We start from the raw sequence: 163944 nt of genomic DNA on the forward strand, positions 1-163944 counted from the left end.
TCTTTGGGGAATGCTCATTTGCGCCAGCGCGAAGCTGGCGCCAGTGATCCAGACGCTGTTTTGAAAGCGGTTGGCGGCTGCCGGCTGTATCAGCGGCAACGCGGATAGATCGCGGCGAGATCGCGCCCCTTCAACAGCAGCAGCCGCGAGGTCAGACCGCCACGTCGGCTGATCCAGTCGCGCACCGGACCGGGATAGGCGGCAAGCACCGCGACCGATGCTTCCGGCTCGGCATAGAAGCGGCCGCGCCGGTCAACCGAGCGTGCGGCATGGAAGCCGAGCACGGCGCGCTTGGTGACGCAGATGCGCTCGCCCGGCACGATGCTCAGCACCAGCGTGCAGGCGGACAGGCAGGGGCCGTCGATCACCACGCGCTCGCCACTGTCGCGGACCTTTTCGAACAGATCGAGGAACGGCCCGACCTGTCCGCCCGGGGACTGGATGATGCGGATCTCGGCCGCCGCAGGCGCGGCGGCGAGCAGCGCGGATGCAAGCATCAGAGCTTTGAGGAAGGTGATGCGTTGCATGAACTCTCCACCAACTCGCTTTCGAGGGTGGGCAAAGCGTGCCCACCATCCGCACCGCAAATTTGGGATCGATGGTGGGCACGGCGCGTTGCGCCTTTGCCCACCCTACGAAATCTTGTTCCTACCCGTTGCGCCTTTGCCCGCGCAGCGTCGGCAGGCCGATGCCCGCCGCATCGAAGCCGCCGTCCACGGCCAAAATTTGGCCGGTGATGTAGCTCGCGCGGCCCGAGCACAGGAAATAGATCGCTTCCGCGAGTTCCTCTTCCAGGCCGTAGCGGTTGAGCGGAATGGCGTCGTGATAGTCGGCGCGGATCTCCTTGGTGTGCACCTGCTTCGCCATCGCGGTGTCGACCGGCCCCGGTGCGACCGCGTTGACGCGGATGTTGAGGGAGGCGAGCTCGACCGCGAGCTGCTTGGTAAGGTGTGCAAGGCCTGCTTTGCTGGTGCCGTAGGCCGAGCGCAGTGTCGAAGCGCGCACGGCTGAGATCGAGGTGATGTTGACGATGGTTCCGCCACCACCGTCGCGCATCAGGGGCACCGCGGCCTTGGTGCAGAGGAACGGTCCGGTGAGGTTGACCTCGAGCACGCGGCGCCAGTCGGCATCCGACGTCTCCATCAGCGGCGCGAACACCGCGATGCCGGCATTGTTGACCAGCGCGTCCAGCCGGCCGAACCGCCGCTCGATCGTCGTCATTGCGGTGCTGACTGCGGCCGCGTCGGCGACATCGCAGGTCAGCGCCAGCGTCGCCTCGCTCTGGCCGATGTCCGCGACCGCGCGGCCGAGCAGTTCGTGCTCGATGTCGAGCAGGGCCACGCGCCAGCCCTCGGCCAAGAATTTCTTCGCGGTCGCAAGCCCGATGCCGCGGGCGGCACCGGTGACGAGGGCGACTTTTTGCGGGGCTTGCGGCATTGGCTGATCTGTCCTGTGTCCGGGAGCAGCGCGCGAAGCGCCGGTTCCTTTTACTGCGCTTTCGTTCCAGCATGAAAGGCCTCGCCGAGCCGATCGAGCCCGATCCGGTCGCAGAATGCGCCAGCCCGGCTGCACTCCGGCCTCTAAATAATTTCTGTCCCGCTGTCGGCCCGGCAGAAGGCCGTTCGTCTTGGAGGGGAGCGCGGGCCAGCCGTTTCCGCCCGCAGGACATATCGGAGTGACTGAGAGCAGCGAGGAAATCCCATGCGATTCATGATGCTGATGATCCCGCTCGGCTACGAGAACGCGCCGCCGGAGCTGCAGCTCGATCCCGAGCGCGTCGCCGCGATGATGCGCTACAACGAGGCGCTGAAGGACGCAGGCGTGCTGATCACGCTCGATGGGCTGCACCCGCCGTCGACCGGGGCACGCGTCTCGTTTGCGACCGGCCAGCCCATCGTCACCGACGGGCCCTTCGCGGAAGCCAAGGAAGTCCTGGGTGGCTATTGGATGATCGAGGTCGCCTCGCGCGCCGAGGCGATCGCATGGGCCAAGAAATGTCCCGCTTCAGCCAACGAGATCATCGAGGTCCGCCAGGTGCAGGAGATGGCCGACTACTCGCCCGAAGTGCAGGAGATCGTCGCCGGGTTTGGCGACCTGAAGACGTAGACGAGACGGCGGCTGCGCGATTCCCAATCAACCCTGAGGAGAAAACCCATGAGCACCGAACACAAATTTCTCGCCGTCTATCTCGGCAGCACGAGCGGATCGAAAATGGCGGCGTGGCGCGCGATGCCCGAGGCCGAGCGGAAGGCGAAGGAGCAGGAGGGCATGGCCGCCTGGCACGGCTGGGTCGAGAAGCACAAGTCCGTGATCGTCGAGATGGGCGGCCCGCTCGGCAAGACCCGCAGGATCGACGGGAGCGGAATCACCGAGGTCAGCAACGCGCTGACCGGTTTCACGGTGGTGCGTGCCGCCTCGCAGGAGGACGCTGCAAAGCTGTTCGAGAACCATCCGCATTTTGCGGTCTTCCCGGGCGAGGCGATCGAAGTCATGCCCGTGCTGCCGATTCCGGAGATGTAGCCCCGGTCACCCGTCATTCCGGGTTCGATGCTCCCGTATCGCCCCGGAATGACGTGAAAATACGGGTTAACCAGTCCGGCCGCCGCTAGTGACCTTCACGCCCGGCTCATGTAAAGCTCGTTCACATGAGCTGGCGCAAGGAGCAGCGCCGCGCCGAGCGCGGCTATCACCACGGCAATCTGAAGGAAGCCCTGTTGCAGGCGGCCCTCGGGCTGATCGCCGAGAAGGGGGCGGCCGGCTTCACCTTCGCCGATGCCGCGCGCATGGCCGGAGTCAGTGCGGCGGCGCCCTACCGGCATTTCCGCGACCGTGACGAGCTGCTGTCCTCTATCGCCCAGCGCGGTTTCGAGCAGTTCGAGGCCAGCCTGTCGGCGGCCTGGGACGACGGGCGGCCCGACACCGTCACCGCCTTCGAGCGCGTCGGCAAGGCCTATCTCGCCTTTGCCCGCGCGGAGCCGGCCTTCTACAACGCGATGTTCGAATCGGGCGTGCCGGTCGATGCCAATCCCGCACTTCAGGCGGCCAGCGAACGCGCCTTCAACATCATTCGAGCCGCAGCCGAGCGGCTCGCCGCACTGACGCCGCCCGGCACACCCCGCCCGCCGGCGATGATGATGGCGCTGCACATCTGGTCGATGTCGCATGGCGTGGCCTCGCTGTTTTCCCGCGGCGATGCTGCGCGACGCAAGCTGCCGATGTCGCCGGACGAGCTGCTGGAGGCCGAGGTGCTGATCTATCTGCGCGGCCTCGGTTTCCCGATCGACCGCCGTCCTCCGGCCAGGGGCGCCGAGCCGCCGCCGGTGCCGCCGGAGGCTCCCTCCGGTTCGAGCCTGCCGCCCGGCAGCCCCTGGGGCAAGCCGAAATAAGATTGCGATAATAATCACGCGGCCGTGTCTTGCTGCCAGCTTGACAAAATCGCGGGATGGTCTAGCTATGTAAATGTTATTTACATTCACAACGGCGCTGGTGCCGTGATGGAGAAGGGAAATGGCCTACACCGCTGATGTCAATCGCTGGCGCGGCCCGTCGAACCAACAGCAATATTACGAGCGCCCCCGCATGCTGGACACGCCCTGGCATCCCGGCTGGATCGCCGTGACCATTCTCGGCTTCATCATCTGGTGGCCGATCGGACTTGCCCTTCTCTTTTTCACACTCGGGAGCAGAAGAATGTCGTGCTGGAGCAATCAGGATCGCTGGCAGAACAAGATGGAAAAGATGCAGTACAAGATGGATCGCATGCGCGACCGCATGGAGCGCCGCGGCTTCGGTTTTGGCTTCGGCCCGCCGTCCTCCGGCAACCGCGCCTTCGACGAGTATCGCAGTGAGACGCTGCGCCGGCTCGAGGAAGAGCAGGTCGAGTTCAAGAACTTCCTCGACCGCCTGCGTCACGCCAAGGACAAGGAAGAGTTCGACCAGTTCATGGCGCAGCACAAGACGCGTCCGACCCCGCCGCCGACCGATCAGCAGCAGGGCTGATCCGAAGAATTGCACCTCTCAAAGCCTTCAGGCGCATGCCCCCAAAGTCCTGATGGCCCCGAGCCGCCCGTCTGCGCAACCCGCAGGCGGGCGGTTTGGCTTATGTCACACTTCGATGGTCGTCCTGGCGATGCGAAGCGCCTGCGAGGGCTTTGCGAGGCCCATCACGCAGATGTGCAGGATCGATAGAACCCGGACCGCGCGAGCACCGACCAAGCCTTGACTGCGCCTCCGCGGCGCCGACGGGCACGATCATGACCAATATTGAACGCAAACAAATCAGCCAGCGCCTCGCATTGTTCGAGCGCGCGGCCGTGTTGTTCGAGCGCTTCGGCCCGGTCGTCCCGGTGGCGATCGCGTTCCTCAATGGATGGCCCACGGAAGTTCAGCTCTACCCGGAGTGGCAGCTCGGTGAGTCCTGGCGGTTGTTTCTTAGCGCCTATCTATATTGGGGCGCATCGTACGCACTCAGCCGCGCGGTGTCGTTCGCGAAGGGAAGTATCGTCCCATGATCCTGCTCCGCGATTTCGCGCTTTTCGTCCTGCCCGTGCTGATCGCCGCAGGCGGCTGGTTCTATGCGCTCAGCCTCCGCAAGCAGGCTGACCCCGGCCGCGCCCGCGATGGACGCGCCCCGGCAACATGACCGCTGCCGGCCGGTGTCGCATGGCGTGGAGTTTCAGCGCGCCGTGGCGAGTTGCGCGTGCACCGAGGCCAGGAAGTATTCGTAGGCGTGGTCGACGATCTCGTTGAGCGATCGCGTTCGCGCGAACATCGCCTTGGCCTCCGCGAGAAACTCCTCGCGTGTCGGGATCTTCGGCAGATGCAGATGCGTCAGCGCGTCGACACCTTCGTGCGCGCGATTGAGAATGTCGTGCAGCGACGGCAGCTGCAACTGGGCGAGATCGGCCCGGCGGCGTGCCGACGAAATCGCATGCGCCAGGGTCTGCGCATCGAACCGTCCGGCGAGCTGGCGGGCCGCCCGCTGGATGACCCGCGCGCCGAGCGGCTGCTCGTTGCGCAGCACCTGTTCGGGCGGCGCCTTCATGTTCCAGACGACGCCGATCCACGACAGCAGCGTCAGGATGTAGTAGGTCACGTCGACTTCCCACCAGCGAAAGCCCTGTCGCACGCTGCTCTGATAGGCGTGGTGATTGTTGTGCCACCCTTCACCGAGCGTGAACAATGCCAGCAGCCAGTTGTTACGGGAATCATCGCCGGTCACGTAGCGCTTGCGCCCGTGCACATGGGCAAGCGAATTGATGCAGAAGGTCGCGTGATAGACCAGCACCGTGCTCCAGAGGAAGCCGACCACCAGACCCGACCATCCTGCAACCAGGAAGCAGAGCCCTGCCAGCACGAAGGCCGGCAGCAGCTCCAGCCGATGCAGCCACATCAGCTCGGGATAGGCGGCGAGATCGCCGACCTTCACGAGGTCGGTTGCGTCGTGCTGCCGGTAAAAGATCCAGCCGAGATGGCTATAGAGGAAGCCGCGGTGACGCGGTGAATGCACGTCGTTTTCAGTGTCGGAATGCAGGTGATGGTGGCGATGCTTGGCCGCCCACCACAACACGCTCTTCTGGGCGCTGCTTTGCGCAAGGCAGGCCAGGATGAACTGAAACACCCGGCTGGTCGCAAACGCCCGATGCGAGAAATAGCGATGGTAGCCGGCTCCGATCGCGAACATCCGCAAGCAATAGAGTGAGACGCAGATCGCGACCGCCTGCCAGGTGACGCCCGACCAGATTGCCGCAAGGCAGCCGAGATGGACCAGCAGGAACGGCAGGGCGGATGGATACATGATGTCGTTGTGCTGGTCGTCGGCGGGGGCGTTGAGCGGCATATTTGAGCGTGACCTCGGATGACGTGGATTCGGAACTGGCCGGCAGCTTGACGTCCGGCGGGTACCAAAACCCGCGGATGCCACCGCGGGCTTCGGCCGAAGGCTGGCCGCAGCTCTCTGGCAAGCAAGCCCGTAGTCTTACGGGGAGCATGGCGCACAGGTGGCCGCGCGTGTTGCCGACGCCAATTGGCGCGCAGGCGGCCTGCGTCCTATATTCGACAGCGAGAAGCAAGCGTCAAAACACCGCAGGCGGCAATGCGGACGGAGACTGCGATCGTGGCGAGCGACATCCTCTGGCAGGAGATACGCGGCGAGGCGCGGCGCACCGCAGCGGCGGATCCCGTCTTCGGCAAGGCTGTCGCCGATGCCATCCTTGCCCATGACGATTTTACCGCTGCCTTGGCCGATCTGATCGGGCGTCGGCTGGGCGGCAGCGCCGCCGATCGCGAGCGCTTCACGACGTTTTCCCGCGATGCCTTTCGCGGCCAACCGGATCTGGTCGAAGCGGCCGGCCGCGACCTGCGCGCCATCGTGCTCCGTGATCCCGCCATCGCCGGATTGTTGCCGCCGCTGCTGCACTTCAAGGGCTATGTCGCGCTGCAGTCCTGGCGCGTCTCGCACTGGCTATGGCGTCATGACCATCGTGATGCGGCGCTGCTGTTGCAGAACGAGGCTTCGAACGTCCTGCAGGTCAGCATTCATCCGGCCGCGAGCCTCGGCTCGTCGGTTTATCTCGACCATGCCACCGGCATCGTGATCGGTGCCAATGTCGTCATCGGCGACGAGGTCACCATCCTTCAGAATGTCAGCATCGGACGCCATGGCGACCTGCCGATGCGCTCGCCTCGCATCGGTCGCGGCGTGTTCATCGGCTCCGGCGCGACCATCCTCGGCGACATCGAGATCGGCGACTTCGCCAAGATCGGCGCCGGGACTGTCGTGACCGGTGACGTGCCTGGCGGCTGTACCGCAATCGGCAATCCCGCGCGGCTCACCAATTGCCTTGCGGCCGCTTCGTCCGCTTGACTGTCGCTCAGGCGGCGCGGCGGTGGCTTTCGCCGCCATGATGCGGGTTGACCGGCTCCGAGCTGGTCTGGCCCGGCGCATCCAGCACCGCGACGTGGCGGCGATAGACCATTTCCCAGCCCTTCCATCCCGTGAACAGGAGGATGCCGACCACGACCAGGGACAGCACGACGCCCCAGGGCTTGATCGCCGCCTCCGCGCCTTGGGCGTAGCGGAGATAGAAATTGACCAGGGCCAGCACCACCGCCGCGAGATTGCCGACCATGTGGTACCAGGCATCGTTCAGGCGGCGGATGCGTGGCTCGCTGAAGAAGTCGGTGAAGCCGGCTGCGGCGGCAACCAGCGCCATGACGATGCCGGCGCCGATCAGCCACATCGCGGCGCGTGCCCAAAAACCGTCGCCGGTTCCGATGAAGGCCAGATCGGCGATGGGAGCGCCGACCAGGAACGCGACGGGGAACGGGATCAGCATGGGGTGGAGCGGGTGATCGCCGATCGCGGCGGTCGTCTTGGGGTTGATGGACATGGCAGGACCTCGCTGAGAGTGATTTTCCGGACAATTTTCGGCACGAGAGCAGGTTCCTCCGGCCGGTGCGTCTGGAACACGGGATCCGGGGTCCATCCCCCTGCAGGGACTGTCTTTCCTGCAGCCAAATGCGCCGCCGGTAACCCCGCATTAACCATCGGCGGGCTCTGGTATGTGCGGACAGGCGTGCCCGGAGCCCGACGTCAAGGCCTGGGGTCGAGGCCCCTTAGTTTTGACATCTTGGCGGGGAATGCAGGCGGCCGGCTTTTGACGAGCCTTTGGACGAGCCCTGCACCCCAGAAAGACAAGGCTTTGAGCGGGCTTGCCCGCCGCGCGGGTCCGGCGCGGCTGTTGGGGAACACCGGCCGCGATTTGCTGGCCGAAGACATTAGGTAACGATCGCCTTGAGAGGATACTGCTTATGAATCCGGCCGAATTGGCTCAGACAGCCCTTCCGGTTGCTGCCTCCGCCGACGTGTCGCTGATCGCGCTGTTCTGGCAGGCTCACTGGATCGTGAAAGCGGTGATGCTGGGGCTTCTGGCCTGCTCGGTCTGGGTCTGGGCGATCGCTATCGACAAGATCTTTCTCTACGCGCGCACCCGCCGCTCGATGGACCGGTTCGAGCAGGCGTTCTGGTCCGGCGAGTCGATCGAGGAGCTCTATCGCACGCTGTCGGCAAAGCCGACGCATTCCATGGCGGCCTGCTTCGTGGCGGCGATGCGCGAGTGGAAGCGCTCGTTCGAGAGCCATGCCCGCTCGGTCGCAGGGCTTCAGATGCGCATCGACAAGGTGATGAACGTCTCGATTGCGCGCGAGGTCGAGCGGCTGGAACGGCGCCTTCTGGTGCTGGCGACCGTCGGCTCCGCCGGCCCCTTCGTCGGCCTGTTCGGCACGGTCTGGGGCATCATGTCGAGCTTCCAGTCGATCGCGGCCTCGAAAAATACCTCTCTGGCGGTGGTCGCCCCCGGTATCGCCGAGGCACTGTTTGCGACCGCCGTCGGCCTTATCGCCGCCATTCCTGCCACTATTTTCTACAATAAGTTCACCTCCGAGGTGAACCGGCAGGCCCAGCGGCTCGAGGGCTTTGCTGATGAATTTTCAGCCATTCTGTCTCGTCAGATCGACGAGCGGGGCTGACGGACGGCATGTATAGTGTGAAGGGCAATCTGGGCACGCGATCATGGCCATGAACGTTGCGAGTTCGTCCGGCGGCGGCGGGCGCCGCGGCCGGCGCAAGCCGGTCGTGGCCGAGATCAACGTCACGCCGATGGTCGACGTCATGCTGGTGCTGCTCATCATCTTCATGGTGTCGGCACCGATGTTGACGGTCGGCGTCCCGCTCGACCTGCCCCAGACCAGTGCCAAGAGCCTCGAAAACAACGACCAGAAGCCGATCCAGATGTCGGTCGACATCAAGGGCAAGGTGTTCATCAACGACACCGAGATTGCGCTGAACGAGCTGATCCCGAAGCTGAAGGCGATCACCGATGCGCGCGGCGGCCTCGAGGAACGCATCTATCTGCGCGCCGACAAGAAGGCGGATTACGGCACCGTGGCCAAGGTGATGGGCCAGCTCTCGGGCGCCGGATTCAAGAAGCTGGCGCTCGTCACGGAAGCGGATCAGGGGTCTTGAGGCCGTGAAGGTGAACGTCGACAAGACACTCGTTGCGTCGATTGCCCTGCATGTCCTCGTGCTGGGATGGGGGCTCGTCACCTTCAGCAGCAAGGCCTACATCGCTACGCAGGAATCGCTTCCGATCGACATCATCTCCTCCGATCAGCTCGCCAAGATGATGGCGGGGCAGAAGACCGGCAAGAAGGAAGAGCCGAAGCCGAAGGTCGAGAAGATCGCGGAGCCCAAGCCCGAGGAAGACGCCGTCGGCAAGGTCACCGAGAAGAAAGAGCTGATCAAGACCAACTCCCAGCCGGAGCCGCCGCCGAAGCCGGTCGAGAAGCCGGTGGAGAAGAAGCCGGAGCCGCCGAAGCCCGTGGCGGAGGCCAAGCCGAAGGAAGAGCCGAAGCCGCAGGAAAAAAAGCCTGATCCGGCCAAGGAAGATCCGATCGCCGAGCTGCAGAAGAAAATGGAGACCAAGAAGCCGCCGCCCAAGCCCGTGGAGCAGAAGGTCGCGGCGGTGCAGCCGCAGCAGCAGCCTAAGCCCAAGGAGCGTACCTTCGACCCCGCGCAGATCCAGCGCGACCTCGACAAGCGCGCCGCGACGCGGCACGAGCAGACCGGCTCGGCGCTGAATGCATCGGCGTCGCTGGGAGCAGCGACCGGGACGGCCGCCAACAATGTTGCGACCTGGCAGGGAGCTTTCGTCGCTGCCGTCAAGCACTGCTTCAATTTCCCTTACGATGCTCAGGACAGGGATCAGTTTACGGCCGACATAGATATTCAGATGCGCCCCGACGGAACGCTCGCGTCAGCGCCTGTGATTGTCGCGGTTCGAGGACCGTCTCGGGCAATTGCAAATGCGATGGCGGAGAGTGCCAAGCGTGCGATCCAACAGTGTCAGGCCTACACGTTCTTGCCCAAAGCTCAGTATGACACTTGGAAAACGATTGCGCTGACTTTCGATATGAAAGATCAGCAGTAGATGAGACATGAATTAACTCAGGTGAACAAGATGCCATTTCTGACGCGACGTGGATTCATCGCGGCCGCGGGATCGTCAGTCACCCTGCTGGCCGGAGGCGCCGCGACAGCGCAGGGGCGACTTCAAGTCAGTCCCGGCGGATTTCAGCCCATCTCGATCGCGATCAGCAACTTCGTGCCCGGCTCGCCCTCCGACAGCGACGTCGCTAACGGTGTCACGCAGGTCATCACCAACAACCTGAAGCGCTCGGGCCTGTTCGCGCCGATCGACCAGGCCGCCTTCATTGAGCGCATCAGCAACATCGACGTCGCGCCGCAATTCGAGAACTGGAAGACCATCAACGCGCAGGCTCTGGTCACCGGCCGCATGACGCGGCAGCCGGACGGCCGCCTGAAGGCCGAATTCCGCCTGTGGGACGTCCTCTCCGGCCAGCAGCTCACCGGCCAGCAATATTTCACCTCGCCGGAATATTGGCGCCGCATCGCGCACATCATCTCCGATCAGATCTATGAGAAATTGACCGGCGAGAAGGGCTATTTCGACAGCCGCGTCGTGTTCGTGGACGAGACCGGGCCGAAGGAGCGCCGCGTCAAGCGGCTCGCGATCATGGATCAGGACGGCGCCAATGTGCGCTATCTGACCCGCGGCTCCGATCTCGTGCTGACCCCGCGCTTCTCGCCGAACTCGCAAGAGATCACCTACATGGAGTTCGGCCAGGGCGATCCGAAGGTCTATCTCTACAACATCGAGACCGGCCAGCGCGAGATCGTCGGCAACTTCCCCGGCATGACCTTCGCGCCGCGCTTCTCGCCGGACGGCCAGCGCGTCATCATGAGCCTGCAGCAGGGCGGCAATTCCAACCTGTTCGTGATGGATCTGCGTTCGCGTTCGACTACGCGTCTCACCGACACGCCGGCGATCGACACCTCGCCGTCCTATTCGCCCGACGGCAGCCGCATCTGCTTCGAGTCCGATCGTGGCGGCAGGTCGCAGATCTACGTGATGAGTGCGGGCGGCGGACAGGCGCAGCGCATCTCCTTCTCCAAGGACGACACCAACGCCAGCTATTCGACGCCGGTGTGGTCGCCGAAGGGCGACTACATCGCCTTCACCCGGCAGGGCGGCGGGCAGTTCGCGATCGGCGTCATGAAGCCCGACGGCTCGGGCGAGCGGCTGCTCACCTCCGGCTTTCACAACGAAGGCCCGACCTTCTCGCCGAACGGCCGCGTGCTGATGTTCTTCCGCGATCCCGGCGGCAATGGCGGGCCGTCGCTGTACTCGGTCGACATCTCCGGCCGCAACGAATTGAAGGTGCCGACTCCGGGCTTTGCCTCGGACCCGGCATGGTCGCCACTGTTGTCCTCGACCTCGGGCTGACAACGGCGCAGTTGAAACATCGCGCGTTCAGACGCGCGATGTTTTCGAAAAACCGCGCCGATTTTTTCCGAGTTTGCCGTGACCGGCAACACTTCCTTCACCTTGCGCCCGGCAAGGCTTGCCTACCTGCTTGATATTCCAGCGAAAATCATTTCGCTATTGCCGAAAAACAACCCGACTTTAACGATGTTCCCTCAGAAAAGCTTCATCTCGGCTGGGTAAGACTACGCGCTGAACAGGACGCGCGTACAAACCAAAATGCAGTTCGCAAGCCAGAGCGGAGAGCAGGGGCAGCCGCCGCCGGTCAATCCGGCGGCGCAGATCGATTCGCTCTTTGAAGCGCCCGGACCGCTGCTGGCCGGTCTCATCTTCGTGTCAATCGGTGCTGCGCTGACTGCGCTGAAGACAGGTGAGCCCCTGATTTGGGCGTGCGTGGCACTGCTCGTCTTGGCCGGAACGGTGCGGGCGATCGATTTGCGTCGCTATCAGGGACGCAAGTCGAGCGTGACCGCCGAGGCGGCCAAACGCTGGCAGGCGCGGTATCAGATCGGCGCGAAGATCCAGGCCGCGGCGATCGGCATCTGGTGCGGCACGACTCTGCTCGCCACCGACGACGCGGTCGCGCATATGATTGCCCTGTCGGTCACGACAGGCATCGCCGCAGGGGGAGCGGGAAGGGCGTACGGACGACCGTCGATCTTCCATCTGCAGGCGCTGCTCATTTTCGCCCCGGCGGTGTTGGCATTGGCGTGGCGCGGCACGCCCTACTACATCGCGATGGCCGTTGTGAGCGCGGCCTTCCTGCTGGCGATCATGCAGCTCTCGGTCAACTTGCACCGGATCTTCATGGGCGCCGTGGTGGCGCGCGAACGCGAAGCCGCACTTGCGGGCCAGTTCGATACCGCCCTCAACAACATGCCGCACGGTCTTTGCATGTTCCATCGCGATGGCCAGCTCGCGGTGATGAATCACCGCTTCGCGGCGATGATGAACCTGCCCGACCATCTGCCTCGGAGCGGCGCCAGCGCGCGCGACATCATCGCGGCGTGCGTGCAGGCAAGATCCATCTCGAGCGCGGACGGCGAGCATATCGTCGCCGGCATCGAAAGTTCGCGGGAGAAGGAGATCATCACCGCCGAGGCGAACCTGGAGCGAAATCGGTCGCTGTGCTGGACCGTTCAGCCGATGGCGGACGGAGGGGCGGTGCTGCTGCTCGAGGACATCACCGAGCGGCGCAACGCCGAGGCCAAGATCACCCATCTTGCGCGATACGACGACCTGACGGCGTTGCCGAACAGGGTCAACTTCCGCGACCAGATCGAGCACCTGCTGGCTGTCTCCCACGATGCGGCGCAGCTCTCCGCACTGCTGTTCATCGACCTCGACCAGTTCAAGCAGGTCAACGACACGCTGGGCCATCCCTGCGGCGACCAGCTCCTGTGCGCCGTCGCCAACCGCCTGCGCGAGATGCTGCGCCCCGAGGATTTCGTCGCCCGGTTCGGCGGCGACGAGTTCGTCGTGTTCCAGCAGAACCTCACGTCGCCCGAGGATGCCGCGGCACTCGCCCGCCGCATCGTCGAGCGATTGAGCGAGCGGTACCGCATCGACAATCATCTGGTCGAGATCGGCGCCAGCGTCGGCATCGCGCTGACCTCGCCGGAGGGCACCAGCGCCGACACGCTGCTCAAGAACGCCGACATGGCGCTGTACCGCGCCAAAGCCGACGGCCGCGGCACCTATTGTTTCTTCCGCGACGAGATGGCCGCGACCGTCGAGGCGCGCCGCATCCTCGAGCTCGACCTGCGCAAGGCGCTCGCCAACGAGGAATTCGAGCTGTTCTTCCAGCCGCTGGTCAATCTGAGGTCCGGCAAGATCACCACCTGCGAAGCGCTGCTGCGCTGGAATCATCCGGTGCGCGGCACGGTCTCGCCGGTCGACATCATCCCGGTCGCCGAGGACATGGGCCTGATCGTCGATCTCGGCCGCTGGATCCTGCGCCGCGCCTGCATGGAATGCATGAAGTGGCCGGAAGGCGTCAGCGTCGCCGTCAATTTCTCGCCGCAACAATTCCACCAGCGCGACGTCCTGAGCGAAATCCGCTACGCGCTCGAAGTGTCGGGCCTGCCGGCGCATCGTCTTGAGATCGAGATCACCGAGTCCTCGCTGCTGCGCAACACCCAGCTCACCCACGACATCCTGTCGCAATTGCATGCGCTCGGCGTGCGCATCTCGCTCGACGATTTCGGCACCGGCTATTCCAGCCTCAGCTACCTGCACAATTTCCCGATGCAGAAGGTGAAGATCGACCGCTCTTTCCTCGAAGGCATCGATACCGACCGGCCGCTGACGCTGCTGCGCGGTGTCGCGCGGCTGTCCGCCGACCTCGGCATGGCCGTCGTGGTCGAAGGCATCGAGACCAACGAGCAGCTCGAGCTGATCAGCGCCGACGGCACCGTGACCGAAGGGCAGGGCTACCTGTTCAGCCGGCCCGTACCGGCGGTGCGGATCCGGCAATTGCTCAACGCCTCGCATGGTCGTCGCGTGCCCGACGACCAGCTCGCCCTCGTGTCGTCGCGATAGGCCCGATCCCTTCCCGGCAGCTCCACTCTCGCAATCGGCTCCCGTGTGCACCGTAGTCTTGCGGGCCCGCAAAGGTTAACCCTAACGATTCTATAGCTTTGCAATTCCGTTAAGGAACCATTAAGGTCTGGCTACTCGTGGAAGTTGCTTGGAGTCAGAGGTTGCAGATGAAGTCCGGAGCCGAACCGAACACGGCGCTCCTTCCACGAGGCGCCGCGTTGTTTGACCGCATCGATTATCGGCTCATCGAAACGCCCGAGGACAAGGACAACCTGTATCTGATGCGCTACCGCGCCTATCTGCAGGCCGGTCTGATCGAGCCATCACCTTCGCTGCGCGTCAGCGATCGTTTCGACGAAACGCCCAACACCTGGAATTTCGGGGTCTACGTTGACGGAGAGCTTTGCAGCTCCGTCCGCATCCATCTGCTGACGTCGGAATGGCGGATGTCCTATACCACCGAGGTGTTCGGCGACATCCTGCATCCCCGCCTCGATCGCGGCGAGGTTTTTGTCGATCCGTGCCGGCTCGTTGCAGATCCCGACAAGCACCACCGCTTTCCCGAGCTGCCCTATTTGACCGTCCGCCTCGCCTTTGTCGCGTGCGATCATTTCAACGCCGACACCGGCCTTGCCATGATCCGGACCGATCATCAGGCGTTCTACCGCCGCATCTTCCTGCACGAGACCATTTCGCCGGAGCCGCGGGGCTTTCCGGGCTGGCCCACCAAGAAGGCGGTCCTGATGGCGACCGACGTCCGGCGGCAGCGGGACAAGGTGCTCGCGCGCTTTCCGATCATGCGCTCCAGCGCGTTCGAGCGGCGCATGCTGTTTGAACGCAGCATCCCCCGGCAGGCCGCCACGCGGCCGATTCTGCTCACCACGCCGCGCACCCTGGACGTGGCCTCTCAAGCGCTCGGTTCGGTCTAGGCGGGCGCTCCCCGGTCATTTCGGCCCAAAATTCCAGCAAGTGCCGGCTCTTTTGCCGGCCGACGCGGCTTGCCTTCACCCTCGCGCCACATTTACAACCCATTAACCATGACGTTTGCTTTTCGCTGGTTGGGGGCATTTGACCGGCTGAGGCAAGGTTCCGTCAAGGTTGACGGAACGTTCGCTTAACCAACCCCCTGTAGACCGGACAGCAGTGGACTAACGTGAGCGTGGAGGCTCCGGAATGAGACATCCTATGCGTATCCTCCAGGGATTGAAGCTGGCCGCGGTGCTCGCCGTCGCGCTGTCGATGGGCGCCTGCGCCAACAAGAATGCCGCGACGGATGCGATGGCCAATGCGGCGACGCCCGGCAGCCAGCAGGACTTCGTCGTCAACGTCGGCGACCGCGTGTTCTTCGAAAGCGACCAGACCGATCTGACCCCGCAGGCGATCGTGACCCTGGAGAAGCAGGCGCAGTGGCTGCAGACCTATCCGCGCTACTCCTTCACCATCGAAGGTCATGCCGACGAGCGCGGCACCCGCGAATACAACATCGCGCTCGGCGCCCGCCGTGCCCAGTCGGTCCGTTCGTTCCTCGCCTCGCGCGGCATCGACCCGAACCGCATGCGCACGATCTCCTACGGCAAGGAACGGCCGGTCGCCGTCTGTAACGACATCTCCTGCTGGTCGCAGAACCGCCGCGCCGTCACTGTCCTGAACGCCAGCTCCTGACGCTCGGTCAGGTCCCCGGTGGTCAGTCAGGCCCCGTTCAGCTTTGCAATTGGATGATGCCGGCGCCCTCTCGGGCGCCGGTTTCGTTTCAGCATTCTGTGACTGAAAACCCCTTGGTATCAGTCACATTTTTGGCGTACTCCACTTCGATGTGTGGCGCGTCGAAGGTTCCGTCGCAGGCCATTTCGCTTTCGTCGTCAGGGCAAGATGTCATCCAGATTTAAGGCTTTTACCGGTACCGCGGCGACCGCCGCGCTGCTCTCTTTGTGCTCGCCCGCGCTTGCGCAATCGGTCTACGGGCAGTCGGATGATGTCGACCCTGAGATGCGGATCGAGCGGCTGGAGAACCGGCTGCGCCAGCTCACCGGCCAGAACGAGGAGCTGCAATATCGCAACCGCCAGCTCGAAGAGCGCCTGCGGGCGCTCGAGGGCGGCGTGCAAGGGGCGCCCGGGCACGCACCCAACGTCGCGGCGATGCCGCCCGCGCAGATCGCACCCAGCCAGATTGCACCAGGTCAGGTCGCGCCCGGCTATCGCCAGCCGCCGCCGCAACAGCAAGCCGCGCAGCCGAGCTACGAGCAGCCGCAGATCGCCGCGCCCGCGCCGATCGTTCAGGAGCAGCCGGCGCCCGGCGCTCCCGGCACACGCCGCCGCGGCGATGCCTTCGACCCCAACCAGAACCCGAATGCACCCGGCGCGCCGCGCGCACTCGGCGGCGGGCAGCAGCCGATGCCGGCGGTCACGCCTGGCGGCGGCCGCAATGCGGGCGAGCCGCTCGATCTCGCCAACACCAGCCCGCGCTACCAACAAGGTGTGCCGCCGGCCGCGCAGCCCGGCTATCCGCCGGCACAATCGGGTTATCCCGCACCGGCCGGTGGCGCTGCTTTGGCCACTCTGCCGCCGTCGGCGACGCCGCGCGACGAGTTCGATCTCGGCATCGGCTACATGCAGCGCAAGGACTACGCGCTCGCCGAGCAGACCATGAAGAACTTCACGCAGAAATTTCCGAGCGACCCGCTGGTCGGCGACGCGCAATACTGGCTCGGCGAGAGCTATTTCCAGCGCCAGCAATATCGCGATTCCGCCGAAGCGTTCCTCGCCGTCACCACCAAATACGAGAAATCGGCCAAGGCGCCGGATGCGCTGCTGCGGCTCGGCCAGTCGCTCGCCGCGCTGAAGGAGAAGGAGGCCGCCTGCGCCGCCTTCGGCGAGATCGGCCGCAAATATCCTCGCGCCTCCGCCGGCGTCAAAGCCGCCGTCGATCGCGAGCAGAAGCGGGTGAAGTGCTGATCCGCTGACAAAGCGGATGGCGTTGCGCTAAACATTCGGTCAATCCGCGGATGATTGCAGCGTCATGTCAGACGACGACGATTCACCGATCTCGGCGCGCGAGGCGAGGCGGCTCTTCGCGGGCCTGAGAGATGCCCCGGCGCTGGTGCTCGCGGTCTCCGGCGGGCCCGACTCGGTTGCGCTGATGTGGCTTGCAGCGCGCTGGCAGCGCAGCCTCGCGCGAGGCCCGCAAATCACGGTCGTCACGATTGATCACGGCCTGCGCCCGGAGGCCGCCCGTGAGGCGCGCGAGGTCAAGCGGCTCGCCGCGGCGCTCGGATTGCCGCACCGGACCTTGCGCTGGCGCGGTGAAAAGCCGAAGACGGGGCTGCCTGCCGCCGCGCGCGAGGCCCGTTACCGCCTGCTCGCACAGGCCGCCCGTGCCGCCGGCGCGAGCCATGTGCTGACGGCACACACCCGCGACGACCAGGCCGAGACCCTGTTGATGCGCCTGTTCCGCGGCAGCGGACTTGCCGGACTCTCGGCCATGGCTCCATTCACCGAGCGCGACGGAATCGTGCTGGCGCGTCCGTTGCTCGACGTTCCGAAATCGCAGCTGATCGCGACCTTGCGGCGGGCGAGGATCGGCTTTGCCGAGGATCCCACCAACCGGGACACCGCCTACACACGGCCGCGGCTGCGCGCGCTGCTGCCGCTCCTCGCGGCCGAGGGCGGCGACGCCAGAAATCTGGCGCGGCTCGCGGCAAGGCTGGCGCGGGCCAATGCGGCGGTCGAGGTGCTTGCCGACGGCGCCGAGCGCTTCCTCCGCCTGCGGGATCGCGGCGATGCGCCGCAGGCGAGTGTCAGGAGCTTCGAGGCCGCAACCTTTGCCGCCCTGCCGGAGGAGGTGCGGCTGCGGCTCCTGCTGCGGGCCATCAACGCGCTCGGCCATGAAGGGCCGGCGGAACTCGGCAAGGTCGAAACCCTGATGTCGGTGCTTGATCGGGCGATCGCCGGCCCCGGTGCAGCCGCAAATGGCCGGCCGGTTCTGAAGCAGACCCTCGCGGGAGCCTTGATCAGCCTTGCCGGCGGGCGTATCCAGATCGCGCCGGCGCCGGCCCGGCGGCGCAAGGGCAGATGAGCGCGACGAGAGCGGATCATGACACCGGTCAATTCGCGTCCGTGCCGTCAGGCCACCTTAACCAGGCAGGAAAAACCCGGGTTCGGACGCCATGATTTCAGCGGGAATCGCGCTAAGATGGGATAAATAGTCCCATCTCGTTCCCTTGGCAGCGACCGGGGCGGCACCTAAATTGTATCCGTCTAACGATGAGGATTCCTTGGGATTTCCTCGCATTGACCAAATCAACTGCCCAAGGATCACGGCCGCGATCCGCGCGACCACGAAGGAAGATCGATGAACGCCAATCTGCGCAATTTCGCCCTCTGGGTCATCATTGTCTTGCTGCTGTTGGCGTTGTTCACGCTCTTCCAGAATCCGGGTCAGCGGGCCTCCTCGCAGGACATCGCCTTCTCGCAGCTGCTGAGCGAAGTTGACCGCGGCAATGTGCGCGACGTCGTGATCCAGGGGCCGGACATCCACGGCACCTTCACCAACGGCTCCAGCTTCCAGACTTACGCGCCGAACGACCCGACGCTGGTGAAGCGCCTCTATGACAGCAAGGTGCAGATCACCGCGAAGCCGCCCGGCGACAACGTGCCGTGGTTCGTCTCGCTCTTGGTCTCCTGGCTGCCCTTCATCGCGCTGATCGGCGTCTGGATTTTCCTGTCGCGGCAGATGCAGGGCGGCGCCGGCAAGGCGATGGGCTTCGGCAAGTCGCGTGCAAAGATGCTGACGGAGGCCCATGGCCGCGTCACCTTCGAGGACGTCGCCGGCGTCGACGAAGCCAAGCAGGACCTGCAGGAGATCGTCGAGTTCCTGCGCGACCCCGGCAAATTCCAGCGCCTCGGCGGCCGCATCCCGCGCGGCGTGCTGCTGGTCGGCCCTCCCGGCACCGGTAAGACCCTGATCGCGCGTGCGGTCGCGGGCGAAGCCAACGTGCCGTTCTTCACCATCTCCGGTTCCGACTTCGTCGAGATGTTCGTCGGCGTCGGCGCGAGCCGCGTCCGCGACATGTTCGAGCAGGCCAAGAAGAATGCGCCCTGCATCATCTTCATCGACGAAATCGATGCCGTCGGTCGTCACCGTGGCGCCGGTCTCGGCGGCGGCAATGACGAGCGCGAGCAGACGCTGAACCAGCTGCTGGTCGAGATGGACGGCTTCGAGGCCAACGAAGGCGTGATCCTGATCGCCGCCACCAACCGTCCCGACGTGCTCGATCCCGCGCTGCTGCGTCCGGGCCGCTTCGACCGTCAGGTCGTGGTGCCGAACCCCGACGTCGTCGGCCGCGAGCAGATCCTGAAGGTGCATGTTCGCAAGGTTCCGCTGGCGCCCGATATCAATCTCAAGACCATCGCGCGCGGCACCCCGGGCTTCTCCGGCGCCGACCTGATGAACCTCGTCAACGAGGCCGCTTTGACCGCCGCCCGCCGCAACAAGCGGATGGTGACGCAGGCCGAGTTCGAGGAGGCCAAGGACAAGGTGATGATGGGCGCCGAGCGCAAGTCGCTCGTCATGACCGAGGAAGAGAAGTTGCTCACGGCCTACCACGAGGGCGGCCACGCCATCGTCGGCCTCAACGTGCCCGCGACCGATCCGATCCACAAGGCGACCATCATCCCGCGCGGCCGTGCGCTCGGCATGGTCATGCAGCTGCCCGAGCGCGACAAGCTGTCGATGTCGCTGGAGCAGATGACCTCGCGCCTCGCCATCATGATGGGCGGCCGCGTCGCCGAAGAGCTGATCTTCGGCCGCGAGAAGGTGACCTCGGGCGCGGCGTCCGACATCGAGCAGGCCACGCGCCTGGCCCGCATGATGGTGACGCGCTGGGGCCTGTCGGAAGAGCTCGGCACCGTCTCCTATGGCGAGAACCAGGACGAGGTCTTCCTCGGCATGTCGGTGTCGCGCACGCAGAACGCCTCCGAAGCCACCGTCCAGAAGATCGATTCCGAGATCAAGCGTCTGGTCGAGGAAGGCTACAAGGAGGCGACGCGCATCCTCACCGAGAAGCGCGCCGATCTCGAGACGCTGGCCAAGGGCCTGCTCGAGTTCGAGACGCTGACCGGCGACGAGATCGTCGACCTGCTCAAGGGCAAGAAGCCGAACCGCGAGTCCGTGCTCGAGCCGACCACACCGCGCGCCTCCGCCGTGCCCCCGGCCGGCAAGCCGCGCCCGCGTCCCGATCCGGATCCCGGCCTCGAGCCGCAGCCGCAGGCGTAATTCCAAGCTGCAGCTGAGAATCGAAAAACGCGGCGGTAACGCCGCGTTTTTTATTGTCCGAGCGCGCCTTCGCGAGCTGGCATTGCGCTGGCCCCTCCCGCAAGGCAGGCGCCGCCGAACCAGAGCGTTCTGTTCCGGCGCCATCGTTCGAGCCTGGGCCGTTTTGCCACAGCCATCCGGCTAAATCGGTTGCGGTGGGTCAAGAAGGAGCATCTCGACAGCGTTAGGTTCCGACTCGTCAAAGGAGGCACACATGGCTTTCAAGGATGTTCTGTTGACCCTGGCGAGCTACCCGGAGCCGACGCCGGTTTCAGTGATCGACGATGCCGTCTCGGTGGCCGCCACCCTGGGGGCGCACCTCGCAGCCATTTCCTGCGAGGTCCATGCGGAGGTGCGCGCAAGCCTGCTCGGGGATGTCATCCTGGACATACCCGCGCTTATTGCGCGCGAGGCCGCCAAGAGCCGCGAGAATGCGAAAGCCCTGCTTGCCGCATTCGAAGCCTCCGCCGACAAATCCGGCGTCCGGCATGAGACCATCTTCGAGCACTGTGCAACCGCCAGCGAGGCCGCGCTGCTGGTTGACTATGCAAGGCTTCGGGATCTCACGATCATGGCGGTGCCGGACTCCCATGATCTGGGGTACGCCGAGGAGGTGATCTTCGAATCCGGCAGGCCGACGCTGATCCTGCCCACCGGCCCGCGGTCGCGTCCGTTGCGGCTCGACGCCATCTGCGTGGCTTGGGACTTCAGCCGCACCGCTGCGCGAGCGGTTTCCGACGCACTTCCTTTGCTTGAAAGCGCAAGAAGTGTGCGCGTCGTGACTGTCACCAATGAAAAGCCCCTGGATTCCAGACATTCCGGCCGAGAACTGGCGAAGAACCTGGCTCGTCGCGGCATAGAGGTCGTGCTGGATGAGATTGATGCCGAGAGCAAGCCGATCGACGAGGTCCTCACATCTTACGTGCTGTCCCATGGCATCGACGTCCTCGTGATGGGCGCGTACGGAACGCCGAGATGGCGGGAATTCGTGCTCGGCGGCGCGACCAGGGGCCTGCTGTCCAAGCCGCCGGTGCCGATCCTGTTTTCGCATTGACGCTTGGTGATGCAGGAGGTGGCGCCGCTCGGGTCTACGAAACTCGTCAGATCGCTGACGCTCACGCACGCGGTCCTCTATGGGCTCGGCGTGACGATCGGCGCCGGCATCTACGTCCTGGTGGGCGCGGCCGCCGCCCGGAGCGGAATGCATGCACCGCTGGCGTTCCTCGTTGCCGCGGTCGTGATGGGCGTGACGGCCGGGAGCTTTGCCGAACTGGGCACGCGACTGCCGGTCGCGGCGAGCGAGGCCGCCTATGTCCAGGCCGCGTTTCATCGAAAATGGCTCAGCGGTGCCACAGGGTTGCTCGTGGTGGCTGCAGCGACGATTTCGGGCGCGACCATCACCGTGGGGAGCGCCGGCTACATCAGCGTGTTCCTGCCGCTGCCTGCCAGCTGGATCATCGCCGGCGTTGTGCTCGCGATGGGAGCGATCGCCTGCCTCTCCGCGGTTCAGTCCATCAGCTTCGCCGGCTTGATGACGGTCGTGGAGATCGGAGGATTGGTCCTCATTGTCGGAGCCGGGCTGTTTGAGGGCGACGCCCTGGTCTCCCGGCTGCCCGAACTGTTGGCTCCCCTGAGCGATAAAGCAGCGTGGACCGGGATCGCACAGACATCGCTGCTCGCCGTGTTTGCATTCATCGGGTTCGAGCACCTCGTGAACATCTCCGAGGAAATGAAGAATCCGTCCCAAACGCTGCCTTGGGCGCTCTTCATCACCCTCGGCGTGACGGCGCTCCTCTACATGATCGTCGTCTGGGTCGCGGTGGTCGCGGTGCCCCCGGCCGAGCTCGCGCACGCCTCGGCTCCGCTTGCACTTGTCTTTCAGCGGTTGACCGGTCTTCCCCTCTCGGCATTGAGCGTCATCGCGATCGTTGCGACGGTCAACGGGATCATCGTTCACATGCTGATGATCGGACGTGTGCTGTACGGGCTTGCGGACCAAGGCAGCCTTCCGGCCTTTCTGGCCAGGGTGAACGCCAGAAGCCGCGCGCCGGTGGTTGCAACCCTCTTCGGCGTGGGCGCCATCCTGATCCTCGCCCTCGGCGTTCCCTTGACCGGATTGGCCGAATGGACCTCACGCCTGACGCTCGGGATCTTCGTCCTGGTCAACCTGGCGCTTCTTCGCATCAAGACGAGAGAATCCAAGCCTCCCGCCGGCGTGTTCTTCGTGCCCATTTGGGTGCCGATCGCAGGACTGTTCACAAGCGCCGCGTTGCTCCTGATCGATCTCGTGCGATAGCGCCCGCGTGGCGTTTCGGCGGAGGACCCGGACGTTGCGATGGCGGTTCTCTCGCTTCCGCACGCGCGATCGGTGAAACATTAAAGAACACCTTAACAATTAAGGCCTAGCTTGGCCCGCCATGACTGATCAGGTCGTCTCCAGCGCGGTTCAACCGTTTTCGGCGCGTGCAGTGCTCCCTTGGGCTGTGGGGCTCGCCGTCTACGCTGTGTTGCTGGCTGTCGGCCCGAAGCTGCTCGGAGATCCCGACAGCTATTCTCACGTCGAGCTCGGGCGCTGGATCATGGCGCATGGGACCCTGCCGACGAGCGATCCATTTTCGTTTTCGAAGCATGGCGCGCCCTGGATCACGTTCGAATGGCTGTCGGAAGTCATCTATGCCGGAGCCTACGTCCTGTCAGGCTGGTCCGGCGTCGTCGTCGTCGCGGCCGCGGCGATCGCACTCGCCTTTGGTCTGCTCACATACTTCCTGCTGCGCGAGCTGTCGCCGACCCAGACGCTGATCATGGTGATCGCGGCCGTCATCCTGACGGCGCCGCACATGCTGGCGCGGCCACACGTGCTCGTGATGCCCATCATGGTGATCTGGGCGGCTGCCCTGGTGCGTTGCATGGATCATGGCAGGCCGCCACCATACTGGGCCCTGCCGCTGCTGGTCGTGTGGGGCAATCTGCACGGCAGCGGAGTGCTGGCGCTTGGCTTGATTGGACCCGTGGTGCTCGAGGCGCTGCTGCGCGAGGAGCGAAGCCAATGGCCACGCGTGCTGCTGCGCTGGGTGCCATTCACACTGCTTGCCGTCGCCGCATCCTGCCTGACGCCGCATGGGCCGGAACCGCTGTTGATGCCCATCACGACGCTCGGCCTCGGTCCCGCGCTCGCCTGGATCGCGGAATGGCGGCCGCAGGATTTCAGCCGCATCGGCGGCTTCGAGCTGCTGTTGCTGGGGGGCATCTTCGCGCTCTCGCGCGGCGTCACGCTGCCGGTCGTGCGGACCCTGGTGGTGATCGGCTTGCTCCATTTCGCGCTGGCGCAGATGCGCAATGCGGATCTGCTGGCCATGCTGGCGCCGCTCTACCTCGCGGCCCCGCTGGCCCGGAGGTTCGGCGGGCCGAGCGGGAACGAGACCGACCGCTCCTCGCGTGGCTTGAACCTGGCGGCATTCGGCATCTTGGCCGGGATGAGTGGATTGGCGCTGGCGCGCGACATCCGGCCGGCTCCCCTCATCACCCCCGAGGCGGCGGTCGCCCGTGCCGACCTCGCCAAGGCGGGGCCGCTGCTCAACGATTATTCCTTCGGCGGCTATTTGGTCTTTGCCGGCATTCCAACCTTCATCGACGGCCGCGCGGAACTGTTCGGCGGACCGTTCATCGACCGCTACAATCGCGCCCTGGCGCTGATTGACCTCGGAGATTTTCTCAAGCTGCTCGACGACTACAAGATCCGCGCGACGCTGCTCGCACCGAATACGCCCGCCACAGCGATGCTTGATCGGTTGCCGCACTGGCAGCGCGTGTACAGCGACGATGTGGCGGTCGTCCACAAGCGTCGGGAGATGCAGTAAAGCCCGCTCGGCAGCAGCATCGAAGACCAGGTGTTGGCCTCACGTCCGAGATGATTGCGGCGGATCACTCGTTGATTGCGTGCTTGGCGGGTACGGTCGCCGCCTCGTTGCGATCGAAGCCGGCTCGCTTCTGGACCACGTACAGTGGACGGCGCTTTACTTCGGCATGGATGCGGCCGACGTAAAGACCCACGATCCCCGTCATCAGCATGTTCATTCCACACAAGAGCGAGAGGAGGACAATGGTCGAGGACCAGCCGGTCACGAGATGAGTGTCGTTGCTCAGCCACATCACGACGACCCAGCCGCCGTAGAGCAGTGCGAATGCCGAGACGGTCAATCCGCACCAGATCGCCAGGCGCAAGGGCAGATCGGAAAAGCCGAGCGCGGCGTTCACCGCTAGGCGGATCATCTTGAACAGGGGGTACTTGGTCTCGCCCGCGGCGCGCTCGAGACGATGGAAGGTGACCTCGGCCTGGCGGAAGCCGAGCCAGGCGATCATGCCGCGTACGAAGCGATCCTGCTCCGGCATCTGCCTGAGCGCGTCCAGCACCTTGCGATCGATCAGGCGGAAGTCACCGACGTCGGCGGGGATGCCGACGGAGGACATCTTGCCGAGCAGCCGGTAGAACAGGTGTGCGGTCGCGCGCTTGAATCGGCTTTCGCCCTCGCGCGACAAGCGGCGGGCGTGGACGACGTCGTTGCCTTCCTGCCATTTTGCGATCAATTGCTCGATCACTTCGGGCGGATCCTGCAAATCGGCGTCCATGACGATGATCGCGTCACCCTGCGCGGCGTCCATGCCGGCGGTGATGGCGACTTGATGGCCGAAATTCCGCGACAGGCCGATATAGCGAAAGCGGGCGTCGCGCACGGCGAGTGCCTGCAGCACGATCGAGCTGGAATCGCTGCTACCGTCGTCGACGAAAATCGCCTCTGCCGGCCCGTCGAGCCGGGACAGCAGCAAGTCGAGCCGGCGTAACAATATCGGCAGTACGGCTTCCTCGTTGAAGACGGGAATGACGAGGCTGTAGCGGATCGGTCCGGAATTGGCCGCCATGCGAAGGAGTCCAGCTGGGTTGCAGGGGCGGAAGTCTATGGGCAGGTGGTTAAGGTCGCCTTTCTCAGGACTTGCGGCGAATCCTGTAGAGCACGAACCGATCCGAGGTCTCCAATAGTTCCAGCAGATCCGGCAGCGGGTTTGCGGCCCGCGGTCCCAGCACATAGAGGTAGTCGAAATCCCGGTGCCAGGTGCGGACAAAGCGCGGCGAGTCCGCCGGCGGGTGGCCCGCTGCTATCGCGGTGAGCAGGCCTGAGGACACCAGTCCGCCATCCGGAGTGGCAAGATGGCGCACGGCCTCGACGGCCCGAACAGGCTGCTTGCCCGCCTCCGTGAAGAGATTGGGCACGAACGCATTGGCATAGTGCACCGCCAGCGTTGGCGCATAATACATCGGATACGCCGTGAGATCGGCGAAGGGCGGGTCGCCAGCTTCGTCCGCATTGCTGACGAGGACGCGCGAGCCACGTTCGACCTTGCGGAACGACTCGACAATGGCCGCGTAGTCAGTGCGGTAGGGCAGCCATACCGTGAAGACAACGGCGAGATTGATCAGCGTGATGCCGCTGATCGCAGCGAGTGCAGCCATCCGCCAAGCCCGGCTTGGCAGCGACAGCGAGCAGAACGCCGGCAGGATCAGCGCCGCAGCAGGAAACACGCGGAGGTCGGCGAAAGAGGTCCCGAACAGCCTCGAGGGAATGGCCACGTACAGGAGCGCAAGACCGAGCGCGATCCAAATCCCGGCGGGCTCGAGCCTGAGCAAGCCGCGCCTTGCGGCGAACAGCAACGCGGTCATGAGGGTCAGCCCGGTCACCGCCGCGGCCGTCAGATTGTAGCCGTTCATGATGCGGAGCGGCCAGACCGGCTTGAATGCGAGGAACCAATCGTTGCCTTGGCTTCCGATCGCGCCTGCCGTGACATGCATGATCGCAAGCAGCGCAAGCGCCGGTAGGGCCAGCGCGCCAAGCCGCGCGGCCGCGACGGGATAAGCGACCCGCCCTTGGCGGATGCGCGACAGCTCGAAAAGGCCGAGCGTTGCGCCATAGATGCCGAGCGAAAAGAAATGCGCCACATAGAGCGCGGCGACGAAGATCAGATTGGCCATGAAGCGCAGCGGCCAGGGGCCTTCGGCCAGCATCAGATAGACGGCGATGCCCCAGAGCGCGAGGCCGAGCCCGAACTCGAAGTTCACGAAACCCCAGCTGAACGGCAGGCAATAGAGGAAAGCGAGCGCGGCGAAACCGGCGAGATGGATGCGTCCCTTCCGGACCCATTCGAGCAGAAGCGCACCGGTGACGATCAGGCATTGGCTCAGCAACAGAAACAGCCGCGTCGCGTTCTCGACGCTCGTCAGCCGCGCCAGCTGCGGGACCAGCAGGTCCATTCCGAGGTTGGGATAGAAGGCCCACCTCACCTCGTAATACGGATTTGCACCCGCGGTGCCGTTCTGGCTCAGAACAGACATGCGGGCGAGGTGATTGGGATAATCGACCATCGCCGGAATGGGCGTCAGCAGCACCGGAACAAACGAGACCACAGCCAGCATCGCAAGCACGATCATCGCCACGGCTCGGTCCGGGGCGGAACGCGCCGGATCTGTCAGGATCGGGTTGCTGGAAGGAACCATCTGATGAAGTCGCTGAGGCCGAAGACGCGCGCTGGAGCGGGTCGTCACTTCGAAGGCGCCGCGGTCGCGCCGTCTGCGGCGTCGCGCACGTGGATCACGGCGATGTCGTCCGCATAGATCCGCTTCCAGCCCTTGAGCTGGTCGAGGATCTGCGGGCCCGGCGCATCCGCGCCCAGCAGTGTCGCGTCGATCTTGTGCTCGTCGAGCAGGCGCGGCAGCAGCTCGGGCTTCTTGCCCTCGGTCGCCTTGAAGAAGTCCATGATGAATTTCTCGCCGTAGAGCTCGGCGCGGCCATCGACGAAAACAGGGATATCGCGCGATATCAGATAGCCGCCGAACTGGTAGGCGTTGAAGACGCGCTGCACCTTGCGTTGCTCGAGCAGGTCGACCGCGGCAACCGGCGTCTGCGTCATCGTGAAGGTGAAGCGGTGGTGCCCCAGATAGAGCGAGGTCGAGGTCCAGCTTGCCGCCACGATCATCAGCGCGCCGAGCGCCGTGACATAGCGGCCCGGCCAGCTGTCGGCACCGGCGGGCTCAAGCGCCGGCTGCGGGAACATCTCGCCGAGCGGCTTTGCCAGCACCAGCGGCACCAGGAATGCAAATGCGTCGATGCTCCTGACGTGGCTCAGCGCGCTCCAGGTCAGGAACAGGATCAGGAAGATCCGGGGTGCCGACAGCACCAGGCCGCGATAATAACCGAATGCGATCAGGGCGAGCAGGGCGCCTTCGAACGGGGTGAACGTGGCGAAGTTCGCCGGCATCCATTCGACGATCAGCGTCAGCAGCTCGCCGAGGCTGAGGATGTTGGTCGCGCCCTGCAGCGTTCGCCAGCCGTACGGCGTGCAGCAGCTCGCGATCAGCGCCCCGATTCCGAACAGCACCCAGCGCATGAACAGGGCAAGCCGCCGTCCCTTCCCGGCATGCTCGACCGCTTCGAGCGAGATCGGGCCGATCAGCGCGAGCCCGAGCACGAAGCCGCCGTGCAGGTTCGCCCACAGCGCCATCAGCGGCAGCCAGGTCCAGGACGGCGCGCTCCGGCGGCTCGCAGCCGCCATCAGCAAGCCGACCCACGCCACCATCACCGGCAGCGCCAGGATATGCGGCCGCGCCAGCACGTGATGGATCGACAGCAGCAGCGCCAACATCGCGAACAGCACCGCGCGCGGGGCTCCGATATACGCCTCCAGCAGATGGACGAAGATCGCGACGGTGAGCGCGACGGCGGCCGCGGTGAGGATGACGGGGCCTGCCCAGCCCCAGTGCGCATGCGAGAAGGCGAACGCGACCTGCGACAGCCAGGACGTCGAGATCCACGGCGCGCCCGTCCGCGTGAAGGAATAGAAGTCGATCATTGGCATGGCGCGGTGATCGAGGATCCATTGCCCGATCTTGATCTGCCAGAACGAGTCGGAATCCTGAAGCAGCGTGTCGCCCAGGAACAGGAAGAACAGATAGGCGCCGGCGCCGACGCACAACGGCGCCAGAGCGCGCGCGCGGCCCTGCACCGCGATGCTGTTGGCGAAGGAAAGGGACATGCCGCCTCGTCGTCCTGGTTGTTCTTGCCGGCCCGAGCGGGCGGCATTGGACCACGCGGGTCATAACTTCGGGTAAACCGGCCGCGCCAGGCCGGCGTCAGATGCTTACAATTTAACGGATTGTTTCGAACTTGGATTTACCATGGGCCGATACACGCAATCCGCTCGGTGTTTACGCAGCCGAATTAACTGCGGTGCAATTCTTTGCCTCTACGTTCCGTTGCCATGGTCGGGCGGCGCTGGGAAGCCGAAGAGACCAGATCAGTTGTAGCCTCGTGTACTCATTTGGAGCACTCTATGAAGAACCTCGTTGCGCGTTTCATGAAGGATGAATCCGGCGCCACCGCCATTGAATACGGCCTGATCGCTGCCGGCATCGCGCTGGCGATCATCACCGTCGTCAACAACCTCGGCACCACGCTGAACGCCAAGTTCAGCTCGATCTCGACCAGCCTCAAGTAAGGCTGGACGACCAGCGGAATAGCGAGGAGCCCCGTCATCGACGGGGCTCTTTTGCTTTGCCCGGGAATTCGGCGCGGGGCGTTCGACGATCGGGCTTAAGCCTCCTTCAAGTCACTCGGGTGTATGGCTTGGACGCATCCGTCTCACATGATCGCGTAAGGAAGCCGCATGGCCGAAGCCTCCTCCGTTCCGCCTGCAATCGGCCGTCACGGTGCGGTCCCAGCGATCCTCGTCAACATCTCCTTCGTGCTGGCGATCGTCACGCTGGCGTATTTTCCGACGGCCTATCTCGCCCATCTCTGGATCTTTGACGCCGACGGGCGCGGCATCCCCACTGATTTCGTCAACGTCTGGGCGGCCGGAAGACTGGCGCTCGAGGGGCATCCCGCGCAGGCCTGGGATTGGGACATTCAGAAGCAGGTCGAGCTTGCGCTTCTCAAGCAGGATTTTGTCGGCCATTTCGCCTGGCATTATCCGCCGCCCTTCCTGTTCGTCGCGTCCTTCCTCGCGCAATTTCCCTATGCGGTGGCGTTCATCGGCTGGGCCGCGTTCAGCATGGTGCCCTATCTCGCCGTGATGCGCGCCATCATCGGGCGCAACGCGGGCTTGGTAATTGCGGTTGGATTTCCGGCCGCCTTCCTCAACATCCTGGTCGGGCAGAACGGTTTCCTCACGGCCTCGCTGATCGGCGGCATGCTCTATCTGTTGCCGACGCGGCCGGTGCTGGCTGGAATCTGCCTCGGCCTTCTCAGCTACAAGCCGCAATACGGATTGTTGTTTCCGCTTGTCCTGCTCGCCGCCGCCGAATGGACCGTGCTGTTCAGCGCCGCGATCGTCACCGTTGCGATCGCTGCACTATCCTGGTTCGCCTTCGGCACCGAAAGCTGGCAGGCGTTCTTCCACTGGATTCCGATGTTCTCCCAGGCCTTCCTGACCGAGGGCAGGGCGCCCTGGTTCAAGATGCAGAGCATCTTCGCGCTGGTGCGCTATCTCGGCGGCACCGAGCAGCTCGCATGGATCTTCCAGTGGGTGTTGACCACAGCTGTTGCCGTGGCGCTGGTCGTGGTGTGGCGGAGCCGGCTGCCCTATGCCCTCAAGGCGGCGATGCTCGCGACCGCGGCGCTGCTGACGACGCCCTATCTCTTCATGTACGATCTGGTCGTGCTGGGCATCGCCGTGGCCTTCCTCATCCGAGCCGGTCTCGACGAAGGTTTCGCACGCCACGAGGTGATGGCGCTGGCGCTCGTCTTCGCGCTGCTTGCGAGCTTCCTGTTTCTCGGGCAGCCGGTCGGCTTCCCGGCGATCCTGATCGTGTTCGGGCTGATCCTCGGACGCTGCGCAGCCTGGCGGAGTGCCGAGACCGCATCAACGCAGGTCGCTCTCACACGAACGAGCTGAGAAGCTCGGTCGGGCACAGGCACTGGTCAGACGTCAGATGGGAAATGTCGCCACTCAAGCTAAAGCTGGCGATGCCACTGACGAGGCCTGCTTTGTTTTGCCATTGGACAACCGCCATAGGAGACGCGCGGCGAACAAGGGGAGGATCAGTAAAGCAATCGGTATTTGCGCGAAGCCGAATGGGAACATCAGAATAGGCAACGCCCATAACGCAAGCGAAAGAATTTGATCCACGAACGTTTCGTTTCCGCGCTGACGCAGGAGCGCGACAATCCATCCGAATACGACCATGTCGTAGTTCATGATCCAGGGCGAAAACAAGAAGGTGGCGGTAACGAAGAGCGCTAGTGAGAGGACCGGATCGCGCTTGCGCCAGAATGTCCAAACCACTGCACCGACGGCGCATACCGACGCCGCTCCTTGCACTACCCAGGCCAAATCAGCCGGAAGACCCGCAAGGCGGGCGTTGATCAAGGCTGAGGCAACGATCGGCCAGCCCATGATACCTGCCACGTCGAGCAGTTCGTGCTGTTGCGGCAAAACTTTATGCCAATATGCGATCCAGATTTCTGGCCCAAACCATGCTGCAGTCGCGGCGACAAGCGACACCGTCATGACGACGGCTGAACCAATGACTCGCCAGTGCCCTCCCAGCACCAGCACGATCGGAAGCAGGAGACCGAGTTGCGGCTTGATAGTCAGCATACCAAACAAAATTCCAGCGAGTATCGGCCGCCGCTCGAGGTTTGCCAGACCGCCGATCAAGAGCGCAGCGGTCAAGAAGCCATTTTGGCCGAGGAATACGTTAACCGTGACGGCAGGTGCGACGGCCAGAAACACCCAGTATTTTCGTTCGACACCACATGATGTTGCCGCCCAAACATACAGGGCGAGCCCGGTGACGCACCACACAATGTACGACGGCAGAAAACCGAGCAAACCAAAGGGCCAAATGACGAACAGAAGATGCGGCGGATACGACCAATACAGAGGTGCCAAATCGGGAATGCCGGTCACCTTCGCTATCGCAGCCATGTAGGCGCTGGAATCAAACCAGTCCGCAGGGCCGCCGGAAAAAGCCGATCGGCCGCCTATCCAAGTGTTCAGAAAATCTCGACCAACCGGAAAGCCGCCTGGGTCAAGTACGAACGATGGGAACGACTGGGATGCTGCCAGTTGGAAGTCAAATATGACAACCGCCAGCAGAATGGCCGCAGCGACCACGGTGAGGGACGCGTAGATCCTTACTGATGCTGGATTGCCTGTGCCAAGCTTGCCATGACTCATTGTACGCTCAAAGGGTAAGGCCTCTGTTCGAGAGGCGCGATGGTTCTCAAGTTTGAGTTCCGCGCGGACGGCGACTAATGCGCAGTCCGCGCGATCAGCGGGCAACTTTCGATCACCGTGCCGGGGCGGGCGCCCTCGATGGTGGCGCAGGGCCGGGAGCGATCGATGGTGAGTTCGTAGCGATCCAGCAGCGCGCTGCGGTCCGGTTCGCCGCGCATGTGCAATTCGCGGATGCCGCCGGGCAGCGGCGCCTTCAGCCCGGCGCGAATGCGCTGGTCGAAGATGCCGCCGGGGACGATCGGCACGGCGATATCGGCGAGCAGGTAGAAGCGCGACTCGGAGGGCAGCTGCGGCGCGATATAGGCGAGCGGCTTGCCGAGAATGAAGTAGGTCGCGGGCTGATCGAGCTCGTGGGCGATCTTCGGCCGGTAGACGTCGGACCAGGGGCGGTGCCACCAATCCGCCGGCTGCGACCACGCGGCGATCGCGACTGCGACCGTCAACGTCAGCGCGGCGAGCGGACGAGGGGACGCCGTCAGCCATGTCGGCCCCACGCTCCCGGCGAGGCGCGCGAGCAACAGAACGATCAGCGGGCCGCACAAGAGCTCCAGAACCACCGCATAGCGCTGGATCGAGAACAAGCCGAGCCATGCGAGGTAAGAGGCCGCAAACAGCACCACCAGCTGCACGTCACCCCGGGTGAGGATCGCGCGCTTGCGCCTCGCGCGGACCCACAGGCCGAGCACGAGCAGGACCGTCACCACCGCGAAGCGCGCGTCGCGGAACGGATGCTCCGCGCCTCGGTGGTCGCCGATCAGCCAGTAGAAGGGGTAGGCCAGTGCGTCGAGCACGCCATGAGGCATGAACTGCGCGTCCATCAGGTTGACGCCGGCCACCTCGCTCGACTGGAACAGTGCATTGAACAGCGGGAAGATGGGATTGCCGGTGTCGCGCCACGTGATCAGGCACCATACCCCGCCGGTGAGCGCCGCGCCGGCCATTCCGCCGATGCCAAGAAGCGTGATCGCCCGCAGCGGACGCGCGGAGACGATCAGCGCCGCGGCAGCGCCGATCGCGTAGACGACATTGGTCAGCTTCAGCCCGACGGCGGCACCGATCAGCAATCCCGCGAGCAGGACGCAGATCGCCGGTCGGCGATCCGCCACCAGGATCAGAAGGCAGCCGCCGATCACGGGCAAGGCCAGCAGCACGTCGGAAAAGCTCGTGCCGACTTCCGAGAGCGTCATCGGACCCGAGGCAGCGATGACGACCACTGCTGCGACCGACGCGATGGTTGCGGCCTGGCGCAGCACCAGACGTGCGAACAGGCAGATCAGCGCGAGGTTGAGGCCGTGAATGGCGCCGATGATCATCAGCCCATAGGGCGCCGGCAGCACATGGCGGAGATAGTAGACCGGAAAATAGACGAGCGGATTGAAGTAGGTCTGAAAGCCCGGCGGGACCACATCGACGCCATAGCGGCCGTTGAGAACGGCCCAGACATTGTATTCGTGGTAGTTCTGCCAATCCCAGTTGACGTCTTCGCCCATCGCCAGGGTGTAGAGCGCGCCCGCCAGCATCACGCAGACGACAACGGCGATGGCTGCAAGCGCATTGCCGCGCTGCTTCGCCCCCCACGATCGCCGCAGCCTGTCGGCCGCGGGCAGGGACATGACCTCTCGCAGATCGGAGGAAATGGCCGCGCGTTCCAGCATCAAGGCGCCATCGGCGCCGGGAACATCACGAGCAGAGCCGGGTCGCTGAACCGCAGAAAGCCCGCTCGTGAAATGCATTGCCGAATTCCAATTTACAACCGTATGACTATGGATAGCCAGTTAAAGTTGTATGAATCAATGCGGGAACTTTGCGTGATTGCACGTCAAAGTCGCGAGTAGTCGAGGGCTCGAATCGGTCCTCCGGGTCGACCTGCAGCGTTTAGGGCCTGATGCCCATGCGCTCGCGCTCATCGTTCCAGAATTTCTCTTCTCAACTCTGATACTCTGCCTCGCTCATCGGAAATCCGGCCAAATGCCAATGACCGCCATCGTCCGCGTACACGACGACAAAATAATCCCTCTCCAGCTCGGACTTGGTACGCGGCACCGGAATTAGGGAATGGGTTTGATCAGTTACTCCGAACGTCGCGTCGAAGACCGAGTCGACCGATGCATTTCCGCTCTGGACTTCGAGAACCCTGAGGCTGACCGCGAGACGCTCCCTGAGAGAATCGTTCCCACGGCCTCCCGGTGGAATCCGCCCACCCAGGCCGGCCGCAGTCCCCAGTAGCCGCACTCTCGCCAGCAGTACTTCCTTGGCCGTCGTGGGTAATGTTGACGTGCGAATATCGCTCGGAGGCTTATCGAGAAAGTACATAACGGGCAGCTCGGATCCGGCTGTGAGCAGCATCTTTCGTTCTCCTCTCCAAGATGAGCTTGCCGGGACCAAATGTGCCGCGAATCGGACTTGGAGGGTTTGGTTCTTGGTCGGCTGCTCGGCCGAAAAGATGGCTGTGGGCAACGCCAGAACGAGAATGGCGCAGCTTGCTCCGCGTGCAGCGAGTTTGCGTCTCATGACGACGCACCATCAACGTTCATGTCGTCGGCACGGTCGCCCAGTCTTTCGTTTTCTTTGATTGTTGCTGCCGTGGAGAGGCGTCTCTTACCGCTGCGACTCTCTATGGAATTCCATCATTGTTCGAGGCGGGACTTCTTGACATTGCACGACAGTGCGAGGTCGCGCTGCATCGCCATCGATGCCTTCAATCGTGATGGTCTGGCGGCTTCTGCTCCATACGACCCGGCGGGGGACCTCGAAATTCATCGAGAGCGTGACGTCATCCTGGCCGGCATCGGTGACTTCACCGCGAAACCCTCTTCCCTCCTTGCCACGCTCGAAGAGTGCTTGTTTCGAAGCTGCATCCATCGTGAAGTACACAGCGCCCGTGTGTTCACAGCGTACAGAGATCGGATTCAGAATGGGATCGCGAACCCCTAAGCTCAAAATGCTTCTCGGGGGCGTGACAGTGCACGGATGGGTTAATGTCGGCCGAAAGGTGGGGTCGTCGAGTCCCGGCCAAGTCATCGTCTTCTTGTTGCTATCAAAGATCAGGCCGATCCGACCTGGACGAACGCGCAGCATGAATTCGATCTTTCCATCGTTTTTGGAAATGATTTCTCCAGAACGTGTAGTGATGCCGAAATTTGTTTCGAGGTCTATCGGCGGCGTCTCAAACACGACAGCTTTGGCATCGACGTCGAACGTCGCGAAGTAGAGGCGGGCGGGAATGCCGCCTTCACACCGCACCGAAAATAATTCACCGGCTGCCGCGCGGTCTGGCGTCGGCATCAGAAAGAGAATGAGCGCGAGGCCCAAGAGCCGCTTCATGACGCACGCTCCGTTCGTCCATGAGACTGTCCACCGCAGCTTGAGAGAGCGCCGAGTCTTTCGAGGCTTCGAAAACTGCCTGGCAGTGAAGATCGATGCCATCAGCACACTGCACCAGGCGCGCGTCAACGTCTGGCTGCGAACAGGATAAATGAACCTATAAGTATATGATCGTAGCGCAATCCAGCCGGAACACTCACAGGCGAAACACCGACCACTGAATTCACATTGTGCGATCCAAGCCCTCCAAGAATACTCGTTCAGTCTCTCGACCGGTTCGTTTGACGCCCCCGTCCGCCCACCATGACGCCCCACGCATTTGCATCTTGTCATTCACCCTGAATAGTTGTTCAGTCCTTGCGGGGCGATTTGCATCTAGTGCGTGAGAAGCGTTCGGCCGCAGGGCGTGCGGCCGGCGTGTGGGACAGGAAGCGCGCCATGGTTTATCGGCGGACGCATCAAGTGGTGAAGCGCCTTGCGGCGCGGCGCAGCGCCATACTGGCGGCGGCGCGGGAGGCGGCGGCGGAAGGCGGGATGGCGGCGGTGCAGATCGCGCCGGTCGCGGTACGGGCCAATGTCGCGGCCGGCACCGTCTATCGCTATTTCCCCTCCAAGGCCGAGCTGATCTCCGAGCTCATTGCCGAGGTCTCCCGCGACGAGCTCGCGGCGATCCGAAGAGCGGCAGATGCCGCGCCGGGGCCGTCCTCGGCGCTGGCGGCCGCGGTCACCACCGTGGCGGTGCATACGCTGTCGCAGCGCAGGCTGGCTTGGGGCATCCTGGCCGAGCCGGTCGATGTCGATGTCAGCGCCTCGCGCCTTGCCAGCCGGCGCGAGATCGCCGGCGAGATCGCCTCCCGGATCGACGCCGCCGTGCGTGCCGGCCATCTGCCGGCGCAGGACACCGCGCTTGCGGCCACCGCCTTGCTCGGCGCGCTGCATGAGGCGCTCGTCGGCCCGCTCGCGCCCGACAATCTCGATGATCCCGTCAAGATGCGCGATGCGGTGCAGACCGTGACCCTGCTGGCGCTGCGCGCCGTCGGCGTCATGGACGCTCGTGCCCGCGGCCTCGTGGTGCAGCAGACGCTGCTGCCGACGACCAAGGCGCTGGTCGGCGCCTGAGCCGACCGCCACCGGGATCGCCCGGGCCCGCTGTTATCCTGCTACATCAGCATTTTCCCGGCCGGACTGATCAACCCCGGTGGGACGCTTCAGAAGAATGAGCCCGGCGGTCACAATGAGGACGGCTCCGGCGATCGTGGAGCCTTGCGGGATATCCTTGAAGACAAGATAGCCGATGGCTGTGGAACCGAGCAGTTCGAGATAGACCAGCGGCGATAGGGTGGACGCTTCGGCGAAGCGAAATGCCGCGATGGACAGGACATGACTGACAGCAGAGAGCGCACCCAAAGCCAGAAAGAACATGACAGCGTCCCAAGCCGGTGTGGTCCAGGTCAAGATGGCTTGTGGCGTCAGGAGCACCATGCCGACGACACACTGGAAGGCGAGCGTCTTGACGGGATCGCTGACCAGAGAAGCCTGCCGCGTTGCGATCAGATAGAGCGCGAACGTTAGCCCGGCGCCGAGCGCCAGCAGGATGCCGGGCTCGATGTCGCCGTCCGGGCGCAGAATGACGATGGCGCCGGTGAAGCCCAGCGCCAGGCTCGCGATCTTTCGTTGCGTCAAACGCTCCTTCAGGACCATGGCGGCGAGCGCGACCGCGATGACCGGCCCCACGAAATAGGCGCTGACGGCTGTAGCCAGCGGAACGGTCGCGATGGACAGGAAGTAAAGCGTCATCCCGGTGACGAGGAACACCGTCCGCAGCATATGGGAGGCGCGCCGTTCGGCGGGAAAGATCTCTCCTTTGTACCTGATCGCGGCCACCGGAAGGACGACGGCGCTTGCCACGGCGTAGCGCGCCCAGGCGATGAAGAGCGGCGAATAGTCGGCGCTCAGATATTTGGCGATCCCATCGACCAGCGGGATCGAAAGCATCGCGGCCGCCATGAGCACGATGCCCAGCGTCGGGCGGGCGCGGGCTTCGGATTCTACGGTGGTGGCCATATAACCGGTTCCTAGCGATAGCGGCCTGGTGCAGCAGACGCTGCTGCCTGCGAACACGGCGCTGGTCGGGACCTGAAGAAATCGCGCCGCGAGCCAAAAGGCGACCTGATCGCGCTCAGGCCATTGCCCGAGCGTGTCTTTTCGCAAAACCCCGGCAAGACCGGCCAGAGTGGCCGGCTACTGTGCATGGGGTTGTTTTTCGACTTTTTGTTTGGCCGCCCTCGGCGGGCCTCACATGTTGGCGTCGCCCTCGGGGCCGACCGAGGCGATGCGCACCATGTTGGTGGTGCCGGGGATGCCGAGCGGCACGCCGGCGACGATGATGACGCGCTGGCCGGCGCGGACGAAACCGTCGCGGAAGGCGATCTGGCCGGCGCGGCTCACCATGTCGTCCTGGTCGCGCGCGTCCTCCGCCACCACGCAATGCACGCCCCAGGCGACCGCGAGCCGGCGGCCGGCGGTGATGTTCGGCGTGATCGCCACGATCGGCGGCTTCGGCCGCTCGCGCGCCACGCGCACGGCGGTCGAGCCCGATGAGGTCCAGCAGATCAAGGCCGGCAGGTCGAGCGTCTCGGCGATCTGCCGCGCGGCGTCGGCGATGGCATCGCCCGCGGTGGATTCCGGCGCCGGACGTTGGGCCATGATCACCGAACGGTAGGTCGGATCGCGCTCGACCTCCTCGCCGATGCGGTTCATGGTCGAGACCGCCTCGACCGGGAATTTGCCGGCCGCCGATTCCGCCGACAGCATGATGGCGTCGGCGCCCTCATAGACCGCGGTGGCGACGTCGGAGACTTCGGCGCGGGTCGGCACCGGCGACTGGATCATCGATTCCAGCATCTGGGTCGCGATCACCACCGGCTTGCCGGCGCGGCGCGCCATCCGCGTCATCTGCTTCTGCAGGCTCGGCACCCGCTCCAGCGGCAGCTCGACGCCGAGGTCGCCGCGCGCCACCATCAGCGCATCGGAAGCCTCGATGATGTCGGCGAGGCGGTCGATTGCCTGCGGCTTCTCGATCTTGGCCATCACGGCGGCCCGGCCGCGGATCATCTTCTTGGCCTCGATGACGTCGTCGGCGCGCTGCACGAAGGACAGCGCGATCCAGTCGACGCCGGTGACGAGGGCGGCCTCGAGGTCGGCGCGGTCCTTGGGCGTCATCGCCGAGACCGGCAGGTCGGTGTCGGGCAGGCTGACGCCCTTGCGGTCGCTCATCTTGCCGCCGACCACGACACGCGTCACCGCATGCTCCTTCGAGGTCTCCTCCGCGATCAGCCGCACCTTGCCGTCGTCGAGCAGCAGCGCATGGCCGGGCCTGAGCGCCGCCAGGATCTCCGGATGCGGGAGCTGGACGCGCGTGGCATCGCCGGGCGTCTTGTCGGAATCCAGCGTGAAGGTCTGTCCGTTCTGGAGCTGGATCGCCCCTTCGGCAAAGGAGCCCAGTCTCAGCTTCGGGCCCTGCAGGTCGACCAGGATGCCGATCGGCCGGCCGTAGCTGCTCTCGACGTTGCGGATCGTCGCCACCAGCTCCCGCATCTTGTCATGCGGGGTGTGGCTCATGTTGATGCGGAACAGGTCGGCGCCGGCCTCGAACAGGCGACGGATCATCGCGAGGTCTGAAGAGGCTGGTCCCAGGGTCGCGAGAATCTTGATACGGCGAAGGCGCCTCATGGCTTATTTCCAGACGGGGGTGGCAGGCCGGGCGAGCCCGGGGGCGTAGCACCGGGCGGGCTATTGGGCAAACCCGGAACGCCGCCCGGGCCCACCGGGCCGGGCAGGCCAGGCACGCGCTGCTGCGCCGGCTGTTCGTTGGCGTCGGTCAGCTGCACCGTCCAGGCGCGCTGCTCGCCGGTGTCGACCTCGAAATAGCCGGTGCGGTCATAACCGCGGGCCAGGCAATCCTCGGTGCCGCGGATGGTGAACTCCTTGTCGCGGGAGCACATGAAGGCTTGGCCCGACCATTCGCCGCCGCGGTCGTAGTCGATGGCGTAGATGTAGTAGTACCGGGCGACCAGCGTGCCGCGCAGCAGCGTCTCGCAGGAACGGGACGAGATGTTCCACCAGCCCTCGGTGGTCCAGCCCTCGGCGTCCTTGTAGCCGAGCGCGATCCCGACCCGGCTCGACGTGTTGTTGCAGAGGCGGAAATCGGCGGAGGCCGGGCCGGCGTAGAGGCACGCCAGGGCGACCACCAGCACCGGGACCAACCGGGCGAGCAGGTAAAGCGGGGAGCGGGGAGATTCGGCAGTCATTGTCGCGGAAGCTATACCAGATCATTGACGATTTGGCGTTGGGCCGGGGGCAGCCGGGCAGTGGCCCCTTTGCGCCGCGATATGGCAAAATCTGTGACAAGACCCACCTGATCCCGTAACCCTGCCCCGGAACGGACCTTGAGGAAGACAGCCATGGCAATCGACGACAAAACCAGAACGGAGCTCGAGGCGGCCGCTTTTCGGCGCTTGGTCGAGCATCTGCGGAGCCGCACCGACGTCCAGAACATCGACCTGATGAATCTGGCCGGCTTCTGCCGCAATTGCCTGTCCAACTGGCTCAAGGACGCCGCGGACGCCCAGGGCGTCGCCTTGAGCAAGGACGAGAGCCGGGAGGCCGTCTACGGCATGCCCTATGAGACCTGGAAGGCGAAGCACCAGGGCACGGCCACGCCCGAGCAGCTCGAGGCGATGAAGAAGGTCCATCCCCACGGGCATTGAACGGCCCATCGCCGAGCCCTGAGTCGCACCACACAACAGCTTTCTGTGCGTCGGCGCAGGAAGGTGTGGGCGCGCTGTGGACGAGCGTGATGCTTGCTTGAACGCTGGGAGCGCCGACCCTAAGGGTCTACCCAGCACGCGCGGTGAGGGATGCCGGCGTCACCTCGTTTTGCCAGTTCCATTGGGAGTACCAAGATGGCCACCTCCGCCGCCGTCCGCGACGACGAGCCCGCGACGAAATTCGCCAAGGACCAGCTCAAATCCATCATCGAGCGCATCGAGCGGCTGGAGGAAGAGAAGAAGGCGATCTCCGACGACATCCGCGACGTCTATGCCGAAAGCAAGGGCAACGGCTACGACGTCAAGGCGCTGCGCACCATCGTGCGCCTGCGCAAGCAGGACCCCAACGAGCGCGCCGAGGCAGAGACCATCCTCGAGACCTACATGCAGGCGCTGGGGATGCTCTGAGGCCCCCCGCCCGGTCGGCGTTGCAGCGCACCAAGCTTGGGCAAAATCTCGGCATCTGCTAGGTTGCTCGGTGAAGGGACCGAGCGATGGATGTGCCGGGACCAGAGCGCAGGCTTGCCGCGGTTCTCGCTGCCGACATGGTCGGCTTCAGCCGGCTGATGGAGGTCGACGAGGCCGGCACTCTTGCGCGCCTCAAGACCCATCGTGTCGAGCTCATCGATCCTGCCATTGCCAAGAATCGCGGCCGTATCATCAAGACGACCGGCGACGGCATGCTCGCGGAATTCCACAGCGTCGTCGATGCCGTGCTATGTGCGGCCGAGGTTCAGCGCCGCATGGCGCGGCGCAATGCCGACGTCCCGCCGCCGCGGTGGATCCAATTCCGCATCGGCATCAATCTCGGCGACGTCATCGTCGATCAGAACGACATATTCGGCGATGGCGTCAACGTCGCGGCGCGGCTGGAGACGCTGGCCGAGCCCGGAGGAATCTGCGTCTCCGGCGCGGTGCGCGATCAGGTCGGCGACCGGCTCGACGGCGTTCAGTTCGACGATCTCGGTGAACAGAGCGTCAAGAACATCGCTCGTCCAATCCGCATCTTCCGCATTCGGCTGGCGGAGGGGCCCGCAAGCCTGCCTGACGGGTCCAATCGTGCTCTGACGCCGCCGGGTGTTTCGAAGAAGCCGTCCATCGCCGTGCTGCCGTTCGCCAATATGAGCGGCGATCCGGAGCAGGAGTTCTTCGCTGACGGTCTCACCGAGGACATCATCACCGAGCTTTCGCGCTTCCACGACCTGCTCGTCATCTCCCGCAACTCGACGTTCGTCTACAAGGGAAAGGCCGTAAAGGTCCAGGACATCGGCCGTGAGTTCGGAGTCGACTATGTCATCGAGGGCAGCGTTCGCAAGGCCGGCGAGCGCGTCCGCGTCACCGTGCAGCTGATCGATGCAGAGACCGACCGCCATATCTGGGCGGAACGCTACGACCGCGAGCTCCGGGATATCTTCGCCATCCAGGACGAGATGACCCGCGCGATCGTGGCGACGTTGCCGGGTCGGGTAGAAGCCGCAACGCACGACCGCACCAAGCGCAAGCCGACCGACAACATGCCCGCTTACGAATGCGTGTTGGCTGCGAAGCTCCTGCATCATCGGTCAACCCGCGACGACAACGCTCAGGCGCAGACGCTGCTCAACCGCGCGTTGGCGATGGATCCGAACTATGCCCACGCTCATGCCTGGAAGGCATGCGTGCTCGGTCAGTGCTGGATCTATGGCTGGTGCGCCGACCGCGAGGCGACCTTCGAGCAGGTTGCTTCGGAGCTGGAAATTGCGTTGGCGCTCGACGACAACGACGCGGACGTGCACCGAATTCTCGCCGCGCTCAATCTGACGCGACACGACTACGAAAAGGCCACCTATCACCAGGAGCGTGCACTCGCCCTCAATCCGAACTACGACCTCGTCGTCGTGCAACAGGGAGAGCTTCTGACCTGGCTGGGCCTGCCGGAGGAAGGCATCGACTGGATCAGGAAAGCGATGCGTCTCAACCCCTATCATCCCGAGCGCTTCTGGAGCCATCTGGGCCGCGCCTATTATTGCGCGGAGAAATACGCCGAGGCCGCCGAGGCGTTTTCAAGGATCACGCGCCCCGACTATACCCATCATGCGTTCCTGGCGGCGACATTCGCGCAGATGAAGAACGCGATCGCGGCCGGCGCTCACGCCGCCGAGGTCTTGAAGCGCGAACCGGGATTCTCGGTGGCAGCTTATCTTGCGACGCTGCACTACAAGCGCGAGCCCGACCGGCAGCGTCACGAGGCCGGCCTCATCGCGGCCGGCTTGCCGGCTTGATCGACCCCGGGCAAGGACGAACAGAGAGAGCTTTGCTGGCACAGAGGACTCAGTGCAGCGCGGCGGTGCGCACGACGAACGACGTCGTCTCGAGCTTTGCGGTCGCGCTGCCCGAGAAATTGTCGCAGGACAGGCCCTGCATCGGGTCGTCGGAGAAGCCCATCGCGATCACCGAGCGCGGCTTGACGAAATAGCCGCGCAGCGCCGCGGTATCGAGCTCGCCCATCAGCGTCACCGACATCGCATGGCTGGCGCTCGGCGACAGCATCACGATCTTGAGCCAGATGCTCTCGCCCTTGGCCGCAGACAGGCGGGTCGCGGTTGCGACCCTGCCGTCGACGCTCTTGCCGACCACGCTGTTGATCTCCGGCGCCTGAGCCACGCTACGGGGGCGGGTGGTGCGCGGGATCGGCGCCGAGGCCGCGACGACATTGCCGCGGTCGACCGGGGACGCCGCCGGCGCGTAAGCCAGGGCTTGCAGGGCCGCGTTGGACACGCTCGCGGTCGGTTGCGGATCGGTGGCCGCGGCCAGCGCCTGGCGCGCCTTCAGCGCGGCGACCTGCGCCGGCGTCGCCTGCTGCGGCGTGGCCGGAACGTCATCCCAGAAGCCGCGCGCATTGATGATGTCGGCCGGGGTCTCCGGCTTTCCGTCAACAGGCTTGCCGGAAGCGGGCTTGTCAGCCACGGGCGCGGGCTTCGGCTTGGGCGGCGCGACGATCTGCGCATCGGCCGACGCGAGCTGGATCGCGGCGGCGATCTGCGGCTTGGCGCGCGGCGTCGGCACCGGCTCGGCGGGCTTGGCGGCGGCTGCGACGACGGTCGGTGCCGCCGGCTTCGCGGCCGGGCTGGGCGCGCCCTCGTCATCCTCGTCGCTGGCGGCCGGAGCTGCCGGCTTGCTCCTGAACAAGGCTGCGAAGAAATTCGGCTTGCTGCCGGCATCATCGCCGCTGCCGCGCCGCTCGATCTCGGCCTTGGCGAGCTCATAGTTCTTCAGCGGCACCCCATCGGTCGGCAGATGCACCGTCTTGCCGTCCGGGAACACGCGGGCGAGCTGGTCATGCGTCATGCGCGGCCAGTGCCGAACGCTGCCGGTGTCGAGGTGCACGAAAGGCGAGCCGGAGGTGGGATAGAAGCCGACGCCGCCGCGCTGCAGACGCAGGCCGGCGAAGCGGATCTGCTCCAGCGGCACGCCGGGGATGTAGAAGTCTATCGCATGTCCCAGCATGTGCTGGCTGGCGCGCGCCACGCCGGAGGAGCGGCGGCGGAGCATGGCGTTGGTGGCGGGGGAGCGATAGGAGGAGATGATCTGAATCGGCTGCTTGCCGTCGACGTCCCGATAGACTTCCCAGAGGATGTCGAACAGGCGACGGTCCATGACCGTCTGTTCCTGGGTACGCCAGTCGCGCAGGAAGTGGTTGAGCTGCTTCAGCGCCGCCTCGTCGTAGCGCCCGTCGCGCTTGAAGGTGACGGTGAGGTCTTCGCCGGAATGGGTGTGGTGGAACGAGAGCGTCTTGGTCTCGTTCAGAGCGGCGGCGTCATGAACCGAACCGGCGGCCGCAAGCAGCAATGCAGCCGCAAGGCCGATCCGGGATCCGGCCTTCACGCCCGCATGGGACAACGACAGCACAACGAATTGGCGTGCGAGACCAGTCAGCACGTATGAGCCCACCCAGTCGACGAGCGTTCAAATGGACTCTCCCGCCAACCCCGTTAGCAGCGCGAAAGAGGATGAACGCTTTCTTAAAGCGAGAAGGTTAATTTGAGGTTGACCTTCTCGCCCCCAAACCAAGTCAGATTACGATCCTAAGCGGTTGACTGTGGCAAAAAAACGCCCGCCGCCCCATCGCAGGTCGCAGCATGGTTAACGTCAACGACCCCATCCTGGGGACGGGGTCGCTGATTTCCTTGCAGAATTTCAGGAAAACGAGTGCGGGACGGGCGTCAGCGGGTAAACACCCGCTGCTGTTGCGGACGGCGGCCGACCGGTGCCGGCGGCACGGCCTGGGTGGGCGCCCCGAACAGCCGCTCGAAGAAGTTCGGCCCGGACGAGCCGAAGCCGCTGCCGTTGTTGGCCACGGCCACTCCGGAGGGCAGCGTCGTTGCCGGACGCGAATAGCTCGGCTGGGAATGCGCCACGACGGCCTCGAGGTCCTTGCCGCGGTTGTTCTTCAGGACGTTGATCATGGCCGCGTCGCGGCCATAGACGTCCTTGCGGAACTGCAGCTTGCCGGCCTCATCCACGAACGCGGTCTGATAGGTGATGTTGACCGGGATTGGGGTCGGGAATTTCAGGTCGATCTCGCTTTTGCCGTACATGCTGCGGATGCGCTCCGGCGTGTACTTCTCGTTCGGCATGACGATGTTGAGCAGAACGGAGGCGTATTGATCCGGATTCTGCACGCGCATGCAGCCATGGCTGAAGGCGCGCTCTTCCTTGGCGAACAAATGCTTGTCCGGCGTGTCGTGTTGATAGACGAGGAACTTGTTCGGGAAGTTGAAGCGGATGCGGCCGAGCGCGTTGGCTTCGCCCGGCGGCTGCGAAATGTGCACCGAGCCGTCGCGGTTTTGCTCAAGCCTCAGGCCCATGCGTTGAAGCACGGTCGGGTCCTGCTGCAATGCCGGCAGGTACTCGTTGTAAACGATGGATGGCGGCACATTCCAGGTCGGGTTCACCGTGATGTACTTCATCGTCTCGGTGAGGAGCGGGGTGGCTTGCTTGCCCGGCTTGCCGGTGACGACGCGTGTGGTCCAGACCTGCTGGCCGCGTTGCATCACTTTCAAAGTGAAATCGGGAATGTTGAGGATGACATAGGCATCACCCAGCGACGGCGCGCCGAGCTCGCGCGGCAGCCAGCGCCAGCGTTCCATGTTCACCAGCACCACGTCGATCTGCCTGTCGCGCTTGGGGGTGTTGAGCGCCTTGACCGTCTTGTCGTCGAGGATGCCGGTCGCCTTCAACTCGGCGCCGGTCTGGAACTTGCGCACGGCTTCGGCGACCGCAGCGTCGTAGCGGGTGTCGCTGACATTCTCGGCGAGGCCGAGCTTGGCGCGCAGTTGCGGCACGCGCGGATCTTCCACGACGATCTCAGCCTGCTTCTTGCCGGCAGGGGTGTATTTCAGCGCAGGGCCGTCGGCGATCTCGATCACCGGACCGCTGCCCTGGCCGCGCAGCTCGGCGAGCTTGGCCTTCAGCTCCTTGTAGAGCTTGTGCGGCGGGTTGTAACTCTCGAGCGCCGCGGAGGCGTCCGCCGCCGTCGTGACCTTGGCGAGCACTTCGCCGGGATCGACCGGATGCTCGGGATAGAGAATGTCGCCGCCGGCCTGCGACCAATGCATGCGGCCGCTCTGGGCGTGGCGGGCATAGTCGAACATGCTGGCGGTGAGCTTGAGCTCGGCATCAGCCAGCGCATCGGGGGTCGTGGCGGCGAAATCCGGCACCGGATAGTCGGCGGGATTGAGACCGTCGGACGCCGCGTCCTTGAGCCGTGCGATCACGCCCTTGGCCGCAGCAGTCAGGTTGCCGCCTTGCGTCCAGACCGGCGCGAAGTCGCGCGCGTCGTAGAACTTCTCAATCGCTGCACGCTCGTTCTTGCGGTCGAAATGGCGCGAGGTCTTAGCGCCGATGATGTCCTTGAGCTTGTCCGCGACCGGTTGGTCGGCGGTGGGCACGTTGCTTGCGGCCTTCACCGGTTCGGCGGCCGGTGCTGCGGGAGCCGCCGGCGTGGCCGTTGCGGTGTCGGCCTTGGCCGGCTCGGTTTTCGCAGTCTCGCTCTTCGGCGCTTCCGGCGCGGGTGTGGTGGCAACGTCGGAGGGCTTGGTCTCCACCTTGTCCGCCGTGGGCGCGACGTTCACCTTGGCGGAATCCCTTGCGACGTCCTTCGTGGAATCCTGCACCGTGGCGGTGGTGTCGAGCTTGATGTCGGCTGCAGTCGGGGGCGGGACGTTTGCCGGTTCGGGGCGCGGGATCGCGGCTTCGATCGCGAGTTCCGCGGCGCTGCTGCGCGGCAGATCCTGCGCCAGGGCCGAGCTGGCCGACACCGTGAGGAAGGTCGCCGCGACCGTCATCAAGACACGGTCAAAGCCCACACGGTGGTTCAAACAGTCACGCATTGTGTCGCACCCCTCGGGTGAACTGTTCCTTCATGGAACAGCTCGTTATCGCTTATTGATGTTTCGGCTAAACCGCGCCGGCCTCTCGAAAGTTGCACGCCTGCACGCAACGATTCTGACGCAGACGATATACAGGCCCCGATTTTGCGGCCAGCGCTGCCCGGGGCAACTCACGACAAACTGACTTCAAGGCAGCCTCTTGGCAACGGATTGTACGCTTCTGCCACGCGCTTTTCCCTCTGTCTGTCACTTCCAAGTCACGGTTCAAATCGCAGACGAATTCCGTCGTCACGCGAACGGCTTAGAGCGATCTCGCACCGCCGCGCGAAGCTTCGTTCGCACTGGGCTCAATGCGTCTCCTCGCCGCTTTTGCCGCCATGCCCGGGAACCCCGGCCTCGTCGAGTTTGCGGTAGAGCGTCGAGCGGCCGATTTTGAGTCGGCGAGCCACTTCGGACATCTGGCCGCGATAATGCGAGATCGCGAAACGGATGATCTCGTTCTCCATGTCCTCCAGCGGGCGGACATCCCCGGTCGCAGTGAGCATAGACAGCGTTCCCACCGCGGGGAGCGGGGCGATTGGTATTTCATTACCCGACACTACGGAGGGCGTCGCCGCCGGCTCGAGCAGCAACGGAGCGGTCGGAATATCCGTGACGGGATGCGCCTGCGAGGCGAGCAGAGGGAAGTCGCCGAGACCAAGCTGGTCCCCGTCGCTCATCACCACGGCGCGATAGACCGCGTTCTCGAGCTGGCGGATGTTGCCGGGCCAGTCGAGCTGGGCAAGATGGGCCACCGCCTCGCCGCTGATCCCGGTGATCGGGCGGCTCTCCTCGGCGGCAAAGCGCGCGATGAAATGCCTGAGCAGGTGCGGGATATCCTCACGCCGCGCGCGGAGCGAGGGGATCGTCAGCGGCAGCACGTGCAGCCGGTAGAACAGGTCTTCCCGGAATTGTCCCTGCTTCACCCGCTCCAGCAGCTTGCGATTGGTGGCCGAGATGATGCGGACGTCGACCTTGAGCGGCTTGCGGCCGCCGACCGATTCCACGGCGCCATCCTGGAGCGCACGCAGCAGCTTTACCTGCGCCGTCAGCGGCAGCTCGCTGACCTCGTCCAGAAACAGCGTGCCGCCATGAGCCTCGACGAACTTGCCCGTGTGCCGCTCGGTGGCCCCGGTGAAGGCGCCCTTCTCATGGCCGAACAGGATGGACTCGACGAGGTTGTCGGGAATTGCGCCGCAATTGACCGCAACGAACGGCTTGGCCTTGCGCTCGCCGCTGCCATGGATGGCGCGCGCGAACATCTCCTTGCCGACGCCGGACTCGCCCTCGATCAGCACGGGGATCGCGGAGTTTGCCGCCTTCTGGGCGGCGCGCATCACGCCCGTCATCGCTTCGGAGCGGGTGATGATGTCGGAGAAGGTGAGCCGTCCTTCGCGGCTGTGACGGATGCGCTGCAATTCCCCCTTGAGCGCGGACGTGTTGAGCGCGTTGCGAAGCGAGACCTGGAGCCGCTCGACGCCGACCGGCTTGACGACGAAATCGGCCGCGCCCGCGCGCATCGCGGAGATCACGTTGTCGATACCGCCATGAGCGGTCTGCACGATGACGGGGACGCTCAGGCCGGCTTCGCGGATCTTCGCCAATACGCCCATGCCGTCGAGGCCGGGCATGACGAGGTCGAGGATGACGGCGTCGATGGCCGGTCCGTCGGGGGCAGTGAGGGCGGCAATTGCGGCGTCACCGGAGTCCACGACGACCGTCTCATAGCCGCATTTCTGCACCATGTTCTCGACCAGCCGGCGGGCTACAGCGTCGTCGTCGGCGATCAAAATACTGGCAGCCATGGTGTTCCCCGCACGCTACTACTATCTGTCTCGAATCGGGGCACTCTGGCCGAAGCCGATTAACGCACGCTTAAACCTTGATGCCCCCGCCTGCCGCCGCGATTGTTGAACACAGGTTTCCCACACAATGAATTCGCGCTCCAAGTCCGCCTTGAACAAATCTGCCTTGAACAAGTCCGCTCTCAAGAAGTCCGCTCCCGGCAAGCCCGCTCTCCGCAAGCCAAGCACCAAAAAATCCGCCCCCAAGGCAAGGCCCTCCAAAGCTGCACCCTCCAAAGCTGCGAGCAAGACCGGCAAGCTTCCGGAGTGGAACCTGGCCGACCTCTATTCCGGGATCGAGGCGCCGGAGGTGGCGCGCGACCTCGAGAGAATGGATGCCGACTGCGTCGCCTTCGAGACGGACTACAGGGGCAAGCTGGCGACAGGGACAGCAAACGAAGATGGCGGAAAGTGGCTCGCCGAGGCGGTGCGACGCTATGAGGCGATCGACGATCTCGCCGGCCGTCTCGGCTCCTATGCCGGGCTCGTCCATGCCGGCGACAGTGTGGACCCTGCGATTTCAAAGTTTTACGGCGACGTGTCCGAGCGGCTGACGGCGGCGTCCACGCATCTGTTGTTCTTCGCGCTCGAGCTCAATCGGATCGATGACGATATTTTGAATCGCGCGATGCAGGCCGCCGAGCTCGCGCACTACGGTCCCTGGATCGAGGATCTGCGCAAGGAGAAGCCGTACCAGCTCGACGACAAGCTCGAGCAGCTTTTCCTGGAGAAGGCGCAGACCGGCTATTCAGCCTTCAACCGGCTGTTCGATCAGACCATCTCCAGCCTCCGCTTCAAGGTCGGCGCCAAGGAGCTCGCGATCGAGCCGACGCTGAATCTGCTGCAGGATCGCGACGGCGCCAAGCGCAAGAGCGCGGCGGAGGCACTGGCGAAGACCTTCAAGGCCAATGAGCGCACCTTTGCGCTGATCACCAACACGTTGGCCAAGGACAAGGACATCTCCGACCGCTGGCGCGGCTTCAAGGACGTGGCCGATTCCCGCCATCTGAACAATCGTGTCGAGCGCGAGGTCGTCGATGCGCTGGTCGCCTCGGTGCGCGCAGCCTATCCGAAACTGTCGCATCGCTATTATGCGCTGAAAGCGAAATGGTTCGGCAAGAAGCGGCTGGCCTATTGGGACCGCAACGCGCCGCTGCCTTTCGCGGCGACCGATGTCATCGCCTGGCCGGAGGCGCGCAGCATGGTGCTGACGGCCTATCGCGGCTTCTCGCCCAAAATGGCCGATATCGCCGAGCGCTTCTTCACCGACCGCTGGATCGACGCGCCGGTCCGGCCGGGCAAGGTGCCCGGGGCGTTCTCGCATCCGACCACGCCGTCAGCGCACCCTTACGTTCTCATGAACTACCAGGGCAAGCCGCGCGACGTGATGACGCTCGCGCATGAGCTCGGCCATGGCGTCCATCAGGTGCTCGCGGCAAAGAACGGCGCGCTGATGGCGCCGACGCCGCTGACCCTGGCGGAGACCGCGAGCGTGTTCGGTGAAATGCTCACCTTCAAGCGGCTGCTGGCCCAGACCAAGAGCGCGAAGCAGCGCCAGGCGCTGCTCGCCGGCAAGGTCGAGGACATGATCAACACCGTGGTGCGGCAGATCGCGTTCTATTCCTTCGAGCGTGCGGTCCACACCGAGCGCAAGAACGGCGAGCTCACCGCGACGCGGCTCGGCGAGATCTGGCTGTCGGTGCAGGGCGAGAGCCTCGGGCCGGCGATCGAGATCAAGGCGGGTTACGAGAACTACTGGATGTACATCCCGCACTTCATCCATTCGCCGTTCTACGTCTACGCCTACGCGTTCGGCGACTGTCTCGTGAACTCGCTCTATGCCGTCTACGAGAACGCAGCCGAGGGTTTCGCCGAGCGCTATCTCGACATGCTCGCCGCCGGCGGTACCAAGCACTATTCCGAGCTGCTGCGGCCATTCGGGTTAGATGCGAAGGACCCAAAGTTCTGGGACGGCGGGCTCAGCGTCATCGCCGGAATGATCGACGAGCTGGAGGCGATGGGCTGACGCATTCGCCATCCGTAAAACATCCGTTGAACCGACCCGTTGGTTGTGTTATACAAGTGTATAACGCGCCGGAGGTCAGCCATGAAAATTGAGATCAAGAAGATCGGCAATTCGGATGGTTTGCTGTTGCCACGCGAGCTGATGCAGCGCCTCGATCTCAAGCGCGGCCAGCAATTGCATGTGGTGGAATTGCCTGGTGGTGGTTTTCAGCTGCTGCCCTACGACCCCGATTTCGAGCGGACGATGGAGATCGCCGACGAGATTATGGATAAGTATCGCGACACGCTCGCTGCGCTCGCAAAATAGCTGGCGATGCGCATGAGCGATCCTCAGGAGCCGCTCTGGGTCACCTACGAGCAGGCTGTCGCACTTCATGGTCGACAGCTCCGGCGCTTCGGCGGTGCGCCGGGATTGCGCGACGAAGGCATGCTGCGCTCGGCGCTGGAGCGCCCGATCAACAAATGGCGCTCGGAACAGGCGCCGTTGGACGAACTCGCTGCAGCCTATGCATTCGGCCTCGCGAAAAATCATGCATTCGTCGATGGAAACAAGCGCATCGCCTTCATGGCCATGATGGCTTTTCTTCGCAAGAACGGCGTAGCTTTCAGCCCCGATCCCGCGGAAGCGACAACGATCATCCTCTCCCTCGCCGCCGGCGAAGTCAGTGAGGAGAGTCTGACGCGATGGATCCGGGACAATTGGAATTCCAAATGACCCGATTTGCGGGAAAACCCCGCCTCGGTGCCGTTGCCCTGTCTAAATCTTTCAGGTATCCCAGCCCGAGAATTCGACGTTCGACTGGGGACATTCCATGGCTGACCATAGCGAAGTGGCGTACACCACCGCCGACGGCAACGACTACGTTGCCCACGAGCAGACCTATGAGGGCTTCATCAAGCTGGTGAAGTACGGCACGGTCTCGGTCGCGCTCATCGTGATCCTGATGGCGGTCTTTCTGACCTGATCCATCGTCGGCTGCATCCGCCAACGCCGGCGGCTGCTCATTAAATTTGCATACAAGCCGGTTTCAAAACCGGTATCCAAACGTTGCGGGAGTAACGCTAAGTTCGCGTGCGCGTTTTTGTCCGCGTCGCCGGAGGGCCTATGAAGATCGCCGTTGCCAAAGAAATAGATCCGTCGGAGCCGCGGGTCGCCGCTTCGCCTGATACGGTGAAGAAGTTCAAGGCGTTGGGCGCCGAGATCGCCGTCGAGCCGGGTGCCGGCATCAAATCGGGCCTACCGGATTCCGAATTCACCGCGGTCGGCGCCACCGTCAGCGCTGACGCGCTCAAGGACGCCGACATCATCATCAAGGTGAAGCGCCCTGAGGCATCCGAGCTGGCGCAGTACAAGCGCGGCGCCCTCGTCATCGCCATCATGGACCCCTACGGCAACGATGCCGCGCTGAAGACGATGGCCGATGCCGGCATCGCCGCCTTCGCGATGGAATTGATGCCGCGCATCACCCGAGCGCAGGTGATGGACGTGCTGTCCTCGCAGGCCAACCTCGCCGGCTACCGCGCCGTGATCGAGGGCGCCGAAGCCTTCGGCCGCGCCTTTCCGATGATGATGACCGCAGCCGGCACCGTGCCTGCCGCAAAGGTGTTCGTGATGGGCGTCGGCGTCGCCGGCCTCCAGGCGATCGCGACCGCGCGCCGTCTCGGCGCCGTCGTGACCGCGACCGACGTGCGGCCCGCCACCAAGGAGCAGGTGGAATCCCTCGGCGCGAAATTCCTCGCCGTCGAGGACGAGGAGTTCAAGAACGCGCAGACCGCCGGCGGCTACGCCAAGGAAATGTCGAAAGAATACCAGGCCAAGCAGGCCGCGCTCACCGCCGAGCACATCAAGAAGCAGGACATCGTCATCACCACCGCGCTGATTCCGGGCCGCCCGGCGCCGAAGCTCGTCAGTGCCGACATGGTCAAGTCGATGAAGCCCGGCTCGGTGCTGGTCGATCTCGCCGTCGAACGCGGCGGCAATGTCGAGGGCGCCAAGGCCGGCGAAGTCGTCGACCTCGATGGCATCAAGATCGTCGGCTACACCAACGTTGCGGGTCGCGTTGCGGCCTCGGCCTCCAGCCTCTACGCGCGCAACCTGTTCTCCTTCATCGAGACCATGATCGACAAGAAAGAGAAGAAGCTCGCCGTCAACTGGGACGACGAACTCGTCAAGGCTACCGCGCTGACGAAGGACGGCGCCGTGATCCACCCTAACTTCCAGCCGAAAGCTTAAGGAGAGATTGCCATGGAGCACGCTGCACAGGTCGTCGACCCCTTCATCTTCCGGCTGTCGATCTTCGTCCTCGCCGTCTTCGTCGGCTATTTCGTGGTGTGGTCGGTGACGCCCGCGCTGCACACGCCGCTGATGAGCGTGACCAACGCGATCTCCTCGGTGATCGTGGTCGGCGCGCTGCTCGCGGTCGGCGTCGGCATGGTTTCGAGCGGCTCGGGCTGGGCGCGCGGCTTCGGCTTCGTCGCGCTCGTCTTCGCCTGCGTGAACATTTTCGGCGGCTTCCTTGTCACCCAGCGCATGCTGGCGATGTACAAGAAGAAGTCGAAGTAAGCGGCCACCTCGGGCTGAAGGGATCAATGGGGACCTGAGATGAGCGCCAATCTCTCTGCATTCTTGTATCTCGTGGCGGGGGTGCTGTTCATCCTGTCGCTGCGCGGGCTGTCGAGCCCGGCAACCTCGCGCCAGGGCAATCTGTTCGGCATGATCGGCATGGCGATCGCGGTCGCCACCACGCTGGCGAGCCATCCGCCGGCGGATGGCGTGGCCTGGATCCTCGTGATCCTCGCGGTCGCGATCGGCGGCGGCATCGGCGCGGTGATCGCCCGCCGCGTGCCGATGACCTCGATGCCGGAACTGGTCGCCGCCTTCCACTCGCTGGTCGGCATGGCCGCGGTGCTGGTCGCTGCCGGCGCGTTCTACGCGCCTGAGGCCTTCGACATCGGCAAGCCCGGCGCCATTCATGCATCAAGTCTGGTCGAAATGTCGCTCGGTGTCGCCATCGGCGCGCTGACCTTCACCGGCTCGGTGATCGCGTTCCTGAAGCTGTCCGCGCGCATGAGCGGCGCGCCGATCATCCTGCCGGCCCGTCACATCATCAACATCGCGCTGGCCGTGGCGCTGGTGTTCTTTATCGTCCGTCTCGTCCTCACCGGCGGCGCGTTCGACTTCTGGATGATCACCATCATCGCGCTGGCGCTCGGCGTGCTCATGATCATCCCGATCGGCGGCGCCGACATGCCGGTCGTGATCTCGATGCTGAACTCCTATTCCGGCTGGGCCGCCGCGGGCATCGGCTTCACGCTCGGCAACTCCGCGCTGATCATCACCGGCGCGCTGGTCGGTTCCTCGGGCGCGATCCTGTCCTACATCATGTGCCACGCGATGAACCGGTCCTTCATCTCGGTCATCCTCGGCGGCTTCGGCGGTGAGACCGCGGCGGCCGGCGGCGCCACGGGCGAGCAGAAGCCCGCCAAGCTCGGCTCGGCGGACGATGCGGCCTTCATCATGAAGAACGCCTCCAAGGTCATCATCGTGCCCGGCTACGGCATGGCGGTGGCGCAGGCCCAGCACGCGCTGCGCGAGATGGCGGACATGCTCAAGAAGGAAGGCGTCGAGGTGAAATACGCCATTCACCCGGTCGCCGGCCGCATGCCCGGCCACATGAACGTGCTGCTGGCCGAAGCCAACGTGCCCTATGACGAGGTGTTCGAGCTCGAGGACATCAACTCCGAATTCGCGCAGGCCGACATTGCCTTCGTGATCGGCGCCAACGACGTCACCAACCCGGCGGCCGAAGAGGACAAGACTTCGCCGATCTACGGCATGCCGGTGCTCCAGGTCTGGAAGGCCGGCACGGTGATGTTCATCAAGCGCTCGCTGGCGTCGGGCTATGCCGGTATCGACAATCCGCTGTTCTACCGCGACAACACCATGATGCTGCTCGGCGACGCCAAGAAGGTCACCGAGAACATCGTCAAGGCGATGTGACGGGGGGAGGGACCGTGGCCATCAATTAGGAATGGCACCAGTCCGATCGCATGCCGCCCAAGGCGTGCGCGAGCAGCGCGTCGCCTGGCACGCTGCCCACAAGGCGGCGTGCAGCTGCCGCGACGTTCCGGCGAGCCTGCGACCGACGTCATGAAATTGCTGCGGAGCCGTCGCAAGCCCTAGTCTCAAGCGAGGGAGCGGCCGCGCAATGATGAGCATTGTCAAGTGGATCGCCATCGTGCTCCTGACCGTCTATTGCGCCGGTCTCCTCGTGCTGTACGTCCGCCAGCGCGAGATGCTGTTTCCGATCCCGCCCGCCGGTCGCACCGCACCCGATGCTGCGGGCCTTCCTGAGGCGCAAGAGCATGTCTTGACCACGTCTGATGGCGAGCAGGTCATCGTCTGGCACGTGCCGGCCAAGCCCGGTCGTTCCGTGATCCTCTACTTCCACGGCAATGGCGATTTTCTCGCCGGCCGCGTCGGCCGTTTCAAGGCGATGACCGCCGACGGCACCGGCCTCGTTGCGCTGTCCTATCGCGGCTATGGCGGCTCGAGCGGGATGCCGAGCGAGCAGGGCCTGCTGCGCGACGCTGCAGCCGCCTACGCGTTCACCACCGCGCGCTATGCGGCGGAACGAATCGTCGCCTGGGGCTTTTCGCTCGGGACGGGCGTCGCGGTCGCGCTCGCCTCGGAGCATCGCGTTGGAAAACTCATCCTGGAGGCGCCCTATACGTCGGCGGCCGACATTGCGGGGTCATCGTTCTGGTTCGTTCCGGTCCGCCTCCTGATGCGCGACCCGTTCCATTCGGACCAGCGCATGTCGCGCGTCACGGTGCCGCTGCTGGTCATGCATGGCACCAATGACCTTGTCATTTCGATCCTCTTCGGAGAGCGTCTGTTCGCGCTCGCCCGCGAGCCCAAGCGGTTCGTTCGCATGGAGGGCGGCGGACACGACGATCTCGATCAATATGGCGCGATCGAAACCGCGAGAGGCTTCATTGGCGGCTGACGGCTTGGCTCAACGTTACCTCCCCGCGCTCGTCGTCTCCTGCTTGACGTTTCTGCCGCAGAACGCGCTTGCCGCGACCGGCCTCGATGGTGCGGCGATGCGCTGGCCCTATGCGCTGCCCTTTGCCAGCTTGTTGCTGTCGATTGCAATGGGGCCGCTGCTGTTGCCGAAGATCTGGCATCACCATTACGGCAAGATCACCGCTGCCTGGTCGCTACTGGCGCTCGCCGCGCTCGTCGTCTTCGCCGGCGGCATGGCGACACTGGCGGCGCTGGTCCATGCCATGCTCGCCGAATATCTCGGGTTCATCGTGCTGCTGTTCGCGCTCTATGTCGTGGCCGGCGGCATCCTCATCACGGGCGACATCAAGGGCACGCCGGCGGCGAATGTCGGCATCCTCGCGCTCGGCACGCTGGGGGCGAGCATCGTCGGTACCACGGGTGCCGCGATGATCCTGATCCGCCCCTTGATCCGCGCCAACCGGCAGCGGCGCCACAACACCCATGTCGTCATCTTCTTCATCATCCTGGTGGCCAATGTCGGCGGCGCGCTGAGCCCGCTCGGCGATCCCCCGCTGTTCGTCGGCTTCCTGCATGGCGTTGACTTCTTCTGGACCACGCGGACCATCTGGTTGCAGACCGCACTCGTCGCCGTCCTGCTGCTCGCGATCTTCGCCGTCGTCGACGTCTGGCGCTTTCGCAGTGAGCCGCCGCCCGCCGACACAGGCCGGGGAGAGCCGTTGCGCATCCGCGGCCTCGTCAATCTGGTGCTGATCGCAGCCATCGTCGCCAGCCTTCTCGCTTCGGCGATGTGGAGGCCCGACATTGCCTTCGACATTTTCGGTACCAAGCTGGAGCTGGAGGACGTCGCGCGCAACCTGGCGCTGCTGGCCATCGCGGCGCTGTCGGTGTGGCTGACGCCCGACGAGCACAGGCAGGCCAACGGCTTCACCTGGGAGCCGATCCGCGAGGTCGCAAAACTGTTCGCGGGCATCTTCGTCGCCATCATCCCGGTCATTGCCATGCTCAATGCCGGCCATCACGGCGCGTTCGCCTGGCTGCTGTCGGCGGTGACGGCGCCGGATGGCGCGCCGCGCGAGGTCGTTTATTTCTGGTTCACCGGCCTGATGTCCGCGTTCCTCGACAATGCGCCGACCTATCTGCTGTTCTTCGAGCTCGCCGGCGGCAATCCGCAGGTGCTGATGCATCAGCTCTCGGGCACGCTCGCCTCGATCTCCATGGGAGCGGTCTACATGGGAGCACTCACCTATATCGGCAACGCGCCGAACTTCATGGTGAGCAGCATCGCCCGCGAGAACGGCGTCGCGATGCCGAGCTTCTTCGGTTATCTCCTGCGCGCCGGCGCCGTGCTGATCCCGCTGTTCCTGTTGCTGACGTTCCTGCCGGTCGCACCGATCCTGCACTGGCATTGAATCCGCCGGCCGATTTGCTATTGCTCGCTTTCGTAGTTGGAGCCGATGATGAGCGCGCATGATCCGATGCCCCGGTCGGCCTGGGTCTTTCCGGCGCTGGCCCTGCTGTTGTTCGCAGCCGTCAGCGCCACGGATTACGTCTTCACGCTGTCGTTTGGCGGTCTTCTCTTCACCGTCGTCCTTCTGGTCATCCTGTTCGGCACGGTGTTCGCGGCGGTTCATCATGCCGAGGTGATCGCGGAGCGGGTCGGCGAACCCTACGGCACGCTGGTGCTGACGCTCTCGGTGACCATCATCGAGGTCGCGCTGATCACCACGATCATGCTGGGCGACAAGCCTGCCCCGGCACTGGCGCGCGACACCGTGTTCGCCGTGGTCATGATCGTCTGCAACGGCCTCGTCGGGCTCTGCATCTTCATCGGCGGCCTGCGCTATCGCGAGCAGGGTTTTCAGCTCTCCGGCGCCAACGTCTATCTCAGCGTCCTGTTCGCGCTCGCGACCATCACGCTGATCCTGCCGAACTACACCACCACCACGCCGGGGCCTGTCTATTCGGCGGTCCAGCTCGGCTTCGTCGACGTGGTCACGCTGGCGCTCTATGCGGTGTTTCTCTACACCCAGACGGTCCTGCACAAGGATTACTTCGTCCACGAGCGGGCGTACGCCGGCAGCGGCGAGGTGCATCTGTCGGGCAGGATGCTGGTGCTCAGCGTCGTGCTGCTGCTGATCGCGCTGCTGGCGGTCGTGCTGCTCTCCAAGAAATTCTCGCTGGTGGTCGACGCCGTCGCGGCCAAGATCGGCGCGCCGCCGGCCTTTGCCGGGCTTCTGGTCGCGCTTCTGATCCTGATGCCGGAAGGCGTCGCGGCCGTCTCGGCGGCCCGCCAGAACGACCTCCAGAAGAGCATCAACCTCGCTCTGGGATCGTCGCTGGCGACCATCGGCCTGACCATTCCTGCCGTCGGCGTCGCCACTTACGCGCTCGACAAGGAGCTCGAGCTCGGCCTCGGCGCCCAGGGCAGCGTGCTCCTGCTGCTGACCTTCTTCCTGAGCATGCTGACCTTCGGCACGGGCAGGACCAATGTCCTGTTCGGCCTGGTGCATATGGTGGTATTTGCCGTCTACGTGTTCATGGTTTTCGTACCCTAGAAGGAGCTCCCGGTGCTTGCCGCCCAGTCCGAGGTTCAGGTCGACAACGAAGAGGTCCGGGTGACGGAATGGCGGCTTGCCCCCGGCAGCGCCACCGGCCATCACACCCATGGCATGGACTATGTGATCGTTCCGCTCGCCGCCGGCGAGATGACCATCGTCGCGCCCAATGGCGAAAGGTCCAAGGCGCAGCTTGCCGCCGGGAAATCCTATTTCCGCAAGGCCGGCGTCCAGCATGACGTACTTAACGAAACCTCAACTGAGATCGTGTTCCTTGAAATTGAGCTGAAACGCTAGGGTCGCGCCACCGTTTGCCATCGATCCGTCGCAGTTGATCCCTCACAATGCCCTAAAGTTCCCGCATCAGGTCGCGCGGGGAGTGTGGTCGGAATGCTGAAATACCTCGCAAAAATTTCGATGGATATTTTCCCCTCGGTGCTCGCGACGATCATCGGGGCCTACATCGTCAATCATTACATCAACGCCAAGCCGGCCGCCGACACCCCAGCCGCCGTGACCGCGCCTGCCCAGACCGGCAGCGACGGCAAACCCACCGATACCGCCAACCTTCCCGCCTCCGGCGTCAAGGCCAAGGGCATCCCCGAGAAGAGCGTGACGGACAAGGCGGCGGTCGAGAAGCCGGTCGATCATCCGCCGGCCGCCGAGACCAAGGCCGCAGACGTGGCTCCCGCTGAGACCGGTCCGCGCGGCCGTCCCTCTGCCCGCGACAAGGCCGCGGCGAAATCCGCACCGGCTGCTTCTGCTCCCGTGGTTGAGGCCAATTCGGCCCCGACGGCGGCTTCCGCGGCTCCCGACGCCAACGATCTGGCGCGTGCTGCGATCGAGCGCCTGCGCAAGTCGCCCGAGGGCAAGGCTGCCGAGGCCAGGTCGTCGGAAACCAAGCCTGCCGAGGCTCGCGCGTCGGAGACCAAGCCGGCTGAGCCTGCGGTGCGGGACGCCGCCCGCACGCCGGAGGCTCCGCGTGTCGTGAATGTGGAGCCGTCTTTAGTCCGTCCGCTGCCGCCGCCGATCAATGTCTCGACGCCCTCACCCGAGGCCTATGGCAATGGGGGCTCCAATCCGCCCTACACGGCCTCGATCGGCAACGATGATCCGAATCGGGTGACGCCGCCGGCCGACATTCCCGTGCCGGTCATCGCACCGCCGCTCGACCTGCGTGCCGATGCGGGCGCCGCCCTGCCGCGGCCGAAGAAGACCAATGTCGCCGACGAGATGCTGTCGGGCATGAAGTCGATGTTCAACGCCGTTCTGCCCAAGAGCGCCACGCCCGACTAGAACTCCGCTCAGCCTCCGCCAAACCGTCAGCCGCCGACGCGGGCGAGACCGCTGCGAGCGGGTTCGTCGCGTGGACGAAGCGCAACCGCCTTGGTGTAGGACGCCGCCGCCTTGGCTTTGTCGCCCAAGCGCTCATAGACCTGACCGCGCGCGGTCCAGACCTGGGCATTGTTCGGATCGGCCTCGGAGGCTTCGTCGAGATCGGCTGCGGCCTCCTTGACCTTGCCGAGCGCGAGATAGCTGTTGGCGCGGCCCAGCAGCGGCTCGGCCTTTTGCGGGTTGAGTCCGCTGGCGGCGCTGAAATCGGCGATCGCGAAGTCGTGCTGGTTGTTGCCCTGGTAGATCAGGGCGCGGCCATAGAGCGCCTGCGCATTGTAGGGATCGAGGCCGATCGCGCGATTGAACTCGTCGAGCGCTGCCGCGGCCTCGCCTGACTTCGCCAGAGACTGAGCCTTCGCGGTATGGGCCTGGGCTTCGGTGACGTTGCCGGCGCTCACCGCGCTCTCGGCCGGCGCGGCGGCCTTGGGGGCCTCCTGCGGCTTGTCCTTCTCCGGCATCAGTGATCCCAGATCGAACGAGCAGCCGCCCAGCACGATCCCCGTCAGGGCCGCCGCGAGCGGCGGCTGCCAGATCCGGCGCCGTCGCGGAAGGCCGCGCTGGGAGAAAGGGGAGGCCATCTACGGTTGGCTCGCGCTAGAGCTTGATCCGACAAGTCCTCAAAACAATAACGCGGGCCCGGGGCCCGCGTCATCGAAAACTAGAGTCTTGCTGAATCGGCTCAGCGCGGTCCGCGCGGACCTGCGCCGGGGCCGCCACGACCGCCGCGATCACCGCCCGGGCCGGCGCCGAACACCGGCTTCGGCTTCATCGGCAGCAGGCCTTCGCGCTGCAGCTTCTTGCGGGCCAGCTTGCGCGCGCGGCGCACGGCTTCGGCCTTTTCGCGGGCCTTCTTCTCGGAGGGCTTCTCGTAATGACCGCGGAGCTTCATCTCGCGGAAAATTCCCTCGCGCTGCATCTTCTTCTTCAGCGCCTTGAGGGCTTGATCAACATTGTTATCGCGAACGAGAACCTGCACGCGGCATCCTCTTCAGGTGGATCGGATTTGAATTCTGGTAAGTCAAAGGGGATGGCGAAACGCGCAAGCCCTTAACCTTGAGCGCGCGGATGTATCAGACAAAACCGCAGATGTCCACCGGCCAAGCGGATTTTCGGGCCAAGTTCGGCCATTAAATGCGGCGAAAATACCTCCATGCGGCCCCGATTTGGGCGATTTGGCGCCGAGGACGGGGCCGCACCGGAGCTTTGTTCCGGAATCTTTGCAATGAGGGACTACAATGGACATCAAAAAATATGCTGCCGAAGCCATCGGCACCTTCTGGCTGACATTCGCGGGCTGCGGAAGCGCGGTGATCGCCGCCGGCTTCCCGCAGGTCGGGATCGGGCTGGTCGGCGTGTCCCTGGCTTTCGGATTGAGCGTCGTCACCATGGCCTACGCGATCGGCCACATCTCCGGGTGCCATCTGAATCCGGCCGTCACGGTCGGTCTCGCCGCCGGCGGCCGCTTTCCGGCCGGCCAGATCCTGCCTTATGTGATCGCCCAGGTGGCGGGCGCGATTGTCGCCGCATCGCTGCTCTATGTCATTGCGAGTGGGGCGCCCGGCTTCGACGTCAGCAAGGGCTTCGCCTCCAACGGCTATGGCGCGCATTCGCCCGGTCAGTACAGCATGATGGCCGGCTTCCTCACCGAGGTGGTGATGACCATGATGTTCCTGTTCATCATCATGGGGGCGACCCATGGGCGCGCGCCGGCGGGATTCGCACCGCTGGCGATCGGGCTCGCGCTGGTGATGATCCACCTCGTCAGCATTCCCGTCACCAACACCTCGGTGAACCCGGCGCGCAGCACCGGCCCGGCGTTGTTCGTCGGCGGCTGGGCGCTGTCGCAGCTGTGGCTGTTCTGGGTCGCGCCGCTGATCGGCGGCGCGCTCCTCGGGGTGATCTATCGCTGGCTCAGCGAGGAGCCCAGCGGCGTCGTTGCGGGCGTGAAGACGGCGTAGTCACAATCGCCCGGCGGGATTGCAGCTCTTGCTGCGATCCCGTCACTTGTCGCGGGGCGGCCTGACTTCCGTCACGTGGCCCATCTTGCGGCCGGGGCGCGGCGCACCCTTGCCGTAGATGTGCACGGTCGCGCCCGGCACGCTCATCCACTTTTCGTAATCGTTGATCTCGTCGCCGATCAGGTTGGTCATGGTGACGACGTCGCCGTGGCGCACCGGCTTGCCGAGCGGCCAGCCGGCGATGGCGCGGATGTGTTGCTCGAACTGCGAGACGGAGGCGCCGTCGAGCGTCCAGTGCCCGGAATTGTGCACGCGCGGCGCGATCTCGTTGACCAGCACCTTCGGTCCGGTGCCGCCTGCCAGCACGAACATTTCGACCGCGAGCACGCCGACATAGTCGAGCGCGCTTGCGATTTTGCTCGCGATGCTGCGCGCCTCCTCGGCGAGCGCGTCAGGAATCGGCGCGGGCGCACGCGATATCTTCAGGATGTGGTCGCGGTGCTCGTTCTCGGTGACGTCGAAGCACTCGACCTCGCCCGTGGCCGCGCGCGCGGCGATCACGGAGATCTCGCGCTCGTAGGGCACGAAGGCCTCCAGGATCGCCGATTTGGTGGCGAGGCTGGTCCACACCTTCGCGATGTCGTCGCCCTCGCGGATGATGGCCTGGCCCTTGCCGTCATAGCCGAAGCGGCGGGTTTTCAGCACCGCTGGAAGGCCGATCCTGGCGATCGCCTCGCGCAGCGAGGAGACGGAGGTGACGTCGGCGTAGGCGGCAGTGCCGATCCCGAGCTTCGTCACGAAATCCTTCTCGGCGAGCCGGTCTTGGGTCGTCTCGAGGATCTTGCGGTTGGGCAGCACCGGGCGGCGCGCGTCCAATACCAGCGCGGCTGCCGCCGGCACGTTCTCGAATTCGTAGGTGATGACGTCGACATCATGCGCGAACAATTCGAGCGCCTCGACGTCGGCATATTCGGCGCAGGTCGCGTTCAGCACGACGTCGAAGGCCGGCGAATCCGGATCGGGCGAGAACACCTGGCAGCGCAGGCCGAGTCGCGCCGCGGCCATGGCCAGCATCCGGCCCAATTGTCCGCCGCCGAGGATTCCGATGGTGTCACCGGGCTTCAGCTTCACGTGCCTGGTGTCCGTCACGCCTTGTCCTCCGGCCGCTCGGCGACCGCCTCGGTCTGGGCCTTGCGCCAGGCGGCGAGGCGATCCGACAGGGCCGGGTCGGACAATGCCAACACGGCCGCTGCCAGCAGCGCGGCATTGATCGCGCCGGCCTTGCCGATGGCGAGGGTGCCGACCGGAATGCCCGCGGGCATCTGGACGATCGAATAGAGCGAATCGACGCCCTTGAGCGTCTTGGATTCGACGGGAACGCCGAAGACGGGAAGTTCCGTCAGCGCCGCCGCCATGCCGGGCAGATGGGCCGCGCCACCGGCGCCGGCGATGATAATCTTGTAACCTGCGGCCTTGGCACCCTTGGCGAATGCGAACAGCCGGTCGGGCGTGCGGTGGGCCGAGACGATGCGGCTGTCGGCAGCAATGCCGAGCGCGTCAAGCGTGTCGGCGGCGTGCCGCATCGTGTCCCAGTCCGACTGGCTTCCCATGATGATGGCGATCGGCGCGGTCATGACGTCAATTGTGCCCAGAAAAACAGAGAGATAGGCCAGATTAATGATTCCGGCCGGCGGCTCGCAAGGCGGTGGCAAGGAGAAGGGAATCCACTATCCTGTCTTGGTGAATCCCCGCAAGCCTTCATTGAGCAGGATGCCCATGAAGAAACCGAAAAGGGCGAGCCCTGCGAAGGCCAGAAAGGGCCGGAACATGAGCGCCGCCCGATCCAAAGCCGTTTCGAGCCGCGCGGCCAAACCGGCCTTGCGCAGAGCGCCGGCTGCCGATGACGGCAAGGCGATCATCCGCGGCCTCAGGAGCAAGCTCAAGGCGGCCCTGCTGCGGATCTCGGAGCTCGAGGCGGCCGCCGATACCGATTTCCTGCTCGGGATTCCCAACCGGCGCGGTTTCGAGCGCGAGCTCGCGCGCGCCATCGCCTATATGAAGCGCTACCGCGCCAGCGGGGCGCTGATCGTGCTCGACGTCGATCGGCTGAAGCCGATCAACGATTCCTTCGGTCATGCCGCCGGCGATGAGGTGCTCAAGGCGATTGTCGCCACGCTGACGCGACAGGTCCGCGCCTCCGACGTGGTCGGCCGGCTCGGGGGCGACGAGTTCGCGCTGCTGCTCTGGAATCTCAGCGAGACCGATGCGAAGGTCAAGGCTGCGGCCTTGGAGCAGGCGATCGACGAATTGTCATTCGTTTTTCGCGGCCAGCACGTGGCCGCGGGCGCCTCGGCCGGCGTCGCGCTGCTCGGTCCGCAATCCGCTGCAGGCCGCGCCCTGGAGGAGGCGGATGCCGCCATGTATGTGCGCAAGGCGAGCCGCCGGCACGAGCCGCGGATCAGGCTGGTCGGCGGCGAGCGCTAGTCTAGAGGGTGGCAAGATCTTCCGGCACGTTGCCGAACTTGCGCAGCAGCGTCGCGTCGCCGAATTCGCCGGTCATGGGATCGCCGCTGCGGCTGAACGCGATCGCGCCGATATGGCCGGCGCCGCGCGCCAGCATCTCTGCGCGTCGCAGCGCCGCCGTCGAGGACTGACACTCCTCTGCAGCGCCTGCGACGGGTGATCCGTCGTCATCGATCAAGAAGGGCATTGCAACGTAATAGGTCACATCCGACATGGCGTTGCTCCAAGGTTGAAGATTATGCGGCGCTGCTCTTGCTCCGCATCTTGCTGCGCGAGATCTCCGGAATGCAGCCGGCTGAAATCGCCGCCTGCAATTCCTCCAGCTCGGCTTCCAGATATTCGTTGGCCATGATCAGCGCCTTGATGGTGCTGCGCAGATTGCCGTCGCACATCGCGATCGCCTGATCGCAGGCCTGTTCGTAATGGCTGTTGTCGAAAAGGGCGGTTGCCGACATCTGCGTTGTCCTCGTGTGTTGTCCTTGAGCGTTCTCTGAGGTGGGGCGCCCGCGAATGTTCCTATTTTGTTCTTATTGAGTCAAGCGGATTCGGAAGCGGCGGGGCGCCGCGCAAGACCGGCTCACGGTCAGGCGATGATGTCGGGGGTGATCTGGTCTTCGATGAACGCGATGCGGTCGCGCAACAACAGCTTGCGCTTCTTCAGGCGCTGTAACCGCAACAGGTCGGGGGCGGGCGATTGATGCAATGCATCGATCGCCGCATCGAGATCTCGGTGTTCCTGCTGCAACCGGGTGAGCTCGGCTTCGAGCTCACGCTCATCTTCATTGGTCATGTCTGCGGTGGCCGAAAACCGATAGGCGTGAGATCCGGGCTGTGGATGCCCTGTGGAAATTATCGTCCTTGCGCCGCGTGATCGCAAGCGATCTGCGATCCCTCGTCCCCGATCTCCAGCAACATATTTCTGCAGGGAGCTGCGGCGGTGCGTCGGCGTATTGATATCATGGATTTTTCCGGCGTGGTTCCCTTAGTCACGCTTCGTTACATATGAACTTTCAAAAATGACGCTGCAACGACGGATACCCATCGACAGGACGAATCGGTGATGTAGACTTGGTTGTCCGGATCGAATCCTAAAGGTTCAACCCTACCGAGGAGGTTTCGAATGACAATTCAGGCACATCTCGTTGAATTGGAACGGAAGCACAAACTTCTCGAAAACGAATTGCACGAAGCTCTCGTGCACCTTTCAACAGACGACCTGCAAATTGTTGAGTTGAAGCGCCGGAAGTTGATGGTCAAGGACCAGATCGAGCGTCTGAAGCAATCTGGCGACACGCTCCACTAGTAACCCCCGTGACAGTGTAGAGTTGATCACGTCCTTCACGCAGGGATGAGAGCATCCGTGCTCATCCCTGCTGCAAGGTGTGTACCGTGCAACACGGTTGTGCGGCGCTCACTCTTGCTTGGACCCGTGGCTCTCGACGCGCACACTTATCCGCTTCTCGAAACACTGTCGATATCTGCGAGCTCGGCGACGTGATCGGCGATCGCGAGCGAGGACGTCAGTCCCGGCGATTCGATGCCGAACAGATTGATCAGGCCTGCAACGCCGTGATCGCGCGGGCCCTGCATCAAGAAATCCTGCGTGGCCACGGCCGGCGGCACGATCTTCGGGCGGATGCCCGAATAGCTCGGCATCAGCGCGCCGTCAGGCAGCGTCGGCCAGTATTTGCGGATCGCGGGATAGAAGCGCTCGGCGCGTGACGGATCGACCTCGTAGTCGATCGTCTCGATCCATTCGACGTCAGGCCCGAAGCGCGCCTGTCCTGCCATGTCCAGCGTCAAGTGCACCCCGAGGCCGCCGGGCTCCGGCACCGGATAGATCAGACGCGAGAACGGCGCCTTGGCGTTGCAGCTGAAGTAGTTTCCCTTGGCGAGATAGGCCGGCGGAATCCGGTCCAGCGGCATGCCGTCGATGTTGCGCGCCACATGCGTTGCCGACAGCCCCGCGGCGTTGACGAGGAGGTTGCATTGCAGCGTCATCGGTGCCTCGCCGCCGGCATCGATCTCGATGAGGCCGGCCGCCGCCTTGGCACGGATCAGCGGGGTGTGAAACGCGAAAGCTGCGCCGGCGTCCTCGGCTTCGCCGCGCAGTGAGAGCATGTAGGAATGGCTGTCGATGATGCCCGTCGACGGTGACAGCAGCGCGGCGTCGCAGGCGAGCGCCGGCTCCAGCGCGCGTGCGGCCTCGCCCGAGAGCAGCTGCATGTCGAGCACGCCGTTGGCCTCGGCATGCGCCTTGATCGATTGCAGCTTCTCGGTCTCCTTCGGGCTGGTCGCGACGATCAGCTTGCCGCAATTTTTGTGCGGGATGCCGCGCTCGGCGCAGTAGCGGTACAGCGCGTGCTTGCCTGCCACGCACATGCGCGCCATCCAGCTCCCGGCCCGGTAGTAGATGCCGGCATGGATCACCTCGCTGTTGCGCGAGGAGGTGACGGTGCCGATCGCCTCGGCTTCCTCCAGCACGATCACCTCGCGCCCGGCCTGGGCGAGCTTCCGGGCCACCGCGAGCCCGACCACGCCGGCTCCGATGACGACGCAATCGACCCTATCCATGGTTGTGCAGGATACCAGTTGGAAGCACCGGTGGCGCACGGTCCGGATGCGGCGGCGCAGGCGGGGCTTCCGTTAAGAAGTCGTTTATCATGTCAGGGCAATTGCCGCATTTTATGTCACATTATTCTGTTGTGCCCACAGGCGTTTACCCGATCCAAACCCGCGAAGCCAGACAATCCGACGTTGAAATCGCGGGTGGCTGATGGCTGAGAAGAACTGGCACGTGGGCAGCACGCTTTGGATTGCTGTGCACGCCCTCCTATGCCTGGCCGTTACGGGCGCGCCTGCGCGCGCCTTTGCGGCATCGGACAGCCTTGCCGTTCCGGGCGATCTCACCAGGCTTGATCCCGGCGTGATCTGGGAAGCCCTCATCGCGGGCATCGTGGTCTGCTCGTTCCTCGCCGCGATCGGGCTGTGGATCCATTCCTCGCTGCGCCGGTCCAGCCGTTTGCAGCTGCGTCGCAACGCCTTCATCTCCTCCGCCATGAACAACCTCAACCAGGGCGTGGTGATGACGGATGCGCAGCGCCGCGTCATCTTCTGCAATGACCGCTATCTCGAGATCTATGGCCTGACGCGATCCGACCTCCGGCCCAACATGACCGGTTGCGACATCCTGAGGCTGCGCCGCGAGCGCGGAGTGCTCGGCGTCACCGATGACGAATTTTACCGGAAGGCATCGAGCGCCAATGGCCTGACCACGGAACTGCCGGACGGACGGGCTATCCTGGTGAAGTATTTCGTGTTGCCGAACGGCGGCTCGGTGGCGACCCATCTCGACGTCACCGAGCAGCGCAACCTGTCGCGGCAGCTCGCCTCCACCAAGCAGTTCCTGGAATCGGTGCTCGATCATGTGCCGGCCTGCGTGGCGGCCAAGAACATCGAGGACGGCTGCTACATCTTCGCCAACAGCGCCTATGAGAAGTTCTGGGGATTGTCGCGGGACTTCGCCGTCGGCAGGAATGCACGGGAGCTGTTTGCGTCGGCCTCGGCGGCCAGCATCGAGGCCGCTGACCAGGCCGCGCTCAATTCGCCGGATGGCCAGCACCGCAATGAGTTCGAGGTGGATCGTGCCGGCGCGCGGCGCATGGTCGCCTCGATCCGGATCGTGGTCCGCAACGAGAGCAACAAGCCCGAATTTCTGCTCATCCTGTTCGAGGACATCACCGACCGCCGCTCGCTGTCGCAGGAGCTGGAGAGCACCAAGAAGTTCCTCGAGCTCGTGGTCGACAACATCCCGGTTGCGCTGATCGTGGAGCAGGTCAAGGACGGCCGCTATCTGCTCGCCAACCGCAGCGCGGAGACGATCCTCAACCGCAGGCGCGAGGAAGCCACCGGCCTGACCGCGTCCGACATCTTCAACGCCAAGGAAGCCAGGCTGATCGTCGCGCGCGACGAGGCCGCGATCAAGAAGCGCGGGATGATCACCGAGGAGCATCCGATCTCTACCAAGAACGGCCTGCGGCTGTTCCTCACCCGCCGCGCCACCGTGGTCAATGATGCCGGCGAGCCGCAATATCTGATCAAGACCCACGAGGATGTCACCGACCGCCGGCAGACCGAGTCGCGCATGGCGCACATGGCCTATCACGACGGCCTCACCGATCTGCCGAATCGCGCGGCCTTCCTGCAGGCGCTGACTCAGATGATCGAGGCTTGCGAGGGCACGGACGAGGAGTTCGCCGTGCTCTGCGTCGACCTCGACGGCCTCAAGGAGGTCAACGACGTCTTCGGCCATGCGCTCGGCGACAAGCTCCTGATCGAGGTCGCCCATCGGCTCCAGGATTCCGCACGCGGCGGCGTGGTGGCGCGCCTGTCCGGGGACGAGTTCGGCCTGATCATCGACGGCAAGCAGCCCGAGGCCGGCCTCGCGCTGGCGCAGCAGATCGGCGAAGCCGTCGCGAAGGATTTTCAGATCGACGGCCGGCCGGTCCGCGCCGGCATCACCACGGGCATGTCGGTCTTTCCCCACAATGGCACCGATGGCGCCTCGCTGCTCGCCAATGCCGGCGCGGCGCTGTTCCGCGCCAAGCAGAAGTCGCGCGGCACGATCAGCCTCTACCAGCCCGAGATGGACCAGCAGATCCGCGACCGCCGCGTGCTGCACCAGGACCTCTCCATGGCGGTCAAGAATGGCGAGCTCTCGCTCGCCTTCCAGCCGCAGGGGGCCGCGGGCCACAGCGTCGCCGAGAGCGAGATCATCGGCTTCGAGGCGCTGGCGCGCTGGCAGCATCCGGTGCGCGGCCAGGTTTCGCCGGCCGAGTTCATTCCCATCGCCGAGGAGAGCGGCCTCATCGTCGAGATGGGCGAGTGGATCCTGCGCGAGGCCTGCCGCGAGGCGGCGTCCTGGCCGAAGCCGCTGCAGGTCGCGGTCAATCTGTCGCCGGCGCAGTTCATGCACGGCGACGTGGTCGGCCTCGTCCATTCGATCCTGATCGAGACGGGCCTCGCACCCGGCCGGCTCGAGCTCGAGATCACCGAAGGTGTTCTGATCGAGGATTTCGATCGCGGCCTTGCGCTGCTGCGCCGCCTGAAGGCGCTCGGCGTGCGCATCTCCATGGACGATTTCGGCAGCGGCTATTCTTCGCTGAGCTATCTCCAGGCGTTCCCGTTCGACAAGATCAAGATCGACCGCGCCTTCATCATCAATCTCGGCCGCAACCCGCAATCGGCGGCGATCGTGCGCGCCGTCATCGACCTCGGCCACGGCCTCGAAATGTCGATCATCGCCGAGGGCGTCGAGACGCTCGACCAGCTCGCCTTCCTCGCCAAGGAAGGCTGTGACGGGGTGCAGGGCTATCTGCTCGGCAAGCCGTTGCCGATCGGCAAATATGCCGGGCTCGTCGGCCGCGCCGAAGCCATGGAGCTTGCGCTGAAGACCGGTTAGAGCGTTTTCGAGCGAAGTGGACAGCGGCTCGCGTCAAGAAAACGCGTCAGAATATGAATCTAGAGCCACCGTTCCGATTTCATCGGAACGGAAATCGCTCTAGTGGATGGGAGTGCTTCGCTCCCATTCGACGGCTTCATGGCGGATTACGACCTCGCGATCATCGGCGGCGGCCTGAACGGCGTCAGCCTCGCCCGCGATGCGGCGGGCCGCGGCCTGCGGGTGATCCTGTTCGAGCAGGGCGATCTCGGCGGCGCGGCGTCGTCGGCCACACCGCGGCTGATCCACGGCGATCTCTCGGTGCTGGAGCGCCGCGGCTTTTGGCGGGTGCGCCGGGCACTGGCCGAGCGCCGGACCTGGCTCGCCATCGCGCCGCATCTGGTGCGGCCGATGCGTTTCGTGATTCCTGCACATGTGGACGAGCGTCCGCCGTGGCTGCTGCGGGCCGGCCTGTTTCTTTATGATGTCCTCGCCGGCCGGAGCGGCCTGCCCGGATCGACGACCCTCGACATCACCCATCACCCGGTCGGCAACGCGCTGAAGCGCCCGTTCGGCACGGCGTTCGAATATTCGGACTGTATCGTCGACGATTCCCGGCTTGTCGTGCTCACGGCGCTGGACGCCGCCGAGCGTGGTGCGACGATCCGGACCGGGGCGCGCTGCGTGCGTGCCGACCGAACCGACATCTGGCGGCTCGCCGTGGTCGATCGCGGCCACCGCCGCTCCGTTACAGCAAGGGCGCTGGCCAATACCAGTGGCGGCTGGACCTCGATCGTCGCGGAGACCGTCCTGCGCCAGCCGCAGCCCGCCGCGACGGCCATGCAGATGAGCCAGATCATCGTGCCCAGGCTGTTCGATTCAGACAATGTCTACGTGTTCCAGAACAGCGACGGCCGACTGATCTTCGCAAGCCCGTTTGAGCGCGCGTTCACGCTGATCGGCACAGTCACGCACGATTTCACCGGCGACCCCGCCATCGTGGCGGTGCGAGGGGCCGATGTCGGTTATCTCTGCGAAGCGGCGAGCCGCTACTTCCGCGAGCGCGTCGCCCCGACCGACGTGGTCCGGACGGTCTGCGGCGTCAATCTGAGGCCCGCGTCCGCGCGGCAACGCGAGGGCACAACCCTGTTCCACGCGCGCCGGCGCAAGGCACCGCTGATCACGATGTTCGGCGGCGACCTCACCACCGCGCGCCGGCGCGCCGAGCGGGCGGTGACGAGGCTGACGCCGTTCTATCCGATGTCGCCGCCCTGGACCGCCGGCGCAGCGCTGCCAGGTGGAGATTTCGCCTGGGATCGTTTCGACACCGAGGTCGACCTCGCACGCGAGCGCTGGCGCTTTCTGTCCGAGCCGGAAGCCCAGCGCCTGGTCGCGGCCTACGGCTCGCGATTGGCGGCCGTGCTCGGTGAAGCAAGGACGCGCAAAGAGCTTGGCCCAGCCTTCGGTCCCGAACTGACCGGCGCGGAGGTGCGATATCTCATGACCTGCGAGTGGGCGCGTTTTCCGGATGACGTTCTGTGGCGCCGTTCCAAGCTGGGCCTGACAATGCCTGCGGCGGACCACGACGCGCTGGCGGCGTTCATGGCAGATCTGAGCCGGGCACTGGTGTAGCCCGGATGGAGCGAAGCGAAATCCGGGAGAGTCTCTGCGCCGGCGAACAGCCCCGGATTCCGCTTCGCTCCATCCGGGCTACGGCGGCGCGATGTAAGTTTTCCCCGAACCGGTTGAGCTAAACACGATCGGCCGCTAGCGTGCGGCGGAATCGGGGTTGGCAGGGACCATGGCGGAAGAATTGCCCGGGATGAACGTTGCGGCTGAACCGGCTGGCGGAGACGCATGTCCGGCGGCCGGCCAGCCGCTGCTGCGCATCGAGGGCGTCGCCAAGACCTTTGGCACGTTCCGCGCCGTCGACGGCGTGTCGCTCGATATCAAGGCCGGCGAGTTCTTCGCGCTGCTCGGCCCGAGCGGCTGCGGCAAGACCACGCTCTTGCGCATGCTCGCGGGCTTCGAGGCGCCGGACGAGGGGCGTATCCTGCTCGGCGGCAAGGATATCGCGCAGGCGCTGCCGCACGAGCGCCCGATCAACATGATGTTCCAGAACTATGCGCTGTTCCCGCATCTGTCGGTACGCGACAACATTGCCTTCGGCCTGAAGCGCGCCGGCATGCCGCGTGCCGACATCGCCACGCGCGTGGCGGAGATGGTGGCGCTGGTCAAGCTCGAGGGATTGGAGAAGCGCAAGCCGGACCAGCTGTCCGGCGGTCAGCGCCAGCGCGTGGCGCTCGCCCGCGCATTGGCGCGCCGCCCGCAGCTCCTGCTGCTCGACGAGCCGCTCGCAGCCCTCGACAAGAAGCTTCGCGAAAACACGCAAGCCGAGCTGATGGAGCTGCAGCGGCGGCTCGGCATGACCTTCATCATCGTCACCCACGACCAGGAGGAGGCGATGACGATGGCGAGCCGGATCGGCGTGATGAAATCAGGCAAGCTCGCCCAGGTCGCGAACCCCCGCGAGCTCTATGAGGCGCCGCGCTCGCGCTGGATCGCCGAGTTCGTCGGCGACATCAACCTGTTCGACGGCGAGTCAAAATTGCGCGACGGTCATCGTCTGGTCATCGGCACGCGCGATGCGGGGGCGCTGGTGGTGGCCGAGCCGCGCGAGGCCGTCGGCACCGGAAAACTGGCGGTCGCGATCCGCCCCGAGAAGGTCAAGCTGTCGCGGCGCGGCCCGGTCAATGAGGCCGGTCGTGAGACGGCGATCAACACCCTCGAGGGCGTGATCGCGGACATCTGCTATCTCGGCGGCACCACCACCTATAAGGTGAAGCTCGACACCGGCGGGATGCTGCAGGCGTCGGTCGCTAACAGCGCGCGGCTGGACGTCGACGCCTACAGCCTGAACCAGCATGTCGTCGCCTGGTTCACGCCCGACGATTGCGTGGTGCTGCAATCATGAGCTCGCGCCGCATCTTCGCAAAGCCGGCGCGCTTCGCGGCCATCGCGCCCTATGTCTGGATGGTGCTGTTCTTCCTGGTGCCGTTCGGCTTCGTGCTCAAGATCAGCCTGTCGCAGACCGCGATCGCGCAGCCGCCTTACGAGCCGGTGTTCGACCTCACGGCGGGATGGGACGCGCTGAAGGCAGCGTTCGCTGCGCTCTCGGTCGACAATTTCAAGCTGCTCGCCTCCGACGACATTTACGTCTTCGCCTATGTCCGCAGCCTCACCGTCGCCCTCACGGCCACCGCGCTGCTGCTCCTGATCGGCTATCCCATCGCCTACGGGATGGCGCGGCTGCCGCAGCGCTGGCAGGCGGTGGCGATGGTGCTGGTGATCGTGCCGTTTTGGACCTCGTTCCTGATCCGCATCTACGCCTGGATCAACATCCTCCAGCACGACGGCCTGCTGAACCAGGTCCTGCTGGCGCTGCATCTGGTCAGCCAGCCCGTAGTGTGGCTCTCCACCGACACCGCGATGTATATCGGCATCGTCTATTCCTATCTGCCGTTCATGATCCTGCCGCTCTACGCGACGCTCGCCAAGATGGAGCCGGTGCTGGAGGAAGCGGCTGCCGATCTCGGCGCGCCGCCCTGGCAGGTGTTCTGGCTCGTCACCTTCCCGCTGTCGCTGCCCGGCGTCGGCGCCGGCGTGCTCTTGTGCTTCATCCCGATCGTCGGCGAGTTCGTCATTCCCGACCTTCTGGCCGGCTCCAATTCGCTGATGATCGGCCAGACCCTGTGGCTCGAATTCTTCACCAACAAGGACTGGCCGGTTGCCTCGGCTGCCGCGATCGTGCTGCTAGTCGTGCTGCTGGTGCCGCTCTTGCTGTACGAGCGGCTGCAGAAGCGGCAGCTGGAACAGGGAAGGTAGCGCGATGCGCAAGGTCTCCCGCCTGTCCCGCTTCAACATCGCCTCGCTCGCGCTGGGGCTGGCGTTCCTCTATTTGCCGATCCTGATCCTCGTTCTCTATTCCTTCAACGCTTCGCGCCTGGTGACGGTGTGGGGCGGCTGGTCGCTGCGCTGGTATCATGAGTTGTTCAACGATCGCGCCATGATCGAGGCGGCCTGGATGAGCCTGCGGGTCGCTGTCGCCTCCGCGACGATCGCGACGCTGCTCGGCACGCTCGCAGCGGTGGCGCTGTCGCGCGGTGAACGCTTTCGTGGTCGCACCCTGTTCTCAGGCATGCTCTACGCACCGCTGGTGATGCCGGAGGTGATCACCGGATTGTCGCTGCTCTTGCTGTTCGTTGCGCTGAACGCCGAGCGCGGTTTCTGGACGGTGACGATCGCCCACACCACGCTCACCATGTGCTTCGTCACGGTGGTCGTGCAGTCGCGCCTCGGCTCGCTCGATCGCTCGCTGGAGGAGGCGGCGATGGATCTCGGCTGCAATCCCGTCGGTGCGTTCGTTGCCGTAACGCTGCCGCTGATCGCCCCTGCAATCGTCGCCGGCTGGATGCTGGCGTTCACGCTGTCGCTCGACGATCTCGTGATCGCGAGCTTCACCACCGGCCCAGGCTCGGCGACGCTGCCGATCCGTATCTATTCGGAGGTGCGGCTCGGCGTGAAGCCCGAGATCAACGCGATCTGCACGTTGGTGATCGCGCTGATCGCGGTGGTGATCGTGATCGCTTCGCTCGCCTCCAAGCTGTCGAGCTCGCAGGGCGAGAGCGCGGCGCCGCTGTAGGGGAGAGCGTCACTCCGGAGCGATACGCAGCATTGAACCATGGTGCGGAATGGCGCACCTGAGAAGCTCGAGATTCCGGGTCTGGTCCTTCGGACCATCCCGGAATGACAGCCCATTTACGACTTCACCGCACCCGCCGTGAGCCCGCCCACCATGTAGCGGCGGAAGGCGTAATAGACCGCGGCCGGCGGCAGCGCGTAGATGAAGCCCGTCGTCATCAGCAGCTCCCACGGCGAGTCGTCGGCGGCGAGGAAGTTGCCGAGCGCGACGGGAAGGGTGATGTCGCGGTCGTTCGACAGCAGCAGGAACGCGTAGAGATACTCGTTCCAGGCCAGCAGCACCGCATAGGTGCCGATCGCGACCAGCGAGGGCATCATCAGCGGCAAATAGACCAGGCGGAAGATCTGCAGCGTGGTGGCGCCGTCCATCACCGCGGCTTCGTCCAGCTCCACCGGCAGCTTGTCCGAGGCCTGCTTCAGCACCCAGATCGCGTAAGGCGAGGCGATCGTCACCATGGCCAGGATCAGCGACCAGTGATTGTTGAGCAGGCCGTAATTGCCCATCGTGCGATACATCGGGACCGCGAGGAACGCCGCCGGAATGAAATAGGTGAAGAGCGCGAGGTTCAGCACGGCGCGGCCGCCCGGCACCTTCAATCGCGAAATCGCGAACGCCGCGGCGGTCGCGATGAACAGCGTGAGCACGCCCACGGAGACTGCGATCAGCGTCGAATTCCAGAACTGGGCGTAGAAGTCGCGCAGGAAGTAGTGCTGCTGCTTGAACACGATTTCGAAGTTGTGCAGCGTCGGATGGTCCGGCCACAGCTTGCCCGAGAACGCGTCCTCCTTCGGGGAGATCGCGAACAGGAACATGTGGTAGATCGGGATCATCGTCCACAGGAAGACGGGAATGCCGATCAGCAGCAGCCGCGCTTCCGTCGCGACGTCACGGAGGGAGGGAAGCTTCATCGCGACAACCGTTTCATCATGAAGTAAACCAGTGGCAGGACGAACGGCATCGCGCAGACGATGGATGCCATCGCGAGCGAGAGCTGGTCGAGCCGAAGATAGCGGATGCCGAGCGTCGCCAGCACGTGCGTGAGGTCGGCAGGTCCGCCGCCGGTGAGCAGGTAGACGCTGTTGAAATCGCCCAGCGTCCAGATCATCGAGAGCAGCGTGCAGGTGACGTAGAGCGTCTGCATCGACGGCCAGGTGATGTAGCGGAATTTCTGCCACCAGCTGGCACCGTCGACCTCGGCGGCCTCGAACAGATCGTGCGAGATCGCAAGGCGCCCGGTGATCAGGATCAGCGTCCAGAACGGCAGCGACTTCCAGATGTGCACGGCGATCGCCATGCACAGCGCGACGGTCGGGTCGTTCAGCCAGTTCGGGCCGTCATCGCCGGTCAGGGAGAAGATGAAGTGGTTGACCATGCCCCATTCGGGATTGAGCATGAAGCGCACCGACAGGATGGTCGGGATCGACGGCACCGCCCAAGGCAGGATGAAGATCACCGACAGCCATCTGATCCAGGTGCGCTGCTGCGCGAAGAAGCCGGACAGGAACAGCGCAATCATCATCTTGATGTTGATGCCGACGACCAGGAAGATCAGCGTGTTGATTGCAGCGCGCGCGAAGATCGGGTCGTGATACAGCGCCACATAGTTCGCCGGATCGCGTGCCAGCCAGAGCCCGTAGCAGACGGGATAGACGACAAAGGCAAGGAAGACGAGCAGATAAGGTGTTAGCAGGAGGATGCCCCAGACCTGCGCCGGGGTCAGCCGCGACGACAGGGGCGGGCCGGGTATTGCCTGATCGCCAGAGAGCGTGATCGCCATTCTTTCGGACTCTTCAAAGAGAAGCCGGCCGCGAGACGCGGCCGGTGTTGTTGTTGTTGCACTCTCCCCCGCAACGCGGAGAGATGGGCGGACGACTCAGCCCGCGACCTGCTTGATGCGGGCGATGAGTTCGTCGACAGCCTTGTCGACCGGAACCTTCTCACTGACGACGCGGTTCATCGCCTTCGCCCACACGTTCTCATTGTTCAAGATCGTGAACTTCCAGTTCCTGGTAAAGTCGAACTGAGAGGTGCCGCCCTTGAACTGGGTGTAGACGGCCTTGCGGTGCTTGTCGGCCTGCCAGAACGGGCTTTCCTGGCTTTCTTTCGTCACCGGGAACCAGCGGCCGAGCGCGCCCTCGATGTAGGGACGGATGTTCTCTTCCTGCAGCAGGAAGTTGAGGAACTGCTTGCCCTCGGCCTTGTTCTTGGCCGCGGTGAAGATCAGACCCGTCTTGACGTCGGAGCGATACTTGATGGTCGAGCCATCGGGAGCCTTGGGGAAGGACGCCGTGACGATGTCCTGCTCATAAGCCTTCTTGCCGGCCTCGCGCTGTTCCGGCGTGAGGTTCTGGTTCTGTGACTCCTCGTACCATTTTGCTGCGATCGAGATCGTGAAGTTGTGGGTCATCACGATCGTCTTGTTGTGGAAGGCGACATTGTTGTCCGGGTCCTTCCAGGTGGTCGCGGAGGGCGGGGCGCAGCCCTTGGTGTAGGTGTCGGTGTAGTCCTTCAGCGCCTTGATCAGGCCGTCGCGGACCTTGGGGTCGTCGACCAGCAGCTTGCCGTCGTCGTCGACCAGCTTGACGTGGTAGGCGTCCATGAAGGTGTAGAACGATTGGAACGAGTCGGTGGATTCCACGCCCATCGGCTGGCCGACGGCATAGATGCGCTGGCCTGTGGCCTTACGGATCGCCGGCTGCACCTTGTCGCACCAGAAGCTCCAGTAGCCGGTCCAGTCGTTCGGGATGTCACTCTGCTTGAAGCCGGCTTTCTCCAGCATGTCGTTCCAGATCTGGACGTGCATGCTCTGCTGCTTCAGCGGGAAGCCGTAATAGGCCTTCTTCTTGGCGACGTCGTTGTAGAGGATCGAGGCGTCCAGCGTGTTCTGCACGAACCGGCCCTTGATCGGCTCCATGACGTCGGTGAGGTCCTCGAGCTTGCCCTCATAGGCCCACTTGCCCTGTACCTGCACGTCGTAGCTGTCGGAATAGGCGACGTCGGGCACGGTGCCCGCATCGAGCGCTGCGACGGTCTTCGGAATCATGTCCTGGATCGCGTATTGCGACAATTCGACCTTGATGCCGGTCTTGGCTTCAAACTTCTTGATCGTCTCGGCGAGCGCTTCGTCCTCGGACTTGTAAAAGCCTTTGACCCACCAGACCGTGATCGTCTTCTGTTGTGCAAATGCGGGCGCAGTGGCGGCAAACAGCCCAACCGCAGCGACCGCCAATGAAACTGCGCCAATAACCTTGGATTTCACGTTTTTCTCCCTCAAACGGCCGGTGTTTTAACCGGTCGTATAAAACACTAGCGCATGGTGGTAGCGCAATCAACGCATCTTGTCGGACCAAGGTCGTAGCGCGTCGGAGATGCATCATGCGCGCATCGATCCAATCGCCGCATCAATTCACCGGGATCAATTCGCGCGCGCCCCACGGCGCACAATCGTCAGTTCGACTTCGCGCCCTCTTTCGCATTTTGGGCGGTCGGCGATCCCTCCGGGCGCTTTCCACCCGTGATGCGTTGCTTGAGGAGATCGAGGAAGGGAGACGCCGCCGGCGACTGCCGGATCAGGCTTTCGGGATCGGGGAAGATCAGGGGATCGTCCCAGGGGCCCTGCACCATGAAGGGCAATTGAAAGCCGGACGCCGTGTTGAGGCTCGCCACGCCCTTCATGTCGTATTCGCGGGTCGGCACCGAAGCGGTGCCGGTCAGCGTGATCTTGGCCGCCGGGCCTTCGATGCGGATGTCTTCGGCGGTTGCGATGCCGTCGGAGAATTTCACGGCGATCGTGAGCTTGTCGTATGGCGTCGAGCCGCTGCGGAAATTGCCGCCGCCCGACAGCGGCCGCCGCTCCAGCCGCTTCAGCAGCTGCTCGGCATTGAAGCCCGCGATCGCGCCGTTATGCCCGGTCACGGTGGCGCTGCCGTCGAGCGACTGCACGAGGCCGAACGGGCTCGAGCCCGAGGCGAACAGCGAGACGTTGATGTTGCCGCGGCCGGACAGCTTGTTGAGGCCGAACAGCTCGGTGGCGCAGGCCTGCAGATCGACGTCGGTGAACTGGAATTGCGCCTTGATGTCGGCGACCGTATCGGACCGCGCGATGCCGAACGAGCCTTTCGCGATACCGCCATAGACCTGCGCCTCGCCGACCGAGAGCGCCAGCGTGCCATTGCGCAAATTGGCGCCGATCGCGGTGCGGCCGAGCCGCGTGGGCCCGACCGTCAGCTTGGCCGCCGACAGGCGCATGTCGAGATCGGTGGTCGACAATCCCTGGAGGTCGAACAGCTGCCTGTTCCAGTCGCGCGCGCCGCTCGCGAGCAGGCGGAACGTCGAGATATAAGGTGTGAAGTCGAGCGCGTCGGCGGCGAGCGTGGCCTGCAGCGTCTGCCGGCCGTTATTGGCGTAGGTCATGACGCCTTCGGCGGCATTGCCGTCGAGCTCGACGTTGACATTGGTGAGCGCGATCGAGGCGCCGACGACGTTGGCGCGCGCCTTCAGCACGAAGCGGCCGAAGCCGCCGCTGCCGGGCTGCGGCTGTCCGGTCCAGCGCAGCGCGTTGCGCAAGGACGGGCTGTCCACTGTGAGCGTGCCCTCCATCATCGGGCTGGTGCGATTGGCGACGCTGCCGTCGAAGGCGAGCTTGAGCGGCGCGCTGGCGATGCGCGCCTTCAGGCCGGAGCGGTCGCCGGAGAGGGCGGCCACGAAATCGGAAAAGCTGATCGAACCGTCGACGCGCTCGCCGCGCCAGTCGAACTGTCCGGTCGCGGCAAAGGAGCGCGAGATCGAAGGCCAGGCCAGCGACAGGTCGATGTCCTCGAGCTTCTCGGTGGCACGCGTGGCAACGTCCTCGTAATCGAGCACGCCGTCCTGGATGCGGATTTCGGAGAACGAGACCTGGTTCTCGGCCCCCGGCTTCATGGTGCGTGCGATGGTCTGGATGAAGGGCGTCCAGTTGCTCTCGCCGTCCGGCTTCAGGCTGACGTGGATGCGCGGCCGCAGCAGCGTCAGGTCGGCGATCTCGAAACGCTGCAGCAGGAGCGGCAGCAACCGCAAATTCGCGGTGAGCACGTCGACCTGGAGCGCGGGAGCGCTGGTGCCGCCGCCCTTGAGGCCGACGTCGCGGAAGGAGATGTAGCTCGCCGGAAGCACCGAGATCTCGATGCTGCCTGCGACATTGAGCTCGAGCCCGGTGACGTCGCGGATCTGCGCTTCGACCGCCTTGCGCAGCGCGTCGCGGTTGATGAGCCAGGAGGTCGCGATCAGGGCGATCAGCGCGACGCCAAGCAGCGCCGCGATCGGCGTCCCGAGGCGCTTCATTCCTTGGGCCATGGTCAATGGCATGTCCTGATCGGGTTGGTCGTTGGAGCCAGAAGGGCGGGCCGCGAAACGTGTGTGCCGAACGCCCAGATCCTATGGTGTTAAGTACCGCAACTTGATGGGTTTTCTTGACGCTTTCAAGGCCGCTGCGCGGTTATGCCCACGGCATGGGCAGCTTCTATCACCCGGGGGCGGAGCGGAGAACCCCGTATCATTGACGGCTTCGGACGATTTCGCCTAATAATCGCCGCCAATGAGGCGCGACGCCCGCCAGCCCAAGGTTCAGTCGAGGTTTTTTGCATGAACAAGGTCTATCCCGACGCCAAGTCGGCGCTGTCAGGCATTCTAAAAGACAACATGATGATCATGTCGGGCGGCTTCGGCCTCTGCGGCATTGCCGAGGAGCTGTCGGACGCGATCCGGGATTCCGGCGTCAAGGGCCTGACCGTGGTCTCCAACAATGCCGGCGTCGACGGCATCGGCCTCAGCCGCCTGCTCGAAACCCGCCAGATCAAGAAGATGATCTCGTCCTATGTCGGCGAGAACAAGCTGTTCGCCCAGCAATACCTCGCCGGCGAGCTGGAACTCGAGTTCAATCCGCAGGGCACGTTGGCCGAGCGCATCCGCGCCGGCGGCGCCGGCATCCCGGCCTTCTACACCAAGACCGGCGTCGGCACGCTGATCGCCGAAGGCAAGGAAGTGAAGGAATTCGACGGCGAGAAGTACCTGATGGAGCGCGGCCTGTTCGCCGACCTCGCCATCGTGCACGCCTGGAAGGGCGACACCGCCGGAAACCTGATCTACCGCAAGACCGCGCGCAACTTTAACCCGATGATGGCGACCGCCGCGAAGATCACGGTGGCCGAGGTCGAGCATCTGGTTCCCGCCGGTGAACTCAATCCCGACCACATCCACACGCCCGGCATCTTCGTGAAGCGCATCGTCGAGGTCGGCACGGCCAAGAAGCGCATCGAATTCCGCAACACCCGCCCGCGTACCGCCGCTTAAGCGCAACAGGAGACTCACATGGCCTGGACCCGTGAACAGATGGCCGCGCGCGCCGCGAAGGAATTGCGCGACGGCTATTACGTCAATCTCGGCATCGGCATCCCGACGCTGGTCTCGAACTACATCCCCGATGGCATGGACGTCTCCTTGCAGAGCGAGAACGGCATGCTCGGCATGGGGCCGTTCCCCTATGAGGGCGAGGAAGACGCCGATCTCATCAACGCCGGCAAGCAGACCGTGAGCGAGCTGCCGTCGACCTCGTATTTCTCGAGCGCGGATTCCTTCGGCATGATCCGCGGCGGCCACATGGATCTCTCGATCCTCGGCGCCATGCAGGTGGCCCAGAACGGCGATCTCGCCAACTGGATGATCCCCGGCAAGATGGTCAAGGGCATGGGCGGCGCGATGGATCTCGTCGCAGGCGTCAAGCGCGTCGTCGTGGTGATGGAGCATTCGGCCAAGGACGGCCCGAAGCTCCTGAAGAGGTGCAATCTGCCGCTGACCGGCGAGCGCGTCGTCGACATGGTCGTCACTGATCTTGCCGTCTTCACCATCGACAAGCACGGCGATGGCGGCATGGCGCTGATCGAGCTCGCCGACGGCGTCACGCTCGACGAGATCAAGTCCAAGACCGAAGCCGAATTCCGCGTCGCGCTGAAGAACACGTAGGGTCGTCGTAAAGGGGCGCGCATGACGATACGGTCCGCGCGTCCCGAAGATGCCGAATTCATCGCACAAACCATCCTGAATTCGATGCGCGGCCACCGGCCGCGCGGCTGGTTCGACGTGGCGCTCGGCTGGCCGGAAGCGGAGTGCCTCGCTTTCGTCGCGCGCGTCGCCGTCGCACGGGCGGTGTCGATGTGGCATTTTTCGCGGTTCCTGGTCGCCGAGATTGATGGCAAGCCCGCTGCTGCACTTTGCGCCGTGCCGGCAGCCGGCACCGGACCGGCGGCATGGCGCGCGGTCGAAGAGGTCGGTCTCTCAATTGGGCTGACGGCGTCAGAGCTCGACGCCATCCGTCAGCGCGGTGCCTATTCGCGAGCTTGCTGGGTCCAGGGCGGCGAGGGCGACTGGATGATCGAGCATGTCGCGACCGACCCTGCCTATCGTGGTCGTGGCTTGATGCAGGCGTTGATCGCGCATGCGCTGGACAAAGGGCGGGCAGCTGGGTTTGCCCGGGCGACGATATCGTTCCTGATCGGCAACGAGCCGGCCGAGCGCGCCTACGTGAAGGCGGGTTTTGTCTTCGCGGAAGAGAAGCGCGACCCGAATTTCGAGGCAATCATCGGCGCGCCCGGTTTTCGCATGTTCGCGCGGAAGATTTGAGCAGGTTGCAGGCACCGGCGACAACCAAGCGTTTGCTATCAATTGGTCGAAGCGCCATGAATGTGCGGACGATGTGCCCCTTCAAGCGGGGCCGCTCGGCACCTCGGAGAACCGGGTCAGCCAGGCAACTGGGCCGATGCTCGCGGCGATGATCAGGAGGGCCGCGAGCGCGCCGTCCTCGAAATTGCCGCGGCTTGCGTACTGGTAGATCGACGTGGACAGCGTTTCGACGTTGAGGGGCCGCAGGAGCAGCGTTGCCGGCAGCTCCTTCAGGCAGTCGACGAACATGATGATGACGGCGCCAAGCATCGCGGGCCGGAGCAACGGCAGATAGATCTGCCTCAACATGACCCCCTGGCCGGCGCCGACCGCGCGCGCGCTCTCGTCATAGTCGCTCGGAATGCTGTCGAACCCGGCCTTGATCATGCCGACCGGCACAGCCAGAAAACGAATCGTGTAGGCGATCACGACGGCCATCCCGGAGCCGACCAGGACTAGCCCCGGAAGCGAACGTCCGGTCCAGGTCGCGACCGCGCTCAGCGCATTGTCGACCGTCAGCACCGGGGTGAGCAGGCCGAGAGCGATGACGAGACCCGGCAGCGCGTATCCGGCCTGCGCGATGCTCAGCGCGACATATCGCAGAGGATCCGGCCGCAAGCGATGCGCGATCGTCGTGGCGAGCGCAAGCATCAAGGCCATGAGCGTTGCGAGCCCTGCAAAGGCAAACGAATGGAAGGTGTGGCGCCACAGCAGCGGGTCGAAATTTGCAAGCAGGCCGCGGCCGAGAGCCTGATGCGCCAGATAGAGCAGCGGGACCACGAAACCGATCAGCACCGGCAGCACGCAGACCGCGAACGCGATCGACGCTCTTGCGCCCGACAGCGGGGTTCGCCGCCTCACATGCGGGCTTTCGGCCGAGAATTCGATGCTGGCGTTGCGACGGCCGTAACGCTCCATCGCGATCAGGCCGGCGACGATCGCAAGCATCAGGCATGCGAGCTGCGCTGCACCGGCAAGGCTGCCGCGGTTGAGCCAAGTGGTGAAGATCGAGACCGTCAGCGTGCGGATGCCGAGATATTCGCTGGCTCCGATGTCGTTGAGCGTTTCCAGCGCGACCAGCGCCACGCCGACCGCCAGCGCCGGCCGCGCCATCGGCAGTGAAACGCGCCACAAGATGGTCCATCGGCCGGCGCCCAGCGTCGTGGCCGCTTCCGCGAATTCGGCTGACTGAACCTGGAACGTCGCACGCGCCGAGAGATAGACGTAAGGGTAGAGCACGAGCCCGATCACGAAGATGGCGCCCGGCAGCGAGCGGAGGTTGGGCAGAAGGCCGAGGGCATCGCCCAGCGGCAGCCAGGTCGCCAGGGTGCGATGCACCAGGCCCAGCGGTTCGAACAGATCGGCATAGACATACGCCGCAAGATAGGTCGGAATCGCCAGCGGCAGCGGCATCAGCCACAGCAGCATGCCCCGGCCGGCAAAATCGTGGCGCGACATCACCCATGCAGTGCCGGCGCCGATCAAAAGTGTGACCGCGCCGACCCCGACGAGCAGAAGGGCAGTGTCGAGAAGGGCGGCCGGCAGCACGTAGTTGATCAGGTCGTGCCACACTTCGGATGCCGGCTGCAAAGCCAGCGAAACGATCGAGATCACGGGCGCCGCGACCAGGACCGCGGTTGCGATCGCGATGGCGGTTGCGGCGCGACCGGCCCGCACACGGCCCCTCGATCGAGGCCGTGTGCTCGTAGCTTCCAGCAGTTCGATAGACGTGGGCCGCCAGAGATCAGTTGTCAAAGCCGACCTTGTCCACCAGCGAGGCCGCAGCCTTGCGGTTGGCGGCGATCTTTGCGATCGGCAACGGATCCGGGACGAGCTTGCCGTAGCCGGCGATGGTCGCATTGACGGCGACACCGCTCCGAACCGGATATTCGTAGTTCTGGTCGGCATACATCTGCTGCGCCTGCTCGCTGACGAGCCACTCGATCAGCTTGGTACCGTTGGCCTTGTTGGGCGCGTTCTTGGCGAGCAGCACGCCGGAGAGGTTGACGTGGGTGCCGCCGCCCTCGAAGGTCGGCAGGATGACGCGGGTCGCCTCCGCCCACGGCTTCTTCTCGGGATCGTTGTTCATCATCAGCGCCCAGTAATAGGTGTTGCCGATGCCGATATCGCATTTGCCGGCGGCGACGTCACGCGCGGCTTCGCGATCGCCGCCCGACGGCTTCTGCGCGAGATTCGCCTTCAGGCCCCGCAGCCATTCCTCGGCCTTGGCCTCGCCGTACTTGGCCGCGTAGGCCGCGAACAGCGCGTTGTTATAGATGTGCTGGCCCGAGCGAATGCAGATCTTGCCCTTCCACTTGGGATCGGCGAGCTCCTCATAGGTGATCTTGTCCTGCTTGACGCGATCCTTCGAGGCATAGATCACGCGCGCGCGCATGGAGATGCCGGCCCAGTGTCCGTCCGGATCGCGATATTGCGCCGGCACGACCTTGTCGACCGCCTCCGACTTGATCGGCTGGGTGACGCCGGCCTGCACGGCCTCGTCGATGCGGCCGATGTCCACCGTCAGCAGCACGTCGGCCGGACTGTTGGCCCCTTCCGCCTTCATGCGCTGCTCCAGACCGGAGCTTGCGGAGACGACGTTGACCTTGATGCCCGTGTCCTTGGTGAACGCATCGAACAGCGGCTGGATCAGCTTGGTCTCGCGGTAGGTATAGACGTTGACCTCGCCGTTGGCGGCTGCCTCCGACACGAAAGACGTGGTCAGGCTCAACACCGCCGCAGACGCGGCGAGGACGCGAAGATAGATCATAAGGGCTGCTCCCAGGCGCGAGATTGAACGCCGATTGAGTAGCGCAGGCGGGGGGCCAACGTTAGCGACGCGATGTCGCGAGAGCATAAGCTTAGAGCAATTCCAAAGTATCTTTTAGACTCATTCTAATACTGAAGCGACGGTCATGGGAAATAATTGACGCCCTATGATCCTGCCGGCCTCATCTTGCTCAGGCGCTGCGAGACGCTGGCCAGCCACGACGTCTCCTCGCGCACCAGGCGGAAGCCGAGATTGGCGGGCGGCACGCCCTGGGCGCAGCCGCCGGCACGGGCGTCGCGGATGAAGTCGGTGACATAGGCGCGGTGCGCACCCTCGGCGACGCGCACGCCGCAATTCACGGTCGCGCGGCCGGGATTGCCGGAATCATCGACACGCGAGCGCACGAAGCACGTCGCGGTCCACTCCCAGATATTGCCGGCGAGGTCTTCGACGCCATGCTCGTTCGGGCCGAACTTGCCGAAGCGATGAGCCGTGGTGTCGGAGAGGTCGCGTTCGGATTCGCGCTCATAGCGGCTGATCCAGCGCTTCGAAGGGTCGCTTGCATCGACCGGTGCGCCGTCGTCCTTGAATCGGGAGCCGGCGGCAAAGGCCCATTCCTCGTCGCTCGGCAGGCGGTATTGATGGCCGGTCTTGCGCGATAACCAGCCTGCGTAGGCCTCGGCATCGTGCCAGCTCACCTGCACTGCTGGGCGATCGGGGGCGATTGCCACGTCGCGATCGAGTGCGCGGCAGGCGCCATCCTGCACGCAATGCTGATAGTCGGATGAAGCGACCTGATTCCGCATGATGCGCAGCGGCCGGTTGATCCGGATGGTGCGCATCGGCGCTTCCGCCTGCTGTCCGCCGCGGGTGAAATCGCCGGCCTCGCGATAGGCGAAGCTGCCCGGGGCGACCTCGACCAAGGCCGGCTCGCCGACGGCATGGCGCATCGTCAGCTCCGAGACCAGAGGCGCAACGGCCAGCGGCCCCGCAAGCCCGGCCGCGCAGGCAAGTGCCAGCTTGAGCTTGAATGCGATCAGCACAATCATTCCTCCGCAGAAGGAAAAAAGGGGCCGGCGATGACCGGCCCCTTCGTCGCGTCTAGTTGGTGCTGGCAGGAGGTATTTCGGCAGGCGCCTTCACTTGCATCATCAGATCGTCGTTCCACTTGCCTTCGACCTTGAAGTGCGCGGTGGCGCCGAGACTGGCCGCCTCGATCAGGTTATGCGTGACATAGGCGTAGATGCCGGGCTGCTGGAACTTGTACAGCGCAGCTCCCGCCGAGCCGCCGCGGATGAACCAGGTCTCGAGCCCGACCTCGGGCGCGTTGCCGAACTTGCCGGTCTCCCAGACATAGTCGCCGTGGCCACCGATCAGATGCGGACGGCTGTCGCGATTGGCCTGCGAGTGCACGATCAGCACGTTCTCGCCGACCTTCGCGGTGAGCGCGTTCTTGCCGGTGAGCGCGCCAACCTTGCCGTTGAACACGACATGGGTCGGGGTCAGCTTCTTCATCACCTCTTCGGTCTCGGTGAAGGCTTCGCCCGGCGATTCGTAGGACTTGAAGTTGCCCTTCTCGTCGCGCGGCACGTACATGTCCTGCTCGCCGATATAGTAGACCTTGTCGTAGTTCAGCGCGCGGCCCTTGCCGTCGTTCAGCCCCTCACGCGGCAGCACCATCACGGCACCGTTCATGCCCGAGACGACGTGCCAGGGGGTCATCGGGCCGCCCGGTGCGCAGTGATACACGAACACGCCGGTCTTGGTTGCCTTCCAGCGCAGCACGACCTGCTCGCCGGGATTGATGAGCGTGAGCTCGCCGCCGCCGAGTGCGCCGGTCGCGGAATGGAAGTCGATGTTGTGCGGCATGGTGTTCGTCGCGGGATTGACTAGCGTCAGCTCGACATAGTCACCCTCGTGCACGACCATGAGCGGGCCCGGCATCGAGCCGTTGAACGTCATCGCCTGGAAGGTGGTGCCCTTGTCGTCGATGACGACTTTCTTCTCCTCGATCGTCATCCTGAACTCGACGATCTTGGGGCCCTGTGTCGTGGCCTGCTCGTGCGCGTGCACGAAGGGCGGAGCGACCAGCTCTACCTTCTGACGCGGCAGCTTGAGATCGCCGGCGGCGAAAGCCGGGATCGCCAACATCAGGGCGGTCGCGGCGGCGCTGATCAATGCGGCTCTGCGGGTGAACATCGGAAGCATCCTTCATCTGAAATGGTTTTGATGACGGAGTGCAGTGTGCGCCGATTGCGGCAAGCGTGTTTGTGCTGCGACAAGCTTCCGCCGGATTCGCGTTCGGCAACATGACCTAGATTTCTCGAAGGAGCGGGATCGGCGATGGCAACTCACCGCGTCCGCAGGCGCGATGCCGATCGAGGCCGAGCGTCAACTCAGCGGCAACTCGTTTGCATGTTCAAGCTGGATGACGATCTCGGTTGCCCCGCTCATGCGCGTGGACGAGATCGCAAGACAGGCCTTGGCGAAGGCGCGTCCGTTCAGAGCAGGTTCACGGCGAGCCAGACCAATCCCCAGATCGCCAGTGACAGCGCGACGAAGACGGCGATCGCGGCCGCCGGGGCGCGCACCGCGCCGGCGGGGGCCGGCGCGGCCGGGGCCGGCCGGAAGTCGTCGAAACGCGGGATATGACCGCGGACGTCGAGCAGGGAGAGAATGAGTTCGAGTGCGAAAAGCCTCATGGCGAACGCTCCGGATGGCCGCGATTTTTTCTCACCATGGCCGGGAAACGGTATCCGCGCTTTGCGCGAGCGCAAAGCCGCGTCCGCCGATCCGGGTTATTTGAATTCATTCCGTGATTTGCCGCGATGTCTCGCGCGCGGCGGGCATTTACGAATGGGTAACTTATGAGAGCTGATCTTGCGGCGATCTACGGCGAGGAACGCCTGCCACGCTATACCAGCTATCCGACCGCACCGCATTTCACGCCGGCGATCGGTCCGGACGCCTATGCCCGCTGGCTGGCGGAGCTGCCCGTGGCCGCCAGCGCCTCGCTCTATCTGCACGTGCCATTCTGCCGCGAGATGTGCTGGTACTGCGGCTGCCATACCCAGATCGTCCGCCGCGACGAACTGATCACCGGCTACCAGCGGACGCTACGCAGAGAGATCGCGCTGACGGCCGAAACCATCGGCCACCGCATCAAGGTCGAGCACATTCATTTCGGCGGCGGTACGCCGACGATCATGGCGCCGGACGCCTTTGCCGAGCTGATGGCGACGATGCGTCAGGAATTCTTCGTGCTGCCCTCGGCGGAAATCGCGGTCGAGATCGATCCCCGTACATTGAGCGCGGACATGGTCGAGGCGATGCGGCTCTCCGGCGTCAACCGCGCGAGCCTCGGCGTGCAGAGCTTCGACCCGGTGGTGCAGCGGGCGATCAACCGTGTGCAGAGCTTCGCGCAGACGGCCTCCGTGGTCGAGATGCTCCGCGGCGCCGGGATCGAGGGTGTCAACTTCGACCTGATCTACGGACTGCCGCACCAGACAGTGGCTTCGTGCCTGGAGACGGTGCGACGCAGCCTCGCGCTTTCACCCAGCCGCTTCTCGGTGTTCGGCTATGCTCACGTGCCAGCCTTCAAGAAGCACCAGCGCATGATCAATGAAGGCGTGTTGCCCGACGGCCTTGCGCGCCACGACCAGGCCTGCGCCATCGCCAATGCCTTGAAAGAGGCCGGCTACGTGCAGATCGGGCTCGATCATTTCGCGCGGCCCGACGATGCCATGGCCGTGGCGTTCGAGCAGGGCACCCTGCGGCGCAACTTCCAGGGCTACACCACCGACCGGAGCGAAGTCCTGCTCGGCTTCGGCGCCAGCGCGATCGGGCACCTGCCGCAGGGCTATGTCCAGAACGAGGTGCAGATCGGCGCCTATGCGCAGAGCATTGCTGCCGGCCGCCTCGCCACCGCGAAGGGTTACGGCCTCACGGATGACGACCGGCTGCGCGCCGACATTATCGAACGCATCATGTGCGAGTTCGGTGCCGATCTCGGTGACATCTGCGCGCGCCATGGCGCGGAGGCCGGCGCCATGCTGAAATCTGCCTCGCGTCTGAAGCCGCTGATTTCCGACGGCGTCGTGAGGGTGGAGGGCGATCGACTCGCTGTCGCCAAGGACTCGCGCTTCCTGGTCCGCAGCGTCGCCGCTGCGTTCGATGCGCATCTGGATCCAGGCAAGCAGTTGCACAGTCGGGCGGTGTAGCCCCCCGTCATTCCGGGGCGCGCCTCTTGGCGCGAACCCGGAATCCATTTCACTGCACTGGTTGCTGCTCGATGGATTCCGGGTTCGCGCTACGCGCGCCCCGCAATGACGAGCCAGCTTGCGCTCCAACAAAGAAACTCGGTCCCGCGTCGCTATCGTCGATCGGAATGGAGTTGTCCATGTCCTTCCGATCCGACGATCTGGTCGATGACATCATGCATTTGGCGCCGCACACGATCCGCGTGTTTCTCGCCTTCAGGATGGCTTGCGTCGGCTGTCCGATCGCGACCTTCCACACGGTCGATGACGTCTGCCGCGAGCATGGCATTGACCGCGACAAGTTCCTCGCCGCGCTGATCGAGTGCGTGCCGGCGTGAAACGATCAGGAATCGCGCAGGCGTGCGTGGGTTCCCGGATGATGAGCGCGCTTTCGCCGTAAGCGGAAGCGCGCCTCATCCCTTACTTGAGCAGAGAGGTGTCTCTCACGCCGTGCCGCTGTCGACGCTCCGCTCCGCCAGAACCACAATCTTGTGCGGCTCGCGCAGAATGATGCGCTGGCGGCCGCTCTCGACCAGGCCCTGGCTCTCCCAGCCGCTCAGGATGCGGCTGACGGTGTGCAGCGTGGTGCCCGTCATCTGCGCGATGTCCTGGCGGCTGATCGGGAAGTCGATCTCGATGCCGTGGTCGAGCTTCTTGCCGGATTGCTTGGCGAGGCGAAGCAGCGCGTGCGCGACGCGTTGCTCGACCTGCTGGGTCGACATTTCCAGGATGCGGGTGTGACTTTCCTGCAGCCGCGTGCCGACGGTCTGGAGCGTGTTGGCGGCAAGCGCCGGAAACCGCTCGACCAGCCGCGGCCAGGCCGAAGTCGGCCAGATCAGCACGACGCTGTCGTCGACCGCCATGGCCGTCGCCGGATACCGCGCGGCTCCGATCGCCATCGCGAGCCCGAACGTCTCGCCGGGCGTGACATAGCGCACCACGATTTGCTCGCCGGCAGGTGTGGTCTTGGCCGCGCGGACATGGCCGTGCAGCAGCAGGAAGAAGGACTGCGCGTCCGCCCCCTGCTCGAAGATCGCACTGTTCTTGGGATAGCGCGCCGAGCGGGCCTCACGCAGGATCTCGTCGAGAGCTTCCGGCGTCATCCCCGCAAACAGCGGCAAATGCGCAACCAGCGATGTGTCGACCTTGGCCATTCTGCCTCCCCTGGCATCAGGGAGTGTGATGGCACCTGCAATCGTCAGGTAGTTTGCGTTAGCGCAAAACGAGGCCGCCCGGTGGCAGTATTTTTCCAAGCAACAGTCTGATTTGATTGGAGTTGACCCATGGCTGGCGCCCGATCCCGCAACTTTACGGGCTGGCCGCTGTTTGCGAACAGCTTTCGCCCCTTTTTCCTGCTCGCCGCAATCCAGGCGGCGTTGTCGATCCTGGTCTGGCTGCCGATGTTCTACGGCGAATTGTCGGTGAGTTCCGCATTCGCGCCGCGCGATTGGCACATCCACGAGATGCTCTATGGCTTCCTGCCGGCCGTCATCACCGGCTTCCTCTTCACCGCCATCCCGAACTGGACGGGGCGCCTGCCGATCCAGGGCGCGCCGCTCGCGGGCTTGGTGACGGTCTGGCTTGCCGGACGCGTCGCGGTGACGCTGTCGGCGAATACCGGTTGGACGTTTGCACTGGTCGTCGATGCCGCGTTCCTGGCATTGGTCGTTGCCGCCGCAACGCGCGAGATCATCGCGGGCGGCAACTGGCGCAATCTGCCGGTGGTGGGGCTGGTGCTGGTTCTGCTCGCCGGCAACGTCGCCTTCCATGTCGAGACGCATTACGCAGGCGCGGCCGACGTCAGCATCCGCGTCGGCATCGGCGTGGTCGTCCTGCTGATCGGCTTGATCGGCGGCCGCATCATTCCGAGCTTCACCCGCAACTGGCTGGTCAAGTTCAATCCCGGCCGCCTGCCGGTGCCGTTCGGACGATTCGATGGCGCGGTGATCGGCTTGAGCGCGCTGGCGCTGATCGCATGGATCGCGGCACCGCTGAACATGATCACCGGCGTCGCGATGGCGGCAGTCGGCGTGCTGCATCTGGTTCGGCTTGCACGCTGGGCCGGCGACCGCACTACGCGGGAGCGGCTGCTGCTGATCCTGCATGTCGGTTATGTCTTCGTGCCGCTCGGCTTCATCCTGAACGCTGTGGCCGCCTTCGGCGAGCTGCCGCCGAGCGCCGGCATCCATGCCTGGATGGCGGGTGCTGCGGGAACGATGACGCTCGCGGTGATGACCCGCGCCAGCCTCGGCCATACCGGACAGGCGCTGACGGCTTCGCCGGCGGTCCAGGCAATCTATGCTGCAATCGTCATCGCGGCTCTGGCCCGAATCGGTGCCGTCGTGTTGCCCGCGTATGGCGACGTGCTGCTGTACGTCGCTGCCTGCGGCTGGATCCTCGCCTTCCTCGGATTTGCCGTCGCGTTCGGTCCGCTGCTCGCCGGCAGCGGGCGGCGGGCGCTCGCCACGATGGGCGTGCCCGCCCCCGCGCGCTGAAGTCAGGCTGCACCTGCCGAGGGCGGTGCGGAGCGAGGCCGCACGCCCTTGCGCCAATCGGTGATGGTGCAGCCGAAGCGGCCGCGAAACCAGCGCGCCATGGCGCTCTGCGCGGAGAAGCCGAGCTGCACCGCGATGTCGGCCAGCGGCCGGGTGTGATCCTCGATCAGCTGGAGCACGAGATCGGCGCGCTGCGCGTCCAGGATGGCCGAGAAGCTGGTGCCCGATGCGGCGAGGCGGCGGTGGATGGTGCGGCGGGTGCAGGCCAGATGCTCGGCGACGCGCTCGACCGTGCAATCGCCGCTGGCGAGCAGGGTCCGCACCACCTCATCGACCTTCGCCTCCCAGCTTGCCGGCCTGCTCTCGATCGCCTCGATCCGCTTGCGCAAGTAACTCGCGATCAAGGGATGCGCGCTTGGGATCCGGCGCTGCATGTCGTGCGCCGACAACAGGATCGCATCGTCGTCCGCATTGAAGATCACCCGGCAGCCGAAGAAGTCGCGGTAACGCTTGCGGTCGAGCGGCGGCGGGTAGTGCAGATGCACTTCCAGCGGCCGCCAATCGCCTCCGAACAGCGACTGGATGATGCGCTGAACGCTGCCGAGCGCCATGTCGATCGACTGCCGCGGCGCGCGCGGCTGCCGGCCGCGCAAATGCAGCGTGATGGTCACGGTCCGCTCGTCACGCGTGACGTCGAGCCGCATGCCGTCGTGATGGATATGGATGAAGCGCGAAAACGCCTCGATCGCTTCGCCGACGGTCGCCTGTTCGCGCACGATCAGGCCGACCGCGCCGAAATTGGTGAGGCCGCCGCGCTCGGCGAGACGCAGGCCGAAATCCTCTGCACCGGACGCCTTTGCCGATAGTTCGAGCAGGCGGCGCAGGCCGGTGACGGCGATGGGGATGTCGGGCTGGTCGAGGCAGGCCAGCGGGAGCCTGACCTTGCGCATCATCTGGCTGGGGTCCAGCCCGACCGACCGCGCGACGTCGGGGTAACAGCTCAAGCCTGCGCTGCGAATGAGGTCGGTCATGCAAACCGTTCCTGCCAGCCATACCCGCAAATGTCCCGAAATGTAAAGTTTCTGTCTCAATAGGTCAAATCGGGGAACCCGGCGGCGCATACATAAGGAAAACCGATGCACTGGCGTGAATGCCGTGCGCACTGACGGCGGGCGCGACGGGGCCCGGCCGTCTCGGGCCATTTGACCAAGACATTGCTGGATCGGGACTATGCCGGGGAACATGCATTCCAAGGGCGAGGTATTCGTCATCGACACTGACGCCGCCTCCCGCGAACAACTTTCCGCCGCGCTCGAACAGAGCGCCTATGACGTGATCTGCTTTGCCGATGGTGCCTCTCTGCTCTCGGAAGCCAAGACGCGGATGCCGGCCTGTGTGCTGCTGGAGATGCCGCCGGATCGCTCCGCTCTCGAGGTGCTCAGGCAGCTGCGCGAGGAGAATTGCATGGCGCCGGTGCTGGTGACGTCGGCGAATGGCAGCATCGCCATGGCGGTTGACGCCATCAAGAGCGGCGCGACCGACTTCATCGAAAAGCCGTTCCGCACCCACGACATCGTCAACCGGATCGATGCCGCCATCGATCAATTCGCGCAACCCGGGGCGATCGGGCAACGCTGGCTGCCGGGCTGTGAGCCTCTGACCGCGCGCGAAGCCGACGTGCTCGAGCATCTTGCCGCCGGCCTCACCAACAAGGGGATCGCCCGGCGGATGCATCTGAGCGCGCGGACGGTCGAAGGTTACCGCGCCAGCGTCCTGAAGAAGGCCGGCGCCAAGAACGTGACCGATCTGCTCCGGCGCATTTTCGGTCAGGGCTCGCCGACCCAGGCCTGAAGCCGCCCGGACCACCGAGCGTTCCACAGACATGGTGCCGCCGCGGCGGCGCCCCACGGAAGTCTCAATCGAACCGGTTCCTTCCCTGCCGCGTCCAACCACGATGGCGAGGCATCTCATCGCGCGCGTCCGGCTGGCGGCGCGGCGATACCGGCAGGAGGGACTTTATGCGCATCACCGCAAGATATTTGGCAACCACGGGCCTGGTCCTGGTGACCACGGCGCTCGCATCGCCGTTATGGGCGGCCAATGTGGACGCCAATTCGACGATCGACACGGTCACCGTCTATCCCGACGGTGCCACCGTCACCCGCGTCATTTCGCTAGATCTCGCCTCCGGCGATTCGACATTGGTGGCCAAGGATTTTCCGCTCTCGCTCGATCCATCTTCCCTCCGCGTCGAAGGCGAGGCGGGCGCCAAGCTCACCATCGGCACGATCGACGCACGCCCGCCGAAGGCCGCGCCGCCGATCAACCTGCCCGAGCTCGACAAGCGCATCGAAGCGCTGAAGGATCAACGGGCCGACCTGCAGGGTGCGATCGACTCGGCCAATGCCCGGCGCAAGTTCGCGCAGCATTTTGCCGAGGCGTCGCCGGCCGGCCTCGGCGAGAAGGGCGAGGCGCGCCCGATTGCTGAATGGCGCGCGGCCTTTGCCGCGGTCGCCGAGGAGATCGCGACCGCCGACAGCGCAATTCGCGATGCCACGCGAAAACAGCGCGAGCTCGACCGCCAGATCGCGCAACTGGAAGCCGAGCGCTCGGCCAAGCCGCCGAGCAAGCTGGAAGTGCGGATCGACGTCGCCTCGGCCGCCGCGACCAAGGCGACGCTGCGCGTGACCTATGCCGTGCGCAACGCGCGCTGGGTGCCGCTCTACGATGCGCGGCTCGATACCGGCGCCAAGGATCGCAAGCCGCAGCTCGAACTGGTTCGTCGCGCCGAGGTGACGCAGGCCACCGGCGAGGACTGGTCGAACGTGACGCTCGGCGTCTCCACCGTGCGCATCAGCCGCGGCGGCAGTGCTCCGGAGCTGCATTCGCTGATCGCGCAATATCCACAAGTGCCGAAGCCCATGGCCCTTGGCACGGCCTCGGATCTAGCGCGGCCTGCGCCAACTGTTCGCCAGCGCTCGTACGAGCCCATGTCCAAGGCTGCCGAAGCGATCGAGTTGCGCGAGCGCGCCGACGAGCAACAGGCCGTCGCCGAGATCGGCGATTTCCAGGCCACCTTCAGGATTCCCGGCCGCGTCAGCCTCGGCGCCGCCGACGGTGCCAAGAGCCTACGTATCGCTTCGGTGAATGTGCCCGCCGATCTCGCGGTGCGCGCCGCGCCGGTGCTGGATCCGACCGCATTCCTGGAAGCCAGCTTCAAGCAGACCGACGACACGACCCTGCTGCCGGGCAAGGTCGCGATCTATCGCGACGGCACCTTCGTCGGCCGCGGCAAGATCACGGCGTCCACCAAGGACGACATCGTGCGGCTCGGGTTCGGCGCCGACGACAAGGTCAAGATCGAACGCGCCGTGCTCAAGCGCAACGAAGGCTCGGCAGGCCTCCTGGTCACGACGTCGAAGACCGACGAGCGTTCGTTCAAGACCACGATCCGCAACGGGCATGATTTTCCGATTCGCGTCGCGATCGAGGATCAGCTGCCGGTCAGCGAGAACGAGGACATCGTCGTCGAGATGCTGCCCTCGAGCACCCAGCCGACCGCAAACAACATCCGCGACAAGCGCGGCGTGCTGGAATGGTCGTTCGACGCCAAGCCCGGCGAGGCCCGCGACATCAACTTCGCCTGGCGCATCCGCTGGCCCAAGGACAAGAGCATGGTGATCGTCCCGGCGGGCTGATTTCCTGCACAGGTGGCGCAGCTTCACCTCGCCCCGCTTGCGGGGAGAGGTCGGATTGCATCGAAGATGCAATCCGAGTGAGGGGGTACAGGTCTCTCGACCATCTCGCGTGTGGAGAGAGGCCCCTCACCCCAACCCTCTCCCCGTAAGAACGGGGCGAGGGAGCGCACCTTCACCGTGGCGGCAGTTCAGCTTGCCCCGCAGCCCGCATCGACTGCGGCAGCACATAAGGCACGCCGTCAACCTGATGCACGTCCGCGTCGATCTCGAAAATATCCCGGATCCTCTCCCGCGTGACGACCTCGGCGCGCGGACCGTCCGCGGCGAGCCTGCCGCCGGCCAGCACGACCAGCCGGTCGGCAAAGCGGATCGCGAGGTTGAGATCGTGCAGGATCGCGATCACGGCGGTGCCGGCAGCCGCGCGGCGGCGGGCCGCCTCGACGAGGTCGATCTGGTGACGCAGATCGAGGCTCGATGTCGGCTCGTCCAGCAGCAAGAGCCCGGGGCCGTGCTTGGCCTCGCCGCAGGCGAGCTGCACCAGCACGCGGGCGAAATGAGCGCGCTGCTGCTCGCCGCCCGACAGCGTCGGCAATTGCCGCTCGCGGAAATGCGACAGTCCGACCTCGTCCAGCGCGGCGTCGACGAGCGGGCCGGCCTCGCGCAAGCTGCGCTCGCCCGCGCCCATCAGCACGATCTCCTCGACGGTGAAGGGGAAGGTGACGTTGATGTGCTGAGACAGCATCGCACGGCGCGCGGCGAGCTCGCGCGGCGCGAAGCTGCCGATGTCGCGCTGCTTGAGCCGCACCTCGCCGGCGCTCGGGCGGAGATCGCCGGAGAGCAGCCGCAGTAGCGTCGACTTGCCGGCGCCGTTCGGGCCGATGATGGCGATCATCTCGCCGGCCGCAACCGTTAGGCCGACGCCGTCAAGCAATGTCGCGCGGCCGGCGCGCTTGCCTAGGTGTCGTGCATCGAGCACTGCGGTCATAGCGCGGCGAGCCCGCGCTGCCGCAGCAGGATGAAGAGAAAGACGGGTGCGCCGACGGCCGCCGTCAGGATGCCGATCGGCATCTCCGCGGGCGCCACGATGGTCCGCGCCAGCGTGTCGGCCCCGACCATCAGGATCGCGCCTGATAGCACCGAGGCCGGCAGCAGCAGGCGATGCGCCGGGCCGATCACGAGACGGAGCAGATGCGGCACGACGATGCCGACGAAGCCGATCACGCCGCTGATCGACACCGCGACGCCGGTCATGGCCGAGACCATCACGATCGAGATCCGCTTCAGGCGCTCGACGTCGACGCCGCCGTGAAAGGCGTCGGCCTCGCCGAGCACCAGCAGGTCGAGGCCGCGCGCGATGAAGGCGCAGCCTGCGAGTCCGGCAATGAGCACCGGCGCGAGCACGGCGGCCTTGGTCCAGGTCGCGCCGCTCATCGAGCCCAGCATCCAGAACGTGATGTCGCGCAGCTGACGGTCATCGGCGATGAATACCAGCAGGCCGATGCCCGCATTGGCAATCGCGGTGATGGCGACGCCGGCGAGCAGGAAGATCGCGATCGAGGTGCGTCCCGAGCGGCTGGAGATGCCGTAGAGGATTGTGGTGGTCGCCAGCGAACCTGCGAAGGCCGCGAGGGGCAACAGCTCGGTCTGGAGAAAGCGCAGCGCCTCGCCGAAGCGGGAATCGGTGAAGACGATCGCGCTCGCGGCTGCGAGCGCGCCGCCACTGGAGACGCCGACCAGGGCGGGATCGGCGAGCGGGTTGCGAAACAGCCCCTGCATGATCGCGCCGGCCGCGGCAAGCAGGCCGCCGATCATCGCCGCCGCCGCGATCCGGGGAATGCGGATCGACCACAGCACGAGCTGGTCGCGGGCCGTCATGGCCGCGCTTTCGCCGGCCAAGCCCAGCGCGGCTGGCAGCCGGGAGAGCGGGATGCCGGCGGCGCCGACCGTCAGGGCGGCGATCGCGGTGACCAGGAGCACCACGAGCAGAAGGGGAATCGCGAACGATGCTGCTCGCCGTCCCGCGCTGTGTCGCGGGCTCTGTGTTTCGATCCCGGCGGCCACGCTCATTGCCGGCAATTCGCCGTCGACAGCGCCGACGCGAACGCGCCGCCCTCGGCCAAGGCCGGAAAGAGCTTGACTGAGAGATCGCGCGCCGCTGCCGCGGTGCGCGGCCCGAAGCCGAGCAGATAAAGCCCATCCATGCTGATGAAGCTCTTGTTGGCCGCGACCGGCGTCAGCGCAAAGCCGGGGTGCGTGTAGACTGCATCGGCCTGCAGCGAATCCTTGCCGCGCTCGATCGACAGCACGACATCGGGCTTTGCGGCCACGATCGCCTCGTCGCTGATGACCTTGTAACCATCGTAATCCTCGACCGCGTTGGCCGCGCCCGCGAGCTGGATGATCTCATCCGCCGCGGTCTTGTGGCCCGCCACCATCGCCCGCCCGTTCTGGAGCGACATCACGAACATCACCCGCACCGGCTTCGTCACCTTGGCGCGCAGGGCACGGAGCTGTGCAAGATCGGCGCCGACCGCGGCGCTGAGACATTCGGCACGCGCATCGACGCCCATGGCGTGGCCGACCAGCTTGATCTTCTCGATCAGGCCTTCCTCGGAAAAGGTCTCGGGCACCAGCACCAGCGGCACCTTCGCCGTCTCCAGGATGTCCATGGTCTCGCGTGGGCCCGAGCCCTGGATCGCCAGGATCAGCGTCGGGTTGAGACCGAGCACGCCTTCGGCCGAGATCTGGCGCACGTAGCCGACATTCGGCTTGTCTTGCAGTGCCGCCGCCGGATAGAGGCTCGTCGTGTCGACGCCGACCAGCCGGCTTTCCAATCCCAGCGCATAGAGGATCTCGGTGATGGCGCCGCCGATCGACACCGTGCGGGCAAAATCGGTAACAGTGACGTGGCGATTGCGCGCGTCATGCACGGTGATGCCCGCGGCGTGCGCAGCAGACGCGAACGCGAGTCCGCCGGAGAGCAGGAGACGGGTGAGGGTGCGGCAACATGTCATTGCAGTTACTTCGTCAGGATCAGCTTGTTCTGCGAGGTCAGGCGGAGACGATAGCTGTCCTCGCCATGCGCAATGATGATCTCGCGCTCGGCGGCAAACAGCTCGCGGCTATCGATGCGGCTGCCGCGCATGGTGAGAGTTCGGGTTGCCGCAGAAGGGCTTTGTGCCGGTCCTGCCGCGCTGCCGCTGCTGTCTCCTGATGTGGCTGACATTGTCGGTGTGATGCGCTTTCGAAAGCTGGAGTACCGCCCGTTTGTACAGGTGGCGCCAAGCGCATTCCAACCATCGCAGTTTACAATCGATATAAACTGTAACCCGATGTCATTGACCGTCAGAGTGTTGCCACGTAACCATTTCTGACGGCGGGGAACTCGCCCGCCTCTTGGAACAATCAGCCAGCCAGTCGCTCGCGTTGCGAGCGCGCGCCAGCCAGACGACATCAAAAACTAAAGTGAAGTGCAGGCTGGGGCTGATATGGCTGACGGGGCTAGGTATTCGCGCGCCCTGATTTTGGGCGCGTCGGTGGTTTCAATTGCGGCAATGACGGCGGAGGGCAGTCTCGCGCAGACCGCATCGCCGCAGAGTGAAAACGCGTCGTCGGAAAGGCCGAAGCAGGCCAAGCGCAAGCAGGCGCCGCAAGTTGCGCAGCAGGCCGCGCCGGAGGTGATGAACGCCCGCGCCCAGGCCGGCGGCGCAGCGCCGGTGCAAACGCTCGATGCGATTACGGTCGCGGCAACGAAGACCGAGGAGCGTGCCGTGGATGCGCTGGCACCGGTCAGCGTCGTGACCTCGGCGCAGATCGAGGGACGTCAGGCCAGCACGGTTGGTGACCTCATCTATAATGTGCCGGGCGTATGGGTCCAGAATCGCGGCGACGAGCCGTCGACCTCGATCAACATTCGCGGCCTGCAGGATTTCGGCCGCGTTGCTGTCGTCGTCGATGGCGCGCGGCAGAACTATCAGCGCACAGGCCACTTCGCCAACGGCTCCTTCTTCCTCAATCCGGAGCTGATCAGCGGCATCGACATCGTGCGCGGCCCGACCGCGAACATCTACGGCTCCGGCGCGATCGGTGGCGTGGCCTCGTTCCGCACCAAGGACATCGAGGATGTCGTCCGCGTGGGCGAGCGCTGGGGCGTCGATGTCAAGACTATCCTTGGCAGCAATTATGGTCGCGCACTCGGCTCGGCCTTCGGCGGCGTGCACGTCAATCCGAATGTCGACGTGTTCGCAGGCGGCACCTATTCGACGCAGGAGAGCTACAAGGACGGCACCGGCTTCGAGGTCGCCAATACCGGCAATCGGCTCAGCAGCGGCATCGCCAAGCTGACGGTGCGGCCGGCGGACGGCCACGAGGTCAAGCTCGGCGCCATCTTTCAGGAAGACATCTACAGCCTGGGCCAGCCGCCGCGACGCGCCGGCGATCCCAATTCGACCAATGCGAACGGCACGAACAATCTGAACGGCACGTCCATCTACGCCTCCAACGTGAAGAATTACACCACGACGCTCGGCTGGAAATACTCGCAGCCGGATGATCAGTGGTTCGACTGGGATGCGAAGATCTACTGGAATCGCACCGAGAACGACCAGACTAAGACCAGGCACACCACCACGACGCCGTCAGTTTATTGCGGTGGCGTGCCGGGCAATGCCGTTTCGGGGTGCATCGGGAGCAACCGCGGATATCTGCTCGATACGATCGGTATCGACGTGCACAACACGACACGCTTCGAAACGGGAAGCTGGCGCCACGCGGTGACTTACGGTCTGGATGCGTTCCAGGACAAAGTATCTACCCAGGATAGGACGGGTACCGGCGAAGTGACTACGCCGGGCGGCCAGCGCACGGTGTCTGGCGGCTTCGTGCAGTGGAGGGCGAACTACACCTCGATGCTCGAGGTGATCGGTGCGCTCCGTTACGACAATTATCAGCTTTCGTCGGCGTCCTCATCGTCGGGCGGCGATCGCCTCTCGCCGAAGATCACCATTGCTCTCGTTCCGACCGCGGTCGTGACCCCCTATGCCAGCTACGCGGAAGGCTATCGGGCGCCCTCGATCACGGAGACGCTGGTGAGCGGGCCACATGCCGGCGCGACGGTCAACGACTCGTTCTTCCGCTGTCCGTCGGGCACGCCGGGACCGGGCGCGGACTCGACCTTCTGCTTCGTGCCCAATCCAAACCTGCGCCCCGAGGTCGGCAAGAACAAGGAGATCGGTTTCAATATCAAGAAGAACGATCTGTTCACGGCGGGCGACACGCTGCGCGGCAAGATCAACGTGTTCCGCAACGACATCAGCGACTTCATCGATCAGGTCGCTTACGGAAACCCGCTCGTGGTCCCGACCGGGCCGCCACCGGCGCCGTCGATCACGGTGCTCCCGTTCCTGCAGTATCAGAACGTGGCGTCCGCGCTTATTCAAGGCGTCGAGGCCGAGGCGATGTATGACGCGAACCTGTGGTTCTTCGGCCTCTCCGGGACCTATCAGAGCGGAAAGAATCTGCAGACCGGCTTCGGCCTCTACAGCATTCCGCCGCAGAAGATCACGACGACGGCCGGCGTGCGTCTGCTCGACCGCACCCTCATCCTTTCGATGATGTGGACGTCGGCAATCGCCAACTACGACATCCCCAGGACCTACACGCCCGCGACGTCGTACGATCTCGTCAATCTTTACGCGCAGTATCACCCGACGCCCGCTCTCACGCTCAACTTCTCCGTCGAGAACCTCTTCAATCGCTACTATCGTCCGTACGCCATTCCGGTCGGTAGCACGGGCGACACGCAAAACGACGTGAAGTGGGCGAGCGCCGGTGCTGGGCTCGTGATCAAGGGAGGTCTCAAATACCATTTTGGCGGCACCTGAGGAAGACACCGCAGGTTATGCCTTGCTGATCTCGAAGGCCACGCTGATGCGTCAGCGTGGCTTTCGACCCGTTCTGAAATATCCGGTCGGCAATTGCCGATCTACAAGTCACAGGAGAAAAGTCGAATGTTCATCGCCATGAATCGCTTCCAGGTGAAGCCCGGCTCGGAAGCCGCGTTCGAAACCGTCTGGCGGACCCGTGAGTCCTATCTCGGCAGCATGGCGGGGTTCGTCGAATTCCATCTGCTCAAGGGGCCGGTCGCCGAGGACCACACGCTGTATTCCTCGCATACCGTGTGGGTCGACAAAGCGGCTTTCGAGGCCTGGACGCGCTCGGAGGAATTCCGCCGCGCTCATGCGCGCGCCGACAACAAGACCGGCGAGAGCCTCTATCTCGGTCACCCCAAGTTCGAAGGTTTCGAGGTCATCATGACCGAGCGCAAGGCGAGCGCGGCCGCTTGAGGCGCCGGGGTTGAGGAGCCAGATATGCTGAGCACCGATCTCGCCGACCTCAAGGCGCATATGGCGGACAATCCGGGTGCCGTGATCGAGGACGTCGCGCGCGAGCGCAGCGCCACGCCGCGCGCGGTGATCGAGGCGTTGCCGCCGTCAATGGTGCGCATCGGGAGCGGCGAACATTTTGCCGCCGCCATGCAGGCCATCGCGGAATGGGGCGAGGTCACGCTGATCGTCCACACCGATGATGCGATCTTCGAGTTCACCGGGACCATTCCCGCGGGCGAGATCGGCCGCGGCTATTTCAACCTGATGCAGCCAAAGGGCCTGCACGGCCATCTCCGCCACGAGCGCTGCGCGGGAATTGCCTTCGTCGAGCGGCCCTTCATGGGCAAGTCCTCGGCCTTCGTCGCCTTCGTGAACGCCGACGGCGGCATCATGTTCAAGGTCTTCGTCGGCCGCGACGAGACGAGGGCGCTGCGGGCGGATCAGCTGGCGCGGTTCCGGCGGCTCGCGGACCGGATCGCGGCGAAGCTTTCGGCGTGACTTCCATTTGTCGGGAGATCAGGATGCAGAGCAATTCCACGCTAGGGCACGTGATCCTCACAATCGCACTGGCGCTCGTGCCGGCGCCGGCCTTTGCGATCGACGCGGCGCTGTTGCCGCGCAATCTGTCGCCCTGGGGCATGTTCCTCGGTGCCGACATCGTCGTGAAGGTCGTGATGGTCGGGCTTGCCGTTGCCTCGCTGGCGACATGGACGGTCTGGCTCGCCAAGACCATCGAGCTGCGTCGCAAGGGCTCGCTCGCCTTGCAGCGGACGCGCACCCTCGAAGGCAACATGACGCTGGCCGAGGCATCCGCGCGGACCGGCGACGCCCGCGACGCAGTCGCGCAGCTGATTCAGTCCTGCGCCAGGGAGGCCGAGCTCTCCGGCGGCATTCTCGACGACGGCCTGCAGGAGCGCGTCGCGTTGCGGCTGGAGCGGGTCGAGGCGGCGATGTCCAGGCAGATCGCGCGCGGCACCGGCGTGCTCGCGACCATCGGCGCCATCGCGCCGTTCGTCGGTCTGTTCGGCACCGTCTGGGGCATCATGAATTCCTTCATCGGCATCTCCGAGAGCCACACCACCAGTCTGGCGGTGGTCGCGCCCGGCATTGCCGAAGCGTTGCTCGCGACCGCGCTCGGTCTCGTCGCCGCGATTCCGGCGGTGGTGATCTACAATCACCTCGTCCGCGGCATTGCCAATTACCGCGCTTTGCTCGGCGACGCCTCGGCGCAGCTCATGCTGCTGGTGAGCCGCCAGCGCGACCACGGCCATTTCCGTCTGGCGCGGGCAGCGGAGTAGCCATGGCCGTCAAGCTCGGAACATCGAAGCTCGGCTCGCGCGGCGAGACGAGCGATTTCGACGTCACCCACGAGATCAACGTCACGCCGTTCATCGACGTGATGCTGGTGCTACTGATCATCTTCATGGTGGCCGCACCGCTCGCCACCGTCGACATCGGCATCGATCTCCCGGCGACCGCCGCCGAGCCGGCACCGCGGCCCGACAAGCCGGTCTTCGTCACCGTCAAGCCGGACCTTTCGATCGCCGTGGGTGAGGATATCGTCGCTCGCGACGGGCTCAGCACCTCACTCGATGCCGCCACCAAGGGCCGCAAGGACGAGCGCATCTATCTGCGCGCCGACAAGGCCGTCTCCTATGGCGACCTGATGGAGGTGATGAACACCCTGCGCAACGCCGGCTATCTCAAGGTCGCCCTCGTCGGGCTCGACGGACGCAGCTGATGGCAGCGAACGCCTTTGCCTTGCATCAGCCGCTTGACGAGCGGGAGGGCGCGCGCTGGGGCGCCTCGGCGGCGATGATCGTGGGGCTGCATCTCGGCGCCGCGCTGCTTGCGATGAACTGGCTGAAGCAGGTGCCGGACGAGGGCGTCAACATGCCGGCCATCCTGATCGACATGACGCCGGAGACGTCGGCACCGCAGTCGACGCCGCTGGACATCGCGCCGGGACCGATGATGCAGCAGGGGGATGCGTCACCGCCCGAGCCGGTGCAGCAGCAGGCTGTCGAGGAAATGATTCCGCCGACACCGCCGCAGGAGCAGCCGGATGTGGTGGCTCCACCGGAACAGAGCCTCAAGCCGAGCCCGTCGGAGCCCGAGCCTGCGAAAGTTACACCCGTGGAGAAGCCCGCCCCGGCGAAGCCCAAGGCGGTCCGCCTCGACGCCCGGAAGCCGTCGGATGCCCTTCTGGCGCCGCGCACCAGCGCACCGCCGCGCGCGGAGCGGCAGGCGCCGCTGGCCTCCGCGGTGAGTGCAGGCTCGTTGGCATCGACCATGGCGACTTATTATCAGCGCGTCCGCGCGCACCTCATGCGCTTCCACCAGTATCCGACGAGCGCGAATGGCCAGAGGGGCGTGGTCAAGGTGAGCTTCACGCTCGGCCGTAACGGTCAGGTATTGTCCAGCCGCCTCGGCGGCTCCTCGGGCGTCGCAGCGCTCGATGCCCAGGCGATGGCCATGGTGCGCCAGGCCCAACCATTCCCGCCGGTGCCGGCCGAGATCACTTATGCAACCATACCCATCAACGTCCCGGTGATTTTCGGGAAGTAGCCATGGGCAATGACTCTCCCTCCCGCGGAAAAGCGGGAGGGAGAGAGAGCGAGCCTCGCCTCACTTCGCCTTCAGGAAATCCGCGACCTCGAGCAGCACGAACTCGTTGTCGTCGGCCTTGTTGGGATCGCGACTGGAGGAGAACGGCAGGTTGTTGTCGTTGCCGACGATGATGTGGGTGTCGTCGACGCGATCGACGTTCTCGATGGTGAAGAACGGGAAGGTGTAGACGCCGTCGTTGAGCGGCTTCCGCGCCTTCTTGTCGGGATCCCTGATCTTCATCAGGTCGATATAGCCGATCTTGCGCACGGGCTTGCCGACATTGGCGTCGGTCAGCTCGATCTTGTAGACGCGCTTGAACTTGGCGAGGTCGGGGAAGCAGTTCTCGCCGCGCTGGCCTTGCGGGCAGGCCTTGTCGGCGGTGCCCTCGCCATTGTCGCGCTCGATGACGAGGCCGGAGGCCTGGTCGATCATGTTGAAGTCGCCGATGGCGTTGCCGTTCTGCTCGAACACATAATGCCAGTAGCGGCCGGTGAATTTCTCGGCGGCGACGTCGAATTCGAGGATGCGCGAGGCTTCCTTGCCGTCGACCTTCTCCCAGTCCTTCTTGTCGGCATCCCACAGCGGTCCCTCGAGCAGGCCGTAGAGGAACTTGCCGTCCTTGGACGCGGCGAAGCCCTCATAGCCCTTGGAGCGGCGGAGATTGACATTGGTGTAGGTCGCGCCCGGCGCGGCCGGCGTCCCCACCGCCCAATTGTCGGGCGAGCGCACCGGCTTGCCGTCGGCGACCGTATCGAACACGCCGAGGATTTTGCCTGACTTGTCCGCCTTCAGGACATAGGGGCCGAACTCGTCGCCGATCCAGAAGGTGTCGCCGACGATCTGGAAACCTTCGGTGTCGAAATCGGAGCCGGTGAGATAGCGCTTCTGGGTGTCCTCGTGCACGATGCGGAAGGGGACGCGTCTGTCGGGGTCGTGCAGGAAGATGGTCTCCAGCCGCTCCATCTTGCTGCTGGCCCAGTCCATCTTGTAGCGGTTGAGGTACAGCATCGAATCCGGCGAGTTGGCGCGCGCGCCCATGCCGTTGTCGGTGAGGACCCAGAACGTGCCGTCGGGCAGGGTCTTGATGCCGGAATGCCCCTGCAGCGGCTGGCCCTTGAACGGCAGCGGCACGCCGGTCGGACGCTCGAAGGACTTGCCCATCACGGTGCCGAGCGCGTCGACCCGCTTGCCGGTGGTATATTTGCCCGCCGCCTTGAGATCGGCGGGGGCATCAGCCGGCGCCTCGATGAAGGTTTCGGCGGGCATCACCGCGTGGCCGGCGAGCTTGGCGGGGAATTCGCCCTCGCTCTGCGCGAGCGCTGTGCTCGCGGTGAGGATGATCGTGGCGACGGTGCAAAGAAAAGTCGCGCGCATGTGCGTCTCCTGTTGGCGGACGCAACGCTTATGCGGATCGCATGTTGCAGTATTGTGAAGCCAGGCCAAAGGCCGCAGCGCTCTTCGCCTCTCCCCGCCTGCAGACCGTGAGAACGGGGAGAAGGGGGACGAGAGAGCGGGGCTACTCCTTCACCGCACCCGTCAGCGAAGAGACGTAGTAATCCACGAACAGCGAGTAGAAGATCGCGACCGGGAGCGAGCCGAGCAGCGATCCCGCCATCAGCGCACCCCATTGATAGACGTCGCCGGTGACGAGCTCGGTCAGGATCGCGACCGGCACCGTCTTGTTGGCGCCGCTCTGGATGAAGGCGAGCGCGTAGATGAACTCGTTCCAGGACAGCGTGAAGGAGAAGATGCCGGCCGAGATCAGCCCGGGCACCGCGAGCGGCAGCGTGATCCGGCGCAGGATCTGCAGCCGCGTGGCGCCATCGACCAGCGCGCATTCCTCGAGCTCGTAAGGAATCGACTTGAAATAGCCGATCAGGAGCCAGGTGCAGAACGGCACCAGGAAGGTCGGATAGACCAGGATCAGCGCCAGCGGCGAATCGAACAGGCCGAATTGCACCACCACGGTGGCGAGCGGAATGAACAGGATCGACGGCGGCACCAGATAAGCGAGATAGATGCCGAGGCCGACATAGGGAGAGCCGCGGAAGCGCAGGCGCTCGATCGCGTAGGCCGCCAGCGTCGACGCGATCAGCGACAGCGTGGTCGAGCCGATCGCGACCAGCATCGTCGTCTTCAGCCATTGCGGATAGGCGGTGTTGAACAACAGATGCTTGATGTGCGCCAGGGTCGGCGAGGAGATCCAGAACGGGTTGTTGTCCCGGTAGTTCATCAGCTCCGCGTTCGGCTTGAACGAGGTGATCGCCATCCAATAGAACGGAAACAGCAGGATCAGAACGAAGCAGCCGAGCGGCAGGTAGATCATCATCAGCCGCCGCAGCCCGGAATCCCAGGCCATGGTGTCGGGCGGCGCTTTTGCGTCCGCGACGGTCGATTGCGCGACGGTTTCAGTCATTGGCCTCTCCCTGCTGCCATTTGCGGCGTGCTAGGCCGAAATAGGAGAACAGCGTCGCGAACACCAGGAACGGGATCATCGACACCGCGATCGCCGCGCCTTCGCCGAGCTCGCCGCCGGCGATGCCGCGCTGGAACGCCAGCGTCGCCAGCAAATGCGTCGAGTTCACCGGACCGCCGCGGGTAATGGCGTAGACCAGCTGGAAGTCAGTGAAGGTGAAGATGATCGAGAACGTCATGACGATGGCGAGGATCGGCAGCATCATCGGGAAGGTGATGTAGCGGAAGCGCTGCCAGGCGCTGGCGCCGTCCAGCATCGCGGCCTCGTAGAGCGAGGGCGAGATGGTCTGCAAGCCGGCCAGCAGCGAAATCGCGACGAAGGGAATGCCGCGCCAGATGTTGGCGGCGATCAGCGAGAAGCGCGCCGGCCAGGGCGAGCCGAGGAAGTCGATATTGCTGTCGCGCCAATGCAGAACGTCGACCAGGAGGTACGAGATGATCGAGAACTGCGGATCGTAGATCCACCAGAACGCCAGCGCCGACAGCACCGTCGGGACGATCCAGGGCAGCAGCACGATGGCGCGCAGCAGGCTCTTGAACGGGAAATGGTTGTTGAGCAGCAGCGCGAGCCAGAAGCCGAGCGCGAATTTTCCGAAGGTCGCCACGGCCGTGTAGAACACGCTGTAGAACACCGCGTTCCACCACAAGGGGTCCGTGAGCAGGTACTGGAAATTCTCGATCCCGACATAGATGCCGCGCCGGCCGATCGTGGTGTCGGTGAAGGCGAGCCAGACGCCGAGGCCGAGCGGGTAGGTCAGGAATACCGTGAGCAGCCCGAGCGCGGGCGCGAGGCACATCACGATCAGGAACGGCTTGTAGTCGAACAGGCGCACGATCCAGTTCGGCTGCCGTTGCGCCAGTGCGTGGGAGGAGAGGGTGGTCACGGACATAGATTGGTTTGTCCCGTCTGAAGTGTCACGACACCGTCATTGCGAGCGAAGCGAAGCAATCCAGTCTGTCTCCGCAGTGATCGTCTGGATTGCGTCGTCGCAAGTGCTCCTCGCAATGACGGCGGCTCTGTCGTCGTCGCTCTACCGCTGTCGCCGGAAGTAGCGCTTGCAGCGCTGCTCGGCTTCCGCAGCCGCGGCTTCCGGCGTGGCGGCGCCTGTGGCGACGGACGCGCACATCTGAATCAGCACGTAATCGGCGCTGACTGCGCCGGTGGCCGTCGAGATCGGCCCCTTGTAGCCGTCATAGTAAGTGCTGTTCATCGTGTTCTTGAACAGGCTCACCTTCGGATCCTGCGACCACACGGCAGCCTCGGCATAGGCGGCCAGCGGCTGCGACCAATAGCCCGAATTGGCATTGAGCCACGGCTCGTATTGGTCCTTCTCCAGCATGTACTGCAGGAAGGCCTTGGCGGCATTGGGGTACGGGCTGTGCTTGAACACCATAGCGTTCAATGTCAGGCCCGCCATCGGCGAGACCTTGGCGAGGCCCTTGGGCAGCAGCTGATGCTCGCTGTCCTCGGCGATGGCCTTGGTGGCCGGATCGTTCTTCAGCGAGAAGTACAGTGAGACGCCGTTGGCCGTCAGCGCGATCTCCTGCGAGGAATAGGCCCGGTTGTTGCTGACGTCGTTCCAGGACGGCGTGCCGGCGATGAAGGTCGGATACAGCTCCTTGACCCAGTTCAGTGCGGCGATCGTCTCTTTGCTGTTGATGGTGACGTTGCCCTCCTCGTCGAGCAGGGAGGCATTGTGCGACCACAGCGCCCAGTTGGCGAAGCCGTTGCCGTCGCCCTTGGCGTTGCCGAGTGCGAAGCCGGCCGGCTTGCCTGCCTTTTGCAGCTTGCGGCAGAGGTCGAGCACGCCGGCATGATCTTCCGGAACCTTGTCGAAGCCGACCGATTGCAGGACCGACTTGCGGTAGATCAGGGGACCTGCGGTGGCGCCGAACGGCAGTCCGATCCAGGACTCGCTCTTGTTCTTCTTGCCGTAGCGTTGCGCCAGCGGCAGCCAGCCGCCGTACTTCTTGCCGAGATAGTCGGCGACGTCGGTGAGCTCGATCAGCTTGTCGATGTAGATGTGAGGCGCGTCGGAGAAGCCGATGATGATATCGGGGCCGGCGCCGGAATTCGAGGTCACCGCGGTCTGCTGGTTGATGTCCTCCCAGCCGACGAAGTCGACCTTGACCTCGACCCCGGTGTCCTTGGTGAACTTTGCCGCATTGGCGCGGAACACGTCCTCGTCCGCCTGGACGAAGCGCACCGGGCGCAGCATGCGCAAGGACGCGCCCTTTTCGATCTCGCGCTTGGGTGCCGGGACGTCGGCAGCCTTGATAGCGGATGTTTGCGCTGCAGCACCGGTGGCCGCGAGCGTTGCAGCGGACAGGCCCAGCGCCAAGGCATCACGACGTGTGATGTCGTTCCTCATCAGTACCTCCCTATGATGTCTCCCTTCCCGGCGTTGATCGCCGGTGAAGGGCCGTTTCGGTCGTGGGCGCTTGCTGCGCCGCCCGCCTAGCTGTTCGGCCCGCGGTCCATGCTGACGGGCTGCCAGCGGCGGAGCGCGGTGTTCTGCAGCACCGACGGATTGACGCAGCTTACCGGCCACATGCCCTGGAGCACCAGTGACAATTCGTAGCCCACCCGGCGCTTGCGCGCCTCGTCGAACCGTGCCGAGGCCGAGGCGACATGGGCGGTCAGGGTCACGTTCTCCATGCCGAGCAGGGGATTGTTGTGCGAGGGCGGCTCCTTTTCCAGCACGTCGAGAGCGGCGTGCGCGATCCAGCCCTCCTGCAGCGCCTTGATCAGGCTCTCCTCGTCCACGGTGGCACCGCGGCCGGTGTTGATGAAGATCGAGCCTTTCTTCATCTGTCGGAAGTGCTTCTCGGTCAGCATGTGATGCACCTCGGGCCGCGCCGGGGCATGCATCGAGACGAAGTCGGATTGCGACAGCACCTCGTTCAGCGTCGCCGGGATCACGCCGTGTTCGTACATCAGCGTTTCCTGGATGAAGGGATCGTAGGCCATCATGCGCAGGCCGAAAGGCGCGGCGCGTCTCGCGACCGCACGCGCAACCCGGCCGAACGAGATGAAGCCGAGCGTCTGGCCCATCAGCCTCGGGATTTTCAGCAGCGCCGGCCGGCCCTCGGCCCAGCGGCCGTCGCGCACCATGCGGTCCTGCTCGACCAGGCGGCGGAAGCCGGCGAGCAGCAGCATCATGGCGTGGTCGGCGACCTCCTCGATGAAGGTGTCGGGAATGTTGGTGACCGGAATGCCGCGGGCCGTGGCGGCCTTGACGTCGACACTGTCGACGCCGACCGAGCCGAGCGTGATCACCTTGCAGCTCTCGAGCGCGTCGATGATGGTCTTGGTGATCGGGATGCCCTTGGCGTAGATCGCGTCGGCATTCTTCGCGGCGGCGATGAACCCCGCCTCGTCGGCGGGCCCCTCGACGATCTCGGCATCGATCGGATCGAGCGCCTCGCGCTCATAGGAATAATCGCTGCCCGCGACGGTGAAGCTCGCACCCTTCGGCGTCACCACCCTGTATTTCGGCATTATCTGCTCCCGATTTGGTTTCTTGTTGCGCCCCGCCTCGACGGGCGGGCCTTTGCGTCTTTTACGCGAAATCCGGGCGAGTGCGTACAATTCACGGTTGTTGCGGGTGAGGTATATTTCCGCTTTTCCGTGCAAGCCCCGGGCTTCTACGGAGGTGCGTAAGTAACTTGCTAAGGGCTCCGCCACTAAGACTTGATTCGAATTTGATCGTCTCGTCGTGCGCCTGTACCCCATCATTGCCGGAGCTAACCTGTGAAGTTGAGCAATCTGAAGATCGCCCCGAAGCTTGGCATTCTCGTCGGCGTCACGCTGTTCGGCCTCTGCATCTCCGGACTTCTCGCCGGCTATCTGATGAAGCGCGAGATGGTAAATGCGCGCATCGACCAGGCCAAGGCGATCGTCGAGCTGGCGCGCAACTATGCCGCCGCGTTGAAGAAGCGCGTCGATGCCGGCGAGATGACGAAGGACGCCGCGATGGCCGAGCTTCGCCGCTACGGCAACGCGATGACCTATGACAAGGGTGCCGGCTACCTGTTCGGCACGTCCTATGACGGTCTCACCCAGCTTGCGCCCGATCCGAAGGTGATCGGCACCAACCGAATGGACATCGTGACCAACGGCCGCAAGCTGTCGCTGGAATTGATGAACGGCGTCAAGGCCAACGGCGAGATCCTGCTTCACTATGAATATATGAAGCCCGGCCAGGAAACGCCGATCCGCAAGATCGGTTACGCCGTCGCGGTCCCCGGCTTCGATATGTATCTCGGCACCGGCGCCTATCTGGATGACATCGACGCCAAGATGGGTCCGGTCTACTGGCTGCTCGGCCTGGCTGTGCTAGGCATCGTCATCGTTGCCGGCAGCGTCGCCTGGATGACCGGCCGCAGCATCAGTGTTCCGCTCGGGCTGCTCGGCACCCGGATGCGGGAGCTGGCCGACGGCAAGCTCGAAGGCGACATCCCCGGCGTCGGTCGCGGTGACGAGGTCGGCGCGATGGCATCGACCGTGCAGATCTTCAAGGACAACGCGATCCGCATCCGCGACCTCGAGAAGACCGACGCGGACGCCAAGGAACGCGCCGCGGCGGATCGCCGCAGCGCCATGGAGGAGATCGCCAACGATTTCGAGCGCAGCGTCAACGGCATCGTCCGCTCGGTCTCCTCGGCCGCAGCCGGCATGCAGACCACGGCGCAATCGATGACCGCGGCCGCCAGCGATGCCTCCTCGCGCGCGGCGACCGTCGGGGCCGCCTCGCAGAAGGCGTCCGGCAATGTTGGCACCGTTGCGGCCGCCGCCGAAGAGCTGTCGAGCTCGGTTGCGGAAATCTCCCGCCAGGTGACACGCTCGACTGAAGTTGCGAGCCGTGCCGTCAGCGATGCCGAGCGCACCAACGCCACGGTGCAGGAACTCTCCACCGGTGCCGAGAAGATCGGCGAGGTGGTCAAGCTCATTCACTCGATCGCGGCACAGACCAACCTGCTCGCGCTCAACGCCACCATCGAGGCGGCGCGTGCCGGCGAGTCCGGCCGCGGCTTCGCCGTCGTCGCCTCCGAGGTCAAGGCGCTCGCCAACCAGACCGCGAAGGCGACCGAGGAGATCTCCGCCCAGGTCGCGGCGATGCAGACCTCGACCAGCGATGCGGTGTCGGCCATCTCCGGCATCACCCAGACGATCGCCGAGATGAGCGAGATCACCGCCGGCATTTCCGCATCGATCGAGCAGCAGGGCGAGGCGACGCGCGAGATCGCCCGCAACATCCAGTCGGTCGCGGCCGGCTCGAGCGAGATCAACGCCCATATCGGCAGCGTCACCTCGGCCGCCGAAGCGACCGGCAGCGCGGCCAGCGATGTGCTCACCAACGCCCGCGAGCTGGACACCCAGTCCGGCGCGCTGCGCGATGCCGTCGATGGCTTCCTCGCCAAGGTCCGCGCGGCGTAAATTCTTGCGCTGAATTCGTAGAGTGGGCAAAGACGCGAAGCGTCGTGCCCACCTTTTCTTTTTGAGTACGGTGCGACTCTTCGTGGGCACGCTGCGCTTTGCCCACCCTACGAGACCGTACTACTGCTTCTCGATCTTCGCGTTGGCGATCAGCTTCTCCCACAGCACCAGCTGCTCGTTCACGAAGGTGCCGAGCTGCTCCGGCGTGCCGGAAAAAGCGTCCATGCCGAGCGTGGCGAGCTTGGCCTTGATCTCCGGGTTCTCGATGATCTTGCGGATCTCGGTGTTGAGCCGGGTCACGATCTCCTTCGGCATGCCGGCCGGGCCGAAATAGCCCTGCCAGGACGTGATGTCGAAGTCCGGCACGCCGGCCTCCTGCATCGAGGGCAGGTGTGGCACCAGCGGCGTGCGGTTCTTGGTGGTGACGGCGAGCGCGCGCAGCGCGTTGCCGTTGACATGGGGCAGGCCGGTCAGGATGTCGACGAACATCATCGACACGCGGCCGCCCATGACGTCGTTGAGCGCCGGCGGCGAACTCTTGTAGGGCACGTGCAGCAGGTCGAGCCCGGCATTGTGCGCGAAGGTCGCGCCCGACACGATCGCCGCCGAGGAGCCCGAGGCGTAGCTCAGCTTGCCCGGATTGGCCTTGCCATAGGCCACCAGCTCTCCGACCGTCTTGGCCGGCACCTCGGGATTGATGACCAGCATGAAGGGCAGATCGCCGGTGCGGGCAATCGGGGTGAAATCCTTGACCGGATCGTAAGTGAGGCTCTTGAGCAGATAGGGATTGGCCGAATGCGTCGTGTTGGTCGTCACCAGCAGCGTGTAGCCGTCGGGAGCAGCCTTCGCGACATAGGTCGCGGCAAGCATGCCGTTGGCCCCCGCCTTGTTCTCGATCACGATGGGAACGCCGAGCGCCTGCGACAGATGCTGCGAAATCAGCCGCGTCGTGGTGTCGGTGCCGCTGCCGGCCGCGAAGGGCAGCACCAGCGTGATGTTGCGGCTGGGATAGGTGTCGGCGTGAGCGGTGGATGCTGCCGTGAGGCATAGCGCGGCCGCGGCGACGGTCCGCAGGTTTCGAATCAGCCCTGAAATCATGTCGGTCGTTCCCTCTTTTTGGTTGGCGGGGAACCTAGCTTGTCCAAAGGGGAATCGGAAGATGGCTATAGGTCGTGACCGCGTCCGTCGCGCGGAATTATGTCATCGCCGAGCCCCGGCGCGATGCAAGCACGACCCCGGCGAGCACCAGGGCGTAACCGATTAGGTGGAACGGCTGGAGCTTCTCGCCCAGCAGCACGATCGCCAGCGCCGAGCCGAACACCGGCACCAAATGGAAGAACGGCGCCGCCCGGTTCGGCCCGATCAGCGCCACGCCGCGGTTGAAGAAGAGATAGGCGAGTGTGGAGGGGAAGATCAGGATGTAGCCCAGTGTCGCCAGCGTGGTCGCGTCGAATTGCAGCACGCGGCCGCTCGCCGCCTCCCAGATCGCCGTCGGCAGCAGCATCGTCGCGCCGCAGCAGGTGGTGAAGGACAGGAAGGAGAGCTGGTGGATCTTCGGCCGGCGCGGGATGAAGGCCGAGTAGAGCCCGAACGCCACCAGCGAGGAGGCGAACATGATGTCGCCCCTGTTGAAGCTGATGCTTGCCAGCGCCGCGAGGTCGCCGCGCAGGATGATGATCAGCACGCCGAGCAGCGAGATCGCGATGCCGCCGAGTTGCGCGCCGGTCAGCCGCACGCCGAACAGCACCAGCGACCACAGCGCCACGAACAGCGGACCCGCCGACTGGATCAGCAGCGCATTCAGCGCCTCGGTGTATTGCAGCGCCCAGTACGAGATCGCGTTGTTGAAGGCAAAGCCGACCAGCGACAGGAACAGCATCAGGGGCATGCTCTTGCGCAACGCAGGCCAGTCGCGCTTCAGATGCGGCCAGGCGAACGGCAACAGGATCAGGAACACGCCGAACCAGCGGATTGTGGTGATCGTCAGCGGCGGCACATGCGCCCCGACATGGCGCGCGAGCACGATGTTGCCGGCCCAGAACAGCGAGCTCAGGCTGAGCAGCAGATAAGGCTGGTTGTTGAGCCAGCTGGCCGGATTGGCGGCCGGTGGCGCGGGCGAAGCGGTCGTCATGGGCGTTGGATACAACTTGCGCCCGATTGCCGCGATGGCACAAGTCACAGCGCCGCAATGCTACAATGCAGCCGAGCCTTGAGGAGGTGCCATTGGCGGTCAATATGTTGAACATCGAGGGCCTGGAGCGGCTCGATCCGAATGCGCCGGTGGTGATGCTGAACCTGATGCGCTTCCACGCGCGCTCGCTCGATGGCGACGGGTCGGGCTGGGACGCATACTTGCGCTACAGCGCGATCACGGTGCCGATGATCAAGGCGCGCGGCGGCACGCTGCTCTGGACCGGTGAAGCCAAGACAGTCGCACTCGGTCCGCACGCAGGCAACGATTGGGACTTCGTCGCGCTGGTCCATTACCCGTCCGTCTCGGCCTTTCTCGACATGATGACCTCGCAAGCCTACGAGCGCGAAGCCGATCCGCATCGCGTCAACGGCTGCGCCGAGCACGTGATCATTGCGACGAGCGAGGCGTACAGCAAGTTCAAGACGAAGTAGCAGCGCGTGCACTTTTCCCCTCTCCCCTTGTGGGAGAGGGTGGCTCGCCGCGTAGCGGCGAGACGGGTGAGGGGTCTCTCTCCGCGAGTCCACTCCCAATTGAATGCGCGGAGACAACCCCTCATCCGGCGCTTCGCGCCACCTTCTCCCACAAGGGGAGAACGGAAGTGCAGCGAGCGCTTCGATGGAGCCGCCTAACTTGCCTGCTTTCGCGACGCCGCGAACACGCCCGCCAGCACCAATGCGAAACCGATGAAGTGGAACGCCTGCGGGTGCTCGCCCAGAAACGCCATCGCCATGATCGAGCCGAACACCGGCACGACGTGGAAGAACGGTGCGGCGCGGTTGGCGCCGATCAGGCGCACGCCGCGATTGAAGCAGAGATAGGCGAGCGTCGAGGGAAAGACGGCGACGTAGAACAGCGTCAGGAGGTTCGGCCCGTCGAGCTTCATCACCGGGCGAGCGGACAGTTCCCAGATCTCCAGCGGAATGAGACAGGCGGCGCCGCAGCCGAAGGTGAAGGCGAGGAACGAGAGGCCGTGCATCGGCGGCCGCCTCAGTGACAGCACCGAATAGAGCGCGAAGATCAGGAGCGCGAGCAGGAAGATCAGGTCGCCCTTGTTGAAGTCGATGCTCGACAGCGTGGTGAAATCGCCGTGCAGCAGGATGGTCAGCACGCCGCACATCGACAGCAGCACGCCGAAGGCCTGCGCGGCGGTGAGACGAATGCCGAGGATGACCAGCGACCACAACGCCACCAGCAGCGGCGCGGCCGACTGCAGCAGCAGCGTGTTGAGCGCCTGGGTGTGCTCCAGCGCCCAATATTGCAGCGTGTTGAAGGCGCCGATGCCGGTGACCGAGAGCGTGACCATCAGGCCGAGCTTGCCGCGGATCGCCGGCCAGTCCTGCACGAGGTGCTTGAAGGCGAACGGCAGCACCAGCAGGAAGGCAAAGAACCAGCGCAGGAACGACAGCGTCACCGGCGGAATGTGGCCGGCAGCGAGCCGCCCGACGATGGCGTTGCCGGCCCAGCACAGCGCGGTGATGCTGAGCAGCAGGTAAGGCTGGTTGGCGATCCAGCTGTGGCCGGATGTTTCCGCGGGCGTGGTCTGGCCGGTGGCGGACATTGTGATGGTTGAGCCCCGCGTCGAGTACGCCGAGCCCTCCGGCCCGGCGAGGTCCGGGCCGGCTGATCACCCGGCAGGTCCAAAGACACGGAAAACCAGGTTGCATCAACGGGGACGGGCGCATCGCGACCATGCTGGCGGCGAAGGCGGCCTCTCCCGCTTTGGTCGAAGCCGCCTGCGCCGGCCCGCCAGGGTCCGGGATTTTCCGCGGATATCAAGGGCTTGGACCGGACGTTGGACCCCGAAAAAGCCCCGTTCTTGCTTGCCTAGAAGGGCTGCTTCCTTTATCCGGTTGGCTGCCTTGCGTGCGGGCGGCTCCGGCTGCCGATTGGGCTGGGCGCAGGCGTGATCCCGGAAGAGTGGGCACCGGTTTTCCGCGAGGATCATGCCTTCTAGAGACAGATTGAACAGGATTACCCGCGAATGGCCAATGTTGTCGTCGTCGGCGCCCAATGGGGCGACGAAGGGAAGGGCAAGATCGTCGACTGGTTGTCGGAGCAGGCGGATATCGTCGTCCGCTTCCAGGGCGGCCACAACGCCGGCCACACGCTGGTGATCAACGGCAAGACCTACAAGCTCGCGCTGCTGCCCTCCGGCGTGCTGCGCGAGGGCAAGCTGTCGGTGATCGGCAACGGCGTCGTGTTCGATCCCGCCGCTTTCCTCGACGAGGTCGCCAGGCTCAGGTCGCAGGGCGTCGATGTCGGCCCCGACAACCTGCGTGTCGCGGAAAACGTCACGTTGATCCTGCCGCTGCACCGCGAGCTCGACGCGCACCGCGAATCCGCCAGCGCCGCGACTGCGATCGGCACCACCCGCCGCGGCATCGGGCCGGCCTATGAAGACAAGGTCGGCCGCCGCGCCATCCGCCTGATGGATCTGGCCGATCATCAGACGCTGCCACACAAGATCGACCGCCTGCTGGCGCACCACAACGCGCTGCGCCGCGGCCTCAACCTGCCGGAATTCGACGGCGCGGTGATCCTGAAGGAGCTGATGGCGATGGCGCCGCAGCTGCTGCCCTATGCCGAGACGGTCTGGCGGCTGCTCGATATCGAGCGGCGCGCCGGCAAGCGCATGTTGTTCGAGGGCGCGCAAGGCGCGCTGCTCGACGTCGACCACGGCACCTATCCCTACGTCACCTCGTCCAACACGGTGGCGGCGCAGGCCGCGACCGGCGCCGGCCTCGGGCCAGGCGCGGTCGGCTACGTGCTCGGCCTGTGCAAGGCCTACACGACCCGCGTCGGCCAGGGCCCGTTCCCGACCGAGCAGGACAACGAGATCGGCCGCAAGATCGGCGAGCGCGGCCGCGAGTTCGGCACCAATACCGGCCGTCCGCGCCGCTGCGGCTGGTTCGACGCCGTGCTGGTCCGCCAGGCGGTTCGGACCTGCGGCATCAATGGCCTGGCGCTGACCAAGCTCGACATCCTCGACGGCTTCGATTCAATCGAGGTCTGCACCGGCTACAAGCTCGACGGCAAGGAGATCGACCATTTCCCGGCCGGCGAGGGCGCGCAAAGCCGGGTCGAGCCGATCTACGAGACCATCGAGGGCTGGAAGGAGCCGACCGCCAATGCGCGGTCCTGGGCCGACCTGCCGGCGCAGGCCATCAAATATGTCCGGCGGATCGAGGAATTGGTGGGATGTCCGGTCGCGCTGCTTTCCACCAGCCCGGAACGCGAAGATACTATCCTGGTGCAAAATCCGTTTGAGGCTTAACGATATCTTACCGGGACGCGCGTATAGTTGAGTAGAAATGGCTGATTACTATCCGCTGATCGCCCGCGCTATTGCCGCCCTGGACCCCAACGCTCCCGGCGAAAGCCGTCGCGCGCTCTATGAACGGGCGCGCACGGCCCTGATCGCGCAGCTGCGCAGCGTGCAGCCGCCGCTCTCCGAATCCGAGATCACCCGGGAACGGCTGTCGCTGGAGGAGGCCGTCCGCAAGGTCGAATCGGAGGCCGCCCAGCGGGCCCGCGAGGCCTCGCGTCCCGGTGGCGCCGCCCGCTCCGGCTCGAGTGGCGATGCCTTCCGCCGCGCCAGCACCCGTGCCACCGAGGCGAGCCCGGCTGCGGCTCCGCCGCGCACGCGTCCGGCCCCGACGCCGCCGCGCGCCGACCGCCCGTCCTTCAACGTCGATGATCAAGGCGAGGCCCCGCGGCCGCCGCGCGCGCCCCGTTTCGACGCCCCGCGCCCACCTGGCCCCGCCGCCCCGCCGCCGGAGCCGCCGGCCGGCCGCGATCGCCAGGGTGGGCGGCGTCCGCCCGACGTCGGCCCGCCGCCGCCGCTGCCGTCCTCACCCGGCGTGCGCGGCTTCCGCGACATCACGGCCGACGCCAACGATCTCGGCGGTGCCGCCGCGCAGGCCAGCCGCGCCGCGCGCCGCACCTACGCCAACGTGCCCTCGCCCTCGCCGGAATTCGACCGGCTGGAGCCGAGCCTGGAAAACCGCGCCGGCGAGACCGAAGCGCCCTATTCCTACGACGAGTCGATCGAGGAGGCCGAGCGCTACGCGCCGCAGCCGCCGTCGCCGCGTCCGCGCATCGCCCCCGATCGCGACGTCAAGAAGCGCGCCCGCACCGGCTCCGCCTTTCCGTTCAAGAGCGCGATTGCCGTCGGCATCGTGCTCATCCTGGTCGGCGCCGGCATCCTCTGGGGCAAGCAACTGGTCCAGATCGTCAACGGCTTTCTCAAGCCGTCCGCGACGCAAGTTGCGGATACGCCGACCCCGGCGCAGCCGCAGAGCAAGCCCAAGATTCCCGATCGCGTCGGTCAGCCCTCGGCGGACCAGCCGGTCGCGCCGGTGGCGCAGAAGGTCGTGCTCTACGACGAGGATCCGTCCGATCCGAAGGGCAAGCAATATGTCGGCTCGGTGGTGTGGCGGCTCGAGCCGATCAAGGCCTCGGGCAACCAGAAGGCCGACGTCGCCGTGCGCGCCGACATCGAGATTCCCGACCGCAAGTTCAAGATGACGATGTCGTTCCGCCGCAACACCGATTCCTCGTTGCCGGCGAGCCACACGGCGGAGCTGACCTTCATCCTGCCGCAGGATTTCCCCGGCGGCAGCGTCTCCAACGTGCCGGGCATCTTGATGAAGTCGAACGAGCAGGCCCGCGGCACGCCGCTCGCCGGCCTCGCGGTCAAGGTCACCGACGGCTTCTTCCTGGTCGGCCTCTCCAATGTCGACGCCGACCGCGCCCGCAACGTCCAGCTCCTGAAGGAGCGCTCCTGGTTCGACGTGCCGCTGGTCTACGCCAACCAGCGCCGTGCCATCATCGCCATCGAGAAGGGCGCCCCCGGCGAGCGCGCCTTCAACGACGCCTTCGCGCAGTGGGGCGATTGAGGCTCTTCTGTCATTCCGGGGCGCGCGTAGCGCGAACCCGGAATCCATTTCACCGCGTCACATGCCGCCCGATGGATTCCGGGCTCGTGCTTCGCACGCCCCGGAATGACGTCCGAGAGGACTACTGCGCCGCGGCTTCCCGCTTGCGCGATGCCGCGGCGGCGGCGTGCTGGCGGTCCATCACGGCGCGGCAGCCGGGGCTGACCTGCGCCTTGTTCCGCACCATGCAGGCGGTGATCCGCGGGATGTCGGGAATCTCGCTGGAGCACAGCCGCATGGCGTCACCCGAGCACATCTGCTGGGCTTCTTGCGTGAAGGCGAAACTGGGTGAGGTCTGGAGAGCGAAGGTGGTGGCGACTGCGAAGAGCGAAGCGATGGTCTGAAGGCGTGTCATGTGGAATGGATCCCCGAGTTCCCTTAAGGCTTGAGCCGCTTGGTTTTGGGGCGCCGCACGCGGCTTGATCTGCCGCATGTCGCAGCCTTCACCTCGGGAGCTTCGATCCCGCGTGTGGTCGCTCGACTTCTTGATGCTCGAATCGAAAGTGCTGCGCCGCCCGAGCGAAGTATGCGCCATTGTCACGCGCCCGCAATGGCCGGCACAAAGGAATTCGCAATTGTTGCACGCCAGTCACGTCGCGCGATCAGATCAGCCGATCGGAGATGCTTGTTCCTCATCGCTCGCGCCGAGAGCGGCGGCGTGCTCCTCGACAGCGGTGACGCCCTTGGGCGTCAGCTCGAACAGATCGCCGTCCTTCATCACGTAGCCGTCGGCGATCAATTGCCCCATCTTGCCATGCCGGTCGTCGGCAAAGGCAACGGACTGGCTGATGTCCCGCAGGATCGAGAGCTCTTCGTCGTGCAACATGGCTTCACTCTCCGTTCGCGGGTTATGGGTCCGTCCTCACATGCCGTGGCTCTGAAACACCTTGCTGCAAGACTTGGACAGCTTGGCCCTGTTGGCTTGCAGGCAGCCTTGCACTGCCATCTCGTTGCCAAGGTCCTTGCGGCAGAAACGCTGAGCGTCTCGCGTGCAAGCCTGCCGCTCCTGCGGCGTGCCCATATGGCCTTGGGCCAGCGCGGGTGCCGTCGGCAGGCTGCTCAGGGCCGCCAGCGCGATCGTCGCCAGGAGAAATTTGCGGGCCATCGGCGGCTCCAGTCTGCCAGGGGTCAATTCAGGTCCAGCATGAACTCATCGCCTTGCCACTTGTTCCCCTTAAGGAGCCCGGCGCCCGCTGTTCAAGGTTCCCGCTGCGCTGCTATAACGCCTGCAGAGTGTGAGGTGCTTGATGAAACGCTATCTGGTATTTGCGCTGGTCGTCCCATTCATCGGCGGGTTCCTGCTGCTGCTGACGACGACCTACCAGTCCGGCTATTGGGCCCAGACCAACCTCGGCGAGGTTGGCAAGCTGTTCGCGGTGTTCTTCAAGACGCTCCAATACAGCTACCTGTTCGGGTTCTTGCCTGCGCTGATGATCGGCGCAGTCGATGACATCCTGATCCACATCCGCCGGATTGGGCCGGTCTTGCGGATGCTCCTGGTCGGCCTGTTCGCCTTCGCTCTGGCCTCGCTCACCCACAGCTCGCGCGGGCCGGATTCGGGCGCGGTGCAGTTCATCCTGTACGGGCTCGTCGGTTTCGTGCCGGCGGTGATTTCATCCTGGCTGGTGCATCGCTACGTCGAGGAGCCGCAAGCCGCGCCGGTGCCGACCTGACGCGCGGCGTTCGGGCGCGGCCGCAACCTCCGCCGCGCTGGCGCGTTCACTGAAGGCCATGGCCATGCAAGACGACGACATCCTCGCTCCGCGCAAATCCCGTTCCGGGAGCGGCTCGCATGCGCGCTTTTCGCGCGACGAGGCGCGCGGCCCGATCATCGACCAGGACGGCCACGAGATCAGGCCGGAAAGCCTGGAGCAGGGATTTCGCGAGTTTCGTTTCGAGTTCGGTCAAGGCAGCCCGTTCGGCAATCTGACGCGCGAGCAGCGGATCGCGCGGCTCGAGGCGATCGCCAAGCTGCTCGACGTCGCCTTCATCCTGCCCGGCACCAACATCCGCTACGGCATCGACGGGCTGATCGGATTGATTCCCGTCGTCGGCGACGTCATCACCACCGCGATCTCGCTGTGGCTGGTGCGCGAAGCCCGCGCGCTGGGCGCGCCCTGGCACATCACGGCGCGCATGCTCGGCAATGTCGCGGTTGACGGCGTGGTCGGCCTCGTCCCGTTCGCGGGCGACGCCTTCGACGTCATGTTCCGCGCCAACACGCGCAACGTCCGCCTGCTCCAGCGCTGGCTGGAAAAGCAGCCGCGGATGTAGCCTGGCTGAGAGCGCTCGCCGCGAGTCCGATTGGTCGACAATGCGCTCGATCTCCCTGCGTCGTCATTGCGAGCGCAGCGAAGCAATCCAGAATCTATCCGCGGAGGGACGCTGGATTGCTTCGCTGCGCTCGCAATGACGGATGAGAGATAGCGGGTGAGAAAGCCCCCAAACACAAAAGGCGCGACGACCTTTCGGCCATCGCGCCTTCTGCGCACATCGAACTTTGTTGCGAAAGCTTACGCCGCGTCGGCGTCGGTCTCCGCGGCCGGGGCCGGCTTGGGCCGGCGGGGCAGCGGGAAGGCATCGCTCTCGTACAGCGAGCGGATGCCGTTCTGGTCGAAGCGCGCTTCCTCGACCTGGAGATAGGCGCCGTTCAGCGAGTCCGTCGGCAACTGCTCCATCGCGAACTGCACGGCCTCGGCCGCAGTGCCGAACCGCCGATAGGTGAAGCCCGCGCGCTTCTTCTTGCGGATGGCCGCGGGGAAGAGTTCGGCGGAGGTGTTGAAGTTGAACGGACGCAGTGGACGCATGGTCAAAGACCTCGTGATCTTCTCTGGGGCTTTAAGCGCGTGGGGTTGGGGAGGGCAGGGGCCGCAATCGAGCGGGCCCGCCGCATGTCGTTGTCGCCCTCTAATATAGGCCGATTTGACAAAAATGCGACCCCCGCGATGCGAGATGATGAATCAGCGCATGGCAGCCCCGCGGAGACGAAACTTATCAATGTTTCAATGACTTATATGGCTTAAACTTTGCCAAGAAGCAGCAGCACGACCAGGATCACCAGCACGACCCCGCCGATCCCGATGCCGGAATGGCCAAGGCCATAGCCGTAGCCGCCGAACCGGCCGGACAGGCCGCCGACGAGATAGATGATCACCAGGATGATCAGGATGGTCCCAAGCGCCATGGCATCCTCCCTGGCGGCCACCGAAATGCGATGATCGGCCGCACCGCCAGAGCAGAAAAGCACATCGCGCCGCCGGGTTCCACGGGGGAACCCGACGGCGGGCTCGGGTTATTTGGGCTCGAGCTTCAGGGCCGCGGAATTGATGCAGTAGCGCAGGCCGGTCGGCCCGGGGCCGTCGGGGAAGACGTGGCCGAGATGGCCGCTGCATTTGGAGCAGAGCACCTCGGTGCGGATCATGCCGTGGCTGGTGTCCTGCTCCTCGTCGATGTGGCTCTCGACCGCGGGCTGGGTGAAGCTCGGCCAGCCGCAGCCGGAATCGAACTTGGCATCCGACTCGAACAGCACATTGCCGCAGCCGGCACAGACATAGGTGCCGGTACGGTGGTCGTGCTCATATTCGCCCGAGAAGGGACGCTCGGTCGCCTTCTCGCGCAGCACGGCGTATTGCATCGGCGTCAGCTCGCGCCGCCACTGCTCTTCACTCTTGATGACCTTGTCGTCGGTCGCTTTCGTCTTGGTGTCGGGCATGGGTCTCCCGTTGCTTTGGGGATCTCGCGATCAGTTGCTGGCCTTGCCGGCATTCACCAGCGTCGGCTTCTCGATGTAGTTATCCGCGAACAGCTTTTTCAGGTTCTCGACCTTCGGGATGTCGTTATAGACGATGTAGGGCTGGTTCGGGTGCAGCGTCAGATAATCCTGGTGATAGGCCTCCGCCGGATAGAACGCCTCCAGCGCGCCGATCTTGGTCACGATCGGCTTGTTGAACACCTTGGCGCCGTTGAGCTGGGCGATATAGGCCTCCGCGACCTTCTTCTGCTCGTCCGACGTGGTGAAGATGGCCGAGCGATATTGCGGGCCGACGTCGGGACCCTGGCGGTTGAGCTGGGTCGGGTCGTGCACCACCGAGAAGTAGATCTGGAGGATCTTGCCGTAGGAGATCTTCTTCGGGTCGTACTTGATCTCGACCACCTCGGCATGGCCGGAGCGGCCGCTCGACACGGTCTTGTAGTCGGCGGTCGCCTTGGTGCCGCCGGCATAGCCGGAGACCGCGTTGACCACGCCTGCGGTGTGCTGGAAGACGCCTTGCACGCCCCAGAAGCAGCCGCCGGCGAGCACGGCGGTCTGGACGCCGCTCGCGGGCGCCGCGTCCAATGTAGGGGCTGGGATCACGACCGCCTCCTCCGCGGCCCGCGACGGCATCACGAAAGCCAGCGTCAGGGCGGTGGTTGCGGCGAGCAGGGTGGCGAGGGCGGTTCGGCGCATGGCATCCTCTTTCGGAAGGGCTGACAGTCTAGGGCGGTCGGGACCGGGCGAACAGCCTGCCCGGCCGCGTTTTGGCATCATCCGAGATACGGGCCGTACCGCAGATTGTTACGCCGGGGCGGACACGAGACCGTGAGGACGCGGTTGCCGCGGCGACAGGCCGGCTTGGCGGCATGCGGAACTCCGCGCTAGATGAACCGGCGCGATCGGTGATCGACCAAATGGTGGCTGGAGCTGGCCTGACAACATGCTGCGCGTCGTAGTCCTGATCCTGGCCGTCCTCGCCGCCGGCACTTGCATTGCCGCGGCCGAGCCCCGACCCGGCGACGATCTCGCTTTGTGCCGCGACCGCCAGGCCGAGCTGCAGGCCCGCGCCGCCGCCTGCGAAAACCTGCTGAGCACCGACCGTCTCACCGCCAAGGACAAGGCGATCGCCCTGTCTGCACGCGGCAATGTCCTGCTCAACAAGCGCGACCATGTCCACGCGATCGAGACGCTGTCCATCGCCATCGACCTCGATCCCGACAACGTCGTCGCGCTCAACCTGCGCGGCCTCGCCTATGAGCGGAGCGGGCAGGAGGATCTCGCGATGGCCGACTACAACCTCGCGCTCCGGAAACGCCCGGCCTATGGCGTTCCCTACAACAACCGCGGCGTCATCCACGCGCGCCGCGGTGCGTTGCAGAGCGCGATCGACGATTTCAGCCTGTCGATCAAGTACACGCCGAAATTCCTGCTCGCCTGGACCAATCGCGCCCGCGCGCGCACGCTGATGAAGGATTTCGAAGGCGCCATCGCCGATTTCGCCGAGGCCGAGAAGATTGATGCGGCTGCGCCGCAGATCGCCGGCAACCGCTGCGTCACCTACGGCATGATGGGCAAGTTCGACCGCGCCCTGGCCGATTGCAATGGCCTGATCGAGAAGCAGCCCAGGAACGCGTTCGCGATCAACAACCGCGCCGACGTCAACATGATGAAGGGCGATCTCGACGCCGCGCTGAAGGATTACAACACGGTCATCCAGATCAATCCGAACAATGTCCGCGCCCATTCCGGCCGCGGCCAGATCTACGAGCGCAGGAAGGATCTCGCGCAGGCCCGCGCCGATTATCGCGCCGCCGCCTATTCGCTGACGAGGTTCGACGAGCCGGAGGTTGCGCGCGCCCGCGCCATCGCGCAGGAGCGGCTCGCCGCCCTGACGCCGAAGGAGGCGGCGAGCGCGACGACCGGCCGTCGCGTCGCGCTGGTGGTCGGCAACGGCGCCTACAAGAACGTCCATGCGTTGCCCAATCCGCCGCGCGATTCGAAGCTGATCGCAAGCGTGCTGCGCGACCTCGGCTTCCAGACCGTGATGGACACCAGGGACCTCACCCGCGATGCGTTCTTCCAGACCCTGAAGGCCTTCGCCGAGGAAGCGGAAAAGGCCGATTGGGCCATGGTGTATTATGCGGGCCATGGTTTCGAGATCGGCGGGGTGAACTATCTCGTTCCGGTCGACGCCAGGCTCACCGCCGACAAGGACGCCGAGACCGAGGCCGTCGCGCTCGAGCAGGTGATCGCCGCGGTCGGCGCGGCACGAAAAGTGCGTCTCGTGGTCCTCGATGCCTGCCGCGACAATCCGTTCGCGCCCGCCATGCAGCGCACGCTGTCGCTGAAGCTGGTCGAGAAGGGCTTTTCCAACATCGAGCCCGGTGCGCGCTTCATGGTGGTCTACGCCGCCAAGCACGGCCAGACCGCGATGGACGGCGATGGTAGCCCCAACAGCCCGTTCGCCACCGCGCTCGCCCGCGAGATCAAGCAGCCGAAGGTCGAGATCCGAAAATTGTTCGACATCGTCCGCGACGACGTTTGGGCCGCGACCAGGCACGAGCAGCAGCCGTTCACCTATGGGTCGCCGCCGGGGCGGGAGGATTTTTACTTCGTCGCGGGGAAATAGCCGCGCTCACGCCAGCGAATTGAACCAGTCGAACGCCGTCGCGTGTCCGTTCAGAACGGCCGCTTCGCCATAGAGGCTCGACAGGAACGTGCCGCGATGGCTTGCGCCATTGACCGCGACGCCCGCGGCGAAATGCCCGCCGGCGGCGATTGCGGGCCGCACCAGCCGGGGATGCAGCGCCTCATCGGCCAGCCCGTAGTAAAATCTGATCGGGGAATCGTACTGCCAGTACGTCGCACCATTGCCACCAAGGCGGCGCAGCAATGCGCTGTTGGTCTCGTTGGTGAAGCGATCGAAGAAGCCTTCGACCAGGAAATCGCCGGCGGGCGGAATGCTCTTCGCGATCTCGCCCTCGAGGCTGTAATCGGACCAGTATTTCTCCGCGAAGGCTTGATATTGGGGCTTGACCGCCGTCTTGAATAAGTCGGTCAGCCCGTAGTAGCGGCGATAGCTGCCGAGCAGGACGATCAGGCAGGGTGTGATCCAGGCCGGCGGCATCGGGTAGGAGGTTTCCGAGGCCGGAATATAGGCCGTGGGGTTCGTCCAATAGTGAAAGCTCTCGGCGAGATCATTGAACGGACTCTGTGTGGCGGTCGCCCGCACCTTGATGCCGCGGCGCTGCAGCTCCTGTTTCAGCCACTGCGTGTTCAAGGCGCCTTGCGACCAACCGTTCAGGAACAGGTTTGATTGGCGCAGGCTCAGTGTCCGCAATTCGTGCAACCCTGCCGTCAGGATGTCGAGGCAGCATTGCACCGTCGCGCCCTTCACGGCATAGGCTTCGCTCCGACCGTTGCGATAAGGGCCCTTGCCGACATAATCGGCCGCGACGACCGCATAGCCGTTGCCGGCGAAGCGCTGGATATTGAACAGGGTCTCGATCGAATCGACATTGTCGCGCAGCTCGTAATTTTCGTCCTTCAGCCGCAGCAGGTTCGACGGGACCTGATCGAAGGAGAGGATCGTGCCGTGCTGCCATGACAGGAGCGGCAAGGTGCCGCGCGCGCCGACCGGAACCGCAAGCAGGCCGCTGACCTTGACGCGTTCTCCGGTATCCGGGATGCGCGTGAAGGTGACGATGCGCCGCAGCTCCACGTCGTTTCGTGCCGCATATCTTCCGGGAAAGGCAGCTGGCAGGATATTGCCTTCGTTGAAGACGGCATAGAACTTTGCGGCCAGCGTATTGAGCCGTTCCTTGGAGACGCGCACAGGCTTGCCCGCATCCGTGCGTCGTACCTGCGCCGGCAATGCAAAAGCGGTTTCCGGAATTGTGGTCGAGAGCGCAAGGCCCGCTGCCGCGCTTCCGGACTTGAGGAAGCTCCGGCGGCTCACTGCAACATCATCGAGCCGGCGATCGAGGTCGTCAGGCTTTGTCGCGCGCGAGGTCATGCGTTCCACTCCGAGGCAGATCGCAAGCTGATACAGCACAAAGCCTAGCGGGCGGTGAACGCACCTAGTCGTGGGTGCTCATTGTGCGGGTCCGTGGCCCGGATGAGCGCAGCTACAAGCGGCGGACATCGCTACGCTCATCCGCGCTACGGCAGCTTCATACCACTACGCTCAGCCGTTTCGCGGCACGCGTGATGCCGGTATAGAGCCACCGCGCCCGCGAATCCTGGAACGCAAAGCTCTCGTCGAACAGCACGACGTCGTCCCATTGCGAGCCCTGCGATTTGTGCACGGTCAGGACGTAGCCGTAGTCGAACTCGTCATAGGGCTTGCGCTGCTCCCAAGCGATCTGCTCGACGCCGCCCTCGAAGCAATCGGCGCGCACTGAGACCTTGGTCACCTTGTGACCGAAATCCTCATCCGGCGACAACCGCATTGAGAGGATGCGCGATTTCGATCGCGAGGTGTTGCGCGACTTGACGCGCCACAGGCCGCCATTGAACAGGCCCTTCTTGCGGTTGTTGCGCAGGCACACCAGCTTGTCGCCGGCGACCGGGAACTGGTCCTCGATGTTCTGGCGCTGGCGCACCCGCATGTTGTAGGCGCGGCGCGTGTTGTTGCGGCCGACCAGGATCTGGTCGGCGCCCATGACGCGATCGGGATCGAGCTCCTTGCGCGAGACGACCTCGCTCTCGCCGTAACGGCCAATGTCGAGTTCGCGTCCCTCGCGGACGTCCATCGACATCCGCACGATCGGATCGTCCTGGGCCTGGCGATGCACCTCGGTCAGCATCGCGTCCGGCTCGGAATTGGTGAAGAAGCCGCCGCCCTGGATCGGCGGCAGCTGCGCGGGATCGCCCAGCACGAGGAGGGGACAGTCGAACGACATCAGGTCGCGCCCCAGTTCGGCGTCGACCATCGAGCATTCGTCGATCACGATCAGCTTGGCCTTGGAGGCGGGCGCGTCGTCCCACAGCTCGAAGCTCGGCTGCTCCTCACCGGATTCGCGGGCGCGGTAGATCAACGAATGAATGGTGGAGGCGCCGTCGCAGCCCTTGTTGCGCATGACGAGGGCCGCCTTGCCGGTGAAGGCGGCGAACTTCACCTCGCCGTCGACACCCTCGGCAATGTGCCGCGCCAGCGTGGTCTTGCCGGTGCCGGCAAAGCCGAACAGGCGGAACACCGGCGGCGTGCCGCCCCGTCCCGGCTTGGCCTTGAGCCAGTCGCCGACGGCCTTGAGCGCAGCATCCTGATGCGGGGTGAAAGTGGCCATGTCTGTCTTGAGGGAGCGGCGAATGAGGCGATTCGCCTTCCCCCAAACTAACCATTCGCCCCGCTGGTTCAAGCGCGGGCCCGTCGCATTTGAAGTCCGTTCCCGGCCGCCATCCTTCGAGACGCCCGCCTTTGGCGGGCCCTCAGGATGAGGGCTGAGTGCGCGGCGGCATTTTTGGCGGGCAAGATGCCGTTGAGCCTCATCCTGAGGAGGCTGCGAAGCAGCCATCTCGAAGGACGAGGCGTTCGCTCAGGCGTCGCCAAACCCTACTGCCAGCCGGGAACGCCGCGCATGTCGGGCAGCTGGTGGGCGATGCCCTTGTGGCAGTCGATGCAGGTCTTTTCCTTGGTGAACAGGAAGCGCTGGTGCGCCACCGAGGCCCGCGGCGACTGCTTGGTGATGTCCATGGAATCGGCGCTGTGGCAGTTGCGGCATTCCAGCGAGTCGTTGGCCTTGAAGCGCGCCCATTCGTGCGCGGCGAGCTCGAGCCGGTGATCCTGGAATTTCTCGCGGGTGTCGATCGTGCCGAAGATCTTGCCCCAGACCTCCTTGGAGGCCTGCATCTTTCGCGCGATCTTGTCGGTCCAGTTGTGCGGCACGTGGCAGTCCGGGCAGGTCGCGCGCACGCCGGAGCGGTTGGTGAAGTGGACGGTCGACTTCAGCTCGGCGTAGACATTGTCCTTCATCTCGTGGCAGCCGGTGCAGAACTTCTCGGTGTTGGTGATCTCCAGCGCGGTGTTGAAGCCGCCCCAGAAGATCACTCCGGCGACGAAACCGGCCAGCACCAGGGTGCCGAGCGCGAACACCGAGCTCGGCCGGGTCAGCACCTGCCACAGCTCGAGCAGGAACGCCCGGCTGCGCGCGATGACGCCGCGCTTGGCATTCAGCTCCGCGTTGGGATCGTCGGCAGTCGTCGTCATCTGCGACCACCCGGGCTTGCGCGCGACAGCAGCGTGTCGATGTCGGTGAAATCGTTGCTGACCGGCGGATTGGCGGTGTTCTGCGGCACGTGGCATTCGGTGCAGAAGAAGCGGCGCGGCGAGACCGAGGCCAGGAACTGGCCGTCGCGATCCATGAAGTGCGTGATCGACACCATCGGCGCCTGCGACTCCGCCGTGCGCGCCCGTGCATGGCAGGACAGGCATTTGTTGCCGTTGAGGTCGACCTGATAGCCGTCGATATTGTGCGGGATGACGGGCGGCTGCTCCGGATAGTTGCGCACCTCCTTCTCGGAGGTGTTGCGGTTCGGCAGCATCGGCGGCGCCGGGCCCTCGTCGTTGAGCGGGGTCGGGCCGCGCAGGCCGGAGCTCACGGTCTGCGCCGTCAGCGAGCTTGTGCCGGCTGCGATCGCGAAGGCGAGCAGGATGATTGCGGATCGTTTCATCATGACATGTTCACCCGCTCGATGCGCACGGCGCATTTCTTGAAGTCGGTCTGCAGCGAGATCGGATCGGTGGCGTCGAGCGTCACCTTGTTGATCAGCTTGGATTCGTCGAACCACGGCACGAAGACGAGGCCGCGCGGCGGCCGGTCGCGGCCGCGCGTCTCGACGCGGGCGCGGATGAAGCCGCGGCGGGAGACCACCTTCACCTCGTCGCCCCGCCGGAGCTTCATGTCCTGCGCATCGTCCGGATGCATGAAGCAAACCGCTTCGGGAAAGGCCTTGAACAGTTCGGGGACGCGGCGCGTCATGGTGCCGGAATGCCAGTGCTCCAGCACGCGGCCGGTCGAGAGCCAGTAGGGATATTCGTTATCGGGCGATTCCGCCGGCGGCTCGTAGGGCAGCGCGAAGATGCGGGCCTTGCCGTCGGCATGGCCGTAGAACTGGACGTTGGTGCCCTGCTTGACGTAGGGGTCGCTGCCTTCGCGGAAGCGCCACTTGGTCTCCTGGCCGTTGACGACGGGCCAGCGCAGGCCGCGCTCCCGGTGATAGGTGTCGAACGGCGCGAGGTCGTGGCCATGGCCGCGGCCGAACTGGGCATATTCCTCGAACAGGCCCTTGTGGACGTAGAAGCCGAACGCCTTGGATTCGTCGTTGGCATAGCCCGGCTCGATATCGGTGACCGGGAATTTGTCGACCTGGCCATTCTTGTAGAGCACGTCGAACAGGGTCTTGCCGCGATATTCCGGCTTCTTGGCGATCAGCTCCGCGGGCCAGACCTCCTCGATTCTAAAGCGCTTGGAGAACTCCATGAGTTGCCAGAGATCCGACTTCGAATCGCCCGGCGCGGGGACGAGCTGGTGCCAGAACTGGGTGCGCCGCTCGGCATTGCCGTAGGCGCCTTCCTTCTCCACCCACATCGCGGTGGGCAGGATCAGATCGGCGGCGAGCGCCGTCACGGTTGGATAGGCATCGGAGACCACGATGAAATTGTCGGGGTTGCGGAAGCCTGGATAGATCTCCTCGTTGACGTTGGGACCGGCCTGCAGGTTGTTGTTGACCTGCACCCAATAGGCGTTGATCAGGCCGTCCTTCAGCATGCGGCTTTGCAGCACGGCGTGCGCGCCCGGCTTGTCGGGAATGGTGCCTTCGGGCAGCTGCCAGATCTGCTCCGTGTGGTCGCGATGCTTCTTGTTGGTCACCACCATGTCCGCGGGCAGACGGTGCGAGAAGGTGCCGACCTCGCGCGCGGTGCCGCAGGCCGAGGGCTGGCCGGTCAGCGAGAACGGGCTGTTGCCGGGCGCGGAGATCTTTCCGGTCAAAAGGTGGATGTTGTAGACGAGGTTGTTGCACCAGACGCCGCGGGTGTGCTGGTTGAAGCCCATGGTCCAGAACGAGACCACTTTTGTCTTCGGGTCGGCATACAACTCGGCCAGCGCCTCGAGCCGGTTCAGCGGCACGCCGGACATCTGCGCGGCCTTTTCCAGCGTGTACTCCGACACGAACTTGGCGAATTCGTCATAGCTCATGTCGGTGGCGTCGTTGGGTTTCGCCGCGCCCGTCGCCTTCTTCTGCAGCGGATGCTCGGGCCGCAGGCCGTAGCCGATGTCGGTCTGGCCGCGCTTGAACACGGTATGTGCGGCAACGAAGTCCTTGTTGACGCGACCGGTCTTGATGATGTGGTTGGCGATGGCGTTGAGGATGTACAGGTCGGTGTGCGGCTTGAACACCATGCCGATGTCGGCGAGGTCGAAAGAGCGGTGCTCGAAGGTGGAGAGCACGGCGACGCGGACATGCGGTGCGGACAGCCGGCGGTCGGCGATGCGCGTCCACAGGATCGGATGCATCTCCGCCATGTTGGAGCCCCACAGCACGAAGGCATCGGTGGCCTCGATGTCGTCGTAGCAGCCGGCCGGCTCGTCGATGCCGAAGGTGCGCATCATGCCGGCGACCGCCGAGGCCATGCAGTGCCGCGCATTGGGATCGATGTTGTTGGTGCGGAAGCCGGCCTTGAACAGCTTGACGGCGGCATAGCCTTCCCAGATCGTCCACTGGCCGGAGCCGAACATGGCGACGCCGTTGGGGCCGCGCTTCTTGATCGCTTCCTTCCACTTCAGCTCCATGATGTCGAAGGCTTCGGTCCAGGCGACGGGCGTGAACTCGCCGTTCTTGTCGTACTTGCCGCCCGTCTTGCGCAGCATCGGCTGCGTCAGCCGGTCATGGCCGTACATGATCTTGGAGAGGAAGTAGCCCTTGACGCAGTTGAGGCCGCGATTGACCTCGGCCTTGATGTCGCCATGGGTGGCGACGACGCGGTTGTCCTTGGTCGCGACCATCACCGAGCAGCCTGTGCCGCAGAAGCGGCAGGCGGCCTTGTCCCATTTCAATTCGCTCTCCTTCCGCTCGGCGGCGAGGTTGGCGGCGAGCGCCGGTGCCGGCAGGCCGGCGGCGGCCGCGGCGATCGCGGCGGCCTCGAGCTTGAGCATCTGGCGGCGGTCGAGCTTCGGCGATGTCATGATGGCTCTTCCTGACTCAGGCGGTTTCAATGGCGTGGAAGACGAGCGCTGCGGAATAGACGTTCGGCAGCGACTGGATGGTGTTGAGCATGGTGCCAAGGCTGCCGGCATCCGCCGCTTCAGCCACGACGACGAGCTTTCCGCGCGCGTCGCGGCCGTGGATCTCGCAGCCGGGCAGCGCGGCAATCTCGGCTTCGAGTTCGGCAAGGCGCTCGGGCCGCGCCTGCACGATGATGCTGGCGATCTCGGCGCCCGGCGGTGCGATGACGCGGTCGGCGCTGAGCACCCGGCCGGTGATCAAGGCGCGGCGGTTGAGTGTGGCGTGAGCCATGATGCCTGTCTTTCGCTGGTTGCCGATCAATGCGGGGAGGGCGGCGGGCCGGGAGGGCCGGCGAACATCTGGTAGATCCAGACGCCGAGCCCGTAACTGCCGACCGTCCCGACCGCGAGGACGGGCATCACGATCGCGGTCAGGAACAGGAAGGCGAAAATCTCCATGCGCTTACGGCGCACGCGCGACGTCGTGTCGTCAGGGGCCGACATATTCGGTCTCTTGAAGCTGTGGGGAATCGTGACGGCATCCGGGCCGTCGCCTTGCTGCACTTTAGATACGTTCCACCCGACAACGCGTTGATTTGGATCAATGTCGGTTGGCTGCTTCTCGCTGCGCCGGAGGATGGATCGTCTCCCACGTGGCGGAATTGCGCATCCGTAGACAGCGTCGCCTCGCGCATTAAGATGCCGTTAACAACAATAAGCGGGAGAGCGACGCCATGAAGTTCGGCATCTTCTACGAGCTGCAGCTGCCGCGGCCCTGGGTGGCCGGCGATGAGCTCGCCCTTTATCAGAATGCGCTCTCGCAGATGGAGCTCGCCGACAGGCTCGGCTACGACCATGCCTGGGTGGTCGAGCATCACTTCCTCGAGGAATATTCGCACTCGCCCTCGCCGGAATCGTTCCTGGCTGCCGCAAGCCAGCGCACCAAGAACATCCGGCTCGGCCACGGCATCCTCCAGCTCACCACCAACCATCCGGCGCGCGTCGCCGAGCGCGTCGCGGTGCTGGATCTGCTTTCGAACGGCCGCTGCGAGTTCGGCATGGGCGAGAGCGCCTCGATCACCGAGCTCGAGCCGTTCGGCCGCGACATGGAGACCAAGAAGGAGGTGTTCGAGGAGGCGGTCGCGGCCATCTTCCCGATGTTCAAGGACGCAGGCTCAGAGCATCACGGCAAATATTTCGACATCCCCTTGCGCAACATCGTGCCCAAGCCGGTGCAGAAGCCGCACCCGCCGCTGTGGATGGCCTGCTCGCAGCTGCCGACCATCGAGCGCGCCGGCCGCCACGGCTTCGGTGCGCTCGGCTTCCAGTTCGTCAGCGCCGATGCCGCGCATGCCTGGGTGCACGCCTATTACAACGCCATCACCAAGCGGCTGCACAAGCTCGCCGACTACGAGATCAATCCGAACATGGCGCTGGTCTCGTTCTTCATGTGCGCGAAGACGGATGAAGAGGCGCGCGCCCGCGCCGACGGCGCCACCTTCTTCCAGTTTGCGCTGCGCTTCTACGGCGCCGCGCAGAACCGCCAGCGCCCCGCGCCCTACACCGTCAACATGTGGGACGAGTACAACAAGTGGAAGCGCGACAATCCGCAAGCCCAGGAGGCGGCGCTGCGTGGCGGCCTGATCGGCTCACCCGACACGATCCGAAGGAAGCTGAAGCGCTTCCAGTCCTCGCACATCGACCAGGTCATCCTGCTCAACCAGGCCGGCAAGAACAGCCACGAGCATATCTGCGAGTCGCTGGAGCTGTTCGGCCGCGAGGTGATGCCGGAGTTCCAGAACGATCCGGCGCAGGCGGCCTGGAAGCAGGGCGTGATGAGCGGCGAGATCGAGCTGGAAGAGATCGATACCGAGGCCTTCACCGATCGCTACGGCAAGCTGGCGATCAACGTGGCCCCCGCGAAGGCGGCGGCGGGGTAGCGTGTAACCAACGACAGGTCCTGCTTCCTGGCGCTGAAGCCGGTGCGGTGAGCCGCGCAGGAGTGCGGCGTTTTGACCCGGAGCAGACCTTTCGAACCCTCTGCGTCCAGTAATGGCTGGGCGCTCGACGTCGCTCTCCCTTGCGCTGCTTCACGCATATCGTCGTCCCAGCAAGCGCCCAAGCGGCGCGAGGAACGATTCAACACAGCGTGAGTTCGACCTCAAATCCAAGAAACAAAGCAAGAGGGTAACGCGATGGCACGATCCGTGGAGGAGTTGAGACGCGAGTCCGAGCGTAGCCGCGCCGAGCTGGCAGCGACGGTCGGACGGTTGAAGGAGCAGATATCGGACACCGCCGAGGACATTCGCCACAAAGTCTCGCCGCAGCACATCAAATCCGAAGTCACCGAATACGTCAGCCACAAGACCCAGAGCTGGGTCGAAGGGCTCAAGCAACAGATCATGGACAACCCGATGGGCGCAGTGGCCGCGGGCGCCGCAGTGGGCGTTCCGTTGCTTCGGTTGGTGCGAGGTACGCCGTTGCCACTTCTCATGATCGGCGCAGGACTCGCCCTGACCTCGAAGACGGTGCGCGATCGTGCTGCAGACGTCACCGGCCCGGTCTTGGACAAAGCCGGGCACATGCTTGAGGAGGTGGCCGAGGGCGCACGGGCGATGCAGGGTGATGCCAAGGAGACGCTGTCCTCCGCGCAAAGCCGAACCGCTGGCATGGCTGATGACGCGCAGGAGAAGGCCGCCGGCATTGCCTCGGATCTGCGGGAGAGCGCGGTGCGTGCTGCCAGTTTTGCGAGTGAAAAGCTCAAGAGTGGCATGAATGCAACCAGGGATGCCGCCGCGAGCGCGCCTGACCAGGCCCGGCAGGCCATTGGCGACAATGCTGCGCTCATCGGCGGCCTGGGCATCGCGATCGGCGCCATCATTGCGGCTGCTCTTCCCGAGACCAAGGTCGAAGCTAAGGTTATGGGCCGGACGAGCGACGGGGTGAAGCAGGCTGCTGCCGCCGCGGCGCAATCCGGGTTCGAGGCCGCAAGAGACGCCACCACGTCGGCGGCCGATGCTGCGGCGCAAAGGGTGGCCGATGCTGATCTCGGCACCCATGCCAGCCGCATGACGCAGAACATGGCGGACACTCTGAAGGAGGCTGCGGACGACGTGGTCAAAGCTGCCTTTAGCCCCTCTCAAACCAACACCTGAAGGAAACCATCATGAGCGATTTGGACCCGCACAACGTGAAGCAGTTCGCAAAGAACCAGGACAAGGGCACCGCGAAGGACATGAAAGAGCAGATCGGCGATGCCGGAGCGGAGATGAAGCAGCGCGCCGGCGATGCGTTCCGGGCATCGGCCGACGTCGCGCGAGACAAGTTCGGCGAGGCCGCGGATGCAGCAAAGGGCGTCGCGGACGGAACCATGGACCAGATCCAGAGCCAGGCGCGCGAACAGCAGCGATCGGGCGCCGATTTCGTCGAGCGCCTCGCGGACAACATCCGCGAGGCCGGCCGGGCTTTCGAGAGCGACGTACCGTTCGCCGCACGCGGCATCGGTTCGGCGGCGGACTATGTCGAGGATGCCGCTCGGAAGATCCGGGACGGAAGTTTCCGAGATCTTGTCGCAGGCGCGACCGATTTCGCCAAACGTCAGCCGGCCGCCTTTCTTGGCATATCGGTGCTGGCTGGCTTCGCGGCCGTTCGCTTCCTGAAGGCATCGGGCGGACAGTCGTCATCCCAAGGGCAGCGCAACACCCCCGGCAGCAGGTCGGGGAGCGGGCAAACGTCGGGTGGGACCCCGTTTTCGGCGGGAGAGCAAAACTGGAATCAGGAGTCCGGGACCCGTAACCCCCATACGCAACAATCCTCATCCTTCCAGGGCAGCACGTTACCATGAGCATCGAGCGCGATATCAAAACCAGCAAAAGCGAGTTCAGGGAAATCTCGACGCTGCTCGGCGAAGCCATGTCGCAGTTCGCCAAGCTGTTCCAGAACGAGATCGACCTGGCAAAGGCAGAACTTGGCGAGAAGCTCCAGAAGATCGGCGGCGCCGTCGGCTTGATCGTAGGCGGCGCCGTTCTGGTGATCCCGGCCATCGTCATGGCCTTATTCGCTCTATCCGCCGCATTGATCTCCGCAGGATGGTCGCAGCCGCTGTCATATCTGACATCGGCAGTCATCGCTGCGGCCATCGCCGCCGCGCTGGTCGCCATGGGCATGAACCGGCTTGATATGCGTCAGCTGGCTCCCCGCGAAACGATCGGCCAGCTGGAAAAAGACAAGGACACCGTGAAGGGAATGGTGCGATGAGCAGCACGAAAACCGGCTTTATCGACAATCTGGTAACGGCAGCCAGGGACAATCCGCTTGCCGCGGCCCTCATCGGAGGCGGCGCGCTTTGGCTATTGGCCGGCGACCAGAGGCTGAAGACTGTGGCGCGTTCCGCTGCCGAGGCCGTCGAACCTGTTGCCGATATCGGGACGCGCGGCTTCAGCTCGGCAGCATCTGCGATCAAGCGGACCGTGGCGCCGCCGACCGCCCCCGAAATGGACAACGACGGCTCGCAAGGGTTCGGGGAGACCCTGCGTGGCGCGACCGCCGCCACTTCCGATACTGTCTCGCAGGCCGCCGAGGGCGTCCGGGATCGTTTCGACGAGGGCGTCGCCTTCGCGCAGGAGCAATTCAGCAAGCTGAGCAGTGCGCTTCCGACCAAGGACACCATGACGAGTGCGAAGTCGTCACTGGCGGACATGCTGGAGCGGCAACCGCTCGTGCTGGGGGTCGTGGGCATCGCAATTGGTGCGGCCGTGGCGGGCGCGTTCCGCGCCTCCGAGATCGAGAACCAGTACATCGGAGACGTCAGCGACGACGTGAAGGCTGACCTGAACCGGCGCGCCGGTGCGGTCTCGCAGGCCCTGCGTGAAGCCTCGGACACGGTTGTCTCGGAAATCAGCGATACCGGCGCCGAGATTGTGGACCGAGTCAAGCAGGCCGGGATGGACGCCGCGGCAGCTGCCCGCGCCGAGGTGAAGGCTCCGTAGTGAGGCGACGGAGAGCGGGGTGCGCTGGCCACGCGCCTCGCTCTGGTTGGGTGATCAGGCAGGTGGGTTGTCCTGAAGGCGAACCTAATCCCAGTATGGAATGGCCGGACGGGCGATCATCAGCCAGAAGATCATCAGCACCGCCGCGAAAGCCGGAAAGCCGAAGGCGAACCACCACCAGAAGAGACGGTGATAGCGGGCGGGCAGCTTGCCGTTGCTCGCGACCGCTGCGACGGCGAGATCGCGCATCTGCATCTGCATCCACACCACCGGCAGCCAGAAGGCGCCGATCACGAGATACAGTGCAATCGACGCCGCCACCCAGCCGTCGCCGAGGGAATACCCGCTCGACCAGGCGAGCCATGTCCCGGTGATCGGCTGCAGGATCACGGCACTCGCCGTGAACAGGAAGTCGGCCAGCACCACCGTCCGCGCGACTCCCGCGATCTCGCGCGGGTCGCCGCGCAGATGTGCCACCAGCATGAAGAAGGCGATGCCGGCCCCGGTGCCGAGCAGCACGGCAGCGCCGATGATGTGCGCCATCTTCACGAGGAAATAGATCATCAGCGATCCTCGCGGATGGCCATGGCGACCAGATTGAGCATGATCACCGGCCAGATCTTCAGCATCGGTCCCAGCGGATCGGCCCACAGTCGCGGCACCAGGACGGTGCCGATCACGGCATAGGTGAGCGAGATGATCAGTGCGGCCCAGAGTCCGTAGCGGCTCAGAGGCCGCCAGAGAATGGCGATGCCGATGACGATGTCGGCGAGCGCGCCCGCGGTGACGACGAGCGCCGCGACGTTCCCTTGCAGCCCGCCTTCAAGCAGCAACGACATGCCGATATTCCAGCCCGCGCTCAGCGAGATGATGCCGGTGGCGATCCAGAACGCGCCGAAGACGCCAAAGATCAGCGGCTTGAGCGCATACAGCTGTGCAAACCAGCGTTCCTGCACCGACGCAGGCTCGCGTGCGAGCGCGACTTCGAGATCGCGCGGTGGAGTGCCGGTCAATCGACGCCAGGGCTCGGGATCGCCGGTCGCACCGCGGCGCATTTCCGCCTGTGCCGTCGTGTTGATGGGCGTTGGCCATCCCAGCATCTGCGCAACGTCGCCCGCACGATAGGCAATTGAAGCCGCCCAGCGCGGCAGCTGCAGGCGATAGGCCGGGCGCCAGCGCAGCCAGGCGCGAAACAGCGCGACCGCATCGCTGAAGGCGATCCGCCGCGGGCCGGCCAGATCGACCGCGACCCGTGAAGGCGCGCCGGGCTGCAGGAAGAACAGCACGGTCTCAACGACGTCGTCGAGATGCACCGGTTGAATCGCCGCCGTGTCCGGCATGACCGGCAGAACCGGCAGCGCCGCCAGCCCGCGCAGCAGCGCGCTGCCACCATAGGCGGGCCGGCCGACCACGACAGAAGGCCGCAGCACCACCCAATCGAGCTCCCGCGCCATCAAGGCGGCTTCGCCCTCGCGCTTGGTGCGGGAAAAATCGCTGAGCGCATCGACATTGCTGCCGATTGCCGAGAACAGGATGACCCTGCGGACCCCGGCGGTCTCGCAGGCCGCATAGAGTGCCGCGCTGCCGGCGACATGAACGCCTTGCATGTCCTGTCCCTGCAGCGCACCCGCTGCATTGATCACGGCATCGACGCCGGCGAGAAGGCCCTTCCATTTCGACACATCGGTGGTCCGGGCGACGTCGAGCGCGACGTGGCGAGGATCGTGCGCCGCCGCGGGATGACGCGACACCAAGATGCAGTCATGTCCTTCGGCGGACAGCCTGGCGTGGATCGCCGATCCGATGAGTCCTGTAGCCCCGACGAGAAGGATGCGCATCGACTGATCCTTCGATGAGCGGCCTGGGCAACGCCCTGATCAAGCCTTGAAGATACGGACCAATAAAGCGGGGCTGCAATCGTTCCTCGCGGGGGAACTGATGGGTTTGGCTGCAGGCAGAGAACCGGACACCCCGCCCCGCGCAGCTCCCTTGAAGTCAATGGCGGATGATCGAAAGGGTACGGAGCGACGCAGCGGCGTGATCCGCGAATGCCCTCACAGCCGGTGCGGTGCGCCGGGAACCGGGAATCACGACTTGAACCGGTACGGCCGGCGGCTCATAGGCCGGAAGAAGACGCACGAGCTTGCCTGACGAAATCTCGGCTTCGACCTGATAGGATAAAAGTCGAGCGATGCCTTGGCCCGATGTCACGGCGGCAATGACCGTGTCGAGATCTGTCGTCATGAGGCGCGGCATCACGCGAACCGTGTGCAAGCGACCTCGATTTTGAAAACGCAGTTCGGTCGGCCCCGCAAATCCGGAAAAGAACACGACATCGTGCTTCGGTATGTCTCGCGGATGTCGAGGCTCAGGTTGCCTGCGCAAGTAGGAAGGGCTGGCCACCAGGACGCGACGGACCGACCCCACTGATCTGACGACGAGGCGCGAGTCGCGCGGCTGACCTATCCTGACCGCAACATCGATGCCGTCACTGATCAGGTCGAGCGATCTTTCGCCCATGACGAGCTCGATACGGATCGCCGGATGAGCGTCAAGGAAGCTCGATACGATCGGAGCGACATGACGGCGTCCGAAGATGGTGGGAGCGGCTATTCGCAGGATACCGTGCAGCGGAGCCCCCTCCGTCTCGACAAGCCTGCTCATGACGGTCGAGTAGCCGTTGACCAGCTCGCGGGCGCGCTCAGCAAAGTGGCGTCCGGCATCCGTCGGTGCAAGGCGGCGGGTTGTTCGCTCCACCAATCGTCTTCCGACCCTTTCCTCGAGGGCCGCAAGCGCGCGAGTGACCGCGGGAGGCGAACGCTTCAATCGCTTTGCTGCGCCTACCAGACTTCCAACCTCAACTATCGCGACGAATGTCGCAAGTTCATCGAGCCTGTCCATCGGATCATTCCCCGAAATGGAATTGTGACTTTCAGCATTAATTCTAGTGCAATTCAGGAGGTCGTAATAGCCTTCGAATGCGGTCGGCAGCGGAGGCGATCATGATCGCGGCAGCGCGAGAGGCCATAAAGGCTGATAACGCAGACGCAGTGCTCGCGTTTTTCAACGAGCATCAGTGCCCCGCCTTTGTTTCGCAACTCGTTTCGAAAGGTGCCCTCATGCCCGCAGCATTGGAATTTCTGTTGTGGTGTGTCGCGCTCGCAACGTGGCTGATGCTTCTTTGCGCGCTGGTCAGTGAGCGCTTGAAGCGGCTCTCAAAGCTTTTCAGTCATCTGCGCGAGATTGCTTTCAGGCACAGGGTGAAGTGACTCGGTGGGGCCATCGGATCAGCCTCATCTGAGAAAATCGCGACGATGCCGTCTCGAAGGGGGAGGCGCAGCGTGAGACCCGCCAATGGTGTCTGCAACAGCCGAGCGGCCCTGGGCGGCGGTGCTCGTGAGCGCTTCCGGTAAGATTCCGTTGCTGCTATCCTCTCGCAAAAGAGCGTCTTGCGGAGGAATACGGTGCGACCCCAACGGGACAACCTTTCATCCGTCGGCCGGCGATGTCACGCCCGCGGTGCTCGCCATCGGCCGCTCCGATTTTCCCGATGTGCTCATCGACACGCTGCGCCGGCAGGCCGATGTCGGCCATTGCATGGTGTTCGCGCTGAGCCGGGCAGGCGCGGCAAGCTGCCTGCTCGATGCCGGCAACATCCCGATCGGCGCCGATCTCGGCGCCGCCTATGCCGGCCAGTTCCACGAAACGGATCCCAACCGCGATGCGCTGTTCGAAGGCGAGGGCGGCGCGCCGATCATGCTGCCTCGCTTCGCGCCGCGCATGTACGGCGCGCGCTACCGCAAGATCTTCTTCCAGGATTCCGGCATCGTCGACAAATGTGCGACCGCGATCTGGACCGGTGACACCTGCTTCTACGTCAACTTCTATCGGATCGCCGCGCAGGGCCGCTTCAGCGCCGCCCAGCGCGAGCGGCTCGGGGCGATCGCACCGGCGATCGCAGCCAGCGTCGCCCGCCATTTCCAGGAGAAGCCGACGTCCGATCTTGCGTCCCTGTTCGCGACGCGCAAGCCGCTCTCCGCGCTCACCCTGCGCGAGCAGGAGGTCTGCCGCCATATCCTCGGAGGCTTCAGCTCGGAGGCGATTTCGCAGGCGCTCGGCATCAGCCTGCATTCGATCCTGACCTACCGCAAGCGCGCCTATGAGCGGCTCGGCATCTCCTCGCAGAGCGAATTATTCGGAATTGTGCTGCGCCTGCTGACGGGTCCGCGCGGCCTGAACTAGGGGCTCCAAGTCCGCGATGTCTGTGTCCATCCAACTTTAGTTGAAGCATTTGGCCTATCATCCGATGCGGTTGCGGCACGTAGGGCCGATCCGAGGATGAGAACATGCCAGACTGGCTTCTTGCACCTATCTGCCTGGTCGCCTTGCTGGGAGTCATTGGCTACGCCTTTTACCAGGGCATGAGGGTCCCGCCGGATCGAAACAATACGAACTTTGGACCCGGCCAGAATGATGGTTGGTCCGGCGGCTCTGACGGCCATTCCGGAAGTTAGCAACGTCGGCGCGGCCGAACGTCCGACGAACCCGAGCTAACCCGACGATCGCTTCTCGACAGCCGCCGCGATTTTCTCCAGGGCGGCGTTTGTGTGCCGCAAGTCGACCAGCTGCTGTTCGCACATCTCGATGATCGTTCGTCCAGACCGCCATCCGAACGACCGTGCGCCCCCTCGGCAACAAAGCCAGATCAGCGCTGCCAGAAAGACGCCGGCAGCGAGCCAGGATAGCGCCTGCTTCCGGTCGACGTCCGCGAAGGCCTGGCGGAGGTCGCCCTTGCGCAGGTACGCAATCGCGCGGCTGCCGTAGGCGGCATAGTCGTGGGCATATTCGGGATCAACTGCGATCACCCGGTTGTAGTCGGCAATGGCACGGTCAAAATCGCCTTTGGCAAAATAGGCGTTGCCCCGGGCCATGAGAGCGAAGCTATTGTTCGCATTCAGCTGGATGGTGGCGGTATAGTCGGCAATGGCGCGGTCGTTGTCCCCTTTCCTTTGATAGGCGTAGCCGCGCTCGCCGTATCCGACCCGCTTTCCATGGTCTGACAGGCCGGCTTCGAATGCCTGGTCGACGTCCGCTATTGCCCGGTCGTGGTCGTGCCGTTGGTTGTAGATGTGCGACCGGTTGAGCAGTGAGCCGCCAGCTTTCGGGTTTACCCGGATCGCCGCGGTGAAATCTTCCAGGGCGCGGTCATCGCGATCGGCGAAGCTTGTCCATGGCCAGGAACAGCCACGCGCATGATACAAACTTGACAGGTCTTCGCCGTTGTAGTCTCCGCTCTGGATCGCGCGTGTGCAGGCAGCGATGATCTCGGCAGAGGCTTCCTTCGTCCGTTCCAAACAGACTTGTCGATCGTCGGCAGCCGCTGGCCGGCTGACGACGGCGGCTGCGAGTGCCAGAACAACTAGCAGGATGTCGGCGGCAATGCCCGAGCGCATGACTTCGTCCCCGCCATGCCCGGTGTTCGCGCTAACCAGGAGACGGCTTTTCCAGAGCGGTCGCGATCCTCTCCAGCAATGCATTGGTTCGCCTGTTTTCCGCGACCTGCTGCTCGTATAGATCGACCCAGCTCGCCCCGGATGATGAGCGCCGGATCGTGCGCGAGTACCATAGCCAGGCGCCCACCAGCACCAGGAACGGCAACCAAGACACGATCAGATTAAAGACCCAGGATGAACCACCGCTTCCGCCTGGTGTGTTGGCGAACGCAAAGAAAACGACGAGAGCTCCGACGAGACTGACCCACAAGGCAATCAACAGAAGTCGAGATCGAAGCTTGGTCATTTCAGTCACGGCAGTTCCCTTTGGTCGGCTGACAAGGCCGATACTATCATGAGTTGATTTCTCCTCCATGCTCTCGCGCGTGCGGTCGTTGCAACGTGGTTAGCCGTTTCTTTGCTGGACGCCTTGGCCATCATGACGCCCACCGTCACGAGGGCACACCGTGAAATTCGTTGCAATTGTCCGGATTGAGCCGGAAGCCGTCGTTGCCTTTCGCTCAGGACGTTCGCGCGGGGTCCCTCAGCGGAAATTAACGTTGCGTCGCCATCATGCTCGACATGCATTCCAAACGGCGTCGTCAAGTGCCCTATCTGGTTCACACCAACAGAGAGCTCGGCCTGATGCTCCGGGGCACCAAGCCCCTCGCATATTTCATGGATATCGTCGGCCAGGAGCCGGACATCTGTATTCGGTAGTGGCGCATGTTCGACCGGCATGTCGCTGAAGGCCGCCTGACGAAGCGCGAGCTGATCGAGCCATGTCCTGGGGCGCCGCAGCTCGAATATCGGATGCTGTTCTACACATTGCCCGGTCACAAGTGGCGGATTGACGCCATGCTTGCGCTGCTGAACGAGCCCGGAGCCTGGTCCGATGATCGAGAACGGTGCTTCGGCGAATTGCTCGGTTACGAGACCTGGCAGATCGACCATTGGCTGACGCATGGTCGCTCGCCGACCGACGCTTAGCTTGCTGTCCCGCACACTGGCAACCCTGCAGCGCTCGAGGAGCTCCTTGCTATGCGGAAAGTCGGGAACGATAGGGCGCGGTGAGCAGCAGCATGAACAGCGCTCTCTCGGCCTGGTACTTTGCTGCGGGTCGACTGGCTTCCCGGCCCTGCATCACCACCGCGCCTTGAATGGTGCAGACGCTCCAGCTCCATGTCCTGCGCCTGCGCTGCGCCAGGGTCACTTCGAAAATCGGAAATTCCGGTCCCGCCATCGCCGCCGCTTCTCGCCAGACATCCAATTTGGGCGGAGTTGAACCCGGAGCGCCGGCCTGTGTCTTCACCCATTTGGGTGAAGCGAAGCTTGTCCCTGCCGACGCACGCCACCGGACAAGTCCGGCGTCAATCTCTCAGCGGTAATTTGGGGATCGCGCCGAAGAGGGCAGCTGCGCTCTTCTGGTTTCGCGTTCCCGTCTTGGCGAGGACGGCCTTGACCTGCGTGCGGATGGTTTCGCGGCTGAGCCCGTGATGCGCGGCGATGTCGCCGATCGTCTGTCCTTGCGCGATTCCGCGCGCAACGCGCGCCTCGCTCGGGGTGAGGTCGAACAGGCCGCGAATGAGGGCGAGGCTCGGGGCCTGTGAGGCGGTGACCGGCGTCGCGATGAGGAGGCCAACCGCTCCATCGAAGAGATCGCGGGCCTCGCCCGGCATCGAAACCAGATGAAGCACCACCCGATCGAGATCGCTGGCGCGACGCGCGGCGAAGGAGCACACGGCCTTGTCCGGCGCATCGAGTTGGGCGAGGCCGGCGCGCAGCAGGGTGTCGGCGGCGCGGTCCTTGATCGCGATCCGGTCCTTCGGCAACCATTGCAGAAGGTCGGTCATGGCTTCGATCAAGGCGTTGGCGGTCAGAACCCGCCCGGAGCGCGTGATCGCGAGGGCCGGCAAGCCGACCAGCGACAGCGCCTCGGTTGCCGCCCGCATCCGGGTGAGGCGCCAGCGTGTCGACAGCAAAGCCGCCCGCGCGAGATGGGGGCGAAAGCGGTCGAGAAAATCGAGATCCTGCCGCGAAAAGGCGGGGCGGCCGGCCAGTCTTTCCATGTGGAAGACGATGATCTCACCGGACGGGCTGCGGACCGCCGTCGCGCAGGCGTGTTCGAAGCCCCACTTCTTGTTCCATTCCACCCGATATGGATCGCGCTCCCATTCCTCCGGCGAAAATGCCTCGTGCTCGCCGACGAAGCCGGGGTGATCAAGCGCCAGGAGTCGCGGGGTCGTCTCCGTCCGGCTGGAGAGGTCGCCACGCAGGAACGCCGAGAAAGCCTCGCGGATCGACGGCGACGTCACGACACCATTCCAGACACCGGACCACTGATCGGAGTCCGAGGTGATCATGACCATGCCATGCGCGCCCGCGGCATGAGCGATGTTCTCCAGGACATCAGGCCAGAGCTCCGGAACGGTCGCTGCCTCGTGGATGCGGTCCACGATCTGCTCGAAATCGATGCCCGTCATTGCTGCGCTGGACCCATCAGATTCGACCGATCTTTCAGACGCGCGGCGTGCATTTCTGCAGCAGCCTTCGTGCTTCGCCCGCCCAAGGCCCTTGATACCAATCCGCTTCGGCGGAACCAATTGCTACTATTTCCCAAGCCGGCCCGGATGGACGGCTAGCAGAAATCATGTCCATATATCAACTATTTGACAGGTCAGAGGTTGTCCCGGTGGCTTTCAAGGTCGGTCTGATCCGTAAGCCGGGGGCAGCGCTGAATGGACCACGGTTCTCGGCGCATCAACCTATCGGCGTTCGCGGGTAGAGGAGGCGAGCATGATCCTCATATGGCTTGGAGTGCTCCTTGTTTTCGGCGGCCTATTCCAAATGGCGTTTCAGCCCATTTGGCGAGGTCGATTCAGTGGGGGGAGTGGCTTCGCTCCGGACGTGACACGCTGGAGGCTGAAAGGCCCGGTAGCGGCTTGGGCGTCAAATCGAACTGGCCTGGACTTGTGATGGTCGCGCTTGGCGGCGCTTTCTTGCTGGCCGGAGCTGCCATCTGAGTTGAAAGCAGACAAAGGCAGCTTTTTGGCCCGCCTGTCCCAATCCATGGGGACAGACGGCGGCAACTGAAAGGCGCTAGCCTCGGCATCGAGGAGACCACAAGGGAGCGAAGCTTGAGCACCGCGCCGCGCATCGAGATCGACCCGGCCGCCTTCTGGGCCGACCCCTATCCGATGCTCGCCAACATGCGGAAGGAGGCGCCGATCGCGTTCGTGCCGCAGCTCGGCTCGACGCTGCTGACGAGCCGCGACGACATCTCGATCTCCGAGAAGCAGATTGACGTGTTCTCCTCGCACCAGCCCGCCGGCCTGATGAACCGGCTGATGGGCCACAACATGATGCGCAAGGACGGCGAAGCGCATCTCGTCGAGCGCCGGGCGATGTTTCCGACGGTCTCGCCGAAGACGGTGAAGGGCTACTGGACCGCCCAGTTCCAGGCCCATGCGGATCGCATCATCGCTTCGCTTGAACCGGGCCGGATCGATCTGATGCGCGACTTCGCGCTGCCGTTCTCCGGCGAATGCCTGAAGTCGATCACCGGCCTCACCAACATCGGCTTTCAGGACATGGACACGTGGTCGCAAGGCATGATCGAAGGTATCGCCAATTATGCCGGCGACCCTGAGGTCGAGGCGCGCTGTCATGCAGCAACCGCGGGCATCGACGCCGCGATCGACGACGTCCTGCCGGTGATGCGCAAGCATCCCGACCAGAGCATTTTGGGCGTGCTGCTCGCCTCGGACATGCCGATGGAGAGCGTGCGCGCCAACGTCAAGCTCGCCATCTCGGGCGGCCAGAACGAGCCGCGCAAGGCGATTGCCGGCACGGTCTGGGCGCTGCTGACCCATCCCGACCAGCTCGATCTGGTCCTGCGCGGCGAGGTGTCCTGGCTGCAGGCTTTCGAGGAATATGCCCGCTGGATCTCGCCGATCGGCATGTCGCCGCGCCGCATCGCAAAACCCTGGACCATTCGCGATGTGGCGTTCGAGCTCGACGAACGCGTATTCCTGATGTTCGGCTCCGCCAACCGCGACGAGAAGCATTTCGAGCGCGCGGACCAGTTCGACGTGCGGCGCGACACCTCCAAGAGCGTCGCCTTCGGCGCCGGCCCGCATTTCTGCGCCGGCGCCTTCGCCTCGCGCGCCATGATCGCCGACGTCGCGCTGCCGACATTGTTCGCGCGGGCCTCGCGCATCGAGCTCGCCGAGGACGAAGAGGTGCGGATCGGCGGCTGGGCCTTCCGCGGGCTGCAGAATCTGCCGGTGAGGTGGGAGCAATAGGCCGGTAAGGAGCCTCTCCCCCAAGGCTGCAATCGTGCCATTCTGCCGCTGTTTTGCCCGACAGGTCAAACAAATTTCGGATAATTCGTAAGTCGTTGATCTTGCACGTCTCGTCTACTGTGCATGGGGTTGTTTTCGCGTTTTATGTTTCGCGCCAAAGACCGCTCGACCAAATCCGTGGAGCTCTCACATTCGCGTGCAGAAAAATTCCATCCTCATTCGCTTCCCCGCTTGAAAGATTAATCACGCGCGCGGCATGCAGCGCAGTGCTCGCATCGCTATTTTCCCGGACGTCTCGACACTTCCGATGACGCGCACCATCATTCGGCATACGTGAATGATGACGGCCACATGCGGCCGGGAGTGTGGAATGCAGCGTCGGGACTTTCTGAAACTTTCGGTTGGAACTGCGGCCGCCGCTGCGTTCGCATCGCATGCGATCGCGCAAGGCGCGGTGAAGGAAATTCGTATCGGCTACCAGAAGACCGGCGTGCTGGTCATCGCGCGCCAGCAGGCTGCCCTGGAAAGACATTTCGCAGCCTCAGGCATCGAGGTGAAGTGGATCGAGTTCTCCTCGGGGCCGCCGATGATGGAGGCGATGAACGTCGGCAGCGTCGATTTCGGCGCGGTGGGTGATTCCCCGCCAGTGTTTGCCCAGGCCGCGGGCGCGGCGATCGTCTACGCCGCCGGCCAGCCCATCACCAACGGCCAGGGCATCCTGGTGCCCAAGGATTCGCCAATCCGCGACATCGCCGATCTCAAGGGCAAGCGCATCGGCTTCACCAAGGGCTCCAGCGCCCACAACGTCGTGGTGCAGACGCTGGAGAAGGCCGGCTTCACCTATGCCGACATCACACCGGTCTACCTGACGCCGCCGGATGCCGGCCCCGCCTTCGCCAATGGCAGCATCGAGGCCTGGGCGATCTGGGATCCCTATTTCGCCATCGGCGAGACCAAGCAGAACGGCCGCATCCTGATCAATGCGCGCGAGGTCACCAAGACCAATTCCTTCTACATCGCCAACCGCGAGTTCGCGAAGAACCATGCGGCGATCCTGCAGCAGATCGTCGACGTGACGACCGCGGCCGGCCAATGGGCCGAGCAGCACCGCGACGAGGTCGCAAGATCGCTCGCCGCGATCACCGGCGTTCCCTTGGATATCCAGACCGTCGCCGCCAATCGCGCGAACTTCGTGGTCGGCCCCGTCACCGACGAGATCGTTGCGACCCAGCAGGGCGTCGCCGACCGCTTCTACAAGCTCGGCCTGATCCCGAAGCCGATTCATATTCGCGACATCGTCTGGCGCAACCCGGCAGCCTGACCGTGCCGACAACTCTTCCCGTTCAAAAAGGTCTGAACATGAAGCGCATCGTTCAACGCGTGATCGCAGCCATCGTGCTGTCGATCGGCATCGTCGCGGCCGCCGTCGGCACGACCTACGGCTAGGGGCAATCCATGAGCCAATCCAACGCCAACATCCTCTGGTTCCTGCCGACGCATGGCGACGGCCGCTATCTCGGCACCGGCATCGGCGGCCGCGAGGTCAATTTCAACTATCTGCGCCAGGTCGCGCAGGCCGCCGATCAGCTCGGCTATTTCGGCGTGCTGTTGCCGACCGGGCGATCCTGCGAGGATTCCTGGATCGTTGCGTCCTCGGTCGCGCCGTTCACCGAGCGGCTGCGCTATCTCGTCGCCGTTCGTCCCGGCCTGCAATCGCCGAGCGTGGCCGCGCGCATGACCGCGACGCTTGATCGCGTCTCGAACGGCCGGCTCCTCGTCAACGTCGTCACCGGCGGCGATCCCGTCGAGAACAAGGGCGACGGCATCTTCCTCGGCCACGACGAGCGCTACGAGGTCACCCGCGAGTTCCTCAACGTCTACAGCGACCTGCTCGCCGGCAAGACGGTGAACGTCGAGGGCAAGCACATCCGCATCGAGGGCGGCAAGCTGCTGTTTCCGCCCGTGCAGTCGCCGCGCCCCCCGCTGTATTTCGGCGGCTCCTCCGATGCCGGCATCGACGTCGCGGCGGACACCGTCGACAAATATCTCACCTGGGGCGAGCCGCCGGCGCTGGTCGCCGAGAAGATCGCGAAGGTGAGGGAGGTTGCCGCCGCTCGTGGCCGCAAACTCTCCTTCGGCATCCGTCTACACGTCATTGTCCGCGAGACCAACGAAGAAGCCTGGCACGCCGCAAACGAGCTGATCAGGCACGTCAGCGACGACACCATCGCGCTGGCGCAGAAGAACTTTGCCCGTATGGACTCGGTCGGTCAGCAGCGCATGGCGCAGCTCCACGGCGGCAAGCGCGACAAGCTCGAGATCGCGCCGAACCTGTGGGCCGGCGTCGGCCTCGTCCGCGGCGGCGCCGGCACGGCGCTGGTCGGCGACGCCCAGACGGTGGCGGCGCGCATCAGGGAGTATCAGGATCTCGGCATCGATACCTTCATCATGTCGGGCTATCCGCATCTCGAGGAAGCCTATCGCTTCGCCGAGCTGGTGTTCCCGCTGCTCGCGCTGGAGCAGCCGAGCAACGTGACGAAGCTGCATTTCAACGGCGGTCCGTTCGGCGAGACGGTCGGCAGCGATTTCCGTCCGCAGCACCGGGTGTCGCAGTCATGAGCCTGATCGACAGCATTTCGCTTCCGCGCAGCATCCCCCTGCCGCGGGCCGACGGCCTGATCCAGTGGATCGTGCCGCTCGCCATCGTCGCGGTCTGGCAGGTCGCGAGCGTCACCGGCTTCGTGCCGACGCGGGTACTGCCGGCCCCGAGCGACGTCGTGCTCGCGGGCTGGAAGCTGCTGGTCTCCGGTGAGCTCGTCCGCAACATCTGGGTGTCGTTCTGGCGCGCCTCGATCGGCTTTTTGATCGGCGGCAGCATCGGCTTCGCCTTCGGCCTCGCCAACGGCCTGTCGCAGCTTTCGGCCAGGCTCACCGATACCACCCTGCAGATGGTGCGCAACGTGCCGCATCTGGCGCTGATCCCGCTGGTCATCCTCTGGTTCGGCATCGACGAAAGCGCAAAGCTCTTCCTGGTGGCGCTCGGGGTGTTCTTCCCGATCTATCTCAACACGCTGCACGGCATCCGCACCGTCGATCCGCAGCTGATCGAGATGGGCCGCATCTACGGCATGACGGACGGTGAGTTGTTCCGCCGCGTCATCTTCCCGGGCGCGCTGCCCTCGATCTTCGTCGGCATCCGCTTTGCGCTCGGCATCATGTGGCTGACGCTAATCGTCGCCGAGACCATCGCGGCCTCTTCCGGCCTCGGCTACATGGCGATGCAAGCGCGCGAGTTCATGCTGATCGACGTCGTCGTGCTCTCGATCCTGATCTACGCCCTGCTCGGCAAGCTCGCCGACAGCGCCTCCCGCGTGCTGGAGCGTCTGACGCTCTCCTGGCACCCCGCCTTCCAGAAACGTTGAACGAAAATACTGGGAATCACATGCAGACAGCGCTTCGTACCTCTCTTCCCGAGACCGAGCTCGCCGGCCGCGCCACTTTCGCCCCTCACGCCCGCGTGGTGCGCGAGGAGCGGCAAGAAGAACACCGAGTTCAGGCCAGCGGCCTGCCGCTCAGCATCCGCGGCTTGCGCAAATCCTTCGGTGACAACGAGGTGCTGCGCGGCATCGACCTGCACATTCCCGCCGGCCAGTTCGTCGCGATCGTCGGCAAGAGCGGCTGCGGCAAGAGCACCCTGCTGCGCCTGATCGCCGGCCTCGACAAGATCGATGCGGGCAGCATCAGCTTCGGTCAGGAGATCCAGCCCGAGGACATCCGCGTGATGTTCCAGGAGCCGCGGCTGCTGCCCTGGGCCCGCGTGCTCGCCAATGTCGAGGTCGGCCTCGGCCGCGATCGTGCCTCGAGCGATGCGCATGCCCGCGCCGAGAAGGCACTGATCGAGGTCGGCCTCGCTGACAAGCGCGACCAATGGCCTTCGGTGCTCTCGGGCGGCCAGAAGCAGCGCGTCGCGCTCGGCCGCGCGCTGGTCTCGCGCCCGCGCGTGCTCGCCTTCGACGAGCCGCTCGGCGCGCTGGACGCGCTGACCCGCATCTCGATGCAGCGGCTCCTCGAGCGGGTCTGGCGCGATCAGGGCTTTACCGCGATCCTGGTGACCCACGATGTCTCGGAAGCCGTGGCGCTGGCCGACCGCGTGCTCGTCATCGAGGAGGGCCGCATCGCCCATGACGTCACGGTTAACGCCGCCCGGCCGCGCCAGCGCGGCTCGGCCGAGCTTGCCGGGCTCGAAGGCTCGATCCTGAGCCACCTGTTGTCGGCGGACGATCGTACCTAAATAGAGGGAACCCCGCTTGCGGGGAGTAGCGCCATGAATGTAGTGCCCCGCGAGCTCATGACCGAAATTCCCGTCTCGTCCACCGATTTCCGCGGCGCCATGCGCCACCTCACCGGCGGCGTCAGCGTCATCACGGCCGGGCGGGGCAAGGACATCTCCGGCATGACGGTGACCTCGGTCACCTCGCTGTCGGTCGAGCCGCCGACGCTGCTGGTCAGCATCAACCGCGACGCCTCGTCTTTTCCGCTGATCCGCCGCCACGGCGCCTTCGGCGTGAATATCCTCAATGCTGACCAACTCGACATTGCCGAACGCTTTGCCGGCAAGGGCGGGCTGAAGGGTGCGGATCGCTTTGCAGGCAGCCAGTGGGTGACGGCAGTCTCTGGTGTCCCGCTGCTGGTCGGCGCGCTCTCGGCCTTCGATTGCGAAGTCGAGGAGATCGTCGAGCGCCACTCGCACGGCATCGTCATCGGCCGTGTCCGGGACATCAGGAGCTCGACCCGCACCGCCGCGCTGGCCTATTGGCATGGCCAGTACGTGGCGGTCGACCAGGACGAAGACGCGGCCCGGCTCGCCGATGTCAGCCTTCCCGCGCGCGGCCGGCGCGGCATTTGATCGCCGTCGGCGAGCCTCGCGCAAGGCTGGCCTTTTCCGCCTCATCGCTCTAGAAGCGCCCTGAGCTGTCCCGCCGGACGCATGGAGCGGAACGATGAAGCGCGTGGCAACCTTGATCTTCTACACCGTCGGTGCGCTCGCGATCGCCTATCTCGCGCTCTACGCCTACGCGATGTTCTCTGGCTCTCCGATCGTGCCGGGCGATCCCATCCACATCTTCCGCAAGCCGGATGCGCCGAGCTATTCGTGACGGTCTCGTAGGGTGGGTTAGCCGTAGGCGTAACCCACCACTGTTTGTCTCCACGGAAAATGACGAGGTGGGTTACGCCGAGCAGATGCGCTTTGCGCATCTGCAGGGCTAACCCACCCTACGCACCTGTGTTTACCCCCGCAGAATCGCCAGCGCCAGCGCCTGCGCGCGCGGCACGATGCTGTCGATCTCCAAATATTCCTCCGGCGTGTGCGCGAGCCCGCCGACCGGACCGAGACCGCAAATGGTCGGCGTGCCGACCGCGGCGGTGAAGCCGGAATCGGCGCAGCCGCCGGAGAACTCGCCCTGCAGCGTGGTGAGGCCCACCTGCCTTGCGGCCGCCTGATAGTTTTCGAACAGCGCCTTCGAGCCCGCGCTCTGCACCACCGGCACGAACTCGCCCTTGATCGACAGCGTCGCGCTGGTGCCCGGCACGTAGGAGGTCGCGACGATCTTTTCGATCGCACCCATGATCCGCGCGCGATCGGCCGGATCGACATAGCGCAGGTCGATCTGCCCTTCCGCGTAAGGCGCGGTCGTGTTGACGGACTGCCCGCCCGACACGAGGCCGACATTGAGCGTGATGCCCTTGTCGAGATCAGTGAGCGCGTGGATTTGGACGATCTTGTGCGCGAGCTCGCCAATGGCGCTGACGCCGGCGGCGAAGTTGGCGCCGGAATGCGCGGCCTTGCCGGTGATGGCCATGTGCATGAAGATGCCGCCCTTGCGCCCGGTGACGACGTTGCCCGTGGGCCGGCCCGGCTCGGAATTGAACACCGCGCGGGCCGCGCGTCCCTCGCGCTCGATCACCGGGCGCGAGGAGGGCGAGCCGATCTCCTCGTCGGAGGTGATGAGCACCTTAATCGGGTGCGGTGCGCCGCCGAACTTGTGGAAGGCGGCGGCCACGAACACGTTCATGACGAGGCCGGACTTCATGTCGGCGACACCGGGTCCATAGGCGCGGCCATCCCGGATCGTGAACGGCCGCCGCGCAGCCTCGCCCTTGCCGAACACCGTGTCGCGGTGTCCCATCAACAGCACCGGCTTCTCGTTGCTGCCGGGCTTTGCCACCTCGGCATGGATCGCGTCGCCGAACGTGCCGTGGCTTTCGCGCCGGAACGGAATGCCATGCTCGGCAAAGTACCGCTCGAACCGCGCACCGACCGCATCGACGCCTTCCTTGTCGTAGGAGCCGGAATCGATGTTCACGACGTCGCGGAGCAGGTCGATCATCGCCTGCTTCTGCGACGCCAGCCAATCCGTGATTTGAGCTTCAGACATGTGGTCCCTCGCGTGGTTTTCGGGCGGGGTTATAGGGCGTGCCGCGCGGATGGCATAGTCACGTGGCGCGGTTCGGTCATGCGAAGGATGCTCTTGAGGTTCGTCATTGCGAGCGCAGCGAAGCAATCCGGTCTGTCGCCGCCGAGGGATTCTGGATTGCTTCGCTGCGCTCGCAATGACGGGGTGGCGGCCTGCGCCAAACGAAAAATGCCCGGACTTGGCCCGGGCATTCGCGTCCGCTCGATGGTCGCGGGCGTCTACGCCCCCATCATCGGCATCCGCGGATATTCCCCGGGCGTGCCTGCGGGCGGGATCGGGATGCCGCCGTCGGCATATTCGTTGAGCTTGTTGCGCAGCGTGCGGATCGAGATGCCGAGGATGTTGGCGGCATGGGTGCGGTTGCCGAGGCAGTGCTTCAGCGTCTCCAGGATCAGGTCGCGTTCGACGTCGGCCACGGTGCGCCCCACCAGCGCGCGCGTCACCTGCTCGGCGGCCATAGTGGCATGCGCCACGGCCGGGGCGGTCTTGGCGAGGTCGAGGCGGTCGCCGTCCGGGGTGATGATGGCGTCGGGCCCGATCTCGTCGCCCTGGGCCATCAGCACCGCGCGGTGCATGGTGTTTTCGAGCTCGCGGACGTTGCCCTGCCAGCGGTTGGCGGAGAGCACGCGCCGCGCCTCGGCCGAGAGCGGACGCAGCGGCACGCCGTTGGCGTCGGCATATTTCTTCACGAAGTGCTGGGCGAGCTCGAGGATGTCGGCGGGACGCTCGCGCAGCGGCGGGATCTTCAAATTCACGACGTTGAGGCGGAACAGCAAGTCCTCGCGGAACGTGCCCTCTCGCACGGCCTCGGCGAGATTGCGGTTCGAGGTCGCGATGATGCGGATGTCGACCGGAACCGGCTTGGTGCCGCCGACGCGGTCGATCACACGCTCCTGGATGGCGCGCAGCAGTTTCGATTGCAGGCGAACGTCCATCTCCGAGATTTCGTCGAGCAGCAGCGTGCCGCCGGTCGCCTCCTCGAACTTGCCGATGCGGCGGGCGACCGCGCCGGTGAAGGCGCCCTTCTCGTGGCCGAACAGCTCGGATTCCAGCAGGTGCTCCGGGATGGCGGCGCAGTTGATCGAGATGAACGGACGCTTGGCCCGGGCCGAACGGGAGTGAACGTAGCGGGCCAGCACTTCCTTGCCCGTGCCGGATTCGCCGGTGATCATCACCGAGGCGTCCGAGCCGGCGATCTGCTGGGCGAGCTTGATCACCTTTGCCATCGCATCGTCACGGTAGACCAGCTCGCGGGAATCGTTGGCGACGGCAGCCAGCACCGCGGCGATCAGCTCCGGATCTGGCGGCAGCGGGATGTATTCCTTGGCCCCGGCATGGATCGCAGCGACCGCGGCGCGGGCGTCGTTGGTGATGCCGCAGGCGACGATCGGGGCGTGGATGTGCTCGGCTTCCAGCCGCAGCACGAGGTCGCGGATGTCGAGCGCGACGTCGACCAGCAGGAGGTCGGCGCCCTTGCCCCCGCGCAGCACGCGCATCGCCTGCTCGTGATCCTCGGCATGGGTCACGGTGGCGCCGTTCTCCATCGCGATCTTGGTGGCGGTGGTGAGCTGGCCCTTCAATGTGCCAACGATGAGAAGCCGCATGTCAGTCTCCTGTCCGTCTGCTCGCGCCGTCGCGCGTCATGTCCTTGCGTCTCAGCCGCGTTCGGCCTTGATGATTTCCGTCATGGTCACGCCAAGCTTGTCCTCGACCAGGACGACCTCGCCGCGGGCGACCAGCTTGTTGTTGACGTAGATGTCGATGGCCTCGCCGACGCGCCGGTCGAGCTCTAGCACGGTGCCCGGTCCGAGCTTCAGGAGCTCGCCGACGTCCATCTTGGAGCGGCCGAGCACGGCCGAGACCTGCACCGGCACGTCGAACACCGCCTCGAGGTCGGCGGCGGCACGCGCCGCATATTCGTCCTCGTTGTAGCCGACGTCGGTGCCGGCAGGCGGCATCGGGCCGTTGAGATCGGGCAGCGGGACCTGTCCGTCGGTGTCGCTCATGGTTTAGCTCCCCCTGCGGGACGCGATATAGCGTCCGACCATTTCGTCGATCTTGGCCGCGATGGCGCCGCGCTCCAGCACGACGCCGCCATCGGCCCATTCGATCCGGCAGTCGCCGGTGGCAATTTCCGGCTCGGCCAGGATCACCAGCCGGCCCTCGAAGCCGCTCTGCTTGGCGAGCCGCTCGATCTTCTCGCGCGCGCTGTCGTAGAGCGAATCGTTGATGCGGACGACGAGATGCGGCGTCGCGACCAGATGCGAGAAGCAGTCCTTGACCAGCGCGATGACCTCGCCGAGCGGCTCGGCGGCGACGAGGTCGGCGCACAGCTTGCGCGCCACCGCGACCGCGACCTCGACCGCCTCGGTCTCCATCCTGGTCTCGATGTTGCCGATGCCGGAGGCGACGCCCCGAATCGCGATGTTGATCTCTTCCATGGCGAGCGCAACGCGGCGGTCGCTTTCGGCCTTGGCTTCGCGCTGACCGGCGGCAAAGCCGTCCTGGTAGGCGCGCGCCTCGGCTTCCGCGACCTTCTGGGCGATCTCGGCCGCGGTCGCGGCCTTCTCGCGCGTCGCCCGTTCGGGCGCCGCGAAGTCGGTATCGAACAGGAATTTTGCCGGAGCGGCCATCAGTACACCAGCTCGTCGTCGGCGCGGTTCTTGGTCAGCATGATCTCACCCTTGGCGGCGAGGTCCTTGGCGAGATTGACCAGCAGCGCCTGGGCCTCGTCAACGTCGCGCAGGCGCACGGGGCCCATCGCCGCCATGTCGTCCTGGAGCATCTTGGCCGCGCGCGAGGACATGTTGCCGAAGAAGAAATTGCGGACGTCCTCGTTCGCGCTCTTGAGCGCGACGCCGAGCTTGTCCTTGTCGACGTTGCGCATCAAGGTCTGGGCGGAGCCGGAATCGAGCTTCACCAGGTCGTCGAAGGTGAACATCAGCGCCTTGATGCGCTCGGCGGATTCGCGGTTGTCCTCTTCCAGAGAGGTGATGAAGCGGGTTTCGGTCTGGCGGTCGAAATTGTTGAAGATTTCCGCCATCACCTCGTGGGCGTCGCGGCGGCGGGTCTGCGACAGGTTGGACATGAATTCGGTGCGCAGCGTCTTCTCGACACTCTCGATCACCTCCTTCTGCACCGCCTCCATCTTCAGCATGCGGTTGACGACGTCGAGCGCGAGCTCCTCGGGCAGGATGCCGAGCACGCGCGCGGCGTGCTCCGGCTTCAGCTTCGACAGCACCACGGCGATGGTCTGCGGGTATTCGTTCTTGAGATAGTTGGCGAGAACCTCTTCCTGCACGTTGGAGAGCTTCTCCCACATGTTGCGCCCGGCGGGACCGCGGATCTCGTCCATGATGCCGTTGACGCGTTCCGGCGGCAGGTATTGCTGGAGCAGCCGCTCGGTGGCGTCGAAATTGCCCATCAGCGCGCCCGAGGCCGACATGCGCGAGACGAATTCGAGCAGCATGTCCTCGACGGTGTCGACCTCGACGGTGCCGAGCGTCGACATCTCCAGCGAGAGCTGGCGGACCTCGTCGTCGTCGAGCAGGCCCCAGATCTTGCCGCCGTATTGCTCGCCGAGCGCCAGCATCAGGATCGCGGCACGCTTCGGCCCGGGCAGCTGCGCGAGGCCCTTGCCGTCGGCGGCGCGATTGCCGGCGCGCTGACCTAGCGTGGAGATCACGCTGGTGATGTCGTTCGAGTTGGCGTTTTGCAGATTAGCGGCCATGTCAGATCACTTCTTGATGCACTTGGCTTTGGTTATTTCGTCGGCTCAGTCAGCCACTGGCGGATGATTGCGACGGTTTCGTTGGGATTGCGTTCGGCGAGCTCGCCGACGCGGTGAACGGACTGGGCGTGGACCTGGCCCTGAATGGTGGCGACGTCGATGGCGCTGGTGCCGCCGCTCGGCAGCAGCGGCTGGCCGGCCGGCGCGGCCTCTTCCGAGGCGGCTGGGCCCGTCAGCACGCCGGAGATGGCGGCGGCGACCTCGTCGGAGGCGAGAATGCGCTTGACCAGCGGGCGGATCACCAGGAACAGCACGACGAGGCCGAGCAGCATCATCACGCCGAGCTCGACGAAGTACATGACGTCGTCCTTGGTGAACTGCAGCATGCCGAGAAAGCCGCCAGGTTCGCCGATCGGGGCAGTGGAGGGCGCGTCGGCGAAGCGCAGATTGACGACCTCGACCTGGTCGCCGCGCTTCTGGTCGAAGCCGATTGCCGAGCGCACCAGCGTGGCGATGCGGTCGAGCTGCTCCTTGGTGCGGTCCTGGTAGGCCAGCTCGCCCTTGTCGTTCTTGCTGTAGATGCCGTCGACCAGCACCGCGACCGAGATGCGGTTGACCCGGCCGGCCTCGGTCACCTCGGTCTTGGTGGTGCGGGAGATCTCGTAATTGTTGGTCTCTTCGGTCTTCTTGCTCTGGTCCTTGGGCGCGACGCCGTTGTTCTGCTGGTTGCCGGGCAGCTCGTTGTTGACGGTGACCTGGCCGTTGTTGTCGGCGGTCATGCTCTGCTCTTCGCGGGTCTGGCTGGAGCGCAGCACGCGGCCCTCGGGATCGAACTTGTCCGAGGTCTGGGTGACCTTGTTGAAGTCGAAATCGGCGGAGAGCTGCACGCGGGCGCGGCCCGAGCCGACCACGGAGGAGACGATGTCCTCGACCTGCTTGCGCATCCGCTTCTCGAAGGCGATGCGGCGCTCCTCGCCGACCGCCTGTTCCGGATCGGTCTGAGCTCCGTCGGCGAGCAGCTGACCGGCCTCGTCGACGATCGAGACCCGCTGCGGCTTCAGGCCGTTGACGGCGGAGGCGACGAGGTGGCGGATGGCGCGGATCTGCTGGGCTTCCAGCGCACCGCGGACGCGGACCACGATCGAGGCCGACGGCTCCGGAGCCTCGCGGGCGAACAGCGGGCGCTCGGGCAGCACCAGATGGACGCGGGCGGCCTGGATGCGGTCGATGGCCCGGATGGTGCGGGCGAGCTCGCCCTCGAGCGCGCGCAGATGATTGATGTTCTGGACGAAGGAGGTGGTGCCGAGCGCGTCCGACTTGTCGAACACCTCGTAGCCGACGCCGCCGCCCTTGGGCAGGCCGCCCTCGGCGAGCTTCATCCGCAGCCGCGTGACCTTGTCCTTGGGCACCATGATGATGGAGCCCTCATTGCGGATCTCGAACTGGATGCCCTGGCGTTCCAGGTCCTTGATGATGCTGGAGGAGTCTTCGACGGACAGGTCCGTGAACAGCGTCGTCATCTGCGGCGTGGTGACACGCATGATGACGAAGGCAAAGAAGCCGATGAGCGCGGCGGTGACCGCGATCATCGCCCCGAACCGGGCGGCACCGATACTTTTTAAGAAGTCCGCAAGACCTTGCAAGCAACCGCCCCGACCAATCCGACCCGCAACCGAGCGGTCGACTGGGCAATTATTGCCTAGGTGATGGTTTCGATATGGTTAACGAAGGTTAAGAGGTCGGACAAAAGTGCATCATGAAAAAAATCGGCCTCGCGAAGCGAGGCCGATTTTCGTCAAAGACCGCAGAATTCCGGATCGCCTACTGGCGATATTGCTGGATGCGGGTGGTGCGAAGACCCGCCAGACCGTGCTGGTCGATGGAAAACTGCCAGGAGAGGAATTCGTCGACCGTCAGGGTATAACGGCTGCAGGCCTCCTCGAGGGAGAGAAGTCCGCCACGGACAGCGGCGACGACTTCGGCCTTGCGGCGGATGACCCAGCGTTTGGTGCCGGGTGCAGGCAGATCCGCGATCGTCAACGGACTGCCGTCCGGCCCGATGACGTATTTTACCCTCGGGCGATGGGGTTCTGTCATGGCGTACTCACAAACTCTCAACCACTGAACTCACGCCCTAACCGTAACCCCCGCGGCTTAAAAATCCGCTAAGCCTAAGGGTTCAATACAATTCTCGTTGAATCTTGCGGGAACGCGGCCGACTCGGCGGGCGGGAGATGCAAACTCGGCCGGCTGAGCGGGGCAGAAGGTAAATACTTTACTAACGAACGAGGGTCTGCGGTGGTGTCGCAAAGACCCTGATAGTCATCCCGGGGCGCGCAGAGCGCGAGCCCGGGATCCATAACCCCAGGGAGTCGTTTTGACGAAGACTCGGGGTTACGACCTAATGCGAAAACGACTTCCTGGGGTTATGGATCCCCGCCTTCGCGGGGATGACATCTCGTATGTGGTTCGCTTGCCCGCCCTCAATTGCTCGTCGCAATGATGCTCTTGACCTGGCTCAGCGTGTAGCTGGCGCCGTCGATGGTGAGCAGCGGCGGCGACTGGGTCAGATCGACCGACGACACCACGCCCTGCACCTGCGCGGCGATGCCGACATTGTTGTTCGCGACGTCCTTGCCCGTGGCCGAGATCGTGTACTTGCCGTCGGGCCATTGCGTGCCGTCATTACCCATGCCGTTCCAGGTAAAGGGAATGTCGTTGCCGGCGGCGGCGGTATATTTGCCGTTGAACACGGTCTGGCCGCTCGAATTGGCGATGGAGATCTCGACGGTGGAGTCGGTCGGGACGTTGAGATGCCAGACAGCCGTCGAGTTGGTCATCGTCGCGGTCGAGCCGTCGACCAGCGCGGTCTTGCCGACGAAGCCCAGCGCCTGGGTCGCCTGCGTGGTCTGCTGCAGGGTGACGAGCTGAGCCAGCGATTCATTGGTCTTGAGCTGCTGCTCGACGCCGGCGAACTGCACCAGCTGCTGGGTGAACTGGTTGGTGTCGAGCGGATCGAGCGGGTTCTGGTTCTGCAGCTGCGTCGTCAGCAGGGTCAGGAAGGTCTGGAAATTGCCGGCGAGCGTCGACCCCGTGGTCGAGCTCATCGACGAACTCGACGAGGATTTCGGCAGGTCGGTCGTTCCGGAGACGACCGGGGGCGAAGTGGCGGCATTCGTGGTGGTCATTGCCAGATACTCCTCACACTCTGATGTCGACGCCGCTGCTCGATCCGAGCATGCGGCCATAGCCGCGCCCGATGGGCGCCGTGGAAACGCTGTCGTCCTCGCTGATGATCAGGCGGCGGGCATTGCCGCCATTGTCGTTGTTCTGGCCAGAGTGCTGGCCGGATGAATTCTGGTCGCGCAGGCTGAAGGACAGGCCGTTGCTGCCGGTCTTGAAGCCGGCATCGTCGAGCGCGCGCTGCAATTGCGGCGCGTCCTGACGCAGCATCTGCAGCGTCTCCGGCTTCTCGACGGTGAGATGCGAGGTGACGTTGCCGGCGCGGTCGACGTTGATGCGCACGTCGATGCGGCCGAGCTCGGCCGGATCGAGGCTGATGTCGAACCGCGACTTGCCGGACCGAATGGCGGCTGCGATCTCGATCGGGATGCCGCTGATCGGCACCGCCGTAGTCTGGGTCGCCGCGGTCGCGGTGAGCGTCGCGGTTGATGCTGTTGCGGCCGAGGTCGTATTGGTCAGCGGCGCCTGCACGGTAGAAGCGGCCTGTGCGCTGGTATCCGTCGGAGCGATCGTGGCTTGCGGGCCGGCATGCGCCGGCGCGGCCGACGTGCCCTGGGCCTGATCGGCGGCGCGGTCGGCGGGACCCGCCTTGGCGTCGGTCGCGACGTGATCGGCCTGCGGCTTCAAGCCTTGCGCATGGGCGGCGTTGGCGGCCGGTGCCTGCGCAGCGACGTTCGCCTTGCCGGTGTCCTGGCCGATATTGGAGATGTCGGTCTGGGCTTGCGCCGTGGCGGCCTCTTTGAACGCGGTCTTGGGCGTGCCCTGGCTGACCGCGGCGATCAGCCCGCCACCAGCTTTTGCATCGGTCGAGGCGGTCTCGGTCGTGCCGGCGGCGGCCTCGCCGAGCGTCGTCGTGGTCTCGGCATCGACCTCGGCGCCTGCGGCCTTGGCGCTCGCCGTGGCGGTATCGGTCTTGGCGCCGGCGATCTGGGCCGCGATGGAGGCGCTGGCGGCAAGACCTGCCGCGGCGATCGCGAGCGGCGCGGCGGCGGCATCGCCAGCCTGGTTCGCAGTTGCATTCGGGTCGACCGGGACGACCGGCGCGGCAACGATGATTCCAAGATCGGGCAGGGCGGTCTGCGTCGTCGCGGACGGCGCGGCGGCAGCCGCCTCGACGGCGGCGGTGAGGACCTCGGTGCCATCAGTCGCGTCGCTCTCGGGCTCGTCGGATTTGTCGGCCGATTTGGCGTCGGCCGTCTCGGACTTGTCCTTGACCTTGCCGGCGTCCTTGGCCGGATCGCTGGGCGCCTCGCCCCTGTCATTCTCCGCAGGCGCAGACGCCTCGGTGTCGTCGCTCGCCTTGCTCTGCGAAGGCTGGTCCGTGGAAGAGGTGTCGCGCGACGGCCGCTCGGCCGCCGGGGAGGACGAGCTCTGCTCGTTCCGGCGCGGTGCGGCGTCCTGCGCGTTGTTGCCGCTGGCCTGCGTGTTGCTGTCGACCAGCGAGCCGAAAGCCTCGCTCGCCGGCGTGTCCTTCGGGGCTTGCGACCGGACAGGCTTCTGCTGCGCGCTCTGGATTTGCACGCTTGCCACGACATCTGACATCCGACCGACCACAGGCAACCCCTTGCAAGCAACTTCGCATCAAGAGGGAGCAAGGAGCGGGCCAGCGTCCCGAACTGAATATTTCAGCAATATAATCAATGATTTGGCGACGTTGGTGCATTGCCGGGCCGCGGGCTCCGACCCCGCCATTTCTGCCGCCCCGGCAAGAATTGCCCTAAGCGGGGGCTCGCGTGATTGCTTCACCGGAATGCCGCCTATATTAAAGAGGCTACTCTCAGCCGCTTTCGACTTGGGCAGTCGTGCTCTTCGGGAACCAAGGTTCCGGGGGATCGCCGCCGTCCCCCGAGAAAGCAAATCGCGGATCGCGCGTCGCCGCCGTCACAACGCTCCAGGGCCCATGCTCAACAGTCTGGATCTCGAAGGCCGTCCCGAGGACACCAGGGTCGTCGTTGCCATGTCGGGCGGTGTCGATTCCTCGACGACGGCTGCGCTCTTGAAGGCTGAGGGCTACGACGTCGTCGGCATCACGCTGCAGCTCTACGACCATGGCGCGGCCACCCACCGCAAGGGCGCCTGCTGCGCCGGCCAGGATATCCACGACGCCCGCGACGTCGCGGCCAAACTCGGCATTCCCCATTACGTGCTCGACTACGAGGACCGCTTCCGCGAGTCCGTCATCGACAATTTCGCCGACTCTTACGCGCTCGGCGAAACGCCGGTGCCCTGCATCGAGTGCAACCGCAGCGTCAAATTCCGCGACCTCTTGAAGACCGCCCGCGAGCTCGGCGCCCAGGCGCTCGCCACCGGCCATTACGTCGCCTCGCGCCGCCGGGGCGACGGGTCACGCGCGCTGGTCTGTGCGGCCGACGCCGACCGCGACCAGAGCTATTTCCTGTTCGCGACCACGCAGGAACAGCTCGACTTCCTGCGCTTTCCGCTCGGCGACATGACCAAGCCCGAGACGCGCGAGCTCGCGCGCCGCTTTGGCCTTGCGGTCGCCGACAAGCACGACAGCCAGGACATCTGCTTCGTGCCGACCGGCCGCTACACCGACATCATCACGCGCCTGCGCCCCAATGCGATGGACCCCGGCGACATCGTCGATCTCGAGGGCCGCGTGCTCGGCCGGCACAACGGCATCGCCAATTTCACCGTCGGCCAGCGCCGCGGCCTCGGCATCGCAGCCCACGCGCCGCTGTTCGTGGTGCGGCTGGACGCGGCGACCCGCCGCGTCGTGGTCGGCCCGCGCGATGCGCTGAAGATGCACCGCATCGCACTTCGCGACGTCAACTGGATCGGCGACGGCGACATCGACCGCGCCATCGGAAGCGGCCTCGAAATGTTCGTGCGCGTGCGCTCGACCCGCAGCCCCCAACCGGCATGGCTGCGCGGCAGCAACGGCCGTTACGAGGTCGAGCTCGTCGCCGGCGAGGAGGGCGTCTCGCCGGGACAGGCCTGCGTGTTCTACGACGCAGCGAGCGGCCAGGCCCGCGTGCTCGGCGGCGGCTTCATCCAGAGCGCTGCGGCCAAGGTCGGCACGGGCACATCGCGCCCGCTCGCGGAAGTCGTGCGCGGCTGATCATGAAATTGGATCGCACTCTCGCGACACCGGAAGTGCGCTCCCTCTCCCGCCTGCGGGAGAGGGTTGGGGAGAGGGCTCTCTCTAAACGCGATATATCGCGAGATGAAAAAGCCCTCACCCGCCACGCTCTTGCGAGCGTGTCGACCTCTCCCGCAAGCGGGAGAGGCTCCAGACCGCGCGCGGGGCAGGATCCGTTCTCACCAACAAACACACCTTAGAGAATCTTCGCGCAAGGGCAGGGGGGCATGGCAGCAGACATCTCGCGGGCCGGGGTCGAGAAGGCCTATGGCCGCTGGGCGCCGGTCTATGATCTCGTGTTCGGCAAGGTGTTCGACGCCGGCCGGCAGTCGACCATCGCCGAGGCCGACCGCATCGGCGGCCGCGTCCTCGACGTCGGCGTCGGCACCGGTCTTTCGCTCTCCGAATACGCGCGCACCACCAAGGTCTGCGGCGTCGACATCTCCGAGCCGATGCTGCGCAAGGCGCAGGCGCGCGTGCGCGCGCTCCGCCTCTCCAACGTCGAAGTGCTCTCGGTGATGGATGCGAAGAACCTCGCCTTCCCCGATGATTTCTTCGACGCGGTGGTGGCGCAATATGTCATCACCGCCGTGCCCGATCCCGAAGGCACGCTCGACGAGTTCATGCGCGTGCTCAAGTCAGGCGGCGAGCTGATCCTGGTCAACCACATCGGTGCGGAGAGCGGCCCTCGCAAGCTGTTCGAGCTCGCTTTCGCGCCCATCGCCCGCCGTCTCGGCTGGCGCCCGGAATTCCCGTGGGCCCGCCTCGAGGGCTGGGCCGCACGGCACGGCGGCGTCGCGCTCACCGAGCGCCGTCCCATGCCGCCGATGGGCCATTTCTCGCTGATCCGCTACCGCAAATCGTGATTGCCACCTGCGGGAACAGGGGGCCTCGCGCGCGCGTTTCCTTCCTATGCGCACGACAAACCTCATTCTTGCGGGCCTCCTGATCGCCGCCTCTGCACCGGCGATCGCGCAGGCCCCACCCGCCCCGGCGACGCCGCCGCAAGCGACCGCGCCGCCGGGGCGGGTGGGG

General features: G+C 64.9%; 164 protein-coding genes. 85 read left to right on the top strand and 79 right to left on the bottom strand.

Going from position 1 to position 163944, the window contains the following annotated elements; genetic code table 11:
- Positions 1 to 89 precede the first annotated feature (89 nt).
- A complete protein-coding gene (locus I6F33_RS03895) occupies positions 90 to 527 on the bottom strand; it encodes a hypothetical protein (RefSeq protein ID WP_035998510.1) in 438 nt (145 codons plus the stop codon).
- 121 nt (positions 528 to 648) lie between these two features.
- Positions 649 to 1437, bottom strand: a complete 789-nt coding sequence (locus tag I6F33_RS03900) for an SDR family NAD(P)-dependent oxidoreductase (RefSeq protein ID WP_225141151.1) — start codon at positions 1435 to 1437, stop codon at positions 649 to 651.
- A gap of 264 nt (positions 1438 to 1701) precedes the next feature.
- Between I6F33_RS03900 and I6F33_RS03905 the strand changes: the two genes are divergently transcribed.
- The 6 genes from I6F33_RS03905 (at position 1702) to I6F33_RS38295 (ending at position 4642) form a co-directional block, all read left to right on the top strand.
- Positions 1702 to 2106 carry a YciI family protein gene (locus tag I6F33_RS03905; RefSeq protein ID WP_035998515.1) on the top strand — a complete coding sequence of 135 codons (405 nt, stop codon included), beginning with the start codon at positions 1702 to 1704 and terminating at the stop codon, positions 2104 to 2106.
- Positions 2107 to 2154: 48 nt separating this feature from the next.
- Complete coding sequence (locus I6F33_RS03910) at positions 2155 to 2520, top strand: YciI family protein (RefSeq protein ID WP_035998517.1); 366 nt, start codon at positions 2155 to 2157, stop codon at positions 2518 to 2520.
- Between the two features lie 125 nt (positions 2521 to 2645).
- Complete coding sequence (locus I6F33_RS03915; RefSeq protein WP_225141153.1) at positions 2646 to 3386, top strand: TetR/AcrR family transcriptional regulator; 741 nt, start codon at positions 2646 to 2648, stop codon at positions 3384 to 3386.
- Between the two features lie 121 nt (positions 3387 to 3507).
- Entirely contained in the window at positions 3508 to 3999 is a 492-nt protein-coding gene (locus I6F33_RS03920; RefSeq protein WP_036041312.1) for a DUF2852 domain-containing protein, read from the top strand.
- A gap of 254 nt (positions 4000 to 4253) precedes the next feature.
- Positions 4254 to 4511: a hypothetical protein gene (locus I6F33_RS03925; protein ID WP_057028074.1), complete on the top strand. Its 258-nt coding sequence runs from the start codon at positions 4254 to 4256 to the stop codon at positions 4509 to 4511.
- Entirely contained in the window at positions 4508 to 4642 is a 135-nt protein-coding gene (locus tag I6F33_RS38295; RefSeq protein ID WP_276326279.1) for a hypothetical protein, read from the top strand. Before I6F33_RS03925 ends, I6F33_RS38295 begins: the two co-directional genes overlap by 4 nt.
- A 33-nt stretch (positions 4643 to 4675) precedes the next feature.
- Here the strand turns inward: I6F33_RS38295 and I6F33_RS03930 are convergent, their stop codons facing one another.
- The gene (locus I6F33_RS03930) at positions 4676 to 5839 is read right to left on the bottom strand and encodes a fatty acid desaturase (RefSeq protein ID WP_225141155.1); all 1164 of its coding nucleotides are present in this window, start codon (positions 5837 to 5839) and stop codon (positions 4676 to 4678) included.
- 255 nt (positions 5840 to 6094) lie between these two features.
- Between I6F33_RS03930 and I6F33_RS03935 the strand changes: the two genes are divergently transcribed.
- Positions 6095 to 6865 (top strand): DapH/DapD/GlmU-related protein, encoded by a 771-nt coding sequence (locus I6F33_RS03935; RefSeq protein WP_036021861.1) that lies wholly within the window; start codon positions 6095 to 6097, stop codon positions 6863 to 6865.
- 7 nt (positions 6866 to 6872) lie between these two features.
- Here I6F33_RS03935 and I6F33_RS03940 read toward each other — a convergent pair whose 3' ends face one another.
- Complete coding sequence (locus I6F33_RS03940; protein ID WP_225141156.1) at positions 6873 to 7391, bottom strand: DUF2231 domain-containing protein; 519 nt, start codon at positions 7389 to 7391, stop codon at positions 6873 to 6875.
- A 421-nt stretch (positions 7392 to 7812) separates the two neighbouring features.
- On the opposite strand from I6F33_RS03940, the gene tolQ reads away from it, so the two are divergent.
- From tolQ to I6F33_RS04010, 14 genes are all read left to right on the top strand, one after another.
- Entirely contained in the window at positions 7813 to 8529 is a 717-nt protein-coding gene (gene tolQ / locus I6F33_RS03945) for a protein TolQ (RefSeq protein WP_225126318.1), read from the top strand.
- Between the two features lie 43 nt (positions 8530 to 8572).
- A complete protein-coding gene (gene tolR / locus I6F33_RS03950; protein WP_036021864.1) occupies positions 8573 to 9025 on the top strand; it encodes a protein TolR in 453 nt (150 codons plus the stop codon).
- 4 nt (positions 9026 to 9029) lie between these two features.
- A complete protein-coding gene (locus I6F33_RS03955; RefSeq protein ID WP_225141158.1) occupies positions 9030 to 9989 on the top strand; it encodes a protein TolA in 960 nt (319 codons plus the stop codon).
- Between the two features lie 30 nt (positions 9990 to 10019).
- On the top strand, positions 10020 to 11366 hold the full coding sequence (tolB, locus tag I6F33_RS03960; RefSeq protein ID WP_225112957.1) for a Tol-Pal system beta propeller repeat protein TolB: 1347 nt from the start codon (positions 10020 to 10022) through the stop codon (positions 11364 to 11366).
- Positions 11367 to 11444: 78 nt separating this feature from the next.
- The gene (locus tag I6F33_RS03965) at positions 11445 to 11588 is read left to right on the top strand and encodes a hypothetical protein (protein ID WP_225112956.1); all 144 of its coding nucleotides are present in this window, start codon (positions 11445 to 11447) and stop codon (positions 11586 to 11588) included.
- A 36-nt stretch (positions 11589 to 11624) separates the two neighbouring features.
- Positions 11625 to 13946 carry a bifunctional diguanylate cyclase/phosphodiesterase gene (locus I6F33_RS03970; protein WP_225141160.1) on the top strand — a complete coding sequence of 774 codons (2322 nt, stop codon included), beginning with the start codon at positions 11625 to 11627 and terminating at the stop codon, positions 13944 to 13946.
- Positions 13947 to 14113: 167 nt separating this feature from the next.
- Positions 14114 to 14875: a hypothetical protein gene (locus I6F33_RS03975; protein WP_035998571.1), complete on the top strand. Its 762-nt coding sequence runs from the start codon at positions 14114 to 14116 to the stop codon at positions 14873 to 14875.
- A 244-nt stretch (positions 14876 to 15119) separates the two neighbouring features.
- Positions 15120 to 15608: a peptidoglycan-associated lipoprotein Pal gene (gene pal / locus I6F33_RS03980; protein WP_035998574.1), complete on the top strand. Its 489-nt coding sequence runs from the start codon at positions 15120 to 15122 to the stop codon at positions 15606 to 15608.
- A gap of 207 nt (positions 15609 to 15815) precedes the next feature.
- A complete protein-coding gene (gene ybgF, locus I6F33_RS03985; RefSeq protein WP_225141162.1) occupies positions 15816 to 16898 on the top strand; it encodes a tol-pal system protein YbgF in 1083 nt (360 codons plus the stop codon).
- 64 nt (positions 16899 to 16962) lie between these two features.
- A complete protein-coding gene (gene tilS, locus I6F33_RS03990) occupies positions 16963 to 18018 on the top strand; it encodes a tRNA lysidine(34) synthetase TilS (RefSeq protein ID WP_035998583.1) in 1056 nt (351 codons plus the stop codon).
- A gap of 276 nt (positions 18019 to 18294) precedes the next feature.
- Positions 18295 to 20217, top strand: a complete 1923-nt coding sequence (gene ftsH, locus I6F33_RS03995; protein ID WP_035998585.1) for an ATP-dependent zinc metalloprotease FtsH — start codon at positions 18295 to 18297, stop codon at positions 20215 to 20217.
- A 253-nt stretch (positions 20218 to 20470) separates the two neighbouring features.
- Complete coding sequence (locus I6F33_RS04000; protein WP_225141164.1) at positions 20471 to 21310, top strand: universal stress protein; 840 nt, start codon at positions 20471 to 20473, stop codon at positions 21308 to 21310.
- Positions 21311 to 21319: 9 nt separating this feature from the next.
- The gene (locus I6F33_RS04005; RefSeq protein ID WP_225141166.1) at positions 21320 to 22552 is read left to right on the top strand and encodes an APC family permease; all 1233 of its coding nucleotides are present in this window, start codon (positions 21320 to 21322) and stop codon (positions 22550 to 22552) included.
- Positions 22553 to 22673: 121 nt separating this feature from the next.
- The gene (locus I6F33_RS04010) at positions 22674 to 24113 is read left to right on the top strand and encodes a hypothetical protein (RefSeq protein ID WP_225112949.1); all 1440 of its coding nucleotides are present in this window, start codon (positions 22674 to 22676) and stop codon (positions 24111 to 24113) included.
- A gap of 64 nt (positions 24114 to 24177) precedes the next feature.
- On the opposite strand, the gene I6F33_RS04015 is transcribed toward I6F33_RS04010, so the two are convergent.
- From I6F33_RS04015 to I6F33_RS04025, 3 genes are all read right to left on the bottom strand, one after another.
- Positions 24178 to 25173: a glycosyltransferase family 2 protein gene (locus tag I6F33_RS04015; protein WP_225141168.1), complete on the bottom strand. Its 996-nt coding sequence runs from the start codon at positions 25171 to 25173 to the stop codon at positions 24178 to 24180.
- Between the two features lie 64 nt (positions 25174 to 25237).
- The gene (locus tag I6F33_RS04020) at positions 25238 to 26800 is read right to left on the bottom strand and encodes a hypothetical protein (RefSeq protein WP_225141170.1); all 1563 of its coding nucleotides are present in this window, start codon (positions 26798 to 26800) and stop codon (positions 25238 to 25240) included.
- A 44-nt stretch (positions 26801 to 26844) separates the two neighbouring features.
- Complete coding sequence (locus I6F33_RS04025; RefSeq protein WP_225141172.1) at positions 26845 to 28335, bottom strand: hypothetical protein; 1491 nt, start codon at positions 28333 to 28335, stop codon at positions 26845 to 26847.
- Positions 28336 to 28632: 297 nt separating this feature from the next.
- On the opposite strand from I6F33_RS04025, the gene I6F33_RS04030 reads away from it, so the two are divergent.
- Positions 28633 to 28797 (top strand): Flp family type IVb pilin, encoded by a 165-nt coding sequence (locus tag I6F33_RS04030; protein WP_128264172.1) that lies wholly within the window; start codon positions 28633 to 28635, stop codon positions 28795 to 28797.
- A gap of 168 nt (positions 28798 to 28965) precedes the next feature.
- Complete coding sequence (locus I6F33_RS04035) at positions 28966 to 30195, top strand: glycosyltransferase family 87 protein (protein ID WP_225141174.1); 1230 nt, start codon at positions 28966 to 28968, stop codon at positions 30193 to 30195.
- Between the two features lie 54 nt (positions 30196 to 30249).
- Here the strand turns inward: I6F33_RS04035 and I6F33_RS04040 are convergent, their stop codons facing one another.
- The 4 genes from I6F33_RS04040 to I6F33_RS04055 all read right to left on the bottom strand — a co-directional run bounded on the left by I6F33_RS04040 (position 30250) and on the right by I6F33_RS04055 (position 34866).
- Positions 30250 to 31482, bottom strand: a complete 1233-nt coding sequence (locus tag I6F33_RS04040; protein ID WP_225139259.1) for a glycosyltransferase family 87 protein — start codon at positions 31480 to 31482, stop codon at positions 30250 to 30252.
- 74 nt (positions 31483 to 31556) lie between these two features.
- Entirely contained in the window at positions 31557 to 33155 is a 1599-nt protein-coding gene (locus I6F33_RS04045; protein ID WP_225141176.1) for a glycosyltransferase 87 family protein, read from the bottom strand.
- A gap of 313 nt (positions 33156 to 33468) precedes the next feature.
- Complete coding sequence (locus tag I6F33_RS04050; RefSeq protein WP_225141178.1) at positions 33469 to 33888, bottom strand: hypothetical protein; 420 nt, start codon at positions 33886 to 33888, stop codon at positions 33469 to 33471.
- Positions 33889 to 34140: 252 nt separating this feature from the next.
- Positions 34141 to 34866 carry a hypothetical protein gene (locus I6F33_RS04055; RefSeq protein WP_225141180.1) on the bottom strand — a complete coding sequence of 242 codons (726 nt, stop codon included), beginning with the start codon at positions 34864 to 34866 and terminating at the stop codon, positions 34141 to 34143.
- 438 nt (positions 34867 to 35304) lie between these two features.
- Between I6F33_RS04055 and I6F33_RS04060 the strand changes: the two genes are divergently transcribed.
- On the top strand, positions 35305 to 35985 hold the full coding sequence (locus I6F33_RS04060) for a TetR/AcrR family transcriptional regulator (protein ID WP_057028549.1): 681 nt from the start codon (positions 35305 to 35307) through the stop codon (positions 35983 to 35985).
- Positions 35986 to 36018: 33 nt separating this feature from the next.
- Here the strand turns inward: I6F33_RS04060 and I6F33_RS04065 are convergent, their stop codons facing one another.
- The 3 genes from I6F33_RS04065 to I6F33_RS04075 all read right to left on the bottom strand — a co-directional run bounded on the left by I6F33_RS04065 (position 36019) and on the right by I6F33_RS04075 (position 39176).
- Positions 36019 to 36930 (bottom strand): DMT family transporter, encoded by a 912-nt coding sequence (locus tag I6F33_RS04065; protein ID WP_035998642.1) that lies wholly within the window; start codon positions 36928 to 36930, stop codon positions 36019 to 36021.
- A gap of 231 nt (positions 36931 to 37161) precedes the next feature.
- Complete coding sequence (pyk, locus tag I6F33_RS04070; protein WP_036021924.1) at positions 37162 to 38598, bottom strand: pyruvate kinase; 1437 nt, start codon at positions 38596 to 38598, stop codon at positions 37162 to 37164.
- Positions 38595 to 39176 carry a DUF1036 domain-containing protein gene (locus I6F33_RS04075; RefSeq protein ID WP_035998649.1) on the bottom strand — a complete coding sequence of 194 codons (582 nt, stop codon included), beginning with the start codon at positions 39174 to 39176 and terminating at the stop codon, positions 38595 to 38597. Before I6F33_RS04075 ends, pyk begins: the two co-directional genes overlap by 4 nt.
- A 153-nt stretch (positions 39177 to 39329) precedes the next feature.
- On the opposite strand from I6F33_RS04075, the gene I6F33_RS04080 reads away from it, so the two are divergent.
- The 3 genes from I6F33_RS04080 (at position 39330) to I6F33_RS04090 (ending at position 41956) form a co-directional block, all read left to right on the top strand.
- Positions 39330 to 39635 carry a DUF1244 domain-containing protein gene (locus I6F33_RS04080; RefSeq protein ID WP_035998652.1) on the top strand — a complete coding sequence of 102 codons (306 nt, stop codon included), beginning with the start codon at positions 39330 to 39332 and terminating at the stop codon, positions 39633 to 39635.
- Between the two features lie 195 nt (positions 39636 to 39830).
- Positions 39831 to 40103, top strand: a complete 273-nt coding sequence (locus I6F33_RS04085) for a DUF2312 domain-containing protein (RefSeq protein ID WP_018641571.1) — start codon at positions 39831 to 39833, stop codon at positions 40101 to 40103.
- A gap of 86 nt (positions 40104 to 40189) precedes the next feature.
- The gene (locus I6F33_RS04090) at positions 40190 to 41956 is read left to right on the top strand and encodes an adenylate/guanylate cyclase domain-containing protein (protein ID WP_035998656.1); all 1767 of its coding nucleotides are present in this window, start codon (positions 40190 to 40192) and stop codon (positions 41954 to 41956) included.
- 49 nt (positions 41957 to 42005) lie between these two features.
- Here I6F33_RS04090 and I6F33_RS04095 read toward each other — a convergent pair whose 3' ends face one another.
- The 3 genes from I6F33_RS04095 to I6F33_RS04105 form a co-directional block, all read right to left on the bottom strand.
- Positions 42006 to 43625: a DUF882 domain-containing protein gene (locus tag I6F33_RS04095; protein WP_225141182.1), complete on the bottom strand. Its 1620-nt coding sequence runs from the start codon at positions 43623 to 43625 to the stop codon at positions 42006 to 42008.
- A gap of 272 nt (positions 43626 to 43897) precedes the next feature.
- Positions 43898 to 46066, bottom strand: coding sequence for a murein L,D-transpeptidase (locus tag I6F33_RS04100; RefSeq protein ID WP_225141184.1), 2169 nt, complete (start codon positions 46064 to 46066; stop codon positions 43898 to 43900).
- A 347-nt stretch (positions 46067 to 46413) separates the two neighbouring features.
- Positions 46414 to 47910, bottom strand: a complete 1497-nt coding sequence (locus I6F33_RS04105; protein ID WP_225141187.1) for a sigma-54 dependent transcriptional regulator — start codon at positions 47908 to 47910, stop codon at positions 46414 to 46416.
- 127 nt (positions 47911 to 48037) lie between these two features.
- Between I6F33_RS04105 and I6F33_RS04115 the strand changes: the two genes are divergently transcribed.
- From I6F33_RS04115 to I6F33_RS04170, 12 genes are all read left to right on the top strand, one after another.
- The gene (locus I6F33_RS04115; protein WP_225139252.1) at positions 48038 to 49975 is read left to right on the top strand and encodes a M3 family oligoendopeptidase; all 1938 of its coding nucleotides are present in this window, start codon (positions 48038 to 48040) and stop codon (positions 49973 to 49975) included.
- Positions 49976 to 50056: 81 nt separating this feature from the next.
- Positions 50057 to 50281, top strand: coding sequence for an AbrB family transcriptional regulator (locus I6F33_RS04120; protein WP_035998672.1), 225 nt, complete (start codon positions 50057 to 50059; stop codon positions 50279 to 50281).
- Between the two features lie 12 nt (positions 50282 to 50293).
- Positions 50294 to 50689, top strand: a complete 396-nt coding sequence (locus I6F33_RS04125) for a type II toxin-antitoxin system death-on-curing family toxin (RefSeq protein WP_225139251.1) — start codon at positions 50294 to 50296, stop codon at positions 50687 to 50689.
- 97 nt (positions 50690 to 50786) lie between these two features.
- Positions 50787 to 50939: an aa3-type cytochrome c oxidase subunit IV gene (locus I6F33_RS04130; RefSeq protein WP_035998674.1), complete on the top strand. Its 153-nt coding sequence runs from the start codon at positions 50787 to 50789 to the stop codon at positions 50937 to 50939.
- 140 nt (positions 50940 to 51079) lie between these two features.
- Positions 51080 to 52207 (top strand): Re/Si-specific NAD(P)(+) transhydrogenase subunit alpha, encoded by a 1128-nt coding sequence (locus I6F33_RS04135; protein WP_225126284.1) that lies wholly within the window; start codon positions 51080 to 51082, stop codon positions 52205 to 52207.
- A gap of 12 nt (positions 52208 to 52219) precedes the next feature.
- Positions 52220 to 52537, top strand: a complete 318-nt coding sequence (locus tag I6F33_RS04140) for a proton-translocating transhydrogenase family protein (protein WP_035998681.1) — start codon at positions 52220 to 52222, stop codon at positions 52535 to 52537.
- Between the two features lie 39 nt (positions 52538 to 52576).
- On the top strand, positions 52577 to 53974 hold the full coding sequence (locus I6F33_RS04145) for an NAD(P)(+) transhydrogenase (Re/Si-specific) subunit beta (RefSeq protein ID WP_225126282.1): 1398 nt from the start codon (positions 52577 to 52579) through the stop codon (positions 53972 to 53974).
- 211 nt (positions 53975 to 54185) lie between these two features.
- A complete protein-coding gene (locus I6F33_RS04150; RefSeq protein ID WP_225126654.1) occupies positions 54186 to 54983 on the top strand; it encodes an alpha/beta hydrolase in 798 nt (265 codons plus the stop codon).
- A 4-nt stretch (positions 54984 to 54987) separates the two neighbouring features.
- Complete coding sequence (locus I6F33_RS04155; RefSeq protein WP_225141189.1) at positions 54988 to 56415, top strand: sodium:proton antiporter; 1428 nt, start codon at positions 54988 to 54990, stop codon at positions 56413 to 56415.
- Positions 56416 to 56463: 48 nt separating this feature from the next.
- On the top strand, positions 56464 to 57561 hold the full coding sequence (locus I6F33_RS04160) for a calcium:proton antiporter (protein WP_035998688.1): 1098 nt from the start codon (positions 56464 to 56466) through the stop codon (positions 57559 to 57561).
- A gap of 12 nt (positions 57562 to 57573) precedes the next feature.
- Positions 57574 to 57858: a cupin domain-containing protein gene (locus I6F33_RS04165; protein ID WP_035998690.1), complete on the top strand. Its 285-nt coding sequence runs from the start codon at positions 57574 to 57576 to the stop codon at positions 57856 to 57858.
- Positions 57859 to 57951: 93 nt separating this feature from the next.
- Complete coding sequence (locus I6F33_RS04170) at positions 57952 to 58857, top strand: hypothetical protein (RefSeq protein WP_225141191.1); 906 nt, start codon at positions 57952 to 57954, stop codon at positions 58855 to 58857.
- Between the two features lie 26 nt (positions 58858 to 58883).
- Here I6F33_RS04170 and I6F33_RS04175 read toward each other — a convergent pair whose 3' ends face one another.
- Together I6F33_RS04175 and rpsU are read right to left on the bottom strand one after the other, a co-directional pair.
- Complete coding sequence (locus tag I6F33_RS04175) at positions 58884 to 59534, bottom strand: tetratricopeptide repeat protein (protein ID WP_074447704.1); 651 nt, start codon at positions 59532 to 59534, stop codon at positions 58884 to 58886.
- Positions 59535 to 59635: 101 nt separating this feature from the next.
- Positions 59636 to 59932 (bottom strand): 30S ribosomal protein S21, encoded by a 297-nt coding sequence (gene rpsU / locus I6F33_RS04180; RefSeq protein WP_008546194.1) that lies wholly within the window; start codon positions 59930 to 59932, stop codon positions 59636 to 59638.
- A 259-nt stretch (positions 59933 to 60191) separates the two neighbouring features.
- Here rpsU and aqpZ point away from each other — a divergent pair, with 259 nt between their 5' ends.
- On the top strand, positions 60192 to 60914 hold the full coding sequence (aqpZ, locus tag I6F33_RS04185; protein ID WP_225141192.1) for an aquaporin Z: 723 nt from the start codon (positions 60192 to 60194) through the stop codon (positions 60912 to 60914).
- Between the two features lie 42 nt (positions 60915 to 60956).
- Here the strand turns inward: aqpZ and I6F33_RS04190 are convergent, their stop codons facing one another.
- Positions 60957 to 62063 carry a 5-(carboxyamino)imidazole ribonucleotide synthase gene (locus I6F33_RS04190; RefSeq protein ID WP_035998717.1) on the bottom strand — a complete coding sequence of 369 codons (1107 nt, stop codon included), beginning with the start codon at positions 62061 to 62063 and terminating at the stop codon, positions 60957 to 60959.
- A complete protein-coding gene (purE, locus tag I6F33_RS04195; RefSeq protein WP_035998720.1) occupies positions 62060 to 62548 on the bottom strand; it encodes a 5-(carboxyamino)imidazole ribonucleotide mutase in 489 nt (162 codons plus the stop codon). Before purE ends, I6F33_RS04190 begins: the two co-directional genes overlap by 4 nt.
- A gap of 142 nt (positions 62549 to 62690) precedes the next feature.
- Between purE and I6F33_RS04200 the strand changes: the two genes are divergently transcribed.
- Positions 62691 to 63398: a GGDEF domain-containing protein gene (locus I6F33_RS04200; RefSeq protein ID WP_225141194.1), complete on the top strand. Its 708-nt coding sequence runs from the start codon at positions 62691 to 62693 to the stop codon at positions 63396 to 63398.
- 1 nt (position 63399) lies between these two features.
- Here I6F33_RS04200 and I6F33_RS04205 read toward each other — a convergent pair whose 3' ends face one another.
- From I6F33_RS04205 to I6F33_RS04215, 3 genes are all read right to left on the bottom strand, one after another.
- Entirely contained in the window at positions 63400 to 63651 is a 252-nt protein-coding gene (locus tag I6F33_RS04205; RefSeq protein WP_036021965.1) for a hypothetical protein, read from the bottom strand.
- Between the two features lie 22 nt (positions 63652 to 63673).
- Positions 63674 to 63892, bottom strand: a complete 219-nt coding sequence (locus I6F33_RS04210; protein ID WP_035998725.1) for a hypothetical protein — start codon at positions 63890 to 63892, stop codon at positions 63674 to 63676.
- A gap of 128 nt (positions 63893 to 64020) precedes the next feature.
- Positions 64021 to 64227 (bottom strand): YdcH family protein, encoded by a 207-nt coding sequence (locus I6F33_RS04215; protein ID WP_008546179.1) that lies wholly within the window; start codon positions 64225 to 64227, stop codon positions 64021 to 64023.
- 330 nt (positions 64228 to 64557) lie between these two features.
- On the opposite strand from I6F33_RS04215, the gene I6F33_RS04220 reads away from it, so the two are divergent.
- Positions 64558 to 64740, top strand: coding sequence for a YdcH family protein (locus I6F33_RS04220; protein WP_008546178.1), 183 nt, complete (start codon positions 64558 to 64560; stop codon positions 64738 to 64740).
- Positions 64741 to 64886: 146 nt separating this feature from the next.
- Here the strand turns inward: I6F33_RS04220 and I6F33_RS04225 are convergent, their stop codons facing one another.
- Positions 64887 to 66011, bottom strand: coding sequence for an NAD(P)/FAD-dependent oxidoreductase (locus I6F33_RS04225; protein WP_035998729.1), 1125 nt, complete (start codon positions 66009 to 66011; stop codon positions 64887 to 64889).
- A 202-nt stretch (positions 66012 to 66213) separates the two neighbouring features.
- Here I6F33_RS04225 and I6F33_RS04230 point away from each other — a divergent pair, with 202 nt between their 5' ends.
- The 5 genes from I6F33_RS04230 to I6F33_RS04250 all read left to right on the top strand — a co-directional run bounded on the left by I6F33_RS04230 (position 66214) and on the right by I6F33_RS04250 (position 73579).
- Positions 66214 to 68898 carry an EAL domain-containing protein gene (locus I6F33_RS04230; RefSeq protein WP_225141196.1) on the top strand — a complete coding sequence of 895 codons (2685 nt, stop codon included), beginning with the start codon at positions 66214 to 66216 and terminating at the stop codon, positions 68896 to 68898.
- Positions 68899 to 69036: 138 nt separating this feature from the next.
- On the top strand, positions 69037 to 70509 hold the full coding sequence (locus I6F33_RS04235) for a glycerol-3-phosphate dehydrogenase (RefSeq protein WP_225141198.1): 1473 nt from the start codon (positions 69037 to 69039) through the stop codon (positions 70507 to 70509).
- 169 nt (positions 70510 to 70678) lie between these two features.
- A complete protein-coding gene (locus I6F33_RS04240; RefSeq protein WP_225141200.1) occupies positions 70679 to 71851 on the top strand; it encodes an ABC transporter ATP-binding protein in 1173 nt (390 codons plus the stop codon).
- Entirely contained in the window at positions 71848 to 72762 is a 915-nt protein-coding gene (locus I6F33_RS04245) for an ABC transporter permease (protein WP_225112931.1), read from the top strand. The genes I6F33_RS04240 and I6F33_RS04245 overlap by 4 nt, the downstream gene beginning before the upstream one ends.
- A 4-nt stretch (positions 72763 to 72766) precedes the next feature.
- A complete protein-coding gene (locus I6F33_RS04250; RefSeq protein WP_036041161.1) occupies positions 72767 to 73579 on the top strand; it encodes an ABC transporter permease in 813 nt (270 codons plus the stop codon).
- A 116-nt stretch (positions 73580 to 73695) separates the two neighbouring features.
- On the opposite strand, the gene I6F33_RS04255 is transcribed toward I6F33_RS04250, so the two are convergent.
- From I6F33_RS04255 to I6F33_RS04270, 4 genes are all read right to left on the bottom strand, one after another.
- Positions 73696 to 74547, bottom strand: a complete 852-nt coding sequence (locus I6F33_RS04255; protein ID WP_035998760.1) for a carbohydrate ABC transporter permease — start codon at positions 74545 to 74547, stop codon at positions 73696 to 73698.
- The gene (locus tag I6F33_RS04260) at positions 74544 to 75416 is read right to left on the bottom strand and encodes a carbohydrate ABC transporter permease (RefSeq protein WP_035998764.1); all 873 of its coding nucleotides are present in this window, start codon (positions 75414 to 75416) and stop codon (positions 74544 to 74546) included. The genes I6F33_RS04255 and I6F33_RS04260 overlap by 4 nt, the downstream gene beginning before the upstream one ends.
- Positions 75417 to 75512: 96 nt before the next feature.
- On the bottom strand, positions 75513 to 76898 hold the full coding sequence (locus I6F33_RS04265) for an ABC transporter substrate-binding protein (protein ID WP_109142529.1): 1386 nt from the start codon (positions 76896 to 76898) through the stop codon (positions 75513 to 75515).
- Between the two features lie 188 nt (positions 76899 to 77086).
- Positions 77087 to 78970 carry an AsmA family protein gene (locus I6F33_RS04270; RefSeq protein WP_225141310.1) on the bottom strand — a complete coding sequence of 628 codons (1884 nt, stop codon included), beginning with the start codon at positions 78968 to 78970 and terminating at the stop codon, positions 77087 to 77089.
- A 288-nt stretch (positions 78971 to 79258) separates the two neighbouring features.
- Here I6F33_RS04270 and I6F33_RS04275 point away from each other — a divergent pair, with 288 nt between their 5' ends.
- From I6F33_RS04275 to I6F33_RS04285, 3 genes are read left to right on the top strand one after another with little or no spacing between them, the layout of a single operon-like run.
- A complete protein-coding gene (locus I6F33_RS04275; protein WP_035998773.1) occupies positions 79259 to 79966 on the top strand; it encodes a CoA transferase subunit A in 708 nt (235 codons plus the stop codon).
- Positions 79967 to 79984: 18 nt separating this feature from the next.
- The gene (locus I6F33_RS04280; RefSeq protein WP_035998776.1) at positions 79985 to 80635 is read left to right on the top strand and encodes a CoA transferase subunit B; all 651 of its coding nucleotides are present in this window, start codon (positions 79985 to 79987) and stop codon (positions 80633 to 80635) included.
- A 21-nt stretch (positions 80636 to 80656) separates the two neighbouring features.
- Complete coding sequence (locus I6F33_RS04285) at positions 80657 to 81292, top strand: GNAT family N-acetyltransferase (protein WP_225141202.1); 636 nt, start codon at positions 80657 to 80659, stop codon at positions 81290 to 81292.
- Between the two features lie 81 nt (positions 81293 to 81373).
- On the opposite strand, the gene I6F33_RS04290 is transcribed toward I6F33_RS04285, so the two are convergent.
- From I6F33_RS04290 to I6F33_RS04310, 5 genes are all read right to left on the bottom strand, one after another.
- Positions 81374 to 83008: an iron ABC transporter permease gene (locus tag I6F33_RS04290; protein ID WP_225141204.1), complete on the bottom strand. Its 1635-nt coding sequence runs from the start codon at positions 83006 to 83008 to the stop codon at positions 81374 to 81376.
- Between the two features lie 67 nt (positions 83009 to 83075).
- On the bottom strand, positions 83076 to 84101 hold the full coding sequence (locus tag I6F33_RS04295) for a Fe(3+) ABC transporter substrate-binding protein (protein WP_035998784.1): 1026 nt from the start codon (positions 84099 to 84101) through the stop codon (positions 83076 to 83078).
- Between the two features lie 164 nt (positions 84102 to 84265).
- Positions 84266 to 85144, bottom strand: coding sequence for an SUMF1/EgtB/PvdO family nonheme iron enzyme (locus tag I6F33_RS04300; protein WP_225139243.1), 879 nt, complete (start codon positions 85142 to 85144; stop codon positions 84266 to 84268).
- A 58-nt stretch (positions 85145 to 85202) separates the two neighbouring features.
- Positions 85203 to 86300, bottom strand: coding sequence for a copper-containing nitrite reductase (gene nirK, locus I6F33_RS04305; RefSeq protein ID WP_225141206.1), 1098 nt, complete (start codon positions 86298 to 86300; stop codon positions 85203 to 85205).
- A gap of 302 nt (positions 86301 to 86602) precedes the next feature.
- The gene (locus I6F33_RS04310; RefSeq protein WP_225141208.1) at positions 86603 to 86803 is read right to left on the bottom strand and encodes a hypothetical protein; all 201 of its coding nucleotides are present in this window, start codon (positions 86801 to 86803) and stop codon (positions 86603 to 86605) included.
- Between the two features lie 165 nt (positions 86804 to 86968).
- On the opposite strand from I6F33_RS04310, the gene hemN reads away from it, so the two are divergent.
- Together hemN and I6F33_RS04320 are read left to right on the top strand one after the other, a co-directional pair.
- Positions 86969 to 88321 carry an oxygen-independent coproporphyrinogen III oxidase gene (gene hemN / locus I6F33_RS04315; protein ID WP_225141210.1) on the top strand — a complete coding sequence of 451 codons (1353 nt, stop codon included), beginning with the start codon at positions 86969 to 86971 and terminating at the stop codon, positions 88319 to 88321.
- Between the two features lie 179 nt (positions 88322 to 88500).
- Positions 88501 to 88698, top strand: coding sequence for a DUF1858 domain-containing protein (locus tag I6F33_RS04320; RefSeq protein WP_225141212.1), 198 nt, complete (start codon positions 88501 to 88503; stop codon positions 88696 to 88698).
- A gap of 105 nt (positions 88699 to 88803) precedes the next feature.
- Here I6F33_RS04320 and I6F33_RS04325 read toward each other — a convergent pair whose 3' ends face one another.
- The gene (locus tag I6F33_RS04325) at positions 88804 to 89514 is read right to left on the bottom strand and encodes a Crp/Fnr family transcriptional regulator (protein ID WP_036021991.1); all 711 of its coding nucleotides are present in this window, start codon (positions 89512 to 89514) and stop codon (positions 88804 to 88806) included.
- A gap of 129 nt (positions 89515 to 89643) precedes the next feature.
- Between I6F33_RS04325 and I6F33_RS04330 the strand changes: the two genes are divergently transcribed.
- Entirely contained in the window at positions 89644 to 90855 is a 1212-nt protein-coding gene (locus tag I6F33_RS04330; protein WP_225137479.1) for an NnrS family protein, read from the top strand.
- A 2-nt stretch (positions 90856 to 90857) separates the two neighbouring features.
- Here the strand turns inward: I6F33_RS04330 and I6F33_RS04335 are convergent, their stop codons facing one another.
- Positions 90858 to 91886 (bottom strand): AraC family transcriptional regulator, encoded by a 1029-nt coding sequence (locus tag I6F33_RS04335; RefSeq protein ID WP_225141214.1) that lies wholly within the window; start codon positions 91884 to 91886, stop codon positions 90858 to 90860.
- A gap of 199 nt (positions 91887 to 92085) precedes the next feature.
- Between I6F33_RS04335 and I6F33_RS04340 the strand changes: the two genes are divergently transcribed.
- Together I6F33_RS04340 and I6F33_RS04345 are read left to right on the top strand one after the other, a co-directional pair.
- Positions 92086 to 92706, top strand: a complete 621-nt coding sequence (locus tag I6F33_RS04340; RefSeq protein ID WP_225141216.1) for a response regulator transcription factor — start codon at positions 92086 to 92088, stop codon at positions 92704 to 92706.
- 167 nt (positions 92707 to 92873) lie between these two features.
- A complete protein-coding gene (locus tag I6F33_RS04345) occupies positions 92874 to 94553 on the top strand; it encodes a mucoidy inhibitor MuiA family protein (protein ID WP_225141218.1) in 1680 nt (559 codons plus the stop codon).
- Between the two features lie 172 nt (positions 94554 to 94725).
- Here I6F33_RS04345 and I6F33_RS04350 read toward each other — a convergent pair whose 3' ends face one another.
- From I6F33_RS04350 to I6F33_RS04365, 4 genes are read right to left on the bottom strand one after another with little or no spacing between them, the layout of a single operon-like run.
- Positions 94726 to 95538, bottom strand: a complete 813-nt coding sequence (locus I6F33_RS04350; RefSeq protein ID WP_109142537.1) for a heme ABC transporter ATP-binding protein — start codon at positions 95536 to 95538, stop codon at positions 94726 to 94728.
- Positions 95535 to 96620: an iron ABC transporter permease gene (locus I6F33_RS04355; RefSeq protein ID WP_225139238.1), complete on the bottom strand. Its 1086-nt coding sequence runs from the start codon at positions 96618 to 96620 to the stop codon at positions 95535 to 95537. Before I6F33_RS04355 ends, I6F33_RS04350 begins: the two co-directional genes overlap by 4 nt.
- The gene (locus I6F33_RS04360) at positions 96617 to 97567 is read right to left on the bottom strand and encodes a hemin ABC transporter substrate-binding protein (RefSeq protein WP_225139237.1); all 951 of its coding nucleotides are present in this window, start codon (positions 97565 to 97567) and stop codon (positions 96617 to 96619) included. The genes I6F33_RS04355 and I6F33_RS04360 overlap by 4 nt, the downstream gene beginning before the upstream one ends.
- 5 nt (positions 97568 to 97572) lie before the next feature.
- Complete coding sequence (locus I6F33_RS04365; protein WP_036022033.1) at positions 97573 to 97779, bottom strand: hemin uptake protein HemP; 207 nt, start codon at positions 97777 to 97779, stop codon at positions 97573 to 97575.
- A gap of 262 nt (positions 97780 to 98041) precedes the next feature.
- Between I6F33_RS04365 and I6F33_RS04370 the strand changes: the two genes are divergently transcribed.
- The 6 genes from I6F33_RS04370 to I6F33_RS04395 all read left to right on the top strand — a co-directional run bounded on the left by I6F33_RS04370 (position 98042) and on the right by I6F33_RS04395 (position 103507).
- Complete coding sequence (locus tag I6F33_RS04370; RefSeq protein WP_225141220.1) at positions 98042 to 100435, top strand: TonB-dependent hemoglobin/transferrin/lactoferrin family receptor; 2394 nt, start codon at positions 98042 to 98044, stop codon at positions 100433 to 100435.
- Between the two features lie 126 nt (positions 100436 to 100561).
- The gene (locus I6F33_RS04375; RefSeq protein WP_035998838.1) at positions 100562 to 100897 is read left to right on the top strand and encodes an antibiotic biosynthesis monooxygenase; all 336 of its coding nucleotides are present in this window, start codon (positions 100562 to 100564) and stop codon (positions 100895 to 100897) included.
- Between the two features lie 24 nt (positions 100898 to 100921).
- Entirely contained in the window at positions 100922 to 101437 is a 516-nt protein-coding gene (hutX, locus tag I6F33_RS04380; RefSeq protein ID WP_225141222.1) for a heme utilization cystosolic carrier protein HutX, read from the top strand.
- A 23-nt stretch (positions 101438 to 101460) separates the two neighbouring features.
- Positions 101461 to 102237: a tonB-system energizer ExbB gene (gene exbB, locus I6F33_RS04385; RefSeq protein ID WP_128264129.1), complete on the top strand. Its 777-nt coding sequence runs from the start codon at positions 101461 to 101463 to the stop codon at positions 102235 to 102237.
- 2 nt (positions 102238 to 102239) lie between these two features.
- A complete protein-coding gene (exbD, locus tag I6F33_RS04390; RefSeq protein WP_225141223.1) occupies positions 102240 to 102680 on the top strand; it encodes a TonB system transport protein ExbD in 441 nt (146 codons plus the stop codon).
- Positions 102680 to 103507, top strand: a complete 828-nt coding sequence (locus tag I6F33_RS04395) for an energy transducer TonB (RefSeq protein WP_225141225.1) — start codon at positions 102680 to 102682, stop codon at positions 103505 to 103507. Before exbD ends, I6F33_RS04395 begins: the two co-directional genes overlap by 1 nt.
- Before the next feature lie 60 nt (positions 103508 to 103567).
- Here the strand turns inward: I6F33_RS04395 and I6F33_RS04400 are convergent, their stop codons facing one another.
- The 5 genes from I6F33_RS04400 to I6F33_RS04420 all read right to left on the bottom strand — a co-directional run bounded on the left by I6F33_RS04400 (position 103568) and on the right by I6F33_RS04420 (position 109526).
- The gene (locus I6F33_RS04400; RefSeq protein WP_225141227.1) at positions 103568 to 104923 is read right to left on the bottom strand and encodes an esterase-like activity of phytase family protein; all 1356 of its coding nucleotides are present in this window, start codon (positions 104921 to 104923) and stop codon (positions 103568 to 103570) included.
- A gap of 142 nt (positions 104924 to 105065) precedes the next feature.
- Complete coding sequence (locus I6F33_RS04405; RefSeq protein ID WP_225112986.1) at positions 105066 to 105908, bottom strand: carbohydrate ABC transporter permease; 843 nt, start codon at positions 105906 to 105908, stop codon at positions 105066 to 105068.
- A gap of 49 nt (positions 105909 to 105957) precedes the next feature.
- Entirely contained in the window at positions 105958 to 106914 is a 957-nt protein-coding gene (locus I6F33_RS04410) for a carbohydrate ABC transporter permease (protein WP_035998865.1), read from the bottom strand.
- Positions 106915 to 107055: 141 nt separating this feature from the next.
- Positions 107056 to 108396, bottom strand: a complete 1341-nt coding sequence (locus I6F33_RS04415) for an ABC transporter substrate-binding protein (RefSeq protein WP_057028022.1) — start codon at positions 108394 to 108396, stop codon at positions 107056 to 107058.
- An 86-nt stretch (positions 108397 to 108482) separates the two neighbouring features.
- A complete protein-coding gene (locus I6F33_RS04420; protein ID WP_035998879.1) occupies positions 108483 to 109526 on the bottom strand; it encodes a C-terminal binding protein in 1044 nt (347 codons plus the stop codon).
- A gap of 252 nt (positions 109527 to 109778) precedes the next feature.
- Between I6F33_RS04420 and I6F33_RS04425 the strand changes: the two genes are divergently transcribed.
- On the top strand, positions 109779 to 111464 hold the full coding sequence (locus I6F33_RS04425; protein ID WP_225141229.1) for a methyl-accepting chemotaxis protein: 1686 nt from the start codon (positions 109779 to 109781) through the stop codon (positions 111462 to 111464).
- A 120-nt stretch (positions 111465 to 111584) separates the two neighbouring features.
- Here I6F33_RS04425 and I6F33_RS04430 read toward each other — a convergent pair whose 3' ends face one another.
- Positions 111585 to 112562 carry a tripartite tricarboxylate transporter substrate binding protein gene (locus I6F33_RS04430; protein ID WP_035998887.1) on the bottom strand — a complete coding sequence of 326 codons (978 nt, stop codon included), beginning with the start codon at positions 112560 to 112562 and terminating at the stop codon, positions 111585 to 111587.
- A 97-nt stretch (positions 112563 to 112659) separates the two neighbouring features.
- Positions 112660 to 113595 (bottom strand): DMT family transporter, encoded by a 936-nt coding sequence (locus I6F33_RS04435; protein WP_036022066.1) that lies wholly within the window; start codon positions 113593 to 113595, stop codon positions 112660 to 112662.
- A 92-nt stretch (positions 113596 to 113687) separates the two neighbouring features.
- Between I6F33_RS04435 and I6F33_RS04440 the strand changes: the two genes are divergently transcribed.
- A complete protein-coding gene (locus I6F33_RS04440) occupies positions 113688 to 114089 on the top strand; it encodes a DUF1330 domain-containing protein (RefSeq protein WP_225141231.1) in 402 nt (133 codons plus the stop codon).
- Between the two features lie 194 nt (positions 114090 to 114283).
- Here I6F33_RS04440 and I6F33_RS04445 read toward each other — a convergent pair whose 3' ends face one another.
- Positions 114284 to 115216, bottom strand: coding sequence for a DMT family transporter (locus I6F33_RS04445; RefSeq protein ID WP_035998893.1), 933 nt, complete (start codon positions 115214 to 115216; stop codon positions 114284 to 114286).
- A gap of 423 nt (positions 115217 to 115639) precedes the next feature.
- On the opposite strand from I6F33_RS04445, the gene I6F33_RS04450 reads away from it, so the two are divergent.
- Positions 115640 to 116932, top strand: a complete 1293-nt coding sequence (locus I6F33_RS04450; RefSeq protein WP_057028019.1) for an adenylosuccinate synthase — start codon at positions 115640 to 115642, stop codon at positions 116930 to 116932.
- 37 nt (positions 116933 to 116969) lie between these two features.
- Positions 116970 to 118556, top strand: coding sequence for a hypothetical protein (locus tag I6F33_RS04455; RefSeq protein ID WP_225141233.1), 1587 nt, complete (start codon positions 116970 to 116972; stop codon positions 118554 to 118556).
- A gap of 121 nt (positions 118557 to 118677) precedes the next feature.
- On the opposite strand, the gene I6F33_RS04460 is transcribed toward I6F33_RS04455, so the two are convergent.
- The 3 genes from I6F33_RS04460 to I6F33_RS04470 all read right to left on the bottom strand — a co-directional run bounded on the left by I6F33_RS04460 (position 118678) and on the right by I6F33_RS04470 (position 119700).
- A complete protein-coding gene (locus tag I6F33_RS04460) occupies positions 118678 to 118950 on the bottom strand; it encodes a hypothetical protein (protein ID WP_036022099.1) in 273 nt (90 codons plus the stop codon).
- Positions 118951 to 119202: 252 nt separating this feature from the next.
- A complete protein-coding gene (locus tag I6F33_RS04465) occupies positions 119203 to 119421 on the bottom strand; it encodes a hypothetical protein (RefSeq protein WP_036022080.1) in 219 nt (72 codons plus the stop codon).
- A gap of 36 nt (positions 119422 to 119457) precedes the next feature.
- On the bottom strand, positions 119458 to 119700 hold the full coding sequence (locus I6F33_RS04470) for a hypothetical protein (RefSeq protein ID WP_225141235.1): 243 nt from the start codon (positions 119698 to 119700) through the stop codon (positions 119458 to 119460).
- 142 nt (positions 119701 to 119842) lie between these two features.
- Between I6F33_RS04470 and I6F33_RS04475 the strand changes: the two genes are divergently transcribed.
- Positions 119843 to 120268 (top strand): DUF5413 family protein, encoded by a 426-nt coding sequence (locus I6F33_RS04475; RefSeq protein WP_035998913.1) that lies wholly within the window; start codon positions 119843 to 119845, stop codon positions 120266 to 120268.
- A 58-nt stretch (positions 120269 to 120326) separates the two neighbouring features.
- Positions 120327 to 120869, top strand: coding sequence for a DUF4112 domain-containing protein (locus I6F33_RS04480; RefSeq protein WP_085972009.1), 543 nt, complete (start codon positions 120327 to 120329; stop codon positions 120867 to 120869).
- Positions 120870 to 121108: 239 nt separating this feature from the next.
- Here I6F33_RS04480 and I6F33_RS04485 read toward each other — a convergent pair whose 3' ends face one another.
- The 4 genes from I6F33_RS04485 to msrA form a co-directional block, all read right to left on the bottom strand.
- Positions 121109 to 121402: a hypothetical protein gene (locus tag I6F33_RS04485; protein ID WP_024337713.1), complete on the bottom strand. Its 294-nt coding sequence runs from the start codon at positions 121400 to 121402 to the stop codon at positions 121109 to 121111.
- 212 nt (positions 121403 to 121614) lie between these two features.
- Positions 121615 to 121779 carry a DUF3309 family protein gene (locus I6F33_RS04490; protein ID WP_035998916.1) on the bottom strand — a complete coding sequence of 55 codons (165 nt, stop codon included), beginning with the start codon at positions 121777 to 121779 and terminating at the stop codon, positions 121615 to 121617.
- Between the two features lie 108 nt (positions 121780 to 121887).
- A complete protein-coding gene (gene msrB / locus I6F33_RS04495; protein WP_225141237.1) occupies positions 121888 to 122307 on the bottom strand; it encodes a peptide-methionine (R)-S-oxide reductase MsrB in 420 nt (139 codons plus the stop codon).
- Between the two features lie 30 nt (positions 122308 to 122337).
- The gene (gene msrA, locus I6F33_RS04500; protein WP_225141239.1) at positions 122338 to 123042 is read right to left on the bottom strand and encodes a peptide-methionine (S)-S-oxide reductase MsrA; all 705 of its coding nucleotides are present in this window, start codon (positions 123040 to 123042) and stop codon (positions 122338 to 122340) included.
- 247 nt (positions 123043 to 123289) lie between these two features.
- Here msrA and I6F33_RS04505 point away from each other — a divergent pair, with 247 nt between their 5' ends.
- A complete protein-coding gene (locus tag I6F33_RS04505; protein ID WP_225141241.1) occupies positions 123290 to 124978 on the top strand; it encodes a caspase family protein in 1689 nt (562 codons plus the stop codon).
- Between the two features lie 6 nt (positions 124979 to 124984).
- Here I6F33_RS04505 and I6F33_RS04510 read toward each other — a convergent pair whose 3' ends face one another.
- From I6F33_RS04510 to napE, 7 genes are all read right to left on the bottom strand, one after another.
- The gene (locus I6F33_RS04510) at positions 124985 to 126364 is read right to left on the bottom strand and encodes a lipase family protein (RefSeq protein ID WP_225141243.1); all 1380 of its coding nucleotides are present in this window, start codon (positions 126362 to 126364) and stop codon (positions 124985 to 124987) included.
- 157 nt (positions 126365 to 126521) lie between these two features.
- Positions 126522 to 127637 carry an ATP-dependent RecD-like DNA helicase gene (locus tag I6F33_RS04515; RefSeq protein WP_035998929.1) on the bottom strand — a complete coding sequence of 372 codons (1116 nt, stop codon included), beginning with the start codon at positions 127635 to 127637 and terminating at the stop codon, positions 126522 to 126524.
- Positions 127638 to 127903: 266 nt separating this feature from the next.
- Complete coding sequence (locus I6F33_RS04520; protein WP_035998932.1) at positions 127904 to 128557, bottom strand: NapC/NirT family cytochrome c; 654 nt, start codon at positions 128555 to 128557, stop codon at positions 127904 to 127906.
- Complete coding sequence (locus tag I6F33_RS04525; RefSeq protein WP_036022095.1) at positions 128554 to 129024, bottom strand: nitrate reductase cytochrome c-type subunit; 471 nt, start codon at positions 129022 to 129024, stop codon at positions 128554 to 128556. The genes I6F33_RS04520 and I6F33_RS04525 overlap by 4 nt, the downstream gene beginning before the upstream one ends.
- Positions 129021 to 131534, bottom strand: a complete 2514-nt coding sequence (napA, locus tag I6F33_RS04530) for a nitrate reductase catalytic subunit NapA (RefSeq protein WP_225141245.1) — start codon at positions 131532 to 131534, stop codon at positions 129021 to 129023. The genes I6F33_RS04525 and napA overlap by 4 nt, the downstream gene beginning before the upstream one ends.
- Before the next feature lie 16 nt (positions 131535 to 131550).
- Positions 131551 to 131865, bottom strand: coding sequence for a chaperone NapD (locus I6F33_RS04535; protein ID WP_036022112.1), 315 nt, complete (start codon positions 131863 to 131865; stop codon positions 131551 to 131553).
- Positions 131866 to 131891: 26 nt separating this feature from the next.
- On the bottom strand, positions 131892 to 132077 hold the full coding sequence (gene napE / locus I6F33_RS04540; RefSeq protein WP_018318384.1) for a periplasmic nitrate reductase, NapE protein: 186 nt from the start codon (positions 132075 to 132077) through the stop codon (positions 131892 to 131894).
- A gap of 230 nt (positions 132078 to 132307) precedes the next feature.
- Here napE and I6F33_RS04545 point away from each other — a divergent pair, with 230 nt between their 5' ends.
- The 5 genes from I6F33_RS04545 (at position 132308) to I6F33_RS04565 (ending at position 136561) form a co-directional block, all read left to right on the top strand.
- Positions 132308 to 133513, top strand: coding sequence for an LLM class flavin-dependent oxidoreductase (locus I6F33_RS04545; protein WP_225141247.1), 1206 nt, complete (start codon positions 132308 to 132310; stop codon positions 133511 to 133513).
- Positions 133514 to 133768: 255 nt separating this feature from the next.
- Complete coding sequence (locus I6F33_RS04550; protein ID WP_225141249.1) at positions 133769 to 134728, top strand: DUF3618 domain-containing protein; 960 nt, start codon at positions 133769 to 133771, stop codon at positions 134726 to 134728.
- An 11-nt stretch (positions 134729 to 134739) separates the two neighbouring features.
- A complete protein-coding gene (locus tag I6F33_RS04555) occupies positions 134740 to 135417 on the top strand; it encodes a hypothetical protein (RefSeq protein ID WP_225137766.1) in 678 nt (225 codons plus the stop codon).
- Positions 135414 to 135830, top strand: coding sequence for a phage holin family protein (locus I6F33_RS04560; RefSeq protein ID WP_225141250.1), 417 nt, complete (start codon positions 135414 to 135416; stop codon positions 135828 to 135830). Before I6F33_RS04555 ends, I6F33_RS04560 begins: the two co-directional genes overlap by 4 nt.
- Positions 135827 to 136561, top strand: coding sequence for a hypothetical protein (locus tag I6F33_RS04565; protein ID WP_225141251.1), 735 nt, complete (start codon positions 135827 to 135829; stop codon positions 136559 to 136561). Before I6F33_RS04560 ends, I6F33_RS04565 begins: the two co-directional genes overlap by 4 nt.
- A gap of 84 nt (positions 136562 to 136645) precedes the next feature.
- Here the strand turns inward: I6F33_RS04565 and I6F33_RS04570 are convergent, their stop codons facing one another.
- The 3 genes from I6F33_RS04570 to I6F33_RS04580 form a co-directional block, all read right to left on the bottom strand.
- Positions 136646 to 137125: a DUF2269 domain-containing protein gene (locus I6F33_RS04570; protein ID WP_036022126.1), complete on the bottom strand. Its 480-nt coding sequence runs from the start codon at positions 137123 to 137125 to the stop codon at positions 136646 to 136648.
- Positions 137125 to 138399: an SDR family oxidoreductase gene (locus I6F33_RS04575; protein ID WP_036022129.1), complete on the bottom strand. Its 1275-nt coding sequence runs from the start codon at positions 138397 to 138399 to the stop codon at positions 137125 to 137127. Before I6F33_RS04575 ends, I6F33_RS04570 begins: the two co-directional genes overlap by 1 nt.
- Before the next feature lie 157 nt (positions 138400 to 138556).
- On the bottom strand, positions 138557 to 139462 hold the full coding sequence (locus I6F33_RS04580; RefSeq protein WP_225141252.1) for a LysR family transcriptional regulator: 906 nt from the start codon (positions 139460 to 139462) through the stop codon (positions 138557 to 138559).
- 101 nt (positions 139463 to 139563) lie between these two features.
- Between I6F33_RS04580 and I6F33_RS04585 the strand changes: the two genes are divergently transcribed.
- Positions 139564 to 139830 (top strand): hypothetical protein, encoded by a 267-nt coding sequence (locus I6F33_RS04585; RefSeq protein ID WP_141697582.1) that lies wholly within the window; start codon positions 139564 to 139566, stop codon positions 139828 to 139830.
- Between the two features lie 250 nt (positions 139831 to 140080).
- A complete protein-coding gene (locus tag I6F33_RS04590; protein ID WP_225141253.1) occupies positions 140081 to 140803 on the top strand; it encodes a helix-turn-helix transcriptional regulator in 723 nt (240 codons plus the stop codon).
- A 308-nt stretch (positions 140804 to 141111) separates the two neighbouring features.
- On the opposite strand, the gene I6F33_RS04595 is transcribed toward I6F33_RS04590, so the two are convergent.
- The 5 genes from I6F33_RS04595 to I6F33_RS04615 form a co-directional block, all read right to left on the bottom strand.
- Entirely contained in the window at positions 141112 to 142014 is a 903-nt protein-coding gene (locus I6F33_RS04595) for a tetratricopeptide repeat protein (protein ID WP_074447710.1), read from the bottom strand.
- 31 nt (positions 142015 to 142045) lie between these two features.
- Entirely contained in the window at positions 142046 to 142369 is a 324-nt protein-coding gene (locus I6F33_RS04600) for a hypothetical protein (protein ID WP_225126228.1), read from the bottom strand.
- Positions 142366 to 143019, bottom strand: a complete 654-nt coding sequence (locus I6F33_RS04605) for a hypothetical protein (RefSeq protein ID WP_225141254.1) — start codon at positions 143017 to 143019, stop codon at positions 142366 to 142368. The genes I6F33_RS04600 and I6F33_RS04605 overlap by 4 nt, the downstream gene beginning before the upstream one ends.
- Before the next feature lie 73 nt (positions 143020 to 143092).
- Complete coding sequence (locus tag I6F33_RS04610) at positions 143093 to 143296, bottom strand: hypothetical protein (protein ID WP_050995847.1); 204 nt, start codon at positions 143294 to 143296, stop codon at positions 143093 to 143095.
- Between the two features lie 127 nt (positions 143297 to 143423).
- Positions 143424 to 144536 (bottom strand): helix-turn-helix transcriptional regulator, encoded by a 1113-nt coding sequence (locus tag I6F33_RS04615; RefSeq protein ID WP_036022142.1) that lies wholly within the window; start codon positions 144534 to 144536, stop codon positions 143424 to 143426.
- Between the two features lie 654 nt (positions 144537 to 145190).
- On the opposite strand from I6F33_RS04615, the gene I6F33_RS04620 reads away from it, so the two are divergent.
- From I6F33_RS04620 to I6F33_RS04650, 8 genes are all read left to right on the top strand, one after another.
- The gene (locus tag I6F33_RS04620) at positions 145191 to 146357 is read left to right on the top strand and encodes a cytochrome P450 (RefSeq protein WP_225141255.1); all 1167 of its coding nucleotides are present in this window, start codon (positions 145191 to 145193) and stop codon (positions 146355 to 146357) included.
- 370 nt (positions 146358 to 146727) lie between these two features.
- The gene (locus I6F33_RS04625; RefSeq protein ID WP_225141256.1) at positions 146728 to 147678 is read left to right on the top strand and encodes a sulfonate ABC transporter substrate-binding protein; all 951 of its coding nucleotides are present in this window, start codon (positions 146728 to 146730) and stop codon (positions 147676 to 147678) included.
- 2 nt (positions 147679 to 147680) lie between these two features.
- Positions 147681 to 147803 carry a hypothetical protein gene (locus I6F33_RS38300; protein ID WP_260344179.1) on the top strand — a complete coding sequence of 41 codons (123 nt, stop codon included), beginning with the start codon at positions 147681 to 147683 and terminating at the stop codon, positions 147801 to 147803.
- Between the two features lie 9 nt (positions 147804 to 147812).
- Positions 147813 to 148976: an FMNH2-dependent alkanesulfonate monooxygenase gene (gene ssuD, locus I6F33_RS04630; protein WP_225141257.1), complete on the top strand. Its 1164-nt coding sequence runs from the start codon at positions 147813 to 147815 to the stop codon at positions 148974 to 148976.
- Positions 148973 to 149779, top strand: coding sequence for an aliphatic sulfonate ABC transporter permease SsuC (ssuC, locus tag I6F33_RS04635; RefSeq protein ID WP_225141258.1), 807 nt, complete (start codon positions 148973 to 148975; stop codon positions 149777 to 149779). The genes ssuD and ssuC overlap by 4 nt, the downstream gene beginning before the upstream one ends.
- Positions 149780 to 149799: 20 nt before the next feature.
- On the top strand, positions 149800 to 150648 hold the full coding sequence (locus I6F33_RS04640; protein ID WP_036022154.1) for an ATP-binding cassette domain-containing protein: 849 nt from the start codon (positions 149800 to 149802) through the stop codon (positions 150646 to 150648).
- A 33-nt stretch (positions 150649 to 150681) separates the two neighbouring features.
- Positions 150682 to 151263: a flavin reductase family protein gene (locus I6F33_RS04645; protein ID WP_225141259.1), complete on the top strand. Its 582-nt coding sequence runs from the start codon at positions 150682 to 150684 to the stop codon at positions 151261 to 151263.
- A 94-nt stretch (positions 151264 to 151357) separates the two neighbouring features.
- Positions 151358 to 151513 (top strand): hypothetical protein, encoded by a 156-nt coding sequence (locus tag I6F33_RS04650; protein WP_225141261.1) that lies wholly within the window; start codon positions 151358 to 151360, stop codon positions 151511 to 151513.
- Positions 151514 to 151645: 132 nt separating this feature from the next.
- Here I6F33_RS04650 and I6F33_RS04655 read toward each other — a convergent pair whose 3' ends face one another.
- From I6F33_RS04655 to I6F33_RS04695, 9 genes are all read right to left on the bottom strand, one after another.
- Entirely contained in the window at positions 151646 to 152794 is a 1149-nt protein-coding gene (locus I6F33_RS04655) for a M20 family metallopeptidase (protein WP_225114784.1), read from the bottom strand.
- Positions 152795 to 153051: 257 nt separating this feature from the next.
- Positions 153052 to 154437, bottom strand: a complete 1386-nt coding sequence (locus tag I6F33_RS04660; protein WP_035999037.1) for a sigma-54-dependent Fis family transcriptional regulator — start codon at positions 154435 to 154437, stop codon at positions 153052 to 153054.
- A gap of 51 nt (positions 154438 to 154488) precedes the next feature.
- The gene (gene fliN / locus I6F33_RS04665) at positions 154489 to 154839 is read right to left on the bottom strand and encodes a flagellar motor switch protein FliN (RefSeq protein WP_035704875.1); all 351 of its coding nucleotides are present in this window, start codon (positions 154837 to 154839) and stop codon (positions 154489 to 154491) included.
- A 3-nt stretch (positions 154840 to 154842) separates the two neighbouring features.
- Positions 154843 to 155466 carry a FliH/SctL family protein gene (locus tag I6F33_RS04670; protein WP_035999041.1) on the bottom strand — a complete coding sequence of 208 codons (624 nt, stop codon included), beginning with the start codon at positions 155464 to 155466 and terminating at the stop codon, positions 154843 to 154845.
- Positions 155466 to 156563: a flagellar motor switch protein FliG gene (gene fliG, locus I6F33_RS04675; RefSeq protein ID WP_225126214.1), complete on the bottom strand. Its 1098-nt coding sequence runs from the start codon at positions 156561 to 156563 to the stop codon at positions 155466 to 155468. Before fliG ends, I6F33_RS04670 begins: the two co-directional genes overlap by 1 nt.
- A 32-nt stretch (positions 156564 to 156595) precedes the next feature.
- Positions 156596 to 158206 carry a flagellar basal-body MS-ring/collar protein FliF gene (gene fliF / locus I6F33_RS04680; protein ID WP_225141263.1) on the bottom strand — a complete coding sequence of 537 codons (1611 nt, stop codon included), beginning with the start codon at positions 158204 to 158206 and terminating at the stop codon, positions 156596 to 156598.
- Between the two features lie 178 nt (positions 158207 to 158384).
- Positions 158385 to 158660, bottom strand: coding sequence for a DUF1153 domain-containing protein (locus tag I6F33_RS04685; RefSeq protein WP_002714638.1), 276 nt, complete (start codon positions 158658 to 158660; stop codon positions 158385 to 158387).
- 386 nt (positions 158661 to 159046) lie between these two features.
- Entirely contained in the window at positions 159047 to 159751 is a 705-nt protein-coding gene (locus I6F33_RS04690; RefSeq protein ID WP_036022166.1) for a flagellar hook assembly protein FlgD, read from the bottom strand.
- 13 nt (positions 159752 to 159764) lie between these two features.
- A complete protein-coding gene (locus I6F33_RS04695) occupies positions 159765 to 161336 on the bottom strand; it encodes a flagellar hook-length control protein FliK (protein WP_346657198.1) in 1572 nt (523 codons plus the stop codon).
- A 370-nt stretch (positions 161337 to 161706) separates the two neighbouring features.
- On the opposite strand from I6F33_RS04695, the gene mnmA reads away from it, so the two are divergent.
- Together mnmA and I6F33_RS04705 are read left to right on the top strand one after the other, a co-directional pair.
- Positions 161707 to 162888: a tRNA 2-thiouridine(34) synthase MnmA gene (mnmA, locus tag I6F33_RS04700; RefSeq protein ID WP_225141267.1), complete on the top strand. Its 1182-nt coding sequence runs from the start codon at positions 161707 to 161709 to the stop codon at positions 162886 to 162888.
- 248 nt (positions 162889 to 163136) lie between these two features.
- Complete coding sequence (locus I6F33_RS04705; RefSeq protein ID WP_225141269.1) at positions 163137 to 163775, top strand: class I SAM-dependent methyltransferase; 639 nt, start codon at positions 163137 to 163139, stop codon at positions 163773 to 163775.
- The last annotated feature ends 169 nt before the right edge of the window (positions 163776 to 163944 follow it).

This window comes from Bradyrhizobium sp. BRP20, from assembly GCF_020194215.1.
GTDB classification, from domain to species: domain Bacteria; phylum Pseudomonadota; class Alphaproteobacteria; order Rhizobiales; family Xanthobacteraceae; genus Bradyrhizobium; species Bradyrhizobium yuanmingense.

Bases quoted from the DNA above. Each gene is read 5' to 3' on its own strand.
- I6F33_RS04555 (WP_225137766.1), top strand. From the start codon at position 134,740: ATGAGCGATTTGGACCCGCACAACGTGAAGCAGTTCGCAAAGAACCAG.
- I6F33_RS04505 (WP_225141241.1), top strand. From the start codon at position 123,290: ATGCTGCGCGTCGTAGTCCTGATCCTGGCCGTCCTCGCCGCCGGCACT.
- hutX (WP_225141222.1), top strand. From the start codon at position 100,922: ATGCTGAGCACCGATCTCGCCGACCTCAAGGCGCATATGGCGGACAAT.
- I6F33_RS04400 (WP_225141227.1), bottom strand. From the start codon at position 104,923: ATGCGCGCGACTTTTCTTTGCACCGTCGCCACGATCATCCTCACCGCG.
- I6F33_RS04370 (WP_225141220.1), top strand. From the start codon at position 98,042: ATGGCTGACGGGGCTAGGTATTCGCGCGCCCTGATTTTGGGCGCGTCG.
- fliN (WP_035704875.1), bottom strand. From the start codon at position 154,839: ATGAGCGACACCGACGGACAGGTCCCGCTGCCCGATCTCAACGGCCCG.
- I6F33_RS04415 (WP_057028022.1), bottom strand. From the start codon at position 108,396: ATGAGGAACGACATCACACGTCGTGATGCCTTGGCGCTGGGCCTGTCC.
- I6F33_RS04075 (WP_035998649.1), bottom strand. From the start codon at position 39,176: ATGACTGCCGAATCTCCCCGCTCCCCGCTTTACCTGCTCGCCCGGTTG.
- I6F33_RS04140 (WP_035998681.1), top strand. From the start codon at position 52,220: ATGGAGCACGCTGCACAGGTCGTCGACCCCTTCATCTTCCGGCTGTCG.
- tolQ (WP_225126318.1), top strand. From the start codon at position 7,813: ATGAATCCGGCCGAATTGGCTCAGACAGCCCTTCCGGTTGCTGCCTCC.
- tolB (WP_225112957.1), top strand. From the start codon at position 10,020: ATGCCATTTCTGACGCGACGTGGATTCATCGCGGCCGCGGGATCGTCA.
- I6F33_RS04515 (WP_035998929.1), bottom strand. From the start codon at position 127,637: ATGGCCACTTTCACCCCGCATCAGGATGCTGCGCTCAAGGCCGTCGGC.
- I6F33_RS04255 (WP_035998760.1), bottom strand. From the start codon at position 74,547: ATGAAGCTTCCCTCCCTCCGTGACGTCGCGACGGAAGCGCGGCTGCTG.
- I6F33_RS04045 (WP_225141176.1), bottom strand. From the start codon at position 33,155: ATGTCCCTGCCCGCGGCCGACAGGCTGCGGCGATCGTGGGGGGCGAAG.
- I6F33_RS04100 (WP_225141184.1), bottom strand. From the start codon at position 46,066: ATGCGTGACTGTTTGAACCACCGTGTGGGCTTTGACCGTGTCTTGATG.
- I6F33_RS04025 (WP_225141172.1), bottom strand. From the start codon at position 28,335: ATGTCCCTTTCCTTCGCCAACAGCATCGCGGTGCAGGGCCGCGCGCGC.
- aqpZ (WP_225141192.1), top strand. From the start codon at position 60,192: ATGGACATCAAAAAATATGCTGCCGAAGCCATCGGCACCTTCTGGCTG.
- I6F33_RS04575 (WP_036022129.1), bottom strand. From the start codon at position 138,399: ATGCGCATCCTTCTCGTCGGGGCTACAGGACTCATCGGATCGGCGATC.
- I6F33_RS04525 (WP_036022095.1), bottom strand. From the start codon at position 129,024: ATGATGAAACGATCCGCAATCATCCTGCTCGCCTTCGCGATCGCAGCC.
- I6F33_RS04560 (WP_225141250.1), top strand. From the start codon at position 135,414: ATGAGCATCGAGCGCGATATCAAAACCAGCAAAAGCGAGTTCAGGGAA.
- I6F33_RS04250 (WP_036041161.1), top strand. From the start codon at position 72,767: ATGCGCAAGGTCTCCCGCCTGTCCCGCTTCAACATCGCCTCGCTCGCG.
- napE (WP_018318384.1), bottom strand. From the start codon at position 132,077: ATGTCGGCCCCTGACGACACGACGTCGCGCGTGCGCCGTAAGCGCATG.
- I6F33_RS04275 (WP_035998773.1), top strand. From the start codon at position 79,259: ATGAACAAGGTCTATCCCGACGCCAAGTCGGCGCTGTCAGGCATTCTA.
- I6F33_RS03920 (WP_036041312.1), top strand. From the start codon at position 3,508: ATGGCCTACACCGCTGATGTCAATCGCTGGCGCGGCCCGTCGAACCAA.
- I6F33_RS04175 (WP_074447704.1), bottom strand. From the start codon at position 59,534: ATGGCCTCCCCTTTCTCCCAGCGCGGCCTTCCGCGACGGCGCCGGATC.
- I6F33_RS04615 (WP_036022142.1), bottom strand. From the start codon at position 144,536: ATGACGGGCATCGATTTCGAGCAGATCGTGGACCGCATCCACGAGGCA.
- I6F33_RS04520 (WP_035998932.1), bottom strand. From the start codon at position 128,557: ATGACGACGACTGCCGACGATCCCAACGCGGAGCTGAATGCCAAGCGC.
- I6F33_RS04065 (WP_035998642.1), bottom strand. From the start codon at position 36,930: ATGGCCACCACCGTAGAATCCGAAGCCCGCGCCCGCCCGACGCTGGGC.
- I6F33_RS04170 (WP_225141191.1), top strand. From the start codon at position 57,952: ATGCTGAAATACCTCGCAAAAATTTCGATGGATATTTTCCCCTCGGTG.
- I6F33_RS04655 (WP_225114784.1), bottom strand. From the start codon at position 152,794: ATGTCTGAAGCTCAAATCACGGATTGGCTGGCGTCGCAGAAGCAGGCG.
- I6F33_RS04480 (WP_085972009.1), top strand. From the start codon at position 120,327: ATGGCCATGCAAGACGACGACATCCTCGCTCCGCGCAAATCCCGTTCC.
- I6F33_RS04225 (WP_035998729.1), bottom strand. From the start codon at position 66,011: ATGGATAGGGTCGATTGCGTCGTCATCGGAGCCGGCGTGGTCGGGCTC.
- I6F33_RS03935 (WP_036021861.1), top strand. From the start codon at position 6,095: ATGCGGACGGAGACTGCGATCGTGGCGAGCGACATCCTCTGGCAGGAG.
- I6F33_RS04550 (WP_225141249.1), top strand. From the start codon at position 133,769: ATGGCACGATCCGTGGAGGAGTTGAGACGCGAGTCCGAGCGTAGCCGC.
- I6F33_RS04420 (WP_035998879.1), bottom strand. From the start codon at position 109,526: ATGCCGAAATACAGGGTGGTGACGCCGAAGGGTGCGAGCTTCACCGTC.
- I6F33_RS04335 (WP_225141214.1), bottom strand. From the start codon at position 91,886: ATGACCGACCTCATTCGCAGCGCAGGCTTGAGCTGTTACCCCGACGTC.
- I6F33_RS04410 (WP_035998865.1), bottom strand. From the start codon at position 106,914: ATGTCCGTGACCACCCTCTCCTCCCACGCACTGGCGCAACGGCAGCCG.
- I6F33_RS04160 (WP_035998688.1), top strand. From the start codon at position 56,464: ATGAGCGCGCATGATCCGATGCCCCGGTCGGCCTGGGTCTTTCCGGCG.
- I6F33_RS04510 (WP_225141243.1), bottom strand. From the start codon at position 126,364: ATGACCTCGCGCGCGACAAAGCCTGACGACCTCGATCGCCGGCTCGAT.
- I6F33_RS03900 (WP_225141151.1), bottom strand. From the start codon at position 1,437: ATGCCGCAAGCCCCGCAAAAAGTCGCCCTCGTCACCGGTGCCGCCCGC.
- I6F33_RS04200 (WP_225141194.1), top strand. From the start codon at position 62,691: ATGAAGAAACCGAAAAGGGCGAGCCCTGCGAAGGCCAGAAAGGGCCGG.
- I6F33_RS04625 (WP_225141256.1), top strand. From the start codon at position 146,728: ATGCAGCGTCGGGACTTTCTGAAACTTTCGGTTGGAACTGCGGCCGCC.
- I6F33_RS04670 (WP_035999041.1), bottom strand. From the start codon at position 155,466: ATGGCCGCTCCGGCAAAATTCCTGTTCGATACCGACTTCGCGGCGCCC.
- I6F33_RS04230 (WP_225141196.1), top strand. From the start codon at position 66,214: ATGGCTGAGAAGAACTGGCACGTGGGCAGCACGCTTTGGATTGCTGTG.
- I6F33_RS04355 (WP_225139238.1), bottom strand. From the start codon at position 96,620: ATGAGCGTGGCCGCCGGGATCGAAACACAGAGCCCGCGACACAGCGCG.
- ssuD (WP_225141257.1), top strand. From the start codon at position 147,813: ATGAGCCAATCCAACGCCAACATCCTCTGGTTCCTGCCGACGCATGGC.
- I6F33_RS04450 (WP_057028019.1), top strand. From the start codon at position 115,640: ATGGCCAATGTTGTCGTCGTCGGCGCCCAATGGGGCGACGAAGGGAAG.
- I6F33_RS04490 (WP_035998916.1), bottom strand. From the start codon at position 121,779: ATGGCGCTTGGGACCATCCTGATCATCCTGGTGATCATCTATCTCGTC.
- I6F33_RS04220 (WP_008546178.1), top strand. From the start codon at position 64,558: ATGACAATTCAGGCACATCTCGTTGAATTGGAACGGAAGCACAAACTT.
- I6F33_RS04240 (WP_225141200.1), top strand. From the start codon at position 70,679: ATGGCGGAAGAATTGCCCGGGATGAACGTTGCGGCTGAACCGGCTGGC.
- I6F33_RS04595 (WP_074447710.1), bottom strand. From the start codon at position 142,014: ATGCGCTCGGGCATTGCCGCCGACATCCTGCTAGTTGTTCTGGCACTC.
- I6F33_RS04215 (WP_008546179.1), bottom strand. From the start codon at position 64,227: ATGACCAATGAAGATGAGCGTGAGCTCGAAGCCGAGCTCACCCGGTTG.
- I6F33_RS04000 (WP_225141164.1), top strand. From the start codon at position 20,471: ATGGCTTTCAAGGATGTTCTGTTGACCCTGGCGAGCTACCCGGAGCCG.
- ybgF (WP_225141162.1), top strand. From the start codon at position 15,816: ATGTCATCCAGATTTAAGGCTTTTACCGGTACCGCGGCGACCGCCGCG.
- I6F33_RS04005 (WP_225141166.1), top strand. From the start codon at position 21,320: ATGCAGGAGGTGGCGCCGCTCGGGTCTACGAAACTCGTCAGATCGCTG.
- I6F33_RS04145 (WP_225126282.1), top strand. From the start codon at position 52,577: ATGAGCGCCAATCTCTCTGCATTCTTGTATCTCGTGGCGGGGGTGCTG.
- I6F33_RS04640 (WP_036022154.1), top strand. From the start codon at position 149,800: ATGCAGACAGCGCTTCGTACCTCTCTTCCCGAGACCGAGCTCGCCGGC.
- I6F33_RS04455 (WP_225141233.1), top strand. From the start codon at position 116,970: ATGGCTGATTACTATCCGCTGATCGCCCGCGCTATTGCCGCCCTGGAC.
- I6F33_RS04685 (WP_002714638.1), bottom strand. From the start codon at position 158,660: ATGACAGAACCCCATCGCCCGAGGGTAAAATACGTCATCGGGCCGGAC.
- I6F33_RS03970 (WP_225141160.1), top strand. From the start codon at position 11,625: ATGCAGTTCGCAAGCCAGAGCGGAGAGCAGGGGCAGCCGCCGCCGGTC.
- I6F33_RS03895 (WP_035998510.1), bottom strand. From the start codon at position 527: ATGCAACGCATCACCTTCCTCAAAGCTCTGATGCTTGCATCCGCGCTG.
- I6F33_RS03940 (WP_225141156.1), bottom strand. From the start codon at position 7,391: ATGTCCATCAACCCCAAGACGACCGCCGCGATCGGCGATCACCCGCTC.
- I6F33_RS04645 (WP_225141259.1), top strand. From the start codon at position 150,682: ATGAATGTAGTGCCCCGCGAGCTCATGACCGAAATTCCCGTCTCGTCC.
- I6F33_RS04105 (WP_225141187.1), bottom strand. From the start codon at position 47,910: ATGGCTGCCAGTATTTTGATCGCCGACGACGACGCTGTAGCCCGCCGG.
- I6F33_RS04260 (WP_035998764.1), bottom strand. From the start codon at position 75,416: ATGGCGATCACGCTCTCTGGCGATCAGGCAATACCCGGCCCGCCCCTG.
- I6F33_RS04460 (WP_036022099.1), bottom strand. From the start codon at position 118,950: ATGACACGCCTTCAGACCATCGCTTCGCTCTTCGCAGTCGCCACCACC.
- I6F33_RS04360 (WP_225139237.1), bottom strand. From the start codon at position 97,567: ATGACATGTTGCCGCACCCTCACCCGTCTCCTGCTCTCCGGCGGACTC.
- I6F33_RS04150 (WP_225126654.1), top strand. From the start codon at position 54,186: ATGAGCATTGTCAAGTGGATCGCCATCGTGCTCCTGACCGTCTATTGC.
- I6F33_RS04060 (WP_057028549.1), top strand. From the start codon at position 35,305: ATGGTTTATCGGCGGACGCATCAAGTGGTGAAGCGCCTTGCGGCGCGG.
- I6F33_RS04345 (WP_225141218.1), top strand. From the start codon at position 92,874: ATGCGCATCACCGCAAGATATTTGGCAACCACGGGCCTGGTCCTGGTG.
- I6F33_RS04565 (WP_225141251.1), top strand. From the start codon at position 135,827: ATGAGCAGCACGAAAACCGGCTTTATCGACAATCTGGTAACGGCAGCC.
- I6F33_RS04205 (WP_036021965.1), bottom strand. From the start codon at position 63,651: ATGTCGGATGTGACCTATTACGTTGCAATGCCCTTCTTGATCGATGAC.
- I6F33_RS04015 (WP_225141168.1), bottom strand. From the start codon at position 25,173: ATGGCGGCCAATTCCGGACCGATCCGCTACAGCCTCGTCATTCCCGTC.
- I6F33_RS04210 (WP_035998725.1), bottom strand. From the start codon at position 63,892: ATGTCGGCAACCGCCCTTTTCGACAACAGCCATTACGAACAGGCCTGC.
- I6F33_RS04325 (WP_036021991.1), bottom strand. From the start codon at position 89,514: ATGGCCAAGGTCGACACATCGCTGGTTGCGCATTTGCCGCTGTTTGCG.
- I6F33_RS04475 (WP_035998913.1), top strand. From the start codon at position 119,843: ATGAAACGCTATCTGGTATTTGCGCTGGTCGTCCCATTCATCGGCGGG.
- nirK (WP_225141206.1), bottom strand. From the start codon at position 86,300: ATGTTCACCCGCAGAGCCGCATTGATCAGCGCCGCCGCGACCGCCCTG.
- I6F33_RS04320 (WP_225141212.1), top strand. From the start codon at position 88,501: ATGTCCTTCCGATCCGACGATCTGGTCGATGACATCATGCATTTGGCG.
- I6F33_RS04330 (WP_225137479.1), top strand. From the start codon at position 89,644: ATGGCTGGCGCCCGATCCCGCAACTTTACGGGCTGGCCGCTGTTTGCG.
- I6F33_RS04050 (WP_225141178.1), bottom strand. From the start codon at position 33,888: ATGCTGCTCACAGCCGGATCCGAGCTGCCCGTTATGTACTTTCTCGAT.
- I6F33_RS04090 (WP_035998656.1), top strand. From the start codon at position 40,190: ATGGATGTGCCGGGACCAGAGCGCAGGCTTGCCGCGGTTCTCGCTGCC.
- I6F33_RS04605 (WP_225141254.1), bottom strand. From the start codon at position 143,019: ATGCGTCAGCCAATGGTCGATCTGCCAGGTCTCGTAACCGAGCAATTC.
- I6F33_RS04130 (WP_035998674.1), top strand. From the start codon at position 50,787: ATGGCTGACCATAGCGAAGTGGCGTACACCACCGCCGACGGCAACGAC.
- I6F33_RS04430 (WP_035998887.1), bottom strand. From the start codon at position 112,562: ATGATTTCAGGGCTGATTCGAAACCTGCGGACCGTCGCCGCGGCCGCG.
- I6F33_RS04375 (WP_035998838.1), top strand. From the start codon at position 100,562: ATGTTCATCGCCATGAATCGCTTCCAGGTGAAGCCCGGCTCGGAAGCC.
- pal (WP_035998574.1), top strand. From the start codon at position 15,120: ATGAGACATCCTATGCGTATCCTCCAGGGATTGAAGCTGGCCGCGGTG.
- exbD (WP_225141223.1), top strand. From the start codon at position 102,240: ATGGCCGTCAAGCTCGGAACATCGAAGCTCGGCTCGCGCGGCGAGACG.
- I6F33_RS04285 (WP_225141202.1), top strand. From the start codon at position 80,657: ATGACGATACGGTCCGCGCGTCCCGAAGATGCCGAATTCATCGCACAA.
- I6F33_RS04570 (WP_036022126.1), bottom strand. From the start codon at position 137,125: ATGATCTATTTCCTCGTGAAGATGGCGCACATCATCGGCGCTGCCGTG.
- I6F33_RS04125 (WP_225139251.1), top strand. From the start codon at position 50,294: ATGAGCGATCCTCAGGAGCCGCTCTGGGTCACCTACGAGCAGGCTGTC.
- I6F33_RS04135 (WP_225126284.1), top strand. From the start codon at position 51,080: ATGAAGATCGCCGTTGCCAAAGAAATAGATCCGTCGGAGCCGCGGGTC.
- msrB (WP_225141237.1), bottom strand. From the start codon at position 122,307: ATGCCCGACACCAAGACGAAAGCGACCGACGACAAGGTCATCAAGAGT.
- I6F33_RS04310 (WP_225141208.1), bottom strand. From the start codon at position 86,803: ATGAGGCTTTTCGCACTCGAACTCATTCTCTCCCTGCTCGACGTCCGC.
- I6F33_RS03905 (WP_035998515.1), top strand. From the start codon at position 1,702: ATGCGATTCATGATGCTGATGATCCCGCTCGGCTACGAGAACGCGCCG.
- I6F33_RS04030 (WP_128264172.1), top strand. From the start codon at position 28,633: ATGAAGAACCTCGTTGCGCGTTTCATGAAGGATGAATCCGGCGCCACC.
- I6F33_RS04055 (WP_225141180.1), bottom strand. From the start codon at position 34,866: ATGAAGCGGCTCTTGGGCCTCGCGCTCATTCTCTTTCTGATGCCGACG.
- I6F33_RS04585 (WP_141697582.1), top strand. From the start codon at position 139,564: ATGATCGCGGCAGCGCGAGAGGCCATAAAGGCTGATAACGCAGACGCA.
- I6F33_RS04280 (WP_035998776.1), top strand. From the start codon at position 79,985: ATGGCCTGGACCCGTGAACAGATGGCCGCGCGCGCCGCGAAGGAATTG.
- I6F33_RS04705 (WP_225141269.1), top strand. From the start codon at position 163,137: ATGGCAGCAGACATCTCGCGGGCCGGGGTCGAGAAGGCCTATGGCCGC.
- pyk (WP_036021924.1), bottom strand. From the start codon at position 38,598: ATGAGGCGCCTTCGCCGTATCAAGATTCTCGCGACCCTGGGACCAGCC.
- I6F33_RS04120 (WP_035998672.1), top strand. From the start codon at position 50,057: ATGAAAATTGAGATCAAGAAGATCGGCAATTCGGATGGTTTGCTGTTG.
- I6F33_RS04035 (WP_225141174.1), top strand. From the start codon at position 28,966: ATGGCCGAAGCCTCCTCCGTTCCGCCTGCAATCGGCCGTCACGGTGCG.
- I6F33_RS04470 (WP_225141235.1), bottom strand. From the start codon at position 119,700: ATGGCCCGCAAATTTCTCCTGGCGACGATCGCGCTGGCGGCCCTGAGC.
- I6F33_RS04610 (WP_050995847.1), bottom strand. From the start codon at position 143,296: ATGGCGGGACCGGAATTTCCGATTTTCGAAGTGACCCTGGCGCAGCGC.
- exbB (WP_128264129.1), top strand. From the start codon at position 101,461: ATGCAGAGCAATTCCACGCTAGGGCACGTGATCCTCACAATCGCACTG.
- I6F33_RS04020 (WP_225141170.1), bottom strand. From the start codon at position 26,800: ATGGTTCCTTCCAGCAACCCGATCCTGACAGATCCGGCGCGTTCCGCC.
- I6F33_RS04245 (WP_225112931.1), top strand. From the start codon at position 71,848: ATGAGCTCGCGCCGCATCTTCGCAAAGCCGGCGCGCTTCGCGGCCATC.
- I6F33_RS04115 (WP_225139252.1), top strand. From the start codon at position 48,038: ATGAATTCGCGCTCCAAGTCCGCCTTGAACAAATCTGCCTTGAACAAG.
- I6F33_RS04435 (WP_036022066.1), bottom strand. From the start codon at position 113,595: ATGACGACCGCTTCGCCCGCGCCACCGGCCGCCAATCCGGCCAGCTGG.
- I6F33_RS04580 (WP_225141252.1), bottom strand. From the start codon at position 139,462: ATGGACAGGCTCGATGAACTTGCGACATTCGTCGCGATAGTTGAGGTT.
- fliG (WP_225126214.1), bottom strand. From the start codon at position 156,563: ATGGCCGCTAATCTGCAAAACGCCAACTCGAACGACATCACCAGCGTG.
- I6F33_RS04080 (WP_035998652.1), top strand. From the start codon at position 39,330: ATGGCAATCGACGACAAAACCAGAACGGAGCTCGAGGCGGCCGCTTTT.
- purE (WP_035998720.1), bottom strand. From the start codon at position 62,548: ATGACCGCGCCGATCGCCATCATCATGGGAAGCCAGTCGGACTGGGAC.
- I6F33_RS04395 (WP_225141225.1), top strand. From the start codon at position 102,680: ATGGCAGCGAACGCCTTTGCCTTGCATCAGCCGCTTGACGAGCGGGAG.
- I6F33_RS04270 (WP_225141310.1), bottom strand. From the start codon at position 78,970: ATGGCCCAAGGAATGAAGCGCCTCGGGACGCCGATCGCGGCGCTGCTT.
- ftsH (WP_035998585.1), top strand. From the start codon at position 18,295: ATGAACGCCAATCTGCGCAATTTCGCCCTCTGGGTCATCATTGTCTTG.
- I6F33_RS04365 (WP_036022033.1), bottom strand. From the start codon at position 97,779: ATGTCAGCCACATCAGGAGACAGCAGCGGCAGCGCGGCAGGACCGGCA.
- I6F33_RS04485 (WP_024337713.1), bottom strand. From the start codon at position 121,402: ATGCGTCCACTGCGTCCGTTCAACTTCAACACCTCCGCCGAACTCTTC.
- I6F33_RS04010 (WP_225112949.1), top strand. From the start codon at position 22,674: ATGACTGATCAGGTCGTCTCCAGCGCGGTTCAACCGTTTTCGGCGCGT.
- I6F33_RS03975 (WP_035998571.1), top strand. From the start codon at position 14,114: ATGAAGTCCGGAGCCGAACCGAACACGGCGCTCCTTCCACGAGGCGCC.
- I6F33_RS04350 (WP_109142537.1), bottom strand. From the start codon at position 95,538: ATGACCGCAGTGCTCGATGCACGACACCTAGGCAAGCGCGCCGGCCGC.
- I6F33_RS04085 (WP_018641571.1), top strand. From the start codon at position 39,831: ATGGCCACCTCCGCCGCCGTCCGCGACGACGAGCCCGCGACGAAATTC.
- I6F33_RS03915 (WP_225141153.1), top strand. From the start codon at position 2,646: ATGAGCTGGCGCAAGGAGCAGCGCCGCGCCGAGCGCGGCTATCACCAC.
- I6F33_RS04295 (WP_035998784.1), bottom strand. From the start codon at position 84,101: ATGATCTATCTTCGCGTCCTCGCCGCGTCTGCGGCGGTGTTGAGCCTG.
- ssuC (WP_225141258.1), top strand. From the start codon at position 148,973: ATGAGCCTGATCGACAGCATTTCGCTTCCGCGCAGCATCCCCCTGCCG.
- mnmA (WP_225141267.1), top strand. From the start codon at position 161,707: ATGCTCAACAGTCTGGATCTCGAAGGCCGTCCCGAGGACACCAGGGTC.
- I6F33_RS04535 (WP_036022112.1), bottom strand. From the start codon at position 131,865: ATGGCTCACGCCACACTCAACCGCCGCGCCTTGATCACCGGCCGGGTG.
- tolR (WP_036021864.1), top strand. From the start codon at position 8,573: ATGGCCATGAACGTTGCGAGTTCGTCCGGCGGCGGCGGGCGCCGCGGC.
- I6F33_RS04040 (WP_225139259.1), bottom strand. From the start codon at position 31,482: ATGAGTCATGGCAAGCTTGGCACAGGCAATCCAGCATCAGTAAGGATC.
- tilS (WP_035998583.1), top strand. From the start codon at position 16,963: ATGTCAGACGACGACGATTCACCGATCTCGGCGCGCGAGGCGAGGCGG.
- I6F33_RS04405 (WP_225112986.1), bottom strand. From the start codon at position 105,908: ATGGCCTGGGATTCCGGGCTGCGGCGGCTGATGATGATCTACCTGCCG.
- I6F33_RS04445 (WP_035998893.1), bottom strand. From the start codon at position 115,216: ATGTCCGCCACCGGCCAGACCACGCCCGCGGAAACATCCGGCCACAGC.
- I6F33_RS38295 (WP_276326279.1), top strand. From the start codon at position 4,508: ATGATCCTGCTCCGCGATTTCGCGCTTTTCGTCCTGCCCGTGCTGATC.
- I6F33_RS04545 (WP_225141247.1), top strand. From the start codon at position 132,308: ATGAAGTTCGGCATCTTCTACGAGCTGCAGCTGCCGCGGCCCTGGGTG.
- I6F33_RS04650 (WP_225141261.1), top strand. From the start codon at position 151,358: ATGAAGCGCGTGGCAACCTTGATCTTCTACACCGTCGGTGCGCTCGCG.
- napA (WP_225141245.1), bottom strand. From the start codon at position 131,534: ATGACATCGCCGAAGCTCGACCGCCGCCAGATGCTCAAGCTCGAGGCC.
- I6F33_RS03930 (WP_225141155.1), bottom strand. From the start codon at position 5,839: ATGCCGCTCAACGCCCCCGCCGACGACCAGCACAACGACATCATGTAT.
- I6F33_RS04340 (WP_225141216.1), top strand. From the start codon at position 92,086: ATGCCGGGGAACATGCATTCCAAGGGCGAGGTATTCGTCATCGACACT.
- I6F33_RS04235 (WP_225141198.1), top strand. From the start codon at position 69,037: ATGGCGGATTACGACCTCGCGATCATCGGCGGCGGCCTGAACGGCGTC.
- I6F33_RS04465 (WP_036022080.1), bottom strand. From the start codon at position 119,421: ATGTTGCACGACGAAGAGCTCTCGATCCTGCGGGACATCAGCCAGTCC.
- hemN (WP_225141210.1), top strand. From the start codon at position 86,969: ATGAGAGCTGATCTTGCGGCGATCTACGGCGAGGAACGCCTGCCACGC.
- I6F33_RS03925 (WP_057028074.1), top strand. From the start codon at position 4,254: ATGACCAATATTGAACGCAAACAAATCAGCCAGCGCCTCGCATTGTTC.
- I6F33_RS03910 (WP_035998517.1), top strand. From the start codon at position 2,155: ATGAGCACCGAACACAAATTTCTCGCCGTCTATCTCGGCAGCACGAGC.
- I6F33_RS04690 (WP_036022166.1), bottom strand. From the start codon at position 159,751: ATGACCACCACGAATGCCGCCACTTCGCCCCCGGTCGTCTCCGGAACG.
- I6F33_RS04660 (WP_035999037.1), bottom strand. From the start codon at position 154,437: ATGCGGCTTCTCATCGTTGGCACATTGAAGGGCCAGCTCACCACCGCC.
- msrA (WP_225141239.1), bottom strand. From the start codon at position 123,042: ATGCGCCGAACCGCCCTCGCCACCCTGCTCGCCGCAACCACCGCCCTG.